Raw genomic sequence first — 230,686 nt, forward strand, 5'->3', positions numbered from 1 at the left:
TAAATAGGCGGGAATGTTTTTCTCTATAGCAAGTCGGTTTCTTTCTTGCCTCAAATCGGAAAAAAGTTTCTGAGAATAATCTTCTGAGTATCTATGGTTGCTATTCACAGACTTCTGAACGACGAATGTGCGCCTAACTGGGGAGTATTTATTAGTTCTAAAGCTAAAGTTAAAGTTAGATGGGGCTTCCAAAAGATAGCCTTTGTAGTCCTCGCATAATACACGTTTTTGTTCTTTAAATGTGGGGTATCGGCCACTTTTCTTCTTTTTCCAGTCCAGCCAAGCGTGAAATAATTCATGCTGATGTCGGTCCATTACGCACAGATTTCTTAATGTGTTATCAGATCTTTTTCCATTTATGTGATGTACAACCTCATTGGGAAATAGATCCCGTTTCAAAACTCTTTTTGCAATGAGCCTGTGTTCATATTCGTTAGCTCCTCGTGCAAAGATATAGCCACCTCTATCGCTTCTCTTGCCTCTAAAAAGTTTTAACAACGGAACAGCAACACTCAAGGTTGCCAAACTCACCCAGAAAATTTTTGAAATTAGGCTCGTACCTGGAATAAGTACCATTGCAACGGCGCAGACGATCGTCAGTGTTCGAGCCATATTCACAAGGAATCTTTTCAGCTTTATTAGAAACCAGCGCATAATAGCTGATCGACATTTTTCAGGTATAAATAAACTTTATTTATAGCATTTTGACTTTAAGACAGATTTTTTCTGATATGAAACGAGGAATGTAATTACTTGGGACATCATACAGATATGTTTGGTTTTGATACGACAGATGTCTCTGCAATTTTAGTTTTTGATTTCGTACTTTCCCTCGTACACCTGTGCGATTCCCTCCAAATGAAATGGTTTCCTTTTGCCAATTTTGCTTAGACCGTGAGCAGTTTTCGATGGTATGGAATTGGCTTATATAAAATACATCTGATTTCTTGGAGTCATTGCGATACCAAGGCGATCTTTTATAGGAGCAACATGAAAAATCTAATTTCAACTTTTGTGATCATCATGGCGACATCTTCTTCGGCTTTTGCAGGAACGATGTCTTTCACTAAAGATTTCATCGCGTCTACTACCTTATCTTTGGACAACGAGCCTGGGAAAAGAATAACCATCCAGCCTTACGAAACATTTTCTAGCACTGGATATGGTCGTGACGGAATTAGTGCGTTTCCTACGTTCCGTTTGGTCTTCACTCATCCTGGTATCGACTATTCAAGCGGCTATAAAAATATTGAGCCAGAACAGTTGAATATTTACTGGGAGGGTCAATGTGAAAACGGTGCCAAAGTTTTTAAAGGTGAAATGGTTTCTTACGAAGTGCTTCGAGTTGTGATGCACAATAATTCTGGCAAAGTCAGTATTCACGGTGTTGGACAAGTAGTAGGGGACTGCAACTAAGTTCGAGGTCTGTTGTAAATCGAATCGCTAATATTAAGGGAACGTCGGCTTCCCTAAAACCCAACTAGCAGCGCCCATATCAAACAAGTTGTGACTGACACCCGCGGGAAGAGCCCAGGCGCTTAGATCCTGATTGAATGAATCCGCATTTAAGAACATTTGATCCATGTTCGTCATACTTCCGGTGAAAACCCAGTTGCCGATGTCTTGGTTAAAGGCATCGGCGTCTTCGAACATTCCTGCCATTGAAATGACTTTCGACGTGTCCCAAGAGCTGCCTGATTTTGCAAGCGGGCTGTTGAAGGAACTTGCTTCGAAAAACATAAATGCCATGTCGGTGACGTTGGATGTGTTCCATGAGCTGATATTCTGGTTGAACGCCACGGCGCTGCCGAACATCGCACTCATATCTGTGACGTTAGAAACATCCCAATTGCCAAGAGGTTTGTTAAAGGCCGTTGCTCCGGCAAACATATCACTCATGTTGGTAACGGCTGTCGTTGTCCAATGATTGATGTCACTATTGAAATTCGTAGCACCTTGGAAAAGTCCGCGGAGGCCACTTGCGAGCGACGTTAAGACGGGAGCATCTGTTGCGGAAATCTGCACATTCTTACAGTTTGCGAACATGAACTCCATCTTCCACCAGGCATTAGGCCCCCATTGCTTGACGTCGACGATTTTTAGTTTGTCATTGCCGCTACAGAATTGCAGCCACGGAAGATTGCTGCCTTTCATTTTCACTTCGTAAGTACCTGGGGCACTGTACGTGTGCGTGATCACGCGGCCTGTGCTGGCAGGGCTATTCACCGTTTGAGTTGAAGTATCACCCCAAGAAATTTCGAAATCGTAGCCGATCCAATCGACCAAAGGGAAAGTGGCAACCGTGTTTGCTGATGATCCACCCTCGGTATTATTGGTATTAAAGATAACGATGAAAGAGTTTTTAACGTTGGCGTTGGAAGAGGGGCCGTAAGCCGGCGCTTGGTTGCCGTCAGCATCTTGAGCGGTGTTTGCGGCTATTGAAATATTCGCGGTGCCGTCCCCCGTACAACCAGACACAGTGACGGTGGCGGTCGCCGTAGTCCCATTTGTCACAACAGCATTGCAGCCTGCGAAGTCAGTTCCGCCTAAAATAATATCTGCATTGGTAAGATTGATCGTCGTCGCATCGGTGTAGGTCACCGTGTACACGAAAGAGGTCGCGCTGCTGCCAGAAGAAATAGCGGGTCCGGTAATGACGATGGAAGGTGCAGGCAGGGGCGGTGGAGTGACAGAAGATAAATCTGTTTTCCAGCTATTGGCCGTTATGTTCCCGATACATCCTGTCAGCCCCAAAAAGCAAAACAAGACCATCACGAACCTTGTTAAGTTACGTCCCCGAACATTCATGAGATATACTTCGGATAGCTAAGACTTTCCCTTGAATTACCAAGCCAGCATGCGATGTACCCTTGCATTACCGCCTCATACTGAGACCCCCGGTCCTTCATCAGCTGTTGCGTTGATGCACTTTTTTCTGATGATCCTAAGAGCCTTTTCGACCATCATTAAGGAATTAGCGAGGTTGCCATGTCGACACATCCAAATTCAATGCGGACGCCCGAGGTTGAAACTGTTAAAGCCTTCTATGAGGCACTCAATAACAATGACATATCTGCAGCTATGAAGCTTTTTGATCCAAACATTGAGCGCGTTGAATTTGAAGACTTACCGACGGGTGGAACTTACCGTGGACTTGACGAAATGAAAGCGCATATTACCTCAGGCCGTGCGACGTGGGCCGAAGGGAGCTGTCATCCCGAGCGCTTTCTTGTCGCCGGCGATAAGGTCGTTGTATTTGTGCATGTTCACGTAAGGTTGAAAAATAAAACAGAATGGATCGACGGACATGTCGCTGATGTTTTTGCTTTCCGCGGTGAAAAGATCATCCAGATGCGTTCGTACTTAAAAAACGAACAGGCCTTAGAGTGGGCTGGGGTCAGGGACTCTTCGAAATAGCTCCATGGGCTATATATAGACGACAAGGATAAAGCCGCATGGGTTTCAGAGCCGTTCCTTACGGACGAAAATAGATTGAACAGCCCTAAACCTTAAATTCACAGCCACCGTGGCAGTGAATTTATATTACGTTTTCTTTTTCATCACTTCTTCTAAATTCAAGCACTCGACGATTTCAACGCTATCTCCGGGAAAGATCGTGAAATGCGGATGATTTAAGAACATCTTCGCGGCTTCTTCAGCGTTAGGCGCCTCTACGATCACATACCCCGTAAGATTATTGCGAGTGTCAGAAATGCCGTTGGCATCCACGCGTTTTGTTTTTCCCAGAGGAGTTCCGTTATCTTTAATCGCGAGCTGATGTTTCTTGCCCCAGTTCATCCAGGCTTCGACACCTTGTTTTTCGCGATCGTGTCTTTCTTTTTCATTTAACGACTTCCACTTTTGATGAGTGGATTCTTCAGTTCCTAAATAGACGGCTAAAAATGTTTTCATGGATTATCCCTTATAAGCACGCTTTAAAGTTTCGATATCGAACTTCACCATTTTGTACATTTCGGCCATCACGCGTTTGACTTGCTCTGGTGTTCCGTCCTTTTGCATGTCGTCCATGATCGTAGGAACAACCTGCCACGAAAGACCGAATTTATCTTTCAACCATCCACATTGTTGAGGTTTTCCACCACCAGCCATTAGTTTTTCCCAGTATTCATCAATCTGCGCCTGTGTGTCGCAATAAACCATCAAGGAAATAGATTCGTTGAATTTGAAAATAGGGCCGCCATTGACGGCGACAAATTTCTGCCCGTTGGCGGTGAAGTCTACGGTCATGACGGAACCTTCTGGTTTTCCATGATGCTCAAAGCCTTCCTTGCCGAAGCGGGCAATGGTGCCGATGCGGCCATCTTTAAAAATAGAAGTGTAAAACTTTGCAGCATCTTCTGCTTCGGAATCAAACCAAAGACAAATACCAAAGGGCTTCATAAATCCTCCAATCTTAAAGGCGATCTTTCACTACATACTATTTAGTATGTAAACTTTGTCAACAAGGAATTCTTTATCCAAACCTTAGGTGTCTTAAAAAGATAAAGTTTTAAACTCATCTTGCTTAAATGCAGAGACCTAGACGCTCTAAAGATCTTTGGATTCTTGTTGTAATTCGCGGCCAACATTGTTCCAGGCGTTTCCATTAGGGCTATTATTTAGACATTAGGTTCTTTTTTACTCGTGACATAATTTTCACTGTTGAAAATAAGGAACCGCCTTTAAAAGGATGTAAAGGCGGTTCCTTTGAAGACTTTGGCAAAACTCTTAGTACTGTTAACTATGGGGCTTTTCGTAGCCTGTGCACCTTCAGCGGATGATGGCAGCGTTGTCATTTCAGATGTGAATACAGGGATATTTGGAGGGGAGAAAGTCGATAGTGACGAGCGCATGGCTCAATCGACCGTGGGCATTTATAACACACAGAAAAAAGCCATTTGCACGGGGACTTTGATTGCAAAAAATGTCGTGCTGACTGCCGGTCATTGTTTGGTGGGTTCCAAGTCGGATATGGAAATCAGGTTCGGGACAAAAATTTCTAAAGGGGTTTCGCGTAAGGTGGTCGAAGCTCTTCGTGAGCCTCACTACACGAACACAATCATCTTCGGTCCAGAACGTGACATCGCCCTTATCAAATTCGCAGGCAGCCTGCCTTCAGGCTATAGACCGATCCGTATTTTAAGTGATTTTTCTGTTCTGACTGCGGGTAAGAAAATCATCGTTGCCGGATATGGTCGCAGTCTTCCAAAAATGAAAATGGGCGAAGGGACACTTCGCAAAACTCAGCTTAAAATCTTAAAGCCTTTCTACAGGCAAGATGAAATCCAGTTCGACCAGTCCGATGATACCGGTAGTTGCCACGGTGACTCAGGCGGTCCTGCCTATACAAATGAAAACGGCGAACTGAAAGTTTTTGGCGTTACTAGCAAAGTTCGTACGACGAAGGAAAGACGTCATGTTTGCGACGGCACGGTGATCTACACTCGTATCGATTTCCATCTTCCGTGGATTGAAAAAGTCCTTCGAGATTTCGGATCTATTAACTAAACGAAAACACGTCCTTCAAAAAGAATTCTTGCGGTACGATAAAAGCTTCCACTCAAAGCCACGTACTGCGAGTTTCGTTCTTCCACCTTTGCATTCAAAGTTAATACACCTGAAGGCATGCCGATGCGGACTTCATCGAGGTTTTTATTTTCTAGTGTTTCATGAATCAGGCTTCCTGGAAGTTTTGCCGTGACGGCCGCACACAACGACACCGTTAAGGGCAAGGCCTTGTGAGGTTGTCCGCTGGCAATCACGCGCAAAGAAAAATCCATGTCGGGTGAGTAGCGAGGAGCCACCAAACCTAAATAGGGAATGGCGATAGATTTTTTTGCTTCGTCAATACTTGCAGCAATGCCCATCGCCACGGAGGCCTCTAAGCGAATGCTTTCAAAGGATTTAAGAAGCTCTGGTTGATCAAGTTCCGCTGTGGACTCATCACCACGAAGCCCAAGGTCTGAGGCTTTTAAAAACACACAGGCATTCGCCGCATCAATCATTGAAACCTCCAATGATTTTCCATTGGATAATTTCAAAATGTCCCGTGTCTTGTGAGTCGGAAGAAGTTTTCCTGTTGTCGCTCCGCCTGGATCCTGAAACTCAAGACGAATCGGCGCGCCGGTTCCGCTGACTCCAGGAATCTCAAGATCTCCCGTGAAAACCACTTCGCCATTTTTAACAGGGAAGTAGGCATGAGTCACTTTTTGAGTGTTCGTATTATAAATCCTCACGTGAGCTTCAGAGCTCGATGGCAAAACCCATTTCTTAAAAACAGCATAGGGCCCAACGGCTGAACTGATATTGCCGCAATTGCCTTTGTAGTCGACTTTCTTTTCCGTCACTGAAACTTGCGCGAAAGTATAGTCGACATCGGCATCATCACGCGAGGAGGGTTTCAGGATAGCCACTTTTGAGAGTGATGAAATGCCCCCACCCATGCCGTTAAGCTGTCTGCCGTAAGTATCGGGACTTCCTAGAGCGCTTAAAAAAATCTCGTCCCACTGGGCGCGATCTTTCGGTAAGTCGTCTTCATTAAAGATCAAGGCGCGGCTGGTGCCGCCCCTCATATAAGTGCAGGGAAAAGAAAGAAGAGACATAGAAGCCTTTACTTTACTCGCAGGTTTTTGCCGTGAACATCGCGATAAGCCGGTAGGGCGCCTAAGGCAGTTGCTTCGTAAACTCCGCGAGCGACGGCGCGAGCTAAACAATCCGCAGCGACAAGGCCGATGCGATTCACGAGGTCTGCGCGTTCTTGAATGTCGGCGCCCCAGGTTCCCGTTGATGCCGCAAAAACAGTGTCACCATCAAATGGCGTGTGCACCGGACGGATCGAGCGGGCATATCCATCTTGAGCCATGATCGCTACACGTTGCGCTTCGGCTTTTGTCAGGCGAGCATTGGTGGCGACGACTCCGATAGTTGTATTTTCTCCGGCTTGATTTGTCAGACTGTCTAACGGCGAACCTGTCCACGCTTCTGCGGCTGAATTAAAATCGATGGCAGATGTTGGAATCGGTTGGCCGCCCATTTCATTCGCTTGTTCAAAAGGCCACGCCCAGAAAGAAGACTGGCCCGGCATCACCGCCGTACCCACGCAGTTGACGGCGACGATAGCGCCGATTTGTAAACCGTCACCAGAAACGGAAGAGGCACTTCCTAGTCCGCCTTTGAAAGGTCCTGCTTTGGCGCCGTAACCGGCTCCCGCGCAACCCAATTTAAAATCTAAAGACGCAGCATCAAGAGCGGCACGTCCCAGGTTCCAATAAGGGGATTTTTCTCCCCAGCCTTTATCGCCGCCATTGAGTAAGTCAAAAAGCACCGCACTTGGAACAATCGGAGCGCGAGCTGTTCCGATGGGAAATCCAATTCCGCGGGAAGCCAATGTATCTGTAACTGCAGAGGAAGCACCCAAACCGAAAACAGAGCCACCGCTTAAGACGATAGCATCCACACGATCCACGAGACAGCTTGGATTTAAGGCGTCGGTGTCACGCGTACCCGGAGCACCACCGCGCACGTCAACCGCGGCCACTGCGGGATTATCAAAGAGGATCACGGAAACACCACTCCAAGCTTTTTTATCTTCAGCTTGGCCGACGCGAATAGAGTCAACATCTGTAATGCGATTGCGAGCGCCGGGACGGAAGTTGTATTTCATCATCATACTCCTTGGTTGAGAGCTTGATGCTAATGTCTATCCAGCGCAGGGATCAATCTAAAATTAGTTTGGAACGCGTAACTACCACCATGCTTCATTTTTATAATCGTCATTCACGGCGACGATTTGTCCAAGACGAGGTGTGACTAAGTTGATCCCTCTAGATACTGAAGCTTCTTGCAACTTCAAAATGGGATCATTCCAGGCATGAAATGCCAGGACAAACATGCCCCAGTGAACGGGGAAAAAGCGTTTCGCTTTCAGATCTACGTAAGCCTGCATGGATTCGTCAGGAAGCATGTGCACTTCCTTCCACTTTTCATTGTATTGACCACATTCTAGGAAAGCGATGTCGAAGGGACCATATTTTTCACCGATTTCTTTAAAGTGGACGTCGTATCCAGAGTCCCCGCTAAAATAAACATTGTGCTTATCACTTCTTAACACCCACGAAGCCCAAAGAGTTTCATTATCCTTAAGGCCGGTGCGCCCTGAAAAGTGTTGAGCGGGTGTGGCGATAAATTCAATTCCATCCACGCTGTGTTTTTGCCACCAATCCAATTCCGTGATGCGCGAAGATTCAATACCCCAACCGACAAGGTGAGAGCTGACCCCCAGGGGAGTTAAGAAACGCGCCTTTTTATCTTTGAAGAACTGAATGGAAGTCATGTCGAGATGATCATAGTGGTCATGCGAGATCACGATGTAATCAATCTCTGGCAAATCACTCAGATCTAAAACAGTTTTTTGGAATCGTTTTACCATGAATGAAAAAGGCGCGGCACTTCCTGAAAAAACAGGATCCACTAAAATAATTTTGCCATCCATATTCAATAGAAATGTGGAGTGACCGAACCAGATTGTTTTTAAATGGTCCGAAGGTTTTAAGAATTCCGCCAAGTCTGGTTTCACTTCGGGAAGGGGCTGGGTCGGAGTGCGATTTTCCCCCTTGCTAAACCATTCTTTGAAAGTCGAAAAAGACATCGCGCGCTTGCGCATTTCTTTAATGGCTTCTTGCTGACGGTTGACGAAGACCTTTTCATTCTTATCGTAATTCGGCGATTGAGCGAATTTTTCTTGAAATTCTTTTCCAGGACGGGTTCCAAATGCAGCGCAGCCTACCATATAAAAGCCTCCTACAAAGGCAATAAACAAAGTGAGAAGAACAGACGCCGTTTTCATAAAACCTCACAAAGTAAACGGTTGTGTTTACTTTAGGGTGAATGCGGACAGTTTTCAATAGAAAAGTAAACGAAAGCGTTTACTTTCATAAAAACCCATGTAAAATCAGGGATATGTCAAAAGAAGAAATCTCAAAGAAAATCAAGGACGCCGCCGTTGCCGAATTTATGAAGTGGGGATTGGATGCCGCTTCTATGGAAGACATTGCCAAGGGCGCTCAGGTCTCAAAACGAACTCTTTATAAGTATTATCCGACCAAAGAGGCGGTTTTTGATGACATGGTCTTAGAGCTGGTGGAGGTCGCTTGCGGAGGCCCTGCCATAGTCTATTCAAAAAATGAAAGTCTTGAATCACAAATAAAAGACCTCGTGGAAAAAAAAGCCGAGCTTCTGACTTCAGAAGAGTATTTAACAACGGCTCGCATCGTTTTAAGTGAAGTTATGAAGGGTAAAAAGCTGAGCGCAAAACATCTGGCGAAGTTCAATGAGTCGGAAACGAAATTCTTAAAATGGATTGAATCGGCTAAAAAGGATGGAAAAATCAAAGCGAAGATTTCGAATGAGGTTATTGCAGAGCAGATGCATGCTTTCATCAAAGGTCAGCTTTTCTATCCAGTGCTTTTTGGAATGAAGAAAGTGTCGGCTAACGACGTTAAGAACATTAAAAAGATGACAGTTGAGTTCTTCTTTAAGATGTTTTGTTAATTATCTAGTTAGGTAAAATGCTATGAAATGGAAATCGGACCAAAAAATTCATATTGACCTAAAACCGCCTGAGGGAAAGATCACTTGCGATTTCACTGATGAATTGGAAACAATCTCAGTTAGATCTTATGAGGTGACGGTGACGTACGGTGGGCCGCATGAAGAGGTGAAAACCTGCCGCGGAAAGATCGCAGACTTTGTTACCGAAAATAAGATTGAATACATGGTGATGTCCGATGGCACCAAGATTCCACAAAACGCGATTCGACGGATTTCTTCGGAATAACTACTTCTTTTTCGCGGTCTTCTTTTTTGTGACTTTCTTGGAAGCGTTCTTAGCCAAGGCTTTCTTCTTTAGTTCCTTTTCTTTTTTCGCTAGACCTTGCACAAAGCTGCGTGCCTCGTCTTTTTCAGCCTGAGAGATCAGATTGAATTCTGTATTCGTGAGTGCTCCGATAAGCGCGTAGGCATAAATGCTGTGGCGATGTTTCGGATTCATTGCGATCAATTTTAGAAGGGTTTTCTTCCAACCTAGTTTAATGAACTGTTGCGGGGTTTTTATTCCCGCCTTCAGAAAATGTTTTTCGCTTTCCGCACCTAGGTTTTTTAGGTCGGAAATTTTCTTCGCGCGTTTCAGGACTTCCTCTGCAGGTTCGTCTGTAAACATACGTGGACGGGTGGTGTCCATCTTGTCGGGAATTCCGCGAAAAGGGTCTTTCTTGGTTTTTAATTTTGATTTGGGAATGCTTCCCCAAAAACTATGCGGACGTAATACTTGTTTAAGCACTTCGGTTGCAAGTTCATCAAAATGCTCGGTGTGCACCGGAAGATAAAGCCACTTTGGTAAAATTGGATGGGGAATTAAAAATGGACAGCGTTGCAGAGCCTGTTCTTGAAACTCTTTATCCACCGGGAACATGCAGCCATTCCATAGATCGAAGTCGTACTTTTTTCCTTTGTAAGTGCGACTGCCGCCTTCGCTTTCAAAAATAAGAAGAACGGCTTTGTCCTCGATATAGTAAATAAAACCGCCGAACATCGCTTTTCTGCGATAATCGCCTTCAGGAAGTAAGCTCTCTATCCATTTCAGTTCTTGCGGTTCCTTTGCCATAAAGCAATTTTCAAATAAAATCGCCAAAGGGTCAAAGGGGTTTTTAAAGTGGAGGTGCTTCCGGTAAGCTCGTTAAGATTTGTTCCTGCTCTTTTTTCATTGGGCCGATCCAGGACTCTAATATTTCTTGATAGCGCGGGGATTTTTTTAGTTTAGCAAGGCCCACTTCAAATTTTTTTAATAGAAGACGGCCTTCGTCATTCTTGGAAAAGTGGACGAAAATTTCTTCTTCGGTTAGAAGTAAAAGGATCGAAAAATTGCGAAACTCTGGATTTTCTTTCAGCAGATAGTAGTACACGAATTCGTCGATAGCGATAAAGGAAACACGGTTGGCTTTAAGCATGCGCAAGCTGTTATAGTCTGATGCCGTAAAAATTTTTTTTATCTTTTTATTTTCATCAAATTGCGGACCGAACGGAAAACCCGTAGGCAGGGCCACGCTTCGACCTTCCAGATCGGTGACTTTACCAATCTTCTCGCGAGCGAGGGGTGATAAATTTGTGACGATGAGACCGCGGCTTTTAAATAAAGACTCTTTAGGAAAAAGAAAATCTTTATTCATCTCGGAACTGTGAGCGGAATTAAAACAAGCGGGGAATTTCCCGGCCGCCGTTAAAGCCAGGCATCTTGGATAAGGAACTTGCACCAGTTGCGGTCTTTCATCCACCAAACGAAAGGCTTCTTGCACCAGATCTACTGAAAGGCCCGCAGGCTTTCCCTGTTTTTTGAACGCAAACGGAGGCCATGCGTCCTCCACCATAATTTTTGGAATAGCGGCCTTACAGGTGGAGGAAAGAATCGCTAAGAACAAAAGAAAAATCAAAGTACGCATGCCCTTGTTTTCTAACAAGAGTGCGACAGAGTCTTCTTAAGACTCTGTAATTTTAAAATTTCTGGCGAAATCACTTGGAACAGGCGCGATGAATTATTTTGTCCAAATCGCGCCGAATTTGCCTCCCGCTCCGTAAGACTGTACTTTCCACAAGCGATATCCCTGATTGCTCATCTCGTCGTACTTGCTTTGATAGACATCGCTTGTCATATCCACGACGGCGATCCATTCTCCAGGCATTTTCATCCAAACGCCTCCGAAGCGATCTCCCTTAGAAAAGGTGGCGGCTGTGAGTGATGTGCTTTTCCAACCTTGTAAAAGAAGTTCGCTGGATTTTGTTAAATACTGCTGATGATCCAGTCCATAGGTCATCTGAAATTCCAAACCATCTTGTACGAAAACCGCCGCGTGACGGCGAGTGCCTCCGACAGGATACGAGACGTAATCTTCCACTCGGAATCCTTGATTAGTCACCAGGTAATTGTACTTCGTTTGGAAGTCGGCATCGTTCATATTTGTAAACACATAGTAGGGAAGGCGGTCTGCATTCTTTTTCCACAAGGCAGTAAATCGCGGTTGTCCATTGTGCACTTGAACTTGCAGTTCGCGAGGTAGCAGACCTTTAAGATCATAAGCGTGAACAGCTTTATTAAACTCATTGGCACTCAACCAGCCTTCTGCGGCCCATGGAAAACCCACTTTATCATCAAAAGTGCCGGCTGCTTTTACGGACCCCCCCGAGTTGTAAACACTCAGGCTTTGTAAACCCAACCCCATGTTCGTGTAATAGCCTTTGTAAAAATCTACAAGGCTCCAGCTGACATTGTGAAAATCAGGAAAGTAGGGGGCGAAGAATCGAGGGAAGTTGATTGTTTTTAGCGGAGCATAACAACCTGTGTTCATCTGGGCATAGACCGAGAACGGATCCAGAAAAACCCATTCAGTGGTATTTTTTGGACTGGGCACCGCCAACATAAAGTGCAGGTGGTTGTTGGCGCGCACAGAATCCATCGGTGTGCCGTCGTCATTCAGCCCCGTACCGACGCCGCCGGCGCCGGTGTTGCCGGATTTGCCGATGTACTGTCCAGTGCTAACCCAATCACCGACATTCACCGCGATGGCGTGAGATTCCTCACCCCAATAAAGATTGCTGGTGTGAGTTTTTGTGTAACGCACATACTTTGCGAAACTGTCGGTGGCATTGGGATCTAAAGAGATGATGGCACTGGCGGCATTAATATCATGAGTGTATCCATTTCTTAAATGCATATACATGCTGCGATATTTCGATCCGTCTTTTGCCACGTGTTCGATGACGACAACGTTGCCAAACCAGTTGTCCCAAATTTTTGTAACAACGCGCCCTGGAGCGACAGCCACGACATCAAAAGAAACATCCGTCCCGGCTTGAACAGAATCTCTCCAAGAATCAATTCCCGAATGTGCTTCACCGCTGTCGTAATACCAGCCTTGGATCAAAGAAACTTCATTGCCGTCAAAAGGCAGAAAGAAGGGGAGCTGTGGGTGCAGTTTTGCGGCCCAATTTCTGGCAGTGGTTTCGTTTGAAAAAACAGATTTGGGGCCTTTGTACGTCACTTCTTTATTGGCGACCGTATCCAAGATTTTATAGTTGCAGCAATCACTGGCGACGCGTGGGGCGGTACAAAGTCCCTTGTCATCCGGGAGGCTTTTATCGGGAGGCGCAGGGAGGCCTGGATCTGTGGCGACATGTTCGTCATGATCTTCGTAAAGGCGATCAGGGCCTTTATAGATTTTGACGTCATAGATGCCACGAAGATTTACTTTTTTTTCTGCGAAAGTCGAAGGTGTCGAAAGAAGAAGAATGCAGGCGATCAGGGCGTTTAGGGCTTTCATAAAGCTCCTCCTCCAAAATCAAAGATAGGAGGAGCTTCGCAAAGGCGTAAGGTCTAGTGTTGAGATACTTCCATATTAACCAAGGCGTGATCAATGGCACGAGCCCATTCTAAATTTTTCTTGTTGGCCATCCAACCTGAATTTTTAGAACGCTCTTCCATCAACTTATCTTTTGCGGCAGGATCATCGACAAAACTGAGGGCGCGTGTTGCCACAGCTTTCATTGTTTCGTCATCTGATTTTAGGAGTTTCAAAATGTTTGGAATCGCTGGGGCTCCAGATTGACCTAAAGCTTGACTGCACCATTCGCGCACACCGTTTTCTTTGTCATGCACACAAGAACTGGCTGTTTCAAGAACGCTTTTACTGTCTTTCCATTCAACTTCAGCGAAGGCTCGCGCCGCTAACGATTTATCTGTTTGTTGCGGGGCAAAGATCTCCTTTTGCAACGCTGTCAATCCAACAGGTCCAAGACATTCCAATGCTTTTACGGCAGGATCATCGGCGTCACCCGTTTTGATCGAGGCAACAATGACATTGATTTGTTCTTCATTGAAGTGACGCGCTTTTTCTGGCAAAGAGCACACCATGCTAATCGCGAGATCTTTTTCTGAACTTTCTACGGACAAGTTTGTCGCGACGAAATTATTAACAACGTCTTCTTTTTTTAATTCAGAAACTAAAATCTTTGAAGCCAGTGCACTGGTCTTCGGCGTGTCTAAAAGATTTGTCAGTCTTTTGCTGACCCAAGCACGCTCTTCTTCACCGAGCTTCAACATCACCAAAGAAGAAGCCTCAATGACGGGAAGGGGTTCTTTATCAGTAATGCGTTTCACTAAAAGATAGCCGATCTGTTTCACATTCGCTGCACCAAACTTCATCATTTGGCTGATCGCCGCCGCACGCACGACAGAGTTGGGATGTTTTAGCATAATGTCGGCAAGTTTTGGCAGTCCGACAACAGACTTCATCTCGGTGCACCCCACGGCCTTGATGGCCCAGTAAACCGAGTCGGCATCACCTTGCGCAGTTAAAGTTCTTTGCACGAGTTTATTTTTGTCATTGCAGGATTCACCGGATTCGACGGCATTTTTAAGTTCGATAGCGATAGGGGAGGACGCTTGAATCGCGTGAGCTGATGTTGCCTCTTCCGAAGAGCTTGCCTGATCTGATTCTTCTGACGGAATCAGGGTTCTTTGAGAAAACGCAAAATCGGGCCGACTTTCGCGATAGGCTGTTGAAATCGTTCTTCCCAAGAACAAAGCCACAATTGGAACTAAAAGAAAAATGGGCCAGCTCAGGATAAACGCTGAGATACGGCTGAAAGCGACGCGTGAACACCACACAAGGACAGGACCCATCAGACTGCGGATGGCAAAGAAAAGACAGATCATAGAGACAACGGGAATCACCGCCGCCTGCCAAACGACTGGAGCCCAATCTGCTTTTCCCATTCCATAAATAATGTAAGCAAATGCAATGGCCACTGCCGCGCGAGCAAACCACCACCAAGGATTTGTTCTTAAGTAAGTGGGCAAAGAATACGCAATCCAGATTCCTGCTTTTGTCAGAGTCCGGAAATTAAAATAAAGACAGATCGCGGCCCCCGCACCAATAAGTGCCAAGTAATATTCATAAACGAAGGGAAGAAAGCGAATGACAGTACCATCTAAAACCAAAGCCGCGATAATCGAACAGAAAAGTACAAACCACGGCAAGATCAAATAGCGAAGGGCATTGAATTTCATTTTTGAATAGCCTCCAGGTCTTGCGACGAGTGATTAAAATCCTCTCGAGCTTAACACAGGACGGCTATGTGAAAGATTATATTTGGCCGGACCTAGACAGAAGACAGAGTTATTGCGAGACCTTTTGAAATCCCGTCAACCACTCGGTTCCGAAATAAATAAATGCGAGCAGTGGGAATAAGAAACCCACCCACGAAGTGAGCATCCATCCTCCATGCGCATAAGCCCACGCACCGACGTAGCTGCCCACGGCTCCACCCACAAAAATCGTCGCAACATAAAGACCGTTGAGGCGACCCCGAAGCTCAGCCGAGAGAGAAAAAATCGCACGCTGACCCAAAACCAAGTTCGCCGTGATGCCTGCATCCAATAAGATCGCTGCGAACACAAGAATAGCTAACGCCCATCCCGAACCTGGCGCAAAAATATGTGTTATCAGAAATGACACTGACGCAGAAATCATAGCAACGGTCGTAGCTTGTCGACTGAATCCTTTATCGGCCATACGTCCAGCAAGGGGGGCAGACACCGCACCTGCGACTCCGGCCAATGCAAAAAGAGCAATGGCTGTTTGAGAAAGATGAAACTCTTCAACAAGTAATAAAGGCGTCGTTGTCCAGAACAATGAAAAAGCGCCAAACATGAAGGCTTGGTAGATCGCGCGTCTTCTTAAAACGGGAGTTTCTGCAAACAGATTTCCCATGGATGCCATCAACTTCGAATAGCGAATACCCGTATTGGTAGGTTGTCTTTCGGGCAGAAGTTTATAAAGTGCTAACCCTAGTAAGAGCATCAAAGCGGCAGAAAAATAAAAAACCGCGTGCCAAGAAAATAAATCCGTCAGAAGGCTCGAAATAGGACGCGACAGCATAATACCAATCATCAATCCGCTCATCAGACTTCCTACGACACGACCGCGTGTTGCTTCGGGCGCTAAGTGAGCCGCATAAGGCACGATCACTTGCACCGTTGAAGCACCTAATCCCACGGCTAAAGCCGCAAGAAAATAGGGAATCAAACTTGTCGCGAAAGCCAAGCCCAGCAAGCTAACGGTCGTTAGCAAGATCATCGTCAAAATCAGTTTTCGATTTTCAAGAATATCGGCCAGGGGAACGATCATAAGGACACCCAGTCCGTAACCCACTTGAGTCAGAGTCACAACCAAGCCCGCCAAAGAAGGATCTAGATTGAGAGCCTTGCTGATAAGCCCCACCAGAGGCTGCGCATAATAAAGGTTGGCGGCGACAACACCGACCGCCAGGCCTAAAAGCAATATAAGAGATTTAGAAAGCGAATGAGAGGAGGAAGCAGAGGAAGACATAAGAACCTTCGTTTGTTAGATACCTATCGAACAATAAATAAACCTGTTCTTGCGTTGGCGCAAGAAGAATGTTAGATATTTATCTAACAATGGAAACTATCGATCATCCGAAACTTAAAGATATCAGTTTGGAACAAGTGCTAAAAGCACTCGGGGATCCTGTGCGTCTCTCCGTTGTAAAGCAGCTCTTGAAGGATCCTGAAGGTGAAATTGCTTGTGGATCTTTTGACTACTCCGTGACAAAGGCGACGTTTTCTCATCATATGCAAATTTTGCGTGAAGCGGGTGTGACTCGCAGTCGCCAAGACGGGACGAAAAAGCTTGTGTCTTTGCGCCTTGACGAACTGGAAAAAAGATTTCCCGGCTTAATTGAAGTGATTCTTACGACTAGATAGATTTATCGAGCGCACTCTTTGAGAAGTCCAGCGCATCTATCTAATATCGTCACACGAATATTTTCCCGATGCACCAAAAGCTCGGGGAGTTTTGTTTTTTGTACAATACGATAAAGTTGAATGGCTCTTTCTAAATCGGCCAGACGTTGTTTCTGCGGTCCACGCGAAAGAGGAAACTTCGGCAGTGTTACGTTGGCAACGACACTTTTTTGTACGTCGGTAACCCAGTCTATTTCTGTTTGAGTTAAATAAATCGTCGGGTGAAAGCGAGTTCCCACATCTTTGTTTTCATCGGCTTGTTTTAACTGCGTATTTAACCAATGAAGTTCTTTAAGGATGTGATTGAGGTCGTCATCATGCTTTTTTCCAAATAGCTGAAAGACGACTTTCTTCCAGGCCGCACAAAAATCTTCAAACGTGATGTCTTTCGCTTTCTCATAAAGCGGTGGGTTCGTGATGTAATTCATGGTGCGCTGTAAAACATCCGCCGAAATGACGCTGCTATTGCTTTTTAAACTGACACGCATCAGGTGATGCGCCCAGCTTACGATATTAGAAACAGCACGACTGTCGACAAGACCTGTGCGGAAATTCAAGTGGAAGTCTTCCCATACCAAAACGTCGACGGGACGCTCTAGAAGTGCATCTAATGAACTTTTTTTTCTTTCGGCTTTAGGCAAAGAAAAGAAGGTTTCCAGTTGTTTCGAGAACTTTTCAAAAGTGTCCGTCCAAAGATTTTCTCTTTGGCAAGTTTTGTAAAGCTGAAAGGCCTTCATCGGATTTGGTTCAGCTTCATCCAGCAGGGCATTGATTCTTTGTTCAAGCAAACGTGGAAACGAACTCCAAAGTTCTTTGATCATAAACAAATATTAACACGATCCTATCTGGAAAGTGCATTTGCGTATTCTGTCGAACTTCTAGACGATCAGGGCTTATGAAGAAGCCCTTACACCTGTAAGCTCATTTGGAAGCGGGCGTCGCCAGCTACTCCGAAGCTTGTCACATCCATAGTGCAGCCGCCGTTGCTTGCCGCCGCTTTGACCAAAAGATAGTTTCGTTGTCCATTACCCGCGATACGCCGGTTGTTCGGTATAATATCTGGTGAGCCGGGAATATTCCTGCTGTGAATAGAACTTGAAGTCAGTTCGAAAGTTTCATAGCCAAGAGCTTCTTTTTCAATTTTAGAAATCTCACTGTAGTGAACATCGCCGGAAGCAAAAATAACTTTGCGCGGAATCAGTTTCAACTCTTGCAAAAAGCCTTTGAAGTTGTCGGGATGATCCCCGGAAACAGATTCTTTCCATGGGACATTTGGAAAGAACTGACTGCCATTCATCAGCCATGTAGTTCCTGGGTTTTCCCGGATTTTTTCGAAAATCCAAGTTTCCTGTTCTTTTCCCCAATGCGCATAGCGGTCTTTACTTCCACGGCGTTGGCGGAAGCTGCGATCGTCTAAGAGCAGAATCGTCTGATTCGAAAACTTTAGCGCACTGGCGATGCCGGGACCCTTCTCAAGAATATGGCAATGGCTGGTATCTTGGGCAAAGAAATTGAGGAAATTTTCTTGGGACTCTTTGACGAATTTAAAATCGACACTGTTGGTGTCGTTCAGTCCGAAATCATGATCATCCCAAGTGGCAAAAATAGGGATCAGACGGCGGCTGTAGTATATTTCTAAAGTGTGGCGTGCTTCACAGAAGCGATTCCAAAGATGCGCGGGGTCAGCTCCTGTCAGAGGAGAGTCGCTATCTGCATAAACAGAATCCCCGATGAACAACAAAACATCGGGCTTTTTTTGAACCATATTCTGCCAAATTTCTGGCGCATGCTCGCGATCATTCATACAGGAACATAAAGCGAAACTTAAATCTGGTTTGCTTAAGTCCAGAGTTTGAAATTCTCTTTGATCTAAAAGCTCTCGCGTAACGGCATTGACCAGGTGAAGCTCGTAGGTCTCGTTGACATCCAAGAACGAAAAATAAACTTTGGTGATCTTTTTAGTGTGATCGCGAAAAGCGACAGTGCGGGTAAAGTCGGGAATGCGCCGACGTCCGCCAGAGTCTACGGCATAAATGTCTAAGATCTCGGTGTTGTTATGAACTATCGAAAACTGTGTCTTGGTATCGTCCGTAGCACCTTGCAAGATCGAGGGACCTGACCTGCGCAGAATTTTTGGAATTTGATAAGCATTTGCTTTTCGCGTAAGTCCCAGAGCGGCGGCCTGAAGAAGGCCCAGCTTAATAAAGTTTCTTCTTTCGATTTTCATGAACCAATCCCTTTTTGATCAGACAAGTTCAACAAGTCTTGGTTCAAAAATGAAGTTAGGTTCTCGTCATGTTGGCAAATGGCAAATAAAACTGTTTAGCTCTGTTGTGCGAACAGCTTTTCGATTTTGTCCCATTTTTCACAGGTGTCGGTACGAATGGTGATCTCTTCTTGGCTCCAGGGATTTTGCATTCGAATCGACGTGGCCTTCAGGCACAGTCCACGAATGTCCAGGTGATCGCGAAAGAAACGGTTGTGATGGGAATCTCCGTGCTCGATGTCACCCAAAAGAGGATGAGCGATTCTGTCAAAGTGTCGGCGAATCTGATGCCAGCGTCCGGTCACCGGGTTGACTTCCACCCATGAATAGCGCGCCGTAGGATATTTCTTGCCGACCGGAAAGGGCAGTTCCACCGTGCCCCGTCTTTTGTAAAGTGTCGTTGATTCCGCAAGCACGCGGCCTTCATCGATTTCTAAGGGCAGATCTATGCGCCCTTCTTCTTCGACAAAACCGCGGACGACCGCTTGATAGGTCTTGTGCATTTTGCGATCTGCAAAAAGCCGGTTTAATTCGCGCGCCGAATCCCGGCTCATGGCGAATAAAAGAACACCACTTGTCGGAGCATCCAGACGATGAACGGGAAAGACATCTTGGTTAAAATGTTTTCTAAGATGATAAAGACAGATTTTTTCGCGAGGAACGGGATAAGGTGATAATTCAGGGGGATGGACAAAGTATCCCGCTGGTTTATCAATCGCAAAGAAGTGTTCATCCTGAAAAAGAATTTTAAACGGATTCATAGACGGGGAACATATCAGAACTCGCTTGGAAAAGGAATTTTAAAACTTAAGGCATATTATAAACGCGAGCAGAAAGGCAGGCGGCGCTCCCGCTGGATTTATGAAAGCAATCCAAGGGAGTCACAATCACATTTTTTCCCATCATCTCTAATTGATCGATGATCTCCTTTACGTCGTCACCTAAAACAATGGTGTTACCGACTTCGACCATGTTTAAGCCAAAATTATAGGCAGCTTTCTCTGAGGCGGGGATGAGCCTTTTTAGCTCCGTTAGATTTGACAGGCGTTCCCAGGCCTCTTCAGAAAAAGCCTCGCGACAAGCAAATGCGGTTCCATCACTGAGAACTGCGCAAGCCAAATCCAAGTGAAAAAAACGCTTAGAAACAAGTTCTAAAGGTACCGTTTCGATACCTAAAAAATCCTCCACTTCGTTAATGGCACGATATTCCGTTCGCTGCCCGTAACCCACCAGTGCCTTTTTCCTAGAAGGGAGCAAAGTTAGGTCGCCGCCTTCGAAATAATTTTCAGCTTCTCCGGCGATGCGAAAACCAAGATCTCTAAGGCCATGTCCCCGATGGTATTGTTCATCTCTGCGTTCATGATGTCGAGGATGCGCCATAAAGGCCATGCGCTCACGGCCATTATCGATCAGCAATGCACTGTCTTTCACAAAGACAGAGTCTAAATCATCAGGCACGAGAGGAACTTCAAGCACCTGGGCTCCCGCTTTTCGTAAGACGTGACGAAATCGTTCGTGCTGTGCGCAGGTTTCCTGACTATCCCAGATGGATAATTCTTCAGCGTCACAGGTGCTTACGACCAGGGTCGGATGTGATTGTGCCTTCATTCAGTGACTCATTTCATAAGTACCAACAAGATCGGCTTCACCCAAAATATGACCTTTCATGGCCTTCAACAAATCCTCTTTGGTAAGAATGCCATTCTGAGGCAAGAACGTATTCAATGCATAAATTTTGTGGTGATAGTGGTGCTTGCCAACAGGAGGGCAGGGGCCGCGGTAGCCTTCGGCCTTCCAGTCGTTTTGCACTTCTTGAGTTTCTTCCGGAAAGTCGTGAAAGTTTTCAGGCAGTGCATGAATTTCTGCGGGAATATTATACACCACCCAATGCACCCAAGTTCTTTTTGGAGCTGAAGGATCTGGAGCGTCGGGATCATCCACGATGATCGCATAACTTTTCGTACCTTGAGGTGCGCCATACCATTCGAGTGGCGGCGACATATCATCGCCTTCGCAAGTGTATTGTTTAGGAATCTCGCCGTTGTTTTCAAAAACAGGCGAGCTTAAGGTGAAATCAGTTTGCATAAGTGACCTCCAAAAAAATAGGGAAGCCATCCCCCTATAGAACGACTCCCCTATCTATTGAATTAAACTTTGCCAGGATGCTGTGGGTTCTGATGGGTTTTTTCCATTTTGTCTCCAGCATCGTGGATTTTTTGACCCACTTTCGGAGCACCCATATCAGAAATTTTACGTCCTGCTTTTTCAAGGCTTTCACCTACTTTGTCAGCGAAAGAATCTCTTTTAGAGCCTGGTTTATTCATTTCAGCCATACAGCCTCCTTTTTATTTATTATCTCACTTTCAGTTCGCTCCTAAAATCACTGATGTGCGAAACTTGTGCTCACACACGAAGAAAGAAAACAAATTACTGGCTTAAGTCGCGATCCTTTTTGCGAGGTTTTTGATGAGTCGCTAGATACTCGTCCGTTTTGGCGGCGACTTCTTCAATGCCTCCGGGAGTGTATTTAAAAGATGCTCCCAATTCCGTTTGCGGGCTGTCTTCAGCCCCTTGATTTTGATAGCCGTGCAAAGAAGCGTCCAGCGCGTCAGCGGCGCGATCCATTTGTTCCTTCACGTCCACTTCACCACGCATGAAATCTCCCGGCTCATCTTCGAGGGGTTCATAGGAGCGTGTTTTAGCACCTAAGTTTTCATCATCGGGACGAAGATTGCTTTTATTGGTCAAATCCTGATCGTTCAGAATTTCGTTTTCGTCGCGTGTGTTTTCCGAAGGTTCGCCACGGGAAATTTGCGTGAATTCGGGGATGGGGGTGCGATCTCTGTCAACCATGGAAACCTCCTATTTCGCCAGCACTGGATTTCTTCTTCCATCCAGCATTGTTGATCCTCGGCGACGCAGTTCTTGTTCTGCGTAACCCAAGCTAATGCCCCAAACAATGTGGGAAGCAAACATCATAAAATTTCTTTTCTTAGTCATATTCGGTGCCGATGTTGAAAGACCCATGCTAGGAATTAAGCCGTAGTAACTAGCAAGCCACACGCCCACTCCAAAAAGACTTCCTTTGACGACAGGATTCCCCGGAAGTTTCGAAGCAAGTATCGCATACACGGCGCCTGCCGCAGCTCCGTAACCGAAATGGGACACCATTGTGAACATCTGTTGCTGCTGCGATGTCAGATTTTTTGCGAGGCCTGTTTTTTCACCGATCTCTCGGCTTAAAAGGGCTGGAGGAAGCGGAGCCTTTTGTAAAAAGGGCAGACTTTTAAAAGCCTGAAAAAGAGAAATCGTCATCGAACTTGTTGCCATAACTCCGGCCCAAAGACCACGAAGCAGTGTGTTCATAGATGCCTCCTTATTACCAACCTCATTATAGAGGATTTCAGAGGAGATGATCCTAAGAACGCTCCTTTTCTGTCGGAGATCACAGCCACAGAGCCCTTTATCTAGGATTCTATGATGACTTTTTAATAAAAGTTTGCCATTCTGTTTGATGCCCTTTGCTCGGGTTAAAAAAAGGAATTCCAAGTGTTTTTAACGCCACTGACATTACTGCAAATTTCTCAGCTTCGTGACTCTGGAGAGCGTGTGCCATTCAGCGAGCGCGAGGCTTATGTCGATGGTTTAGGGCTTTTGGAAGATCAAGGTCTTGAAGGTTACGAGCTTCTTTCTAAAGACGAAGAGCCGTTACAACTTCTGCTGTTCTTTCACGATGCCCAGCTCAACAAGGGTGTTAAAATTCGTATCGAAGAGATGAACTATCAGGGCGCCTTGAATTTTTCTTGTGAATTCTGCGCCCAACATTTTCCTAAACTTGAAAACTGCGCACACAAGTGGGCGGCCTACGTCACTTTATGGCAGGCTTTGACTTTAAATGAAAACAAAGAAGAAAATCCGGTTCTGTTAAAGCTTGCGCAAGATCTTAAGTCGCCTCTTTTTTTAAGCCAGGGAAAAACGGCAGAGGCCCGCAATGCGATTCCTAAAGATTGCCAATTGGATTCGTTAAGTTTGATTCTAGAAGATCATCCTCTTTTAAAAGGGTCTCCGCTAAATTCTTTTTTGGATAAAGACTTTAGCAAGTACCGCTTGCAGGACATCAACAAAGAAAAAGAGCTTTTATCTCCGATGCTTTGGAATATGCCCGAGGTTTTTAGAAAAAAGCTCACCGCTTATTCCGATTTCTATCTGAATGAAGTGAATGAACAGAATCGTTTGGCGGGCATGATTCGCTATAACTTCAGTAACGGAATGCAAGTGAGTGCAAAAGATATTTTGCGTCATCCTTTGCATCGCGTGGTGCCTCGCCATCTTCTTCCGCAAAAAGCGTCACAAACATCTGCTTTTAATCAGTGGCCTTTGACTCAGCAAAAAGAACATCTTTTTGTCAGCCAAAATTTGCGGGAACTGGAAGAGGTTGTGCAGCAGCTTCTAAGCACCGTGGCAACCCAGCTTCGTCAAAAAAAGATAGATCTTTATTTGCAAACTAAGAGCACGAATATGCGTGCCTTGCAGATCAAAGATATTGAATTTGATCCTAGCACCGAGCTGGATTGGCGTTGCGAATTTGTCGAGCGTGACTATTTAGAATGTGATTTCAAGCTTGTCAGCGGAACGAAGAAAAACTTCCAGTTTTTTGAAACTGTCGCCCTGGACCCGGAAAGCGGAACTTTGATGGTGCACCCATGGCTTCGGGAGTGGAATCAGCTAGAAGAAGTTCTTTACAGTGTTTCTCAGGAAAATGTCACTTGGGTGCATCACCCCGGTGAAATGCCCATTGTGTCCGTTATCGGCGAACTCGAAGCAAAATCAGTTTTAAAATATCTGCGTTCTCGCCAAATCCCCACGAAGGTGACGGGGACATCGGTGACACTTTCAGCGGGGCAAGGCCTTATAGCTTTGCAGTTGGACGACAAAGGTGAATTTTACGTTGAACATAAGGCGCGCATCAAGGGTCAGAAAGATTTATCTCGCAAGGGATTCACCCCACGAACGACCTTGTATCTTCAGGCGATGTCAGAGGGCTTGGCTTTTTTACTTAATGCCGATGCAAAAGATGTGGCGACACGAAGTCGTTTAAAACGCGACTGGGATTTAAAGCTCTTAAGGCACTTAGGAATTATCCAGTACTTAGTTTTCGAAATTTTGAATCACCACTTCGATGGTGGCACTTTGTCTGATGGACGAAAAGTCGCTAAAGAAGAACTCTTCACGGCTTTGCACGAAAAGGTGCAGACTTTGTTGGTAAGTGGTTCAGGGCTTGTACTTGCCCGAGACATGACACTGGAAGAGCTTTGCTCAAAACCAGTGCTTACAAATTTTGAAGATTTTGTTCGTAAAACTTTTGAAGTTCTAAATTCTTCTGAGTCTTTTTATTCAGACCAAGGAGAAGTGACTTTAGAGGGCCTGGTCGAGCGTGAATTCCGACTGATTTATGAAATGCTCAAAGAGTGGGCTATTTCTACGAATGGTGAAGCCTTTAAAAAATCTCGCACTTCCTTGTTGTCAAAAATTTGGAGTGGCGACCCTGATGCCGATCCTTATTTGGCCAAAGGCACCTTCCATTTGCCGTCTGCGAAAAAAGATGTGCCCCATTTGCACGAGACGCTAGAAACTTTCCAGGCTTTGATTCCTTTTGGATTTCAGATTTACTTCAACGGGCAACCTTTGCAAGAGTTGCAGGAAGACGAATTTAAAGTCGACTTCATTCTTCAATCGGATGATGAAAAACGCGACATCAATTGGTTTGAACTGAATCCGAAGTTCTTCTTGCGCGGTGAAGAGATCGATCCCATGAATATGCGCAACTTCGGCAGCGGCGGCGTGATTGAGTATCAGGGGAAATTGTTCCTGGTTCCTCGAAAGCAGATGCCATCTTTGCGTCGATTGGAAAACTTCTGGTTGAAGCTGCAAAAAGGCAAAAAGGATTCGGCGAAGAAAAGCATCGGCGATAAGGTGTATCAACTGCCAAGACATCAAGTCCTTGAGCTTTTGGCTTTGCGGGCTTCAGGTGTGGGTATTCGTGGTGATGAAGAATGGAAAAAACTTTGCCTATTCTATGACAGCCTCGGACAAGAGAACCGTGAAATTCACATTCCAAAAACTATTAAAGCGCATCTTAAGCCCTATCAATTAAAGGGCGTGCAGTGGCTGCAAGATCTTTATCGTCTGCGCCTGGGCGCTTTGCTGGCCGATGATATGGGTCTTGGAAAAACGCTGCAAACTTTGACCTTCCTTGAAGATTTGCGTACCAAAGAAGATTTGGGACAGGTTTTAATCGTGGTGCCTTCATCTTTGATCTTTAACTGGCAAAGCGAAGTGGAAAAGTTTGCTCCGGAATTGCCTTTCCGTGTTTTCACTTCTAAAGATCGAAACAACATCGGTAAAAAGCTAGAACTGAAAGAAGACGTCGTCGTTATTACGACCTATGGTCTTTTAATGGAAAACGAAGACTTCTTAAGTCAGTATCAATGGAAAGTTTTGATTTTCGATGAAGCGCAGAATTTAAAAAATATCACGACCAAACGTACAAGCTCTGCCAGAGCCCTTAATGCGAGATTTAAAATCTGTCTGACGGGAACGCCGATGGAAAACCACTACGGCGAATTTTATTCTTTGGTGGATTTGTTGGTGCCAGGCAGTTTAGGTCGCCTTGAAGACTTCCGTCGTCAATTCGTCAATACGGAAATGGTGACTCGAGAAGAAATTGAAGATCTCAAATTAAAAATGAAGCCTTTGCTTTTGCGCCGGACGAAAAAAGAAATTTTAGATCAGCTTCCGGAAAAACAAGAAACGAAGGTGAGTATCGCCTTCGAAGACAGACAGCGCGAAATTTATAGAGATATCGCTTTATCATACAATCAGCGGGTTCAAGAAAGCTTATTGACTCAGGCCGAAGCCAGCGTGCAACTGCAAATGTTGACGGCACTTTTGCGTTTAAGACAAGCTTGTTCGGATCCCGCGGCTCTTCCAAATGTCAGATACGATCGTGTGCCACCGAAATTGGAAGCCCTTCAAGATTCTTTGCAAGAAGTTGTCGAATCCGGCGAAAGTGCTTTGGTGTTCACGCAGTTTATTCAAACTTTGGAACACACTGTGGAGTTGCTCAAGAAATCCAATATTCCGGTTTTTGCATTACATGGTGGAGTGCCGACAAAACAAAGACAAAAAATTTTAGCGGATTTCAACGCCACTAAAGGCGGTGCCGTCTTAGTTATGACCTTAAAAACGGGTGGAGTGGGCCTCAATCTGACGAAGGCCAGCTATGTCTTTCACTTAGAGCCTTGGTGGAATCCGTCTGTGGAAAACCAAGCCACAGACCGCGCGCATCGTTTAGGTCAAAATAAAGCGGTGCAAGTTTTCCGTTACATCATGCATGAGTCTTTGGAAGAAAAAATTGAACTTCTCAAAGGCCGTAAAGACAAAAAGTTTCAGTCCTTGTTCTCAGCGGCGGAAACTGCTGGAGAATTAGGCCCAGGATCAGGTGCTTTAAGCAAAGAAGACTTCGATATTCTTCTGGGTTTAAAGTAGCGGTATTTTTTATTTGACTAAAGAACCTGTTCTGCGCGAAGTTGCCAGGCAACTAGGGGTGCTAGCGACCATGGGGGTTGCTGGCTGAGAATGACCCTTTGAACCTGATAGAGATAATGCTCGCGCAGGGAAGGTTATGAATAAGATATCGATGCTGGCGTTCGCCGGTTTTTTGACGCTCTTTTTTTCCACAAACTCATTTGCTAATGAAACGACGACCACTCTGTCAGAGTCGGCTCTTTCTTCCGTTACGATTTCAGACAGTCAAGTGGCGGATTCAGAAGTCAGTGGTTTTTTTGACGTATCGGTCAAAGAACTGCCAGCCTCGCTGCATATTCTATCTGCCAAGAAATTAGAAGAAAACAATGTGCAAAGACTTTCAGAGATCACCACTTTAGATGCCTCGGCGTCTGATTCCTACAATGCCGCTGGGTACTGGGACGCGCTTTCCATCCGCGGATTTACTTTGGATAATCGTACGAGCTATTTACGCGAAAATCTTCCCATCAACGCAGAGACTTTTATCGCTCTAGAGAATAAAGAACAAATCGATATCTTAAAGGGCTTAAGTGGGGCTCAAGTCGGAGTCTCAAGTCCGGGTGGTGTTGTGAACTACAAGGTGAAAAGGCCCACCATCAAAGATTTGCGCGCAGTGAAGATGCAAGTCGGTGAGCAGGGAAGTTTTTTAACGGCGGCTGACGTTGGCGGAAGATCCTCTTCGGCCCCCCAGTTTGGTTACCGCGTGAACCTGGCTCAAGAAAATCTGGCGCCGGAATTAGAAAATGCAAAAGGCAGCCGTTCTTTGGTTTCTTTTGCGGGTGATTGGAACCTGTCTTCGGCAAGCCTTTTACAGACGGAAGTGGAGTGGTCTCGCCGTTCTCAACCCAGTCAGGCGGGTTTTAGTCTTTTAGGAAATAGACTTCCGGATCCGGTGAATCCACGACTGAATTTGAACAATCAAGAATGGACTCAACCCGTGGTCTTTGAAGGAGTTGCCGGAAGCGTCGGATTAAAACACAGTTTCAGCTCTTCTTGGAATCTTCAAGCAGTTGCCGGTTTCCAGAATCTTGTCACGGATGATCGCTTGGCTTATCCGTACGGGTGTTCAGCCGAAAATAACTACGATCGCTATTGCTCTGATGGAACTTACGATCTTTATGATTTTCGCAGTGATGACGAAAAGCGTGCGACTTATTCTGGAAAAGTGTCTTTCGATGGAGTGCTGCAAACGGCTGCGCTCAATCACAAGGTCAGTGTGGGAGTCATGACCGCAAATCAACAAACCCGCGTGCAAAAACAAGCTTACAACTATGTGGGTGTGGGAAATGTCGAAGGCACGGCTCAGCTTCCTCAAGACCCTGCACTGACAGATGAAGGAACGAATCGCGATTCGAAAACAACAGATGTTTTTGTTTTTGATAATCTTAAATACGAAAATTGGAATCTATGGTTGGGCTTACGCCACAGCATGATTAATCGTGAAAGCATCCGCACGGATGGCAGCCGGGCGGTGTCGCACGACCAGGCCTTCACTTTACCTTGGTTTGCGCTCTCGTATGATTTTGAAAAACTCATAGCTTATGCCAGCGTCGCTCAAGGTGTGGAATCTTTCGTGACCCCGAACAAAGTCGACTACACACGTGCCGGCGAGTATGTTCCCGATGTGATCAGTCATCAATATGAAGTGGGTCTTCGTGGAAACGAAGAAAACACTTGGTTTGTTACGGCCTTTCACATTGACCGACCTTTGATTCTGGATCAAAAGCCCTTATACCAAGTCGATGGAACGGCTGAACATCAAGGGCTTGAGTTGGGTGGTGAATACCGCCTTTCCAAATGGCTTCTTGAGGGAAGCGCCATGGTTCTTAAAGCCCGTCGTAAAGATGCAAGTGTGGCAGAGAATCTTAATGATAAAAATCCGATCAATGTTCCTAGTCACACGTTGCGTGCGCAAGCGTCGTACCTAGTTTCCGACATCAAGGGTCTGACACTTAACACGCGCTTAGTGCAAGAAGGTTCCCGCGCTGTGACCGCCGACAATACGGTGACCTTACCGACGTGGACTCGCTGGGATGTGGGCGCTTCTTACAACGCGGCTATCGCGGATGTGAAAACTCAGTGGCGCGTTTCCGTGGATAATGTCCTGGATGCACGCTACTGGAAAGAATCACCTGAACAGTACGGGCACTTGTATCTATATCCAGGGCAGGCAAGAACTTTTTGGTTAAGTCTGCAAGCCGCACTTTAACATATCGCTCTTTTTTCAGCGCAGCCTTATAATCAATGACATGAAAATCTTCACTGTAGGTTATGAAGGCTGCGATATTGATGAGTTCACAGAGGGGCTCAAGGAAAAAGGTGTCACCCACGTCGTGGATGTACGAAAAAATCCATTAAGTCGTAAGCGTGGTTTTTCGAAGAAAAAGCTAGCAGAAGAACTTGCGAAAAAAGACATTGCCTACACACATATGCCCGGCCTCGGTGTGCCAACGCTGTGGCGTAAGCAAGCAAAGACCCATTTAATCACGAGGGAAAAAATGTTTCGTGATTACGTAAAAAAGGTCTTACCGAAGCAGCAAGAAGAAATTCTGCAGCTTTTAAATCTGGGAAAGAAGAAAGGCCTGACACTTTTATGCTATGAAGCCGACGCTTCAGACTGTCATCGGCGTTATGTGGCGGAAGAAATGGATCGCCATCAAAAAGGCAAACTCAAGATCGAAAACTTAGTACTTAAAGATCAAGAGGGAATCTTTCTTTTCAATATCGGGAAGAGGGGCCGAACCTCTTCCGCCTAGTCATCCAAATAGGATTTCAGTTCTTTGAGGTGATAGTTCCATCCCACTTTAAAATCTTTCATCGTCGAAGATCTTAAAGCTTCAGGAAGGGTGTCCCAACCTTCGTGTTTCACGGTCAGGGTGCGAACAGATCCCTTATCTTCGATAATAAAAGAACATTGTGTGTTGGCGTTCTTGGGCCAATTTTTTTCTTTCCACGTGAACGAGATCAGTTTTTCATTTTTAACGGCGGTGACTTTGCCGGAAGCCAATTGCTTTTCGCCTTCGTCATTTTCCCAAGGTTCTTTAAATGAGCCGCCGACTTTGGCTTGCAAGACCACGTCATCACTCCACCAGTTTTCTAATTCTGTGGAATCAGTAAGGGCTTTCCAAATCCAGGCAGCGGGAGCTTTTATGCTGACAGAAAGTTCAATGATGTCTTTCATGGTGAAACCTTTCGTTAGATACCAAACTTCTTACGCATTTTTTCGATGTCTTGCACGTGTCCACGAACTGTCAAAGTCAGACCGCGATTGTCGTAGTTTTCTGAAAGGACGCGCATCTTTGCGCGGATTTCTCCGATCGCACCTTGAACATCGTAGGGGATAAGAATCTCTTCATCGATCATCGCGGTTTCAAAATGCTTAATCAAACGAAGACGCAAATTGGCTACATCTTCTTTGTTGTGTGCGGATAAGAATATCGCATCGGGATATTCCTGCTGCAATTTTTCACGTTCTTCCGAAGACAAGCGGTCCACTTTATTTAGAACCAGGATGCTATCCAGGTCGCTCGCTCCCACTTCGTCTAAAACTGATTTCGTTACTTGCAATTGGGAGCGGAAAGTAGGATCCGAAGAATCCACAACATACAAAAGCAATGAAGCATTGGCTGCTTCATCCAATGTCGATTTAAAAGAGGCCACAAGGTCATGCGGAAGTTTTTTAATAAATCCGACAGTATCTGAAATCAAAATCTTGGGGCGGGATTCAGGATACAAAACACGCACCGTTGTATCTAAGGTCGCAAAAAGTTTATCGGCCACCAAGACTTCACTGCCAGTCAGGGCGCGCATCAAAGATGATTTACCGGCATTCGTATAGCCGACTAAAGCCACAGAGATTTCTTGATTGCGACGCGAACGACGCGTGATGTGCTCTTGAGAGATCGCAGAAAGCTCTTGTTTCAACTCTTTGATGCGATCGCGGATTTTACGACGATCGAGCTCGATGCTAGTCTCACCAGCACCTTTACCGCCGATACCTCCGCCACCGCGGTCTTCTCCTCCCGCAGTTTCGCGCAAGCGAGGTGCTACATAAGTAAGTCTTGCGATCTCTACCTGAAGTCGCGCGGCCTTGGTGCGTGCATGGCGGCTGAAGATCTCAATGATGACACCTGTGCGGTCTAAGACCTGAGCTCCTGTGGCACTTTCCAGATTACGAAGTTGAGAAGGGGACAGGTCACAGTCAAAAATAACCACTTGGGCTTTTTCGCGAGGCACTTCCGATGCAGAATCCAGGGACAGATCTTCGCTTTCTTCAGGAACATCTTCAAAATCCTCTTCGATCTCAAAGTCATCTTCCTCTTGATTTTTTTCAAAACGCAAAGCCGCCTTGTGTTTCTTTTTCACCACCATCGGACCGACAACGCCGGTCCCGCCCGTCCAAGAGGCTAATTCTTTCATTTTGCCGTCACCTAAGACGGTGGCGCTTTTGGTAGAGCTGCGTTTTTGTGAGGTTTGCCCCACAACTTGGTATCCCAAGGTGGTTACCAGGCGAGAAAGCTCTGCCAAAGAGCCTTGGGTCTCTTCATCGGAAACACGCGGAAGTTGCACACCCACGAGAACAGCTTTAAGAGGTTTTGAGTTATTAAGAATGTCCATGAGGCCACCGTGAAGAAAGGGATGAATTTACGGCATCATAGCAGAATTCCCATGGTTCCGAAATGGAATTTCGGTTATAGTCCGCCATAAATTAAAGGAACATAAGCTCGTGGTACAGATTGGTCATTTTAACAAACTCAAGGTCGTCAAACATGCGGATTTCGGTGTCTTTCTGGATGGCGGCGATGATGGAGAGATCCTGCTTCCCTTACGTTATATGCCGGATCAGTGTGAAGTTGGTGACGAGCTTGAAGTTTTTATTTGCTATGACTCTGAAGACCGCTTGATGGCTACGACCGAAGAGCCCTTTGCGCAAGTGGGAGAGTTTGCTCACCTTAAAGTCAAAGCCATCGAAAAAGTCGGTGCCTTCTTGGATTGGGGCTTAGCGAAGGACTTGTTTCTTCCTTACAGTGAACAATCCCGCGAACTGCGCGTAGGTCAGTATGTTGTGGTTCATATTTACTTGGATAAAACCGATCGTATTACGGCGAGCATGCGCTTAGATCGTTTCATTGATAAAGAGCCCGGCGATTACAAAGAAGGTGATGCTGTGAATCTTTTTATCGCGGCCAAAACTGATTTGGGATTCAAGGCCGTGATCAATGGCCGTCACTGGGGCATTCTTTACGAGAACGAAGTTTTCCAACCTCTGTATCATGGCGAAAAGTTAAAAGGGTATATCAAGAAAATCCGTCCCGACGGAAAAGTCGACCTCAGCTTACAACAAACAGGACATAAAGGTTCTGACGATATCGGTGAAAAAATCTTAGAGCTTTTAAATGAAAAACGCGGCTTTCTTCCTTTGACAGAGAAAACCGCCCCTGAAGAAATTTATAAGCTTTTTGGTGTTAGCAAAAAGAAATACAAAATGGCTTTAGGCGGCCTTTATAAAAAGCGCCTGATCACGATTGAAGACGATGGTATCAGGCTGGTGGAGGGCTGATACTGTCTTGCTCCTTCGGCTTGTCTTTATGACCGACGGGAGTCAGATCGTCGAAGGCCGGTCCTTCGATCACTTTACCGTGACAATCAAATCTTGAACCGTGGCAAGGGCAATCCCAGGATTTTTCTAAAGAGTTCCAGTGAACCACCCCCGCGAGGTGAGGACACACGGCAGACATAAACTCCAAGTGTCCCACTTCGTCTTTGTACACCGCCACTTTTTTAAGTCCTAAATTAACTACGGCGCCTTCGCCTTCCGGAATGTCATCCAACGACTTCACATGATCGGGGGTGACATACTCAGTGTATTGCGCGGCAACGTTCGCATTTTCAGAGATGAACTCTTTGGCCGCTTTGAGATTCACCCGGCTTGGATCATACAGCTCTTGCCAAGGGTTGGGACGATTCATAATTTGATCCCGAATCAATATTCCTCCGACCACACAATGGGTCATGCCATTTCCCGAGTCGCCGGTGATGATATAGACATTGTTCTTATCCATGGGGTTGTGCCCTAAGAATCCCATTCCATCGACGGGCTCCATCACTTGTCCCGACCAACGATAGCGCACGGACTCAATAGGGAAGCGTGTGCGTGCCCACTCTTCGAGGTTTTTCAAAGAATGTTCAGGGTAGGGGTTTTGTCCCGTCTTATGATCTTCACCGCCGACGATAATAAGATCGTGAGTGACTGAGTAAGGCGTCGTACGAATGTAGTGGTACGGATCTCCGGTATCCCAACAAAGCACATGAGGGAAGCGCCCCTTGGCGATAAGACCAGCCACCACGTATGTGCGGTAAGGTGCTTGTTTTGTGTGAATCGCAAACAGGTCATTGATCGGTGAGTTCGTCGCCACCACAATGTTCTGCGCGCGCACGGTGTGCCCATCACGAGTTGTGACTGAAGCTTGTTCTCCACCCTGTACGTCCACGACGACGGTGTTGGTAAAAATCGCCTGACCTTTTTTTAAAATGGTATCAGCCAGTCCCCGTAAGAGCTTTAAAGGATGAAGCTGAATCTGTCTTGGAAAGCAAAGACAAGTCCCGCAATCAAATCCTAACGGAGGCTGTTGAACGAGCTTTACTATAAGACCGGCGCGGGTGGCCGCGCGAAATTCATCTTCTAGCGTAGTCAGATGATCGCCTTCGGCCAGGAACAGATATCCATCAAGATGTTGCATCTCGCATTCGATGCCTTCTTCTTTGATGATGCGTTCGATTTCATCTAAGGCAGCCTGATGGCTTTCAGCGGCGAAAGAAGCTTTCTCTTCACCATGCAGTCTTTCAATTTCAAAATACCGGTCATCAAGGGCCGTTGTAAAGTGAGCCGTGGTTCTGCCGGTCTGCCCACTTCCTAATTCGTGGGCCTCTAAGACGCAGACAGAGCGACCTTCTTTCATCAGTAGATAGGCCGTGATCAATCCGCCCAGACCTCCGCCGACCACGCATGTGTCGACCATAAGGTCTTTGTCCAAAGCTTTGGTCGGTGGCATTTCCACCGAGTCCATCCAATAAGAGTGGGTTTCGTGTGTGTGATATGTGTTCATACGCCCATTTTATATCGCGGACATGTCGATGCCAGATGTATAGAAACAGTGTCTAGGGTGGCCGCATTCGTTTTTGAATCGCTTTCAGTTAAACTCTTTATATGACACGCAAAAATCTTTTTTACGCCATTATCGCTTTTGTCGTCGGAGTGTCCGTGTGGCTCTTCTATGTCAATCGTGAAATGCGTGAGACTCAAAGTCTGATCCTGCAACAGGCCGAGCGTCCGACACGCACTGTCGCTGCCGTGCCCGAGACAAACTTAGCCGTAGAACGCGCTCGTGTGCAATCCGAGATCACTGTGCTTCAGCAGCAAATCAGTGATGAAAGAACTAAACTTCAAAATCAGCAAAGGCTTTTAGAAGAAATTCGCGCCCGCACTCAAAATAGCATGCAGAATCAGAACCCCAATAATTCTTCCGCCATTCCACCGCAAGGATCCTATGGAACTCAATTGCGATCCACATCCAATCAGATTCAGGATTTTTTAGAGGATCTCCAAGGGTTTGATCGTATACAAGAAGACATCAACCAGCATGCTTCCGATTTGATGCGAGATCAGACCAGTCAGGCGCAGATGCTAAAAGAACAATTGGATCAGGATATTCGCAATATGGAAGCCGCTGTTCGTGAAACTCAGCAAGAATGGACCTTCTGGGTCTACAACGGGAACTACATCAACGAAAAAACCGCACGGCTTTCTGAACTTCAAACGCTTTTAGAAACTCAAAGACAGCAAATCGAGGTTTTAAAGCAGCAGCGCGCAGATGTGTCAGCCCAAGCACTCGCAAATACGCAAGCGATTCAATCCGAAAAACAACAGGCTTTACAGGATCTTCAACAAACACGTTTAGATATTCGTGATGAAATCGCAGCTCTACGACAGGAAATGGTTCAGTTGCAACAAGCCCAATCCCAAGCGCAAAGCAATCAATCCACTTTGAGTTCTCAGATTCGACAAGCTCAAGAAAATGTACGTCGACAACAAGAGCAGATCCGTGTTTTAGAGTCGAATTTGCAGCAGAAAAATGAAGAGCTCAGCCTGATTCGTTAGATTAGTACGAATTGCACCAAGGCTGTGGCGTGATCACTTTCTGAATTTCGTTTGCGCGCATATAAAGAAATTGAGAACCCACAGCTAATTTCAAACGTTGACTTCTTTGCGAAGGCACGGCGGCCGTGACGATCTGTCCGTAACCTTGACTGTCGGTCATGGTCACACCTTGGATGCCTTTTAGATTCCAACGCACATTGCGGCTTCCCAAGGGTTGTAGGTCTTCCTCTGAAAGAACCGTCGAAATAGTGCCCTCAGAATCGCGACAGAGCAGACGGAAGTGAATCACAACTAAATGCTCTTTGTGGCAGTTCTGTGAACGTGAATAGCCATAGCCCGTGTCACAGGTATTAAAAGATTTTTCCGAAAAGCCCAAGCTATCGCGGTCTCTTTCAAGTTGCAGGTGTCTTTGGATAGCGATGTAATCAATAGCTGTAGTTTCTTCAGCAACGGGTTCTGAAGCGGGCGGGGGAGTCGAAACTTCCTTCTTAGGAGTCGTCGTACACGCCGCAAGTATCAACGCAGGTAAAATCAGAATCAGAGATCTCATTGTCGTCCTTCTTTGGAATGTTGAAACATTATGACATAAATAAGGATCACCTTACAAAGTTCGATGAAGTGCCGAACTATTGGCTAATTATAAAGGTCGAGATTGGCAGAAGAAGGTCGCCTTGAAATGAGACTTTTCCACTCTGCCTCCATAGTGTCTGTCTATTCTCATCCTAGCAAACGAAGGAGAATCTTATGAAAAATAGAAGACAAGCCCTTGCAGACCTTCAACTCTATATCGCCACAAGTGTTATTCTTGCACTCTCGGCTCCTGCCTTGGCACAGCAAGCAGACAGCGCGCGCAGTAAGTCGCATGAAGAGCATCGTGCCGCTTTCGACGCCTGTCGTGAAGAATTGGGATTGCCAGCACCCGTTCAAGGCGAAAGACCTCAAGCCTTGGATGAGGAAACACGGGCGCAGATGGATGCTTGCTTAAAGGAAAAAGGCTTTGAGCCACCGAAATTTGGTCGTGGCCACGGAGGACGTCCGCCTAAACAGGACAGCTCGTCGTCTTCAGGTGTTCAATAATAAAAAGGGGCTCTCAACGAGCCCTTTTTTTAAACCGTGTTCTAGAATACAGGTCACTAGAACTTTTCAAAATTAATTGCCGCAGACTTCGTCTAAGGACACGCGGTATTTTTCGGGTTTAAAGATACGACCCAATTTCCCTTTGATGCCGCCAGAACCTTGGCGTTCGATCGTACACTTTTCAATGTTTGCAAATTGATCTGAAATCATGATGCGGTGAAGACTGATACGAAGTGTGTGAAGATTCGTCGTCGCTTTCACTTTATTCAAAAGAGCTGTCGTCAAAGAATTACCCGCTTGAAGGACATGCAAGATGTCCGTGATACCCAATTGGTAACGCTTGTATTCTGCATCGTACACTTCACGCAAATTCGCTTCCGCCAAAGAAGCCGCTTGATACTGACGGTGAGCCTCTTGCAAAGCTCCTAAAGTCGACTCAATCAAAGCCGCTTGGTCATAGCGCAACTCTTTTTTACGAAGACGAAGTTGCTCAACATTCAAGTTTGAAAGTTCAAGACTTGGGAAGTAACCAAAGCCCATGTTCACAGAGCCCGTTGAAGTCACAGAGCTGAACGCCCCCCCTGAAGCCGGACGGTTCATCCCTAAAGAGCTTCCCGTCAAGAAGCTGAATGCCTTGCTCCACTTGTTGTATTGAGCCGCAGTGATCATCGCATTCATTTGCACAGTCTCTGGCGAGCTTTCGTGGATTTTCTCTAGTAGAGCGGTCGGAGTCATGCTTTCAGCTGCTGAGGAAGGAACAGTCGCTCCCTCAAAAACGATTTCTTGAGTCAGCTCAAGACCTAGCATTTGACGTACGGACGCTTTTTCTCTTTTGATCAACTCATCCACTTGCGACACTTGCACCAAAGCATTCTTCGCTTGAGCTTGCGCTTGCAAGTATTCTTCTTTACGGATGATGCCCACTTCGGCAGGCAAGCGCAGAGCTTCCGCAATCTCTTCGTAGTTTTCGTATTGAGCTTGAAGAGCATTGCGAAGTTCGATGTCACCCAGAACCGTCAAGTAGATCGAGTAAGCCGAAGCATAACCGTTCAACTGCGCAAGATAGTAAGAAGTCCCTTGAGCGCGAAGAAGGTAAGTATTTTCTTTTAAGTCCAACCAGCTGCTTGGCATAAGGAAAGGTAAAAGCATGCTTACGGACGTCAGCATGAAGCTAGGTCCGCTGGAAATGACGGCACCTAAATTCACAGAAGGCAGAAGGTTGCCACGAGCAATCGAAACTTGTGTCTTGGCCTGTTGCACTTCGTTCAGCGCAATCGCGATGTCGATATTACGAGACAAGAAAAGTTGGCGTAAAGTTGTAGGATTGATCTTCACCGGCCCTTGTTGTTTTTTAGGAGCCGCAAAAGCAGATGTCGTCACTAAGAAGAATGTCAGAAGCAGAGTAAGAAATTTCATTAAAGGATCCCTCCCTCATTTATGTGACCCACAGAGTTATTAGCCACCGAGCTGGTTGTCAAACACGTCTTTATTCGGGTCCCAAATTACCATGGGGTCCCAAATCGGCCTCGTGTATTCGTTCCATCGTGAGATACAGGAATGAGAAAACTTTAATGCATGGGGAGCTATGTTAAAATTGTAAAAAACTTAGATAAAAAGCATCGATTTCGCGGGAGTTGTACGTTGGAAGACCAGAAGTCGTTTCAGTATGCCTTTAACCAAAGAAACAACATGCTTGTTGTCTCTTTAACAGGAGAAATAACAAGCCAAGTCGTCCCGGCTTTGGAAGCCTGTCGCCAAGAACTTTTGGGTAAGAAGGATTTCAGTCGTGTGGTGATTTATTTTCAGGATGTCGACGCGATCAGCCTCGATGCGGTTCCGGTATTAGCGCAAATGCAAAGAGAAATTCGCGCCAAACCGGCCGATCTCCGACTGGCTTCTTTGCGCGAAAGTCTCAAAGAAAAATTGATTCGTATGGGGGTCGTCCGCGGACTCGAAGTCGCAGACGATTTGAAGACGGCGTTGCTTTCGTTTTAATTATTTGCAGAACGCCAAGTTTTTAACTGCTTTTTGTACTTTCTTGTATTTTTGAGAGCGCGCCTGAGGGCGCAATACATCCCAATAAGATTTGCGAGAGAAAAGCGCGTCTTGCGAAGCCATTTGTTTATCTAACATGGAAAGACCACAGCGGAATGTTGTTGCTGGAGAATCGGCGTCGCCACGGCGGCAACCTTCTGCGTAAACCTGTTCACGACCCTTGTGAAGTTGTAAAAGACCTTTCAAAGTTCCATTCGGACCGCGCGCCGTAACGGATTTCGTGCATGAGCTTTCAAGATGCACCATCGTATTGATGATCATCACCCACACCATCTCTTTTCCATTGTCATTCAACGAGTTGAACGCCGGGCAAGCCGCGAGTAAGTCGGGAGTGGCGTGATAAAGATTTTCGTAGCGTTCTTTACGCATCTCTTCGGCGATGGTTCGACCCCAGGATCCTAAACCATCTGAATCGATGAAATTGTCACATTGATCCGCAAAGGTCATGAGCTCTGTCACGTCGATCATGTCTTCGACTTTTTCTTGAGCGGTGATGGTATTACGAATGTCGCGCAGTTGCGCTTGGGCGCTTTTCTGACTTGTAGAGCAGGAAGTGCAGGTTCCGGCTTGGAATTGCGATGTGCTTGAGTGTTTCGTCGCTTCAGCTTTTGCCGCAAGCATCATGAAAACAAAAGAAAAAATAAATGTCGCAGTTTTCATAGGCATCTCCATATCTACAGCTAAAGCAAACATGGTGCCTAAATCTCAAAATAAAATGGGAAGGCATACACGCCTTCCCATTGTCGAACTCACTAACAGTTGGTTGCCGAAAAAAGCGACCGTCTCAGAGTGAGACTAGTCTTGATACTTCTTTTTTCCGGGGCGGAAACGCTTGATGCCCGGGTGATCACGGCGTTCGCCACGGTCACCACCACGATCACTGCGCTCGCTGCGTTCAGCGCGCTCAGAACGCTCTGTACGCTTCGTCGCATGACGTGGACCAGAAGCTTCTGCACGAGGACGGTAGCCAGTCACGGGATTGATTTCCGCACGTTCTTGGCGTTCCGCGCGAGGAGCAAAGCTACGCTCTGTGCGTTCGCCACGTTCTGCACGGTCACCACCGCGATCACTGCGTTCGTTACGATCACCACGATCGCTGCGCTCAAAGCGACGGCCACCGCCACCGCTGCTGTAGCCACCACGACGGTAACCACCACCACCACTGCGGCCACCGCTATCGCTGCGACCACGAGTGAAGCGATTGTCGTTAGGATCACGAGGCAATAATTCGCGAGGAATGCGATCGCCCATGTAATCGAGCATCTGGTCTTTCTTCACGAATACTTTCGGGAAGTAAGCCACGATGAAGCGAGCCAAAAGCTCTTCTTTTGAGAAGTTTTGCAAGTTGATGTCTTCGCTTTGGATCAAGTCTTGGATCAAGTCATTAGCAAGTTGAAGCTCAGCGCCTTCCGCAGGCATTGTGCTGACGCGATCTAAAACGTCTTTGATTTTTAAGCCCGCAACTTCATCGGCAGAAGGAACAACGCCCTTAGTAAGAACCGCTTTCGTCGTGTTCATCACGCGGCGAAGAAGATTCAATTGCTCAGGGTTCACTAAAGTGATCGCCGTTCCTTTTTGTCCGTTACGACCGGTACGACCGATACGGTGAACATAAGATTCCGCATCCCAAGGTAAAGAGTGATTGATTACGTGAGTTAGATCTTTGATATCCAAACCACGAGCCGCCACGTCAGTAGCCACGATCACTTTTACTTGGCGTTGCTTGAACTTTTTCAAAGTCGCTTCACGCTCTTGTTGGGATTTATCACCGTGCAAAGAATCTGCAGGGAATCCACGTTGAGTCAAAATGTCAGCTAGCTCTGCCACTTCCATTTTCGTTTGGCAGAAGATGATGCCGTAGAATTCAGGCAATGTTTGTAGCAAGCGGCCAATGACTTCCGTTTTTGCAGAGTCTTTCACCGTGTAATAAACTTGCTCGATAGTGTCAGCAGTGCCAGTGGATTTATTGATTTGAACCGTTTCTGGGCTTTCCAAATACGTTTCAGCAATACGACGAACATCGCCGCTCATAGTGGCAGAGAACAACCAAGTACGGCAGGCCGCACGGTGAGAGCTTTCGCCCTCAGAGTGTGTGGCTTTCAAGATGAACTCAAGGTCATCTTTGAAACCCATGTTTAACATTTCATCGGCCTCATCAAGCACGACCGTTTTTACGTTTTGAAGTTTGATAATTTTTTGCTCTAGGAAATCCACAAGACGGCCGGGTGTTGCCACCACGATGTGCGCGCCTCTTTTAATTCCTTCGATTTGAGTGCGGTAGCTAGAACCACCGTAAATCGTAACAACACGAAGGCCTTTTTTCTTACCTAGCAAAGTCAATTGCTCGGCTACTTGAAGAGCCAACTCACGTGTGGGGCTCATCACTAAAGCTTGAGTGTCTTTTGTGGAAGCATCGATAGACTCTACAAGAGGGATACCGAATGCGGCTGTTTTTCCTGTGCCTGTTGATGCAAGACCGATGAAGTCTTGAGCTCCTGCTAGGAGGATAGGCAAAGCTTGGCGTTGGATTGGGGTCGGTGTCGTAAAGCCCATGTCCAGCATAGCGGCCATCACCGGCGCGCTCAGACCAAAGCTTTCGAAACTATCGACAGTTGTCAATGGAGTCATTAAAGGGAACCTTTCAGAATAAGTGGCCCCGAAGATAAACGATCTTGAGGTCAAAAGCTCCCTATTTCTTGGCTTTTTACATGAAATGTACTATTTGCACAAAGCGAGTGATTTTACGATAGACTGAATTGCGCTGATCTTCTGATAACTTCCGCCTCTCTTGATCACCGCCCAATACACTCCTGAGCTTAGGACGATGGCCCCCTTATTTTTTACCTGCTTGGCCATAATTCCGACACCACAATCCAGATTCAGATAGGGGTCCAAGATGGTTTTCTTAGGGTCCGTGGCCGAGAGGTACTTATCCTTCGACCAATCAAATTCACACCAGGGGGCCCACTGGATGTCCTGGTAAGAGAGCTGCAGAAGCCCCTCGGAATACACCGGTTTTCCCGTGACGGGATCAGTTCCCATCGTGGTTTCCTGCATGCGCGAAGTAGGACTGTAAGCGCTCTCATATTTCGTGATAGCGACAAAGATCTGCGCCCACACGTTGGCGCGCTCATCGTTGTCGAGCTTGTAGTAAGTCGGGCAGAAGTCCTCGATATCATCGGCTCCCGCAAGCAGGGTGTTCCAGTCCGTGCCGATGATTTTTTGTAAGTGCTGGGACCACAGTGTGCGTTGCGGGTAGCTCGTGCTTTCCCAGGCGAGGGCCTGCATTTTGTAAGAGGGGACTTCAGGTTCAGCGGGTGTCGTTGGGGTTGTTGGTTCTTCTGTGTCTGGCGTTTCGGGAGCTGGCTCTGCGCCCCCTGAACTTTGGTTTGAATCTCCTAAGTGAGTTACGGGAAATTGCCCTGATTGTGAACATCCGATCGACAGGACCAGAGTTGAAAACAGTGTCGTCGCGAGTATATGGTGTCTGAAGCTTTTGTAGATCGTGGTTGCCATCTTAGAAGCCCTCCGCAGGCCTTAAAAAGCAACTCGAAGACCATGTGAGGGCGCTCTACATTTCGCGAAGTGCTTGAAATTCTTGAAGCTTCCTTGCGCGATTTTTCCCCGAAGTTTATTTTTTTGTGTACACTCTTGAAAGTGCACACAAACTAAGCAAAATATTTAAAAATTTTTAGCGCACTTTCGCCATTTTCGAGATATAAATCCGCGCGGACGTGCAGGATGTGCAGCGAGCTCTGCTCGCAAGCTGGACTCGCTCCAACGCGAACTAGATAGGAAAAAAGAATGATTCACTTATCAAACATTTCTAAGCAACACGGTAACAAGATCCTTTATCGCAACGGCTCTTTCCAAATCAACGCCGGCGAAAAAATTGGATTGGTGGGACCGAATGGGGCTGGTAAGACAACCATCTTCCGTATCATCACGGGTGAAGAGGGTGTGGATGGTGGAACGATTTCTAAATCCGATCGCACTGTTATTGGCTATTTCTCACAAAACATCGAAGAGATGAAAGGTCGATCCGCTTTAGAAGAAGTGAAATCCGCCGTTGGCAATATCGGCGATATGCAAGCGCGCATGCAAGAGTGCGAGACGAAACTAGCGGACCCGGAACTTGATGCAGACGAGATGACAAAAATTCTTGAGGAGTACGGTGAGCTTCAAGCGGAGTTTGAACGCTTGGGTGGTTACGATCTTGAGTCTCGTGCAGCAGAAATTTTAACTGGTTTGGGCATTGGCCCTGATGACTACCACCGTCCGACGGACAGCTTTTCAGGCGGTTGGAAGATGCGTATCGCTTTGGCGAAAATCCTGGCTTTGAATCCTGAAGTTCTTTTGATGGATGAGCCGACGAATCACTTGGATGTTGAATCTATTATCTGGCTTGAAGAGTGGTTGAGCAATTTCCCGGGCGCGATTTTGATGACAAGCCATGATCGCGATTTCATGAATCGCCTGGTTACTAAAATTGTTGAGATCGCGAATAAAACAATCACCGTCTATGGCGGTAACTACGATTTCTACGAAAAAGAACGCGAGATCCGTTTGCAACAATTGATCGCTGCGGCGAAACGCCAAGAAGACATGTTGGCAAAAGAAGAAGAGTTCATTGCTCGCTTCGCCGCTCGTGCATCTCACGCCGCTCAAGTACAGTCGCGTGTGAAGAAGTTAGAAAAAATTGATCGCATTGAAATTCCACCTGAAGAAGCAGAAATCAAATTTGAATGGCCGGTGCCTCCTCGCGGTGGTGATGAGGTCGTGAAGTTTGAAGGGCTTTCTAAAATCTGGAAGCGGGATGATGGTAAAGAGAAATTAGTCTTCTCTGGCGCGAATGCTTTAGTGAAGCGCATGGACCGCATTGCGGTTGTCGGCGTGAACGGGGCGGGTAAGTCGACGCTTCTAAAAATTATCGCGGGCCATGCAGAGCCTACAAATGGCGCCGTCAATATCGGAGCTTCCATCAATGTCGGTTATTTCAGTCAGAACTCTTTGGATGTTTTAGATCCGAAGTCGACGATCTTAGATGAAGTTCATGCGCGTATGCCGAACGCAGGATTAGGTTTTGTTAGAAGTCTATTGGGCGCGTTCAAATTTTCGGGTGAAGAGGCTGAAAAGAAAATATCCATCCTTTCAGGTGGTGAAAAGTCACGCGTTGTTCTGGCGACAATCTTAGCTCAGCCCGTGAATCTTTTGATTCTTGATGAGCCGACGAATCACTTGGACATCAAGTCTCGTGAGGTTTTATTGGAAGCAATCAAGAACTTTCCGGGTACTGTGATGATCGTAAGCCATGATCGCCACTTCTTAAGAGAAATCACGACACGCGTTTTTGAAGTGGATAAAAACCAAATCCGTATCTACGAAGGTAATTACGAATATTACACTCGCAAAAAACAACAAGAGGCCCTGGCATAATGAAGGGCCGCATCCTGGATCTTCGCACATTTAAAATTCCACTGGGAAAGTTAGCTCCCTTGGAAACTTTTAAAACGCGACAGGGTGCCTCACTTTCTTATCGCCTGTATCCAGCGTGGTGCGAGGACTTGATTGTTCTGTATCACGGTGTTGGAAGCGACAGTCGCTATATGTGCGTACTGGCTTCTGCGTTGGCGCAATCCGGTGTTGCGAATGTCGTGACTCCGGATTTTCGTGGGCATGGTGCGAGTCTGGGCATTTCCGATATTATTCCTGAAAATCAACTTGAGATCGATCTTGAAGAGTTGATCATTCACATGAAAATGCAACGGGCGATTTCGCGAATCACCTTGGCGGGTCATTCCCTCGGTGGCGGTTTTACGTTGCGAGTAGCGACTTCGGAGTTGCGTAAGCAGTTTGCTAAATTTGTAGCGTTGGCGCCACGTCTACCAGCTCATTTACAGGCTTTCTATCCCAGTTACGGTGGTTGGATCACTCCGAATGAGGATGGAAGTTTTGTCGTCAATATGCCCGAAGCCATGCGCAGCGGTCAGGAAAAGATCACGTATTCAAAAGAATTTCTTAAAGCGGCATCGCCAGCTGATGACTTAATGGAAAAGCTAGCGAAGCTTTCTCCGCCGTTGAAGGTTTTTACCGGCGCAGATGATGAAGTCGATATTCCCGAAAGACATCTGGAGCTCTTTACTAAAGCAAATATTCCAGTTGAGATCCTCCCAGGCCTGAATCATCTTACTATCGTCTCAAAGCCAGACAGTTATCTATCGCGGTTTTAATTTTTCTTATTGTAGAGTTCCAAGATGAGGCGGGAAAATTAAAACTGTTTTTCTCTGCTTCCATAATCAGGAACTCCCATCAAGCTTCACGAAAGACCTGCCGAAGAGTTCTACAGAATAACCAAATTATTGAACGTAGGTGGTGGTTATGAATTCAGAGGTAGGGGCCTTTGCCCTGCGCCAGGTCTTAGCGTCGACCGCTGTGGTCGGCCCGATCTTGATTCTGATCGGGCTGTGTTATTATCTCTTTAAACAGGATAAAAGAAGCGTATTACTGTATCTGTGCGCCGGAGTGGTTTGCACGGTGGTGGGCGCGATCTGCTTGTATTCGGAGTTCAGAGCCGAATCTGGTGTCGCTCCTGAGGTGCAGCGAGCGGCAAAATAGCAACCTACTGGGTTTTAATTTCCGTCCAGGCATCTTCAAAGAGTTTATTCTTCTCTCCAAGATCTTGGATGCGTTCCAGATTTTTCAAAGTAGCCGCTTTCGGGAAGAGGGCTTCGTTGTTTTGCAACTCTTTCGGAAGATCCGATTGAGTTTTGCTCAGAACGGGTCCTCCCAAAATCGTTTTTACCTTATTGATTTCTGCTTCATGACTTAAAAGAAAATCGATCAGCTTATGGGCTGCTTCAATGTGTTTTGCACCCTTGGCGATCACTAAATTGTCGATAGCCACGGTCGCACCTTCTGCCGGAATGATGTATTCAATTTTTCCTGGCGCGCGGGCAGCGGCTTGCAATGCATCTGAAGAGTACGCTTGGGCTGCCGCCACTTCTTTATTCCCTAAAATGTCTATCGTGTCGGACGAGAACATCTTTACGTTCTTCTTTGCCTCAAGCAAAGTGGCCTTGGCTTTGGCAATTTGTGCAGGATCAGTGGTGTTCACGCTGAAGCCATGAAGCTTAAGAGCGGCCCCCATGGTTTCGCGAACATCGTCCAACAACGCCATTTTACCTTTCAGCTGATTGTTCGTAAGAAGATCCTTCCAGCTATTCATCGGTCCTTTGTAAAGCTCACGGTTGACCGCAATGCCCACCGTCGTCCAAATGTAGGGTACGGAGAATTCGTTCTTAGGATCGAAATCCTGTTTTAAGAATTGTTCGGCGATAAGCGCTTTGTTGGGAAGAAGTTCCGCTTTTAAGGGCTCAAGCAGGTTCATCTTACGCATGATATCGACCATGTAGTCGGAGGGAACGGCCACATCAATCCCTGATGAACCCATTTGCATCTTTGCTAAAAGCTCCTCATTTGAGGAATAGTTGGAAATGTTGATCTTGATACCGGTTTGTTGTTCAAACTGCGCCTGCATTTCCGGAGAAAGATAGTTGCCCCAAATTGAGAGGTTCACCACTTTGCTTGAAGTGTCTTGAGCCTCTTTTTTCGTACAACCCGCCAGCAAAGCGAAAAGAACAGAGATCGCGATCAATATTCTCGACATTTTTTTAAATCCTTCTTATTGTTAAAACAATGTTAGAGCTTCTGAATATCGGTAAAAGTTTTTCCAGTCAAACGGCGTTAAAGGGAATCAACCTTTCCATCGCAGAAGGAGAGTTTTTCTCTTTGTTGGGGCCGAGTGGTTGTGGAAAAACGACTCTCTTACGAATCATCGCCGGACTTGAGAAAGCCACGTCCGGGCACATTCTTTTGGATGGCCAGCGCGTTGATACACTTCCGGCTCAGAAACGCCCCTTCAACATGGTTTTTCAACGACATGCTTTATTTCCGCATCTTTCCGTGAGTGAAAATATCGCTTTCGGACTGAAGCTGAAGGGGCTGAGTAAAGACCTTATCGAAAGCAAAGTCGCCGAAGTTCTAGCTCTGGTTGATATGACGTCGTTTCGGGATCGTAAGCCCGAAACTCTTTCCGGCGGGCAAAGTCAGCGCGTGGCGGTGGCGCGGGCTCTGGTGAACGAACCGCGAGTCTTGTTGCTGGATGAACCTCTGTCAGCGTTAGATCTAAAAATGCGCGAGCACATGCAAAAAGAACTTCGAGCCTTGCAAAGAAAGCTGGGATTGACCTTTATTTGCGTCACCCACGATCAGGAAGAGGCGCTGGCCCTTTCGGATCGCATCGGCATTATGAACCACGGGGTTTTAGAGCAAGTCAGTTCGCCACGTGAAATCTATGAAAATCCAGAAAGCATTTTTGCTTCTCACTTTATTGAGTCTACTAGCTGCCTCAAAGGGGAGCTCATCGAAGTCAGCCAGGACTTGGCGACGATTCGTTTGGGTGATGGCAGTCTTATTAAAAGCAAAATCGGTGTGCCACCGGATCAACTGCGCGTCGGCATGAACCTAGACGCCTACGTGCGAAAGGCCATGGTGTTTGGAGAACGAAGCAAATGAGGCTTCGCGATTTTTTTCTTCTTCCGGCACTTCTGTGGTTCCTTACTTTTATTCTAGCTCCTCTGATGATTGTCGCTGTTGTCAGTTTTGCCACTCGCGGGACTTACGGGGGCCTTGAGTGGACTTGGACGCTTCAGAACTATGCGCGCATTTTCAACGGTCCTTACTTGGGAATCTTTTTTGAAAGTGTGGTGCTGGCGTCGCTGACGACCTTACTGTGTCTGGTCTTAGGAATTCTAGTCGCTTGGGCCATGGCGACGTCACCGGCTCCTCTTCGTTCGCTTTATGTGATGGCGATGGCTCTGCCTTTCTTAACCAATCTGGTGATTCGTATTTATGCGATTCGCTTGTTTGTAGGGGTGGAAGGACCTTTGCAAAGTGCGCTGATTTTTTTCGACGTTCCGTTTGATCCTTATGCTTTGACCCAGAATAAATTTTTAGTCCTTTACGGCATGGTGACCACTTATCTGCCGTTTATGGTTCTGCCTCTTTATGGCGCTTTTGAAAAATTGGATTTCACTTTGGTGGAGGCTTCCGAAGACTTAGGAGCGGGGCCGTGGCGCACGCTTTTTAAGGTGATTCTTCCGAACTTAAAGAAAGCTTTGTGGAGCGGGTCCCTTCTGGTGTTTATTCCTTCGCTCGGAGAGTATGTCATTCCTGATCTTCTAGGCGGGGCAAAGAACATGCTCTTTGGAAATCTTATCACCGAGCAGTTTTTAAAATCCCGGGATTGGCCTTTTGGTTCAGCTCTTTCTGTGCTGCTGATGATTCTTTTGCTTGGAGTCGTTTTCGTTGTTCAAAGAAAAGGAAGGGCGCGTGAGTAAAGAAAGAGCTCGCCCTGCGGCGCCGATCTTGGCAAAAGTAGTTTTGGGACTCGTGCTGGCGGCGCTTTACATTCCGATTGTGGTGATGCTGTTCAGTGCTTTTTTAGATAAAACCGCAGACGAAGTTCATTTCACTGTCCGCTGGTTTAGAGAGGTGCTTCAGGATGCCGCTTTGATGCAGGCTTTGATGAACAGTCTTCTGATAGGTGTCGCTTCAAGTTGTGTGGCGACCGTTCTGGGAACTTTAGGCGCTTTGGGATTACGTCGTAATCAAAAATCCTGGCGTCACAGTGTGGAAGCTCTTTCGGTGGTTTCCCTGATCTTTCCCGAGATCGTATTTGCACTGTCATTGCTTTCTTGGTTTTTCGTTTTGCAGTTGGAGCTTGGCAGAACCACGGTGATTTTAGCTCACGTGAGTTTTTCAATTTCCTATGTGATGATGACCGTGAATGCGCGTTTAGCTAATTTGGAGGCGTCTTTAGAAGATGCCGCCCGCGACTTAGGGGCGAGTTCCTGGCAAATCCAACGGCGTGTATTATTGCCGCTATTAAAGCCTGCGATCTTGGGTGGTTTTATTTTAAGCTTCTTGCTGTCGTTTGATGATTTTCTTATCACTTATTTTGTGAACGGTGTCGGGCAAGACACTTTGCCGGTGAAGCTTTATACGGCCATGAAAATGGGCGTCTCGCCCAAGCTCAATGCTTTATCCAGCATTATGTTTTTAATGACTTTGTCAGTGCTGATTTTCTTCTTCCGTTCTGCTTCTTTCCGTGTTCTCTTTGAAGAAAGCCGGGGGAAGAATGGATCAAACTCAGAAGAAAAAAATCTTTAGCTGGGCGCTTTATGACTGGGCCAACAGTGCTTATTCCACGACGGTCATGGCCGGTTTTTTTCCGATCTTTTTTAAGTCTTACTGGAGTCATGGCACCGACGCCGTCGTCACAACCGCACGTTTAGGCACGGCCATCTCAGTTTCAAGTTTGGCGATTGCTTTATTGAGCCCCACATTGGGCGTGATCGCCGATCTGAAAGGCTTTAAGAAACTCTTCTGTATGATCTTTACGGTTGTCGGGGTGCTTTCCTGTGCTGCGATGGGCTTTATTCCCATGGGCGATTGGTTGGCTGCGATAATCGCTTATGGCGTCGCGATGGCAGCGTTCAACGCAGCCAGCGTCTTCTATGATTCGCTTCTTCCCTATGTCGCCCAAGGGCGCACGATGGATTATGCTTCTTCGTTAGGTTATGCGATGGGATATCTAGGGGGAGGAGTTCTCTTCCTTGTCAACGTGCTCATGTATCTTTTTCCGGCCATCTTCGGAATCCCTGACGGTGTGACAGCCGTGAAAATCTCTTTTGTGATGGTGGCGGTGTGGTGGCTTGTTTTCTCGTTGCCATTAGCTAAGAATGTCCCTGAGCCGCATGTGCCGATTTCTCCGCACAATATATGGCGTCTGACTCAGGAAAGTATAAAAACTCTACGTCGAACCTTTAAAGCACTCTTGCACGAAAAAAATCTTCTTATTTTCATGATTGCTTACTGGCTTTATATCGACGGTGTTTACACGGTGATGACCATGGCCGTGGATTATGGAATTTCAATCGGATTTGAAGCTAAAGACCTGATTGCCGCTTTGTTGATCACACAGTTTATTGGATTTCCATGTGCGTATTTCTTCGGGACATTCACGAAGCGCTGGGGAACGAAAGCTCCGATTCTGGCGTGTATTGTGATTTACGCCTTTACGGTAATCGCTGCGACCTGGATGTCCCAAGCATGGCATTTCTATTTGCTTGCGACGGTGATTGGAATGGTTCAAGGGGGTGTACAATCCCTCAGCCGTTCGATGTTTGGTCGAATGATCAAACCTGAAGAAAGTGGAGAATACTTTGGCCTCTTCAATCTCGTGGGCCGTTTTGCCTCCATCCTGGGGCCCTTAGTGGTGGCTGTCGGCGTGACCGTGACGGGGAATTCTCGTATGGGCATGATGGGGCTTTTGGTGCTATTCGTTCTTGGTGGAGGCCTTCTCGCATTAGTGCGGGAACCAGCTCGCGAAAGTGCCTAAAAGAGTGAATCTTTTTTAAGCCGAAGAGCCAAAGTTAGCATGCTTCCAAGAAGTGATAGACTTTGGCCTTTGAAAGCCCGATAACCCTCCGATATGACTTACAATCCTCGCGATCACTATTTCAAAAAAGCCAAGCAAGAAAACTTCGCGGCACGTTCCGTATTTAAACTGGAAGAGATCGACAAGAAATACAAAATCTTTAAGCCCGGCCAAACCGTTTTGGATTTAGGTGCGTCGCCGGGCTCTTGGTCTCAATACGCTTCCAAGATGGTCGGCGAAAAAGGCAAAGTCTTGGGCGTGGATTTAAGCCCGGTTACGGTGAAACTTAAAAACGCCGTTTTTATTCAAGCTGACCTTCGCGATTTGAACCTGGAGGATATTTTTAAAGAGCATGGCTTCGAACCTCCGTTCGATTTAGTGATGTCGGATATGGCTCCCAAAACAACCGGTATTCGCATGACAGATCAGGCCCGCTCGATGGAGCTTTGCGAACTTGCGTTGGATGTGGCTCGTCGTTTTCTTAAAAAAGACGGCCATTTTATTTGCAAACTCTTTCACAGTGATGACTTCACCAAACTTCGTGACGAAATTAAAAAATCGTTTGTGAAGTGTGAAGCGGTGAAACCGGACTCCACCCGAAAAATTTCTAAAGAGATCTTTCTTGTCGGTATCAGTAAAAAATGATTCACATTATTTTTGAGAACGAAAATTTCGTTGTCTGTGACAAAGAAAGCGGAGTGCTCACGACCCCCAGCCGCTTTGAAGAAGACGATGAACGCCTTTGTCTTGGAACGGCCCTGCAAAAAAAGTTAGACAAACAGATTTTTCCTATACACCGATTGGATTTTGAAGTTTCAGGTCTTGTTATGTATGCGAAAAATCTAGAGGCTCATCGCAAAGCCAACGCATGGTTTGAGCAAAAACAAGTGCAGAAAACATATCGTGCGCTTACAAGTAAGCAAGGGTTTGAACATATTCCTGCAAATGTTCCGAACAGCCGTGAGTGCTTTCAAATCCGGCCGGGGCAGAGGTTTGAATGGAAATCACGTATACTTCGTGGCAAGCGTCGAGCTTTCGAGAGCCCTCAAGGGAAGCCAAGTTTGACAATCGCCATTTTTCTAGACGAGACCGCAAATGCCCACCTGGCTTGGGATTTAAGCCCGGTCACGGGGCGCTCACACCAGCTTCGCTTTGATTTAAGTCGTCACGGATTCCCCATATTAGGCGATTCACTCTACGGTTCTACATTTTTTTTCGGCGAAAACAAAATTGCGCTTCGTTCATACAAAATTGATTTTTCGACTGCAAAAGGCGCATCAATGCTCGGACTTCCTAGGGTCATCGAAGTGTCATCGTTGTGATTTTTCGCGGACTTTGCAAAACGTCATATATGTGTACGCATATAAAATAAGTTTGATTATTAAATATGAGTCTCGTTAAATGAACTCATGAACAATGCACCGCTGTCGTCGTATCACTCTGAAGTTGCTGAAGTCATGGATTGTATACGCTTTATTTTTAAAGCGTTGCGGGTTGCCTCTAGTCAGTCAGAAAAAGATTTGGGACTGAGTGCTGCCCAAATTTTTGTTCTAAAAAAGCTCCAAGCTGAACCTGGTCTTTCCATCAATGATCTTGCGTCTCGCACCACCACTCACCAAAGTTCTGTTTCTGTTGTAGTAAAAAAATTGGAAGAACAAGGCTTCGTGTCTCGTGCAACTTCCAAAGAGGACTCTCGTCGTGTGGTGGTTTCATTAACTCCCGCAGGAGAACAGAAACTGCGTGAAGTTCCGCGCACAGTTCAAGAAGAAATGATTGAATGTCTTCAGAACATGGGTCCTGAGAAGACAAAGCAACTTGCCGCTTTGATGAAGGAATTTGTCAAAGCCGCTGGTTTTGTCGAGGGCAGCTACACGCCCATGATCGGTGAAAAGTAAGAAACACTCTGATTTTATATTTCTCGTTTAATTTGTTCTAAGTAAGTTTTGATGAAGGCGATGCGATGTTCGCCTTCTTTTTTTGCGGTCGGCGTGTTTAAGTGATCCACTAATTTGAAGAGCTTTTGGAAGAAGTGATCAATGCCGTAGCTTTTGTCGTCTAAACTGCGCGATTCAGCCCAGGGATCTTCTTCTGCATAAAAGGGTCTGCTCATCATCGTCGAGGTGGCAAAGCATCTAGCAATGCCAATGGCCCCTAAGCTGTCCAGTCTGTCTGCATCCTGAACAATCTGCGCTTCTAATGTTGTCGCCTTGATATTTGCGCTATAGCTGTGGGCTTCAATCGCATGGCGAATGGCTTCATAATACTTCTCTGGATAGCCGACGGACTTCAAGTACTCGATGGCTGCTTCAGCTGAAAGCTGTGAAGCATAGGGGCGGCGAGGATCGCCCTTAGGGACATTGATATAGTCATGAAAGAAAGCCGCTGGTAAAACCACGTTCCAGTCCGCTTTTTCATGAAGGCATAAGTTCTTCGCGGTGTTCACCACGCGCATGATATGAAGGTAATCGTGAGCAGGATCCGTGGGAGGATACAAGACTCGCGCCTTATTGCTAAAGAGCTGAAACCATTTTTTTTCGTCGTGAACGCTGGGGGTGTGGTTTTCCATGACTCCCATCTTAAACCGCTCACTCTGCTTCTGGCAAATTGATCAAAGTCTCTTTGTGATGAGCGGGTTCCCAGAGTTCAATCCTATTCCCTTCAGGGTCATAGACCCAGGCAAAAAGCCCATGCTCGGTTTCTTCTATGCGATCATCAATGCGCACGCCGTTTTCTGCCATGGAGGTCAGAAGAGCCGCCAGATTGTCGACCTGGAAATTAAAGAGGTTGCGGGTGTTGGAAGGAGAGAAATAGCTGGTGTCGTAAGGAAAAAAGCTGACCGGCTCGGAGTTCGCTAAAAGACGCTCACTCGGAATGACGAAGGCTCCGTCAGAGTCCTGCATCAGGCCTAGGTTTTGTTGATACCAAGAATAAAGGTTTTGGGGGACGCCATTGATTCTCATGGGCCCATTTTGCTTTGGTCTCCTAGGAAATCAAGAAATCCCCGGAGCTGTGCAAGGAATCAGTGATTGGCCGGCTGACGCAGAACCTTGCACCAATCGGGATGTTTTTTCGTTCCACCGTCATAAGTGTAGGCCAGGTTGTTCTTTAGCAGAATCTCTTTCAGGGAACGACCATCTACCATGACATCCGCCAGAATGCGAAAGTACTTATCGCGTTGGACATTGTGCAGTTCAACGGTCTTGGCATTTCTTAAAGTACTAGCCACCAAATTGCGGGCAATCTTACCTGCCTCTTTTTCGCAGCCATTTTTTGTTTTTACTTCGGGCGTATCGATTCCCGAAACGCGAACCGAAATGTTTTTACCGATCAATGCCGGCACGTTTGGAATATTCACCGTCAAGGTATCGCCATCGTAGTTCTTTAAAACCTTCACACAGCGAAAGGTGGTGTCATCATGTTGGCACACTTGAGCCTGGAGGGTGAAGGGAAGGGAGGTGATGGCAAAACAGAAGATAAGTCGAAGGTGAAATCTCATGATTTAAGCCTATCTTCTGTTTTGTTGCTCGTCAAACTAAGGAGTGGTGTGCAACGAGGCCAAGCTTGAAATACGGGCTTGAGTTCGAATTTTCTTAGTCAGCATGCGGTCCTTCGTCGCACTTTGCTCTAGATACCTTTTTATATCTTCGGGGCGCAGAGATTTCTCTGAGCGTGCCAGTAAAGAAGCCACCAGGCCACTCACCCACGCTGTTGCCTGTGAAGTCCCCGTCATAAATCCATAGCGGCCGCCAGGGAGGGATGAAAAAACGTTCTTACCTGGCGCCGCTATGTCGACAGACTTGGAACCATAGTTACTGCTCGCTAAAAGACGCTTACGAGAATCGACGGCGGCAACAGAAATAATGTTGCTTAATCGGTAGCCCGCTGGATAGTAGCCGACGCGGTCGGTGTCGCGCCCTTCATTGCCGGCCGCCGCTACAAAAACGATTCCCTGTTTTTGAGCGTCACGAATAGCAGCTTCTTCCAGCGGGCTTCTTGAGTCGCCACCACCTGAATAGTTAATAATGTCCGCTTTCATTTTCGTTGCATACCGAATGGCTTTCACCGTCGCTAGCAAGTTGTCATCCCCTGACTGAAGCGGGTCGTAGTATTTCAGAATCATGAATTTCACTTTTTGAGTTTTCGCTTTTTGCAGGATAATTCCCGCGACGTGGGTGCCGTGCCCGTGATTGTCTGAGATATCACTATTGTTTGAAACAAAGTTCCATCCATGGAGGTCATCGGCATATCCATTGCCATCATCATCTAAAGTATTTTTCTGATCGTTCGGATTCACCCACAGGTGATCCCGAATAAGGGGATGATTTATGTCGACCCCAGTATCAATGATCGCTACGACAATGTCGCGATCCTTATGCGCAGTCGTGTCTGCTTGCGCTTGAACAGCGAGGTTTGCAAAAAGAAGAAGCACTAAAAGTTTCTTTGGAAGTGTTGTCGTCATCATGACTGACGTACAAAGCAAAGTGAAAGCCAACTCTGCGTGCGTTGATTTCGATTTCGTTTTGAAATTCGCTGCGAGTGTTTAGATTTTTCAGAACACCCCGAAAATTACGGCGTGTGATCAGAAAATTCCAGTCACCAGAAATCTCTGGGCAACTGTCTAAAGTTTGGACAGGGATTCTTGAGTCATTTTAAGGAGCTAGGCGGGGAGGAAAAAAGAAAAGGATCCTTGCGGATCCTTTTTAGTCTCAGTCAGATTCCTTATTATGCGACCCGTTTCATTCCGGGGGCTTTTGCTAATGAGTATTTGTTGCGGCCTGTTTGCTTGGATTCGTACAGGGCTTCATCGGCACGCTTGTACCAGCTATCTGCCGATTCTCCCGCGGTGATTTCTGCAATCCCCATAGAGATGGTGAAACGAATCTCAAGTTTATCTTGCACAAAGACTTCTTTGCGGATGCGGTTCATGGCCTCTTCTGCCATCTTGATCGCGGCTTCCGTATTACAACCCGGAAGAATCACGGCGAACTCTTCACCGCCTAGACGGGCGATAAAATCTTCTTCGCGAGAAAAGCTTTCTTGCAGCAGGCGAACGCATTCTTTTAGCACGAAATCGCCAATATCGTGTCCGTAGGCATCGTTGATCTTTTTAAAGAAGTCGATGTCTAATAGAATCAGTGTCATCGGGTCTTTGTCGATGTCATGCAATTGCAGATAGCGGCGTACTTGCTCATCGTAACTGCGACGGTTGTGAGCTCCCGTCATGTGATCCCGGCGCATGGTCTGATTGGCTTCCATCAACTGCTTTTTGACCGTGGTTAGATTCTTTTTAATGGATTCCATGCGTTTAGAGCGGCGTTCGTTCGTTGAATTCTGATGCTTCAAATAGAAGTTAATGAATTCTCTGGAGCGCGCGCGCAGCTCTTCAATAGAGTTTGATTCAACGGCTTCACGCAAGCCCTCAAGGCTTTGATTGATATCTGCTTGCGAAGCATCTTCGACTTGGGCTTCTTCGCTTAAGTGATCCGCGAAATCCCAGATGATGCGTTTAAAATCGTCAAACGTGTTTTGCACGTAAGTGTATTCATCAATGCGGTAGCTAGAGATAAACTGACGAAGGCGGAACAGAGTTTTTTCTGTTGCTTCTGTATCGGCTTGTACTAGCTCTTTAGCGAACGTATCCAATTTCGCGCGCACCTTGCGCACCGAATGATTTTGAATTTCAAAGAGGTGCTTGTTGTAAACATCAAGGATGTAGAGCAACGTTGCGCGATCCTCGGTCAAAGAGGGACCTGCAGAGGCCGCTCCTTTTTCGTGGGATGAAGTGCCCCAGTCCATATCAAACTGCTCAACAAGTTTTTTCATCCATTGTTTCAAACGTAGCCTCCTGGCGACTAAACAACCACCTTTCTCATCGGAATTATAGGGTCTTGATTGAAGGTCCCCCGCCGATTTTTAATCGAGAGTCCTGTTTCAGACTGAGACAATCAACACAATTGCCACTCCTCAAGAGTGATTTTCAGAACGCATTGTTGTTTTTATGCACAACTTCCTGACACTGCCTGCGACGCCTTCTGAATGGGACTATCATCGAAGTCATCAAGGAGATTTGTCATGGCTGTAAGTGCAAAAGTCAGCGGACCAGATTTCTCTAAGGGAGTTTCTGAAGAAATACTTAAAGACAATGAAAGCCTGCTTGGTCATATCGGTGATGAACCGGTTCTTTTAGTTCGTCACGAAGGCGATTATTTCGCGGTGGGTGCAAAGTGCTCTCACTATGGAGGCCCCTTAGAGGCCGGCATCGTGACAGGTGATAAAGTCATGTGTCCGTGGCATCACTCTTGTTTTGATTTAAGAACGGGGGAAGCTTTAAAAGCGCCGGCTTTAAGTCCCATTCCAGCTTGGCATGTTGAAGTCCGCGATAATAAAGTTTACGTCACCGATAAGAAAAGCCCTGTGATAACTCCACGTAAAGGCACAGAAACTCAACAGTATGTCATTGTCGGTGCCGGGGCTGCGGGGACTGCGGCTGCGGTGATGTTAAGAAGAAAAGGTTTCTTGGGAAGCATCACGCTGATCGGTGAAGACAAAGAACTTCCGTATGACCGTCCTAATCTTTCAAAAGATTTTTTGGCGGGGAATGCCCCTGAAGAATGGATTCCTCTTTTTACCGAAGATTTTTACAAACAAAATCGCATTCGTCTTGAATTGGGTGTCAAAGTTGAAAAAATTGATACGCATAGAAACTCTGTATTTATCTCGAACGGAAAATCTTTGAGATTTGATCGCTGTTTACTCGCGACCGGAGGGACTCCTCGAAAGCCGCGCATTCCTGGAATTGATAAAGGGCATGTGTATTTGCTGCGAACATTGAAAGACAGTCGGCGCATTATTGCGCGCACGTCGTGGGCCTCTAGGGTCGTTATCATCGGGGCCGGTTTTATTGGGCTCGAGGTCGCGGCCTCTTTGCGCTTACGAGGGATGGAAGTTCATGTTGTGGCTCCAGAGGAAATGCCATTGATGAATGTTGTGGGCGTTCACGTCGGAAGTTATCTTAAAAAATTGCATGAACAGCATGGAGTGAAATTTCATCTGGGACACGGAATTAAAGAAATTCGCGATCGCAGCGTGGTGTTAGATAACAAGCAAAGCATTGATGCTGACTTCGTTGTAGTAGGAGCCGGAATACAACCCAACACAGAACTAGCCGAACAAGCGGGCTGCTTTACTGACAACGGAATTTTAGTAAATGAATATCTAGAAACCAGTATGCCCGGCATATTTGCCGCCGGAGATATCGCACGTTGGCCCGATCCTCGCAGTCAAAGACCGATTCGAGTCGAACACTGGGAGGTCGCTGAGCGCCAAGGGCAAGTGGCAGCGCTAAATATGATGGGTGATAAAGTGCGCTTCCAAGATGTGCCGTTCTTCTGGACAACACATTATGGACTGACCTTGTGTTACATTGGACATTCGGATCGCTTTGATCGCATGGATGTTTTGGGCGACATGGAGCAAGTGGATTTTGCCGTCGCCTATTACGAAGATCAAAGAATTGCGGCCTTGCTTACAGTGGGTCGTGATCAGGAAAATCTGAAAGTGGAAGAAGCGCTTTCGCATTTAGATGATGAAAAGGTGCACGAAATCTTGGCTGAGTACGAACATCGTTTTGAACGGATTCAATCTTCGCCCGGGTTTATGGAGCCCTCACCCTGATGCGAGACTTCACGGGTGACTTTATTAATCCACGTATTCGGGAAAAAACTTGAATAGGTCAGTTCTTTATTACAGACATCTGTCGCGGCGACCAGGGGTTGCCAATCTTCAGTATTTTCGTAACGAACGGGCACGTAAAGATCGACTTGAACAATAGAGACATCCTTCTTCGTCCAGCTGCAAATATTTTGCGCCAAACGCCAATATACCATCGCATCACACTTCGTGCGGGTGATAAGCCAAGGCGGTTGAAGTGGCATTTCTTCTTTTTCTTTATTCTTTTTCCATAATGTCAGATAAGGCTGACACTGAGTCCGACCGTCATACATGATCATAGCGTACATGCGTCCTTCGCCGGTGAGGGCCGCATCACCGGGAATTAAGTACTGCGGAATCTGCAAAAGAATAAAGAATGTGGTTAAAAGTTTAGCTTCTGCTGAAGAGAAAACTCTTTGGAATGTTTCTTTAAAACCCAGGGCCGGGGCCGTGGATCGAACAACTAACAAAATCCCCAACAATGTCAGCATCACCGTCGGATAAAAGAAGCGAGTGAGATGCCAAGAATAAAGATGAAATAAAACCAACTGAGCAAAAATAAAATAGAACCAGCGATTCTTTTTACTGAATAAGAAGAAGATGAAAGCAAGTTCAAGGACTAAGACATACCATACGCCGATTTTATTGATGATCGGGGGCAGCAGTCGCTCGTTGATGGCTTCCGCGTTGAGCCATGTTGGATTCAGTTTTAAAAGTCCCGCTGTAAAATAAATAACGAAAAAACTAAATGTCAGGGCGTACGGTCGACCGGGAATAAGTAAAAAACAGACCGTTATAAGAGTCGGAAGATAATGGTAGTTTCCGGTCAGGCGATAGTCTTGAAGAATGATCAGGCACTTAATCGCAACCAGCACCCAAAGAGCGATAATGCCCCAACGAAAATTCTTGCGCAGCCAGAAGTACATCGCCACTAAAGCTGTAAGACCGTAGATGGCTAAAATAATTCCTAAGACGACGGAAGACGGTTTAAAGTCAGCACACGCCGAAAAAAGCGGCCAGCACACCGAGGGGTTCGAGGGAGAAAGAACCCATTGCACGGGCCTTTCTGTGAGCCAGAAAAATAAAGTGAGCAGATGTTCGAAGCTTAAAATCACTCCGACAAAAAGCAGCTGAGGATAGGTTTTTAATTCTTGAAGTAACGACCTCATAGCTGCTCTTTCATACCCAATGCCAAGGCCGTTTCATGAGAGAAGGGAAGCCGCGTATTTTTATCGAACAAAGCGCCGTCCAGTTGAGCCCCATAAAGCAAGGCTTGAGAAAGATCTGTGCCGAGAAGTTTACTTCCGCGCAAATCTGCAAAACTTAAGTGAGCTTTAGAAAGATTTCGATTCGAAAGATTGGCTTCACGCAAGCTGACAAAAGGAGCATACAGACGCTCTTGCAAAATAACTTCCGAAGCAGGGAAGAGGGGTTGCACCCCGGGATTTAAAATAGGAAAAGCAGGAGTGAATACCTGCTCTTCTGATGGAAAATAAAGTCTATTTACTTTGGGAGGAGGGAACATGCGCTGACCTAAATAGGTCAGCTGCAAAAGTCCCACGAAGGTGATTAATCCTGAGTAGTAAAAAGCCAGGCGTTTCATTAGAAACCGTCGCCATCTCCGTCGCAACTTCCGCCAGTCGAGAAGGTCCCGACTGTGATTGTGCTTCCGTTCACGCACTGAGCGATTGTGGCGCTGCTACAACCACTTGACGAAATCCAAGCTCTTCCGTGCAGATTTCCACCGCAAGAAGCATAACCTGCATTTACGGCGATGTTATTTACCGCTGTAATACGACCTTGGGCATCGACATAGAATTGTGGAACGTAAGAACCGTTACCATACCAACCTGCACCGACACCTGTATTAGTAAGACCAAGTGAAACACCACCAGAGGAACCACCGCCCCAAAGACCTGTGCTTGCAGAGACACTCGTGATAGTACCACCAGAGTTATTATCTGTTTGAGGAACCCACTGGCCACCATCCCACTTTAATACTTGGCCTACACCTGGATTCACATTTGCCACCCAGCGACCTTGCATACGTTGAACTGTGGTGCCGCTTTGTCCACCGACGACGTCACCGGCCAAAGCTCCATAGAAGCCTGCGGCGTTACCAGGAATATTTCCAGTAACTTTTGAGCCCGAGACAGAGGCGATTTTTGCGTCAGTGACATTTCCGTCAGCGATTTTCGCTGTCGTCACGTTGGCATCGGCGATTTTTGCCGTCGTCACATTGCCATCAGCGATCTTCGCCGTAGTTACAGCGGAGTTTGCAATTTTAGCTGTCGTTACATTGCTATCAGCAATTTTTGCCGTCGTTACATTTTGATCAGCAATTTTATCTGTGGTGACATTTCCATCTGCAATTTTAGCGGTGGTCACGTTCTGATCAGCGATTTTCGCCGTCGTAATATTACTATCCGCAATCTTCGCTGTTGTCACCGCACTGTTTGCTAAATCAGCTGTCGCAATACTTCCATCCAAGATTTTTGCAGAGTTCACAGCGCCATCAACGATTTTGATTGTACTGATAGCACCATTTGCAATTTTATTAAATGTAATCGCACCGTCGGCGATTTTACCGTTCGTTACAGAGTTATTCATTAGTTTATCACTGGTAACGGCTTCGTCCGCCAACTTATCAGTTGTCACGGCGTTATTTAAAATTTTCCCACCAGAGATCGCATTATCAGCAATGTCTGCGGCTCCCACAGAACCGTCTTCGATATTGCTTGAGCCGACTCCCGTGTTTCCAGTGACCACATTTTGCCAAGTTCCTCCGATAGAAACTTGAACTGTCTGTGTGGCTTCATCGTAGCGCATAAGACCGTCACGCACTGGCGCAGTCGCCGTGCCATCGGAAGATGGAATACCGATAGAGCCTGTTGTCGGAGAGCTCGCACTCGGATTTAAAAGCGCAAGAAGTCCGTCGAAGTTAGCAGGTAATAAAAGCGTCTCAACACGATTTTGTGTGACATTGGCCGAAGCTTGAATAAAGTCCGCCGCTTTTTTTCCTTCCAAAGCCACGGCATTTTCAGATTCCATGGCATAAGGAACCGAACGTAAATCAAAGTCCGGAGACAACGCCACAGTTTCAGAACCCACGGTGAAAGTCACACGGACTTTTCTGGAGTCCCCGGCATTCGGCGCATAGCTTGTTTGGCCTCCAGCACAGCTTGCAAGGCCTGCAATCGTTCCTGAGTTTTTAAGAATTTTATGAAGGGGCAGAGTGTGCCCTGCAGGCACCACGGTGGCTCCCGCTTCGCCAGCCCCGATAGCAAAGTTGATAACACCTTTACTATTGGTCATATTAACGACCCGGTTTTCTTCAAATAACACACAGGCTTCCGCACCTGGCGAAAGAACCTTGATATTGAAGTGGACGTTGGAATCTTCTAAAGGAAGGCCATCAGGCTGAATAATTCGCCCTTGAATCGTTAGGCCTTGAGGAACCTCTGACACAGACATCTGTGCCCAAGCGGGGACTGCTAGTAGAAGTGCCGTAGTTATTTCCAGAGTGCTTCTAATCGAGAGCATACCAAATTCCTTGTTAAAGTTACGTACAGAACAAAGAACAACAAATTATCTCGTTACCAAAACATATCGGATAAACTGGCCAAAAATATTAGTAGACACACAAAAAATTACAAAATTTTATCGTAAACGTATGAATCTGAGACGATTACTTGCGAGAATACTCTTTAATATTCGCCTGACAGACTTTAGAGAGTTCATTGAATTTCGCTTTGAGGCATGAAAAGTAACGACGTTGCTCAGGACAGAATTTTTGAATGTCCGAAGAGCAGTCTGTCTTAAACTTATCTTGAACGGCACTGACCTGGTTGGCGCAGGCGCGCGAGATCTTCTCTTTTTGAGAGCGCAAACATGCCAAAGGATGTTCAGCCAGAAACCGATTGCCTGTGCAGAGCTCTTTATAATCGTCTTCACAATCAGGCGTATTCTTTAAAAGAGTTTTTACGACTTCTTCCGGTCGAAGAGGTTTCCGAGCGTCATAATTAGGATCAAATTCTTTCGGAGGAAGCAGGGATTCGATACTTGGGCCCGCTGGATCCGCAGCCAACTTAGGCACAGGTGCGGGAGTCGGCACAGCAGGTGGAGGTGGTGGCGGAACTTGAGCCGTCGGCGACAGCTTTATCATCGTCGATGGGGGAGTCGTTGTTTGCGTAAGATTTGGATCGACTTGTTTGAGGGTTGAGGAGGCGAGATCCGATTGGATCATACGCACAGTTACTAATGCCGTTGTCACAGAAACAACCACAGTTCCCAATATAATAAGGAGGACGTTCCGGATATTCATATCATTATAATACTTCGGCTGATCTTCAGAAGAACTAAAGTCGCATATAGAAGAGTTGAAAATCTGTCATTTAAGAAATCCCGGACCGGGGCCGATAATAATATATAGATATTTTGGAGGCAGGTATGGTTTGGTACGTCTTGACGCCTTTACTTACGCTTCTGCTCACAGGTTGCGGAATCGAAGCCAGTCTGGAAAATCTTGCGGGACTCAGTGGTCCAAAACTTCCACCAGGCATCGTATTGCCGGAACGTCCTATTGCGGGCGTTATCACGGATCCATCAAAAGCCGATTTTGAAAATACCGAGGTCTTAGTGGGCTCACATGGTATTTCTGACGGAAGCTCTCAGTTGCTAGTTGTTGTGCGTTTAATGAACTCAGACAACACCGTGGTGCAAGGGTATCGCCCTGATTATTCCGTGACCAAAGGTACTGGCGTTGTGAAAGCAGACTGTAGTTTGAGTGATAGTTATGGAGTTTCTATCTGCGCGATCAAAGCCACAGACTCTGGCGTAAAATCCATTCGCTACGAAAACCTGGCCGATTTCCATCCCGAAAAGGATGTTGTGTTTAATGCTCCCGCAAAAGAAACAACAACCGTCGGCGTTGGTGGCGGTGGGGGCGGCGGAACTCATGAAGCCTCTAACCCCAAAGGCTGGCGTATGACAGCCACAGTGGGAGCACAATACGACAAAGTGATAGCTCAGAAAAACGGCTATAAACTTTTAATGGGACCTGTGGGCGCAACGGTTGAGTAAGCCGCGCCTTAGTTTTTAAGGACCAAGAGTCCGTCTTTTCCTGATGTTGAAATGAAAAGATGGTTTTTGAAATAGACGGGAGAGCCAGAAAACGGGCTCTCCATTTTTATTTCTTGTAAAACCTTCCCCGAATGAAGGTCATGCACGCATAACGCTTTTTCTTCACAAAGAAAGACGGCCACTTCCTGTTGAGTATAACTGATAACAAGAGGACTTGATTGTGCGCGCGATTTGAGTCCCTTGATTTCAGAGGACCAAACGATCTTCCCTGAAGGACCATGTACGACGAAGTTTTTATTAAAACCCGTGACTGCAATCAGAGTTCCGTCTTTATTTATAGAAGGGCAGCTCATCGCCGAGCCGTCTAAAGGCAAACGATATTGCAGAAGACCTGTTGTAGTATTAAGCGAATACAAAAAACCATCCCAGGACGTAAAGTAAGCACTTCCTCCATGAATGGCTGCGGCACATTTAATATCGTCATTGGTTGCAAAAGACCATTTTGGTTTTCCATTTTTTAGGTCATAGGCAACCATCGCGCCGGTGTTAGATCCCATCAAAATCTGAGCGTTAGGAACATCCAGGGTCGGAGATGAATGCGGATGATTTCCAATTAACGGTGAAGTCCAAGCCCATTTTCCAGTTTTTGCCTCGAGAGCGAGTAAAAATCCTTCGGGTTCTGGAAGTTCGATCCCCACATAAAGAATTCCATTATGCATAAACGGTGAAGATCCGACGGTTGTGCCTGCCTTAGTGATCCAGCGCAGTTTTCCATTTTCTTTGTTCAGGGCATAGACGTAACCAGCATAATCTCCGATATAGACACTGTCTTTATCCGTCAATGGAGTGGAGTGCATGCCGCGAGGACTGACTCCACTATAAAACTGCCAGCGCAGTCGTCCCTGCCAATCATAAGTTCTTAAAAAACCTGTATCATCAGCAACATAAAATCCCTGTTCATCTGCCGCCGGAGAACTTTTGCTGGCGCGATGAATGCCGTTATTAACTTCGGCGACTTGCCACAGAATTTGAAACGGAGTGAAGCCCGAAGCATCCACCTCGTGATGGCCTGAACGGCGGTTGTCGCGGCGATAGGTTGATAAACTTTCTTTTTTGTCTTCTGTACTTAAATCATACTGAAGGACCTCTGCTTGCTTCGGCTCTTTCGACTTCTGAAGGCGAAGACCGCTATCAAGCATCGACCAGGTTTTAAGTTCAGCTCGTGCTAAAAGAACCAGAACGACCATACTGTAAATAGCGAAAACATATTTCATCATAAGATTTCCGCCCAAAGAATTTCAGCTCTGGATTTAGAGCAAACGTCAGGAATGAAAAGGCGTGTTTTAAAAACATCTCCCGTAGTTCTTCTTGAGGAAAGCCAGAAGTCCATTTTTTCCGAGCGGTCTTTACAGACGAGTTGAATCTGCGACAGGAAAACCAAAGGATCACACTGCGTTCGTGTTGATGGCGCTTTTACAAAAGGATCGTAAGTTTCCTCTGAAAAGGGGGCGTGGCGAATCAAGAGCGTGTCGCATTCCATTCGGGCATCAAGCATATTTAGCGAAAGAATTCGAGGGGCTCCGCTGGCGGCGGGGTCTCCCGCTAAAAGGCTCGGGACGATTTGCAGAAGCGCCAAAATTAAAATAGGAATCAGCGTGCTCTTTTTTTGCCAAAGACGGGAATCAATAACGGCTTGCCATCTCTCTTTATAAAGAGGGATTAATATGAAAATCCCTAAAAGCAAGAACATGGTCAAGGGATAGAAGTACCCGACGATATGCCATGAAAAGGCATGAAAAAGAATAAATTGGAAAAGGACAAGCCCTCGAATCCATCTTTTTTTGCTAAAAAATCCAAATACAAAAATGCACTCTAAGATAACGGCATAAATAAGACTGATATGTTCAATTGATGACGGAAGAAAGCTAGGCGTGATGAGGGCGGTTCCGCTGAGCCATTCCGGATCAAACTTCAAAATGCCGGCACCCCAATAGAAGATCCCAATGAAAAAGGGGATGGTGATGTTTTTTGTCGGAAGAAACAAAAAGGCAAGATGGGTGAAGAATACCATATAGTGATAGTTGCCCATCAAGCCGTAAGATAAGCTTGTGAAGTAGACCTTTAAAGCCAGTAACCCCATCAATCCAAAATACGCATATTTCAATCGGCGGAATAAGAAAAGTCCGGCGACTCCCAGCGAAGCCACTGCATACACTTCTAAAAATAAAGAAGCCTGCGCGGTCGAAGAAAAACGTATCACATCGCAAGCAGGGAAAAACGGCCAGCATAATGAAGCTGAAATCGGGGAGGCCTTCGTGACCAGATCCAAAGATCGGTCCATCCAAAAGTACGCGCTCAATAGATGAGTCAGCGCTAATAAAGCACCATAGACTTGCAAGGCGCGGGAGCTTTTTATTTCTTCAAGTTGAGACTGAAAATACCTCATGGGGTCTCCTTCACTTGAAGCTTCCATTTTTGCAGTTTTTCTAAAGAAAGGTGTTTTGCTGTTTCAGAATCCACGGTGCAATTTTGAAATGAACTTGCGACGAAATCGACGCGTCGAAGATCACTTTTAACAAAATGAGTATTAATAAAGACGGCACCTAAAAAGTGTGCTCCATCCATTTTTGCATTTTCGAATGTGACATTCTTAAGGCTGCAGTGGTTGCATTTAAACCCCGAAAGATCCGAGTGCCTAAAGTCCACGTTTTCGAACTCAACCTTCGTAGATCGAGTGCCGGCTAAATTTGTATCTTTCCAAGTCACGTTTTTAAAAGAAACTTGATACCAATTATTGAGAAGAAAAGAGCTGTTGGTAAATTGGGCGTTGATCACTTGAGCCAGACTTAAAGGCTTTTCGCTATAGTCGAAGCTGGGATGAGTTTTTCCACTGAGGGGCGACGCACTCAATGTTAGTCCAGAACTAGATTGCACAGCTGTTAGACTGAAAATGAAGACGGTCCAGAAATTGCGCCAATGTCTCATCATGGAACAATGATACCGATTTTTTAACCAGAAACAATGGAGAATTTTCAGTAGTATCCGATACGTATATATATGCATCATCTGGAACGTCTTGTTTTGCTACTAACAGTACCGCTGTTTCTGGCGAGTTGTATGAACGCCAGTCTAGAGGCTTTTAGTTCTCAGTTGAGAGCGACGGGCACTTTGCAACCTGCGTATAAACCTTCAGACATCGTTCCGATTCGCTGGGCCACGGCTCATGGCACCATGGAACCTGATTACCTAACATTAGAAATGTCCTCCGACGGTGGTTCTACTTGGACCATGATTGAATCGCGACTTGAAAACGACGGGGAATATGACTGGAACATTTCGACACTGACTCCCACAGTTTATAGCGTTCGTTTAACGGCCGTGATTCGCGCGTCGCAAGACATCGTTGAAGTCGGAAGTTTTCTTCTCGACAACCAAGTTCCTGTTGTTGGTGCCGATCAAACAATTGTGGTGACGGAAGATACACCTCAAAGCTTCACTTTGAATGCCCCGACTGAAAACGATCAGTACCGTATTGTCTTTGTCTCTAGTCCCACGCGCGGAACCTTGACGGGCTGTGTGGCAAATTCGAATGTACTCAACTGCCTCTATTCTCCTAATCTCAATAATGAGATTGATGATAGCTTTACATATAAAATAGTCGATCGTGCCGGTAACGAATCGGCCGTAGCGACAGTCACCCTCGATGTAACGCCGGTTAATGATATTCCGGTCATTCAAACTTTGGCTTGTCCAACGACGATTGGCGAAAACTACAACTATTCGTGCACGATCGCGGCGACGGATGTGGATCTTCCAAGTCCTTTGACGCTTACTTATCATCTGGATGGAACCACGACCTGCGGAGGTTGGTTGTCCATTGATGCCAACACGGGCGAAGTCAGTGGAACTCCAGGGGCTGCCGAAGTGGGAACGAACTGTCAGGTTGATGTTTACGCCGAGGACAACGTTGCCGGACAGAGCACTCGTTTCTCATGGAATATTTCGGTCACGAATTCGGCACCTATCATCAATGTTACGGGAGGACCTTACAGTCTTTTAGAAGACGCCGCTTTTGCCGTGATTATTCCAGGGGCAAATGTCTCTTCGATTGAAGAAAGTGGAAGCACTTACAGTTTAGTGACGCCGACGGCTTCTGGCGATCATTGCGTTGATCATGTGGCTTCTCCCGCGGCGTCTAATCTGAGGATTGACGCCTCTACGGGCGAAGTGTCTTTCAGACCAGCTCCCGACTATCAAGGTGTCTGTTATATTCGTATCGCCTTAACGGACAGCTTTCCTTCCACGGGTTACACGGAAGTCGCGTTGACAGTAACAAATGTTCAGGATGCGCCGGTCGTTGCTACAAATCTAACTCCATGTTCGGCGTCTGCGACTGAAGACGTGGCTTATTCTTGTACGGTTGCGATCACGGATCCTGATCCAGAAAATCTCACAGTGATTCGTGATGGCTCCGACGATTGCGTTTGGTTGACTGAAACTCCGTCCTCGGATGGTCGAACAGTCACTATCTCGGGAACGCCCGATAATAGCAACGTCGGAGGATGTCAGTTAGAAATACGCGCTACCGATCCGAATGCGGCTTCACATATGCAGTCCTTGGCAATCACTGTTGCGAACGCAGCGCCCACATTGACGATTGCGACACCCGATGTTCTGACCGAAGATGATGCAAGTTTTGCTAGCAGTGTTGTTGAAGTGCTTTCCGATGCTGACGTAAGTTCTTTGGATGAAGGACAAGGCGTATACTCTTTAGTTTATACAGGCCTTTCGGGTACAGCATGTAATGACACCAGTGTCGTTGCAACTCCGGCATCAGATATTCTGATCAACACCACCACGGGCGCGGTGAGTATCAAACCTCGCGCACATTACTTCGGATCTTGTTTTGCAAAAATTCGCTTTAACGATGGCAACGGTGCTGGAAATTCCATCGTAGATCAAGAAATCGAGATCATTGTGAATCCGGTGAATGATGCTCCGACAATCACAAGTGTTCCGACAACATGGGAAATTTTACTAGATCCTTCCGGCAATAAAGTCGAAAACGTCCCATTGACTCTCTCAGTGGGGCCGGCAAATGAGAGCGCCCAAACGGCCTCGCTTATTTGTACAAATTCAAATCCGACAAGACTTAACGTGAATTGTTCTGCAACGCGCGTGGGTGACGGCAGTGTCAATATCGTATTAACAGCGACTCCTGGTGTGGATTCATCTGCCGTTGTGACGGTGAAAGTAAAAGATGATGCGGGTGGCACGGATGAATCTACGGTCGCAACAATCAACGTTTCCTTGACCGATGCTGTCGTTCTTGCGCCGATTGCGGTAGATACCCTGAACTATGATATTTGGTCCAAAGCCTCCACAGAATATAGTACGGCAGTTGCCAACTCCAGTCGTACTTTCGTTGTGCGTGTGAATCCTGGCGTTAAAGTTTATAGTAATGATCCTCAATATGCTGCAATGGTAACCGGAACTTCTTCAGGTGCATTATCGACGACAGCGCGTGTTCGACTCATCAATCAAGGAAGTATTATTGGCGCTAGTGGTGCAGGCGGTGCATCGGCGGTTTCCGGTGATCCGGGGCCCCTTCGTCAAGGACAAGACGGCGGCACAGCTTTTCAAGTTTACGCTCTTCACGCCAATGTTACGATCATCAACGAAGGCTTCATCTTCGGTGGCGGCGGCGGCGGTGGTCGCGGAGGAACTGATAACAATGACGGCGCGCAAGGACAAGGCGGCGCCGGTGAAGGACCCCTTGCTGCGGCTGTCGCAGGAAGTGCCGGAGCTTCAAGTGGAGGCGTCGGTGGTGGAGCTGCAACTGCCCTCGCCGTCGGGGCGACGGTTCATGACTACATTCCTTCAAATGGTGCTGCGCAAATTAATGCTTCCGCTGGCCAAGGTGGAAGCAGCTGTTTGATCGGATCGGCCTTGGGAAATAATCCTGGTGAAGCTAAATTCGGTCGTGGCGGTTTCGGTGCCGGCTTCGGTGGTGGCGCGGGAACATGTTCTCTCTCATACGGCGGCGGCGGTGGTGGTGGTTACTTCGGTGGCGGCGGTGGATCCGGTGGTCTTTCCGATGTCAGCGACGGGGCAAACGTGAATACCGACGTGAACGGTTATAACGGTGGTAATGGTGGGGCGGCGATTCAAGTACCGAACTCGGTCGTGAATCCTGGCGACGTGAATATCGTGATTCTTCCTGAAGCAGGATCGCAGATCGCAGGTTGCGTGTGGAATGATATTTCTCAAAGATATCTGACGGGCGTAACAGGGGATAGTGATGTCAACACACGAACACTGACGTTTTCTTCAACCGCTGCACAAAGCGTGAATGCTCCAAGCAGTGTCCGTGTTTGGAATAACGGCCGCGGTAAAGCCTACCGCTAATAAAGCGAATTATAAGTTCAGTTTTCCTAAAGCCTGATCTAAGTTTTTAAAGGTCAGGCTCAATGCTTCTTCGTAAGCCTTCGTGACATCGGCACTTAACTTAAATCCAAAAGGATGTTTCATCTCAAAGCAGCTTGCTGCTTCGGCATTGAGTTTTGCCTTTTGGGGAATCGTCAAATGACTGACGATTTTCACACAGCCTTCTTTAAATTGACCGGTAGAGTAATCTTGGATTGTCAGCACTAAAGAATTAGCACCCGAAGTTTGAACTTTAATATTTTCTCGAGCTAAAGCATCCGTCACGGCACGAGCGACTTCAGCACGTAACTCTGTAGATTGAGTTTTCATTTCTTCAGCGCGGGCATCAATCACGCTGAGCGAAACGGTTCTTTTTGCAAGTCCGCTCATAGGGGACACTTGAATGTTCTCGGCCTTGATTGCCGGAACGTCCTTGATAGTTTTACCCGTCATGGCACAAGAGCTAAGAAATAAACAACCTAAAACAGCTAGGGAAAGTCTCATGATGAATTCCTTCTTTTAGGAATTATTATCGATTAAGACTTTCCCCGAAAGCAACGGAAGATTCTGCGCTTTAACAAAAAAATTACGTCGTAGCGCTGGCACCTCTTTGCGACGAGCGGAACTCGACATCCAAAGTGATGTTCGCTTTTAAAAGTTTCGAAACAGGACAACCGGCTTTGGCTTCTTCCGCAATCGTTTGAAACGTTTTAGAATCAATGTCTGGAACTTCGGCGATAAGTTTTAATTTTGAAGAGGTGATAGTGAAACCTTCACCTTCTTTTTGAACAGTCACGACGGCAGAGGTCTCAAGGCGGTCTGCTGTGAAACCTTTTTTCATCAAGGCGCCACTTAAAGCCATTGTGAAACAACCCGCATGGGCCGCACCAATCAATTCTTCAGGATTTGTTCCCAGCTCTGAACCGAAACGGGTGTTGAAAGTATAGGGTGTGTTCCTTAAAGCCCCACTTTCTGTCGTCAGTTCACCTTTGCCATTTTGAATATTGCCTTTCCATACGGCCGTGGCTCTTCTATCCATAAATTCCTCCTGGTTTTGTCGTATTCTATGTGCCGGATTCCTAGGCGGGAAGGCGGTCGTTAAAATACAAAACAGAGTTAATGCTTGGAGAAATCCCAAAGTTTTGGTCCAATGAAAGCATGAGTCTTGATAAGTTCTTCCAAGGTTTGATTCAAAAAGTCGAAGAGTCTGAAGACGTAGTGACCAATGCGGGCAAGGACGCGGAAGGTTTTTATAAACCGACGCGCACAATCTTGCTGCGGCATTTGAACTTACTGAAGGACTTGCATGCAAAGCCTTTGGCAAAACCCATGGTGCTGTCGTCCTGGAAGTATGCCGTTGAACATCTTCCCCCAGAGTGGCTGGTGCCAGATCCCGAAGACCGCGAAGCTTTAAAAAATCTTTTAGGTAATGGCTAGAGCACGTCTTTGGGAATATGTATTGAAGCACAAGTCTTTTGGTGACATTCTTTTTTCGTGAAGATTCTAAACATCCAAAAAATTTCTGTGGTCGGAAATGCGGGCGGGGGTAAAACCGCGCTCAGTCGTAGGCTGGCAGAAATCCATAAGTTGCCCTTAACCCATGTGGATAGCATTCAATTTGTAGCGGGTATGAACATACGCCCGCACAAAGAATCTATTTCCATTCTGACAGATGTTCAAAATACGGATGCCTGGGTTATTGATGGCTATGGACCCCTCGATATAATTGAAAAAAGATTTCGGGCTGCCGATCGTGTGATCTTTATCGACTTTCCTTTGTGGCGTCACTATTGGTGGTGCACGAAACGCCAAATTCAAAATCTTTGGTCGCGCCGAGAGGAATTGCCAGAAGGATGTAACGAAGCGACTTGGGCGCATACAAAAAAACTTTATAAAACCTTGTGGCAAGTGCACACCAAGATGCGGCCCGAGCTTTTAAGAATTTTTGCGCGAGAGAATTTAAAAGAAAAAGTTATCTACGTCAGGACCCTCCGTGAGTGGAATGAGATCTTCACCCACGGAGTTTCTTAAGAATTAATCTTCGGAATTGTAAGTCACAGGTACTACCTGAGACTGTGAATCTTCAAGAACAGTGTCACGAACCGCTCTGTTTTGAGGAGCGTAAAGAACCAGGCTTTCCGCACCATAGCCCTTAACTAAAGAAAGGCTTTGGCTTGTACCGCCAGCAAGTTCGATTTCCTCTGGCAGTTCTGCATAAGCTTGCGCCAAAGAGTTGACAGAAACTTTCTGCCATTTTGTATCTTGGTTTTCCAAATAGTCATCGTACTCGATCACGCCATTATCTTGGTGAGTGGTAGAGACTTTAATATTCAACTCTCCGGTTTCAGCTAAAGCGAGTGCGGAAACATCAGCTTCAATAATCGCTAACGTCGAGTTATCAAACACATACATCGCTTGCTGATCTAAAACCGCTGATGAGTAGTCTTCTTTCGCTTTCTCTGGATTTGCTGCAAAGTCGGCTTCAAACTTTTTACGAAGTTCGCGGGCTTGTGCGCCATCAAGAAGCAAAGTCGCAAATTGCTCGCCAGTCAGACCTGGAACGTCTTCGGCAGGAAGACCTGCAAGCTCCTGATCTGTGACGCCGTCTCCGTCAGCGTCGATTTGCACGTTCACTTCGCAGGTGTTCCAAGTCGTCATGCCTTCAAAAAGCTTGATCGCCACTTGCAATTTTTTGACACCGTCTTTTTCGATAATGCGGTATCCAGCTGATTGCATGTCACAGTTGCGGTTGTGAGCTAAATCGGGCTTTGGATCTTTCTTGCGTGAGTCAGAACCCAACAAGTTAAATAGGTAAGCATAACCTGTGTTGACGCCCTTATTCAGAATTTCAAGCGTCGCCACGCTGCCGGCAGCATCTGCCGCTGAAGTTGCGTGAACCGTCAAAGATTTTACGCTCACTTGCGAAATTTGACGAACCACTGCCAACGCTGGAAGTTTTAACGCCACAGTTTCTGAAGTTTTGAATTTCAAGAAGCCGTCCAATTCATCTGTTTGATTTTGCATCAAAGAGCCGATGATTTTTGCCGTCACAGTGATAGTTTTAGATTCACCCGCAGCCAACGTCACAGAAGGCGCACTCACTTTTAAAGCAGCAGATCCTGACCACTCTGGAGTCAAAGTCAAAGCCGCGTCGCTGATGTTTTTCAAAGTGATCTGACGGCTTAAAGTTTTTTGCTTTTCAACGTCCGTAATTCCTAAAGAAACCGTCGCGGGAATTGAAACCACTTGGGCTTTCAAAGACTCAGCTACTTGCACACGGCCGGCACCTTGGCGGCTGATTGTGTAGGTCTTTTTATTAGCATCAGAAATCACTTTCCCATGACCCAAAAGAACAGATTTCAGTTCCGCCGGAGTCAAAGTATTAAACTTCTGCTTTAGAAGAGCCATCACACCCGCCACATGAGGAGCCGCCATGGATGTTCCCGAGTTTGCAACACCTTTAGCACCCAGGCCCATATCCGCAGAAATAATATTTGAACCTGGCGATGAGATTTCAGGTTTAATTAGGCCATCTTCAGAACGGGGACCGCGAGAAGAAAATGGAGAGGCTGTATCGGCAAGCCATGGTTTTTCAACGATGGCGCCTGATTTTAAATCCACGATCACAGAACCTTTGGCCATTTCGGCTTTCACCGCGGTGGCACTTTTCTTAGTGATCATGATTCCCGGTATGTCATAAGAACCTTCACCACCCATAACGATCATCTCGCCATCGGCGTTGTTTGCTACGATCACGGCAATGGCGCCAGCACCGTGAGCTCGTTTGATTTTATCAGCAAATGCGACAACACCACGGTCGATGAGCGCGACTTTGCCTTTGATTTGTGCTTTCGTCGCTTCGTCGAAGTCTTTATCGGCCACGCCTAGAAAGATCAACTCTCCTTTAAGCGCTGTTACATCTGCCAAAGGCTTTGTGATCGCGCCTTCTAAGAATTCTTCTTTCAAAACTCCGCTGGAAGTCGTGAAGGCCGCTGCTGGAAATTGAACGTTTTGATTTGAATCATCAATCACGGAAGCCACGGAGATCGCATCATCAGAAACGCCAGGGGCGCCTACGATGTAGCTCTTATCTCCGTTGTTACCTGCTGCTGCGACTACAACTGTGCCACCAAGAACCGTATTTTTGATCGCATGATTGTACATGATGTGGGGGTTGCCATAACCGCTTCCCAAAGAAAGGTTCACAACGTCCAATTGATCATCGAAATTCAAATCTCCGTTAGGGTCAACAGAGTATTCCAAAGCCGCAATGACGACTTCATCGCTGGTTGAACCTTTCGCTCCGAAAACTTTGATCGCATAAAGGTCCGCTTCAGGAGCAACGCCACTGTAAGTGTTTACATTATCACCGATCCCCGCAACAGTTCCCGCAACGTGGGTTCCGTGGCCACCTTCATCCAACGGATTGACGTCGGGACGAGGAATGCGCTTTTCATAATTAGGAGAGCCTGAGTTGTATTCCGTTCCGACAAGGTCGATGCCGCCGACAACTTTTTTATTTGGGAATCCGGCATTGGCCACGGAAGGATTGTTTGCTTTATAGGCTTCTTCTGTTCCTTCACCCAAGAACATAGCGTGAGTATAGTCGATGCCGGTGTCAATGATGCCGACCTTCATGCCTTGACCGCGAATGTTCAGCGCGTGAGCGGCTTCACTGCCAATGAATTTAACAGAAGTGTTCGTTCCCAAGCGGCCCGCGACCTCAGTGGCTTGAATAATAGGGCGAGAAAAATGACCTGATTTTTCAGTCATGACGACGTTAGGCAAAGACTTGATCGCATCAAAGGCTTTCGCAGGTGCCCAGATCGCAACACCGTTTAAAACAAGTCGGTAGCGAATAAGAACTCGAATGTCTGGAGAAATTGCGGCAAGTTCTTCGATAGTCGCTTTCTGTTCGGCTTCAATGGCCGCCAAAAGTCTTTTGTCAATTTGCAGTTTTCCATCCTTACGCTGAGCGGATTCAAGAAGCGCAGGATTTTGGAGTTTTAGGATGGCAATAAAAGGCTCTTCTACTTGAGGGCGAGTTGAGTAAAGTCCATCCAAAAATCCGTTATTAGAAATTTCTCCCGGAGCCGTTTTGGAGGCCGTACAACCCGCAATCCCCAATGAAAGAAGAAGCGTGATTAAAGACGATCTAGCTGCAAATGACTGAAGTTTCATGATTTCCCCCTGGCGACCGAAGGGCCATTTCGACCCCAAAAGGGCGGCATTCGGTCAGCCAAGCGGATATATCCAATAACCGTGCCGAAAGATACAAAAAAGCGAACCCGATTTTGAGGTCAGAACGGCTCTGGTTTCTAGAAATGATTGTTCCATAATTGGAACAATCTGTCCTTATTGTGTCCCGAACCCACAGTCAGTGAGGAGTGCTATATTGTACGTTAACGAAAGGATGTCCTTATGAAAAAACTTCTCTTCTCTCAGACCACAGAACAGCGTCATTGGGTGGGTGATGGATTTCCGGTTCGTTCAATCTTCTCCTACAATGACCGCGCAAAAGAAATGTCACCATTTCTTTTGATGGACTATGCAGGCCCTGCAAATTTTCCTGCATCTTCCAGTAAAGAACGTCGCGGTGTCGGCGAACACCCTCATCGCGGTTTTGAAACGGTCACGATAGTTTACGATGGTCAGGTGGAACATCGTGATTCAGCAGGTGGCGGCGGAATTATAGGCCCCGGCGATGTGCAATGGATGACAGCGGCTTCCGGATTGGTGCATGAAGAATTTCATGGTCCCGACTTCGCGAAACAAGGTGGGCGCTTTGAAATGGTTCAGCTTTGGGTGAACCTGCCTCGTGCTTACAAAATGTCTTCTCCTCGTTACCAAGGAATTGTCTCAAAAAACATTCCTTCGGTGGAGTTGGCGGATGGGGCCGGGGTTGCGCGAATCATCGCTGGGAATTTTGACGGGCATAAAGGCCCTGCTATGACGTTTACATCGATCAATCTTTGGGATCTTAGGTTGAAAGCAGGTCATACGACAGAATTCAAAGTGCATGCAGGACACACGGCTTCGGTCTTTGTCCTTAGCGGGAAAGTGCGTTTAGGAACGGGTGAGGTTTTACAAGAAGCCTCGCTAGCCGCTCTTGATCCGGTTGGAGATGTTTTCTCTTTAGCCGTGGAAAGTGATGCGAAGGTTCTTTTCATGGGTGGTGAAGCCATTCATGAACCCGTTGTCGGTTACGGACCTTTTGTGATGAACTCGAAAGCCGAGATCATGCAAGCTATCACCGATTATCAACTAGGCCGCATGGGTCAGTTGGCTCAAGAAGTTGTACGATAAATTTATATAGAGCGTTTCAGGGAACGTTTTGGACGGCCCGAGGATTCTTTGAGTCCTCGGGTTTTTTCTTTTAAACGCATTGGTTGAGTTTGAAGCTCCGGACAGTGTCGAAAGATTTTACGCCGGGTCACCTTTTTCTAAGATAAAAACCCTTGCTAGAGCTCTCGCGGGTTTGCGGGTAAAGTCCCTCTACCTATTGGGGGCTCTATGCGTAACTTCGCGGTATTTGTTTTTCTTCTTATAGCATCATCATCGGCCTTTGCAGATTTGGCGGAAAGCTTTGAAAAGATCAAGTCTCATGCGCGCCATTATCGTGATCCCGGTGCTGTGTGTGAAGAAGTGGCGCAAATCGAATTCTCAGAGCTTTATCCTGCGCCTCAATACGAAGTGATTGTCGGTGTTGCTTACAACGTCAAAGGCCGCACGGTGGGCGAGCTTGATATGGTTTTGATGGATAAGAACACACAGAAAGTGGCGATGGTCGGTGAAGTGAAATGCTACACGGATCTCAAAAACGGTCTTAAGAAAGCCAAGCAACAAAGAAAACGCTTCTTGACGGTGTTAGGCTCGGGGCAAAAAATCGACTTCGTGAACACCTCAAGTGGGGAAAAATACGATTACGAACAATTCCAATACGTGACTCAATTTATTTCTGTCTCTCAAAAAGGTGGTAAAGCTGTCGGTTTTGATTACGAGCTTGAGCACACTTTGGACGAAATGTCTCAGTTGCGCGATCAAGTGATTCACTGTCAAAAAGACGGTCTTTGCCCTCGTCCTCAATAAAATTATTTAAGCTTTTGAAGCTCACTTGTCAGTACGTCTCTAAACCATTGCTTCAGAGGATCCTTGTGCGTGATACCATGCCAGATCATTTGAAGCGTGATTTTAGGCATCTCCACAGGTGGTTTTTGAATGTGGATCGGAAAGTATTCTTTGTATTTTTCTAATAGCACCGTGGGCGCCGTGAGTACGATGTCTGTGTTTGCTAGCGTCCATGCGAGTCCGGTAAAACTGTACGAACCCAGGACTATGTTTCGTTCTTGAGTTTTAGTGCCGACTTTTCTTTTCAATCCGTCTTTAAAATCCCCCTGAAGAGTGATCAAAGCATGATCGCATTGATAAAACTGAGATGGCGAAAGCTCTCCGCGAATAAATCCGTGGCCTTTTCTGAAGGCTGTTGAAAATCCGCCTTCCCAAAGTTTTTTTTGATAAAAGCCTTCGGGCAGATCTTTATAAAATCCAGCAATGGCAAAGTCGTAAGTCCCTCTTTCCAAATCTTTGACGGGGAGTTCTCCGCCGGTGGGCCTGATGGAGATTTGCAGCAGGGGAGCTTCTTTTTTCAAGCGTTTCAACAAAGCAGGCATGATCATCACCTCTACGAGGTCCGTTGTGGCGATGGTGATGCGTCCTTTCGCTTTGACAGGATCAAAGCGTTCTAATTTTTGCGAAAGATCCCGAGCTTGTTTTACGAATTCCTCGACGGACGGCCGTAATTTTTTTGCTGTCTCGGTTGCTGCCATGCCTTTAGAGACTCTAACGAACAAAGCGTCATCAAAATGGGCGCGAAGTCTTGCAAGCGCGTGACTGACGGCAGACTGACTCATATGAAGTTCTTTAGCTGTTTGTGAAACATTCAGCGTTCGGTAAAGGCTTTCGGCAATAAAGAACAAATTGGTGTCTAGGTTTGGTTTCATAAAACTCCCTAGTATGAATATATCAGATAGCTAATATGAAAGCTATGAATTGGATTTATATAGAGTCTGAAGGCATTATATGTGTATCGGAGGCTTTATGCGCTATATCGCTTTACTTGCATTCATTTTTAATTTTCAGACAGCAGAGGCTGCCACAAAAGGAGACGCCGTTATGAAAAAGGCTCTTATCGTTATTACGAATCATGATCAAAAAGGTGACACGAAACAACAAACCGGATGGTTTCTATCAGAGGTAACACATATTTATTATCCCCTGGTGGCAGCGGGATATAAAGTCGATTTCGCAAGTCCTCGAGGTGGTGTTGCACCTATGGATGAATCAAGCCGCGACCTCAAAGATGCAGATAACAAACGCTTCGTTGAAAACAAAGAGCTGATGGCTCAAACACAGAATACACTGGCATTAGCCAACGTAAATCCTAAGGACTATCAAATCGTTCACTTTGCCGGGGGCCATGGTGCTATGTGGGATTTCCCTGGAAACGAGGCGGTCAATAAGGTGGCAGCGGGAGTTTATGACAACGGCGGGATTGTCGCAGCAGTCTGCCATGGGCCTGCAGCTTTAGTGGATGTCAAGTTGGCGAATGGGAAGTACCTCGTGGAGGGAAAAGATGTCAGTGCCTTTACGGATGCGGAAGAAGCCGAAGTGGGGCTAGCGAAAACGGTTCCGTTTTTACTTGAGTCGAAGCTGCGCAGTCGTGGGGCGAAGATGCATCCCGCGAAGAACTGGTCGGATCAAAGCAGTGTTTCTGAAAGATTGGTAACCGGTCAGAATCCTCAGTCTGGTCACAGTGTTGCTAAGAAGATTGTCGAATTAGCAAAAACTCTGAAGTAAGAAAAAAAAGCCCGCCTAAAAAGCGGGCTTTTTTAATTACTATTTTTGTAAAAGTTCTTCTAATTTATCAAAAGATCCTGTCCAGCCCATGGTCATACTTGGTTTGTGCTGAACAAAGATGGCTATCTCTTCCGGAGTGGCGTTCTGCGGTTCCCACGTTACTGTCACACGAGTTTCCTCAGGTCCCTCTTCCGCCAACTGAATTGTCGTAAGCATGATTTGTGGCCATACCGGCAAAGCGGGGTGGTGAGATCTATTTTCTTTTTCATCCACAAAAGCTGTCGTGTAAACGATGCGATGAGGTTTCTCGATCTCAAGATACTTGATGTGGTTGTACATCTTGATATCTCCATTGGTCATCATGCTAAAAGTCGTAGAGCCCGGCTTGATTTCTGATCGAATGTACTCCATCGAAAATCCTGTCGGCGCCAACCATTTTGAAAAGTGTTGAGGATTCGTCCACATCTCAAACATGGTGTTGATGTCGGTTTCGAACGTGCGATTGATAACGAATTTTTCTTTGTGATCGATCTCGTCAGAAAGATATTCTGCCAAGCGGTCCCAAGTGGAATTTCCGCTCGCCTGTTTAATAAACTTGCGAGTTTGCTCTGCCGCTTCTGGTGTAGGCAGTGTCATCGTCATATCCATTTTCGTCTTGCCATTATTCAGTTCTGAAAAAAGAACGGTCACGCGAAAGAGGGGAGGGCGATCATCATTGCCTCCATGGTCATAAACGAGCTTCGCGTGTTTTTCCACCTCGTGATAGATGGTTTTATTTTCCCAGTTCGTGCCATCAGGTCCATGCATAGTGTAAGCCCAGTGCCCGCCCGGTTTTAAATCTTTACTGTGTGTCGTGATCGTGAAGCCTCGAGGGCCCCACCATTTCGCGACTTTTTTGGGATCTGTCCATGCATCCCACACCAATTTTACGGGAGCGTCATAGATGCGGATGATTTTAAGTTCGTTGGATTTATTTTTTGCGCCCATTTTTCTTTCCTTTCGATTTCTTTTTAGCCGTTACCGATTTTAAGTATTCATCTAAGCGATCAAAACTTTCTTCCCAGAAGACACGGTACTGTTCCATCCAGTCGGAGGCGGTCTTCAAGGCTTCGCCATTCAATTTGCAAGGGCGGTACTGAGCCTCTTTGGATTTTGTGATCAGACCTGCTTTTTCTAAAACCTTTAAGTGCTTCGTGATCGCAGGCAGACTCATCTCTTTTAAAAAAGGTTCTGCGAGATCCGACACGTTCGCTTCGCCTTTTGATAGACGAGCAAGCATCGCTCGCCGTGTGGGATCCGCAAGGGCCGAGAATGTTTGACTGAGTTGATCTTGCATAATTTACCTTTCGGTTAATTAACTAATAAGTTAAATATAATCGCAACATAATACTTTGTCAATGGGGGCCTAAGCATTCGAAATAAAACGGAATTTCATGGATTAACAGCATTGTAACGAAGTCCCGAACTGGCGCGTGCTCTTTCAAGATTCGGTCAAAGAAATCGCGAGTCGCTCTTCAGTTCGATAAAAACTGTGTCGAGAAGTAGGGGGTTCTAAACAACTAACAAGGTGAACATATGATGAAATGCGGTACGTTTAGTGTCATAGCGGTTTCTCTATTAACAGCTTTTTTAGTCGGCTGTAATGCGCCTGAAAGTGACGACAGTGGTTCAACGGCTCCAGACCTCAGTGTCTCTTGGCTGTCTGGAAAAGCCTTTGAAACAGCCTGCTTAGCCGGGAACGACCCCGTGACGGGCGCAGATCATTATCAAGCGCAGATTGAATTTGATGGGACAGATTTTAATTATACCGAGCTTTGGTATACGGGTACGTGTACAGGTGCTAACTACACCGTCGTGTACTTAACAGGAGGAACCGTTGCTATTTCGGGATCGGGAACTACACGCAATATTGACTTCCAACTTGATGATCTCTTTATCATGCCTATGGTGACGGCAGCGCAGACAGCTTACAATAGTGACTGTGGAGGATCCAGTCCCTGGGCTGGCAATGCTGCTAACGGCAACAACGGTGTCGCGGAATCCGCCTTCATGATGACGTGTATGAACAAAGACTTTCCAAGTCTCGCGAACAAAACAGTGTCTAACATTATCAGTTTATCAGGCACGAGTCTGACTGTGGGCTTGGGCGATTCAGGAATGCCGGGAGTTCTTTCCGGTGGAACTGTTCCCGCATCAGCGACGGTGCAGTTGGTTCTTCAGTAAATAGTTTCAATCCATTTTAAATTCCGAATACCCACTGAATAGGTTTGAAAAAGTGGTGTTGTTCGTGGATGCAGTAAACCAAAAGCCGCTAGAGATAGCGGTTTTTTTGTATCAGTTCACTGCCACGGTGGCAGTGAAGCAATCAATAGTTCAGGCTTATTCTGCTTTTTCGGCGCCTGCAGGCTCTTAGTAAGTAAAGCGGCCCACTGTCATTGAAAAAGATGGGCAGTTTCGTCTTCATTCGAAGGCCAAGGCATAGCAAAAATGATTTAAGTATTACGGAACGCAAAAATCTTCTCTGAAGGCGACCTTACGTACGGAACTTAAGGGAATATCCACGACTCCTTCGAGTACGGGTTCTCCCGCACTTGTAGAGTTTAGGACTGATTTCGGACGCAGGCTGTAATAGATACGAAGGCTGGTCTCTGGATTGACTGCGGAGTTTCCACAGGCAGACCCAATACATGAAAATGAAGTGACCGCTTCATACTCACAATTTTTTTTACAGTAACGTCCTGTAGTATCGTAGACTCTTTTGCCACTGATGAGGACATCCCGTTCATCATACAGTGAAAAGGGCTTTATAACATTCGGAGCGCAGTTCTTTTTACCGCAAACACAGTGAGCAATCGCCTTATTTAAACGCACAGATCTAAAAAGAGACCTAGCATTAGCTGCGTTGGACACGACGATTTTTTCGAGGCCTCGTATATGTTCAATTTTGGAACGTCCCTGAGCGAAACCTGGGATCACAAACATCGTCGTCAATAAAAGTTTTTGAAAGAGGCTGATTCGGATCATTTCAACTTATCGGAGAATATGTCCAAATCTTAATGTCATTTCAAAAATAGGTGTTCTGAAGAATGTAGAACGACGAGCTAATCGGAAAGACTGACAGTCTCGACCTTTTTAGTCATGGGAGTGAATCCGATGTTAAGAACGTACACCTCGTCTTTCGGAACGTTGAGGCGGCTTAAATACTCGTGACATTCCTGTACGAATTCGACGGCCTTGGTTTGTATGTAATCCATGTCTTCGCTAGAGCAGGCAATGACCATATTGCTCCAAAAGCGCTCATGTGGAGGCCGCTTTGTGAAAGAGTCTTGGGCTTTCTGTAAATACTCTGTAGCCGTCTTTATCATGATAGTGCGGCTTGTTTCGTCGGCGACTTTAATACAGTTTTTATTTGTAGAGATGATTTTGTTGAACTGATTTCTCTTAAGCTCATTAATGTTAAGAAGGTCGTTCAGGGCTTTTTGCGCTTCCTCCGGCGATATTCCTATGCGTGCGGAGATCCACTCGGCATTATCATTAAAATCTTCTGTCGAGGTTAATTCGAGAATGACATAGTGATACCACGAAGAAGCTATGGACGTCAGCTCGTTCGTGGCCACGCAAAAATTAGAGAAGGGTGGCAGCGGACTTTCTAATATCTCCAAAAAATCAGCATCGCCTTCAAGGGCGATCTTCAGTTTCGCGATCGTCTTTTTGGAAAGTTTTCTTTTGCCACGCAACGTCTCGTTGAGTGTCGACGCCGACAATCCTATTTTAGTGGCAAAGGCCCGTTGTGAAAATCGGGGATTTTTTTTCTTTTTGTTTTCGATGACCTGAACCAGATACTCTTTGATGTCGTACTGCAAGAGTTGTTTCCACTTACTCATTCTGTGTCTCCCAAGATGCCCACACCAAAATTCTTATAGCTTTTCCGGGTGATTTTCTAGAGACCACGAGCAGTAATTGTTCTGCCTTTTTTTAAAAATAGAGAACGCTAAAAATCTATAATTGCGCAGAACCTTCTTCTTCAATTGAAAACCGACAGCGTTTTTAATGCCGCTGCTTTTTTCTCGGGATCAATCTTTCGTACGTCTTTTGGAGGTGCTTCTAGGGGAGCGGATTCGCTCACCGAAGCAGATGCTTCCTGGGACGTAAAGGTGGAGGCTGAAGTTGAAGACTGTGTTCTGGCTTCAGGTCCTTTATTGGGCTCTGGCACGTGAGACTGAGGCTGAGACGACTTCAATTCCTCAACATCGGGCAGAACCGCAGTTTCTGCCGTGACACTTGTTGATTTTTCTTTCAGGTGTTTTGCGATCACCAAGAAAACCGCCAGACTCAAGGTGAGAATAACGAATTTGTTTTTCATACGGATGCCTTCATTTATTTTTTCTTTGCCGGATTATCGCGAAAATATGAAAACCACACGTCAAACATCAAGTGATAGTTGCCGTCCGTTGTTTTGACAACGGACTTCAATGTGGTTTCATTGCCATATTTGTCCACCTCTTTAAAGTTTGGATCTGCATTAAGGTCGATAACTTCCACCTTCATCTGCTTGAGTGTGAACAGTTCGTGCTTCTGGGCGACGCCGTCAAAGTTCTCATCGTGCCACAGACGAAGTTTGTGATAAATGGGATCTTCAATAGTGATATAAGTATCTGCGGGACCAACGAGCGTTTTTGCATCGACGCTTGTTCCATCATACTTCGCTAAGGCCTTATATCCGTCTTTGGCAAATTTGCCGTCGGGTCCTAACGTATTGTCTCCGAAGAGTTCGTCAATACCGCGCACTTCACCCGCGTTATTGGGTTTCACTAGGAAATAATATTGAGGCGATCGGTACCAGGAAATTCGTTTCGGAGAGTAAGGTGGTGATGAGTTCATTCCAAGTATGTCGAAGGTGATTCCATCTTCGTGCGATGTAAATACAAGTGGCTCTGCCTTCTGTACATTCGAACCAAATTGCACCATGAGCGGTGATCCTGCTTCGTAGCAATAGCGGTAAGAAAATCCGGCGCCTGGTCCCGTTAATTGTCCGTTGGTGCAAGTTGCAGGCGCTGAAGAGGCGACGCCACAACGAGGGGCTCCGTAAAGTTCGACAGTTTCTCCGTCTTCCAGCGCATAACCACCGACGACGCAAGGTTGCGGCGGCGCCGTTCGACATTGTGTGGCCCCATAGGAACCTGTCAGAACTCCGTTAATACATGTTCTAGTTTCACTTTGGCAGTTTTGTCCAAAAGGCACGGTTTCAGATGCATAAAGCGTGATGCTTTGGCCGTCACTCAGCGTTTGGCCATTCAAAGAACAAAGCGCTCCCGGCGAAGCAATAGGATGCGGAGATGGTTTTCCAGATATGATGATGCCACCTTCTCCGCCAGAACCGGGACCATTTCCGCCTCCGTTGCCACCAGTGTTTAAGAAAATGGTAGACCCATTGCTGCCCGCAGGACCGCGCGGACCTTGGGCTCCGGTGGCACCTCGAGCCCCCATGGCTCCTTGAGGGCCCGTAGGCCCGGTGAATGCGATCAGAGGAAGACATCCAGTTGAATCCGCTGTGAATGTCTTTCCGTCGCCATCAGTGACGGAGTTTTTAAAACCTACAAAGACCTTTCCCGCTTTTGCGCAAGTGGCTGTTGGTGAAAGGTTATCACCGAGGTTTGTTCTTGCTCTTGGCAGGACGTTAAAGGCATTTAAATTAATTTGTTCGGGACCGCCGTATTTGAAATTGATTTCAATTTTTTCTTCTGGATATTGGCATGTTGTCGCCGAAGTACAATGTACGGACCAGATAATTTCCGCCTGATAAAGACAGGATGTGTTGGGCGTTCCGAAGTTGTCACAAACAGAGCCGTCCGGATTAAAACCTTGTTGTTGTTTCCCTGGGTCGGTCAGTCTAAGGCCGTCACCGTTAACTAAAATGATTTTAGCTTTCGTGTCATTGGCGCAGCTCGCCGGATAAGTTTGAATACATGCCATTGCGGGATTTTGCGCAATTGTTTTATCCCAAGAATACTGCTGACTAATCGTCGACATTAAGTTTGCTGAAATGGTACTGAAAGCTGATTTTCTAGCATTCAAAATCGACATCTTTTGAAAATGTGTCGCCGCTACCATAGAAGCACTGACGATGGCCCCTAATGCACCCAGGGCCACTAAAGTTTCGACCACAGTAAAGCCTTTTGTATTCGAACCTGGTGTCGTCATATAAGACCTCGAATCTTGGTAGTGTAACTTACGGACAATACGCATCCGCCCCATTGTAACCTTGAGGGCCCATCATGCCGGTGGCTCCCATCGGCCCCGTGGGACCTGTCGGACCTTGAGGCCCGCGAGGTCCCAGGAACGCAGCATAGGATATGCAACCTTCGCCATCGGAGGTTTGTCCGTTAAATACATTTTTTTCGCCAATGAAAATCATGCCTTTGCGGGCACAGATAAGAACAGGGGAGTCGTTTCCGCCAAATTGTCCACGGCTTTGTTCCACGACGTTGTAGTTAGCAGGATTGAAGGGGAACTTATTCTCTTTTGAGTGCGGGGTGTATACAAAGTGTATACTGATGTAGTCTTCAAAAGAAGAGCAGGTGCTGTTTGCGCACTGAGCTCGCCACTTTAAAGAGACGTGCAGAGGACATGAGTCATCGCCCGCCGAAGAGTAAGTGTCACATCGTGTTCCATCCATGCGATATCCTGCAGAAGGAATAGCGCTATCATATATAATCGTTCCTTCCGCATCATATAAAGCGATATTCAAGCGCTCTGTTTCGCCTGGCGTGCAGAATTTCTGAGAAGACGAAACGCATTTCATTTGCGCATTCTTTGCCCGGGTCATCATCCAGGATGAGTCAGAGGTGATCGCTGACAATAGGGAATTGCGAATGTGAAGGACGTTGTCCTTGAAGCGCACTTCCTTCTGAACAGCTTGTTGATTCAACAGTGTTGTCACTGTCGCCATTCCCGAAATACTCAAGATGGTGCCCACCAAAAGCACACTGATGATGCTAAAACCTTTTTGATTCGAGAGAGCTGAAATGAAGTTCATACCAATATATCGGTGGTAAAAAATGCAGTCTTTAGAAATCCTCACAACGAAGTGTTCTATCTTTTTAGAACAAGCAGGTCTGCGCTTGTCGAAGAGTTCACTCGTTCTAAAAATACCAGAACACATAGTCGAGTTTTCCAGTTTATTCGCAAGAATCAAGAGCCGATAAGTCCACACATTCCAAAGGGGGAATAATGAAACCATTGAATATGGGTAGGTATCTCGTCGGAGTTACGGTGGGCAGTTTATGTGTGCTCGCCTTTCAAAACTGCGTGCCACAATCTGGATTTCAAACGGATCAAGGTACTTTCAGTTCCCAGTCAAGCATGGGAAGTAGTAACGGAAGTAACAATCTCGGTAGAACTGGAATCGTGCAAACATCTGGGACGGATACTTCCAATAGTGGTGGTTTGTATGCCCCTCCCAAGCAACTTTTTTTTACAGACCTTTCAGTCGGTGACGGCTCGACGATTCAAAGAGTGAAGCAAACATTGATCGGCGTCGGGGGACCCAACCTGCGTGGTTGCACCGCTTTACTTTCGGAATCACATATTTATTGTGTGAAGGACACTGACTATCGCCTTGTAGGTGGAGCGGGTGACAAGCAGTGGAGTTATAATGCAGGAACGGATACTTACTCTGCTGATTTCACCGTCTCCGGATGGCCTCATGCTGACTATATCACGCGCTACATTTTACCTGATGGCACACGCTCTGAGGTCCGCTTTAGACCGATTCTTTTTAGAGATTCGTCTTCAGGTAACGGCTCTTACTTAACTCGCGTGGTGCAAGTCTTGAGTGGTGTGGGGGGGGCAGGATTGCGTGGATGTACGGCGCTTATGTCAAATTATAATGTTTATTGTTTAAAAGACTCCGAGTTCCGTGTTGTTGGCGGCAGTGATGATAAACAGTGGTCTTACAATCCTTCCACAGACACTTACTCGGCAAACTTTGATGTCACTAATTGGGGCTGGCCACATCAAGAATACTTTACTCGTTACATTCTCCCTAACGGAAATCGGTTGGAAATTCGTTTCTATCCTGGGCGCACTTACACGGCCGGCCCGGCGCCTTATTCGGGACCTAAATGGGTGATGACCGTAGAAAAAGCATGTCTTGGTCCTACGCCGGCACCGGCTCCGATTGGTCAAGCTTGTTCTGTACGAGGTCAAACTCTAAGTAATGCTTGTGGTACGGCGACTTGCCAATAGAAACTTCGAGGGGGATGTTATGAACTTATGTAAAATTAAAATAGCGTCAGTCGGCACAATCTGTACTTCCTTTTTAGTTTTGGGTTTTCAAAACTGTTCGGGCACGCAATTTACGGCTGCAGAGACCGAAGCTTTAAATCTGAAAAGAGTGAGTTCGACGGAAATGAATTCTTCCGAGCCGACTTCATCGTCAGCCAAGATTGATTTGGTGACTCCGCGAATCGTGTTATCAGATCAATATGACGGAGAAGCAAAGCCCTCTTTTTCTCCTAAAAAAATCGTCTATGGAACTGTTTACGGTTTAAGTGATAAAAACGTGCATGTGTGCATGGGAAGCAATTATGGTTGTGAGTATTGGCCTGGATATCGACAGGCGATGTCCACGGTCGCGCATTACAGTAAACCTGTAGAACAACTTCCCAACTGGCGGTATCAGGTTTCGGATAGGACGTGGAGATTCACATTAGATTACAGTGAGGTCGGCGACGTCCTTGACAAGGTCGTTGTGCATGAAATGGTTCCGGATTCAGAAACGGACTTTGTTTTCTTCAATGGTCCTGGTGCCGGAGTTCGCCTAAGACTTGAAGCCATGGTTTCAGTTCGTTCCGAACTGCACGATGCGGGAATTTACTTCAATGCTTGGGGGCGCGATACGGTTTCTTCGGTCACGCAAGATTCTTACGGCAGTAAGATCTTCACGCGAAATTCGGGATTGAGTTCATTAAATCAGACCTTCTCGCACATTGCGGGGCTTGGTCCTAACGTGGGCGTCTGTCATGAAAAAGTGGGGAGTGGTCGTTGCAGCTCTGTGAACAACTACATGCCTGCTCAGAATCTGGGCCGCTATAGCACGGTTCGAGGTCTTTGGCAGATCAACAACTCAGGTTTGAAACTGGATTCGTTGGGCGCAGTGGGTGGAAAATATGCTATGTATGCCAGGGACGCCTCAACCGGAACCACAGTGAGCAGTGAATTCTATCTGAATCCACCCTCAATTCGTTGTTACTATGCTTCAACGACGCCAGTTCTGGGGCCTTGTTCGGATCCAGAAACAAGTCAGAATCAATGCACGCAGTCCAACGTAGGTCAAACACTGCAGGGAACGGGAAGTTGCAAAGCGAAGTACACTTGCACTTGCACAAGCTCGTAAAAGAAAAACAAATAGAAAAAAAAGCCTCGGTAAGAACCGGGGCTTTTTTTATTGTCTGTGGTACCTAAAAGTCTTGTTCTAGAATAACCAGAACGGAAACTCTGTAAAATATAAAAGTCCATATTGAGAGCACAACGTGCAACGCCGAATAGTTCATCAAACATTAGGAGTTGTAAATGCTTTCACGTCTGTTGTTAAATCATCTCCTTTATCTTTTTGTATCCGGAGTGGTATTGCCTGCCTACGCTGTTGGTCCCGTAGCTTCAACCGGTTCCTTGACTTATCAAGGTCGTATTCTTCGTTCTGACGGAATGCCGTTTGAAAATAAAAATGTCTCTTTCGTGTTTCAGATTCTCGATCCCGGTGGGCAATGTGTGATTTATCAAGAGCAAGTGAACGGCATTAACATGGAAAACTCAAAAGGCGTTTTTGATGTTCCTATTGGTACCGGATCCGTTCAATACATAACGGGTCTTGGTGCCTCCACCGTGGTTGATATTTTCAATAATGATTCCGGAATGGGATATTTCTGTGGAGCCTGTTCTAGTTCGGGAAGTTCCTATAATTGTTCTGCAACGACAACACCTTATCATCCAATAGCTACGGCCGGCCGTTTATTGCGAGTGGCTTTTTATGACGGCACGGGATGGAAGACGGTGACACCCGATAATGAAATCCGCACGGTGCCTTATGCGGGTTATGCGACATCGGCTCAAAAGCTCGGAAAAAATTCCGTGAATGATTTCGTTCTAAAAAATGAAATCAATAACTCCGGAGCGGGAAGTGTGAACTGCGATAGTGGCAGCTTTTTGACTTGGGATGCAAATACCATGAAGTTCGGCTGTGGCAGTGTCTCGGGTGCTTCCGGCGGTACGGTGACGAGTGTCCTGACTGGAACTGGATTAACCGGAGGGCCAATCACTGATAGTGGAACAATCTCACTAAGCACCTCTGGAGTGACCGCCGGCACTTATGGTTCGGCAATACAAATGCCCGTCATTGAAGTGGATTCTTATGGTCGTGTGATCAACGCCAGTCAAACTTCTATCACCGGTTTTGTTCCGTACTCGAGTTTGCCAGCGTGCAATTCAGCGGCGCATACACTTTCATTTATTTCTCCCATTGGTGGTTTTAGTTGTACACCTATTTCCATCACTCTTTCGGGCGATGTCAGTGGGTCTCAAGGCACGGCCGTAGTGGAAGCGTTGCAAGGAACGCCGGTGGCTTCCTCGGCTCCCACCAACAATCAAGTTTTACAATTTGATGGAGCTCAGTGGAAGCCCACCACTCTTTCATTGGCGGCTTCAGATTTAACTTCTTTGTCGGGAACCGGAATTGTGAAGCGAACTGGGGCTTCTGCTTTTACGACACTCGGGGTGAGTGCTCCGCTTGCTGATTTAGGAACTAGCATCGGTCTTTCTCTCAGCACAGGTTTAAAGTTGAATTCCAACAGTCTTGCGGTGGATGTGGGTACGGGGGCTAATCAGATTCCACAACTTGATGGTTCAGGAAAAATCAGCACGTCGGTGATTCCCTCCGGTGTAAGCTCACAGTGGATGACTTCGGGTTCGAACATCTCTTATAGCGGAGGCAATGTGGGAATTGGTACCATTTATCCTGCAAGCTCATTGCACGTCAAATCGTCGGGGCAAGTAGTAACCACCTTCGAATCGACTGATGCCAATTATATGGGGATTCACCTGAAGTCAGGTTCAACAACAAATCCACCTTCGATCTATGCGAGTGGCAATGGCATGTCCTTGTATACCATGGGTACAGAGCGAGTGGGTCTGCATTCTAACGGCAACGTCATTCTTGCAACGGCGGCAGGAAGCGTCGGTATAGGCACACCAAACCCTCAAGGGACGCTGCATGTTGCCTCAGGCAATGTTTATTTTGGCGATGCTCTTACGCCGACACCCAGTGTGCAAACGAAGATGACGGTTGTTGATTCAAATCCTATCATCACTGTGGCGGCCAGCAATGCGGGGGGCTCTGCCGGCATCGAGTTTCAACCCAAGGGAATGGGGTTATTGGGGGGCCAGTACAAGATTTTTGGTTCACCTTCAGCAGGACCTTACGGGAACGGATTGATTTTCGAACTTGGCAATTTAGGTACGATGGGTGGTGGCCAATTCGTCATGCGGCTTGACTCCAATGGCTACTTGTCTTTAGGACAAGGTTTAGCAATGGAGTCGGCGGCGGCAAGGCTCCATGTTAAAGGAATTGGCGCCTTAGTTGATCCTTCGCCTTTTGGTTCTAATCCGTCAGGAACTGTTCAGCGAATCGAAGGCACTAATACTGTCCTTGATGCAGGTTTCTCGACAACTGAAAATCCATGGCTTCAGGCTCGCACTAAAACTGATTATTCTCTTAGCAAGGCTCTTTTATTAAATCCTGCAGGTGGAAACGTGGGAATTGGAACGGTAGCCCCTGCTTATGCGCTTCATGTTGCCGGCGCTTCCGGGGCCACCGTAGGATTTTTCACCGACGGCACTGCAAGTTGTTCGATCCGTCCTGCCACGGCCGGAAGTGTGAGCTGTTCTTCTGATGAAAGACTTAAGAAGAACGTCACAGGCTTTTCAGATGCCACATCATTAGAGAATATTTTAAAACTGAACACAGTTACATACGAATGGAGAAGTGTGGATAATGGTCGTCACACGGGGTATATCGCACAGGAAGTGGAAAAAATTGCTCCTGAATTCGTGACAACAGGAAATGACGGTTACAAGCAAGTCAGTTACTCAGGCTTTATTCCTTGGATTACCGGAGCTATTAAAGAGCTTAATAAAAAACTTATGCTTGGAATGGCTTCTAAGGCCGACAAAGAGATGGTAGAAAATAAAATCCAAACACTGGAGCTAGAGGTTCTGGCAAAAGATCTTAAGATAAAAATGCTTGAAGAAGAAAATCTTCAGATCAAAGCGCGCCTTGAGAAAATTGAAAAGGCTCTTGGCGCGAGATAACCTATTTCTCTAAAAGGATTTTTTTAATCTGAGCGTACTTCTGACGGGTCAATGCCGACGTCGAAAGAATATAAGAAGAGTAATAACGAACATTTTCCGAAGACGAGATATTCGGGGTGATTTGCAAAGCTCGCTTGTAAACGACTTCATGAATTAGTAGCGCGACCCTGTCGGCTATACTGAGTTGAGTCCATAGCGGCTTGGAAATGAAGTAACTCGAATCATTCTTAAACTGCGAAACATGCTGCACGGCCAGTTGTTTCAGCTCACAACCTTGCGGGATAAATCCAATGCCGGCGTCCGTTGTCGGGAAAAGTTCTCCATCAATAAACTGCGCCTCCGTTACAAAACGGTGCAGAAGTCTTTCAAGTTCGGTCACAAAGACAGGATCAAAAGGTTTGACCCTTTGGAGGCTTTCAAGTGCCAGGTCGATGCTTTTTGATAAACAAGGAACAAGGATTTCCCACCCTTCCACTTCTGGAATATGGCAGACAGAGAGATTCATGTCCTTTAAGTACGGAATAAGCACATAACGCTGAACAGATTCATAAGTGTCATAGAACTGAACAGTCTTTGCGGCTGGGCACACGATTCCTTTTCCGCCATTTCCGAATTCTGTAGAGCGAGCCGCACTTAATGAAAGGAAGAAGAATGTTGTTAAAAATAGAAATGATTTCATCAATGATTCCTTGAATGAGTCAAAGGATAGATCTGCATACAGATACTGTAGACTTCAGTTTTTTCACCTTGCTCTAGAATTTCATTAGCTTGACGGCGGAATTCACGAGCTAGCATTTTAACCTTATAAATATTTTTCGGATTCGACGGAATAACGATCGACGTGATATCGCGTACGTCAATAGGATCGCGGATAAGTGACTCACGTGCCTTATCGATCAATTGGTGGTGCATGTTCTTTAGAGCCTCAGAAGGTATATCACTCGTCGAAGTTAAATTCGTGTACGTGGGACGGAGTCCTTGTGGTGTTTCGTGAATCAGTCCGGCTTGAAGAAGCTTTGCGTAAGAGTCTTTGACTAATTCAGGAGAGAGATTCAGGCGTTCTGCCACCACTTCAGGATCGCTGTCGAAGTGAAGGGTGTCCATAGCATTTAGAATGGCAAAATGATACCACTCGCGAATGAAAAAAATCTCGCTTTCTTGAAGCTGGTGCGCGCGTCGAGTGTCCTTCTTTCGGTGTTTCGATTTTTGTACTAAGTAGGCTAAATACGCGGCTTCGTTTTTATTGAGCTTCAACGCGACTTCAATTCTCTGAATAACTCTTTTACCAGGTAGAACTTTGCCGCGCATAATGTTAGAGACGCGACTCGGAGAAACACCTAAATCACGAGCTAAAGCACGCATTGAGTATTGAGGATTTCTAAAGCGTCTTTCCTCTAATACTTTTGTTATAAGATCAGCGACTTCCCGGTATTTCATTCGCGGAAAACTACGGAGAATTGACGAATTTATCAAGAGCTCCAAGAATCATTTTGAAAAGTTCTCCGCAGTTCTATTCACAAACTGTTCTGAAAAAAACAGAATATCGCGAGTGCTGTTCGGAAGCGTACGGAGAAATGTCGTACGCATTTTGCAGGCGAAACAACGCTGGTGTCATTCTGTCGAACTTGTTCTAAAAAAAGCAGAACGAATAATGGTTGAGATGGTGTGATGTTGATACAGAACGCAACAAGGATGCCGTTAAAATTAGGATTGGCAATTCAAAGTGCTGGAAGAATTTGGGGGAATATTGGAAAGCCTTTTCGATTTACACGAAGTGGATGTTAGAGAGTGCCTTAAAAAACTTATCGATATTAAGAAAAACCGAAACAGACGTTTCTCGCAGAGGGCATTCGCTATTCAATTAGGGTTTACTTCTTCAACGTTCAATGAAATTTTGACGGGCAAGCGCAACCTCTCTAAAAAAAGCATTAATAAAATCAAACTGGGCCTAGGAAAAGATCCGGACATAAAAAAATATCTGTATGAAAGCGCGAAAGTTTCTTTGTCACAGCGCTGGTACTATGATGCTTTTCTTGAACTGGTTGCGACGGAAGGTTTTGAAGAAATCCCATCATGGATTGCCGGCAGATTAGGAATCAGTGAAGAACAGGCCCGATTCGGACTTGAAGAACTTGAGCAAAATGGAACGCTCACCAGAAATACGTCCGGCTGTCTAGTACACGCAGAAGGCTTGCGCCGCCGGGCGCACTTGCGACTTGTTAAAAATCCGCAAACCGAAGATCTTGCGAAATTATCTCAAGCTGTTATGGCCCCACAGTCGAATGAGCAGTTCTATGGAACTCTTGTGATGGCTATTGATCCGAATGATTTTGAATACATTCGTGCTCGGGTCATGGATGTCATGAAGGAGCACAGCGATTTCTTGTGTCGCGATGGAGTTAAAAAACAAGAAGTCTATCTTCTTAGTTTTGGATGTATGCCGTTAACCAAAAAAGTTTCTTCTTCGAAGTAATAAAAGGCCAGCTAGACGAGTATAGGAGGCCGCAAATTTCAGAAATTTTTCGGAGCAATCAAATCGTTAATTCGGGAACGGTCCCACTGAAACCGGCGCTAGACGGAATGGTTTCTTGTTCGTACCTAATTGACCTTGAGTATCTGCACCAGAGCAGTACCAATTTGTACCTACTTTACCGCAAGATCCATAGCCATTTCTGATATCAAAATCTGTGACCGTACCATAAGCGTTCAGCGTTGTCAGAAGGGTCGGCGATAAGTGATATTCATTGGTCAAGTAATCATTATTTCCGTGCTGGTCAAAGCGATTGTAACCCCAGCAGGAAACGGCGCCATTAGCGATGACACAATGATTTGTATATCCGCTTGCCAACTTATTGATATTTGTAAATGTATGTTCCACCGGAGCAGCTACGGCATTTCCGGTGCTGCCATTTCCTGACTGCTGACCGAAGCATCTCACTGTCGACGTTCCAAAGCGTGCACATGTTCCGTAACTCGACATCGCTAATTCATCTGCATTTAAGAATGCAGGAACTTGCACCAAGCCTGGTCTTAACGTCGTATCACCCAATCCAAGCTGGCCTTGAGCATTGTAGCCTGAGCACCAAACGGATTTGTCGGTTTTGATTACGCATGCGTGAAAGCGACCGAAAACAATTTTACTGTTATCACTTCCTGCTGATGTGATCTCAACTGGGTTTGTATAAAGTCCCATAGCCATGTCAAAAATCTCGGAAGTTGCTAAATTACCCCAACAGAAAAGTTTTCCACCTTTAATCGCACAGGCAAAATCATTGCCCATCGAAATGGCGAAGTCAGTCACACCTGATGTCAGACCTGCCGGTGTATTCGGATTTCCCGAAGTCGAAGTACTGGCTCGAATATACGAACGTCCCCAGCATTTCAGAACACCTAGTTGAATCGCACAACCACCGCTAGGCGCTGTCATCATTTTACCGATATTACTTTCCAGCGTTTTGATAGAAGTTGGAACTAGATACATACGATCAGACAAAATATTTCCGGCTTTGTTATGGATGTTGTCGCCCATGCATTTGACTCCGCCACCATAAACGCCGCAAGCATGTTCGTCGAAAATAGAAATAGCGCTGGCGCCTACAAAATCAGGGCTCAGATAAAAACCATTTGATTGAAGAACTTGCTGATCTCCCAACTGACCGAAACCTGAAAAACCAGTGCAATAGATTTGACCAGATCGTATGAAACAAGTGTGGGCCCCCGGGCCGCCGGCGATAGCCGTCACATTCGCGGATCCACCGACGACCGGCGAAAGTGGAATGATAGAAGTTCCCGTGGGTTGATTAATACCGCCTTCACCGAAGTAGTTGCGACCGCGGCAGTGAGCCTGTCCGCCCATCACAACGCAAGTTTGCACACCAATCGTCATATCTGTGAGATTCACGTACTCGCTCATCAGAGTAGGGGTCGGCACATCAGCACTTAAGCCAGTGACAATCTGGTAGTCGCCGTTGTTACCCCAACAATAAACTTGATTGGATGAGTTCTTAGCGCAGGTGCCATAATAGCCCGTCCAGAAGTCTGTCACAGTGCCAAGGCCAGGAACCGCAGAAATACTCCAGCTAGGATTGAAGTGGCCTAAGCCCAATTCTCCATTCGTATTTACGCCCCAGCAATAAAGTGCTCCGGTTTTCAATGCGCAGGCATGTGTCCAGCCCATCATGACTTTACCAACTCCGGAAGTAAGACCCGCAATACTCACCGGAACTGCCGATGACGAAGTCGTCGACGGATCACCCAATATTCCAAAATCTTTAGCACCCCAGCAATAAACTCCTCCGTCTTTGACGGCACAAGAGTTCATATAACCTATACTCACCGAAGTGACTCCAGAAGACATTCCTGTTACTAAAGTTGCGGTTGAGCGAGTTGTAAGACTTCCGTTACCCAAAAGGCCGGCCCCCGGGTAGTTGTTATGAGCTCCCACGCCTGCACAGTAAAGGGCTCCTGCATTCGTGATGGCGCAGGTGATGGATGAGCGAGTCGATATTTTAACTGCCGGCGCAGGGAGAGTGAATTCCACAGGTGTCGATGAAGCGATATAATTGCCTCGGCCCAGTTGGCCTGAATTATTAATACCCCAGCAATAGACTTTTCCACTGCTAGTCCGTGCACAAGTGTGATTGTCGGCAGCGTGAACTTCGACAGCGTCTTTTCCGGCAGGTGAGTCGTTGTCATTGATGATAATGTCTGCATTTGAAATATACGAAGTACCACCAGTGATACCGGTAATTTTGATAGGAACACGCTTAAAGAGTTCATCAACGGCATTGTCTAAACTTGTCAGACTTCCAAATGATATCGTCGTCGCGCCTGATGGAATAGAAGCCGTGCCTGACGTGGTGGCCATTGTATAATCGGTGCCCGCTGCCGCGCAGTCGACTCCTGTACACGTGTCGCGAGTCCAATTAATCGCAACCGCCCCCTTGTCCGTTGGATGTGACAGTGTCGCGATCAAACTTGTTGTTGCGCCCTCAGTAACATAAACGTCTTGGATCGTGACTAAAGGTGGTTCTTCGTCATCCGTGATTGTCACGGTGTGAACTGTGTTAGTTCCCAAAGAGCCACCGACAGGCGAACTTAAGGTCATTTTGAAAGTTTCGTCATTTTCTTCCGTACTGTTATCTAAAATCGGAATAGAAATATTTACGGAAGTGCTTCCAGCAGCAATCGTCGCTGTCCCGTTGGTCGCGGTGTAATCGCTCCCCATCGTCGCCGTGGGCGCTGAACCGTTAGAGTAAGTGTAGCTGACACTGACCGCGATATCGACCGCTGCAGGAATGCTGACGGCGACAGTGTGCGTGGGATCGTTGTATTCAGAAATACTGGAGGTCGTACTTGTAAATTGAATCGCTGGCGAATTTTTTGTCCACGTCGCTGTCGTTGCCGCCGCATAGGTCTGCCAATTTCCAGCGGCATCTTTGCCGACAACGCAAAGTTTTACACTGCCGTTTGCATAAGCTGAAATATTATCTGTGATATTTGTCGTGTGTACGACTTCCGAAGCCGAATAACCGGTAGCCACCGTGCAATCTGTCGAAGCGGCAGGACCTATTTTATATTTGTATCCAACGACGCCGCTTCCATTGACGTCGATATTAAGTGCATATTTCGCGCTGGAGCCGGTAGGTTGCCCCGAAAGAGTTGCCGTCGGAGGAGTGTTATCAAAAACGATAGAGGCGGAACTCGCCATGGCGCTGACGTTTCCAGCCGCATCTTTCACCCAGGCATAAAGTGTTTTTGACTCATTCACGGTGCTGACCGTAAACGTCGCAGGTAAAGTCGTTCCTGCCGTCCATGTGCAGGAAGCCACCGCCGTATTATTTTCCATAATACAATAAGATGCCGGCGAGCCACTGACAGAAGATGTAATAGCAAAGCTTGTGCTGTTCGTCGGAGACGCATTTGTCACCGTGAAAGCAGTGATACCAGGAGCCGTCGTATCGATGACGATGTTTTTATTTGTTCCTAAAGATCCCGCCGCCGCAGTTCCTGGCAATGTTAATGTTGCATTGTTAGAAGCAGCGTCTCGAATAGTTGCAGAACTAATGGTCAAAGAGTTCGTTGCTGTATAGTTCAGATCAGCGACCGTATCAGTGGCTTGAACTGTGTAGTTAAAGATCAATGTATTCGTTCCCGTACCTGACGCATAAGAGGCAGAGCGAGCGGGCGTTGTGTTCAGAGCGAGCAGTGGAGTTCCGGTGACATTCACGTTTTCAGAGAAAGTAACACGAACATCAATAACATCACCAACGGTGTAAGCGCCGTTTGCTTTATTAGATGTGACATTGGTGATCGTAGGAACCGCCGTGTCTATCACTAAGGCACTGGAACAAGCCGACGTGACGGAATTCCCCGCAGAGTCTAGTGAGATGACTTGATAAGAGTAAGTCGTGCCATTTGCGCCTGTGAAACTGGAAGTTGTGGCCGTACTTATTTCGGTATTTTCTGTTCCCGTATAAGTATTGCAAGTAGCTCCTGTATAAAGACGCACCTTCTGTGAAGCCAGGTCCGTACTTGTCGACTTCGTCCATTGCGCTACGATAGCCGTGGTATTAGTTGGAGTCGTCTGCTGCCATGTAAGTGAAGAGGCGCTCACTGGAGCCGTGATATCGTAAGTAACAGTCGCATCCGTGAAAGTGGAGGCGTTATTGGTATTTCCAGCCGGATCACTGACTTTTCCTGCTGCAATAGATGGAATCAAAGTTCCAGCTGTGGTGACCGCTGTTGCTTGCAAAGTCCAAGTGATGTTATCTGACGTAGCTAAACTCCAAGTAATGCCTGACGCTGTTCCGCCTTGAGTGATATCTGCTATTGCGAAAGTGCTTGGATTGATAGCTTCTGTAAATACAATCGTGAATTCGACAGGCAAAGTATTCGTAGGATCGTCTTGTCCTGCTTTTTGATTGATAGTCAAAGAAGGCTTCGTTGTCTCATAGGTGATTTGATTATCCGTGCTCGTGCTTGCCGTATTGTTGTTGCCAGCAACATCGGTCAGCTTATTCGCCGTGATAGAAGGAATTAAAGTTCCCGCGCCGGTGATTGCGGTCGCTTTTAAAGACCACGTGATGTTGTCTGAAGTTGTTAGACTCCAGGTAATTCCCGTTGCTGTGCCGGACTGAGTGATATCCGCAACGACAAAATTAGTGATGGCTTCGCTTGCAACAATAGTGAATTCAACAGGCAAAGTATTCGTTGGATCTGCTTGCCCTAATTTTTGATTGATGGTCAGAGTAGGGGATGTCAAATCCTGAGTCCAAGTGACACTCGTAGCAGAGGTCAGAGCTTGTTCAACACTCGCGGAGTTTTTACCAAGGACACAGACCTTGATATCCGTATTGCCTAGCCCACTGACCGAGTCTGTGATGTTTGTCGCGACAGGAATGTCAGCCGAATACCCCGTTGCGACGGCACAGTTCGTGGAAGCGGCGGCACCCACTTTGTAGCGATAAGTCTGAACGTCTGCGCCGGCGACATCAATGTTCAAGGTCGTCTGATTTGTTTTTCCAGTAGGCTGGCCCGTGATCGTGGCGATAACGGCCGATGTATTGACGTTGAAAATAAAATCGTTGTTCGTCGCGGTTGTGGTATTTCCGACCGCATCGCGCGAAGAAACTCGAACTGTGTACTGAGTGCCGTTGTTTAAAGTGCAACCTGTAAATGTCGAAGAGGTTCCCGTCACAGTTTGTGCCGCACAAACTGTTGCTGAGGCATCACTGTTTCTAATTTCAACGACATAGTCAGCACTTCCTGCAGACGCTTCCCAATGAGCTGTTGCCGTTGAACCATTTGTCAGCCATTCATCTTCAGTCGTGTCGGTGCCGCCAGTAACACCGCTGATAGCGAAAGCCCCTGGTGCCTGCGTATCAATCACAAGTGCCTTATTGGCGCCTAATGAACCTGTTGAACCAGGTGCAGGCAAGCTCAAGACCATGTCGTTTCCGAAGCTGTCCTTGATGGCGGCTCCCGCTAAAGACAAAGCATTGATAGATTCATAATCAAGATCGCTGGAGTTGTCTCCGGCTTGAACGGTGTATTGGAAAATCAGGGTGTTGGTTCCTGAACCGCTTAGATAGGTCGCTGCTTGATCCGTCGAGCCCGTCTCTACTAAAAGTTCAGGTGTTCCGCCAGTCACAGTGACATTTTCAGAAAACTGCACTGAAATTGGAATCACTTGACCTGCTTTATAAGATCCATTTGCCAGGGACGAAGTGACGGATAGAACCGAACCGGGAAGATCCAAAGTATATTGAACGGTGGCGGCCGTCGGTAAAGGATTAGCAGCTAAATCCGCTAAAGAAGTTTTTGCGGTCAGCGTACAAACTTCGCCGTTGGCCGGAGGAGTTGTCACCGTCAAATTCACAACGGCCGAAGTCGCACTCGAAAGTGAGGCACCAGCGATAGAAACGTTGGCACCGGCCGAACATGTGATACTCCAGTTTGAAGCAGTCTCAATTGAAGTTTGTAACATCGCTTCACTGAAATGAACCGTGACGGAGGCGGGAAGACTTGAGCGAACACTGGTTGCGGGATTGAACGAAGCCACAGTCGGAGCCGTGCGGTCCATGGTCAATGCCGTGGAGCAAGCAGAGACCGACACATTTCCGGATGTATCGATGACAGTGATATTATACGAGTAAGTGTCTCCGTCAGTTCCCGTGAAGGAGCGATTGACAGCGGACGTGGCCAAAGAAATTGCCGAGCCTTCCAAGGTTAGACATGAAGAGTCCTTATAAAACTGGATCTTTTGTTCGGCGATATCTGTTGCATCAGAAAGCGCCCATGTCGCCGATACGGGAGAGGCTTTAGTTGGTGAGGTTTGCAACCAAGACAAACTTGTCGGTAAAGAAGGAGCGTTGGTATCGTAAGTCACCTGGCTATCGGAACTGGTTGATACGGTATTTAAGTTTCCGGCTAGGTCTGAAAATTTATCTGCGTTGATAACCGGGTGAATCACACCATTATTATCAACACCTGAAACCGTCAGTTCATAATGAGTGGAATCAATCTTCGTCAGTGTGTACGTGTTCACCAAAGCGGAACCCGAAAAACTGACATCCGAATCAGTCAAAGAACTTTCGGCAAGGGCTTCACTAAATACCAAAGTAAATCGCACTGGCAAGGTGTTCGTAGGATCTGCTTGGCCTGCCTTCTGGCTGATGACGACAGAAGGTTTTAATGTGTCATAGTTCCAAGCGTAGTTTGTCGAAGCCGAGTAGGGTTGCCAGAAGTTGTTAGTGTCTTTTCCAATCACGCAGATCTTTAAATTTTGATTCGCCAGCGAAAGAAGAGAATCCGTGATCTTCGTTCCCACGGCAATTTCACTAGAGTATCCCGAAGAAACAGCACAGTCTGTGCTGCCTTGGACACCGAGTTTATAGCGATAGTGAGTGATGTTTGTCCTTGAAACAGTGATATCTAGATCGTCAACATTGCTCGGATTGGCGGGACGTCCACCCAATACGGCTGCGACTTCAACCCCGATGCCTGACATATTCAAGGAACCGCTATCGGCGATATCGGGATTGGTGTAATTCCAAGAAAGTGTTTGTGCATGAGTGTTCACTTCAGTCGGAGAATACGTAAGGACGAGTGTACAGGAAGAGTGACCGTTAAGAGTTCCTGTACAAGTCCCCCCAGTCCCCGGAAAGGAACCCCCTTTAAAAGCAAATGGCGCGGACAAAGAGCTTAAGTTTAAATTTTCTGCCGGCGCATCTTCGCTATTTTGCAAAGTCACCGATCTTTCAATCACGGAGTCTTTAAGCTGAGCCCCGAAATCCAAAGTCGCAGCCGTCGCCGTCACTTTCGCGCGTGTTGTTTTGTCCTTTACGACGAAAGAAATGAAATTTGTGTCAAGGTCTGAAAAGCGCTCTCCGGTGAAACGAAGTTGAAACGTCTCATCACTTTCAATTTTCGTGTCACGAGTTGGCTTGATGATAAAACTAATGGAACTGACTCCAGGATGAACAATCAAAGTTCCATTGGAAGCCTCAAAGTCCCCATCGGCATCGTTCAACGTCCAGCCCAGATCTTCGGCCTTCAAAGTCATGCCCGAGACATTGGGAGTTTCGATGCTTAATGTGATTTGATGGCCAATGCCTTCTTCAAGGACGACAGCCGTACCGGACTCAACTGTGATCTTTCTTAAGATTTCATTTTCGCTAAATAAAGGAGTCAGCGAGGCGTTCATACTACAACTTGTCAGTAGTAGGGCCACCCAAAGCGCTAAAATGTATTTTAAATACGTACCGGCGTTGAACATCACTGTTCTTTTCGGCCTTTTTAAAGATGAAATAAAGGTCTTTCGAAGAAGAAAAAGTCCAGTCTTTGTAGAGATTTACATGCATTGTGAATGTGAAATATTGTTCGGAGTTGAACGGGGATTCTCACTTTCAGACGAGGTAAACAATAGCCCTGGCCCCTGGCATTCGAAGGCTTTACATCTGGACGAGGATGCGATTTTAACTTACTTTCGACTCTTATGAGTGACGATAAAAATCAATTTGGCTGGAATTTTGATAACACCTATGCGCGACTGTCTGACGTCTTTTTTGAAAGAGTGAATCCGACGCCCGCCCGTACTCCTGTGATGGTGATGTTTAACAAAGCTCTAGCTCAAGATCTTGGCTTAAATGTTTCAGAACTAGAAAAGCAGGGACAGAATTTTTTTGCGGGTAACAATCTTTTTAAAGGCTCAGAACCCATCGCCCAAGCCTATGCTGGTCATCAATTCGGACACATCAATATGTTGGGTGACGGGCGTGCGAATCTTTTAGGTGAACACGTGACTCCCAAAGGCGAGCGTTTTGATATTCAGCTTAAAGGGGCGGGCCGAACGCGTTTTTCTCGACGTGGTGATGGTCTTGCCGCTTTAGGCCCGATGCTTCGCGAGTATATTATCAGCGAAGCGATGTTCGCCTTAGGCATTCCCACGACGCGAAGTCTTGCGGTGGTAACAACCGGAGAACAAGTCATCAGAGAAACACCCTTACCGGGGGCGGTGCTAACCCGGGTTGCTAGCAGCCACCTGCGCGTGGGAACATTCGAATATGCTGCGGGTTTTGATCAAGGTAAAAACTTACGCGAACTCGCAGATTACACTCTTCGTCGTCACTATCCTAATTTGGTGTCGCACCCTGAACCTTACGTCGCTCTTTTGAAGGCGGTCATCGAACGTCAGGCGTCGTTGATTGTTAAATGGATGCAAGTGGGTTTTGTTCACGGCGTGATGAACACGGACAACATGACTATTTCTGGTGAGACGATCGACTACGGTCCTTGTGCTTTCATGGATCGCTTTTCACTTTCTACGGTTTTTAGTTCCATCGATGTTCAAGGAAGATATTCCTATGGACAACAGCCCTCGATCGGGCAATGGAATTTAGCGCGCTTCGCAGAAACCTTGCTTCCACTCTTTAGCGCTTCTCAAGAGGAGGCGATTGCGAAAGCCGAAGAAGCTCTTGATACTTACGCCGAGCATTTGCAGCGTCACTGGGTGACGGGCATGCGCGGTAAACTAGGAATCGTGCAAGCAGGAGAGGACGATATGCCTCTCTTTAATTCGCTTTTAGAACTTATGGAGAAGAATCAGGTCGACTACACGAATACTTTCCGGGGTCTCGCGAACGGGAAGATGTTGGATGAACCGCTCTTTAAAAGTTCCGAATTCTTAGAGTGGCACAAAGCTTGGCAAGCGCGAAATCCTGACTTGGACTTAATGCTTAAGCATAATCCAGCCGTCATCCCTCGTAATCATATGGTCGAGAAAGCTCTGGCGGCCGCCGTCGAAAAAAATGACTACTCCGTTGTGAACCTTTTGCTCGAGGTTGTTCGAAATCCTTTCGTCGAGCCTAAGGATGGTGCAGAGTTTTTGAGTCCCGCTGATGATGAAGATTATCAAACTTTTTGCGGGACTTAATTGTGTCTTTCAATGATGTTTTAGGCTGGGTGGCCTCGCTTGTTCTGATCGCTACGATTGTGAATCAGATACGCAAACAGATCCGTGATCGGACTTCGGAAGGAGTTTCGATTTATCTTTTTGCAGGGCAGATTTTCTCAAGCCTGGGTCTGACTGTTTATTCTTATAATTTGGGGAATTGGGTTTTTACGGTTTTGAATTTCGTTTTGCTCTTAACAAATATCACCGGATTTTATTTTACTAAGAAGTTTAAGGATGAGGAGAAGGGGTAGTTTTTTTTCATTTCGATATTTTTTCTGAAGACTGATGAGTTTGGCTTGTTTCTCGCTTCGCTTGAAACTCGCTTTTTGATTTTGGCTTCTTGTTCGCTTTGCTCACAAGTCGCATCTTGGTGCTTCGATCGTGGAGTGGCCCTCGGTCCTTTGGACCGCCTTCGGCGCCTTCGAGGACGCATCCTGCGTCGTCGATGAACCCCTGTTGTCGGCGCGCGCTGCTTGCCGCGAGCTTTGGTGATCTTTTTTTTTGCGCCAACCTTTTGAGTTCAAAGCCCCTTGGGAGAACCAAGACTGTGAGTAAAAATAAAAAACCCGAATCTTTCGATTCGGGTTTTTTATTTTTAGTTACAAAATTTGGCGTTCCCAAGGGGATTTGAACCCCTGTATCCTCCGTGAAAGGGAGGTGTCCTAGGCCCCTAGACGATGGGAACGTGTAGAGAAAAAACAGAAAATGGTGGCTCGCGATGGATTCGAACCATCGACCCCTTCATTAAAAGTGAAGTGCTCTACCAGCTGAGCTAGCGAACCACTGTCCGTTTAGGAAGTGCTAATTTGTAGTAAGGCGGGGGCAAAGTCAATACGATTTCTTGCTGTTTTTTAAAAATTTTTGCGATTTTTTTATAAAAAAAAGGGCTTTGCTTAAGGCATAAGCAAAGCCCTTCGTGAATTCGCTAACTGTGCTTAATTATTGAACAAAGGTTTGACCCACAATGTCTGCTCGCGGCCCGGGCCGACGGAAATTACGTCGATCGGAGTTCCCAATTGTGAGCCTAAGTAGTCAATGTAGTTTGTTGTTGGACGCGGAAGATCTGAAAGTGTTTTTACTTTCGTTAAATCTTCTTTCCAGCCGGGGATCCACTCGATCACAGGTTCTACTTTTTCCAACTCGTACGGAGATGTTGGAAGCTCGGTGATTGTTTCGCCATTCAATTTGTAAGCTGTGCACACACCGATGCGATCGTGACCTGTTAGGACGTCTAACTTCATCATCGCTAGGTTCGTAATACCATTCACGCGGATCGCGTATTTCAAGGCGACTAGATCCAACCAACCACAACGGCGTGCACGGCCTGTTGTCGAGCCGAATTCGTGGCCGTCGGCTTGGATTTTTTTGCCGATTTCGTCGTGAAGTTCTGTGGGGAATGGGCCGCTTCCTACGCGAGTCGCATAAGCTTTGAAAACACCGATCACTTTTTGAATGCTCATCGGGCTGATGCCTGCGCTGGCGCAAGCATTCGAGGCCAATGTCGAAGAGCTTGTTACGAACGGATACGTTCCGTGCATCACATCCAACATCGTACCTTGAGCGCCTTCGAACAAAACGCGCTTTCCGGCTTTCAAGTTTTTGTTGATGAAGAGTGAAGAATCTTTGCAACGATACGGAGCTAAATCTTCTGCTACTTTTTGAAGGTCCGCCATGATGTCTTCCAACTTGAAAGTCGGCGCCTTGTAGTAGTTTTCCAGCATGAAGTTTTTCTCGCGCAATGCCAGTTCCACTTTTGCTTTTAAAGTTTCGCGATCGAAAATATCACCGAACAAAACAGCGCGGCGAGAAGCGCGGTCTTCGTAAGCGGGGCCAATGCCTTTTCCCGTTGTGCCGATTTTGCTATCGCTCAATGCTGCTTCACGAGCCGCATCTAAAGCTTTGTGATACGGAAGAATGATTGTTGCTGTGTCTGAGATCAACAATTGCTTTGGATTTTGCAAATAACCTGTGGCTTTTAATTTGTTGATTTCATCGCGGATAGAGAAAACATCGATCACAACACCCGGAGCAATCACGCATGTTGTTTCTGGACGAAGAATTCCGCTGGGTACCAAGTGAAGAACTGTTTTCTGACCGTTGACCACGAGCGTGTGGCCCGCGTTGGCGCCGCCTTGGTAGCGAACGACCATGTCTGCTTTTTCAGCGAAGACATCAATAAGTTTACCTTTACCTTCATCGCCCCATTGGGCTCCGACAACAACAACACCTGACATTGCAATTCCCTTCGAAGGTACCAGTCCCCTGGTACCTTCGAACTTTCTCGCAAGAGATTCAGTCAGGCAAGTTTTTATTCTCCTTTAAATGGAGCGGCTCCGTACCAAGGGGCTCTTGGCGGGAGGGTGTCAGAAGTCGACCCGTCGATAAAAAACGCCATAAGCTTATTAGCTGCCACCTGGGAGGCTTTAAAGAACGCATCCTCGGTATTGGCTCCAATATGCGGCGTGAGAATCACGTTCGGATACGTGAGAAGTTTTGAGTTTCGGGACAACGGTTCTTTTTCAAAGACATCCAGTCCGACGGAGCGCAGCCAACCTTTTTCAATGGCTTCGCACAGGTCGTTTTCATTGATCACGGAACCGCGCGACGTGTTGATTAAAGTCAAACCGCGATGAATATATTCAAAGTGCGAACGGTTGAGCATATGCTCTGTTTCCAGGGTCTTTGGCACGTGAAAGCTTAAGATATCAGCAGTTTTTAAAACCTCTTCATAACTTAAACGGGGAATTTTCAAGCGTTCAAAAACTTCGTCCTCCTGATAAGGATCAAAAGCGACAACGTTCATGCCAAAAGCTTGGGCTAGTTCGGCGACGCGGGAACCGATTCGTCCCAAACCTACGATGCCGTAGGTGCGACCAGAAAGCTCAATGCCTGTCACCAGATCGCGCTTCCATTCGCCAGCTTTCACCATCTTGTGCGATTGCGGAATATTATTCACACAGTTTAGAACCAAACCCCATGTCAATTGCGCCGCCGACTCAATATTTGCTGAAGGCGTATGCATCACTGTCACGCCCCATTTTTGAGTGGCATCCAAATCAATGTGATCAAAGCCACTGGTGCAGGTGATGATAAGCTGCAACTGACGGGCTTTTTTTAAAAGCTCTTCATTCACTGTTGTGCGACTGCGAATGATCAATGCATTGGCGCTCACCAGGTGTTCCAGCGGCAGATGCTGAGGGTTATCACTGCGCACCACTTCAAACTGGCTATGTTGTTGCAAGTACAAAAAACTATCTTGCGCGAAGCGGTCGGTGATCAGAATTTTTTTCTTCATGGATTGTCCCTTAACCACGCGCGCGCTTCATCGGTGATATTTGAAATGTGCTCTAAAGATATAAAATCAGGATCAAAGAAACGCAGAGTGTGTCCCAAGCACTCAATCAAGCGCACTTGTTCTTCATCTTGAATGTAACCCATGTGGCCGACGCGAATGATTTTACCCTTTGCTTGATCTTGGCCACCCATGATTGTAATGGCGTGAGTTTCCTCTAGGTGCAGGCGGATTTTTTGTCCGTCCATTCCTGCAGGCACCGTCAAAGCGGTGACTGAATCACTCGGAGATTTCGCATAAAGTCCGAAACCTAATTTCAAACCGAATTTGCGAGTGAACTCAGCTCGGCGATGAATGATACGAAAAAGTTCTTGTAAGCCTTGTTTTTCAATCAAGCCCAGGACCGTGTCTAAGGCGCGAATGATCGCCACGTTTGAAGAATAAAAAGTTTCTCCACTGCCATTCGCTTTCTTTTCTTTGCGCAAATCAAAATAGTAGCGAGGGCATTTTGCTTGATCGACAAACTTCCAAGCTTTTTGTGACAAAGCTAAGAAGGTCATTCCTGTGGGTAACATAAAAGCTTTTTGCGAACCGGCGACTAAGCCATCAATACCCCAAGCGTCCATAGGCAGGGGATAAGCACCCAAAGCGGTGATGGCGTCGACCAAAAGTAAAGTCTCGGAATATTTTTTTACAACAGATGCGAGCTCCTGAATGGGATGCGCTACCGCCGTGGAAGTTTCACAGGCCTGGCAAAGAACTGCACGCGTATCAGGATTTTTCTTCAGCAACTCGTCAACTTCAGCAACTTTGATGGTTTCGCCCCAAGGAACATTGACGATAGTGACTTCCGCGCCAAAAGTTTTTGCCATATCGGCCCAGCGCTCACCAAATTTTCCTGATACAATCGCGATCACTTTATCGCCCGGGGAAAGCAGGTTCACTAAAAGTGCTTCCATGCCGCCAGAGCCTGTGGAGGTCAAAAGATAAACATCTTGCTCGGTTTGAAAAACGTTTTTAATTCCTTTTAAAACACGCTTCAAAATGGCGTCAAATTCAGGGGTGCGGTGATGAATCATCGGAAGTGCCAATACTTTGCGCACCTCAGGATGAAGATTCACGGGGCCTGGCGCCAGCAAACTGTAATTGTCATTGAGAGATGTCATTTTTCTTCCTTGATATCTTCAGTATTTTATACTCAACTGGTCCCGTGGACGCAATCTTTAAAGGCCTTCTCATTCTGACTGTCAGCTTCTCGGTTTTACTCTCGGGATGCGCTTACCGCATGGGAGCTGCGAGTCGCAGTATTCCAGGTGGGTACAAGCAGATTTCAGTGCCTATTTTCAAAAATAGGACTCAAGAAACCGGCATTGAAGTCGGCTTCACAAATGCGTTGATTTTAGAGTTTCAACGTTCGCGCATTGCTCGCATTGTGGACAACTCTTTGTCAGAAGTGGCAGTGATCGGGCAGATCGATAATATTCAATACATTCCCGGAGCAAAACGTGTCGCCGGTGAGCAGTCTTCGGCCTATCTTCCTAACGGAACTGTCATCGCGACGGAGTACCGGATTCTTCTTACAGTAACTGTCAAAGTGGTGCGACAAGCTGATGGAACAGAGCTTTGGAGCGGAAGTTTCAGCGGAGAGCGTACTTATGCGGCACCTCAGGTGACGCTCGCAGGCGTGAACTCGGTAAATCCTCTTTACAATCTTTCTGCACGCAGGCAGAACATTGACGTCATGGCGAACGACATCATGGCCGAAGCCCATGATCGTATTACAGAAAATTTTTAAGCACCGGGGAAAAGGTCTTTACGACTTTTTTTGAGAAAAACGATGGCACTGATTGATGCGCAGAAATTCTATAAAGACCTCGAAAAAGGTCAACTTGCGCCAATGTACTTTCTTTTCGGTGAAGAGCCTTATCTCCTGAATCAAAGTGTTGAAAGATTTAAATACGCGGTCCTGACGGAAGGGGCGGTGGATTTTAACTACAGCCTTTTTTACGCCAGTGATGCTGATGTGGTTGCGATTCGCGATGCAGTAGAAACCCTGCCGATGATGGCGGCTCGTCGTTTGGTCATCTTGAAAGAAGCGCAAGAGCTCACGGACAAAGAGTGGGCTGAATTTGACAGCCTTATCGAGTCTCCGGTGGAAAGCACGGTGTTTGTAATTCTGGCTTCCAGAGTCGACAAACGTAAGAAACAAATCCGTCAGTTGCTTGAAAAAGCGGACTGCGTGGAATTTAAAAAGCCTTACGAAAATCAGATTCCATCTTGGATCAATTACATCGCGCAAACTTTGGGCCTTACGATCAGCAACGACGCCATTCACTTATTGCACAAGCTCGTAGGTCATCATCTGACCGAGATTGAAGCGGAACTGAAAAAGTTAGGCGATTTCGTCGGCGGCCAACGTCGCATCGAAATGCAAGATGTGGCGCAAGCCGTGTCTCGCTCCAAAGAAGAAAACGTCTTTGATTTTACGAAAGCCATCGGTCAAAACGATCGCGTAAAGGCTCTAGAACACTTGGTTCATCTTTTGGATCAAGGGCAGAATGAGATCGGCATTGTCTCTTTGGTGGCCCGTCATGTGCGGGTGCTTTTGACTTTAAAGCGCGGCATGGATGAAGGCCTTCATGGGGCGAAGCTTGCTCACTATGCGCAGATTCCGCCTTACTTCCTTGAGAGCTACTTGGATCAAGCCCGACTTTGGACTGCGAAAAAGTTAGAACAAACACTGGTGGTTCTGTCTGAGACGGATAAGGCCCTTAAGTCCTCACCATTGTCTAGCCACATCTGGCTTGAAAACATGGTCCTAAAAACTTGTGGATCATCTCAAAACTTCGCTCTGAACTAGAGTTTTCGGTCCCAGATGCCGATAAGGTCTCTGATGGACAAATCATTTGAAGATAAAGGCTATTTCCGCCGTCAGTATCCAAGACGGGCTATGAAGCGCAAAATCGGTGTGCTTTGTGACGGATCCTATTTTGTCTGTGAATCAGGCGAGATCGGTGAAGGGGGAATGTCTATTGTCTCGGATTATGTTCTGACGGAAGGGCACTCACTCGTTGTGAGTTTTCAAGTTCCGGCCGGAGAATTTGTGTTCTTGAGAGCGGTGGTGCGATCGACACAAAAAAAACAGGGTGACGAAAGAGTCACCCATGGTCTTAGCTTCAATGAAATCGAATTTTCTATCAAAAGACAGATTCGTTCTTTCGTGTCGGCACGAACTGATATCGCGCCAGGCACTACTTAAAACTTCAATTCAGATTACTTCGTTGCAGAAACGCGTGTAGAAAGACGGCTGATTTTACGAGAAGCCGTTTCTTTTTTGATCACGCCAGATTTAGCAGCTTTCATTACTTGAGCAGTGAACTTCTTCAACAACTCAGGAAGAGCTTTGATGTCTTTAGCTTGGATTGCTTTTACCAAGTTTTTTTCAACAGTTTTTACAGTGCTCTTACGAGCGTTGTTAACAGCAGTTTTACGAACAGTTTGACGAGCTCTTTTTGCTGCAGACTTATGATTTGCCAAGGGATATCCTCCAAAGTAATCTTTTTAAAACGAGAACCAAAGGGATTAACATAGGGTGTCTGATAACGCAAGCGGATTAAAAGAAGATCGCAAAAAGGTCCTCAAAAGGGCTTTTTCTATGGCGACAGGGACCTTAACTAGCCGCATCTTGGGGCTTTTAAGGGATATGGCGCTGGGGGCTCTCTTTGATCGCATGGTCACTGATGCGTGGACCGCGGCTTTCCGTTTGCCCAATCTTTTCCGTCGTCTTTTCGGGGAAGGCTCACTTTCCGTCAGCTTTATTCCTGTCTTTATGCAGGCGCAAGGGGAGGATGTTTCGGGCGTTCGTGCCCGAAATTTAATCAATGGTCTTTATACGTTTTTTCTTATCGCTTTTGGGGTTCTTGCCCTGTGGGGAATTCTTCGCACCGAAGATGTCTTTCAACTTTTAGTGACCGATGTTTACACGCAAAATTTAGAAAAGTGGGAGCTGACCTTGCGCATGGGCCGCATCATGTTCGGCTTCGTTTTCTTCGTCTGCCTTTACGCGTACTTCATGGGGATTTTAAATGCATTGGGGAGTTTTGGGGTGCCGGCGCTGGCAGCCGCACTTTTAAATATTTCGATGCTGGTGTTTACGTTTATGCCCGCAGCTTGGTTTCCGCAAAAAGGGGACGGATTGGCTTGGGGAGTCCTCGTGGGCGGTCTTTTGCAAGCGGCACTTCTTTGGTGGGCTTTAAAATCGCGAGGCTATCTGCCGCGTTGGCAAATCTCTTTTTGGGGTTCTGATTTGGCGAAAGTTCTGCGCAATATGATTCCGGGATTGGCCGGGATGGGACTTGCGCAGTTTTCTACTCTGGTGAATCTGCATTTTGCAAGTTCGTTAAGTGAGGGATCTATTTCTTATATCTATTGGGCGGACCGTCTTTTAGAGCTACCTCTATCTTTGATTTCTGTCAGTCTGGGGGCCGCGGTTTTGCCGACGTTAAGTGAATTTGCCGCGCGCAAAGACACGAAGCTTTTTAAAGAAGCTTCTCAAGAAAGTTTCTTGATGAATTTGTTTTTGGCGTGGCCGGCATCATTAGGTCTTTTCTTTTTAGCTCAACCCATCGTGGAAGTCCTTTTTTATCGCGGGCAGTTTTCCATGAGCGATGTTTTGGCAACGACGACGGTGTTAAAAGTTTATGCGATCAGTTTGTTGGTGGTCTCCTGCAGCCGAGTTCTGATGCCGCTTTACTATGCCACTCAGAATACCTGGTATCCCGCTGCGGTTTCCGTTTTGAGTTTAGCAGTGCACATCGCCTTAGCGCCTTGGCTGATGCAAGCTCATGGACTGCAGGGCCTTGTGGTCGCAAGTCTTTTGGGAGCATCAATAAACATGCTCTTACTTTTAACGGGTCTTCCTTTTTGGAAGCTTTCGTTTCATTGGGATGTGGTCCTTCAATCCATCGTGAAGATGACAGCGGCGGGAGTAGGACTTGTATTCGTACTGAAGATTTATTCTTTAGTAGCGCTAGAAATGGAAAAAGGCCCGCAGATGCTGGCCCTTTTCGTTGCGATTCTTGCAGCAGCGGCGATTTATTTTGCGATCGCCGCGCTTTTAAAAAGTCCTGAATTTACTAAAATCCGTCCGTTGTTCCGACGCGGGCTCTAGTCTCTTCATCAAAGGGAATAGTTTCCTTTGATGAGGCCGTTTTGGCTTTGGCCTTCGGTTTAAACGAAACTACATTGTGCTTCGTAGTTGAAGGTTTGCCAGCAGGAGGCGCGTTGAAAGTCGTTTCTTGCGCGCCGCCATTGACGACATGGCTTAATTCCACTGTTAGATTTTGTGAAGTCACGGCAAGGTTGTTGATTTCTCCACTTGTTGCCGCGATTTCTTCTGCGGAAGCCGCGTTGGCTTGAGCAGCCTGATCCAACTGGTTCATAGCTTTATTAATTTGCTGAATACCCGCTGTTTGTTCAGAACTTGCTGTCGCAATTTCATTGTTCAAATCCGACACTTTTTTGACGGAATTAACAATTGTAGTTAGCACTTCGCCACTTTGGTTGGCGATACGGCTGCCATCTTCAACTTGCACAACAGATTGTTTAATCAAAACTTCAACATCTTTAGCGGCGACGGCACTTCTTTGTGCCAAAGCACGAACCGCCTCAGCAACAACCGCAAAACCTTTTCCTTGTTCACCTGCACGGGCGGCTTCAACCGACGCATTCAGTGCCAGTAAGTTAGTCTGGAATGCGATGTCATCGATAACAGAAATGATTTCTTCGATCTTTTTTGAAGAAGATGAAATCGTTTCCATGGCTTGGATCAAGTTGCCAATTTCGGTCTGACCTTTTTCAGCGGCTTCTCTTGAAGTCAGTGAAAGGGCCGCCGCTTGTTTTGCATTATCGGAATTCATTTGCACCATAGAAGAAAGTTCTTCAAGCGATGCGACTGTTTCTTCCAATGAAGCCGCAGCTTCCGTTGAAGATTGAGACAACGTATTTCCAGCTTCGTTCAGCTGCTCTACCGCAGAGGTGACTTGACCACCGGCGACGGAAAGGCGGGAAGCGACAGAAGAGACAGAATTTGAAACGCGAGCGGCGATAACCAAAAGGATGCCGAAGATAGCAAACGTCGCCATCAATGTGACAACCATCGTCCACTGAGTGACAGAGGCTTTAGTCTGGTCTGCCGTGATGCTTTCTTGTTTTGCACGTTCATTGTAAAGGGCGACAGTTTCACGGTTGAAAGCGCCAATAGGTAAACCCAATTTGTAGAACTCACCCAAAAGCATTTTGTGAGCCTTGTCGAGATTGTTAGGATCTTTCGTTTCAATCAACTCAACGATTTTTTCCATCGTCGATACCATCTGGGGATAATAGTCTTTAACGGCCGTGAATTTCTTCTCTTCTTCGGGCATGAACGAAGAGTCTTGGTATTTTTTAAAGCCGTCATTGAACTGTACAATGGCATCCCGTGTTTGTTTAAGTTCGTCAGCAAAAATTTCGGGCTGTTGCAAAGTCGTTACGGCGGCAAATGCATGATAGCCATAGTTCGCGCGTGCCAGACGCATTTGTGCAAGGATTTGGAGGTTGGGTATGACGTTATGGTGAGTGCTCTCTAAAAGGGTGTTTAAGCGATTGGCTCCATTGAAGGAAATAGCTCCCAGGATGGCGAAACCAATAACGGGAAGTACCGCTGCGAATAATAATTTACCTTTGATGCCACGAAACCAAGCTGAAAAAATCATTTGATAAGCTCCTTAATTTATCGGAGCCAATATTTTCGGCGGTTCCTAGAAAAGCTCAAGACCGGGGCAAAAAAATATCTCGGGTTGCCCCGAGATATTTACGAGTATTCCATCGGATGGAGAGTGGAGGCCGAACTAAAATCCGTCAACAGAAGAGACTTTACCTCTTTCGTCGTCTTCAAATGGGATGACGGAAGCGGCAGTCGAGGTGACGTTTTTGTTTATCTTAGGAGCTTGTTTAGTTTCTTTTAAAGGGACTGACTTTGATGAGGATTTACTTGGTGCTTCGGACGTTGGTGCCGCCGAATAAGCTTTACCTAAGATGACTTCATTTAATTCCACCGTTAATTTTTGCGATGTGGTTGCAAGATTGTTGATCTCGCCACTGGTTGCCGCGATCTCTTCTGCGGACGCCGCATTGGATTGTGACGCTTGATCCAGTTGATTCATCGCTTTGCTGATCTGCTGAATTCCTGTTGTCTGCTCCGCGCTGGCCGTCGCTATTTCGGTATTTAGATCAGATACTTTTTTGATGGAAGATACGATATTCGTAAGAACCGCACCGCTCTTATCAGCGATTTCACTTCCGGTTTCGATTTGCGATACAGAGTCTTTGATCAAACTCGAGATGTCTTTGGCAGAAGCAGCACTTCTTTGCGCCAACGTGCGCACGGCTTCGGCAACAACCGCAAAGCCTTTACCTTGTTCACCAGCGCGCGCGGCTTCCACGGCGGCATTTAGTGCAAGAAGATTGGTTTGGAATGCGATATCGTCAATCACGTGAATGATCTCTTCGATTTTTTTCGAAGACTGAGAAATCTGAGTCATTGACTGGATCAGGTTTTGAATCTCTTTTTCACCGTTTTCAGCAGATTCTCTTGAACTTGCTGAAAGGGCGGCGGCTTGTTTTGCGTTGTCCGAGTTCATTTGAACCATGGAAGTCATTTCTTCCAGGGAGGCAACAGTCTCTTCCAGCGAAGCTGCAGCTTCCGTTGATGATTGGGATAAACTATTTCCGGCTTCATTCAATTGTTCAACCGAGGTTGCAACTTGAGTGGCTGCGGAAGTCAAGCGATCGGCGATGGATGAAACAGTATTCGTGATGCGTGAAGAAATCCAGATCATCAGACCAAAGATACCCAATCCGGTAAGAACCGAGATAGTCAGCAAGAAATTAAAAACCTCATTGCGAGTGTCTTTTGCAAGTTTATTGTCTTTTTCTGCAAGATCGCGATAGATAGTTTCGGCCTTGTCATTGAAGTCACGAACAATTGTATTTAGATCTCCAAATTTACCGTTAAGAAGCTTTTTGGCTTCCAGTACTTTTTCAGGATCACCGGTTCTTAGTAATGCAATGATTTCTTCCATAACGGCTACAAGTTTAGGAACGTGATCTTTAGCGGCATCATGAACAACTTCTTCGCCCGGGGCGAAACGTGCTTCTGCATATCTTTTATAACCGGATTTAAATTCGTCGACCCCTTCTTGGGCTGAATCAAGTTGCTTATTTCGGACTGTTACATCGTTCATAGCATCAATAGCCGCCCAGGTGCGATAGCCGAACTTATTACGGGCTTGGCGCATTTCCCCAATGTATTCATAATTGGGAATAATCAATGTGTGAGCATCTTCAAGAAGAAGGTTGGTTTTATCTAGGCCATTCAGTGCAACTGTGAAGATCACCGCCGATCCAATCATCGGTACGAAAGCGGCCAGAAGAAGGCGACCTCGTATCCCACTAAACCAAGCGGCAAGTTTGTTTTGACCCATTGTTTGTCTCCCATCAATTGTTAGCGTTCCTTAATAATTTGACAGAATTTTGATCGGATTCTCAAGGGGGAGGGCGAGTCCAGTTTTACTGTTTCTTGATAACTTGGGATCAGAAAATAAAAAACCCCTCGACGAAGCGAGGGGTTTGTAAATTTACTTTTATTGAGAAGTATTAAAAACCTTCAGTGTTTCCGACCTTAGCCCGTTCATCTTCGTCGAAGGGAATCGTAGCTTGAGACTCTGTTTTTTTTGCGGTGGCGATGGGTTTTGTGGATTTAAAAGGAATGACTTTACCGGACGTCTTCATTCTCATTGCGCCTTTGACCTTTGCCTCCGCAGGGGCGGCTGCCGGATTTGCATCCCCCCCTAAGATAACTGTGTTCAACTCGATAGTTAGATTCTGATTTGTTGCTGCCAGGTTGTTGATCTCACCACTTGTCGCCGCGATTTCTTCGGCGGAAGCCGCATTTGATTGAGCCGCTTGGTCTAACTGATTCATCGCTTTGCTGATCTGTTGAATTCCAGTCGTCTGTTCAGAACTTGCTGCCGCGATCTCGTTATTCAAGTCTGAAACTTTTTTCACTGAACTCACGATGTTGGTAAGAACCGCACCGCTCTTATCAGCAATGTCGCTTCCGTGTTCGATTTGTGAAACGGAGTCTTTGATTAAAACCGTGATATCCTTGGCGGCCGCCGCACTTCTTTGTGCTAATGTGCGAACCGCTTCTGCGACGACGGCGAAACCTTTACCTTGTTCACCTGCACGGGCAGCCTCGACCGCCGCATTCAAAGCCAACAGGTTTGTCTGAAAGGCGATGTCATCGATAACTGAAATAATCTCTTCGATTTTTTTAGAAGATTTAGAGATTTCAGTCATTGACTCAATCAATGTTTGAATTTCTCGTTCACCAGACTCCGCAGCTTCTTTTGATGACGCAGAAAGAGCCGCAGCTTGTTTCGCGTTGTCGGAATTCATCTGTACCATAGAAGTCATCTCTTCCAGGGCCGCCACAGTTTCTTCTAAAGAAGCAGCAGCTTCCGTAGAGGACTGGGACAAACTGTTTCCGGCTTCGTTAAGCTGTTCGACGGCGGAAGCCACTTGACCTCCAGCGCCGCTTAAGCGACCTGCAATAGAAGCCACGGAGTTCGCAATTCTTGCGGCCAACCAAAGCAGAAGACAGAAAATAGCGATAGAAGAAATCAAAGTGATCGCTATAAGCATTTTGTCTGCTCGAGCTAAAGTCTCTGTCGCCAAAGCTGTTTCTTTCTTTACGCGCTCGCGATAGTAAGCCAATGATTCGGAAGTCACTTTATTGATCGTCGTACCGTAGTCCCAAACCGGACCTTGCATAAGGGCTAAGGCTTTGTCGTTGGCGCCTTCATCCAGATGCTGCATGACTTTTTCAAGCGTCGCAAAATATTCAGAGCGAATAGGGCGGGAAGGTGCCCAAATCTTTTCTGCCTCCGGAGTAAACGGGAAGGACTCATAGAAATCAATGGCCTTTTTCAGGTTGGCAATAGCTTCTTTCGCAATAGTTATGTGAACTTCACGCTTCTTCGGATCGTGCTGAGCCATAGCCGCATAAGCTTGATAACCAAATGCATTGCGTGCCTGGCGCATGTCGCCGAGACCCTGGATGCTAGGAATGATATCGTCATTTGCAGACTGAATACCTCTTCCTAAATCGTTCATGCCGGAGTGAGAGATAAAATAAATAGTTGTAAAACCGATCAGAGGAAGGACTGCTGCGAAAAGCAATTTTCCGCGGATACCTTGGAACCATGACTTCAAAGACATACAAAATTTCCTTTAAAAATGGATGATGTCCCATTGTTTCGGAATCTTTCGGTTGTTAATAAAGGGTTAAAAAGAAATGTAAGTTCAAAAGCGAGAGGCCCAAAAAAACAAAGGCCGCTTCCCAGTGGAAACGGCCTTTTAAATATATGAATGTGAAAAGACTCTTATTTAACTTCAGCTAAAGAATTGTAGCTGTCGCTGATTTTTTGCTGTCTTTCGACCTCTTTACTCCAGCGTTTCACTTCACCTTGATAGCCTTTTTGTTTGGCTTGCCATTCTTTTTCTTCGCTTGCTAAAGAGCGAAGGCGTTGATTCACCTGATCGTTTTGTTCTTTCAGGTTGCCAGCGCGCGAATGCCAGATTTTCTTTTCTTCCTGAAGCTGATTCATTTGCATTTGATAATCAGACACGTTCATTTCGCGTTTCTTCTGATTCTCTTTGATCTTTGCAATCATCGCTTCCAGCTCTGCAATCTTTTGATTTTCTTGAGCCGTCTTGTTTTTTTCTTCATTCATCAAAGCCTGAAGTTCTTTTTCTTGGCCGCTGATTTTGGTCATCGCCTGGTTGTTTTCTTCGACTTGTTGAAGAACTTGTTTTTGTTGTCCTTCAACTTGGGATTTCGCTTTACCCACTTCCTGAATATTGCCTTCAACGGTTTTCAGATTCTTTTCGTATTCCGTTAAATTGGCCTTCGAGTTATTCAAGTTGGCTTTGATGCGATCCAAACCTTCTTTAGCGGTTGTCTGCGCAAAAGCCGCAGTACTTAGACTCATCAAAACGCCAACTGTTAAAATTGATTTAGAGAATTTCATCTTGAAAATCCTTTCCTTATTGTTCAGACAAACCAGCTACGCCGCCGTTAGAGCCATTCTCTTGCGGGCAGACATTTTTCAAAGAAGAGCGATAGTGACCCACTTCGTCTTCCCAGATTTCACCTTTGAATTTCCAGTTCAAACTTTTTTCTTTTTGAACTTTCAATTCAGGACGTTCTTTTTCGTTCACATCTCCACCAGCCATTTGGTAACGAAGATGTTCACCGGCACCGGAATACAATTCGTATTGCAGTACTTCGTTTTGATCCAAAACCTTGTTCAAACCTGCAAGCATTTCATTGAAACGACCGGCAAGAGCTTGAGAAGCTTGGGCACGAAGAACGGATTTTTCTTTTTCAATGCGCGCAATACCTTGTGATCTCAAATTCTTGATCGACACACGCGCTTTTTTAGCGATGTGGTATTGGATGCGGTAGCTCAAAAGTTTTTTCTCGGCTTCTTGAACGCTGGCGATAGCGCTTTCAGAAGGAGAGTCGCCTTTGATACCTTTTTTCGCGGAAGCCAAGTCTTTATTCGCTTCATTTTGTTTTGCGATCAACTCGCGCTCCATTTTAATCAGCGTCAAAGCAATCTTATTGAAGCGAACGATTTCATCTTCATAAGCATTGATCTGTTTTTGTACGCTCATGTAAGCCGGGTGACGAGCCAATTCAACGATGAAAGAGCGGGGAAGACCATCCACCTCTTTAAGATCTGAGTTTTTGATCCAGTTTTTCACCGTATCATAATACGTCAAAGAGTCTTTGTGAGCTTTTTGGTAGTCTTCGAGTTTCTTTTTCCAAGGAGCATACTTCTTGTTCATTTCATTCAGCACTTGCACGCCGTCACCATATTGGCACAGGTTCAAGTAACCGACAGTACGAACAACGTAAGACTCTGGAGAAAACGCATTCTTAAAGAAGTCAGTGTGCAAAGAGAACATATTCCCTGCGGCACCTTCATAGTCTTCACCCAAGATTTGAGTCCAAGCGCTTTCAACCATCGCTTGCAACCACAGTGGGTTGGACTTATCGACTTTCAAGTAAGATTGGAACGCGTCCTTATAGTCACCTTTTTGGAACTGGATGCGCGCCAAAGTCAATGCCGCTACCGAACGAAGCTGCAAAGTTTTGTTGCCATCCGTAGCGGCCATCAGTTTTTCCAACTGAATAGTCGCATCGTCCACTTTACCTTGACGGTAGTTAAATAACGCCGTCAAAAGAAGTGAATCAGGATAAAGAGGAGACTTTTCCGAAATATACATCAGAGCATCTTCAACTAAGCCCAACTGGCCTTTGTCAGAGTAATGCTTCGCACGGGTCAATTGGTACTCTTCATTCTTCGTTACATCGATTTCGTATTTGATCACCAAAGGGTCAATCAAAGCGATGTCGGAAGTTTCAAGCACGTTGATATGCTTAACCAAAGCTTCCGTGGCTTTTTGTTGCCACATCTTGTCTTTAGTCTCTTGCGCCAATTGAATCATGTACTGACGGAATTCAGAATTTAAACCCATGCCTTTGGCGGTCATTGCATAGTTATAAAGAGCCTGAATACGATGTTCAGGATCTTCCATCAACTCGGCAAAAAGGCCCATGGCAAGCTCGTACTTCTTTTGAATTTCCAAGAAGATCAAAGCTTGCAACAGTTTGTAGTCGTTAGGCTGCATGTCATCCATTTTTGCCAATTGAACCAAAGGATCTTTGGTCACGGGCTCCATGACAGGATTCAAGATTTTTACGTCTGGAATCTTGTTGAAGGCTTCCGTGGAAGTGACCGCTTTTGGAGCGTTTACCACTTCGTTGTATGGAGCCAATTGGATTTGCAGGACATTTAAAGACTCACGACGACGAGTTTCCTTCAGTTCCAAATCGCGGGAGGCGGGGAGGCGCAGCGGGCTTAACACCGATGCTTGAACCTCGCGCTCTTCACCCAGGTCTAAAAGAGGAATGTTTTTAACTTTAAAAACTTCCACTTTTCCTTTAACGACTTTCTTTTGATAAACATCAAAAGTGGGAACAAGGCTTGATTTTACTTTTAGTGTGCTTGCTGGAGCACGGCCTGATTTTTTCACAGTCAGTGCGGGGTCTGCAAAAGCAGTCCCACACACCAGGCTTACAGCAATCGAAATTTTTAAAGGCTTAAACATAAATCCCCCACCCATGGAGAAAATTAATGCCAATACGTGATACCCACCATTAAAGACGTATCGTTCACCACTTTAGACCCCATATCGCGGTCCGGTGCGATCGTGCTGTATTTCATGCGCTCTTCGTTTGTGAACTTATTGATGAAGTCCGCACGAATCGCGAAGTGCTCCGAGAAGAAAATCTGCTGATTGATACCGATTTGGTAAGTCATGCCGTTTTTCTTTTCATCGCCCTCTTCTTTTTTGATGAGGTAATCCGTTGTACCTACACCCAAAGAAATACCCATATCGAAATAGATGATGGCTTTATCAACGAAGCTCATTTTTGCGTAGAGTGGAACATAGGTCACAGACAACATCGTTGATGAATCAATGAAGTTGTAGTTCGGAGAAGTTAAGTTGTCTTCTTTGAACTGCTTTGTACTGTCGTTGTCTTCCATGTTCACTTTTTGGTAGCTTACATCAACGCCCCAACGTTCGTTGAAGAAGTAACCCAATTGTGCTCCCGTGATGGAACCTTTACCGAACGGGTCGTTGATAGGCACACCGCCAGCCAAAGTTAGATAGAATCTGTCGGCTTTCGTGTAGCGACGGTTTTGTACGACACTGAAGTCGTCGTCTTTTGCCGCCCAGTATTTTTGTTCTAGTTTTTTAATGTCCAGTTTGTCGCTGCCTCTTTGGTCTGCGTTCGTAGCTGGTTTCGTGTCAGCGCCTTGCTGTGCGAATGCTTGCGATGCAGCCAAGATGATCATTAAAAGTGTTTTCTTCAACATGTATTACCCCCGCCTTAGTTTGTACTCTTGAATAAGAATGGATATGTCACTAGCACGCGAGTTCCCCCCTGTGGATTCGGAAACTTCCATGCGGCAACCCTATTCAATATACATCCCTCAACGGTTGCGTTCTTAAGTGTTGTGTCTCCAATAAGTTGTTGTTCGACGGCGCCAGATGGGCCGATTGTAAACTTCACTGCGACCTTACCGAATAAATCCGGATTGGCACTTAATTGTCTTTCATAGCAATAAAGGATCTGACCGAGTTTTGATTTGATGTATTGAGCGATCACTTCACGGTCCAGACCGCCAGTGATTTCGCCTTCTTCTTCAATCAAACCTACACCGGCACTGCCTGTGCTTCCAGCGGCCAAGCCACCCATACCTGTCGCGTTTTTACCGCCACCTTTACCTGCGGTAGAAATCACAACTCCCGTACCAGTACCTTCCTGACCCCAGTCACGACCGGATCTTTCCATGCCACCAACAGCCGCCAGTGCACGACCGGAAGCGCCGTTACCAGCTTTTACACCGTTAGCAAACACGACGTTGCCGCTCTTCGCAGCTTGAGCGGAAACTTTTCCGATCAACTGAGAAATACGACCGCCAGTCAAAGATTTCATCATTTTTGAAACTTTGCTTTGGCTGCCATTTGTAGGCATTTCAACTTTAGGTGTTGCTGCTGCTGGAGCAGACTCTTTAACAACGACTTGTTGTTTTGGAGCCTCTGCTCTTTTACGTTTAGGTTTTAATTCCGTTTTAACGATAATTTTTTGTGCCACTTTAGGAGGAGCTGCTGCCGTTTCAACAGTTTGTTGCTTCGGAGCAAAGATTCCTACGCTCACAAGGAAAAACGCCGCACCTAGCACGATATAAAGGCCGCGCTTAGATTCTTCGTCTACCAATTGACTTGCCGTGATGTGGCCCATCTTCGCAGCATCTTCTAAAGACACTGTTCTTTGACTGATCTCGAGTTCTCCCACAGTTTGTTTGTGCCATTCTTGTGAAGGCACGCAAGCAATCACTGGCGCGTTGATACCAACGGCGGGCTTGAACTTCTTTTTCATTGAAAGAACTTTAGTCTCAACAACTTTACCGGCCTGGCGGACGATATAAAGTTGGAACTGCTTAGCCGCTTCACGTTGTTCTTGGCCTGCTTTTTCTAGACGCAGATATAGATCTGTTTCTTTTCTTACAGGTGTGAACTTCAATTCGCAGTCTTCAAGTTGCAGACTTTGTTCTTTATCTAAAGACAGAGCAGGGGAGTTCGCACTCGCCGCGCTCGTCATAAGATCCATATTGACATACCACCACTGGTTGTCACGGTACTCAAAGACACCTTGAATGCCTTTGGTGCCGGGAGCGATAGAAATCACATCCGCCAAGCGGGATGAACCGAAGGTGTGAGTTGAATTATTTGAGCGCAGCTTCCAAGTTTTTGCCGTCCCATCTTTCAGGGACTGACGTACAATCAACGTGAGCATGTGACACCTCTGAATTAGTTATTCAAATAGAGAGCGGATTCACGGATGCGGCCATCCATATCTTTTTGCACATCGTAAAGAGGCATGAATTTGATACCTCTTTTTTGCACAAGATAGGCCCCATCAGGGTTACGAATCGTTCCCTTAAGGTTCATCTCACCGAAATTGACTTCCTGGACTTTACGGACTGTTCTTTGTTTGGCAAAGGCAGTCGCTGTTCCCAAGAGAATGAAAGCGATCATCGCTGTGATGATAGTTTTCACTTGTACCCTCCATACTACAAGTCTCCCGAGATAACGTGCTGACCGACTTTGTTTTGTGTTTTCAAATATTGTATTTTCTTACCTAACCAGTCTCTCATATCCATTTTCTGACTGGCTTTAAAAGCTCTTTCATAAGAATCCAGCGCAAGTGTTGGACTCTGTTTGTAGGTCTCGAAGATATGTGCTTGTTGCAACAAGAAGTCTGCGTTGTCCTTTTTAAAGCTCAACAAATCTTTCAAAGTGCTGAGAGCTTTATCGACTTCGCCCTTCTGAGCGTAAGACTCACTCATCAAGGTTCCCACATTTAAAGTATACAACTGTTCTTTATTCAGAGAAGAGAATTTTTCAATTGCTCTAGTAAAATCTCCCTCTGAGAAAGCCTTCACTCCGGCGAAAGTTTGCATTTCTGTTGAAGGCATTTGCATGTCTAAAACTTTTTCGAAAAACGGCATTGCTTCATTCAAGCCATCGGCCTTGTAGATCAAGCGTGCTTTTTGGTACACGAACGGAGAAACTTCCGGTTGTACTTTCATGGCCGCTTCAATCATCCACAGAGCTTTGCTTTCAAAACCCTTACCTTCGGCACCCAAGCTTGCATAGAACAAACCAAGAGCGCGTGTGTCCTTGTTCTTCGCAAGTTCCAAACCGAGTCTTTCGACCATTTCGTACTGTCTAGAAGAATAACAATTTCCTGCAACTTCGAGCGGATTCAAATTCTGCAATTGAGCCGTCATGATTGCGGAGCGATTGCAATTTTTCGCTTTGGAAGTCTCATAACGAGACACTTTTCCGATCGTCATATCCATCGAAGCCGGAAGGAAAGCAGTCATCTTGTTCGCCTCTGGATACTGCGCCATCGGACTTACTGTTTGATCGACGCGCAAACTTGCGTAAGAGCGTTCGCTTTCGGCAGTTTGGCCTTTCGATGCAGCTAAAACTTTCAACTTCGCTTCGTTCTCGTTTTTCTTTTCCTGGATCGGAGCTGTCAACTTCGCAATTTCCGCACGAAGAGCTTCCTGATCGGCAGGGGAAAGAGACGCCGGAAGTGGCATCGTTGTTAAGCTATCAATGAAGTTTGCGTAACAACGGTCAATACCGCGCATGGCTTCTAGCTGTTGATAAGGATCTTTCGACATTTTCAAAGTTGTGAAGTAAGCCGTATGAGCTTTATCCAACTTTTCTGTCTTCATTGAAAGAACCAGCGCGAATTTTTCTTCGCGGGCTTTCACGCTTTGAGCCACCAACTCTTTTTCAAGGACACGAGCTTGGATCAATCGAGCTTCCGCACGCACTTCCGCCGGCACATCACGACCATTAGCTTTCATTGAAAGATCAAATGCCGCTGTTGTTTTACCGGAATCCAATAGCGCCTTTGCGCGATCAATCATGATTTCTGTTGTATAAGGCTCAATGCCTTTGGCCATGATTTGGTTTTGCAACTTATCGTATTCAGATCCGCGGTTGTCACCTTTATAAGAATCTAAAAGCTTACCGTAGATACGGCTTAATGTTTTATTATCCGCCGCTGCCAAGATGCCGTTGTAAGCGGCACGGGCCTCTTTCATCTTCTTTTCTAAAAGATAGATGTCAGCGGCAAGTTCTAGGTGAGTGTTGCGACCTTTTTTATCAAGGTCGGCGATTTTCACCAAAGTTTCAGCTGATTTTGAAATCTGTCCTACGTCGGCGTAAGCTTTTGCCGCTTCTTTCAAAGCATCCAAGTTACGTTTGTCGTTCGGATATTTTTCCACGAATTTCAAAGAAAGGTCTGCGGCTTCAAAGATTTTACCTTCAGAGTAAAGAAGGCTCAGTGCCTGCCACAAAGCATCTTGAGACAGTTTCGAGGATTCATGTTCTTTCGCGAACGCAATCAACTTTTGAGAAGCTTGATCTTTGTTGCCGGTTTTAGCGAACTCTTGAATCTCAGTGAAGTGAGCCTCTTCCATGATTTTGTTCATGTTCTTCTTGCGATCTTCATCCGCAGTCGAAGTCATGACTTGCTTCGAGAAATTTTTGATTCCCGCGTAGTCTTTGCGGATATTCAGCATATCCAAGATCAGGTCTTCGGATTTCTTTTTAATATCCGCATTGTCTTTAAGCTGAGCCAAAGGCTTCAACCATTTTTCGGCTTCTGGGTAATTGCTTTCTTCGTAAGCGATGTGACCCATTTTGAATTTTACTAAAGTCGCGAACTTACCCGTAGGGTGCTTCGCCAAATAGTTGGCAGCCAATTCTTTACGTTCCGCCTCTTTCAAAGGATCTTTGCCCTTTTCGATAGACTTTTCTTTCGCGTAAAGAGTCGCGTAGTTTGCGTCATGGCGCATAGTTTCGTCAGTGGCTTTATCGCCCACCATTTTGTACTGAGTACTTGCTTCGTCAAATCTGTTTAATTGGAACAGAAGTTCGGCGTAAGCAAAGCGAGTTTTTAAGTCAGGTTTTGTCGGATCTTCGTTATCCAACATCAATTTGAACAAACGCAGAGTTAAATCCGAGAACTCCGCGTTTTGTTTGTTCTTAAGCCAGATCTCCCACCATTTTTTCGCCATTTCCAAACTTGTCGTACGGAAAGACGTGTCGCAGGATTCTTTAGCGACGTCCGCTTTTTGCAGATTTCTCCAAGTTGAATCACGACGGCACAGGTCGCTCGCCATTTGCATATGGTCGATCACAAGATCGCGTTTCTTAAGATCTTCGTTGGCATCCACCAAGTAAAGGTGAGCGCGCACCACTTCAGGTCCTGAAGGACGCTTGTCGATGTATTCGCCCAAGAACGTGTTCATCTCTTTTTGACGGCTGTGTGATTCATATAGTTTCGCTAGATCAATCATCGATTGACCCATTTCGTCTTCCGTCGTGATGTCTTCAAAGAAAGAATAAAGTTTATTTGCAGGGTAAGAATCACCAATGAAAACAGTTAAATCGCGAAGAGCTTCGCGGCGAAGATTGTGTCTGTTTGTTGGCATCTCACCATCTTGAAGAGGAGGATTTGTTCTGACAACCTCGACAAGTTTTTTAATACCGTTTTCACTGTCACGAAGATTGTAGTAAGTCCAAGCGGCCTTATACATACCGTAAGAGTAAACGCGGCTGTTCGGGAATTTCTCCACTTTAAGGAAGTGTTCAAGAGCTTCTCTGAATTTCCCTTGGTCATAAAGAAGCTCGCCGACAGCCAACGTACCGTCAGCAATCAGTGGAGATTTTGGGAAGCGAGTCAAAAGTTTCTCGTAAAGAAGTTGTGACTGCTTGTATTGCGCCACTTGCTGATTTGCAAAGGCGTTATTGAAAAGGACGGCATCCATTTGCTTAAAGCCTGGGAAGTCCAATTCAATTTTCGTATAGATTTTAATAGCTCTTTTAACCGCCTCAGAACCTTTTTCATTGGCTACGGGGAACGGTGAAAGTTTTGCTAGGGGAGTGTCTTGGTGGAGGTCAAAAAAGCGGCCGGATTTTGAACGGCGCATGTAAAGCTCCGCCAGGCGATACCAAAGGTCCGCCTCATCTCTAGAGCCTTTTTTCTTTTTGATAATACTTTGCAGTGACTCAATAGCCTTGTTTTCAGAGCGAGTGATCATGATCTCGCTGCTGAAAGCTTTTTTCTCGTTTTCTGTTTCGTTCGAACTATTCAAACGCACTTCCGGCAAAAGACCTTTGGCGTTTTTATCCGCAGCGAAGCAGTACATTGAAAACAGATGAAATGCTAGAAGTAGAACCACTGTGCGCATCATAAACTTACTCTCCAACTAAGGTGACAAGTTTCAACTGAGGAAAGCCGGCCATGGAAGCCGTGTACATAACCTTGCGCAAAGTCGCATAAGGAAGTTCCTTATCGGCTTGCAGAAGGATACGACCTTCTTTAATGAAAGCTTTGTCTTTTTCAGACTCTGATTTCGCCAAACGGTCCAACTCTTGGAAAAGAGGTTTGATAAAGTTAGTGTCTTTATCTTCAAGGTCCTGAGGCAAGAAATCCGCGTCTTTCACGTCTGCGATTTTCGTTTGATCAATCTTCAAAGATTCTTTGGATAAAGAAAGTTTGATGGATTCTGTGGGATTCACCATAGAAGCCGATTGCGGTAAACGCAGACCGTTTTCAGGAACGATTTGCACGTCCGACGTTGAATACGTCTGCAACAAGAACACAAGCATGATTGTAAACATGTCGGTCATTGAAGTGATATTCAAAGTGAACGTTGAATTTTTCTTTGTCGGTAATTCGAATCTACGACGGCGTGACATGTTTTAGCCCTCCATCATGTTGGCGAAAACGATTTCTGGAAACATGTAGTTTGTTTCCACGTTCTTACCTTGCTTGGTGTCGAACACAGGGAATTTCACGTTGATATCGCGTGCCTGACGAGCGGCATCCATGACTTTTACCACTTCGTCGTAAGGAACTTTTCCATCAGGATGAAGCTCAAGCTTGAAGATGTCTGGATGGGCTTTTTTAACAGCAACCAGTTTTGCGTGAAGCATTTCGTAGTCGTAAGCGCCATTCTTCATGGGAATAGTTTCCACTTTATCCTGGCCTTTTTCTGTTACCACGATGTTGATGCCTGTTGTTTCAACTTCGATAGAAATATTTGTAGGTGTCGGTTGTTGTTCCTGACGTTGAATGGCTTCATTCACTACTTGCGGAAGTTCCGATTCAATCACCATCATTTGCACGAAGGCTGACGAAACCAGAAGTACCGGTACAAGCTTTACCATCACGGCAAGAAGCGGAGCTAAGTCGAGCTCAAACTCACCATTGTGATCAATTTTAATCTTACGAATGCGTCTGCTCATAAATTATCCCATCCTTGAAAAAGGTCCACCGCGCCGGGAAAGGTTTCCGTTAGGAAACCTTTGTGCCTGGGCTAGGAGGAGTAGCCATCGGTGCTGCAACGTGATCAGGGAACACGTTTTGGCGAGTCAGGTTCGGGATGTGAGCGCTTGTAAGTAGCTCAGTCAGCTTAGAGCACTTCTCTGACATTTGCTCGATCAATTGGTTTTGACGGGCTGTCAAGAAAGAGAAGAACACCATCGCTGGGATCGCCACCGCAAGACCCAAAGCCGTTGTATACATCGATACCGAGATACCGTGTGCTAACAAAGCTTGTTTTTGTGCCGGGTCAGCTGTTGCTACCGCTTGGAACGAAAGGATCAGACCATGGATTGTACCCAAGAGACCAAGAAGTGTCGCTACGTTGGCTAACATCGAAAGATAGTGCAGACGTTTTGTGTAGAGCGGAATATTTTCGCTCAACGCAATATCGTGTGCTTGGAAAATAGTGTCGTCATCACGATCGGCTTTCTCGATGATAGTTTTGAATGCTTTTGCCAGAGGTTTACCTTCAAGTTGAGCACAAAGAAGTAAAGCTTCATCAAGTTTTTTAGCCAGGATCATGTTCTGGATTTTACCCATGAATTCTTCGACGTTCATGCCGTACTCTTTATAAAGAGCGCGTGCGCGTTCCGCCACAAGAACTAATGAACCGATACCAACTACTAGAATACACCAGCCGACAAAGCCGGAATCATTCATGAACTTTAAGAATGCCATCATTTGTTTCCTCCTTGGAAACGCCACCGCGTGTCCATTTTGTTAACTGCGCCATGCCCTGATCTTGCACTTGGAGGAAACGAACTGCATAATGCAAACCAGATTTTACGTTAAGTCTTTGCTTTGAAAAGTTCTTACGAACAATCTCACAAAGAGCATTGAATGTCTGAGGGTTGTTCTCAGAGACTCTAAAATTAATCATGATTTTCTGACCGAGTTGAAGCAAAGGATCATTCAAAAGAACCAAGGCTCCGTTTTCGCTCACACTTAATGTGTTGCCGTCAAAAAATGTATGGTCATTGTGAGCGTAAACTGGAGTCACCAAGTCTACGCGTGGGAACTTACGCTCTTTGAATGCGCCGGAAAGGTGATCTTTCGTCTCGATCAGGCGGCAAAGGCGGTCTTTGGAAAACTCTTGAAGGTCACCCACCAGAGTCCAATTTTCCATGTGCGGAGCCCAGACGTAGTTGTAGTCAAAGAGCTCGCCATTTTGGATCATCGTGATCAGGGATTTATATTCGTAGGGACCATATTTCATTTCCCCACGAAGAATGTACCACTGAACTGTATTCGTTGCTGTTTGTACCCCACCCATACAAATAACCCCTTACAGTTTGATCGACTTAGGATAATAGTCGATCTGAATGTTGGCGTTGGCGCCCGGAACTGAAGTTCCGTGGAAAGTGATTGTTAGATCACTGGCGTTGTACGTCCAACCATTGTTAACATCATTGCTCACTGCCACACCATCGACAGTCACTTTGATTGTATCTACTTGTGGTTCACGGCTTAACTTGAACACTGCTGACAACTGGATGATAGAGTCCGAGATCAACTCAAGCGTATCACCGAAGTTTGAGCACAATGAACCTTTCACTCCGCCAGTAAGATCGGCAAGTTGTGGCAAGCGAGTTGAGATCTTACGTTGGAAGCCGTCTGTTGAAAGCTGATTTTTACAAGCTGTATCTGGAACGGAGATCACGTTTACAGAATAGTTCTTACCGTTTGTCGCGGCGTTCGTGAAGCTATCCAAGAAGTCAACATAGCTTTGAACTGTGTAGTTCTTAGAAGCGTCTTCGAAAGCGGACTGTGAAGAACCCGAGAAGTCCTCTTCGTCACTCACGATAATAACGGCTAAGAAAGCCTCTTCACGGCGGAAGTTCGAGTTGAAAGGCTCCAGCAAGGCTTGCTTAAAGCTTTCCAAGGCTCTTTCGTCACCGTTACCAAGCGTTCCTTGCTTGATATTCGTAGAGAACACGTTGCTGAGGTTTGCGGTTTGTTTGTCCATAACAAACACGCCCGAAGATGTCGTCACATAGTTACCTGGAGACGTTTCAAGTCTCGCGCCATCCCTGATGCGAGCTTTAATGCTTGAAGAGTCAAATTGTTTTTCCCAAGCATCTGTCGTTGTCACTGCCATGTGGAAGTCATAGTTGTATTGGTTAAAACGATTGATGAACGATTGGAAATTCGAAGCAAGGTTGTTTTGAGATGTTTCCATAGAGCCGGAGTTATCGATAACCCAAAGGATGTCGATCTTTTTCGGAATGAACACAGCTTGCTGCTTGTAATCTGCACCGTCTTTCAACAATGAGAAAGAGTCAGTGCCTTTACTACAGCTAGCCAACATTGCCACAGCTGAAGCCATCATAATTGCTTTGCGTGCGACTTGATTATACATACGGTTATGCCCTCCTGAGCCCCACCATTGCTTCGTTGAATCCAGTTTCGTTCAAAAAGACTGGAAACTGAAATTTGACATAACTCGGTGATTTTGTTTTTTATTTTTTTGGCCGTCTAGTCCTGAGACGCTGTAAGTTGTTGGAATAACTGGCTTCACAAATTTCATGTAATGAAAAAAAAATTTTCTGGCGTAAAACCTTTGGACAGTTTGCGAGGGATTCCCAATTTAGCTGCGCGGTAAGTAGGCGATTTTTTGGGAATTGTAGGTGAAGTGGAGAACTTGTTGACGGGCGCGAGAGCCGCGCGGGGAGCGGGGTTGGGGGGATGTGTGTTTCGGGTGGTGGTTGAGTGAGTGAGTGAGTGAGTGAGTGAGTGAGTGAGTTCTTGCGGAGTGTGTGCGTTGGGGGTGAGTAGATAAAGAGTGTTTTCGTTTTACAGAAATATGCTGAGATTAGTGATGAGCGAAAGAAGAAAGAAGAAAGAAGAAAGAAGAAAGAAGAAAGAAGAAAGAAGAAAGAAGAAAGAAGAAAGAAGAAGAAGAAGAAGAAGAAGAAGAAGAAGAAGAAAGAAGAAGAAGAAAGAAGAAAGAAGAAAGAAGAAAGAAGAAAGAAGAAAGAAGAAAGAAGATAGATAGATAGATAGATAGATAGATAGATAGATAGATAGATAGATAGATAGATAGATAGATCGGGCAGTAGAGCCGCACGTCATTCAGAGTAAAACATTTCTAACAGAATGTTACTCGGTCGAAATTCTTAGCGACCTGTTTGACGCAATTGCGTACTGCCACGATGGCAGTATAACCATTTATTACAAACCAAGATTTAGTCGAAATGCTCTTGACGAGTTTCCCTTGTCCGTAAAACGACCATGGTTACATGAATCCACTAATTTATTTTAAAAATGAATCTTGAATCAATATTGCACAGCCTGCGCAATGTGGAAGTGTTTGAAGGGTGTTTCATTTGTTCTCGAGGAATACGTCTAGAAAAGCAATTTAAAACCCATGATATGTTCTGCGCATTGGTGAGGTGTTGAATGTCGATTTCAAAAATGACAAACAATGAATTGGATTCAAGAATAAAAACTCTTGCGAGCAATGAACGCAAGCTTTTGAAATCTATTCTTTTCACTATATCCGAGATCGACGGTCGACGTTCCTATTTAGAGCTGGGATACCCCAGTCTTTTTGATTATCTCACCAAAGAAGTCGGTTATAGTGGAGGAAGCGCGCAAAGGCGAATTGATGCTGCTCGAATTCTTCGTGAAATTCCTGAGACAGCAGAAAAAATTGAATCTGGTGAGATAAAGTTGAACCAGATTTCGATGCTACAAAGAGCGGCAAGAGAAGTTGCTAAAGAACGTAATGTGGAAGTGAGTGCACACGATAAAAAAGAACTTTTGAGTCAAATTGCCAACCGGGGACACGAAGAGACGCAAAAAGAGATCGCCAGTTATTTTGATTTGCCCGTAATTGAAGCTCCCGTATCTAAAGTACAAGCTGACGAAAGTGTTCGCTTAGAATTCACATTGACCAAAGAACAATATGAAAAGCTGAAACAGGCACAAGCCCTTCTTGCACACTCATCATCTTCGTCTGATATTCCAAATTTTATTGAACATATTTGTGATAAAATTATCACTCAGAAAACTAAAGTTAGGCCTTTGAAAAATGAAAACGCGGATGAGTCGAGTAATGATGCCAGTGTCGAAAATTTTGTTACTGCCACCGTGGCAGTAAGCAATCGCGTCAAGAAGTTAATGCTCGCAAAACAACCCTGCTGTCAGTTCAAAATCCCATCAACAGGAAAAATCTGCGGAAGTACTTGGCTGTTGCAAGTAGATCATATTCAACCGCGCTGGAGTGGTGGTGATAATTCGTTAGAAAATCTCCAGGTACTCTGTGCCCAACATAATAGGTTGAAGTACCGTATGGAGTCTGGCCTGCGATTTAGATAAATCCAAGAGTTGATAGCGGATAGGTATATCTTGAGTACCTGTAGGCGTAAAAAATAAGAGAAAAGCCAGGACTGCTGCAATCGGAGTCTTGGCAATAGCACCTAAACCTCTTAAACAAACGCCTACTTCCCCCTCAAAATCTCCTTCGCCTTCACCCAATACTTATCCTTATCATCCATGCTCAAAGAGCCCCAATCAACCCCATCCGCAGCGGCCAATTCGACCATCTTATTAAACCGCGTCTCAAATTTCACATTCCCGCGACGTAGAATCTGTTCCGGTTCTAAATCCAAATGGCGACTCAGCTGCGCTAAAGAAAATAAAACATCCCCGAGTTCCGCCTGCACCTGTTCATCGGTGCCCTCATCGATCGCTTCACGAAGTTCGGCGAATTCCTCTTCCACCTTATTCATAGCACCTTCAGCATCTTCCCAATCAAATGCCAACTTCTCAGTGCGTTTGCCGATTTTGTAAGCGCGTTGCAAAGCGGGAAGGGGAGGCACATTCAAAGCGTAGGGCGAAACAGAAGCTTCACCTCCATCAGCCGCCTTCTCCGCCTTCTTAATCGACTCCCAATTGCGAACAACTTCAGCAGAATCCTGGACCTTGGTGTCACCAAACACATGCGGATGACGGCGTAAAAGCTTCTCTGCAATGGATGAAATCACATCTTCTAAAGTGAAAGCTCCACGTTCTGAAGCCAATTGCGCGTGCAAAACCACCTGGAAAAGCACATCTCCCAGCTCTTCCTTCATCTTTTGATCTTTTAAAGCGCCACTCGGATATTCAAGGACCTCCACCAGTTCATGGGTCTCTTCGATTGCGTACTGAGTCAAAGACTCGTGAGTCTGCTCTTTATCCCAAGGGCAGCCGTCGGGACCGCGTAGACGCGCCACGATCTCGACTAAGGACTCAATTTGACGTAAGTTAGTTGGAATTGCAGCCATAAGGAGCCTCGACTTTCTGATGGAATCTCTTCATAGCTAGCACAATTACAGAGTGATTTCGACAATTTTCGCAAAACAGGATACGGTAGAAAACTGGATATGCAGCGAGGTAAGCAAACTAAAAAAGGCGAGAGTCCTACGACTCGTGTTAACTATGAGGATCACAGTCTTAAGTTCTTAGACTGGGTGGATTCCATTGGCCTAGAGAAAACCTTCTTTGGTCGCATCGTTCAGGTCATGGAAGAAAAATTCTTCATCCGCCGTGCTGCCTTGATCTTCCTTTACTGCGTCCTTCTTTCTTACACGATTTTCTACCAATTTGATGTTCCTTATAATTTCAATGTCGGCGATGTCGCAAAATTCGATGTGGTTTCGCCAATCGGTTTTGAAATGACCGACGAGGTCACCACCGAGGAAAAGCGCTTTAAAGCCGAATACTCCGTGCCGATCGTTTACGATTACGACACAAGTGTCTTTGAAAGAGTTTCCGTCAATTTGATTCACTCTTTTAGAACCATGCGCGCTTACTATCGCGAAACGAAATGGTCATCGACACCGGCCGAGCACCGCCGTCAGGTGAAGGAGTTCTTCCAGCATAAAAAACAGTTCGAAAAAGAATTGGGAGTGGTGGTTTCTGACTTCATGTTCGAATGGCTTATTGACCTTAAATTCACTCCCAGAATTGAAGCTGTCATCATTCGTAACTTGGAAAGCTGGTACGATAAAAAGATCGCTGAAGCCCCAGATCGTTTTATCCCGGCCAATCAGGCTAGCGTTCTAGCCCGCGTCGTGCATAAAAACAACTTGGGTAAAGAGTTCCCCATCCCGCGCGAAGAAATCCAAGACCTGCAAGCGCCAGAAAATTTCGAGTTCGATTCAAAAAAAGACCTGAATAGATTTTCTGAAAGTGACCAGGCCAATCTTCTTTATTTCGCAAGATCATTGCTAGTTCCGAATCTTACCTTAAATAAACAGGAAACGGCGTCTCGTAGACAAGCCGCTCGCGATGCGGTGATTCCGGTAACCATCACGATTAAAAAGAACCAAGCCATTATTTCTCAAGGCTCCGTCATTCAACCGGGTCAGATGGCCGTCATTAAACAAATCGAGAACATTCGCGCAGACAAACGCAAAGACATCATGGCGCTTTCAATGGCCTTGATGCTTTCCGTAGCGATTCTAGTTTTCTTCTCGTACCTAAAACGTTTCACGATGAACAAAGTGAAAATCGAGTTTAAAGACGTGACCGTGATGATGCTCATCGCGTTCGGAGCGATTCTTTTCACGAAGATCTACATGTTCATCACGGATGCGGCCTTCGCTTCAAAAATGGGGCATATCATTCCTCCGGCGATCTTCTTGTATGCAGCTCCGGTCGCAGCGGGACCTATGTTGGTGGGTCTCCTTATTTCCTACGGTGAAATCGTTTGGCTCTTCACGGCCTTCCTTTCGGTGTGTCTAGGTATCATGGTCGACTACAACTACAGCTTCATGTTTGTCAGCTTGGTCGGTGGTATCGCGGCAGCTCGCGGGGTTTTCAATTGCAAAACTCGTAACGATATCTACTTCGCTGGCGTCAGAACGGGCGTAGTCAATGCTCTGATGATCGCGTTCATTTTAACGATGACGAAGTTTGATCAAGAGGGCGGACTTAAGGAAATCCTTCTTTCAATCCCGGCGGGGTTCTTGGGTGGTATCTTCAGTGCGCTCGTCACGATGATGTTCATTCCGTTATTAGAATCTATCTTCAATTACACGACGGACGTAAAACTTCTTGAACTCAGCAATTTAAATCATCCGCTACTGAAAGAGATGATCGTCAAGGCTCCGGGAACATATCATCACTCCATGATGGTGGGTTCGATGGTGGAGGCCGCAGCTGAAGAGATCGGCGCCAATCCGCTCTTAGGTAAAGTCATGTGCTACTACCACGATATTGGGAAGATGGAACACGCGAACTACTTCATCGAAAATCAAAAACCAGGACACAATCCTCACGATCATATTTCTCCGTTCATGAGTAAGACTTTGCTAGTGGCGCACGTGAAAGACGGTATAGAGATGGGGATGGCTTATAAATTAGGTAAGCCGATCTTAGACGGTATCGTTCAGCATCACGGAACGACGTTGATTTCGTATTTCTACAACAAAGCTTTGGATCTAAAAAAAGAAGACGATCCAGAAATCAGCGATCAAGACTTCCGTTATCCAGGTCCTAAACCTCAATTCCGTGAATCCGCGCTCTGCATGCTTGCTGACAGTATCGAAGCGGCGGCGCGTTCCCTCGACGAACCTACGCCCGCACGTTTGCAAAACATCGTCCGAAATATCATCCAAAGAAAATTCTCGGATGCACAGCTGGACGAGTGTAATCTGACCCTGAAAGATATTTCCAAAGTCGAAGCCGCCTTCGTTCGCATTCTTCTAGGTATTTACCATCAACGTATCGACTATCCGCGCAGCGCGGGTGGTGGATTGGGCGACACCAATGCAACTTCTGATCGTTAATGAATCTAAGCACGCCGTGCCTCGAAAATTCATCACCGAGTGGATGGAAGAAGTGGTCGGTGAGCTTAAAAAACGTCGCATTCTTAAAGCCGCTCACGCGAAAAAAGAACTCACCTTGGTGTTCTTAGATAAAAAGCCCGCGCAGAAAATCAATTTCGAGTTTCGCGGAAAAGACTACGCCACAGATGTTCTTAGTTTTGACTCGATGGACCCGATTTCTTTCGGGGAACTTGTCATGTGTCCCGAAGTTCTAAAGCGCCAGGCAAAGGAACATAAACTCAGCTTTCAACATGAATTGGGATACATGCTTTTGCATGGAGTTCTTCATTTATTGGGTTATGACCATGAGACCAATGAAAAGGACGCCAAAGAAATGTTCGACCTCCAGGACGCTGTTTTCGAAAAGCTTTTGAAAAAACTTTCTGCCTAAATCAGGCTCAATTCTTCTATATTGCTGCTTAAGATCAAAAAATAAAAGATCCCCTCGGAAAGGACACTTTGCGCTCCTTGATTTGATCAAGTTTTAAGCGAAACCGGGGTGGGTCCATCAGTTTCCACTCTGAAACTCGTATATTTCGCAATTCGTCGAACGAGCACACCCTGGCATCGAGATTGTAATAGGGAAGTAGTGTTCTCCCTTGTCGCCTCCGAGAGCTTTCCCCTCCCTGCTCGCGGAGGCGTTTTTCTTGACAGACTAGGTCCCCCAGATACACTGGGGCCTATGTCTATCGTTACTGAATCATCGGAAATCAAAAGCAGAATCGGCGCTCTCGAAAGTTTCTCGACGGAACTTCGGGGGTATCTTTGACCTAGATAAAAAGAAAAAGCGTCTTGACGAGCTTGCGATCCAAGCCGAAAACCCCGCGCTGTGGGAAAAGCCTGCAGAAATGCAAAAACTCAATAAAGAAAAGACCCTGCTTGAAAGAGCCGTGGGAGAGTTTGATTCTTTCGCCAATCGCCTGAGCGATGCCAAAGTTCTTTTGGAAATGGCAATGGAGGCTCAAGATGAGGGCAGCTTCAGTGAAGTGAAAGCCGAAGTCGATTCGTTAGAAAAATACGGCCAAGATTTAGAATTAAAACGAGTTCTCAACGGCGAACTTGATACCAACAGTGCTTACTTATCGATCAACTCTGGCGCCGGCGGGACCGAGTCCTGTGATTGGGCCGAGATGCTGCTTCGTATGTACACACGCTATGCCGACAAGCACGGCTATAAAGTCAGCGTTGTCGAGATGACCGAAGGTGAAGGCGCGGGCATCAAATCCTGCACTCTTTTAGTCGAAGGACCTTACGCCTATGGTTACTTGAAAGCCGAATCGGGCGTTCATCGTCTGGTGCGTATTTCTCCGTTTGACTCCAATGCTCGTCGACACACTTCTTTTGCGTCCGTGTTTGCATGGGCTGAGGTCGACGACGACATCAATATTGAAGTTCGTCCGGAAGACACGCGCGTTGAAACTTTCCGTTCTAGTGGAGCCGGTGGACAGCACGTGAATAAGACCGACTCTGCCGTTCGTATGTACCATATTCCGACAGGCATCGTAGTGTCCTGCCAAATGGAGCGTTCGCAAATCCAAAATAGAGAAAAGGCGATGAAGATGTTGAAAGCGCGCCTTTACGAATTGGAAATTGAAAAGCGCAACGCGGAAAAAGACGCGATGAACTCGCAGAAAAAAGCCAACGAGTGGGGATCGCAAATCCGTTCGTACGTGATGCATCCTTACCAAATGGTGAAAGACCACCGCACGGACTTTGAAACCAACCAAGTGGACGATGTGATGGATGGAGATTTAGATGGCTTTATCATGGCTTATCTAAAATCCCAAATCACCACAGAGGCGAAACCTCAGTGAATAAGTCCTTAATGTGGATTGCATGGCGACTTTTGATTTCTCGGAAAACTCTTTTCGGAGGATCAGCGCCGTTATCTCTTTTGGGACTTGTTTTAGGAGTGGCGGCTCTAGTGGCATCTATGGCCGTGATGAGTGGTTTTGAATCCACGCTGAAGCATGCGATGGCCGATGTTTCCGGACACGCTCAAGTTGTTAAGCGCTCCCGTTTTCCTGATGACTATAAAGAACTTGAAGAGCGGATTAAAAAAGCAGAGCCCACATTGGTGGGATCCTCACGCTTCGTCTTTATTGAAGCGGTTCTAGCTCATCAAGGAAAGATCTCTGGAATCCTGATTCAAGGTGTAGACACTCAAGAAGTCGGCAAAGTTTTAAATTTCAAAAGCCGGGTGATGAGTGGTACGGCCGACTTAAGTTCTTCTTCAGAGTCGGAAGTTCCCCTGGCCTTAATGGGTAAAGGCCTTGCTGCAAAAATGGATTTGAAAGTCGGCGATCGTTTCCGTGTGGTCGTTCCTGTTGCTGACGCCGTTGATCCGTCAAAATTCCAGCGCCGCGTGGGGGAGTTCCAGCTGCAAGGCATTTTGGACTTAGGAAAATACGATTGGAACGAAAGATTCATTCTCAGCGATCTTGCAGCGACACAAAAACTAGCTGACATTGGTGATCGCTATTCCGGTTTACTTCTGCGATTTGAAGATGTGGACTATGCACGCCAAGCCGCTTTCAATTTAAGTCATGTCTTGGGTTCTCCATACTGGGTGCGCGATTGGAGAGACTCTAATGAAAATCTTTTCGAAGCCGTCAGCGTAGAACGTCCCGGAATTTTCTTTGTTGTTTTGATTATCACTTTGGTGGCGGCATTCAACGTCTCGTCCACGTTGCTGGTGAACGTCGTTCGTCGCTATAAAGACATTGCGATTTTAAAAACCGTCGGTCTTTCGCGAAAAGACATTATTAAGATCTTCGCCTTCCAAGGGCTTTTCATGGGCGGGATTGGTTTGTTCTTTGGGTTTATTCTAGGATTTATTCTTTGCCTGCTCTTTAACTTTGCGCAAAGCCGTTTAGGTCTCGTTGCCGGTGAAGTTTATCGTCTGGATTCGATCGACGTGAACATCCGTTTTGTTGATTCCATCGCGATTGTTATCGCTACACTTTTGATTTGTTTCATCGCCACTTTGGCGCCGGCTCGTCGCGGCGGCCGATTGAACCCAGTAGAAGGGCTTCGCAATGAATGACACTAATGTATTTTTAAAAGCCGTTGATATTCACAAATCTTACAGCCAAGGTACGGGAGAGTTAGAAATTCTTCGTGGCATCAGCCTAGAAATCAAAGAGGGCGAAGCTTTAGCGATCTTAGGTTCTTCGGGCGCGGGTAAAAGTACACTGCTTCAAATTATGGGAACTTTGGATCGTCCGAATAAGGGCGAACTTTTTTGTGAAGGCCGCGATCTTTTGGCGATGAGTGATGACGAGCTGTCTCGTTTTCGTAACGCGGAAATGGGATTTGTATTCCAGTTCCATCATCTATTAGGCGAGTTCACAGCCTTAGAAAACATCATGATTCCTTGTCGCGTGGCGGGTGAAGCCCCGAAAGCGGCACGCGAAAAAGCTTTGCATCTTTTAGAGTTCATGGGTCTTGCTGAGCGTCGAGAACATTATCCCAATCAACTTTCCGGCGGGGAGTTGCAGCGGGTCGCCATCGCGCGTGCCTTGGTGCGACATCCAAAGATTCTTTTCGCCGACGAACCCACAGGAAATTTGGATTCGCAGACGAGCGGAAAGATTCAAGAGTTGTTCTTCCGCCTGAAGGAAGAAATGAAGCTCGCGTTGGTGGTGGTGACGCATGATCTTACTTTTGCCACCAAATTCCCCAAAGTATACCGAATGAAAGACGGCATCTGGGTTTAGGACGCTTGAACATTAGTTTCTAGTTGCGTTGCTGCCTCCTCGGCGTATTACAATACGCCTTCGTCATTGCGCCTTGTAGAAACTAATGTTGAAGCGTCCTAAAAGTTATGGGTTCTATTGCGCTAACTGCGCGCTTTTCCTTGGAAGCGCGGCGCGTCTTCTTTGACAGGACCTTGGTCTTAAGTTACGATTCCCCAATAAATTTGTAAGTACGCAGAAATCTTATAGATTTTCGAAAAACGCCTGGCGGGGAATAGACTTTGAGTAAGCTTCTTTGTGCATTGTTAATCACTTCGTTATCTTCGACGGTTTGGGCAGCCCCAGCTAAGAAGAAAACCGCTAAAAATTCTAAAGCTCCCGTGCAAGCGGCAGCTCCAGTTTCTTCAGGTCTGACGATCAAAAATATTGAAGTCACTGGAAATCGTAAAATCGAAAAGGATGCGATTCTAACCAAGATCACTTCCAAAGTGGGCGGAGAGTATTCTGCACTCAGCCTGCGCGAAGACGTCGAAGCTCTTTTTAAACTTGGATTTTTTAACGACATCGAAGTGGACCGCCAAGTTTCTGGTAAAGACGTCACTCTGACATATAAAGTTTTAGAAAAGCCCTCCATCGTAGAAATCACTTACGAAGGTAATAGCGAAGTAAAGTCTGAAGACATCGCCGACGCGACAGGCATCAAGCCGTACCAGCTTTTGAATATGGCGAAAGTAAAAGAAGCCGTTGAAAAAATCCAAAAGCTTTACGAAGACAAAGGTTATTTCTTAGCAAAAATCGAAGCGGAAGTTCAAAACATCAACAAAGACGAAACTGTTCGTTTGGTGTTTAAGATTCGCGAAAACGACAAAGTAAAAGTAAAAAAGATCACGTTCCTGGGAAATCAAGCCTTGGGCGATGGCCAGCTGAAATCCAAGATGCTCACTCAAGAGGGCGGATTCTTCTCGGGACTTTCTGGTTCTGGTCAATACAAACAAGAGATGTTCGAGCGTGACGTGCAAATCCTTCGCTTCCTTTACTGGAATCAAGGTTACGTGCAAGCCAAAGTCGACCGTCCACAAGTGACCGTGACTCCAGATAAAAAGAACATCTACATCACGATCCGTATCGAAGAGGGCGAGCAGTACGATGTTGGTGAAGTCGATTTTGCTGGCGACATCTTGTTCCCAAAACAAGAGCTTTATGAGGCGATCAAGATTGATGACAACGGCGTTTTTGCTTACGACGTTCTTCAAAAAGACATCAGTGAGTTGACGGCGAAGTACGGTGATCTAGGTTATGCCTATGCCAACGTGATTCCTCGTACGGCGTTTAATGCTAAAGAACGTAAAGTGAATTTGATCTTTGAATTCGACAAGGGATCTAAAGTTTACTTCGGCAAAATCAACATGATCGGAAACTCCAAGACGCGCGATAAAGTCATCCGTCGTGAATTAAAAATCCACGAAGGGGAGCTTTACAACGAAACACGCCGTCGTCAGTCTTTGGAAAACATCCAACGCTTAGGATACTTCGAAGAAGTGAACTTCAAAACTTCGATCGATCCAGAGCGCACAGAAGTGATGAACGTCGACATCGCCGTGAAAGAAAGAAACACCGGACAAATCCAATTGGGTGCTGGTTACGGAACATCACAAGGTTTCACTTTGCAAGGTTCGATCAATCAGGCGAACTTCTTGGGTAAAGGACAAAACTTAGGTGCGTCTTTGAACCTAAGTAATACAGGAAGCTATTACAGCCTTTCTTTCACTGAGCCTTACTTCAACGACACTCTTTGGTCTGTCGGTGGAGACCTTTATCAAAGTGCCAACTCCGCACGTGCCGACTACGATGAAAAACACACGGGTGGAGCCATCCGTTTCGGTCACCCGTTGGCCGAGTTCACGCGTGGATACTTGCGCTACAAATACGATGATACTCAGCTGGAAGAAAAATTCGATAGTGAAGAGCAGTCTTTAACGGACCGCGATTTATTCCCTCTAGAAACAGCATCGGGTGTCACTAGCTCTATCACGGCGACGATTGATTATGACACTCGTAACGACCGTCAAATGCCGACGAAAGGGATGTATGCGAGTGCGTCTTATGAGTACGCAGGTCTAGGTGGAGACTTGAAATTCACTCGCATGAACACGAACTTCCGCTACTACAAAAACTTATTCTGGGATGTGGTGTGGCGAAATAACATCAGTTACGCGCGCATTGATTCTTTAGAAGGCCAAGACGTGCCGTTCAGTGAATTGTATCTTCTTGGTGGTCCTTATTCTCTGCGTGGTTACCGTTCGTACCGTGTGGGTAAAATGAAACTATCCAACAAGATCAAAGCTAAGATCATCGCGGACAACCCGGGCATTAGTGACGAAGAAGCCACAAAGCGTGCGATGCGTTTCTACGGTGGTACTCAACAGGCGATGTACCAGACGGAATTACAGTTCCCTTTAGTTAAAGATGCTGGCATCATGGGTGCTGGATTCTTCGACGTCGGTGCTGCGGATGATATCCTATCAGAGGATAATTTCTACGCAGACGTTGGCTTCGGTATCCGCTGGTACTCTCCGATCGGGGTCTTGCGTTTCGAATGGGGCTTCCCACTGAACCGCGATCCACTCTACCACGACGCGACCGTGTTTGAGTTTTCGATCGGGCCTAGTTTCTAGCGTGCGAACGCGCAGGAAGTCGCAGCGCCTCTGGCGCGGAGACTGGACTAGCTCGGCCTCACAGAGAGTAACAAAGAATTTAGTTTTAAACCTTTAAGGAGGATTGATGAAAAAAATGTTGATCGTGCTAAGCATGCTTATGACGGCATCCTTCGCACACGCGGAAGCAAAAGTAGGTTACGTGGATATGCAAAAAGCTATTCAATCTACTTCTGCAGGTAAGAAAGCAAAAACGGAACTTGAAGGCGAGTTCAATAAAAAGAAAAAAGAACTCGAGAAGAAAGAAGCTGATTTGAAAAAAATGGGCGAAGACTTGGAAAAGAAAAAGTCTGTTCTTTCTGAAGATGCTCTAGGTAAAAAACAAGCGGAATTCCAAGAAGAAATGTTGAAGTACCGTGATGTTGTTGGCAAAAGCCAAGTTGAAATCCAAAAGAAAGAGCGTGAACTCACAGCTCCTATCTTGGAAAAAATGAAAAAAGTAATCGCTAAAATCGCGAAAGACAAAGGCTACACGATGGTGATTGAGAACTCTCAGATGGTGCTTTATGCAACACCTGAGGCGGATTTAACACAAGAAGTGATCGCGGCCTTCGAAAAAGAAAAGTAGATCTCGGATAAAAACGAAAGGGCCTGCAAGGGCCCTTTCTAGTTTAAGGTAAAGTACTCATGGCAAATTATAAAGTTCATCCAAGCAGTGTCATCTCTCCCGAAGCTGAAATAGCAGACGATGTTGAAATCGGTCCTTACTGCTTGATTCAAGGTAAAGTTAAAATTGGTAAAGGCACGTTAGTAGAAGGTCATGTGACCTTGGGTTCTCGCCACGGTATTCTGGAAATCGGCGAAAACAATCACTTCTCTCCAGGTGCCGTTATCGGTGGTCCGCCACAAGACGTTTCTTACAAAGGCGAACCGACAAAATTGGTTATCGGAAAAAACAACACCTTCCGTGAATTTACAACAGTGAATATCGGAACTCCTAAAGGTGGCGGCGTTACTTCCATTGGCGACAACTGTCTTTTGATGGCTTACACGCACATCGGGCATGACTGTCATATCGCGAACAATGTGGTGATCGTGAATGGTTGCCACTTGGGTGGTCACTGTGAAATCGAAGAAAACGTAACTATCGGCGGGGTTTCGGCTCTGAACCAGTTCACAAAAGTGGGTCGTGGTGCCTTCATCGCGGGTTCTTCGATTGTGAACAAAGACATTCTTCCGTTCTCACGCGCGCAGGGTAACTACGCGACGATCCGTGCAACAAATAAAATCGGTCTTTCTCGTAAAGGATTCCCACGTGAAGAAGTCGCGAATGTCCACAAAGCCATTCGTATCATCATTATGGGATCTCACACGGTGGACGAAGGTATCGAGCGTATCAAACAAGAATGCGTTATGAGTCCTAACATTGAATATTTCATCAACTTCATTAAGTCTTCGAAACGCGGTATTGCTGTAGATAGAAGCCCTAAAGGATGGCAGGACGATGACTAGTCAGAAATTGCGTGCCGCTGTGATCGGCGTGGGTTACTTAGGTAATTTTCACGCTCAGAAATATAAAAACAATCCCCACGTCGAACTTGTGGGAGTCTGTGATCACTTCCCCGCACAAGCAGATAAGATTGCGGCAGAGTTGGGAGTTAAAAGCTTTCATCGTCCGCAAGATTTGCTTGGACAAGTAGATCTGGTGACTGTAGCTGCTAGCACCTTAAGTCACTACGAAGTGGCAAAAACGTTTTTGCAAAACGGCGTGCACGTGAATGTTGAAAAACCAATCACGGCGACTGTGCCTCAAGCCGAAGAGCTTGTGGCTTTAGCAGAAAAAAATAATTTGAAATTAGCTGTGGGTCACATCGAGCGATTCAATCCTTCTGTGGTGGAAGTTAAGAAAAATCTAAAACAACCTCGTTTGATCGAACTGACTCGTATGGCGACTTACAAAGCGCGCGGCGCCGATGTCAGTGTGTTGCATGACCTGATGATTCACGATATCGACATGTTGTTCTTCTTAAGCGGTACAAGCGAAATTGAATCTATGATTGGAACAGGTTCTAAACTTGTTTCCAAAGAACTCGACACGGCCTCGGTAGCTATCAAGATGAAAAACGGTGTGGTGGGCGTGATCAACGTCAGCCGTGTTTCTTCGACAATGACAAGATCCGTGCGTGTGATCGAAGACGATTTCACTCTATTTGCCAATACGGGCATTCATGAGCTTGAAAAAGGCGAAAAGGGACCTGGCGGAGACGAACTTGTAAAGTACACGAAGTGGACTTTAGAAAAAGCCGATGCTCTTCAAAAAGAAACCGACGCCTTTGTCGATGCCGTTATCAATAATAAAAAACCTGTGGTTACAGGAGTCGATGGTCTTGTTGCTTTAAAAGCAATTGAAGACGTGCAAAGAATGATCGAGGGCTAATGGATCAGGTTCTGTTTGTCGCGGCGGAAGCCTCTAGCGTCACCTATGCTCAAAGAATTCTCGAAGCTTGGAAAAAGCAGGGACGTAATATTCATGCTTTCGGTGTCGGCAGTCAGGACATGGAAAACATTGGCTTTGAACGTTTAGGAAAATCGGAAGAGATGGCAGTCGTAGGGGCGGCAGAAATCATCGCTCAATACAGCCACCTCAAAGGTGTTTTTGATAGCCTTGTCGCCGAAGCTGAAAAACGTCGTCCTAAAGTCGCCATCGTGATGGATTACCCAGAGTTCAACTTGATGCTTTCTAAAAAGCTTCATGCGATGGGCATTCCGGTTGTGTACTATATCTCTCCGCAAGTGTGGGCGTGGCGCAAAGGTCGTGTAAAGACGATCAAGAAGTACTGCAAAGAAGTCTTCGTTCTTTTTCCATTTGAAGTGCCCTTTTATGAAGAACACGGTGTTCCTGTTGAGTTCGTAGGGCATCCTCTATTGGATGAGCTTGATGACAAACTTCTTAACGACAAAGAGTATCTCAAAATTCATCGCAATCAGTGTGGTATCCGTGATGATGAAATCGTTTTGGGTCTGATGCCGGGAAGCCGTCGTTTAGAACTCAAGCAACACTTTCAGATTCAACTGGATACGGCACGTGTCTTATCCAAAAAATATCCGAACCTGAAAGTCGTGATTTTGACGGCTCCGACGTTCACGAAAGAAAAAATGCAAGAGTACCTGGAAGACTTCCGTCTGCCTTATGTGCTTTTGAAGGACGAACCTTTCCGTATGATTCATCTTGTGGACATGATGCTCGTGGCTTCGGGAACAGCGACACTGCAAGTGGGTATTTTGAAAAAACCGATGGTCATCATGTATCGCATGAAATGGCTGACGGGAGTTTTCGCCAAACTCGTGGTGCGCGGAACGAAGTATTTCGGTCTCGTGAATTTGATTTTGAACAAAGAAGCCGTGCCGGAAAGATTCCAATCGGAAGTGAATCCAGAACATCTGGCTTCCTTGTTAGAAAAATATATCGTGGATCCCGCTTACAAAGCGCAGGTCATTCATGACTTGGAAGAGCTTAGAAAATATCTTGGCGACCGCGGAGCCACTCAGCGTGTTGTGAAAGCATTGGATAAATATTTAACAAAATGAAGTATTATTTAAAGCCTTTTTCTTTTCTGTATAACCAAGTTGTCGGAGTCAAAAACTCTCTGTACACCCGTGGAGTGATCAGTGTCTACAAAGCACCGGTCCCTGTGGTGAGTATCGGAAATCTGACAGTCGGGGGCACAGGAAAAACGCCTATCACCGACTATTGCTTAAAAGCTCTGGTCGCTGACGGGAAAAAGGTGGCTGTCATCAGTCGGTCTTATCGTGCGGATGCCGAAAGCCCGTCGCAAGTGGATGTCGGTCATCCGTTTGCAGCACGTTATTACGGTGATGAGCCGGTTCTCCTTGCTCAAGCCAATCCTCAAGTGGCTGTCTTTGTGGGCCCCAGTAAATGGCAGACGGCGAAGTACGCTGTCAGCAAAGACCAGTTCGATTTACTTATTGTCGATGACGGTTTTCAACATCGCAAACTGCATCGCGATCTCAATATCGTGATTTTGGATGCGACAGAAAATATCGAAAATTACGCGGTTCTTCCAGAAGGCCGTGCCCGTGAATCTTGGGCGGGAGTGGACCGAGCAGATGTCTTGGTTCTTTCCAAATGCAATTTGGCTCCCGATGCCGATTTGAAAGTTCTGGAAAGCCGCCTGCCTAAAGATAAAGAAGTTCTTTATCTCGGTTATCAAATCAATCATTTGAAAAATGTCGCTACCAAAGCGGTGATCGCTCGTGAAGAGCTTCAAGGAAAATCCTTATTCCTGGTTTCTGCGATCGCTCGTCCGGATGTTTTTGAAAAAATGATGAGAAATATCGGAGAGGTTTCTAAAAAAAGTCTGCACTACCGAGATCATCATCAGTATACGGCAGCCGATGTGGCACGCATTGAAGATGAGTTCCGCAAATCCAAGGCTGATTATCTTATCACGACTGAAAAGGACGCGGTGAAACTGCGCCAGCTTTTCTCAGACTCCTCGCTGCTATGGAGCGCCTCTTTAGAGGTGGCCGAGCAGGGAAAGAAGGGACGTCTTCATGAACTTATTAGTCAAATTCTTCGTTAGTGTAATGAGCTTTTTTAGCTCGATGTTTCCTCGCACCTGGCTTCGTAAATCGGGCTCATGGGTAGGGTTTCTTTGGTTTGATGTTTTTGGTTTCCGCAAGCAAATCGTAATGAATAATCTGCAAATCGCCTTCCCCGAATGGAGTGAAGAACAAAAACTCAAGGTCGGGCGCGAGTCCGTTTATAATTTGGGCTATAATTTCGGGGAATTTTTCTTCATCCCATCTTTGTCGCAAAAATGGCTCGATAAGAATGCCGTTTTTGAAGGCTGGGAGAATATCGAAAAAGCCCGCGCCGGCGGCAAAGGAATGTTCTTTTTGACTTTGCACTTAGGAAATGGGGACCTCGCAGCAAACACGCTGGTTATGAAAGGTCAGCCGACCTACATCATCACGAAAAAATTCAAAACTCAGTGGTTCAACGATTTGTGGTTTGCCACTCGCGGAGCTAAAGGTGTTCAGTATATCGATGCTCACGGCCCCAATAATGCCTTTGAGATTTTAAAAGCTCTTAAGAAAAATGCCGCAGTGGTGTTCGTGTTAGATCAATACATGGGAAAACCTTACGGGGTTGCGACGACGTTCTTCGGTAAGCGCACGGGCACCGCCTATGGTCTAGCTCTGTTTGCGCAAAAGACGAAGGCGCCTGTTCTGCCGATTTACACCTTCGAGGGCCCTGATAAAAAACTGCATGTAGTTATTGAACCAGCTATAGACACATCTCAAAGTGTGTCCGAAGATAAAGATCAGACTATCTTGAACCTGACACAGTCCTTCAACAACAAGTTGGAAGAGATTGTGCGTAAGCACCCTGAACAATGGATGTGGGTGCATCGTCGATGGAAGGATTTTTAGTGAAAGTGCCAAATCTTCTGGGATCAATCGTTGCGGTGATGTTTTTGGCTTCTTGCTCATCTTCAGTTTTGAAGTATGAAAAGTCCGAGAATCTGAAAAAGAACGACGAGTTCGAAAACGCAGTCTCGATTGTAAAACCAGAAGCACCGGCTCCAGCACCGGCAGACCCGACTCAGCCGGCGGAAACGGCGGCGGCTCCAGTGACCACGGCTCCAGCTCCAAAGACTCCAGAGAAATCTTCAAGTAAGTCTGGGGCGTCTTCTAGTAAAGGTGCTACGACAAAATCAAATTCATCGAAGGCTTCTTCCTCTGGAGCAGCTTCGGCGTCTGCGGTCTCTACCAAAAAAGACTCAAAGAAGAGTTCAGCAAAATCTGCGAAGTCTGCTAAGGCTGAACCTGCAAAAGCAGAGGCTCCTGCGACTCGTCAGCCAGACATTGAAGACTCTGTGGGATTTGAAGGCGCTAGCCGCCGTCCATTGAAAGATCCCTTCCGCGTGGGTGAAGAAGTCGTGCACGATGTTCACTACTTCAAAGTGTCCGCAGGTGAGCTTCGTTTAAAAGTTGAGCCCTTTGCGATGGTGAATAATCGCAAGTCCTATACATTCGCTATCGAAATCAAAACAAGTAAGTTGTTCAATAGTTTCTATAGCGTTGATGACCGCGTAGAAACTTTTGTGGATTTTGAAGACCTAGTTCCGCGTGTTTTCCAATTGCATGTCAAAGAATCCAAGCAACTTCGTGAAGCCAAAATGCTTTTTGATACCGAAAAGAACACCGCGACTTTCTGGGAAAAGAAAGTGACTAAAGAAGACGGAGAAGAAGAAAAGCGCCAACAATGGGACATTCTTCCATTCACTCAGAATGTGTACAGCGCCGTCTACTACATGAGAAACTTCCAATGGGAGACCGGAAAAGAATATTCCTTCCGCGTCGCCAACGATAATGAAAACCTCGTTTTTTCCGGTAAAGCCATTCGCCGTGAAGTTCTCGACACTGAGCTGGGCCCCATGAAGGCCATCGTGATTCAGCCCAATATCGTCTTAAAAGGGAAATTCAAACCTATCGGCGATAACTTCATCTGGTTGTCTGATGACGATAGAAAATACGTGTTACGTATCGAATCCAAAATCAAGATCGGAACCTTGGTTTCCGAGGTGGTCTCGATCAATCCAGGTAAGCCGTAGCTGACTCGGAGCTGTTCGACCCATTCGGGTAGCCACAATCGATCTCGGATCGTCTCGATTCTTCGGACAAACCGTAGTGGTCTCTTGATTGCCGCTCGATCAGTAAAGATAGCTCTTGATTGGATTGGAACCCTCTAAGGTTTTACATTTCTCAGTGCATTTTGAAGAGGAGCCGTGTGGAATTTCCATAACGCTGATGCTTACTGCCATCGGGGCAGTAGATTAAAATACCAACGCAGCTGGTGAAATGCTCACCCCGCTAGGTCTCTTTCACTTCCGCTAGCGCTTGACGTTCCAACTCAATCAACGACGGATGTTTCAACATCATCTGACGATATTCTTCAGCGGCACCCGAAAGCGTCACGCCGTAACTTTGAAAACGGAATACCACCGGAGCATAAAAGCAATCCGCAATCGACCATTCGCCAAAAAGATAGGGTCCGCTTGCGGCATGAGCGCTTCGGCATTCACTCCAGATTTGTTCGATGCGCTGAATGTCGGCAGAAATATCCGCGGGATCTTTCATGATTCTTTTTGCGATATTGCCTGGCATCGCTTTACGAAGTTCGGCAAAACCGGAGTGCATTTCCGCGACCACCGATCGTGCCCAAGCACGAGACTTCAGCTCTTGCGGCCACATTCTCTTTTCAGGATATTTTTCATTCAGATATTCCAAAATTGCCAGCGAATCCCAGATCGTTAAATCTCCATCGATCAAACAAGGAATGCGTCCTGACGGGGAGTACTTCAAAATTTCCTTCTGTGTCGAAGGCTTATCTAAAAGCACCACAGTCTCGACAAACGGAATGTTGAAAGAGTGAAGCGCCAGCCAAGCGCGCCAAGACCAAGTGGATAGATTTTTATCACCAATAATTAATTTCATAACAGTCCTCGAGTTGAAATACCGGGAACACAGACTCATCCCATATTAAATGAATAAGTTAGGCAGATGTATCAAAATTTTCGGAATAGATCTGCTGGATCTATGAATCGCCCTACACAAAATCTTTACTTCCTCAGCGCATCACTCTGCAAACGCTGATGTGCCAAAGTTTCGACTTCCTTCGCTAAGAACAGATTTTGCGCAAGCACACGATAAAAATTCTGCTGGCCGATTTCCAAAAAAACAGAATCCTGCTGCGTCGTCACTGTGGCCGTTCGTTGGCCGCCACTCATCAACAAAGAAATCTCGCCAAAGCAGGAACCTTGCCCAAGAACGTTGATGTTTTTTCCGCGTTGACTGATAACGACATTTCCTTGGACCAAAATATAACAGGCATTTCCCGGTTGTCCCTCTTGGAAAAGGGTCTGATGCGCTGGGGCCTGTTTCAATGTCCCGGAAAAAATCAAACTGTCCAAACTTTCATTCGGCAGATCCTTAAAGAAAGGGGATGAGGCCAAGGCCTGCAGTACCCAGAAGCGATGCTGTAGACTTTGTGCTTTATCGGTCTTAATTAGTTGATCAAACTCTGGTAAATGACGAACACGCAGGACTTCGCAATCCATCGTGGTGATCACATCAGCCGTGCGAGGCTGATTTAAAAGGAAACTTCTTTCACCGAAGATGGAACCACTGCTTAAAGTCGCCACCAGTTGCCGACGTTTCTCGTCTAGCACGCGATAAATCGAAGCATGGCCTTTTAAAAGAATGTACAGATCCCGATCGTGCTGTCCCGCTTGTGTGATGCGAGTGTTTGCAGGAACTCGCAGACGTTCGGATTTTTGCAAAAGAAACTGCGCCAGCTGCGGTTCTAAAGATCGAAAGAAGGGGAGATCCTCGGCTCGTACGGACGTCGCTGTGCCGGGAGCAAAAGACGCCGATTGAAAACGGACCTCTTTTGGAGCAAGGCCTGAAAAGTAATTTTTAAAGGAGGCATTCGTCAGAATTCCTTCCTCCACTAAAAATTGCAGCAATGAATAAAGCTCTCGAAAACTGACAAGCCATCCTTGTCCCAGGAAGAATTGAATCATCCCCTCGATGGAGCCTGAGTTTCTTAAAACATCCAAATATGAATAGTGCAGCGAATGCAGCCGGTAACTTTGACGGGTTTCAAGCACTGTCAGAGTTCCGCCGTCACCGGAAGGGGAAAGCTGCAAAGGTTTTAACTGGACCATTTCTTTTTCAAGCTTCATGCAACAGTCGTATCGGATAAAAACAGCTTTTAACTTACCGAACTTAAGTCTTGAAAGCGGATCCAGACTCGAGTCGATATGAAAACTCATCATACAATAAATTATGGCCATTACTGACTGTCGACATTTCTCGGGATACAAGCCCTGTGCAAAAAACTCAGACTGTACTCACAGTTGTCCTAAGAAAGACATTCCGCAAATATCTTTGCTGATCGTTCACTTGGGGGCTCTTGGCGCCGTCGTTCGCAGCACTTCGCTTTTAAAGGCCCTGAAACGTAAGTACCCAAGTTCGATGATCACCTGGGTGACAGATGCACCGGCTCATCACTTGCTTAAAAATCATCCGGCTATTGATCGCGTACTGACGACCGGCGAAGCCGATCTTTTGCAGTTGGGCGCTCTGGAATTTGAAGTCGCCTACGTGATTGATAAATCTTTAAAAGCCGCGGGCGTACTGAAGCGCACCTCCGTAGATCAGGTTTTCGGATTCAAAGTCGATACTAGAAATGGGGCTATTCTTCCCGCAACAGAAGCAGCGACGGAATTGTGGGAGCTAGGACTTAACAATCACAAAAAATTCTTTGAAAATAAAAAACCCGAGACTCAGCTGATGATTGAGGCCCTGGAACTGGGACCTTATCAAAGAGATGACTACTGGCTGCCTTTGACGACGGACGAAGAAAATCTTCGCCAGCAGCGAAGGTCTGCGTTCCTCGCGAAAAATAATAAAAGCTACGTCATCGGGTTAAACACGGGTTGCAGCAATGTGATCTCGTATAAGAAACTCACCGTTGAATATCACCGCGATCTGATCCGCCGTCTTCATCAGGAATTTCCCGAAGCGGAAGTGGTTCTTTTAGGTGGACCTGAAGATACGACACGAAACCAAGAAATTGCTCAGGATTTAAACGTCATTTCCACGGCCACCGAGTCGGGCCTTAGAGATGGCTTGGTCAGTGTTGCCGCTTGCGATATCGTGGTTACCGGAGACAGCCTTGGAATGCACATGGCCATCTCCCAAAAAGCGCAAGTGATCGCATGGTTCGGGCCGACTTGTGCTCATGAAATAGACCTTTACGATCGGGGAGTTCACATTCTGACGAAAAGCCCTTGCAGCCCGTGCTGGAAGAGGACTTGTGAAAAAAGCATTATGTGCTACGATCAAGTGTCTTTAGAGGAAATAGTGAATGCCCTTAAATCTAGTCGTGCAAACAGCCTTTCTTGGAGATCTTCTGCTCTCCATTCCGCTGCTGAAGAAGTGCCGGGAGCAGTGGCCCCAGCATAAGCTTGCACTCGTCTGTCGTAAGGGATTTGGCGATTTTTTTCTTAAAACTCATCTCGTAGACCAAGTTTTTGAAATCGAAAAAGGAAATGCGGACTCCTACGCCAAGATCGTAGAGCATCTTCGTTACGTGGAGGTCGACAATTTGATTTCTCCACACGAATCCTTAAGAACGGCGTTCTTTAACGCCAAGATTAAAGCCAAGCACAAAATCAGCTTTCAAAAATCCTGGAACTTTCTAATTTATTCAAAACGCACGCAGAAAAATGCACAGCTTCCCGATGCGATGAGACAGCTCAGTCTTCTCGCACCGGAAGACGCCAATTTGGCGAAGGATCTTTCCGATTACACGAAAGAGGCGAAGCCTTTCACGGCGCAAGAATTTGGTAAGCTGTCTGCACCGCCAAAGTGGGCGTCGATGAGTTTGCGTCATCAGGTTTTAGAACTCACGGACGTCTATTCTTCGCTGAAACAGCGTTTTGACCTTCAAGGATTTGATGAAGGTAAAGCCGTTTTGATATTCCCTGGCAGTGTGTGGGCGACCAAACGCTGGACGGAAGAGGGCTTTATCAACACGGGAAAAGCCCTTCAACAAAAAGGTTTTAAAGTCTATGTGATGGGCGGGCCGGGTGAAGAAGAGCTGGCTGAAAAAGTAGCCGCAGCGATTCCGGGTTCTCAATCTCTTGCCGGAAAAACCAAGATCATTGAATCGGCTCAGTTGATTGCTCGCGCGGCTTTATTGATCGGCAATGACAGCGCATCGACACATCTCGCAGCCGTTTGTGATACACCGTTGATAGCGGTATTTGGTCCCACGATTTTAGAATTTGGCTTTCGCCCCTGGTCTGCAGAAAGTTATGTCGTACAAACGGAAGGTTTGCCGTGCCGGCCTTGCGGCAAACACGGGCATAAAGTCTGTCCTATCGGCACCCATGTCTGTATGAAAAACATTTCTGCCGAAGACGTTCTGCGCACGGCAGGTTTTATTCTTCGGTCGTAAAATCCTTGACGTTGATACCGTACTTACGAATCTTACGCAGCAGCGTATTCTTAGGAATATTTGCCTGCGCCACTGTTTGATTGATGCGGCCGTTGTTGGCTTTCAAGGCACTCATGATAAATTCCTTTTCCATCTCTTCCTTGAAAGCATCAAAATCCAAAGGACCCGAATAACCAACGCTCGCTGTTTTATCAGGGCTTTCTTTCGGAGCTAGTTTCAAAGATTCTGGCAAAGAATCCACCGTAATCTGGTGAGAGTTCTCTACAATGAAAGCGCGTTCAATCACGTTTTCAAGCTCACGAATATTTCCAGGCCAACGATAAGCCTTCAACAAAGTTAAAACTTCGTCCGTTACGGCGTTGATAGTGCGACCGTGTTGTTTTGAAAACTTCTTAATAAAGTTTTGTGTTAATGCTTCGATATCATCGATACGCTCACGCAAGGGCGGCAGGAAAATAGGCATTACATTCAAGCGATAGAACAAGTCTTCGCGGAATGTGCCTTCTTCCATCATTTTTTCTAAATTTCGGTTTGTCGCCGCGATAATACGAGTCGTGGTCTTCACCTCACGAGTCCCGCCGACCGGAGTGAATTTGCGCTCTTGCAGAACACGCAAAAGTTTTACCTGCATGTCCGGGCGAAGCTCTCCGATTTCATCAAGGAACAAAGTTCCGTTGTTCGCCATTTGGAACTTACCAATTTTTCTTTCTACCGCACCGGTGAAGGCGCCTTTTTCGTGACCAAAAAGTTCACTCTCCATCAAGCTTTCAGGAATCGCACCACAGTTGATGGCCACGAAACTTCCGGACTTGCGAGGGGAGTTGAAGTGAATGGCTTTTGCGACAAGCTCTTTTCCTGTCCCGTTTTCTCCGCGCACTAGAACTGTCGTGTCGACTTTGCACAGGCGATAGATCAGATTAAAGACCTCTTTCATCTTCGAGGAGCCGCCTACGAATTCACTTTCAATATCATCGTCAAAAACCGGGTTAGAAAGAGCCAGGCTAGAAACCAAGTCACGGGCTTCCTGAGACTTACGTACAATCTCCGTCAACTGTTGCGGGTTGACCGGTTTTTCAACGTAATCGTAAGCGCCTTCTTTAATCGCCACAACAGCGTCATGAAGATTGGAGTGCGCCGTCATTAAAACGACAAACGTACGAGGATCGTGTTCTTTGATCGCCGTTAATGCTTCAATTCCATTCATCTCTGGCATCTTCACGTCCATTAGGACCAGATCCCATTGCTGTTGTTTTACTTTTTCTAGCGCTTCCTTGCCGGTGGAAGCTTCATCGATTGTAAAATCGATTTCCGGCATTGTAGATTTTAAAATCGAAATGACAGAGCGGCGTAACTCAGCTTCGTCGTCAACAATCAGAGTGTGGAGTTTGTTCATCATGCGATCACCTCGGTTTCATTTTCCATTGCGATTTCAGAGTCGAGCGGCAAAGTGAAGGACACCGTGGTTCCGTGTCCAACAGTGCTTTCCATTTTTACTTTTCCGCCATGCAGTTCAATAAAGTATTTAACTAAGTAAAGGCCTAGGCCGGTCCCTTTAGTTCGTAAATCCTGATCACTTCCGCGAGTGAATTTGCCCCAGACTTTTTCCATGTCTTCGGGTTTAATGCCTTCGCCGGTGTCTTTCACAATCACGTGAACCATGTCATCGGCCTCTAGCGACACCACTTCGATTTGACCATCGCGAGGGGTATACTTAATCGCGTTTTCAACAAGATTAATGACCACCTCTTTAATCAGGGTGGTATCAAATTCTAAAGAAAACATAGGCTCAAGTGCCGTGTGAATTTGGATATTCTTTTCACGCGCCAAAGGACGAAGTGTTTGCAAAGCCTCTTCAATCACTTCGTTAATATCGCCTACTTCAGTGTGAATTTTAAAGTCACGGGATTCCACGCGCAGAACTTTTAAGATGGACTGAATATAGCGGTTTAGTTCGTCGCCATAAATACGCAGTGATCGTAAATCCTGACCCAATTCATTATCAGCATTCTGGGTTAACAGACGATCGACAATGGCTTGGATTTTCGCAATCGGAGTTTTCAGATCGTGAGAAATCAAGCTGACGAAATTATTCTTAAGCTGCTCTAGCTCTTGCAAGTACTGCTGTTCTTGTTGCAGGCGGAAGTTTTTCTTTTCGATCTTCGTGGCTTGATAGCCGATGAAAATGATCCAACATGCACCTAAAAGCACAAATGGAGAAAACGCCGGGGACCAGAAATAGAAACTATCAAAGACCCATGCTGAAAGAGCGGCTAATAAAGTTCCAATCCACAAAATACAGAACAGAGCTACGGATTGCGGATAAGTCGTAATTAAGAAGACCGCCATCAGCATCAAAACGAAAAAGCCCGCCGCATACCACCAGAATGAAAGGCGTTTGATCCACTTATTGCCTAAGAGCGTGTCTGTGACGTGCGCTAAGATCTCTGTGCGCGACAATGTTCCAACGGGGGTCATGTACACGGGGGCGGCGGACGTCTCGGCACCAATCAAAACGATCTTGTCGGAAAAAGCATTCGAGGGAATTTCGTCATACATGATTTCACTCAAAGTGTATTGAGTGAAGACCCGGCTTGTTCCCGCATAGTTGATCGGAAGTCCGGCCAGAGTGGTCGGAAATTTCTTACCCGTTAAACGCTCCACCAAATGAGGCATTTCCGCTCGTTGCGGGAAGACTCGGCGAACAACGCCGTCTTCATCGCGACGAACTTCATTGTTCCCCAAGTTGTCATGTTCACGGTTTGCAAATGCCGGCGTCAAAACACGCTCTAAGCTGTTCGTAGTTGAAGCCCATACAACGCGTTTATCTAAAAACAGACGCTGCTCTTCAGGATTTAAGCGCACGGTTCCGATGTTATCGCCAAAGTACAAGGTCACACCGACAGAGCGGGGATTTTGGCGCAGAATTTTTAGAAGCAGCTCATTCCAAACAGGTTTGTTCCAGAAAAAGCTGTCGGTGATATCTGTGACCTCAGACATGTTGTCCAGGAAGTTAGTCCTGCTGTCATAGATCGTTGCGAAGTCAGACTGACGGATGGTGATAAGGACGATCTGCTTTGAGGCTTTTTGGTCTCCGCGCAGTTGAAAGCGTTGGTCGTAGGATGTGATCTCGTCGTTAGAAAGGGCCAGGCCTCCGATGCTCCAACAAAGAAGGCAACGAAGCCAAAATCCGCGGCGTCGGGAAAAGAAGCGAAGCAGGACTTCGAGACGGATTCTGAGGTTTTGAAATGAGGCCTTTTGCACGCGTCGCAACATAGCAAATTTATTAAAAAATTCAACTATTAAAAGCACTTACCGCCGAGCCCAGAAAGAGGTATATTGAAAAATATGCATATCCTTCAAGGCGTTAAACAGTTGAGCTCCCCACTAGAGGCCTCTGTGGTCACTATAGGGAACTTTGACGGTGTTCATTTGGGCCATCAGCAGCTCGTGGAAAATGTGGTCCGCGAGGCTCAGTATTTTGGTGTTCCTTCCGTGGTGTACACCTTCCATCCTCACCCTGTAAAAGTTCTGCATCCAGAGCGTGCGACGTACCGTCTTTTTGATTTGAAAGACCAGCAAGAACAGTTTGCTCAACGGGGGATTGAGTACGTCATTATCGAGGATTTCACGAAGGATTTTTCTAAAGTTTCTCCGCAAGATTTCCTAGAAAAATACATTGTCGAAAAGTTGCATCCAAAAACTTTGGTCGTCGGCCATGACTTTTCTTTCGGCGCCGATCGCGCGGGGAATATTCCGTTTTTAGAAAAGTTCTGCGCCGAAAAAGGCATTCGCTTAATCATCATTCCTCCATTCCAATTTCAAGGGGCCGTGGTTTCTTCCACCCGCATCCGTGAAAAACTTAAGGACGGGGAGGTCGAAAAAGCCAATGAGCTTTTAGGCCGGACTTACTATGTGCGAGGTCATGTTGAAAAAGGATTTCAGCGTGGTCGCACCATTGGCGTGCCTACGGCGAATATTCACCCGGATGTTGAGTTCACTCCGCGCAAAGGTGTGTACTGCACTTTGACTAAAATCGGCAGTCACATGCATCCTTCGGTCACGAATATCGGAGTAAATCCGACGTTCCAAGAAAATGGCAAAGGACCGATCAAAATCGAAACGCATCTTTTTGATTTCGATGCTCATCTTTACGGCATGGAAGTGGAAGTTTATCTTTTGCACTTCATCCGCGACGAAATGAAGTTTTCTGGTATCGAAGAGTTAAAAGCACAGATTCAAAAAGACATGATTGAAACCCGCAGGTATTTCGATGAACACCCTGAAGTTCGTTGATATTCGCCCGGAAGGGCCTAGCGTTTTTGCGAAGTATCTGGATTTTTTGTCTCGGCAAAAATCTTGGGGTTGGGTTGTTGAGCATCACGCGACATTTTCAGCCGAAGTCATGGAAGGTGCAACGGCCGTGAAAATAGCGCCGTCGTTATCTGATGATATTCTTCCGCAATTAAGAGTATTACCAACTCAAGTTCGCACTTCTCAAGTTTTAGATTCTTTTTTCCAGGACGAGGGAGGATGGTATCCGCGTCTTATTTTGCACGAAGCGATTCGCAGTGTTTTAGTGCAAGAAGCTCGGGACTTAGACATTCGTGCCCCGGGCTTTGTCGTTGGTGAAAGCAAAGAAGCTCGTGTGGCTGCTGGTGTGCTTGCTGAGATGGGAGTCTCTGAAATTTTTCTTGTCGGGGATCCCGCAGTTTTAGAACCTCAAAAACATGTTCTATCTCGTCAGCAATTGGGCATTCGCTTTAATATCCTCAACCCCGACGATCTGACTCTGCAGGCGGTGAGCGCCGGAGTGATGATTAACACCATGGATTTGCGTCAGAACAAAAGTTTGCTAACGGATCTGTCGTATTTCAATTTCATGAAGCGTGCGGGCTATGCACTGGATTTGAATTTGTTCCCTCTGGAAAATCTTTTATTGGAGGAAGCGGAGCGTGCGGATTTGAAAGTCTTGCCGCCTGTTTTAGTGGCAGAAACTTTCACGCGACTTTGGTTTCAGCGTTTGAAGTTGAGTGATGATATTTCAAACGATGAAATTCGCGCGACTTGGAATACATTTTTGAAAGAAAACTCTTCTTCGGTCTAGTTACAAAAAATGGCACCCTGTATTAAAGTAAGTCTAGTGACAGGAGCCATATGTCTTCACTCAAAATTGGTGAAATCTTAGTTAAGCAAGGTCTGCTGCGCGCAGATCAGTTGTCGCTTGCAATTGAAGAACAGAAAAAAGCCGGAAATAAGCTGACCTCTGCCATCATTCAATTGGGTTTCCTTAAAGAAAATCAAATCCTTCGCGCACTGGAAAAGCATTTCGCGGTTCCCGGCGTGGAAGTGAACACATTTGAAATTGATCAGTCGGTTATCAGTCTTATTCCTAAAGATGTCTGTGAAAAGAACACGTTGATTCCCTTGCAGAAGGCGGGAACCACACTGGTAGTCGCTTTTGCCGATCCTTCCAATATCATCGTTAAAGAAGACTTACGATTTATCACTCGCTGCCGTATTCAGGCCGTTGTAGGAACGGAAAGTGCGATTGCTTCCGGTATTGAAAAATACTATGGCGGTAGCATCAGTACGAAGTCTTTAAATGTGATCGGATCTGATGGGTTTGACGAAGAATTCAGTGTCAACAATCCTACGGCCGAAGTTATTGACCAAGACGGCGTGACAGACGATGCGCCTATCGTGAAGTTCGTGAACTCGATCTTAACGGATGCCATTCGTAAAAGAGTTTCAGATATTCACTTTGAACCCTACGAAAAGAAATACCGCGTGCGTTTCCGTATCGACGGTAACTTGCAAGAAGCCACGGCCCCTCCTGCGGGAACGGGTGCGGCTATTGCCTCCCGTATTAAGATCATGTCTAAGCTCGACATCGCAGAAAAACGCCGCCCCCAGGATGGTCGTTTGAAAGTCCGTACTTCCAAAGGGAAAGAGATGGATTTCCGTGTGAGTGTCTTGCCGACACTGTGGGGTGAAAAAGTTGTTCTGCGTCTTTTAGATAAATCGAATTTGCAGCTTGATATGACGAAGCTGGGATTTGAAGAAGACGATTTAAAACTTTTCAAATCGCAGATCAATCTTCCTCAAGGCATGGTTTTGATCACAGGTCCTACGGGTTCCGGTAAAACAAATACGATCTATTCAGCGCTTTCAGAACTGAATCAGCCGGATGTAAATATCTCGACAGCAGAAGACCCGGTGGAATTCAACTTAGAAGGTATTAATCAGGTTCAAATGAACCCGGATATTGAGCTGACTTTCGCAAGTGCCTTAAAATCTTTCCTGCGTCAGGACCCGGATATCGTTCTGGTGGGGGAGATTCGTGACTTAGAAACAGCCGAAATTGCTTTTAAAGCGGCGTCAACAGGTCACTTGGTTGTAAGTACCTTGCATACCAACGATGCTCCTTCGACGGTGATTCGTCTTACAGAAATGGGCGTGGCTCCTTATATTATTACTTCCACAGTGAATCTTATCGTCGCTCAACGTCTGGTGGGTAAAATCTGTGAATCGTGCAAAGCTCCGGTCGACGTGCCCGCCCAAATTCTTTTAAACTTGGGCGTACCTCAAGCCGAAGTGGGTGATTACAAAGTTTTCCGCGGCAAAGGTTGCGCGAACTGCAGTAACACAGGAATCAAAGGTCGTACTGCCATTTTTGAACTTATGCACATGACCGAAAAGATGAAAGAGGCGATTCTTAAAGGAGCCTCGACAGGACAGCTTCGTTATCTAGCACGTGAACAAGGTATGAGAACTCTACGTCGTAGTGCCTTGTTAAAATTGAAGCGTGGTTTGACGACGATTGAAGAAGTACTCAATGCATCAGTGAAGGACACATAATGAGTTTGACGGAACTTCTTTTGCAGGCAAAAGCGAAAAAAGCTGAAGAGTTTTTATTTGTAGTGGGCAGTGAACCGCGTGTTCGTTTGTCTTCAGGGTGGGCGAGTCTTCGCACTTCTCCCGCATTAGTAACGGAATGGAATCTTCTGCAGCAAAGTCTTTTATCTAATCAGCAAAAGGCCGTTCTGGATACGACGGGTGTTGTTCAAGGCGAAGCCTCTTTTGAAAATGTTCGTATTGGTTTTTCTTTCTTCCAACAAGACACAACAATGAAAGCCGTCTTGGACATGGACTTAGACGGTGGACGACAGGAAATTTCCTTACCGCCTTCACTGATGGAAAGCTGCGCGCGCATGAAAGGCCTGGTTCTTCTGTCTGGTCCCGGTGAAGCGGGGCAGGTGTGGGCATTGCATAAAATCCTGCAAAAGCTCAGTGAAGAAAAAGCTTTTGTCGGCGTTGTTTTTTCTCGCAAAGCTTTTCCTCAAGTGAAGGAAGCGAAGGCTTGTTATCTTTACCACAACGGTGACTTTTCAAAACCTGAAGAGCGCGAAAGCTTGATGGCGGGCGTAGATATGGTGGTCTTTGAAGGGTTCGCTGATGATGAATCATTGCTTGAGGCTATGACATTGGCGGAGCGCGGTCTTTTTGTTATTTATTCGATGAGGGCTCCATCGCTTACGAATGCTCTTCGTCGCTCTTTATCAGTTCTTGGAGAAAAATATGGAGAGCATGGCGCGCCACGCTTTTCTGAGATTTTAAGTTTGGCGGCGGGACAATACGCTGTCAGCGGACTTGCCGGAGACAAAGTTTTTGCACACGAAGTTTTACTTATGAAGCCTCAGGTGCGCAGCCTCATTGAGACGGAGGACTTAAAGGGCTTAGACTCTTTGATGAATCACGCCCAAGAAAATTCCGGCATTTTAACTTTGAATCAGTCTTTACTTCAGCATCTTATTCGTCGTCGTGTAGACCTAAAAACAGCATTTGAAGTTTCTCGTGATCCCGACAATCTTGATCAGCTCTTGAAAAAGGTAGGTATCTAAGATGGCAAAGTTTCAATACCAAGCAAAAAACGCCTCGGGCCAAGTGGTTCAAGGTGAAATCGAAGCCGCCAACCAACAAGAGGCGATCATTCGTTTAAGAGCGCAGCAGCTGTTGCCTGTTCGTGTCGTGCAATTTGGTGGCGCGCGTGCGGCCGCAGGAAAAAGCAGCACGGGGCTTTTTGCTCCGCGTGTGAATGGAAAAGATCTTCAAGTTTTCACTCGACAGTTTGCTACTTTGATCAATGCCGGTATTCCCGTCGTGGACTCCTTAAAAATTCTTTCTGAAGGTCTGCGCCCAGGGCTTTTAAAAGAGGCCTCTGCTCAAGTAAAAACTTCGATCGAAGGCGGTCGTCGTTTGGCTGACTCTATGGCGCAAGTGCCGAATGTTTTCGATAAACTTTACGTGAACATGATCCAAGCGGGTGAAGAAGCCGGTATCTTGGATAGCATTCTGCAACGTCTTGCCAGCTACATGGAAAAATCTGAAAAGCTGAAAGCGCAAGTCAAAGGAGCCTTGGTGTATCCGATGGTCATCATCGTCGTTGCGATGATCGTTATCGCGGGTATCCTGGTTTTCATTATTCCAAAGTTCATGGAATTCTTTGCGTCTTCAGGAAAAGAACCACCTGCTTTAACTCAAATGGTGGTGAATCTAAGTAACTCGATGATCAATAACTGGTACGTATACCTGGTCGTTCTGATTGTCGGTCCTTTCGTATTTGCGCAGTGGATCCGGACGGATGCGGGTAAAGACGCGTTTGATCGTTTCATCATGAAAGCACCGGTTTTTGGTGAAGTGGTGCAAAAGTCTGCGATCGCCCGTTTGACTAGAACACTTTCCACCTTGTTGTCTTCGGGTGTAGGGTTGATCGAGGCCATTGATATTTCCTCAAAAACTGCGGGCAATATCGTTATCGAACAATCTTTGCTTCGCTGTAAAGAGTCCGTAACTCAAGGTCGTACTTTTGCGGCACCTCTAGGAAAAGAAAAAGCCTTCCCCGAGATGGTCGTACAAATGATCTCGATTGGTGAACAGTCGGGTACTTTGGATATCATGTTGGGTAAGATCGCCGACTTCTATGAAGATGAAGTCGAAACCGCAGTAAAAGCTATGACCTCACTTCTAGAGCCTCTTTTGATGGTTGTTTTGGGTGGTATTATCGCCGTTCTTGTCGTGGCGATGTATCTTCCGATCTTCAACATGGCGGATGTGGTTCAATAGATGCGCCTAAGTTTTGCTTTGCAGAACAATAAAGAACAAGGACTGATGGTGGAGTTTGGCCGCCTCAGTCTTTTTGTTCTTATACTTGTTATCAGTGTTATTTCCAGCATCGTTCAAGAAGGATTCGTGAACTGGTCCATCTTAGGGCCGTTTTATTCCATTCTGACAGTGGCACTGGGACTTCATTTGATTTGGTTTTCCTTCTGGGACCAGTTGCTGCAACGTCCGCTTCTTTTGTTTTTGGGTTTTGTCGTCGACTCGCTGCTGATTTCACTTTTGATTTATCATTCGGGAATCAGTCAGTCCTTGTTTCTATTTTTGCACTTAGTAAATATCTTATTAGCGGGTATCGCGTGTCGCGGCGTGGGCGCGGTGACGTTGGCTCTTTTTACGAGCATCTTTTTTTCTGGGGCAGCTCTGTTTTCGCCAGAAATGAAAGCCCTGAATTTCTTTTTTCTTTTAGCTTTAAATAATATCGCGTTCTTCTCGGTCGCGGGATTGTCGGGATATTTAAGTGAACAGCTTCAATTTGTTGGTAGCGAACTTAAAAAAACCGGTCTAAGCCTTCGTTCTGCGCAAGAACTTAACGAAGTTTTGGTTGAGAATATTCCGACAGGAATGGTCTCATTCACTGAAAACGGAGAAATTGTAAAAGCAAACTCTTCGGCGCTCGAGATTTTAGGCATGCCCGATGTTTCGTCGGCGAACTTTTATCAGCTTTTTCCAGACGTTGATAAGGCAGAGTCTTTAGTCAAAAAAGACGTGAAGTACGCACCGTCGCCAGAAGCTCAGGCAAAAATCCTAGGTCTGACGGTATCCAAAATCTATAGTCCTGAGCTTCAATCACATCTTTCTATCGCGCTTTTTGATGACTTAACTAAAATTCGTCAATTGGAATACAACGCCCGTCAAAATGAAAAGTTGGCAGCGGTGGGCGGCTTGGCGGCGGGGATTGCCCATGAAATTCGCAATCCGTTAGCCGGTATCAGCGGCAGTATAGAGATGCTGACTCAAACAGTGACGAACGAAGATGATCGTAAACTGATGAAAATTGTTCTTCGGGAAATTGATCGCTTGAACAACCTAATCACTGAATTTCTGGATTACGCGCGCCCCGAAACGCCGCCGACAGATCCGGTGGATTTGTCTTCGCTTATGACGGAAGTTTTGGACTCTATGCGTACCAACAATCAAGTGCGCGCCGATGTAGAGCAAGTCAGACAGTACGATGCCGGGTTAAAGATCTTAGGTCGTCGTGATAAATTGAAACAGGCTTTTTTAAATATCATTATCAACTCATACCAAGCGATGAATGAAAGTCCGCAGCCGAAAATTTCCGTTCAAGCCGTGACGAAAGGCAATGAAGTGGAAGTGCGCATTCGTGATGCCGGATGTGGAATGAGCGAAGCGACGAAGAAGAAAATGTTTGAACCCTTCCACACGACGAAACCTAAAGGCACGGGCCTAGGTCTAGCTGTGACTCATAAGATTTTGGAAGGGCATGGAGCACAAGTCTTTGTCGAAAGCGAAGTCGGCGTAGGTACTGAGTTTATTTTGACTTTTCCCAAAGCAAACTGAGAGAATGAATAGAACACAGGACGTGGGAGCGTATACATGAAGTCGAGAATTCTTGTTGTCGATGACGAAGAATCCATTCGCGAGTTTTTAGAGATCATGCTTAAAAAAGAAGGCTATGAAGTGACTTTGGCTGAGGATGGCCAAAAAGCGAAAGACCTTCTAACGAAAAAAACTTTCGATATGATCATTTCGGATCTACAGATGCCGCATGTGACGGGTATCGAGCTTCTGAAACACGTCAAAGAGTCTTACCCTGATACGGTCTTCATGTTGATCACGGCTTTCGGTACAACCGAAACTGCGGTTGAAGCCATGAAGATGGGTGCCTACGATTATTTGACGAAGCCGTTTAAGATTGATGAAGTTCGTTTGAACATTCAAAATGCTTTACGTTCTCGCAACTTGGAAGTTGAAAATAGATCTCTTAAAAAAGAACTCGTTAAAGAATATTCTTTCCAAAACATGGTCGGAAACTCTCCGGCGATGCACGCGATTTACGATATGGTTAAGCGTGTCTCTCAAACTCCAACAAACGTTTTGATCACGGGGGAGTCGGGAACAGGTAAAGAGGTCGTTGCGAAAGCGATTCACTACAACGGTCCTTTGAAAGACCGCCCGTTTGTGACTGTCAACTGTGGTGCTATTCCTGAAAACTTGATGGAATCTGAAATGTTCGGTCATAAGAAGGGCTCTTTCACAGGCGCTGTTTCAGATAAAGCGGGTCTTTTCGAAGTGGCTGATTCCGGAACTCTGTTCCTGGATGAGGTCGGTGAGTTGCCTTTGACGATTCAGGTAAAGCTTCTTCGTGCGATTCAAGAGCGTGTAATCCGCCGTGTGGGTGCGACGGAAGACATGAAAGTCGAAGTGCGTATCATCGCGGCGACAAACAGAAATCTTGAAGAGATGGTTCAAAAAGGAACTTTCCGTCAAGATTTGTTCTATCGCTTGAATGTTATTAATATCAAAACTCCGGGTCTTCGCGAACGTCGTGAAGACGTTCCTTTGCTCGCAAATCACTTCCTTAAAAAGTACAACGAGCGTTTGGGTAAAAACATCGGCGCAATCAGCGCAGAAGCAATGGAGATTTTAAAGAAGTATGACTATCCAGGTAACGTGCGTGAGCTTGAAAACTTGATCGAGCGCACAGTGGCTTTAGAAGGTGGCGCAACCATCCTTCCTGAGTCTTTGCCACCGATGGTGAATACGGCATCGGGCCGCAAGATGGCCTCGTCCAATGAAATCGAAATCGGCGATGACGGTGTTGATCTTGATAAGGTGATGGGACAGATTGAAAAAGAACTTTTGGTGAAAGCGATTCACGCCGCCGGCGGAGTGAAAAAGAGAGCTGCCAAGCTTCTTCATATTTCATTCCGATCTATGCGATATCGCATAGAAAAATACAACCTCGGTGTTGTCGGTGATGATGAACTAGATGATGAATAAAATCTCAACAGATTTTTAAAAAAAAGGGGAGTAAGAAGACTCCCCTTTTTTTATGGGAGCCGCGGAGTTTCGATTGAAAAAAGTTTTGATGCCTTTACCAAAAAAAGATTTTGATCCAACTGAAGCCGCGGTTCCCTGGAGAACTCTCTCCCGCGCGGGCGTGCAGATTTACTTTGCGACTTCGGATGGAGGCAAGGCGACTTGTGATGATCGCATGATCAGCGGTGACGGTTTGGGAGTCCTGGCTCCACTTCTTGTCGCCGACAAAAATGCCCAGGCGGCCTACGAGGATATGATTCAGTGCTCGGAATTTCGATCTCCGTTAAAGTGGGAAAATGCACGCGAAGTCGATTTTGATGGCCTTATTTTGGCTGGCGGGCATGCGCCGGGTATGAAAGAGTATTTGGAATCTCCGGTTTTGCAAAGCCAAACGGCGGCTTTTTTCGAAAGAGGAAAACCGGTGGGTGCAATTTGTCATGGTGTCGTTTTGGTGGCGCGAAGCAAATATGGCAACGGTCAGAGCGTGCTTTATGGTAGAAAGACAACCTCACTCTTACAATCGCAAGAATTGTTAGCTTGGAATCTGACGCGCTGGTGGTTAGGAGATTATTATCGAACCTATCCGCAGACAGTAGAGGCCGAAGTGCGCCAATCTTTGCAAGCTCCCCAGGATTTTTTAAGAGGCCCTTTGCCTCTATCCCGCGATAGTGACAGCAGTCTGAGTGCAGGCTTTGCCGTGTGTGATGAGAACTATGTTTCAGCGCGATGGCCCGGGGACGCCCATCTCTTCGCACGTAAGTTTTTAGAAAGACTTCTGACCTAAGGCTGGGTATGGGGTTTTCACTTGAGACTCTGTCCTGCCAATGTTCTTCTTAGAACTGTTTGGAGGCCTGCATGTCTAATGAAAATCAAAAAGTTGTCGCTTTACTGAATGAAATTATCGAGATGGAAATTTCCGGCGTAGTTCGCTATCTGCACTATGCATTGATGATCAAAGGGCCTAACCGTATTCCAATCGTTAAATGGTTCCATGACCAAGCGAATGAAGGTTATCAGCATGCTTCCATGGTCGGCGAAAAGATCACAGCTTTAGGCGGTCACCCTTCTTTGAAGGTGTCACCGGTTCCAGAAACTAAAACTCACAAGGTTTTGGATATTTTGAAAGAAAGCTTAGACTTCGAACAAAGCGCTTTGGCAAAGTATAAAGAAGTGCTTAAACACTGCGCAGACGACGTCGCTTTGGAAGAGATGATCCGCGGAATGATTCGTCTAGAGACCGAGCATATTGAAGAAGTGGTGAAGATGCTCGATGTGAACACTTAATCTTCCTATTTAAGTGAAAAGAAAAAAAGGCGGATAGTTCATCCGCCTTTTTTTTATTTACACTTTAACGCCACGATAAATTCGTCCGCGTAAGAATATAAAATATCTTCCTCGCCAATGTATTCGGGGCGACCCATCATCATTCCCACCAAAAGTTCACGTGGTAAATAACGAAGTTTTACGAACTCCGTCAGATCTTTGTCTTCAATAAGAATCGTGGTTCGTTGTTTGCCAAAAATTTTAAGCTTTCCCTCTTTGGGGTTGCTAAGGTCTGAGTAGCGTTGCAGCTTTTTATCTTCTAATGTCGCTTGGATGTCCTGGCCCACTTGATCGAACTTGAAGATATGGGTGTTGGTAATAGCTTCGCAGCTTTTCACTGGAAGAGTGTTCGCTACGGCCGATAGGGATGTGATTACAATCGCACAGATGGCGAAGATGTGTTTCATAGAAACCTCCGATGCGAAAGTTCTAGCAGAAAAAGTGAAGCGTCTTTAAATTAACAAGCTGTCATGATGAGCTAGTAACAGACGAAATCGGACGAGGCATGACCTCAAATAAAAAAGGCGCTGGGGGACAGCGCCTTTGAGTATCATTTTTTACTGCGATTAAAGAGTCGTAAATACCGCGCCAAAATCAGTGAAAACGGCGATAGTGCCATCTTCATAAGTCACCGTGGCGCTGCTGCTGTAAGGACGGTTTTTCTGACCACGAACCACGACACTGATGCGACCTTCTTCGTTTTCCAAAGTCAGTTGTTCGGCTGTATAAAGCGGATTGATGCCACCATTGATTTTTGCGCGATGAACGATTTCATAAACTTCAGTTCCGTGTGCGGAAGAAAGAGAAGCGTAAGCCGTTGTGAAACCCACGCGGCGACCGAAGCAGAAAGTTTGAATTTCGTTGTAACCGCAAACAGAAGGAACGAATGTTCCCACAGGTTTTAATTCTGCCATTGCAGTGGACCCGAACAAAGCGACAAAAAGAACCAATGCTTTCATGATAACATCTCCTAAGAATGATTTATTATTTTAATGTTGATGTGTCTGTGCCAAAACCATGCCTGCTCATAAATAGCTTATGAGTCTTGAGCCTCATCCACAGGAAAAATCTATCTTAGGCAGTTCCAAAACGGATTCAATGTCTTCCTATTGTATTGCAAGAGTTTAACGACTACGTGCAACCACGAATGAGGAATAACACAATCAAAACTGGAACCGGAATGCCGATCGCCCAAAGAAGAATCCAACCAATTTTACCAGACTGATTCTTTAGATCCATAATTGCCCCTCTTGTTAAGACAGTAAGTGGCAAGAGTCCTCAAAAGCATGAAGACTTTGCCCGTTCTTTTATAAGGAGCAAAATCAAAGCCACGAAGTATGGCTTTGCAGCAAACTGATGAATTACAAATTTCTTTGCAGGGGAGACTGTAGAACGGGCCAGGTGCTTTTTAAAACGGCAGGACGCCCTTTAAATACCAAGATACCAAAAGTCCCGTAGTGCGTGAGGCGCGACGCCCATTCGACAGGATTATTGTCCTTGCTCCAGCGCACCCACACTACTGTTTGCTGCGGATTGGATTTCAATCTTGTCACGAACACAGTGCTGGTGTCCGCAAGTTGGAATGTCTGTGAGTCGATGCGAACTGTCGTGTCAGTCAGTTCAAAGTTTTGATCTTCCAGTTGCGATTTCATGAACTGCGCAAAGAGATCCTTTTCGCCAACAAAAACCAGGGCGCCTTGTGTAGGTAGATTCAAGGTGTCTGCCATGGAGTGAAAGCTGTCTTTTCCTTCTGTGGAGGCCGCCCAAGACTGCGCGAACTTTTCTGCCGTCGTTTGAGAGGGATCAAAAAAGAAATGGACCTCAGGGCTTCCAAATGCCGAAGACAACGTCGCGGGGCGTTCTTCAACGAAGAGCTTTCTAAAAACATGATAATCAGGATCCACCGCGACCTTGACGGGACGTGAGTGGCTGACAAGTGAAAAGACCTGAGATTTATCAAAAAGACGAGCCATCTGACGAACCACCTGGCCATTTTCTAAGGTCCATACCACCGGGATGTGCAGCTCATAAGGGGGAGCGTTTTGTGTCTGAGCCAACACGTAAGTGGTGCTGTAAGAACCATCCAGCCAACGCATGACTTTCACATCAGGAAGTTCGATCTGCGGAGCTCCTTCGCGGTCTAACCACTGCGTGAAAAAGCTGTTTAAGTTCTGATTCGTGATTTTTTCAAAACTCTTTTGGATCTCGAAAAAAGAAACGCGTTGATACAGATTTTCTGTGTAAAAATCTTGCAACGCTTTTTTGAAAAGGTCTTTGCCGAAGCGGAACTCGAGCATATGGAAAATCATCATGGTCTTGCCATAACCCACGGCTTGCGAGCTGGAGTTGTGACGTCCCCGGAACTGGCGCACTGGGAAATCGTTTTTTGGATTGGCCGCGACGAAATCAGAGTAGGTGATGAGAGTATTTAGGCGATACCCACGGTCATTTCCCGCAAGTTCTTGTTGCCAGTGATCGGCCATGTAGGTTGTTAAGCCTTCACTCCAGTTGCCTTTGTCATAGTCCACATAAACGCTGTTTCCCCACCAGTTGTGCAAAACTTCATGCGGCAGGGAAGAGTTTAAGATGAACGGCAGGCGAATCACGGTAGGACCTAAAAGCGTAAAGCTCGGCATGCCATAGCCGGTTTCCCAAAAATTTTCGACAACGGTGAAGGAAGAATACGGATAAGGAGCGATGCTCGAAGCATAGTGCTCAATAAAGCCCGGAACTAAAGAAATAAAACTTTGCGCTAAGGAGGGATCGTCTTTGCGCAAAAGGACCTGCACCTTTTTTCCGTCTTTCATTTCTTTTTCGTAGAATGAGAAGGGACCGGCGACCAGATAGATTTCTTCTTGGGGATAGATTTCAACAAATCGTGTCGTGCGAGAGGTGGAGTCCACCTCGGTGCTGGTGATTTGACCTTGGATTAAGGATCTCCAAGCCAACGGGGTTTTGACGGTGATATCGAAACTTTTTTGCGTGTCGAGGAAAGACGGATACCAATAAGTGCTCCCGAAGAGAGTCGCTCCTTCCGGGGCAATCAAGCCGTTGGAGTTGTCATTCACGACAGCATCAAAGATCACACCTTGATAATACAAGGACACTTTGTTGTCCTGACTTCCTAGTTGCAATCCGTATTCAGCGTAGGGTTCTTCCTTGGTCGCCGCATGCAATAAAATAAGGCTGTCGTCCGCACTGGTGACAGACACTTGAAGGTCTTTGTGAAGAACGAAGCTGAGCTTGCGAGGAGAATCCTTCGCAAAAGTCAGAGTGTCTTGGGCTTTAAGCATCTTAAGACCAGGAAGAAGTTCCACCTGCATCTTGTGATGCACAGGGGCTGCGTGAGACTGCATAGTCACAAGTAGAATTAAAAGAAGAGCCACCACAATCATGAGTTTGTGAAGAGCTTGCGCCTTAGACATTTTTTACCTCTGAAACGGCGGTCTTTTTACGCCTGTCTCAGAGGGAGGTCAAAGGGATTTCAGAAGGGCTTATTCCCCTTTGTCAGGAGCAAACAAGTTTTGAATTTTATTCCATTTTTCGCAAGGAGGAGCCTCGATTGTGACTCTTTCGCCACTCCACGGGTGGATGAACTCCAGGCGCAATGCTTTAAGACAAAGGCCCTCAATTCCCACATCATTGCGGAAAAAGCGGTTGTGGTGCGAATCGCCATGAACGGCGTCCCCTAAAAGAGGGTGTGAAATGCGATTAAAGTGACGGCGGATCTGGTGGTAGCGACCGGTATGGGGAGTGACTTCCACCCATGAATAGCGTGCTGTTGGAAATTTTTTCCCGACAGCGACGGGGAATTCTTTTGTACCTAAGCGTTTAAACGAAGTTTTAGCGTCGACCAGTTCGCCCGTGGAATCGAGCTCTAAGGGGAGCTCAATCACGCCTTCTTCTTTGACGTAACCACGGACCACAGCTTGATATGTTTTCTGAGTGGCGCGGTCGGTGAAGAGTTTGCAGATCTCGCGCGCCGATTCGGATGAAAGAGCGAAAAGAAGCACACCGCTCGTTGCGGCATCCAGACGATGAACAGGATATACATGTTGTTTCATCATGCGACGGGCATGATAAAGACAGATTTTATCTCTTGAAACACGATGCTGGACATTTTCATGTGGATGAACGTGAAATCCCGACGGTTTATTGACGGCGATAAAGTAGTCATCCTTGTACAGCAGTTCCACTAAAAAATCCTAAGGTTGTCCCGCCCAAATATAATAAACACTTCCGCCTTTAAGCTGACTGACGACGGTATTGATGTACTTTTGTTCCACCGCCGGACAGCCTTCACTGCGACCCAAGGGCTTATATTGAGGGTCGACATACCAGGCGCCATGCACAACAATCGCGCGACTCATCGCTTGATCGTTGGTTTTTTCTAACCCCACTAGGCGCATAGAGCGGCCATGTTTACCACTGTATTCTGCCCCGGTCACGTACATACCGATGGATGACATCTTAGAGCCTTCGATATTGGAAAATTTCTTTGCCATTCCAGTGTGGCTGGGGTCAGAGCCGCGGCCATGCGAAACCAAGTAGCGAGTGACCAGCCCCGTTTTCATATCTATCAAGTACATACGTTTTTGATGTGACGCCTGGGTGAAGTCGATCACGGTCACATAGTTTTTATTGGCGATTTTATTATAATAAACATCGTAATAGGTGAGTGCTTTAGCCAGAGCCACCGTGGGCACTTCTTTTTTCGGATCAACATAATCATACTTGGATAAATCCACCTCGGGCGTCTGTGCAAAGGCAGAAGATATAAAGAAAAAACTGAGAAGAGATAAAATACGTAACGTCATAGTTGCTCCCGATAATTCCAGAAATGATGTGTTGATGATCAATCGGAGTTCGACGTCGGGACTTGACGCTTGGACCTGGCAATTTGGACTAAAGCCGAGTCGCAGTTTTTTCACACATGGCTGGTCAAGAAATTGAGTTCTGCTGAGCGATCCCTCATTCTGAATTAACACCTGCAAGGAGGACTTTTTATGACGAGTAAGAAGGTACTTTTTGTTTTAACCAGCACGGATCGTTTGGGGAATTCGGGGCATCACACCGGGGCATACCTGTCAGAAATCACCCATCCTTATGACGAACTTGTTCGTGCCGGCTATAGCGTGGATATGGTGAGTCCTAAAGGCGGTAAGGTGCCCCTAGATGGCGTAAAGATGGACGACCCCATCAATGCGACCTGGATGAACGACGAAGAGTTTCTAGAAAAAATCGAAAGTTCATTAAAACCATCGCAGATCAATGCCGCCGACTATGCCGCCATTCTGTATGTGGGTGGGCACGGGGCGATGTTTGATTTGCCCGACAATAAAGAGCTGCAAAATATCGCGATCGGTATTTTCGAAAACGACGGGGTTGTGGCCTCTGTCTGTCATGGGGCTGCGGGGTTGGTGAATGTCCGCCTTTCTAGCGGACCTTATCTAGTGCAAGGTCATGAACTTGCAGGTTTCACAAATGATGAAGAAGAAACTGTGGGCATGGAAAAAGTCGTTCCGTTTCTTTTGGAAAGTAAATTGAAAGAACGAGGGGCTTTATTTTCATCAGCTCCTAAGTTTACTTCGCATGTTATAAAAAGTGGCCGGCTTGTCAGCGGGCAAAACCCGGCTTCGGCGGCCGAGGTGGGACAGGCCTTGGTTGAAGTCTTAGATTTTATTTCTGAAGGAAGATCGGTACCTGAAAAGAATTGGTGTGAATGGGGGCATCCGTAATGTCGACGACAATGGAATCACAAGTAATCGCACACAGTCCGCGCTTTTTAAAAATCATTGAAATTGCAAAAAAAGTTTCTGCCAGCTCTGCCAATGTGCTTATCACTGGCGAAAGTGGGACGGGGAAGGAAATCATCGCACGCATGATTCATGATCTCAGTCCCCGCCGCAAAGAAGCTTTTGTGCCGATCAACTGTTCGGCCATTCCAGAACAACTCTTAGAGAGTGAACTTTTCGGTTATGCCAAAGGCGCTTTCACCGGGGCCTCCAATCAAAAAGCCGGACTTTTTGAAGAGGCTAACGGGGGGACTCTTTTCTTGGATGAAATCGGCGATCTGGATTTGCACTTGCAAGCCAAGCTCTTACGAGTGCTCCAGGAAAAAAAAGTCAAAAGAGTCGGCGAGAATCATTATCGCTCACTGAATATTCGCATTCTTGCGGCCACTCACAATGACTTGAGTGAGGATGTGCAGCAGAAAAAATTTCGTGAAGATTTGTATTTTCGCTTAAATGTCGTACCGATTGAAGTGCCACCGTTGCGGGAACGCATGGAAGACATTCTGCCTTTGGCTCAATACTTTCTGAAGAAATTTTCGCTACGTCATCATTCCGTGGAAAAACATTTCGCATCGGATGTGGGAAGTTATTTGCTGTCACATTCCTGGTGGGGAAATGTGCGTGAACTTGAAAACACAATCGAGCGCGCTGTTGTTTTAAGTTCTGGAAATGAAATCACCGTGAATGATTTGGATGGAAACCAAAAACGGTCCATCAGCATGGAGTCGGTTTTTGAGCGCCTTTGTCACAAAGAGGGGCGTTTGCTTTCGTTGGAAGAAATGGCTCGGCAGTATATCGAGTACGCCCTTCAAGTGAATAAGGGCGCACGAGAGAAAACTGCAAAAGACTTAGGGATTGACCGAAAAACGTTGTACCGCAAAACTCACCATCCGCATCAGCAACGTGCTTAGTGCACGTGCGAGCGGGGAGGTTCGCGGTTCGGTGCTGTGGTGCCACCAGCCACATTTTCACCGGCGTATGCCGATGTTTCGGGGCCTCGAGCTGCCCGACGGATTTCGCGCTCTTTTACATAATCCATCACCAAAGCGGATAGAGCATGTTCTAAAGAAGTTGGACGTTTGCGATCCATTTCTTCTTCTTCCTGCTCGTGTTTATGCTTTCGTTTGATTTGTTGTTTGGCTTTTGTGGCTCCCGGCCATGCGCGCAGGAATACGACGGCAAAGGCTGCCGAGGCGAGCAAAATCAAACCGACGCCCGTGCTGAGGGTTGCGGACCAAACAATAGAACCTGTGCGATCCCACTGCATCGACAGATCCAAAAGAGAAATAAAAAGCCCACCGGTAAAAAAGATGACGGAGGCAACACCAACAAGAATAAGTGTCACCATGCGGCGACTGCGGAATGAAACCTCATCAAAAATTTCAATGGCGGCATCCTTAAAGCCGCGGGGTCTCATGTTTAAGCGACCGAAAACGAACGACAAGACTAAAGCTAACCACTTCATTGGGACTCCCTGCGATGTTGAGGAGGTCTCGAAACCGGGACCTCCTAATTAATTATTATTTTGAATTATCTACGACGGATTAGCAGACCGGCCACCAGACCCACTGCAGCTGCGCCAAGGACTGTGTAAAAGGGATGAGCCTTAACAAATTCCTCCGAAGCGTCCATAGCTTCACGGGCTCTGTCTTGGGCCATGTTGTAAGTGTCAGTCCAGCCACTTTTATCAAGTTCTTGCTTCACACCTTGTTTCACATTTTCTTTGATGTTGCCAAGGTTGCTTCTGAAATCGTTTGGGGTCGTTTCCATGAATCCACTCCTTTTTGTGTTGTTGGTAACCACTAATCAATGCAAAGCAGGAAGGATGCCAACTCGAAATCCGGTAGAGGCGATTTTGAGTTGCAGACGGAGGTGATAATCCCTTTTTCCTCTGGGATTCTTGCCCCATTTGACTTTTGTCGTTCGCCGGTTGACGATGTCGTGATGAAAAAAGCCCTAGTCCTTTTCGCGCATCCCTTTTCGAAACAGTCCCGAGTTAATCGCGCCATCATGGATCAGCTTCGCGAACTAAAACATGTTCGTGTCCATGATCTTTATGAAGAGTATCCGTACTTCCATATTCAGGTTCAAAAAGAGCAGGAACTTTTGTTAGAGCATGATCTTGTAGTTTGGCAGCATCCTTTCTATTGGTTTTCGATGCCGCCTTTGATGAAGCTCTGGTGTGATGAGGTTTTACGCCGCGGCTTTGCCTATGGACCGGAGGGAAATAAACTTCACGGGAAAGATTTCTTTTTGTCGATTACGACGGGCGGTTGGGGGGACCCCTCTTCTCCTGGCTCTGTGGAAGATTTCTTCCCGCCTTATCGTCAAACGATTGAGCAGTGCGGAATGAAATGGCACAAACCTGTTGTGATGACCGGAACAGGAAGGGCTACAGAAGAACAAATCCTTCTTCATGCCGAAGCCGTTCGCCGAAGAATGATTGATTATTGTGCCACCGGTGTGTGTAAAGATATTTAGGAACAAAGACGATGGAATCTGGTTTGTTTTATATTTTAGTGTTCTTGGTTTCTGCTTTGATCTGCGTGCCGATTTGCAAACGCTTAGGGTTGGGATCGGTTCTGGGGTATCTCCTGGCGGGAATGATTATCGGCCCTTATGGTCTTAAGGTTATCGCCGGTGTCGAAGACATCATGCACATTTCCGAATTTGGTGTGGTGCTTTTGATGTTCCTGATTGGCCTTGAGCTTGAACCCAAAAAACTGTGGGACATGCGGGTGTCTATTTTTGGGTTGGGCGGCTTGCAAGTTCTTTCAGTAAGCGTTGTGATTGGCTTGATCGTGAAGTTCTTTTTCGCGCAAACCACGGCTGTCTCTATTCTCATCGGAATGGCCTTTGCGCTTTCATCGACAGCGATCGGTCTGCAGATTCTGTCTGAAAAGAAGCTTTTAGCTACAACTTCAGGCTCTTCTGCTTTTTCTATTTTATTGTTTCAAGATATCGCCGTCATCCCGATGATTGCGATACTTCCTCTTTTGACTGTGAATGCGGCAGCTTCTGAATCCACCGGAAATCCGTGGGCAAGTGTTTTAGAGGTGGTGATGGTTCTAGCGACCATTATTGTTTTAGGTCGCTTGTTGCTCCGTCATCTCTTGCGTTGGATCGGAGCTTTGCACTTACGAGAGATCTTCACGGCTTTTGCCCTGTTTCTGGTGATCGGGATGTCTTTTCTGATGCAAAGATTGGGAATCTCGATGGCCTTAGGTGCCTTTATGGCCGGGGTCCTTTTAGCGGATAGCGAGTATCGACATGCTTTAGAAACTGATATCGAACCATTCAAAGGTTTATTGATGGGTCTTTTCTTTATCTCTGTGGGTATGAGTGTCAATCTGCTGCAGATACTTGAAAGCCCTTTGCAGTTTATTCTGTTGGTTCTTCTAGTCTTCCTAGTTAAAACAGTCGTGCACGCGGGATTGGCATTTTTATTTAAAACGCCGCGAGCGCAGATCCCTTTCTTCGCCATTATTCTTTCTCAAATTGGGGAGTTTGCATTTGTGTTACTAGGTGCGGCTCAAGGTTTGAAGGTCTTAGATACGAATACCGTAGGAACTTTGACGGCCGTAGTCGCTCTTTCAATGTTGTTCACTCCCTTAACGGTTCTTCTTTACGACAAAGTCTATCTTCGCTATGTCGCCGGTGCTTCGACAATGGAAGAAGATAAGATCGAGGACGAACACAGTCCGGTTATCATTGCGGGCTTTGGTCGGTTTGGCCAGATCATTGGTCGTCTTCTTTATGCCAATCGCGTGAAGGCCACAGTCTTAGATCACGAGCCCAGTCAGATTGAAATGCTTCGTCGTTTTGGATTTAAAGTTTATTATGGAGATGCCACACGCATGGATCTTCTGGAAGCTGCGGGAGCCCAGCATGCAAAAATTCTGGTTGTCGCCATTGATGACATGGATGATGGGCTGAAGCTGATCGATTCAGCGCGCGAGGCCTTTCCGCATTTAAAAATCTTTGCTCGGGCCCGCAATGTCGATCACGTGTACCGCTTGATGGATCGCGACGTCTTTAACTTTGAACGCGAGCTTTACGAATCTTCGTTGCGTATGGGATCTTCCGTGTTAAGAGCTCTGGGATGGCCGGCGTACCAAAGTGTGATCGCCGCGAATATTTTCCGGGACCACAACAATCAAATGTTGGAAGAGCTTCACCGTCGTCGTGACAACCCGGATGAAATGGTCTCTCGTTCTAAGCAGGCTCGCGATGATTTAGAAAAAATGTTCCAGCAGGAAAACCACTATTTAGAGCGCACAGAAGCATGGAGCAACGAGCAATGAAACAGTCAGTCCTCATTTTAAGCCTTCTCTTCAGTGCCAGTTTCGCTTTTGCAAACAATTGTGAGGAAAGAAGAGGAGCTCTTGATTTTGGATCGGGAACGACAAAGGCCTTCGCGGCGGTTGTTGATATTTGTGCGAAGAAAATCGTCTCTGTGCTGTATGAAGATCGTTTGCCTTTAGCTTTAAATGAGGCTCTGGAGAAATCTTCTACAAAAGAAATTCCCGCAGCGACAGTTCAAGCCGCCTATCCAAAAATTAAAAACTTCGTAGCAAAAATGAAAGATCTTCAAGTCACGCGCATTGAAGGCGTGGCCACTTCCGTGTTCCGAGTCGCTAAAAACGGGAAGGCGACAGCAGAAAAGATTTCGGAAGAAATCGGTATTCCGGTGCAAGTTATTTCTCAAGAGCGCGAGGCAGAACTCGGGTATTGGTCGGCCCTGGCGCAAAAGAAGATAGAACCGACAGAGCTTATGGTTGTGTGGGACATCGGTGGTGGATCTATGCAGATGTATTCTCGCGATCACGGCAAGGTTCACATCTATCAAGGTGACCTGGCTTCGGTGACCTTTAAGAATAAAATTTTGCAAGTTCTGCAGTTTAAAAATCCTGCAGAGGTGTCTTCGCCGAATCCCCTGGGAATGCAAAAAGAAGCTGCCTTGCAACTAGCCAAGAATCACGCATACTTGAACGTACCGAAGTACTTTAAAGAGATCGCATCGAAGGCTCGTTGGATTGGCGTAGGCGGCGTGTTGTCAGCGTCCGTACAAAGACAGGCTCATTCCGGCGCCCACGATTTTACGTCCGGCCAGCTAGGAGAGGCTTTAAATAAACGCGCTCAACTGAACGACAGCCAGCTTGAGGGCGATTATAAAATTTCGGATGTGTCTAACTTAGCTTTGGTTTTGGGTTACATGCAGGCCTTAAGGATCTCAAAAGTCGAGACGGTGCAAGCATCTTTAGGACAAGGACTTATTTACCAGAGCCTTCATGCGAAATAATCACTGAAGATTGAGAATCGCCGCAGCCGGTGAAGATGTCGGCATGTCCTTATCATTAAGGACAATGACTTCTCCTCCGTGGCGGATGACTTCACAGGCGATGTCATCAAGAATATCATCGTCTTTGGCATCCTGCTGTTTTTCATGGAAAGTGATTTCCGCGCTGCCTCGATGCAACTGCCCCCAGATCTCACTGTTATCGCGAATGAAAAGAGTTCGTACTTTTCCACCTAAAGCGGCGCGTGAGATTTTCACCAAATCATCGATAACCCGTTTTTGACGGGCCATCTCATCAATGTCCATCGTCGAAACATTGCGCTGTTGGGACTGATTCTTTTGGATATGTAAATTCGCTTGGTGAGTGATGGCCTCGATACGAGGAATTCCCTTCGTCGGGTCCACTTTACACAAAACAGGCTCCGCGTGAGCCGACACTTCTTTGTAAGCGTGAAAAATAATATCACTAGTAAATACGAACAGAGGCAAAGTTTTATAACCGGTCTCTTTAGAGATTTTCGATTCAATCCATTTCAAGAATAATTTCCCGCTGGATTTTTTCTTGAGGTGATTGTCCTGAGTCCCGCGACCGCGCGAATGAGATTTTAAATGCGGTATTTGGAAGGTTTCGGTTTCATCCTGATATTTCCAGTGCATGCTATTGCTGTGCTGGCCATGATGATAAAGAAAGGTGTGGATCTCGCTGCCCCGGCTGCCATCGCAACTGAAAAGCACCGCTTCAGACGGAGTTAATACCAAGGCGTGGTAGGTGTTGTGTCCTTGCAAATCTTCGATCAGGGGTTTTAAATGGAAGGATTCCGCCACGACGACTTTCGAAGGCAACTCGTGACCTGCGACGTAGTACCCGGTCCAATGCTTATTAACAAAGATCGCCAGACCTTCTTTTTCAGATTCCAAAAATTCAGCCGGATTAAAGTTATAAAGGGCGTCGAGCAATTCTTGATGTCTTTCTTTTCTTTGGTCGTAAGAAAGCAGATGCACGGCACGACGGACCAGTGCCTCGTATTCCATTTGCAAAGTTTTTGACGGCATCGCCGGAATGTAAATGGAGATACAGGGACCATCCTGGACGGATGTAAGACGCAAAAGATCATCGTGTGTCATCTTTTCAATCATGTGTCCATTATCCTCTCAACCGACAAGGAACACAAAAAGTCATTTGACAGTCCAGTGTGAGGAGTCATGTGGGGAAAAATTCCCAAGTTCACTACAATGAAAGAAGGCCCTCAAACTTACAGCAGAGAGGATGAACATGAAAACTTGGATTTGTGTCGTCAACCGTTCTGAAGCTAAGATTTTTGAACATGGAAACAACCGCTCCGCAGATGTGCAATTCGTCACAAAGCTATCGAATCCTCGAGGCCGATTAAAAGCGCAGGATATCAACGCCGATAAACCTGGAAGCTTTGTTTCTGGCTTTACCACTCACGGAATGGGGCGTGAGAAGATTGATTCTCCGACGGAACACGTCGCCCAAGAGTTTGCCAAACAGGTTTCGCAATTCTTGTACGATTCTTGTCAGCAGCACTTGTTTGAAGAGCTCGTTCTTATCGCCGAGCCTCAGTGCCTCGGTCGCTTGCGCGGACTATTGAGTAAAGAAGTACGTCAATGCATTGTTCAAGAGATTCCCAAAGATCTTGTGACCGCTGCGACCACGACGGACTTGAAAGAACGTCTGTGGCCGATGTCTGATTTACGCTCTGCAACTATCTAATTAGCTGACTAAGCGGCCGATGATCTCGTCGTCGACCGCTTATCCGCTCCGCGTGCCGCAGTGAGGCCATAAAAAATCTTTGTTTTGAAAAATTCCAGCTCTAAGTAAGAATGGGGCCATGTCAAAACATGCACTTCTATCGTTGATAATTCCTTTTTTAACAATAAGCCCTGCATTTTCAGCCACACTTCAAGAAGCTTATCAGTCAGCTTTACAGAAGAACGAAACTGTTGGCTTGCAAAACGCAAAAGTCACGCAAGCGAAAGAACGTGTTTCGCAATTGCGCGGCGGTTTGTACCCACAAATCTCGGCCAAAGCGACTTACTTCATGCAACCGGAAGCCAAAGATCCTTTAGCCCAAGAGATCTTTCCGGATCGACAAACAACGGTGGCGCTTTCTGCGAATCAAGTTTTGTTTCGCGGCCTGCGCGAGTTTGCTGGGATTCGCCAGCAAAAAGATCTTTTAGAGTCCCAGGAAGAGGCCCGTAATCAGGCCCTTTTGCAGCTTTATCAAGATGTCGCAAATTCTTATCTGAACATTCTAACGCTTGAGCAGGATTTAAAAAACCTGGAAGTGCAAATCAAGCTCTATGACGAACGTGTGTCTGAGTTGAGCGGACGTGTACGTCGTGGTGAATCCAACTCTTCAGAGGTTTTGACGGCACAATCCAGCCAGGCTGGCTTGAAAGCGGAATCGCAAATCGTCAGCGGAAACCTAAAAATGGCCCGCGAACTGTTTGCGTTTATCACCGGCCTTCCAGCGAACGAGACTTTAACGGACCCGGCGCTGACGAAGAATAAGAGCATCAATTCTTTGGATTATTATTTGAAGCGGATTGAAGAACGCTATGACGTGAAGTCGGCGCGCGAATTGTATACTGCCGCCGAGGAAGAAGTGAAAATCGCTAAAGGTGGACACTGGCCTTCTTTGGATGTTGCCGGGAATTATTACCTGAAGCGTCCTGAAGGATTCAGTGAAGACTTAAAGTGGGACGTGCAGTTTACGTTGACCTTGCCGATTTTTGAAGGGGGCACGACTCAAGCCAAAGTGCGCGAGGCCGCCTCCCGAAGAATTGAAGCGGATTTAACTTTAACCCGTTTGCGTCGCCAAGCGGATCAGGAGATTCGCGCCTACTATGAAAATTATCAATCGCGTTTAAATCAGGTGGCGGCTTTAGAAAAAGCCACCAGCCTGTCCGAGAAGAACTACCAAGTTCTTCAGCGTGATTATCGTCGCGGCCTGTCTCGCAACGTCGATGTGCAAATCGCGTTGACGGATTTCCGCGTGGCTTCGCGCGCTTTAGACCAAGCGCGCTTTGCGGCTCAATCTGAACTTGTACGTTTGCAAATTGCCGCGGCTGAAATGATAGCGCCGGCAGTGAAGGAAGACTAGACAATGACTTTATCCGATTTATCAATCCGTAAGCCCGTATTTGCTTGGATGTTGATGTTTGGCTTGATCGTATTCGGGGCGATCAGCTTTATGCGCATGGGGGTCAGTGAACTTCCCGACGTGGACTTCCCAGTGATCTCTCTTTCGGTCAGATACGAAGGGGCCGCACCGGAGGTGATGGAAGCCGATGTGATCGATCCGATTGAAGATGCCTTGATCAGTATTCAAGGAGTGAAAAATATCACGTCGATTGCTCGAAACAGTACGGCCGACGTCACTATTGAGTTTGATCTTGAGGTCAATATTGATGTGGCCTTCCAGGACGTACAGGCGAAGATGGCGCAAATCCAAGGCGCCCTTCCTCAGGATATGGATCCTCCGACCGTGATGAAAATCAATCCGGAAGATTTCCCAATCATGTGGCTGTCGGTGTCAAGTAATCAAATGCCTTTGCAGGATATGATGGTTTACGTGAACGACCAGATTCGCGATCGCTTAACCACAGTTCCTGGAGTCGGAAATCTGTGGATGCCTGGTTATTTAGAGCCGAACTTGCGCGTGTGGGTGCGTAATGAAGATTTGCATAAATATGCCCTTTCTGTTTCCGATGTCGTCACGACCTTACGTAACGAACATGCAGAACCACCGGCGGGTCGAGCAGAGTATAATAAGACGGAATACAGTCTGCGCACCTTGGGGGAAGCGAAAAAGCTAGATCAATTCCATAATATTCTAGTGAATTCTCGCGGCGGGGGACCCAACTACAGTCCGATTCCTTTAGAGCGCGTCGCTGACTTTAAAGAAGGCACCGTCGACGTTGTCCAGTTTGCACGTGCCAATGGAAAGTTTGCCGTCGGTCTTGGCGTAGTTAAACAACGTGGATCAAATGCCGTGTCGGTCGCTCACGCGGTGAAAGATCGTATCGTCGAGATTCAAAAGACTTTGCCTGAGGGCATGCAAATTGTCGTGAACTATGATGGAACGAAGTTCGTTGAAGAGTCCGTTCATGAATTGGTTCTGACTTTGATTTTGGCCGCAATTTTAACTTCTTTAGTGTGTTGGCTATTCTTAGGATCTTGGTCTTCGACGTTCAACGTCTTGTTGGCGATTCCGACTTCCGTTTTAGGAAGTTTTATTATCCTTTATTTTGCGGGCTTTACGCTGAATATCTTTACGTTGATGGGACTTAGTTTGGCGATCGGTATCGTTGTCGATGACGCGATTATGGTCTTAGAAAACATCATCCGTCACTTAGAGATGGGAAAAAAGAAGAAGGATGCGGCGCTTGTCGGAGCTAGGGAAATCACATTTGCGGCGATGGCGGCCTCCGTGTCTTTAGTGGCGATCTTTTTACCAATTGCCTTCATGGAAGGTCTGATCGGTCGCTTCTTATTCCAGTTCGGTGTCACGATGAGTGCGGCGGTGATGATTTCACTTCTGGAAGCTCTGACGTTGACTCCGATGCGTGCGTCGCAGTTTGTTGAGTCGGGTGAAAGAACAACTAAAATTGGCAGAACTTTCGAAGCGGGTTATCAACGCCTGCATGATCTTTACACCCGCTCATTGAAGGTCTCTTTGAATCACCGTTGGAAGGTGATCTTCGCCTCTTTGATCTTCTTTGTTCTAAGTTTTGGCTCTGTGGCTTTCCTCAAAGGGGAGTTCCAGCCCGCCCAAGATCAAAGCTCTTTGATGATTCAAATCAGCAATCCGCCGAAGTCGGCGATCTCTTTTACAGATGAAAAAGTAAAGATCATCGAGGACTTCCTTCATAAAAGAAATGAAGTGAAATCGACATTCGTTGCGGCGGGTGGTTTTACGGGTGGTGAAGCGAATAACGCGATCATTTTCGTGGACCTAAAGCCGAAAGGCGAGCGCGGGAAGGATCCAGAAAAAGGAAAAGAGCTTTCACAGCAGCAGTTCATCGAAGTGGTGCGTGAATACCTTAATAAAACCATTCCAGATGCAAAACCTCAGGTGCAAGATCCATCGACGCAAGGATTCGGTGGGGGCGGTGGTAAGGGCTTCCCCGTTGAATTCAGTATTCAAGGGCCGAACTGGAATGAGTTGGGTAAGTACTCAGAAACCATCGTTGAGGAGCTTAAGAATAAGAAAATCATGACCGACGTAAGTTCGGACTATCAAGCCGGTGCTCCAGAAATCCAAGTCATCCCGAATCGCAAAAAGGCTTCCGACCGTGGCGTGAGTGTTATCGCTATCGGTGAAGTCCTCAATGCGATGATGGGTGGGGTTGTTGTGGGCAGTTACGAAAAAGGGGGCCACCGCTATGATATTCGCGTGAAGATGGCAGAAAACGGACAAGCACCTCACGAACGCATTCGTCAGTTGAAGGTCCGCAACAACCGTGGCGAGCTTGTGCCCATTGCGGATGTTGTTGATATCAAAGAAGCGTCGGTGGCTTCAACGATTTCTCGTAAGAATCGTCAACGTTCGATCATCATTTACGGAAATATGGGACCGGGGCTCAGTCAGCAGCAGGCTTCCGATCAAGCGATGGCTGCGGCTCGAAAAATTCTGCCGCAAGAATATAAAGTCATAATCAGCGGATCGGCCGAGGAGTTCCAGCAAAGCTTTATCAGCTTGATCTTTGCTTTGATCATGGGATTTGTTGTCGCCTACATGGTACTTGCGTCGCAGTTCAATAGCTTTATTGATCCGATCACGGTCTTTATGGCGTTGCCGTTTAGCTTCTCGGGAGCTTTCTTGGCACTCTTGATAGGTGGTCAGTCACTGAATATCTTCAGTATGATTGGTTTGATTTTGCTCATGGGTATCGTGAAAAAGAACTCGATCTTGCTTGTGGACTTTACGAATCAACGTCGCGACACCGAACATGTTTCGGTTCATCAGGCTTTGATCGAAGCCTGTCCGACACGTCTGCGTCCTATCTTGATGACTTCATTTGCGACCATTGCCGGTGCGGTGCCAGCAGCACTCAGTCTTGGACCGGGGGCGGAAGCTCGTCAACCGATGGCCATCGCGGTGATCGGGGGCGTTTTTGTTTCGACGTTCCTGACTCTTTATGTGGTGCCTTGTGTGTACAGTCTTTTTGCCCGCTGGGACCGTCGTGAAAGACATCGCGATGAAGTCGAAGCATAAGCCTTAGTAAATGCAAAAAGTCAGAAGGGCTCTTGAGAAATCAAGAGCCTTTTTTATTTTGCCCCAGGTCGAGTGGACATTTCGCCCCGTCAAATCACCGACGCCTCAGTGATATTCGTCAGGATTTTTGGGAGTCTTGCTCCATGCCGGAGGATCACTGGCCGGAAATGACTCCATCGAACTTTCGTTGACCTCGTCATATTCGTCCTCATCGCGAAATGCTTCTCTTCGTTTGCTCAAAGTCGCTTTTTTAGCCATCGTCATCGAGGCTGCGGCCCCCAAACAAACACCCAATGATAGTATGAATAGTCCTTTTAGTGTGCTCATGCTTTGGATCGATGCAAGATTCGGCCCACCGTTAATTAACACGTTACTTTTTTGTCAATTGAGCTTCTTTAACGAAACCTTGAGCATGGGACCACTAACAAAAACCAACAAGGAGAACTCATGAATACAAAACAATGTGTATCGGCTTTATTGCTAGCGACTTCATTCACTTTCGCAACAGCGCATGCGGCGACTTATACCGACGGTGAGATCATGGAAATCATGAAAGTGGCAAATGAAGCGGAAATCGATGCGGGCGATGTGGCTGAAGATAAGGCGAAGAATTCCGAAGTGAAAGACTTTGCTAAGCACATGATGGATGAGCATAAGAAAAATAAAAAAGAAGGAAAGTCCGTTTCTAAAGATTCTAAGATTAAAATGAAATCCAGCGCAAAAAGTAAAGAGATGGAAAAAGACGCAAAGAATAAGCTGAGCGGTCTTAAAAAAATGAAGGATGAAAACTTCGATAAGACTTACATCACTCAACAAATCGAAATGCATCAAACTCTTTTGACAGAGTTGGATTCAAGTTTGATTCCTTCAGCGCAAGATCCAAAGTTAAAAACTTTCTTGGAAGAGACAAAAACGCACGTGCAAGAGCACCTGACGAAAGCTCAAGAGATTCAGCAAAAAATGGCTCCGACAAATCAGACTATGTAATGGGAATAAAAGAAGGTCCGTCCTTGAAAAGGGACGGATTCTTTGTTCTAGCTTTTGAAGAAGCTATAGTATGCGGCGACCGCCAGAATAATTCCGATAATAAATAGCCAAACAGAGTGAGCCAGAAAAAACTTAAAGGGTGTAGGAACATCTTTTCGGTTTTTATCTTTTTCTTCAGGCATGCGTCCTCCGATGCCGTCAGTATCTCGCGAGGAAGAGGCCTTGTAAATTTGTAGGTTCGCAAATGAAAAAGGCTCTTTGCAGAGCCTTTGTTACAATCCAGATTTTAATAAGGAATCGGGGTGAAGGATTCCGTTTTTTCGTTGAACTCTAAGAGCTCACCTTTTTCGATATCGAAGTAAATCCCTAACAGTGTCAAACCACGTGTTTCAATAGCCTCCGCCACGAAGGGGAAGGATTTGAGATTCTCTAGCGATGTGCGAATACTTTCGTGCTCGCACAGTCTCCACAAAGGAACGGAGTCATCGGAAGAGGCCAAGGCAATAGCACGCTTTTTCGCCGGCTCCGCAATCTTCACCCATTGGTGAAGGAAGCCACCCGCTATGATGTTTTCCGGATTTAAAAGGGCGCGAATGCCGCCGCACTGACTATGCCCAAGAATGATCACCGTTTCTACGCGCAAATTGACGACTGCAAACTCAATCGCCGCACTCACACCGTGACGACCTCCATCGGGATCACAAGGAGGAACAAGATTCGCGACGTTACGAACCACAAAAAGCTCGCCTGGTCCCGCTGATGAAAGAATCGCAGGATCCACGCGTGAGTCCGAACATCCGATGATCAACGTCTTAGGATTTTGGACATTTTGCAGTTTGCTGTAAACAGAGTCTTCCCCTGCATAGAATTTTTCTTTGAATTGTCGAAAACCAGTAAGAAGGCGGGCAATTTCTTTTTTCAACATGTTGGTTTTATACGATAGATAGAATCTTGCCTCAAGCTCCACCCTCGGTCCATTGCGTCACAGCTAAGTGGTTGTTTCTGCTGGAAAACAGCTACTTCTGAGGACAATGAGTAGCGAAAATATCCTGTGGAAAGAATCAGAGCCATTGATTTAGCACGAGGAATTGCGGTCGTTCTTATGATCCTAAGTCATGGGATTAAAGGGCTTGTTCCATTCGAAGAGTTCCCTTCATGGGGGCTCGTTCCAATTCATCTTTTAACGAAAGGAGCTTCGACGTGTTTTTTTCTGGTTTTCGGAATCACTTTGGCAGTGGCATTTGTTCCGGCCGTGGATCGCGAAGACTGGCCCCAAAAAAGAAAGAGGTTGTTCTTTCGCGGGCTGAAAATTCTTTTTTGGTATAAGGTTCTATGTATCGTCGAAATGTTTTCTTTGTATGAACGTCAGGAAATCCTCGACGTTCTTTTGTATCGCGCCTTCGCCGTTTATTCAGAAATTCTGGGGTTCTATGGGATCGCTTTATTATGGATTCCGTTCTTCCTTCCGTTGTGGAAAAAGCTGCGGTGGTGGGGGCAATTGATCTGTATAGTCTTTACAACGTACACCGCGATTTATCTTTTCAACAATTTTGATTTCGGCAGTGTGGGACTTAAAGCCATTCTGGTTGAGCACGAGGATTTTTACACCTGGGGACAGCTGACACGTTTACCGATTGTGATGGTCGGACTGATGTTAGGTGAGATGACTCGAAAATGTTATGAAAGCATCAAAAGAAGAATGATACTCGCGGCTTCAATTTTTGCGGGAGGCCTTCTTCTGGCGGTCGCTTTCGTCTTGCATGCGCCAGAAAATCTGCAAGAAACTTTGATTTCGTTAGCTATGAACGAAGGCAAACATCCTCCCGACGCTTCATTTATGTTATTCAGCATGTCGCTGGCATTTTTCATAGTGTCTCTCAGTTTAGCGGGAGGAAATCTTCTGGCTTTGGTCTTGAAACCCGTGACCATCATCGGGTCTGATGCGTTGGGCGCCTTCGTCTTTCACATCTTTGTGATCTTCGTTTTCTATAGGTATTTATTCGATTATTGGCATAAAATAACCTATCAGCACGCTTTGAATCTCACCTTGTTATTGATTTTACTAACGGCCATTTGGATAAGGGTAAAAAATTGGATTTCAAAAGAATCTTAAGAGCCATGACCTTTGCTTTGACTGCGACACTGGTGAAAGCGCCGGCATGGGCGAGTTCGAAGACCTTTGAAGAAAGTTTGAAAGAGCTTGAGGCAAAACAACCAATTCAATTGGGCGTCTTCGTCAAAAATCTAAGCACCGGAGAAATTCTTTCCTATCGTGGTGATGACTTGTGGTACGTGGCTTCAGGAGTGAAGCTTCCAATTGTATTGGAAAATCTTCGTCAGGTGGATCAGAAGAAGTACACTTTGGATTCGCAGATTGAACTTCGTAAAGAGGACTTCGTGGATGGCGCGGGTTACACGAACTCAAAAAAAGCCGGAAGCAAACTCTCCGTAAAATTTCTAATGGAGCAGGCCCTTATATATAGCGATAACACCGCGAGTGATCTTTTGATTCGCCAGGCCGGATTAGAGTCTGTGAACAGCTGCGTTCAGGATTTAGTTCCTGGCGGATTCACCGCGATCACCACATTAGCCGATGTTCGCCGCCGTCTTTATTCCGAAGTGCATCCGTCGTCAGAAAAACTTCAAGGGCCGGATTTTATTTTGCTAAAGCGTTCACAAGGGGATGAAGTGAAATTTCGTCGTCTGTCACAAATGCTAGGTGTGGATACGAAAGAGTTTAAATGTAAAACCTTGGACGAGGCTTACGACAATTACTATTCTAAGAAACTCAATTCCGCGACCTTGAAAGCCTATGCTGAACTTCTAGAGAAAGTGGCTGAAGGAAAAATATTGGGGGATTCCACACAGAAGTTTCTGATCGATACGATGACGAAAGTGCAAACCGGTCAACGTCGCATCAAAGCAGGACTTCCCAAGAAATATTCCTTTGCTCATAAAACGGGGACACAGCATTCGCGTATTTGTGATTTCGGCATCGCCTGGGATAAAAAATCCGAACTGAAAACAGGGATTGTGATCGCCGCTTGTGTCAAAGACTTTGAATCCTTGGACATGGCGGAGTCCGCTTTAAAAAGTGTCGGCACGGTTTTACATAAGGCGGGCATTCTATGAAATTCGCCGTCGTTTTTCTGACATGGCTATTGGCCTTTCCTGCGGTGGCTCAGAAAAATTGGACGGCTTCTTGTTTGACGAATATGTCGCAGCTTGATGACTCCTTTCCGGGAGATCTCGGGATTTTCGTAAAATCTTTGAAGGACGGATCTATCTGCGAATTTCAAGCTGATAAAAGATGGTATCTGGCTTCGACCATCAAGATCCCAGTGGCGATTGCTCTGCTTAAAGAAGTGGAAAAGGGACACATAGATCTGCAAAAAAAACTGACGTTAAAGCAAAGTGATTACGTCGACGGCGCTGGAGACTTACTTTGGCAGGATCCCGGAAAAAGTTTTACCGTGCAACATCTGCTAAGAAATATGCTGGAACAATCCGACAGTACGGCGACTGACATGTTGATCAAATTGATGGGAATAGAGACTCTCAATAAGACCACCCATGAATTAGCGCCGGACTTTGCTCCTTTAACCACCATTCTGCAAGTGCGTTATGATGCCTATTCAGAAATTCATCCCAAAGCGCGCACACTGTCCAACATGGATTTTATTGAGCTGAAGAAATTTCCCGTTTCAAAACGCTATGAAGCTTTCGTTAAACGGATTCAAGTTCCTACTAGTGAATTAAAAGCGACCAGTATCGAAGAGGCGTTTGAAAAATATTATGGGCGTGGATTGAATTCGACAAGCTTACGAAGTTTCGGGTCGTTGTTAGAAAAGCTTTCCCAAGGACAAATTCTTAATAAAAAGCACACAGAGCTTGTTTTAACTTACATGCAAAAAATGAAAACGGGCGAAAATCGACTGAAAGCCGGCCTTCCGAACGACATCCTTTTTGCACAAAAGACGGGGACTCAGGTCGCTCGCATGTGCAATGTGGGAATTGTCACTTCCAAAAAGAATGCGCAACAAAAGACAGTGATCGTGGCTTGTGCGGAAAAGTATCTTGATCAGGCGGGGGCAGAAAAAGCCTTAAAGAAAATGGCAGACGCCCTCACTGAGGAGGGCGCCTTTAAGAACTTCTAACTAGATTGGTGAAGGAATAAGCTCTCTGTCACCATGCTGATGCCAGTACGGATAAATAGGTTTTACGGCACTGACTTTATCAAGTTTTTCTACGTGCTCTGCTGACAACTTCCAACCCAAAGCTCCGAAATTGTGCTTGAGTTGTTCTTCGTTGCGCGCACCAATCACAATGCTTGTCACAGAAGGTCGATTCATCACCCAGTTTAACGCCACTTGGGGAATCGTCTTACCGGTTTCTTTGGAAATTTCATCCAAAGCATCGACGATATTGTGTAAAGCATCTGATTTCGCAGACACCACAAAATCAATTTGCGAGGAGCGGCTTCCTGCGGGAGGAGGCTGATTGCGACGGAATTTTCCTGAGAGAGCGCCTCCAGCTAGTGGACTCCAAACAAATGTCGACACTTTTTGATCCAAGGCAAGTGGCATCAATTCCCATTCAAATTCACGGCCGGCTAAAGAGTAGTAGGCTTGGTGAGCTACATATTTGCTCCATCCATAGCGTTCTGAAACCGTCAGTGATTTCATTAAATGCCAGCCTGAAAAATTGGAGGCCCCAATATAGCGAATTTTACCCGCAGTGATCAGATCATCCAGCGCGCGCAGAGTTTCCTCCACGGGAGTATTCGCATCAAATCCATGCATAGTATAAAGATCGATATAATCCGTTTTCAAACGGCGAAGGCTGTCTTCGCATTCCTTCATGATGTTCCAACGAGTCGATCCTGATTTGTTAGGACCTTCTCCCATCCTGAAAGTTGACTTTGTAGAAAGCAAAACTTGATGGCGCTTACCTTCAATGGCGGCACCCAAAATTTCTTCGGACATGCCTTGAGAATAAACATTGGCGGTATCAAAAAGGTTCAAGCCATTGTCTAAGCAAACTCCGATCAGCCGTTGGGCTTCTTTGAGGTCTGTACTTCCCCACGCTTTAAAAAACTCATTGCCGCCGCCGAAAGTCGCTGTTCCAAAGCTCATCACAGGTACGTCAAGACCACTGCCTAATAATTTTCTGTATTCCATAGCATCTCCTAACGGTATTTAGCCTAGGTTAGTTTTGAACCAGAAACAATCCGGTAAAAACCGAATTGAGTTTTTCCTTTCCGGAAACAATTCGAATGAATATGAGACGGTCATGGAAGTTCACGGACTTGATTCGCATCAATAGGCGGTAACTTCGTATTTTTACCTATAAAAGGGCTCACTTTTGACCGATGAGCCCCTGGATGGAACATTGTGGAGGCCTTTTGAGATGAAGAGGAGCGTTTTAAAACGAACACTCGCAGCGGGACTTTTGTGTCTGCTAACGGGGTGTGGACAAATGCGCGCTGATTTTTTTGGTCGGATGACGAAAGAGATTCTTCCGTCGACGCCTGCGTTGCCTCCCGTTCCTAAAGTGACCAAAGTAGATGCCGACACCGCGGGAGCTTCGTCAGTCTCGGCTTTTTCAGTTCCTCGATTTACGACGGCGCAGATCGTCCCCATCCAGGTGCATTTTTCTGGGCCTGTGAATGTTACGGGCGTTCCTAGTATCGAGCTTGAAACGGGCAGTGTGAAAAGAACGGCCTATTACGTTTCCGGTACGGGCACTGACATTTTAACTTTTGAGTATTCTGTCGTGGCGGGTGATTCAGCGCCGACTTTGGATTACACCAGTTCCACCGCGTTGTCTTTGAATGGCGGAACTATCGAGCCGACCCAAGAAGTCCAAGGTACGACCGAAGATTTCAATAATTTGACAAAGCTGCCAGATCCGGGCGCGGATGAGTCGCTGTCGAAAACAACGCCGATTCTGATTCGTACAATTCCCGAAGTAAAAAAACTCAGCGCCCCGCAAACAGACGTCTATCTGGATGGAACAAGTTTAGAGATCATTGTTAAATATGACCAACCGATCACGGTGACGGGATCGCCGCGCATTCCGGTGAAGGTCGCGGGCAACACACGCTTAGTGAATTTGATTTCACAAATCTCAGATTCAGAACTTTTATTCCGTTATGAAGTTGTTGTCGGAGACAATGACACGGATGGAATTGAGCTTCCCACGACAATTGATCTGAATGGCGGTTCCATCGTAAACCCAGCCAATGAAACTGCGGTGATTGATCTTCCCGTTAAAGATACAACGGGTGTTTTGACTTACACGACACCTTTAACGGCGTCCTTTCTTTCCAGTACTCAAATCGTCAGTGAAAACGTGGGGAGCATCAACGTACCTATCAGTTTAAGTGCACCTGCTCCGATTCCTTTTAAAGTCAGTATCAGTGTTTTGGGTGAGGCCGATAGCGGCGACTATGTTTTATCGTCTCGCGAAGTGCAATTTGCCGTCGGCGATCAACTGAAGTATCTGACCGTGCAAATCACCGAAGATACTGTGCCAGAAAGTGAAGAGCGCCTGCGTTTAGTGCTCTCAAGAAACTCTTTAGGCAATGGCGGAGATGTCTCTTTCCATGAAATTCATATTAAAGACAATGATAGTGGTGTCGCTCCCGCCGTCGTGTCGATGAGCAAAGGATATGATTTTAGTTGTGCCCTTTTTTCAAATAAAGATTTGAAGTGCTGGGGAGATAACTCTTCTGGGCAGTTGGGAAATGGGACTTACACTTCCACCTCTTCTGTGAGTTCGGTTGTCATCAGTGACGTCGAACATTTTGAATTAAGTCACAGTGTGGCTTGCGCCTTAAACTCCAGTGAAGAGCTGTGGTGCTGGGGAAAAGACAATATGGGTCTTTTGTTCCCGGGATCTTCGGGCGGCAAGCTTCATCCTAATCCTGTCAAAGTCATCGCATCGGGAGTTTTGACCTTTACCTTACATCCCAATGTCATTTGCTATGTTAAAAATAACGCCACAAAAGATTTGATGTGTTGGGGATATGAATCGACCGGAATCATGGCGCAAGGGAACACCGCTCAGAACCGCCCTTTCGCCAGTGCTATAAAGGTGACCGACCAAGTGGCGAAAGTGAAAATCATGTCTGGAGCAGTTGAAAGTATCTGCGTGATAAAAACGAACAAAGATCTTTACTGTTGGGGGCATAACGGCACACAGACGGCGTCGGCGACCCAAATCAAAACTTTTCCTGCGGCCCCTATCGATACAAACGTCACGTCGTTCTTCATGAATAATACCAATATCTGCACCCAGAAGGAAGAGGGCGCTCCGTTGACCCGCACGAACTATTGTTGGGGTTCCAATTACAACGCACAACTCACTCCCGGTACGGCGACGCCGACACATATTTCCACACCGGTGCAGATGCCGACGGATTACGTGCAAACCATGCCCGTGGGGTCGGCTATTTGTGGGATTAAAACAGATGGATCAATGTGGTGTTGGGGGTGGGGCGTGGATGTGCCCAGCTATAACAGCTTGGCAAATTTGGCGCCCACTAAAATTATTCCTGAAGGAGTTTCGTCCTTCTTAGATGTGACCTATCGTTTAAGCCCTCCTAAATGTGTGTTGATGAGTGACTCCAGTGTGCGTTGTTGGGGAGCCAGCAGCGAGAGCTTGACTCGCAAGACGCCGGTGACCGTGATTCCCTCGGGTGTTGCGAAGATTGTCGTACATGGAAACGGTCTTTATCGTCATATCTGCGCTTTGCTGGCTACCGGCGAAGTTCAATGTTGGGGACGCAACAATGGGGGGCAAATTGGAGATCGCACGATCATCAACCGTCTGGTTCCGACGCAGGCTCTGGCACGCAACCAAAGTCAAATCATCACAGATCGCGAGCGCAGCTGTGCGATTTCCACTTTCGGTGAACTTCGTTGTTGGGGACAGAACTCGGCTTTAGGAAGTATGGGCATGGGAGCGATGGCAAGTTATAAATCGCCAAAACTTCTTATTGATAAAAACGTAGAAAAAGTAAGCCTGAATGAAGACGGTGGTTGCGCAGTCCTCAAAAGCGGTGAGCTTCGCTGCTGGGGTGCCAATAGTGACGGGCAAGCTAAGCCGGGCTCTACGACTTTTCAGCCGACACCAGTTGTAGTTAAAGCCAGTGGAGTTCGCGATGTGGAAATGGAGTACAGCAGTGCCTGTTACGTTTCCACGGATGACAAACTTTATTGCTGGGGAAAAAATCAGAACAACCAACTGGGTAACGGAACGACGACAGCGCAAAACACACTGCCGACAACACCGACTTTAGAAGACGTCAGCAGTGTGATTCTTGGTGGAGGATTTTCTCAACCCATCGGCTGTGCTCTTCAGAAGAATGGCGACCTCAGCTGTTGGGGGGCAGGACAGCCGGCATGTCTTGGAACAAACTCATCGACGCCTAAGTTTATGATGGCAGATGTTCGTAAGTATTCAGTGGGCCCTTATGCTGTGTGTGTGATCACGGGAGATGAAGGTAAATTGCAATGCTGGGGCACGAACTCAAGTGGTGAACTCGGTGTGGGCCATACATCCAATGTCTGCTGGTCGGGAGGTCCTGCCACCGTAGTTTCAGCAGGAGTGGCTGACGTAAGTACCGGAGCAAATGCCACTTGCTTTGTGTTAAGTACGGGAGAACTTAAGTGTATGGGCGATAATTCGACCGGAGTTCTGGGAACTGGCGATACGTTGGTGCACCCTCGCACTGTTTTTGGTCTCACTAATTAGAACCGCTAGAACGTGAAGCGAGAAAAAACATATTCCCATTCGGGCGCTGACAGCGAATGCTGTTAAAGAAGACCACGAAAAGGGAGAGCCTTGCCTCTGCACAAAGTGAATAATTCCTTTTACGAAAGCTACGGCGATCGCTGGTACACGGCATTTGATGACCCAGTCGCACTCTTGCGAGCTGAGTCTGACGTCAAAATTCCGTGGGCTCTAGCAAGAATTCGCCAGCATTTTTCTCAAGCCCATATTCTGGATGTGGGGTGCGGGGGAGGTTTTGTCAGCAATGCTCTGGCTAAAGAGGGTTTCACAGTCACGGGCATCGATATTTCAGAAGCCTCTTTACAGATCGCTAAAAAGTATGACGTCACTCAGAAAGTCCGCTACTTGAAGGCCGATGCGTTTCATTTGCCTTTTCCCGATGAACATTTTGAAGTCGTAACGGCCATGGATTTTTTGGAGCATATTGAAAATCCCGAAGTTTTCATCAAAGAGGCCTCGCGGGTTCTTAAGCCCGGAGGCTTGTTTTTCTTTAACACCTTCAATCGTCATTGGCTTTCTTGGTTTCTCGTCATCAAAATGATCGAGTGGGTGGTGAAGAACACACCTCAAGACATGCACGTGATAGAATATTTTATTAAGCCTGATGAATTGCGAGAGTATTGCAAAAAGGCTGACATGAGAGTTGAAGAAATGACGGGTTTAAAAATGGATTTCTCAACGATTCCTATAAAAAACTATTTTTCTGGCGTCGTTCCGGAAGGGCTGAAATTTAAACTGTCGTCTTCATTGCTCTTATCTTATCTGGGCTACGCTAAAAAATAAGTTTAGTTCATTTCGAAACCTGAAAAGGGATTGCGAAGGGTGTTTGCCTCATGGAAACCTCAGAAAGAAGCCTGGTTTTTAGGCAATATTGGCTTAAATGAGGGCTTTTTTGGGTTTTCGCAGCAGATTTTAAAAAAAGATCTTGAGTATTTGGGGTAATTTCTTTAAAAAATATCCCTCTACGCGGGTGTGGTGTAATGGTAGCCACGAGAGACTCAAAATCTCTTGGATTCACGTCCGTGGGGGTTCAAGTCCCTCCACCCGCACCAAATCTTCCCCATCAAAATTCTTCGGACAGTCCTCGCTCTTTTTTGTTTCTGGTTGTTTAGGGTTTCTTTGCTTCGTCGTGGTTTTTCGGCTTCGTGGTGGTTTTTGTTGGCTGCGGAACTTGAATTTTGATGGGGAAGATTTGGTCGCTCTTTTTCTGGCTTCGCTGGGGAGAGATTGGGTAGTTTTTTGTGCTTCTTCTTTTTTCTTGGTTATTGTTCTTAATTGTTTGTAAGGGTCCTTTCTTATTTTCGTGGTGTGGGCTTCTGCTGTTGTGGTGTTTGGTTGAGTTGTTTATATCCTTTCTCATTGGAGGATTTTATGCGACTTTTGGGTTTTGTCTTTTTTTTGGTTTTGAATTCTGGTTTTGCTTTGGCGGATCAGGTGGCTACTTTGACTTGCACTGGAGAGCGCGTCGTTCTTACGGAGAAATCTCCTTATTTGGGAGAGGATTCTCGGTATTCTCAATCGCTTTTTGTGCTTTCTTCTAAAGATGGTGATGAATCTTCTTATACAGCTTATTTTTTGGACGTTGAAGAAGACATTGGTGGAGTTCGTCATGGGGGCGCGGGGACTTTGGTTTTTACTGGTGCTAACTCTAAAGGTGGTTCTTTTCAGCTTATTATCTCACCTTGGCAAGATGTGGGTGACGGGACTGTGATACATGAAACTTCTCGTGGGGTGATTACTTATAAACATGGGCCGCTTCGTGGAAAGAGCGAATCTGTTGAGTGTGTTCGTCAGTAGAGTAGGCCCTTCAAAGTAGGTCCCTCAAAAATAAAAAACCCGAGTGCTCATGCCTCGGGTTTTTTTATTATTATTCGGAGCGATGACTCTATTTCATCGCTTCCATTTTTTCGCGGATCCACGTTAGGTTTTCACGAACGTCGGCGAAGATGCCAACTCCATGACATACGCGGGAATCCTGTTCTTTTTTTGCGCGGTTGTCGATGCCCATAGAGGTGATGCCTACTAGAGTCAGGCCGTCTTTGGTTTTCGCATAAAGCGGACCGCCAGAGTCTCCTTTGCAGACGCCGTTTTGAACTTGGTCTAAAACTAGAGTGTTCGGGATAGATACTGTGTTGTTGATAAGCGCTAGGTGAAAACGGGTTGAAACTCTTGTTGCCGATGCTGTTGTATATCTTAGTACACCTGAGTCTTTGGCTTTTTCAGAGGTCACTCCGTAACCAGCCATCACCATCTCATCTGTTTGATTGATCGTGAAACCTGCGCTTGGAAGAGCCCGCACTTTATATCCTGGAGCTAAGCCACCTTTAAATTTGAGGATGGCTAAATCATATGTTGAGTTGTCCCAGTTGGTATTTTTAGAGTAGCGGTATTCGTTGGGAATCGCTCTATCTGTTACCAAACGCAGAGTTCTTTTTGGGGCATTCACAACGCAATCGACATTGTTTGAGAAAGCTACAACCGTCGTCCCACCAAATCTTTCAGTACAGTGGGCAGCTGTCAGGACTTTATCATTATCTATAAGAGTGCCGGTGCAAATGCCTTCATTTTTTTCGTCATCTATATGGACAACTAAGACAGTGCTAGAGCTGAGCTCGTTGCCGGATCCCAAAGTATTTCCGCCGACGATGCCATAAGAGTGTCCTGAAACTTCGCACGCAGAAGGTTCAACGGTGTTCGTGAGATTTTCTCCCCCTCCGCCACCACCAGAGCATGCTGCTAGAGTCGAAAGAGATAAAGCCAAAGAGCAAATACGGAACAACGGCTTAAACATGAAGGGGTCTCCTTAATATATAGTGGGTAGTTTTATCAGAATCCTTCCACACTCAGTGACCAAATGGCTCCGTTTGCAAGAATTTCAGAAACCGTCTTGTAAGTTGTCACATTTGTGGTCAGGGGACGGGGCGCGGGTTTTCGGGGGAGTTAGGCACTTACTTTAGATATCAATAACTTAGACGCCGGGGACGATTTTCGGCCAGGTTGGCATCCGGCTTGCTCTACGCCTGAATGACTTAAAAAGGTTTTTTAAACCAGTACCACGAGGAGACCCTATGAAAAAGTATTTCTATATCCTTGCGGCCTTGAGCATCGCGCCTACTTATTCGCTTGCTCAGAGCCTAGAAAGTGATGTTGATGCGGAGCTTGATCAAATGTATTCAAGCCAGCAGGCCGCACCAGCAGCAGCTTCTGCTCCACAGGCAGGAATTGCGAACACAGCACCTGTAAGCGGACAGCCTATCTATATCTTGAATCAGGCGACTCCGACTTCCAATGCTCAGTTGCAACAATCACAAATTCAAAAACAGCCTACAACTGTGATTGAAGCTTCTCCATTGACAGAGTCTCGCGCGGAACAAATCCGTCGTGCTCGTCAAGATGCTGAGCTGCAAACAGAACAAAGAATCGTCGAAAAACTTGAGCACTCTCGTATGGAAGACGAGAAGAAACGTGCCGGCGTTCTTTTTGGTGATAAATTTAATCAGTTGGATCAATCCCAACAACAACCTCAACAGCAGTATCAACAGCCTGTCGCTGTTCAACCTGTTCAGGTTCAACAAGTTCAAGAGCCTAAAGAAAACACTCGCGACATCGTTCGTGAAGAAATCGCAGCGGCGATGAAAGTGGAAGAAGAAGCTCCTTTAGCTCCTCTTGAAACTAAATACGTAGCAGGTATCCTTGGTATCGGTGACTATCCAGACACTCGCCAAGTAAAAGGAAACTATGCTCTGGGTGTGGCTTTCGGTACTAAGTACGATAACTTCATCGTAGAGGGTTCATTCCTTTACTCTAACTACACAGTAGAAGGCCAAGGTTACTACACTGGCAACTACGGTTATGGTTACGGATATCCTTACTCTGGTGGAACTTACATCCCAGACACTATCGACGTACAACAGTACACAGGTTCTTTGGCTGCCAAAGTTCAATTGTTCTCTGGTATCATCAAGCCTGTATTCGGTGGTGTGGTGGCTTACTCTTACCGCGGATACTCTTGGGATAACAAGAATCCATATGGATACGTGAACGATACAAAAGCCAACTCTCACGCTATCGATATCGGTACTGTGGTGGGTGCGGACTTGGAATTCTCTCCGAAGTATTCTTTGGGTGTGGATTTCAGATACATGTGGAATCTTTCAAGCCGTGTGAATGCGGATGATAACACATGGATTTCTAGACCTGAGTACAGCAACTCTCTCGAAAAGTTGCAGTACTATGTGATGTCTCTTGTCGGACGCGTAAATTTCTAATCTAATAGAAAAAGTTAATTATTAATTCCTCAGTGGTTTACAAGCCCCGCCCTTAAAAGCGGGGTTTGTTTTTTTGGTCTGCTGGACTTTAAGTTCTTCTTAGCTCATAGTGACTCTATGAGATTTCTTCTTTCTCTTTTATTTTGTATTCAGGCTTCGGCGGCGACCACAGTGGTGACTGAAACGGTCGGGCAGGCGGCAGATCATGTCGTGACGTCGCGGGAAGTTCAGATCTCAATGGTCATTGAAAATATTCTTTATCCTCCCAAGACTCCTTTAAAAGGACTTTATGAAGTGCGCCCGGGCCAGCCGGAGTTTCGTACGGCAGTGACGGCGGTTTTGCTGGAGTCGGTTTTGGCTTTAGAGGCTGAAAACTTCAATGTCGCCGCGATTTCGGAAAGCGAAATTTCAACGGCATTAACGAAAGTTGAAAAAGCCACGGCCGGGAAGTCGTATTGGGTGCAGCTCGAGGTCTCGCCCGTGCAACTTAAGAAACTTGTGACCCGCAAAATGACGGCGAAAAGTTTTTTGGCGTTTAAGACCAGTTCAATGACGGGAATTATCACGGACCAAGAAGCGCAGGCTTATTACGATAAAAACCGTGTGAAGTTTGGCAGCCATCCCTTTTCCTCTTTTAAAGACAATATTAAATCCTTCCTTGCGCAACAGCAGCTGGAAGAACGTATTCGCTCTTGGTTTGAAGTGATTAAGCGCAAATACAAAGTGCGCACTTTTATTTCGGAATAATATGAATATTCGAATTCTTCAGGGCTCAGATAAACCGGCAATGCGAGCTTTGGTGGAGGCCGTTCACTCCGATCAAGGGTTGCTTCCGCAGTTCTACTGGCCGGCGGATCTTTTAGGTGCGGAGCTTGCGACAGCTGAGGCCTTTGGAGTTTTTGAAGGCGAGGATTTAGCGGGTTTTGTTCTTTATCGTGATTTGCCGGATGCTTGGGAGATCTCTCTGGTGGCGAGTCATCCTCGATTTCGGCGCCGAGGGTATATGGAGAGACTGTTTGCCTATATCGTTGCTGCGAAGGGTCAGGATAAACAGCTCTGGCTTGAGGTGCATGAAGAAAACGTCTCGGCACAAAAACTCTATGAAAAACTGGGGTTTAAAGAGGTTCGTCGGCGTCCCCGCTATTATGGTGACGGGGCGACGGCTATTTTGTACTCATTGGCGTAGGAACCTTGCCTCGCTCGAGGGAAGGTCAGATAAACCCTTGCATTGTCTGGATTTTCTTGCTAGTTTCAGAGTCGTTCTCATGGGCCCAGCAGGCCCATTTTTTTTTGCCGCGGCGGCGGCGGGTTGAAACATCGACGGGTGGTCAGCCAAAGCAATTCCCTCTTACAGTTGGATTTTGTTGCTCGCGTGCGCTGCCGTGAACTGGACTCGTGCGTGCTGAGAAGTATGCTATATAAGGATTGCTGTAAATGTCGAAAACCCCATCTTGGATGGATAAAGTAGAAAAGATTGCCAACGAAGTGGCGGACCGCGAAGGTTGCCTTCTTTATGACATCGAATTCGTTGGTGTGGGTAAGGGCAGAACATTGCGCGTTTTCATCGACAAAGAAGATGGAAACGTTTCGCTGGATGATTGCTCCAATGTCTCCAAAGGTCTGAACGCCATTTTAGATACTGATGAAGATATTATTCCTGGTGAAGCCTATAACTTGGAAGTTTCCACTCCAGGTTTGGATCGCCATTTGAACAAGCCTTGGCATTTCCAAAAAGTCGTGGGCAAGAAAGTGTACATCAAAACTTCCAAAGCTTTGGAAAGTGTTGGGGTCACGGATAAGAAATGGAAAGCGACTAAAACTGTCGAACAGGTTTTAGAGTCAGCAGATAATGAGGGTGTTCGATTTGTCGTAGATAACGTCGAGATCAAAATCCCGTACGCGCTCATCGACAAAGCTAAATTGGTGTTTGAATTTACTAAAGGTCAAAAAAAGTAACGAGAGAGGAAAGTCATGGCTGAAAATATGTTTTCAGATCTTTCTAAAGTGATTGATCAGGTCGGAAAAGACAAAGGTATCGACAAACAAGTTGTTATCGATGCAATCACTCAAGGTATGTTGGTAGCTGCTCGTAAAAAATACGGTACTTACCGTGAAATTGAAGCCGCTTATAATGAAGAAACTGGCGAAGTTGAACTTTTTGAGTTCAAAGAAGTCGTCCCTCGTGAAAAATACATCGATGAGGAAGTTGAAATTCCTTACGATGAAGCGCAAAAATTGGATCCAAATGTGCAACTTGATGATTCTATCGGTATCAAGCTAGAGGCTTCGGATTTGGGTCGTATTGCAGCTCAAACTGCAAAACAAATCATCATGCAGAAAGTGCGTGATGCAGAACGCTCTATCATCTTCAATGAATTTGAAGAGCGTAAAGGTGAGATCGCATCTGGTATCGCTCGTCGCGTGGAAAAAGGCGCTATCGTTGTCGACTTGGGTCGCACGGAAGCTTACATCCCGCCTCGTGAACAAATCCCAGGTGAACAATACAAGCCAGGCGATCGTATCCAAGGTTATTTGTCTGAAGTTCGTCAAACAACGCGTGGTCCGCAAATCATCATGTCTCGCGCGGACGAGCGTTATTTGATGAAACTTTTTGAAATGGAAGTTCCAGAGATCTACGACGGTGTTGTTGAGATCATGGCAGCGGCTCGTGAGCCCGGCCAACGCGCGAAAATCGCGGTTCGTTCTAAAGACAACTCTGTAGATCCAGTGGGCGCTTGCGTAGGTATGAAGGGTTCTCGTGTACAAAACATCGTACAAGAACTTCGTGGCGAGAAGATTGATATCGTTCCTTGGGACGAAGATATCACTCGTTTCGCGTGCAACGCTTTGGCTCCGGCTGAAATCTCTCGCGTATTCTTGGATGATGCGAACAGAGAGATGGAAATCGTAGTTCCAGATTCTCAATTGTCATTGGCGATCGGTAAACGTGGTCAAAACGTGCGTTTGGCCGCTAAATTGACAGGTTGGAAATTGGATATCATTTCTGAATCTTCAGCAGCTTCTCGTACTGCGGAATCCATCTTCAACTTGATGTTGATCCCAGGCATGAACGAGACAATGGCACAAAACATCTTCCAATCCGGCTTCGGTTCATTCCAGGCTGTGGCAGCGGCGGGTGTAGACGAATTGATGACAATTCCTGGTTACGACGATCCAGATAAGGCTGAAAAATTGTCGAAAGAAGCGAAAGCTTTGGTTGCGAAATATGAAGCTGAAGGTGTTCCAGTTCCAACAGCTCCAACAGCAGCTAAAGACAACAAATCGAATGTTTCTGCAAAAGCTCAAGCAGATGCACTTCTTAAACAAGAATTGCAAAAACTTGATGCGCAAGAAGCGGACGAGGAATAATCCGGCGCAAGTCGGTATAGCAGTGGCGGCCTGAGCCGCCGAAGCTGAAGCAGTAAGCAACATTGAATTGGATTAAAAGAAAACAGGGAGACTGAGTGAGTAATCCAAAGGTTTTTGAATTTGCAAAAGAGATCGGGATGACCCCGCTAGCCCTCATGGATAAAATCCGCGAGTGGAATTTGCCTGTGAAAAGTCACATGGCAGAGCTGGATCCGACAGTTCTAGAGCAAATTAAAATTAAACTCTCAGGCGGCGATAAACCGGCTGAAGAGGCTAAACCGAAAAAAGCAGCAACTCGTAAAGCGGCACCAAAAAAAGCCGTAGCTGCTTCAGAAGGGGAAGCGCCGGCGGCAGCAGCGCCAGCAAAAACCCCTGTTATTCGTCGTAAAAAAGAAGACGAAGCTCCAAAAGCGAAAGTCGTCGCAAAAGCAGAAGAGGCTGAAACAGAAGAATCAGCAGCTCCCGCTAAGACAACTCGTGTGGTGGTAAAGAAGACAGCCGCGAAAGCAGAAGCTGAAGAAGCTCCTGTTGCAGAAGAAGCAGCTCCTGCGCCAGCACCGGTTGTTGAAAAACCGGCTCCAGCGGCAAAAGTCGTGGTAAAAGAGGAAGCTCCAACTCCTGAGGTGAAGGCGAAACCTGAACCTGTGGTGGCAAAAGAAACTCCGGCAGCTCCTCCAGCGCCAGAACCGGCGGCTCCAGCTCCAGCAGCCCGTAAAAAAGAGGTTGTTGTGGGCACTAGTGGCGTATCCAGTTCTTCGACTCCAGCGACGACAGTGAAAAGAAATATTATCGGTCGTATGGACCTTTCTCGTGTGCAACCGCAAGCTCCGCAGCGCCAACAAGGTGATAGACCGCAAGGTGGTTACCAACCTCGTGGTGCTGGTGGTGGCGATCGCCCTCAAGGGGGTGGCGGATACCAACCTCGTCCAGGCGGTTTCAACCGTCCTTCAGGTGGTGCTCCAACACGCAATATCCGTACGGGTTTCGTGGCTGCGAATCAAACGCCCGAGCCAATGCCGGATGTAAATGACTTTAAGAAAAATGATTTCGACCGTCGTAAAAAAGTCGGTCCGGGAACGGGAGCAGGCTCTGCAACCACTCGTGAAAAAGAAAAAGAGAAGGAAGAAGAAGTAGCGGTATTCAACGCGGTTGAATTCCGTAAGCGTGAGATGGTCTTCCAGCCTAAAAAGAAAAAAGGCATGTTGGATCGTGAAGCGCAAAAAACTCAGATCACGACTCCTTCTGCTCACAAACGTGTAGTTAAAGTTAACAACACGATGAAGCTAAGCGACCTTGCCATGGAGATGGGCTTGAAAGCTCCTCAATTGGTGAAGGTTCTTATGCAAAACGGTGTGATGGCGAACATGAACACCGACCTTGATTTCGATACGATCGCTTTGATCGTGCCGGAGTTTGGTTGGGAAGCGCAAAACGTATTTAAAACAGCCGACGCTGTGGCAGAAGAAACAGCGTTTGGTGATTTGAGTGCGGAAGCCGTGATTCGACCTCCAGTTGTGACAGTGATGGGTCACGTCGACCACGGTAAAACATCTTTGTTGGATGCCATTCGCAATGCGGATGTAGCCGCAGGTGAGGCCGGCGGTATCACTCAGCACATTGGTGCTTACAGTGTTAAAATCGACGACGGTTCATTGATCACATTCCTAGATACTCCGGGCCACGAAGCCTTCACGGCCATGCGTGCGCGCGGTGCGAATGCGACAGACATCGCGATCATCGTGGTGGCGGCAGACGACGGTATGATGCCTCAAACTCAAGAGGCGATTAACCACGCCAAAGCGGCGGGCGTACCGATGATCGTAGCGGTGAACAAAATGGATAAGCCAGGTGCAAATCCAGACCGTATTAAACAGCAATTGACTGAGCTTGAAATCGTTCCGGAAGAATGGGGTGGAAACACGATCTTCTGTGAAGTTTCAGCTTTGAAGAAAACAGGTATCAAAGAACTTCTTGAGCAAGTGAAACTTCTTGCTGAGGTTGCAGAACTTAAAGCCAATCCAAAACGTTCAGGCACAGGTATCGTGATTGAAGCGAAAATGGAAAAAGGCAAAGGGCCGGTTGCTACTCTTCTTGTTAAAGATGGAACTGTGTCTGTAGGTCAATACATCGTAGCGGGTACAATGAAAGGCCGTGTTCGTTCTTTGGTGAACGATCGTGGTGAAAGAATTGAATCCGTAGGACCTGGTTTGCCAGCAGAGGTTTTGGGTCTTGAAGCGGTTCCAGCTGCCGGCGACAAATTTGACATCGTCAAAGATGAAGCGACAGCGAACGAAGTTTCTACTCTAAGAAAAGAGCAGGCTGAAAAAGCCGCGACGACCCCAGCGTCGAAAATGTCTTTGGAAGATATCTTCGCGAAAGTGAAGTCCGGAGATGTGAAAGAACTTGCGATCGTTCTGAAAGCAGACGTTCACGGTTCTTTGGAAGCTATCAACGGCATGTTGTCGAAATTGTCGACTCCAGAGGTGAAGGCGAAAGTCATCCACTCTGCAGTGGGTGGTATCAATGAAGGTGACGTTGTTCTAGCTCACACCGCTAAAGGTATCGTTCTTGGTTTCAACGTACGTCCTGACTTGGGCGCACAAGCCAAAGCGAAACAAATGGGTGTGGATATCAGAACTTACTCGATCGTGTACGAATTGATCGACCAAATGAAAGCAGCTATGGCGGGTCTATTGACTCCGGATGTAGTTGAAGAAGTTATGGGTCGCGTGGAAGTTCGTAATACCTTCAACGTACCTAAAGTGGGCACAATTGCAGGTTGCTTCGTGATCGACGGTAAGATCCAACGTAATAATATGATCCGTCTTCTTCGTGAAAATAAAATCGTTTACGAAGGTAAGATCGCTTCCCTTAAACGTTTCAAAGACGACGCCAAAGAAGTGGCTCAAGGCTACGAGTGCGGTATCGGCATTGAAAACTACAACGACGTTAAAGTCGGCGATATGATGGAAGCTTACGTGAAAAAAGAAGTTGCTCGTGAATTGGACGGGAGCTTGCAGTAATGAAGAACATGGGTGATGGGCGCCGAGTCGCTCGCGTAGAACGAGAAATTCAAGCTACTATCGCTCAGTTTTTGCTTCGCGGTTTTAAATCACCGTTACCAGGTTTGGTGACGGTGGCTTCCGTAAAGATGCCGGCCGACCTTCGCGCAGCTAAAGTTTATATCAGTGTATTAGGTTCCGACGCTCAGAAGACTGAGGCGTTGGAACTTCTTCAAGAAAGAGCTTTTGAGATTCAAAACTTTATCGGTAAAGAACTCAAAATGCGCTATTGCCCGAAGCTGACTTTCTATGCGGATCACGCGACAGATCAGGTTTTGAAGGTGGAGAAAATCCTTCATGAACTTGAGTTAGAGAGAAAAGCTAAAGGCGAAACTTCCGACGACGAATCTGATGACGAATAATCCAACAATTTTTAATGGTCTCTTGTTGGTTGATAAACCTTCAGGGATTTCTAGCCATGATGTCGTGGCAAGGCTTCGACGTATTCTAAAAACCAAGGCCGTAGGTCATTCAGGAACTTTGGATCCGATGGCGTCAGGCTTGATGGTGTGCCTTGTGAATGAAGGTACAAAGCTCAGCCAATATATTCTTGAAGGCGATAAGGGTTACCGCGTGCGTGCTCAACTGGGTGTGCGCACAGACACTTTGGATACGACGGGTGAGGTTTTAGAAAAAGTCTCTGTCGAATTTCCTAAAGAACGTATTTTAGCCGAAGCCTTTAAGCTTCAGGGAGAGATGGAACTTGAAGTTCCGATTTACTCTGCGATTAAAGTTCAGGGTAAAAAACTTTATGAATACGCTCGCCAAGGTCAGGAAGAACAAGTCGTCATTCCTAAAAAGATGATGAATTTCTGGGATGTGGAAGCGGTTGAAATCGGTCCCGATTGGGCCGAGTTTGACATCAAATGCAGCAAAGGCAGTTACATCCGCACCTGGGTCGACCTTTTAGGGAAGGCTTTGGGGTGTGGAGCGGCGATGAGCTCATTGCGCAGAACCTGGTCGGCACCTTATCATTTGCCTCAGGCACAAACCCTGGAACAGATCGAGCAGGCTTATACGGGAGCCCCTCCTTGGGGGACGGCTTTTGTGGGGATGGATCATGCCTTGCCTCAGATCAAACGTATTCGTATTAAAGGGCAAGATAAGGTTCTTTTGGGGAACGGGCAGATCAGCCATGACTTGCGCTCTCAACTGATCACGGCCTTTCGGCCTTCCGAGGACCAATATGTCCAAGTTTTAGCTCAGGACACCGGGCATTTATTGGCTCTGGTGGGGCTTGAAGAGGGACGCGGTTTTGTCCTAAAAAGGGTCTTTAAATATTAGGCCTGTGTCCTCTTTGCCTTGACCGGGGTGGGGATGCGGGGTAGAACCTTAAAACTTATAAACAACACTCTACAGATCGACAGCCATGACGACTGCGGGGTTTGTTTGAAAACTAAGCAATTTTTAAAAGAACAGGAGACTTTAATGGCAGTCACTAAAGATACAAAAAACCAAATCGTTAAGAAATTCCAAACGAAAGATCTAGATACTGGATCTCCAGAAGTGCAAGTGGCGCTTTTGACAGCGAAAATCAACGATTTGACTGTGCACTTCAGCACTCACAAAAAAGATCACCACGGCCGTCGCGGTCTTGTGACTTTGGTTAACAAAAGAAGAAAACTTTTGGACTACCTACATCGTAAAGATGTGAAACGCTACCAAGACCTTATCAAGGCTCTTGATATCCGTAAGTAATCTGACATTCCTGAAGGGGCGAAGAGCCCCTTCAATCTTTTCCTCGACAGGAAATTCTCGTACACTCAGAGCATAAGGCTCTGGCATCAATTCAAGGAGATTTAATGAAAACGACTGTAACTACATCGGTGGGCGGAAAACAAATCACCATCGAAACAGGCCGTTTGGCAAAACAAGCAGATGGATCTGTTCTAGTCTCTTGCGGTAACAACATGGTTCTTGTTACGGCAGTATCTAGCAAAAAAGCCTCTGAACTAGATTTCTTTCCACTGACTGTGGAGTATATCGAAAAATTCTACGCTACCGGTAAAATCCCAGGTGGCTACTTCAAACGCGAAGGTAAACCAACGACAGACGCTGTTCTGATCGCGCGTTTGATTGACCGTCCGATCCGCCCTGTATTCCCTGAAGGATACAGAAACGAAACTCAAGTGGTGGCGACGGTTCTTTCTGCTGACGGTGCATTCCCTCTTGAGATCCTTTCAAGCTTGGGTGCTTCTGCAGCTCTTCATCTTTCAGACATTCCATTTAACGGTCCCACAGCGGCGATTCAAGTAGGTCGCGTTGATGGTCAGTTCGTTGCGAATCCAACGCCTCAACAAATGGAAAAATCCGACATGGATATCATCGTTGCGGGAACTCGCAATGGTTTGTTGATGGTTGAAGGTGAAACAAAATTCATCTCTGAAGCAGACGTTTTGGCGGCTTTGAAATTCGGTCACCAATCCATGATGCCTCTATTGAATGCGCAAGATGAATTGCGTGAAAAGTTTGGTTCTGCGACAAAACGTTCTTTCACTCCAGCGACTATCGACGCTGATTTCAAAGGACAAGTAGAGTCTTTCTTGAAACCAAAAATCGCTGCGGCTCTTGGTATCAAAATTAAGCAAGACCGTTATGCAGCGGCAGCGGCTGCTCAAGCTGAAGCAGAGACGATGTTCCTTGCTTCTATCACTGACAAAGATCTTGCTAAACAACGCAAGAAAGAAATCGGCGCAATCGTTGAAGAGCTTAAGTACAATGAAGCTCGTTCTATGATTCTAGACCGCAAAGTTCGTATCGATGGTCGTGACGTGAAAACGGTTCGTTCTATCGCGAATGAAGTGGGTCTTCTTCCTCGTGCGCATGGTTCTGGTTTGTTCACTCGTGGTGAAACTCAATGTTTGGGCACAGTGACTTTGGGAACAGGTGATGATGAGCAAATGGTTGATGCGCTTTTGGGAACTCAAAAACGCAAATTCATGCTTCACTACAACTTCCCTCCATACTCAGTCGGTGAAGTAGGTCGTTTCGGTGGTCAGGGTCGTCGTGAAATCGGTCACGGTAACTTGGCAGAGCGCGCTTTGAAAGCCGTTCTTCCTGATCACGAAAAATTCCCATACACAATCCGTATCGTTTCTGAAGTTTTAGAGTCTAACGGTTCCTCTTCAATGGGTTCTGTTTGTGCGGGAACTTTGGCGATGCTTGATGCCGGTGTACCTATCAAAGGGAACGTTGCCGGTGTAGCAATGGGTCTTATTAAAGAAGGCGACCGCGTAGCCGTTCTTACAGACATCTTGGGTGATGAAGATCACTTGGGTGACATGGACTTCAAAGTAGCGGGTACTCCAACAGGTATCACAGCTCTTCAAATGGATATCAAAATCGACTCTGTTTCTTTCGACGTGATGGAACAGGCTTTGGCTCAAGCTAAAGAAGGTCGCTCTCACATCTTGAATGAGATGGAAAAAGTGATCAAAGTAGCTCGTGGTCAAATCTCTGAATTTGCTCCTCGTATCGAAACAATCAAAATCAAACCAGATAAGATCCGTGAAGTGATCGGTTCTGGTGGTAAAGTGATCCGTGGTATCACGGAAGCGACCGGCGTTAAGATCGAAATCGAAGACGACGGTACAATCCACATTGCCTCTGCAGATCCTGAAGCAACTAAGAAGGCGATCGCTATGATCAACGACATCGTTGCTGAAGCTGAAGTAGGTAAGACTTATAAAGGTCGCGTTGTGAAGATTGCTGAATTCGGTGCTTTCGTTGAAATCTTACCGAACACTCAAGGTCTATTGCACATCTCTGAAATCGCCAACGAACGTGTACGCGCAGTGACTGACGTACTTAAAGAAGGCGAAATGATCGATGTTAAAGTTCTTGAAGTGGACCGCGCAGGTCGTATCAAGCTTTCTCGTAAGGCGCTTCTTCAGTAAGGGCCAAAAGGCCGCTTTATCCGGCGCCTTTAAGGGGCGCTGAGCTTGAAGTGGGCCTCTTACCTTTTTTAAGAGACTCAATGACAAATACTAAGTTCAAAAAATCTGAACTTTCTAACGGGATCCGAGTGGTGAGCGAACTTCATCCAGGGTCCCGTGCCGTTTCTATCAGTATCTGGGTTTTGACCGGCACTCGAGATGAGTCGCCAGAGAATGCGGGCATCTCGCATCTTCTTGAACACTTGGTGTTTAAGGGGACTAAAACTCGGTCTGCCTATCAAATCGCAAAATCTTTAGAAGCCTTGGGTGGGGATTTAAATGCCTACACCACGCGTGAATATACGTGTTACCACGCTTTGGTTTTAAAAGATCACTGGGAAAAGGCCTTGGATGTTTTGGCGGATCTAGTATCCAACATGCATTTGAACAAGAAAGAATTCGACCTGGAAAAAGGTGTGATCTTGCAAGAGATCGCAATGTCCGAAGATAGCCATGAAGAGATCATTTATGATGTCTTCTATGAGCAGGTGTACGGAAAAAATCCGCTCGCTCGTCCTATCTTGGGAACTCCAAAGTCTATCGCCACGATGAAACAGAATCAGGTGATGGATTATTACAAGAAAAACTACACTGGAAAAAACATCATCGTCAGTGCGGCAGGTTGCTTGGACCATGACGAGTTGATGGCTGGTATTGAAAAGCGTTTGGGAAAGAAAAAGCAGTCGGTGCTTAAAAACTCTCGTAAGTTCCCTCGCTGGTTGAAACGTCGTCACGTCGTTGAAAAGCAAGCAGAGCAAGTGCACATGCTGATGGGCTTTCCGACAGCAAGCTTCAAGGATAAACGTCGTTTCGAAGCCGTGATTGCGAACACCCTTTTGGGTGGAGGCATGACCTCCAAACTTTATCAAAGTGTTCGTGAAAAAAGAGGCCTGGTTTACACAATTCATTCGAGCCTCAACACCCACATTGATTCCGGGATGCTAACTATTTATGCGGGAACGGAAACTAAGAATGTCAAAAAAGTGGGCGATCTTATTTCTAAAGAACTGCAGAAGATTCGTAAGCAAGGTGTCTCTAAGGCCGATGTGGAGATGTTTAAGACTCAGGTTATTGGCAGCATTTTATTAAGTTCTGATGATATCGAAAATCGTATGACGTCTTTAGCGGTCAACGAGATCGTTTTTGGCAGCTTCCGTTCTGTGGAATCCGTGATAGAGGAAATCAAAGCGGTGACGGTCGACTCGGTGAATGAATATATTCGCGAAGAGCTTGATTTAAACGCCGCATCCGGGGTTTTATTAGGACCGGGCGTGACCGAGCTGAAAACTTGGTTTGAAGAACTGACTCTGTAATCGGAAAAGGATTTGTAAATGCAAAAGCTCACAGTCAAAGTAAAGAAACTTGAAAACTTCCACGGTGAACTTCCGCAATATCAATCTTTGGGTGCTAGCGGCTTCGACGTTCGCGCGCAGCTTGCGGGTCCGGTGATTTTAAATCCGGGCGAAAGAGCTTTAATTCCAACAGGTTTGTCTTTTGAAATTCCACTAGGTTATGAAATCCAAGCTCGTCCACGCAGTGGATGGGCCGCAAAAAGTGGTTTGACGGTTTTGAATACGCCGGGAACTATCGATGCTGATTATCGGGGTGAGGTGAAAATCATCGTGATTAATTTGGGTAATGAAGCTGTGACAATCAGTGATCAAGAGCGCTGTGCTCAATTGGTGATTGCTCCGGTTCTTCAGGCACAATTCCAAGTTGTCGATGAATTGGGAACTACCGAGCGTGGTGCAGGTGGTTTTGGTTCTACGGGACGCGCTTAGTTTTTTTATTTTTAAGTGGGGACGTAGCTCAGCTGGGAGAGCGCAACGCTGGCAGTGTTGAGGTCGTCAGTTCGATCCTGATCGTCTCCACCATCTTCTTTTTTTCTTTTGATTTTGTCGTTTCCGAATACTTTCTAGAGACATTGACGATCAGGATGCGAGCCTGACGACGTCGCAAAACAATCCGCCTTCGCGGATTGTTTTGCTCCATGCTCCGCACTAAAACGCGCCCACTCGGCGCGTTTTACTGCGGGCACAAAGTTCGACCCTTATCGCAACCTGTTTTTTCTAATTTAATTCGGTCAGGTTTGATGGCAGTTCGAACTCTTGGACGTCCAAGAGTGGAAGTTGATTCTGGTAAACGATGATTGAAAAAACAAATTGGCTTTCTGAGGGTTTAAAAGGTTGGTTGGCATTGAGATAGTTTTGGATCGCATCGGCCATAGCGGCTGCGTCCGCTTTATCATATTTTTTTGCAGGAGCTAGAAAAATAGGAAGTACAACCCATGGGATTTTCGGTCCAACGGAGTATTCATAAGAAGCGCGGAAGGAGTAAGTCAGGTTAGGACTGATGGCGACGGTTTTTGTTAGCAGCAAGTCGATCCAGGATTTTAAATCCTTTTTGTTTTTCGAATTCAAAATCGTGGGAACGGATATTTTTTCCTGATGCATGATTAATATTTGCAAAGGATTCCGGAATTGCACCCAAGGAGATGCGTTTTCTCCGTTAATGCAGCGATAGCTGATTTTCGGACTTCCGTTTTTAATCGAATGCCACTGCGGGATTTGGATTTGCACTTTGTCGGTTAGATTTTTTACGGTTGGAAGCGCTAGATCCTTTGGATAGCTTTTGTCGGCGACCACGTTGAAGCTGTTTTTATAGTTTGAAGTGATCTTGACTGTCGAATCATTGATCTTCATTTCAACAGTAGTCCCATCCCAATCAATATCGCTCAGGGTATTCTGAACAGTGATGATAAAGAGATCGTCAGCATTGGAAACTGTATTGTCATAGAAATAAGTCTGCGCGACTAGGACCGGAGAGGCTACTTCTTTGGCTTGAGTTGAAATGCTGGCCACTGAGGCCAATAAAAAAGAAAATGCAAAAGTTTTTAAATCTAATTTCGTCATACTTTTTCGTATCACGAAACTTTCACTAAACTCAATCAGCCTTGCATTACTTCTTCAAAGTAAGGCGCACAGGGCAATGATCGGATCCCATAACATCCGGCAGGTGACTGACGGATTTTAAGCGGTCGGAGGCTTCTTTGTTCACCAAGAAATAGTCCAAGCGCCAACCCACGTTTCTTTCGCGGACTCCGGGGCGATAGCTCCACCAGGTGTAGTGACCTGCGCCTTGTTCGAATTTACGGAAGCTGTCGACCCATTCTAGCTTTTCTAAGAAGTGAGTCATCCAGGCGCGCTCTTCAGGCAAAAAGCCGGCATTTTTAACGTTGGTCTTTGGGTTTTTCAAATCGATCTCTTTATGGGCGATATTGAAGTCACCGCAGATAACAACCTCGCGACCTTTTTTGCGTAAAGCTTGTAAGCGCTTTTCCGCCGCCGCACAGAATTCTAATTTGAAGGGCAGGCGAGCGTGATCGCGTTGGCTGTTGGGCCAATAGCTGTTCACGACAGTGATGGAACCAAAATCAGCTTCCAGCCAGCGGCCTTCGCGATCGAATTTTTCAATGCCTAAACCCCGGCGAACGGCATCAGGCTCTTTTTTAGAATAAAGTGCCAACCCCGAATATCCAGGTTTTTCAGCAAAGTTCCACGTCGAGTGATAGCGAGCCGGGTGATAGAATGTTTCGTCTTCTTGAATAGCTTCTTCAGAAATTTTGATTTCTTGAAGGCAGACGATATCGGCCTTCTCATTTTCAAACCATTCGCGAAAGTTTTTACGTTGAACCGAGCGAAGACCGTTAACATTCCATGTGATCAATTTCATGTTTTTACAATAGGCAAGGACGTCTTAGAAATCAAGTCAGGTTCCGGTGATGCGAGGACGTATCAGGTCCTTCTAGACGATATAATCCCGCATGATTTCGCTCACCCAATCCATGAATACCTGAACACGTTTGGCAACGTGACGACGATGAGGATAAACGAGAGAGACCGGCATAGGCTCACTTTTTAAGGTCGGTAAAATCTCAATCAGGGATTTATTCTTCAGATACTCTTTCAATCCCGCTTTAGGGGCTTGAATAATTCCCAGTCCTGCTAGACATGCCGACAGGTAGTTTTCAGCGTTATTCACGGTGATCTGCCCTCGCATTTTTTTAATCTGAAACTTTTCTCCGTCGAAGTATTCAAAACCGTCAGGCTTCGCTCCGAGGGTTTGTACATAGTGGACCAGAAAGTGCTCTGATAAATCTTCCAGATTTTTAGGACGACCGTATTTTTTTATATAAAGAGGACTCACACAGTTGACGACCGTGAACTTCCCCAGAGGTCTTGCGATAAGTCCCGAATCTGTCAAATTTCCTACACGAATAACACAATCAAAACCTTCACGGACAAGGTCCACTCGACGATCCGTGCTGCTTAATTCGATCTCGATACCCGGGTGGGCTTTTAAAAATTCCGGAAGCCGTGGAGCGATCAAATTTTTTGCTATACCTGTCGACATATCGACGCGAATTCTTCCTGACAGGCGACCCGCGTCTTTCTTAAACAGCGAATCAAGTTCCTCAATATCCGCCAGAAGATCCTTGCATCGCTCATAGTAAGTCATTCCGTCCTGGGTCATCTGAACGCGACGGGTGGTGCGGTGAAGAAGTCGGGTGCCCGTATCCGCCTCAAGTTGTTGGATGATATTAGAAATATGGGCCTTGGACATACCAAGGCTTTCTGCCGCTTTTACGAAGCTCGATAATTCGCTGACGCGCATGTAGACTTTCATAGCTTCTATACGGTCCATCCCATCCTCGATTGTTCAGTAATAGTGAACAGTGTATCAAAAATATCGGTGTTTATCAATTATGGCAAACTTCCTAAAATAAAAATGTAACCAGCACTATTTAAAAGGAGTTTGTTATGAAAATCGCAATTATCACCGGTGGCAGCCGAGGGTTGGGTAAGAATACCGCTTTGAAGCTAGCTCAAAAAGGGAACGACGTTATCTTGACTTATCATTCTAAGAAAGCCGAGGCAGACCAAGTCGTGGCCGAGATTGAAAGACAAGGACGTAAGGCCGTGGCCATGCCTCTTGACGCTGGGGCGGTGGAGAGTTTTGAAGCCTTTGCCGTGGCAGTTCGTCAGGTTTTAAAAGAAAAATGGAATCGTACGGACTTTGACTTTCTTATTAATAATGCAGGCACTGCTCTAGAGGCTTCGATCATGGAGACCACAGCAGAGGACTTTGATAAGTTGGTCAATGTCCATCTGAAAGGTCCTTTCTTTTTAACCCAAAAGCTTCTTCCCCTTATGAAAGACGGCGGACGCATTGTGAATATCTCTTCGGGGCTAGCTCGTTTCGCCTTACCAGGTAAAGCGGCTTACGCTTCGATGAAAGGCGCGATCGAAGTACTGACTCGCTATATGGCGAAAGAATTCGGCGCCCGTGGCATCGCTGCCAATGTCGTAGCACCTGGAGCCATTGAGACTGATTTTGGTGGCGGCGTGGTCCGGGATAATCCTGAAGTAAATAAATTCATCGCATCTCAAACGGCTTTAGGACGAGTCGGCGTTCCTGAAGATATTGGAGGTGTGATTGCATCTCTTCTTTCTGAAGATAATGCCTGGATCAATGCTCAACGAATTGAAGCTTCCGGTGGGATGTTTCTTTAATTAATCTGCACACGGAGCAGGTGTCATGGTGAGGTTGCGATAAGCGACCTCACCGGTTGAACAACCTTCGTCAGCGGAATTGACTTCTCCGGCCAAATAGTCGGAAGTTAAAATCAAAGAGCTTGATTCTTTAATAAGCGAGGTCTTTCCTCCATCACACTCCACCAAGAAATCGCCGCCATTTTCGAATTGATAGGCGACAGTCGAAAACTTCAAAGTCTTGGATTGGGCGCGAAGTTTTATATGAGGAGGCGTTTCTACGCCTTCGCTATCAACGGTTTTTTCATCTTGATAAACCAACTGTGCGGCGCTGGCCTTTTCCGATTTTCCGTTTTCAGTTTTTATCGTGATGCTTTGCGGATTGGAAGCTTTGTAGCACGCGACTTTGCCGTAAGAGATGCTGGCAAACAGAAGCACGAAAGCGAAAAGTGATTTCATAAGGCCTCCTTGGGGGACCCATTTAGGCTAGTAGCGAAGCTGTAGGAAGTACTGCAGATTCTTTCGCGGCTATCAAATGACAAAGTTTTTGAAAGAATGAAGACGGGAGGTCCCGTCCTCACTTATTCGTCTAAGATTTTAATTGTACCTGCCTTGGCATCAATGCGAACGCGCATGCCGGATTTAATTCGTTTTGTTAATCCTGGGATGCTGACGATCGCAGGGATTCCCATCTCTCTGGCAACAATGGCCGAGTGAGAAAGCAAGCTTCCGCGCTCTACCAAAAGCCCTGAGATCGCTGGATAAAGAGGGACCCACCCTGGATCGGTACGAGCTGTCACCAGAATCTCGCCATTCAGTTCCAAGTTATCACTTGGATTTAAGATAACCTTGACGACACCTTCAAGAACTCCTGGGCAGCACGGCAGACCTTTTAAGTCATAGTCGCCAGATTCAGCCACCTGAGGAATCTCTTCTTTAATAAACGTGTTGTCCCAATAGACCGCTCCTCGAGTCATCACGCGCGGGTCCGTTTCTTCAGCGAATTGACCATAATCTTTTTTGCGTAGCTCGATAATGCCTTTCAGGTTGTAGGAGGGCAGAGTGCCGTTGTAAATCCCAAAGACTTCTTCGATGGTCAGCCAGAAGATATCTCGGGGTTGCTCAAGCGCGCTCATTGTCGCCAAATCTTCACCAATAGTTTGGAAGATCGTGCGGGCAATACCGTAAATACGTGTGCGCGCAAAACGCGTGTTTTCGCGGTTCTTCACGGCTTTACGGGCGTGTTTAAGGACCCAGAAATAAAATTTCTTTTTAAAGCCAGTCAGATGCGAAGCAACTTTAGCTTCGGCTTGAGTTCGCAAAGACTTTTCGTGAGAGTCATCGTGAACCTCCGTCTGACCTGACTTCAAATAGTTTTTCAAACAGACAAAGAGGTAACTTGGATCTGTGAGAAGATCGATCTCCTCAAGTTTCATCTCACTCATACAGCGGAATCCGTACTTGTCGAGATAGTCTAAGACGGACTTATAGAATTCTTGGTAAGGTGATTGATTTAAAGCCTCCAGACCCTCGGCGGGATCGATGGTCTCGATCAGTTTGCGTAAGTCTGGATTTTGCGCGGCTTTATTCGCTAAGCGCAGTAAAGCCTTTGTCGGCTCGGCACTTTCCAGTCCCCCTTCACCCGCAAGAAGGTCATTTTGGATGGTCGAATCCAAATCTTTCAACCATGTGGTTGTCAGCTTACGTAAAAGGCCGAAGTGAACCATGCACAAGAAGTCATTGATGATTGGGGCTTTCCAGCGGCCCAGCATGTTTCGCTCAAGCTCCATGTAAATGCGAATGAGCTGGTCGCCGCGCATGCGCTTGAGAGGCAGACTTCGGTACTTGTCATAGTCGCGATGGAAAGTCGCTAAAAAGTCATCCACCGTGCTTTGAATGGTGAAGTGGTACTTAATAAAATTAAATCCCGTGATGGCTTTGCGGATGCGACCACTGAAAGTGTCCCACGAAGGGTGAGGTTTGATACGATCGGCGATTTCTTCGCTGAGTGCTTCAGAAACTCCCATCATGGTTTCCATGAACTCGCGATTCTGTTTAAAGCCCGGAAGAACGCCGACAAGTTTGTACCAATTGAAAAGATTGTAATACACACGGCCATTCAAAGATCCCAGCATGTATCCTAAGTAAGAGTCCATGTCTTTAATGATCTCATTCGGAACACCTAAAACTTCACAGAACTGCACGTACACGGCTTTATAGTTTCTAAGGGCGAAACTAAAACTCAAAGGTGAGGTCAAACCTCCATAGGATTCAATGATGTTTGAATTGTCCCAAAGATTCGGATAACCAATCAAGTCGGCCTGCAACGTCGTTACGGGACGAGTTTGTAAAATATAGATCTTACCGCCTTCAATCGCCCATTCGATATCTTGCGGACGATGATATTGCTCTTGAATTTTATGCCCGAGGCGATAGAGCTTTGAAAGCTCTTCCTGGGTCAAAGAGGCCGTGTTTACAAGATTGCTTGGAACAGGCAGGGTCGAGCAATGACCTGATGAGGACTTCTTCATCATCTCTTTTTTCTCGACGACTTCTTCTTTTAGAAGTTTTCCGCTATGTGCTTCAAGCCAGAAAGAATCTGCATCCAAAGTTCCTGACACCAGTCCTTCACCAACGCCATAGACGGAAGAAACGACATAGCGATCGATTTTCTTTTCGACTGGATCACAAGTGAAAAGAACACCGGATTTATCTGGATCAATCATGCGCTGTAAAACCACCGACACAGAAATCTTCTGAAGGTCGATGCCGTTTTCCAAACGATAGACCAAGCTTCGTTCAGAAAACGCGGATATCCAACACTGACGAATGTATTTTAGAATATCTTCTTTCCCTGAGACGTAAAGGAAACTGGATAGTTGTCCCGCAAATGAGTGTGAAAGACTGTCTTCATCCGCCGCCGAGGAACGCACTGAAAAAACATTGTTTGCGCCCAAATCCTTCAATGCTTTGTCCAAGGATTCTGAAAGATTTTTGGAGAGATCGGTTTTTTCAAAGAGAGCTCGAACTTCCGCCTCCGCTTGAAGAGGCGTGAGTTCCTTAGCCGAAAGACGTTGCATAATCAGCGATAAATTTGTTTTCACCGAAGGCGATGCTAGGAACTCTTGGAAGAATCTTTTACCGAAGACCACCCATTCAGGCACGGGAAGACCTGCTTGCGACATGAGGTAAAGATTAAAGCCTTTTCCTCCGGCTTCGTTTTTAGCAAAGAACAGTGTTGATTTTGGAGTTACAAGCATAGTTAGGATCTCCACATATAGATCACTAGAGCATAGTGAAGCAGCAAATAGACCCCGGAAATCGCACGGAAGAACTGCGCGGCAGGGGCGGTTTTTTTTATAATATAAATCAAACTTAGAACGACATAAGCTGACAAAGAAACCAGCCAAATCCAGTGGGGCTGAAGGTAGTAAGCGACTCCCACTCCCAGGATTGCTTGGCTCAAAGAAAGGGCTAAGGCTCCTTTGTCCGTAAAAATATTGGAATAGGAAGGCACATGCGGTCTTTCTTCGGAGCTCGCGAACGTTTTTCGAGCGAACTCAAAAAGATTGAAGAAGGCCCAGTTCATAAAAATAAATATCAAAAGCGGCAATGTGATTTCTTGAGGATTGACACCTGTCATGGCGACACCGCTAGAAAGACCTAAGAGAACGCTCACAAAGGTGTGAGTAACCGCGTAGGTCGTTAAATGCGGCCGCAAGGAGTCGCCGATAAAAAACTCCTCATACATCAAAAGACTGTAGCCGATGGCCGCTGCGTGAATCAGAAGAGAATAAACGCCTAGATTGCTGGCAAGACCAATCTCGAAAATAATGAGGAAAAGAAGGGCCACCTTGACTTGTCGAACCGTCAAAATTCCGCGCGCTAAAGGACGGGTGGGATTGACTTTCAAATCCACTTCATAGTCTTTGATTTCATCAAAAAGACGCATGCGAAAAAAGAACGACAGCATCAAAAGGAAGACGCAAGCAAAGCGTCCCCAATTCCATTCCAACCCTAAAGTGGAAGAAAAGAAAAGCCCGTTGGCCCATGAAAAAAGAAATATCATGGGCACATAAGAAGCGGGGCTGAATCTTTCTTTAATTAATATCCACCAATTACCCAATAATCACCTCGGGATCATTCAATTGATCGCGCAGAACTTTGTATTCCACCTTCGAGTGATGGCGAGGATCCATAGGGATCTTTTTAACAAACTTAATCTGATCCACGGGAATTTTATTTTTTTCAAAAACCCGGCGGATTTCTTTTTTGGCCGCCTCAAAGTCAAAACTTTGGCTGTTGATTTCTTGTTTTAATTCAACGACGGCGTAAGTCGCTTGTCCCAGAGAGGAGTCGGGAACCCCTAAGAAGGCGCAGCGGTAAGTAAAATCAAAACGCTTCAAAAGAACTTCGGAACGCACCGGGAAGTAGTACTTTCCCGCTCTTTCGATGGCGTTATTCACACGGCCCACGATCCAAAGATTTTTGTCGGAATCAATATAGGCCAAATCCCCGGTGCGATGCCATACGCGGTTCTTTTCATCCAAGATCTTTGTGGTTTTAAAGGCGTCGGGGTTGTTATAGTAGTCGCGGCAGACATGGTCGCCCGTACAGATAAATTCTCCGATTTCTCCATTCGGCACTTCGATTTTCTGCCATGAGGAGTCTTTCAAATCCACGGGGCCGTCTTTGATACGGATGAATTTAAAGTCGATGTCTTCACTGATGTGGCCGACGTTCACACCTTCCTCGATAATTTCAGGATCAGTGATCTTGCTTTCTTTTAGCATGTCGCGGCCCTCGATGTGAGCCATCGGTTCTGCTTCTGTAGAACCATACAAAATCCAAAGCTCAGTTTGGGGGGCAATGTCATAGAAAGCTTTGACGTCATCTTTAGAAATAGGCGCACCACCGGTCACGACACGACGAAGTCCCTTTAATATGATATTCTTTTCTTTGCAGTAACGAGCCAGTCCCACAAGCATGCTTGGAGATAACGTCGTGCAATTAATATTCTCATTTAAAATCTGACACGCCAAAATGGCCGAATCTCTTTCTGATGGGGCCGCTAAGTCCAATGCCGGTAACACCGTGGTCACCCCAGAAGCCAGGTTGTTCAAACTGAAGATCGGGAAGGCCGGCATGTCTTTGTCGACTTCTGTATAAGGTATCACATGCGAGAGCGCGTGATGTTGTGCTGACAGAAATCGATGCGTGCGATTGGCTCCTTTGGGTTTTCCCGTTGAGCCCGTCGTAAATGTGATCAATGCAGTGAACTCGCTTTCTACGGCCGCGATCGGTGACGGATCTTTTTTCAAAAGTTCCTCGAAACGGTGAGTGCACTTGTCGCCCGGTCCATACATAATTCGAATTGGCATGGATTGAAATTCAGGAACCTGATTCACAAGTTCAAAAGCCATATTGAAACTAATCATAGCTTTAGGGCCCACGCACTCTGCCGAAGCTCCTAAGTGATGACTGCGCGCCCAAGAATCCAAGAACACGGAAATAGCACCAATACGTTGTACAGCAAACATCGCCGTGTACATGTCAAGGCTCATCGGCAGGAAGATGATAACACGATCTCCTTTTTGAATACCGATATCTAAGAGTCCGCGCGCGAAAGAGTTGATTCTTGCGGCGAAATGTTTGTAGGTGATTTGATCATGCTTTAGAGGCGTGTGCGGATTGCCATCCCACTTTGCCAAGGTTTCGCGTGAAACCCACGAAAGTGCGACGCGGTCAGGGAATTCGCGTAAGTGCTTTTCCATGTAGCTGATCACGTTATTACGTTCATCAGCACCCGGGTAGTAACCAATTTTTTCAGAAGGGTGGGACATTCCTGGTTTCTCCTGCAAAACTTTTAAGATGTCTTGAATATGCGACCACAGAAGACTATGGCCCGCCTTAGATGCTTTCACGATTTTGTGGGATGGATATTGAGTGACGATTTGATTTTGAATCGACTCGTCCGTAATTTTGTCGTCACTTCCATAGACCACGGTGATAGGTGTTTTAACGACATCTTTGGCAGTCCACGGATTGTCCTGCATTTTAATTTTATTGAAGGCCGTTTTCTGCCAAAGATTCCAATCAAAACGATCTGTGATCTTTTGTAAATAGGGGTGGTCAGCCAATGACCATGGATGGAAAAGATCTTTTAGAAATGTGTCTTTGGATTTAGCAAAGTTCGATTTAATAAGAGCGTCGCCCAAGACAGGAAGCTTTAGCAAAGCGCCCGCTATCGGTGAAATCTCGCGTTCGGGTTTTAAATAAGGTGTGACTAAAATCACTTGCTCGACATACTTTTCGTAAGCAGGCAAAGTTTTTAAAATGCGGTAGCCACCCCAAGAGTGGCCTAGAAGAATTTTCTTTGACGAGTCTTGAGTCAGAAGATTCAACCACTCCTCACTGTCGGCTTTCACCGCGTGAAGGGTGTAGCCCAAAGGTTGAACGGCTTCTTTAAGCAAAGTCCAATCGTCGGGATGACCTGGGTTTCCATGCAAAGCAATGATGGTTTTCATATCTTTATTCCTCGCAGGCGTAGCTTGTAAAAATCGATGAGACCGGGGTTAGATCGGTACACGGTCTGGTCTGTTTTTGCGTTCTCAAGGCCTTGAATTTTCCGGGTGCGTGCAATTTCCTGCAGCACCTCCGTCGCAGCTGACGTCTCTAGTTGAGCGGCATTTTTTAATGACTCCAGATAGTTCTTTTTGTCGGAAGGCACTTCGACCACTTTAAGCAGTGAGCCGTCATCCAGTTTCGAAGTCATTTCGTGAATAGAAAAACCAAATGAGGTGCCGAAAAGATGCGCCCAAAAATCGCACATGAGTCCCCGTTGATGCGGAAGCAACCCATGATGGATGTTGATGCAGCCGATTTTTGGGATCGCTAGAAGGCGCTTTTTGAAGAAAGAGCGAGTTCGCGCATTTAAAATCACATCGGGTTCCAACGAAGAAAGAAACTGAATAGTTTCGTCAGAGTTGACGTCCTTAACGACCCACACTTTTTTACCCAAAGCTTCGTAGCGCTTTTGTTTTCGATCTAAGGAGTTGTCTAAGCTGTTTTTAAGAAGATGCCATCCCATCAGGGGGCCCGCTCCAGAGAGCATCAAAAGAAACGCTTTAAGGTATATATCAGCACTGCGGTTATCAATAACGACGAGCCCTTGTACGTAAGGGTTGTCGGCCAGGCCGAGCGTTAAGTCATCATAGTTATCCGGCACGAATGTCACGGCCGAAGTGATAACTAGGGTTTTCATGAACCTACCTCGATGCGTTCCAGAAGTTAAACAAACTGTGTTCCTGGACTTATATCGACAGATTTCGACCAGACCAAAAGAGAGTCAGTGTATTTACCGACAAAGGTCCAGTTGGCTCACATCTAAGATTGAGACATCAAGGCTGTATTCGAAATTAGGAAGGTTAAGGGGTTTAACCGAGTCTTTCCAAGCGCGAAATATCAATACGATTCCAAAGCCAAAGAATGAAAACAATGGCAAAAAGAATGGTAACCAGACGAAGTGCGCGACGCTTGTCCATCTGGAAATTTTCCGTCAGGCCCACGGCCATCAGTAAGGCGGTGAAAGCAAAACCCACTAAAGTAATCGGGGGAATGATCTCTGAACCCACTTGAAAAACAAAGAAAGGAATATTGGCAAAAAGGATCAGTGTGAAGATCTTGCGCAAAGAGCAGGTGCGTTTTTCATAAACCTGGAAGTAATAATAAATAAAAAGTGCGCCGATAAAAGTCGTCGTGACACCCACAAGTGGAGAGATGATGAATCCGCCCATCAAACGAAAAAAGTTCGGTGGTACTAATCCCGTCAACACGCCGGAAGCCATTGATAGAACCACTAAGGTCACGATCAACGTAGTCCAACTCCAGTCCGGCAGGTTTTTGATTTTTTCAATCGGGTGACGAAGGTAGTTCACGATGTAACGAAGAACTTCTTTGGCATTGTCGGAGTGAGCACCGGGAGTAACGTCTCTATAGTCTGTCATATCGTTATTGCATCATTTGCGCAGGACTTACGCAAGGGGATTTACAGAGACTCTCTTAAGTCCATCTCTGCTAATGTTTGCGCGCGGGTTAACAGGCGATGACTGTTTTCCAAGGCGGTTTTCGTATTGGCACCTAGCACGTTCAAGGAAGCGAGCTTTTTATTTTTAGCCGACTGACGATGAAGTGAATACGAAAGCTCCAGCAAAAGAGAGGCCGAGTTTGTCGGAATTTCGATAATTTCTTTGGGTATTGGGTAAGCCTTCAATGACTGGCTTCGAAGGTCCTCCGCTCCGGCATCCGCGAGCTCGGTAATGCTGATGACGCTGACTGATCGGCGCGAAGCTAGAAGGTCTGAAAATTCGTCCATGGTGGGAGCATCTAATACGAGATGAAAGCGGCGCTGACTTTTTTCTTGTTGTTCCAAGAACTGGCGAAAACGTTCTTTGCGCTGCTCAGATTTTTTCCAGGGAAGATGCAAAGTGAAAACTTCATAACCATGTTCCGCTAGAAAGACAGTATAGATATTCCAGTACTTGCTAAAGTAAAAGAGCGAACGCGGCCCGGTTACAAAAAGAAGAGGCCAACGGGTTAGCAGACAGTTGGGTTTGAGCTCAAAAGGAATTTCTTGGCGAGCACGGGCGCGATTTGAAAAAATCGCCAAGCCCAAAATGAAAACTAAAAGACTTAAAGAAAATACTACGACATCCACGTCCCCATTATAGGGACGTAGTCAGGCGAAAGGCAAAGTCAAAGGAGTTTTTGTCTGCCGTACGGTTTACCATAGCCGAACGAGCGCTGAGTTCCGCCCCTAAAGATAGATTCTTGTGCACTTGCGCCGCGAAGCCGGAAGAAACCACCAATGAAGGAGTGGTGTCATTCACGTCGATATTGCGAGTAGGGTCGGTGAAGCGCATAAAACGATTGGAAAGACCCGCGCTCAAAGAATAGTTCCAAATACTTTCAAGCTTGTTCGTGTAGCCCATCTTCAGATCGAACTCTTTCAAAGAGAGCTCTTCAGCTCCCGAAGAGGTGACACCATAATTTCTAAACACACCTTCGGAATACCAGTTCGGAGAAAACAGGTCCATCCCCATCGACAGTTGAATGCCGCTAGCATGGCGATTGAAATTTTTGTTCTGAGTCGCGATGTTCGTGAAGGTGTTCACGTAGCCAATCCCGGCATGTAAGCGCACGTCATCAAAAGAGCTCGTTTGCTTAGCGGCCATGACATTTTTCTTAGAGCTGAGCTCATCCAGAAGCTGGTCATAGGAAACTTCTTCATAGTCAGAAGAGGAAGCCGCCTGGACTAAAGTGGAAGAAGAGAACACCGAAAAAACGATCAAAACGAATTGGAGTGCTTTAGATATTTGCATTCCTTGATTCTAGCAAGGCTTTGTCATTTTTCATAAAATCATCTTTCGTTCTAGACCTCTTTATTGGCACACTAGAAGTATGTTTCCGAACTTTCGCCAACATCACAATTGTTACTGCGCTTTTTGTAAATCGCCTCGTCGCATTTATCGTAAGAAAAGTATTTCTTTGATGAACGTGTTGGGAAGTGCGCTAGCGTCGGTCGTGGTAATGTTCGCCATCTGGCAGCAGTTTGATCCTCGTGTGATGATTGTGTTTGTGGTGTGTCTGGCTTTTTCAGAAGTTTTCGTGAAAATCCGCTGGCGTCTTTCTGTGGTGTGCAGAGCGTGTGGTTTTGATCCCGTTCTTTACACCAAAGATCCACAGGCTGCGGCGGACAAGGTTCGTTTTCAATTGGATGTTCGCAAGCAAGATCCTAAATACCTTCTTGCCAAGCCGTTAAATTTGCCCGCAATCCCTGCAGAGAAAGCGAAAGCTCTTCAAGAAAAGGGAAAAGGGCGTTTAGTCTCTCGTTCCATTTGATCTAAAGATTGCCAGGTCGGCCGGTTTATGCCAGTTTAAGGGGGCATGAAAACACTGATCGTTATTCCTACGTACAATGAAAAAGAAAACATCCAGGCGATTGTTCCCGCCGTCCTTGCACAAAATTTAGGCGTTGAAATCTTGGTAGTTGATGACAACTCTCCAGATGGAACGGGTGCCATTGTTCGTGAGATGCAAAAGAACATTCCTCAGCTTCACTTGTTATCACGTCCTGGTAAGCAAGGTTTGGGAAAAGCCTATATTGCGGGATTTCGTTGGGGTATGGATCATGGCTTCGATGCGATCACAGAAATGGATGCCGACTTTTCTCACCGCCCTGAAGATCTGGGCCCGCTTCTTAAAAAATTAGAAACTCACGATTTCGCTGTGGGTTCTCGCTATGTCGAGGGAGGTCGCACTGTGAACTGGGGCCTCTTGCGCAAAATTATTTCCCGCGGTGGTGGTATTTACGCGCGCTTGATCCTGGGATTTCCGTTGAACGATTGGACCGGTGGCTTTAACGCTTGGAAAAAAGAAGTTCTGCACGCCATAGACCTTTCCACGGTTGAATCCAATGGATATAGCTTTCAAATCGAATTGAAATACAAAGCTATGAAAAAAGGTTTTAAAGGAGCCGAGTCACCGATTGTGTTTGAAGACCGTCGTGTTGGACAAAGCAAAATGTCTTTAAAAATCGTCATTGAGGCCTTCTATCGTGTATGGCTTATGCGCTTTAAGTAAGAGTCTTGCGGCTCTTACTCTTCTGCTTTTTCTTCCTCTTTTTTCCTGGGCTCAGGCGCAACAGGCCACAGTCATTCTTGATGGGGCGCTGGTGTATCAAGATGCGGATTTTGATGCTCCCGTTATCGCGACTTTAAAACGTGGCGCTGTTCATAGTATTTCCAAAGGTAAAAAAGGTCCGTTCTATAAAATCCGTATTAAGCCGGGTTCTGTCGGGTGGATTTCTGATACCGACATCAAACCTGGAGTTTATAAGTTAGAAACTCCCAAAGAAGAATCGCGAGCCGAGAAAAAAGACGAAAAAAGAAAACCTTTCTTTGCGACTCGCTATCGTGGACCGGCCTTGGATTTTATTAATTATACCGAGGACACTTTAGGTCAGGAGCGCTCGGAGTTTCTTCCTTTTTACGGTGTGAAGTTTGCCGGATTTAATACGATCTTCACGGGAGAAATCTACACTGAAGGAAATATCCTTTTTCACGTGGGAGCCCCGAAATATTATTCAGATTACACGGGAAAAGGCTCTGACGGTTTTATTTTCCTCGCGGATTTTTTGTTTCAAACCGTTCTTCCTCAAGGGAAAAACGGGATTTTCTTTTACGGGTTTGGCCCGATGTTTAAGTACTCTCACTTTACTTTGGAAGTTCCAAATGGAACAAAGACACTCAGTTATTCCGCAGATGATATGTCCTTGGGGGCGGTTTTTGACTTGGGCCTTTCATGGCGTTTGGGGCGCTACTCTATACGAACAGATGCTAAATACTATTGGGAACGAACGAAGTACTATGGCTTCGGTCTCAATTTTGGCTGGGAATTCTAATCTCACAATAACGCATTGCAAATATACTGGCAGGTGACACGAGGGGTGTTACATCGTGACGGCGTTGAGGGGGATTTTCGTGCGTTTTCTTTTATTTTTCGCGTCCGTTTTGTTTTCCATCTCTGCATTTGCTGCTGACACCGAGGCTTACTTCGAAGCGTTGAAACAATCAGGGATTAACTATGAACCTGATGGCGCGATCTGCGAACAAGTGGCGAAGCTCCACTACAGCGAAGAATATCCCGCCGGTCCGTTTCTAATTACTACTGGTGTTGAATACAGCACCGGGGTGCTCACCCTCGGAGAACTTGATATCGTTGTTATTGATCGCGCCACTCAGAAGGTGGTCTTAGTCAGTGAAGTAAAGTGCTGGAGAAACTTCCAGCAAGCGTTGGATAAAGCAAAGTCTCAGCGTCTGCGCTTTCAATGGAACTTAGAAAAACATTCTCAGCAAATGCAGTTTGACTCTTATGAGGGTCTTCCATTTAACGTAGCTCAGTTTGACAGTTCCACGCAGTACCGCTCCCTTTCTCAAGCCGGCGGCGTCAAAAAAGGCTTTGATGCAGAGCTTGAATTGACGCTTTCAGAGCTGAAGCAACTACGTATGAGGCTACTAAAGTGCCAGGCTTGGGGAGAATGCCGCCGCCCTGAATAAGGACGGACGATTTTTACCCAATGCGCACCGCGCCAGAGTGGACTTGCTGGCGCTCCTCATGCACATTCTCTCTCTATGTCCATTCAAGTTTTATCTCCTGAAGTCGTCGACCAAATTGCCGCTGGTGAGGTGGTGGAGCGTCCTGCTCACTTAGTTAAAGAGCTTGTTGAAAACAGTATCGATGCGGGGGCCACGCGCGTGCACGTTGAGTTCTTTGATGGCGGTCGCATTGTTAAGGTGATCGACAACGGGAAGGGGATGGCACCTGAAGATTTGCCGAAAGCGCTTGAGCGTTTTGCCACCAGTAAAATTTCAAAAACAGATGACCTGTGGCGCTTAAGAACTTTTGGATTTCGCGGCGAAGCGCTTGCAAGTATCGCCGCCGTCAGTAAGCTGACGCTGACGTCTCGTCGTGCGGATGATGAACAGGCTCATCAACTCATTTCAGAATACGGCCGCAAAAAAGACATCGATAAAGTGGGCGGTTCTCAAGGGACGACGATCTTAATTGAAAATCTTTTTGATAATACTCCGGCGCGTTTGAAGTTTTTAAAATCCGACGCCGCAGAAAACACGGCGATCAAAACGACGCTTAAAGCTATGGCCCTGTCTCACTACGACGTGGAATTCCGCATTCAGGAAAACGGCAAGCTTGTCAGTTTTTGGCCTGCTTGCAGAAATCGCAAGGATCGTGTTGAGCAAATTTTAGAAATCAAACCTCTTTTCGTCGGCGAAGCTTCGCGTGAAAACGTGAAAGCCTATGCCGTGTTCGCGGATCCTCACAATGTGGCGAAGACGGCTAAAAATATTTGGCTCTTTGCGCAGAATCGCTGGATTCAAGATCGCAGTTTGCAGGCGGCTGTCAATGAAGCTTACCGCAGTCTTCTTATGCACGGGGAATATCCTATTGCCGTGGTGTGGGTCGAAACAGATCCCGACTGTGTCGACGTGAATATTCATCCCACAAAATCGCAAGTGAAATTTCAAGAACCTTCATTAGCTTTCCGTGCCGTTGCGGGAGCTTTGCGCAGCACTTTAGAGCAAGCGCCTTGGTTGCCGGCTCAGCAGAGACCGCAGCCCGTGGCACCCCTTTCGGACGTGTCTTCTGCGGATTATCCCTCGACTCAAGGGCTTCCGAATTTTCTGAATTCACCCTCTGCAATGCCGGCGATGCCGAAAGAAAATCTGGCCTTCGATGATTCGTCACTGAAAGCCACGAGCTTTCAAAAGAAGGACTTTTCTTTCCCAAGTTCTTCCGTGAATCAACCGAAGGTCAGCTATCAGACTTTGGCAGAAGCGGCGTCCTCGCGCGAAAGCTTAGGACCGTCCGCAGTGATCGAGCCGGAAGCGCCTCGTGGTTACTGGTCGTCGCTCGAAGTTTTAGGTCAGGCGAATCTCACTTATATCGTGACTCAAGCCCGCGACAAAATTGTTTTCGTGGACCAGCACGCCGCTCATGAAAGGGTGGTTTACGAAAAACTCATGAATGCGTGGAAGGGGGGCAAAGTCGATGTGCAAGACTTCCTTTTCCCACTGGCTATTGATATGTCTCCCGAAAAAGTGGAAGCGCTTCTGACATTAGGTAAAGACATAGAGCGCCTGGGTGTTTTCATCGAGTCGCTAGGACCGGGAACGATCGGCGTGAAAGCTGCACCTTTAATGATCAAAGAGTCCATCTTAAGCACCGTCCTTGATAAAATGGCTAACGAAATAGTCGAGCAGGGCGGCAGTTATTCTTTAGAAAGAGTCGTCGGAGACATCTGTGCCACGATGGCCTGCCATTCCGTGGTGCGTGCCGGACAAGCTCTAGGCGTGGATCAAATGAAATCACTTTTAAGAGACATGGATCAATTCCCTCTTTCTAGTTTCTGTCCTCACGGTCGCCCGGTGAGTGTGGAGTATCCGTTCTATAAGCTTGAAAAAGATTTTGGTCGCATCGTTTGATGAATAAAGCAAAGCCCGTGATTTTTGTTGTTGGTTCGACGGCCACCGGAAAGTCCGAGTGGGCTCTTCGACTTGCGCAGGAATTTAAGGGCGTTATCGTCAACTGTGACTCTATTCAAGTTTACAAAAAGGTCGATATTGGTGCTGCAAAGCCGACGAAAGAAGAACAGGCCTTAGTGCCCCATTATCTTCTGGATTACGTGAGTCCCTCGCAAGAAATGACCGCTGGTCAGTATTGCCGCGACTTCTATGAAGTCATGGAAAAAATCCCCGACGGCACCCCGGTTTTTGTCGTCGGAGGAACGGGCTTTTATTTCATGGCCATTGAAAAAGGCATGTATCCCGTTTTGCCTGTGTCTGAGGCCGTGCAAAAGCAAGTGGCCGAAGAGCTTAAAACCGAATTGGGTGCCCAAAAACTTTATCAGGAGCTGTTGGAAAAAGATCCCGAATATGGCGCCAAAATTCACCTGTCTGATCATTACCGTATAGGTCGCGCAATCGAATTGATTCGCACGCAAGGGAAAAGCGTGACGGCCATCCAAAAAGAATTCGAAGAATCGCGGGCGCCTTTTCCGTTTCCTCTTTTGAAGATTGGGCCTTCTTGGGATCGCCAACTCTTAAAAGAGCGCATTGATCTTCGCACTCGCAAAATGCTCGAGGCGGGTTTGGTTGAAGAAGTGAAAGAGCTTCTCGATGAAGGTCTAGAGTCATGGGCTCCGATGAGCAGCGTGGGTTATAAAGAAACCATCGCCTACTTGAAGAATGAAATCTCCAAAGAGCAGCTTCTTGAGGACATTTCCACCAATACAAGGCAGCTCGCTAAACGGCAAAGAACTTGGTTTCAGCGAGACAAAGACATTCAGTGGTTCGACGGAAAAACAGGCTTTTCCCAAGCAAGATCCGTGGTCGAGGAATTCCTAAATCCTTTTGACCCCACGAAAGGGAAAGCTGGAGAATGAGGTTACTATGAAAAGCATGACAGGGTACGGCACCGCGAGAGTTCAAACCAAAGACGTCACCGTAGAGGTGAGCATTCGTGCCGTGAACGGCCGTTTCTTAGAGCCAAGATTCCATCTTCCTCGCGAATTCGTATCGCTGGAATCAGAACTAAAAAAAATCTTAAGCCAAACTTTATTGCGTGGAACGATTGATATCTTCGTTTCTCGTCGTGTTCGTAATACCGCCGCCAAGGCGCAAATGACGGTGAATGATACTTTGGCGAAAAAGTATATGACCGCATATAAGCATCTTTCCAAAGAGTTAGGTGTTCCATTTCAAGTGCATCTTGAAGCTTTGGCTCGTCTTCCAGAGATCATCAAGGTTGAAGAGTCGTACGAGATGTTTACGGGCGAAGATAAGATTCTTAAAAAAGCTTTCACGGCGGCTTGCAAGGCTTGCAACGCAGAACGCACGCGTGAGGGGAAAGCTCTTCGTCGTGATTTAGAGAAGCTTCTTTTGTCGTTAGAAAGACAAGTTAAAGTAATCAGTGAACTGCGTGGCGAAGCGAACGCTCAGCTGCAAGAGAAGTTCGAACAGAAGATTCGTGCTCGTCTTAAAGGCAATGATATTGATCCGACTCGTTTATCCCAGGAGATCGTTATTCAGCTTGAAAAAGCGGATATTAATGAGGAACTCACGCGTTTGAGCGAGCATATTAAAAACTACCGCCAACTCGTGACATCTCAGCAGGCCGAAGGAAAGAAATTGGATTTCTACACCCAAGAGCTGCTCCGCGAGGTGAATACGATTGGTTCCAAGTCTCAGGTAGCCAAGATCACTCAAGCCGTGGTAGAAGCAAAAACCCTTATTGAAAGACTTAGAGAACAGGTACAAAACGTTCAATGAAGACGCGTCTTATTATTGTCGCCGCTCCAAGCGGTGCTGGAAAAAGTAGTTTTGTCGAAAAGATCAGCCAGGAAGATCCTCGCTTGGTCGACATTATTACTTTTACGACGCGCTCTATGCGTAAGGGCGAAAGTGAAGGGCATCCTTATCACTTTATCAGTTCCGAGGACTTCCAGAAAAAGATCGAAGAAGGTTTTTTCGTCGAGTGGGCTCGCGTTCACACGAACTATTACGGCACTTCTTATGACAGCATTCAGACGTCCTGGAAGCACGGCAAGTGCGCGATTATGGACATCGATATCCAAGGCGTTGCGACCTTTAAGGCTAAATTTCCGGATGCAAAGACCGTTTTCATACTTCCTCCCTCAATTGATGAGCTGCGTCGCCGTATTGCAAAACGAGACGGGGGCATGCCGGCCGATATCGAAGTGAGAATGGCGAACGCGGAAAAAGAGCTGCGAGAGGCCTCTAAATTCGATTATCAGATCGTGAACGACGTCTTTGAACATTCCTACGCTCAATTTAAAAAAATCGTTGAAGAATTACTAGCTTAGCGGTAACTTGGCCGGATCAGTATTTTCCTTTATTAGTCCCTGGAGGCAGAATGGCTCGCGTAACCGTTGAAGATTGCTTGGAAAAAGTTCCTAATAGATTTGCTCTAGTGCTTATGGTTGCTAAAAGAGCGAAGCAGCTTCTTAAAGGTGCCGAGGCGACTGTGTCCACTCGTAGCAATAAATACATTGTGAGCGCGCTTCGCGAAGTGGCTATCGGAAACGTAGGTTACACTGAGGCTATGGAAAATGCGGAAGCTATCCGCCAAATCGAGAAAGATTTGAATAAATAGGACCCTACAATCTAAAGGGGATCTAAAAAGGAGGCTCAACAGCCTCCTTTTTTCGTTTTAGGCCCTTCCGTCAAAACCTAAATAAATCCAAGACCTTATTGAAAAGGTAGTTGGAACTCGTTCTGCAACTCAGGTAAGCTTATTACAAGTATGTTTGAGACTCTGAAAGAGACCGGTGTCAGCCATAAACCCGTTAAGACCTTAGATGATCTTCTAAGTCGTATTCGTAGTTTTTACCCGAATGCTGATTTAAAGGTGATCGAGAAGGCCTATTCTTTTTCAGAAAAAGCTCACGAAGGGCAGATTCGTCGCAGTGGTGAGCCCTATATTTCTCACCCCCTTTCTGTAGCCGCCATTCTGGCGGATCTTCATCTGGATTTAGATACGATAGCGACGGGACTTCTTCACGACACCGTGGAAGACACACATGCTACTTTGGATGATATTCGCCGTGAGTTTGGTGATGTGATCGCTCATCTTGTCGACGGTGTTACTAAAATCGGTCAGATGAAATTTAAAAACAGCCACGAAAAACAAGGCGAAAATATTCGTAAGATGATCGTCGCCATGGGTAAAGATGTGCGCGTGGTTTTAGTGAAGCTTGCCGATCGTTTGCACAACATGCGAACACTGAACTTCATGCCTTTTGAAAAACAAGAGCGCATTGCTTTAGAGACTTTGGAAATTTATTGTCCTCTTGCGGGCCGTATGGGTATTAGTTCTCTCAAGATCGAACTTGAGGATCTGTGCTTCCGTTACTATCGCCCGGACATGTACTACCAACTTGTTCAGCAAATTAAAAAAAGCGAAGCCGAGCAAACACGTTACATTGAGGACGTGAAGAATCTGATTTCAAAAGAGTTGAACAAAGCCGGCTTCAAGTACGAAGTCTTCGGTCGTTCAAAACACTTGTGGTCTATCTATCGTAAGATGCAATCACGTAACATCGATTACGATCAAGTCTATGACATTCTGGCGTTTCGAGTGATCGTTGATAGTGTGGCTGAGTGTTACGCCGCTTTGGGCTTAGTGCACTCTTTGTGGAAGCCAATTCCAGGTCGTTTTAAAGACTTCATCGCGATGCCGAAGGCCAATAACTATCGATCCCTGCATACGACAGTTGTTGGCCCGGGCGGGGAGCGCATCGAGATCCAAATCCGCACTTCAGAAATGCACTTGGTCGCTGAGCGCGGTATCGCCGCCCACTGGAAATATAAAGAGCGCGGTAAAATGATTGATGATTCGGACGTGCAGCAAGCAGATTGGCTGCGCGACCTCGTAACATGGCACCAAAATGTGCGCAGTTCGGATGAGTTCCTCGATACGGTTAAGACCGATTTATTTGAAACAGAAATATACGTCTTTACTCCGAACGGAGATGTGCGTGAGTTCCCTGAAGGGGCGACTCCGGTTGACTTTGCCTATGCCGTGCATACCGAGCTTGGAAATCAGTGTGTCGGTGCGCGCGTGAATGGCAAGATGGTTCCTTTGAAGTATCAGCTTCAAAATGGGGACTCTGTTGAAATCATTACTTCTAAAACCCAGATGCCTTCCAAGGACTGGTTGAAGTTTGTCGTCACGAACAAAGCCAAATCCAAAATCCGCGCCTTCGTAAAAGAAGAACAGCGTCGTCGCGCGATCATGTTGGGTAAAGAACTTTTAGAAAAAGAATTCCGCAAGTTCGGTATGGCTGCGGCGAAATACCTCAAAGGACCGGCCTACGAACAATATCTGAAAGACCACGGCATTGCGGACCTCGATGAGCTTTACGTCACTGTCGGCTACGGGAAGCTTGAAACACGTATTTTAGTTGAAAGACTGTCCCCAGAAAACATCGCAAAAGAAGCGGCGAAAACTGAAAATACGACTTTCATGGAAAGAGTCATGCGCGCGGCGACTCAGAAAACGCGTAAGACGAATTCTTTGATCAGTGTGGATGGCATGGATGATGTTCTGGTTCACTATGCAAAATGTTGCCATCCTATCCCTGGAGATCCAATTGTTGGCTTTATCAGTCGTGGTCGCGGTATCACCATTC

Annotated in this window: 208 protein-coding genes, 4 tRNA genes and 1 riboswitch (2 of these 213 cut by a window edge); of the genes, 108 read left to right on the forward strand and 104 right to left on the reverse strand. The window is 46.3% G+C overall.

The window, feature by feature from the left end:
- A protein-coding gene (locus ACLWBD_RS05790; protein ID WP_413569969.1) for an HRDC domain-containing protein crosses the window boundary here: on the reverse strand, positions 1–612 show its 5' portion. It extends 177 nt beyond the left edge of the window; the window shows 612 of its 789 coding nt (coding positions 1–612); it begins with the start codon at positions 610–612; the stop codon falls past the left edge of the window.
- 378 nt (positions 613–990) lie between these two features.
- Here ACLWBD_RS05790 and ACLWBD_RS05795 point away from each other — a divergent pair, with 378 nt between their 5' ends.
- A complete protein-coding gene (locus ACLWBD_RS05795) occupies positions 991–1,416 on the forward strand; it encodes a hypothetical protein (RefSeq protein ID WP_063209329.1) in 426 nt (141 codons plus the stop codon).
- 33 nt (positions 1,417–1,449) lie between these two features.
- Here the strand turns inward: ACLWBD_RS05795 and ACLWBD_RS05800 are convergent, their stop codons facing one another.
- Positions 1,450–2,772, reverse strand: coding sequence for a BspA family leucine-rich repeat surface protein (locus ACLWBD_RS05800; RefSeq protein ID WP_413570718.1), 1,323 nt, complete (start codon positions 2,770–2,772; stop codon positions 1,450–1,452).
- 216 nt (positions 2,773–2,988) lie between these two features.
- Between ACLWBD_RS05800 and ACLWBD_RS05805 the strand changes: the two genes are divergently transcribed.
- Positions 2,989–3,417 carry a nuclear transport factor 2 family protein gene (locus tag ACLWBD_RS05805; RefSeq protein ID WP_081112259.1) on the forward strand — a complete coding sequence of 143 codons (429 nt, stop codon included), beginning with the start codon at positions 2,989–2,991 and terminating at the stop codon, positions 3,415–3,417.
- A 126-nt stretch (positions 3,418–3,543) separates the two neighbouring features.
- On the opposite strand, the gene ACLWBD_RS05810 is transcribed toward ACLWBD_RS05805, so the two are convergent.
- The gene (locus ACLWBD_RS05810) at positions 3,544–3,912 is read right to left on the reverse strand and encodes a hypothetical protein (RefSeq protein ID WP_063209335.1); all 369 of its coding nucleotides are present in this window, start codon (positions 3,910–3,912) and stop codon (positions 3,544–3,546) included.
- Between the two features lie 3 nt (positions 3,913–3,915).
- Positions 3,916–4,401, reverse strand: coding sequence for a VOC family protein (locus tag ACLWBD_RS05815; protein ID WP_063209337.1), 486 nt, complete (start codon positions 4,399–4,401; stop codon positions 3,916–3,918).
- A gap of 306 nt (positions 4,402–4,707) precedes the next feature.
- On the opposite strand from ACLWBD_RS05815, the gene ACLWBD_RS05820 reads away from it, so the two are divergent.
- Positions 4,708–5,508 (forward strand): S1 family peptidase, encoded by an 801-nt coding sequence (locus ACLWBD_RS05820; RefSeq protein WP_413569972.1) that lies wholly within the window; start codon positions 4,708–4,710, stop codon positions 5,506–5,508.
- Here ACLWBD_RS05820 and ACLWBD_RS05825 read toward each other — a convergent pair.
- The 3 genes from ACLWBD_RS05825 to ACLWBD_RS05835 all read right to left on the reverse strand — a co-directional run bounded on the left by ACLWBD_RS05825 (position 5,505) and on the right by ACLWBD_RS05835 (position 8,845).
- The gene (locus ACLWBD_RS05825; protein WP_413569974.1) at positions 5,505–6,602 is read right to left on the reverse strand and encodes a 2-methylaconitate cis-trans isomerase PrpF family protein; all 1,098 of its coding nucleotides are present in this window, start codon (positions 6,600–6,602) and stop codon (positions 5,505–5,507) included. The genes ACLWBD_RS05820 and ACLWBD_RS05825 overlap by 4 nt on opposite strands.
- 8 nt (positions 6,603–6,610) lie before the next feature.
- The gene (locus ACLWBD_RS05830) at positions 6,611–7,663 is read right to left on the reverse strand and encodes a P1 family peptidase (RefSeq protein ID WP_413570720.1); all 1,053 of its coding nucleotides are present in this window, start codon (positions 7,661–7,663) and stop codon (positions 6,611–6,613) included.
- Positions 7,664–7,744: 81 nt separating this feature from the next.
- On the reverse strand, positions 7,745–8,845 hold the full coding sequence (locus ACLWBD_RS05835) for an MBL fold metallo-hydrolase (protein ID WP_413569977.1): 1,101 nt from the start codon (positions 8,843–8,845) through the stop codon (positions 7,745–7,747).
- 113 nt (positions 8,846–8,958) lie between these two features.
- On the opposite strand from ACLWBD_RS05835, the gene ACLWBD_RS05840 reads away from it, so the two are divergent.
- Together ACLWBD_RS05840 and ACLWBD_RS05845 are read left to right on the forward strand one after the other, a co-directional pair.
- Complete coding sequence (locus ACLWBD_RS05840; protein WP_413569979.1) at positions 8,959–9,549, forward strand: TetR/AcrR family transcriptional regulator; 591 nt, start codon at positions 8,959–8,961, stop codon at positions 9,547–9,549.
- A 22-nt stretch (positions 9,550–9,571) separates the two neighbouring features.
- Positions 9,572–9,835 carry a hypothetical protein gene (locus tag ACLWBD_RS05845; RefSeq protein WP_413569981.1) on the forward strand — a complete coding sequence of 88 codons (264 nt, stop codon included), beginning with the start codon at positions 9,572–9,574 and terminating at the stop codon, positions 9,833–9,835.
- Here the strand turns inward: ACLWBD_RS05845 and ACLWBD_RS05850 are convergent, their stop codons facing one another.
- From ACLWBD_RS05850 to ACLWBD_RS05870, 5 genes are all read right to left on the reverse strand, one after another.
- Positions 9,836–10,660, reverse strand: a complete 825-nt coding sequence (locus ACLWBD_RS05850) for a TfoX/Sxy family DNA transformation protein (protein ID WP_413569982.1) — start codon at positions 10,658–10,660, stop codon at positions 9,836–9,838.
- A gap of 43 nt (positions 10,661–10,703) precedes the next feature.
- On the reverse strand, positions 10,704–11,492 hold the full coding sequence (locus ACLWBD_RS05855; RefSeq protein ID WP_413569983.1) for a substrate-binding periplasmic protein: 789 nt from the start codon (positions 11,490–11,492) through the stop codon (positions 10,704–10,706).
- 93 nt (positions 11,493–11,585) lie between these two features.
- A complete protein-coding gene (locus ACLWBD_RS05860) occupies positions 11,586–13,367 on the reverse strand; it encodes a hypothetical protein (protein WP_413569986.1) in 1,782 nt (593 codons plus the stop codon).
- 53 nt (positions 13,368–13,420) lie between these two features.
- Positions 13,421–15,115 (reverse strand): HEAT repeat domain-containing protein, encoded by a 1,695-nt coding sequence (locus tag ACLWBD_RS05865; RefSeq protein WP_413569988.1) that lies wholly within the window; start codon positions 15,113–15,115, stop codon positions 13,421–13,423.
- A gap of 109 nt (positions 15,116–15,224) precedes the next feature.
- Entirely contained in the window at positions 15,225–16,436 is a 1,212-nt protein-coding gene (locus ACLWBD_RS05870) for an MFS transporter (protein ID WP_063209361.1), read from the reverse strand.
- A gap of 68 nt (positions 16,437–16,504) precedes the next feature.
- Here ACLWBD_RS05870 and ACLWBD_RS05875 point away from each other — a divergent pair, with 68 nt between their 5' ends.
- The gene (locus tag ACLWBD_RS05875) at positions 16,505–16,831 is read left to right on the forward strand and encodes an ArsR/SmtB family transcription factor (protein WP_216635272.1); all 327 of its coding nucleotides are present in this window, start codon (positions 16,505–16,507) and stop codon (positions 16,829–16,831) included.
- A 2-nt stretch (positions 16,832–16,833) separates the two neighbouring features.
- Here the strand turns inward: ACLWBD_RS05875 and ACLWBD_RS05880 are convergent, their stop codons facing one another.
- From ACLWBD_RS05880 to ACLWBD_RS05915, 8 genes are all read right to left on the reverse strand, one after another.
- Positions 16,834–17,691, reverse strand: a complete 858-nt coding sequence (locus ACLWBD_RS05880; RefSeq protein WP_413569992.1) for a hypothetical protein — start codon at positions 17,689–17,691, stop codon at positions 16,834–16,836.
- A gap of 86 nt (positions 17,692–17,777) precedes the next feature.
- A complete protein-coding gene (locus ACLWBD_RS05885; RefSeq protein WP_413569994.1) occupies positions 17,778–19,097 on the reverse strand; it encodes a hypothetical protein in 1,320 nt (439 codons plus the stop codon).
- Between the two features lie 95 nt (positions 19,098–19,192).
- Positions 19,193–19,897 carry a pseudouridine synthase gene (locus tag ACLWBD_RS05890; protein ID WP_063209367.1) on the reverse strand — a complete coding sequence of 235 codons (705 nt, stop codon included), beginning with the start codon at positions 19,895–19,897 and terminating at the stop codon, positions 19,193–19,195.
- 46 nt (positions 19,898–19,943) lie between these two features.
- On the reverse strand, positions 19,944–20,744 hold the full coding sequence (locus tag ACLWBD_RS05895) for a dimethylarginine dimethylaminohydrolase family protein (RefSeq protein WP_413569996.1): 801 nt from the start codon (positions 20,742–20,744) through the stop codon (positions 19,944–19,946).
- Positions 20,745–21,221 carry a YbhB/YbcL family Raf kinase inhibitor-like protein gene (locus tag ACLWBD_RS05900; RefSeq protein WP_063209370.1) on the reverse strand — a complete coding sequence of 159 codons (477 nt, stop codon included), beginning with the start codon at positions 21,219–21,221 and terminating at the stop codon, positions 20,745–20,747.
- 62 nt (positions 21,222–21,283) lie between these two features.
- Positions 21,284–21,469: a hypothetical protein gene (locus ACLWBD_RS05905; RefSeq protein ID WP_063209372.1), complete on the reverse strand. Its 186-nt coding sequence runs from the start codon at positions 21,467–21,469 to the stop codon at positions 21,284–21,286.
- Between the two features lie 94 nt (positions 21,470–21,563).
- Positions 21,564–21,989, reverse strand: coding sequence for a hypothetical protein (locus ACLWBD_RS05910; protein WP_063209374.1), 426 nt, complete (start codon positions 21,987–21,989; stop codon positions 21,564–21,566).
- A 9-nt stretch (positions 21,990–21,998) separates the two neighbouring features.
- A complete protein-coding gene (locus tag ACLWBD_RS05915) occupies positions 21,999–22,502 on the reverse strand; it encodes a DUF6789 family protein (RefSeq protein WP_413569999.1) in 504 nt (167 codons plus the stop codon).
- A 183-nt stretch (positions 22,503–22,685) separates the two neighbouring features.
- Here ACLWBD_RS05915 and ACLWBD_RS05920 point away from each other — a divergent pair, with 183 nt between their 5' ends.
- From ACLWBD_RS05920 to ACLWBD_RS05930, 3 genes are all read left to right on the forward strand, one after another.
- Positions 22,686–26,684: a DEAD/DEAH box helicase gene (locus ACLWBD_RS05920; RefSeq protein ID WP_413570001.1), complete on the forward strand. Its 3,999-nt coding sequence runs from the start codon at positions 22,686–22,688 to the stop codon at positions 26,682–26,684.
- 44 nt (positions 26,685–26,728) lie between these two features.
- Positions 26,729–26,833, forward strand: a riboswitch (TPP riboswitch).
- Entirely contained in the window at positions 26,821–28,932 is a 2,112-nt protein-coding gene (locus ACLWBD_RS05925; RefSeq protein WP_413570002.1) for a TonB-dependent siderophore receptor, read from the forward strand. Its footprint overlaps the riboswitch before it by 13 nt.
- A 40-nt stretch (positions 28,933–28,972) precedes the next feature.
- Complete coding sequence (locus ACLWBD_RS05930; protein ID WP_413570004.1) at positions 28,973–29,479, forward strand: DUF488 family protein; 507 nt, start codon at positions 28,973–28,975, stop codon at positions 29,477–29,479.
- Here the strand turns inward: ACLWBD_RS05930 and ACLWBD_RS05935 are convergent.
- Both ACLWBD_RS05935 and hflX read right to left on the reverse strand, forming a co-directional pair.
- Positions 29,476–29,904, reverse strand: coding sequence for an SRPBCC family protein (locus ACLWBD_RS05935; protein ID WP_063209384.1), 429 nt, complete (start codon positions 29,902–29,904; stop codon positions 29,476–29,478). The two genes, ACLWBD_RS05930 and ACLWBD_RS05935, sit on opposite strands and share 4 nt — an antisense overlap.
- A gap of 14 nt (positions 29,905–29,918) precedes the next feature.
- A complete protein-coding gene (gene hflX, locus ACLWBD_RS05940; RefSeq protein ID WP_413570006.1) occupies positions 29,919–31,340 on the reverse strand; it encodes a GTPase HflX in 1,422 nt (473 codons plus the stop codon).
- A 109-nt stretch (positions 31,341–31,449) separates the two neighbouring features.
- Between hflX and ACLWBD_RS05945 the strand changes: the two genes are divergently transcribed.
- Positions 31,450–32,283: a S1 RNA-binding domain-containing protein gene (locus ACLWBD_RS05945; protein ID WP_063209388.1), complete on the forward strand. Its 834-nt coding sequence runs from the start codon at positions 31,450–31,452 to the stop codon at positions 32,281–32,283.
- Here ACLWBD_RS05945 and ACLWBD_RS05950 read toward each other — a convergent pair.
- The gene (locus tag ACLWBD_RS05950) at positions 32,264–33,829 is read right to left on the reverse strand and encodes an FAD-dependent oxidoreductase (protein WP_081112262.1); all 1,566 of its coding nucleotides are present in this window, start codon (positions 33,827–33,829) and stop codon (positions 32,264–32,266) included. The two genes, ACLWBD_RS05945 and ACLWBD_RS05950, sit on opposite strands and share 20 nt — an antisense overlap.
- A gap of 101 nt (positions 33,830–33,930) precedes the next feature.
- On the opposite strand from ACLWBD_RS05950, the gene ACLWBD_RS05955 reads away from it, so the two are divergent.
- Positions 33,931–34,881, forward strand: coding sequence for a hypothetical protein (locus tag ACLWBD_RS05955; RefSeq protein ID WP_413570007.1), 951 nt, complete (start codon positions 33,931–33,933; stop codon positions 34,879–34,881).
- A gap of 1 nt (position 34,882) precedes the next feature.
- Here ACLWBD_RS05955 and ACLWBD_RS05960 read toward each other — a convergent pair whose 3' ends face one another.
- Positions 34,883–35,431 (reverse strand): hypothetical protein, encoded by a 549-nt coding sequence (locus tag ACLWBD_RS05960; RefSeq protein WP_413570009.1) that lies wholly within the window; start codon positions 35,429–35,431, stop codon positions 34,883–34,885.
- Positions 35,432–35,625: 194 nt separating this feature from the next.
- On the opposite strand from ACLWBD_RS05960, the gene ACLWBD_RS05965 reads away from it, so the two are divergent.
- On the forward strand, positions 35,626–35,958 hold the full coding sequence (locus ACLWBD_RS05965) for a hypothetical protein (protein WP_413570010.1): 333 nt from the start codon (positions 35,626–35,628) through the stop codon (positions 35,956–35,958).
- Between the two features lie 72 nt (positions 35,959–36,030).
- Here ACLWBD_RS05965 and ACLWBD_RS05970 read toward each other — a convergent pair whose 3' ends face one another.
- The gene (locus tag ACLWBD_RS05970) at positions 36,031–37,374 is read right to left on the reverse strand and encodes a TolC family protein (protein ID WP_413570012.1); all 1,344 of its coding nucleotides are present in this window, start codon (positions 37,372–37,374) and stop codon (positions 36,031–36,033) included.
- A gap of 159 nt (positions 37,375–37,533) precedes the next feature.
- Between ACLWBD_RS05970 and ACLWBD_RS05975 the strand changes: the two genes are divergently transcribed.
- Positions 37,534–37,953 carry an STAS domain-containing protein gene (locus ACLWBD_RS05975; RefSeq protein WP_413570013.1) on the forward strand — a complete coding sequence of 140 codons (420 nt, stop codon included), beginning with the start codon at positions 37,534–37,536 and terminating at the stop codon, positions 37,951–37,953.
- Here ACLWBD_RS05975 and ACLWBD_RS05980 read toward each other — a convergent pair whose 3' ends face one another.
- The 3 genes from ACLWBD_RS05980 to ACLWBD_RS05990 all read right to left on the reverse strand — a co-directional run bounded on the left by ACLWBD_RS05980 (position 37,954) and on the right by ACLWBD_RS05990 (position 41,529).
- Positions 37,954–38,673, reverse strand: coding sequence for a hypothetical protein (locus ACLWBD_RS05980; RefSeq protein WP_155722604.1), 720 nt, complete (start codon positions 38,671–38,673; stop codon positions 37,954–37,956). It abuts the gene before it with no gap.
- 135 nt (positions 38,674–38,808) lie between these two features.
- A complete protein-coding gene (locus ACLWBD_RS05985; RefSeq protein ID WP_253696956.1) occupies positions 38,809–40,641 on the reverse strand; it encodes a DEAD/DEAH box helicase in 1,833 nt (610 codons plus the stop codon).
- A 90-nt stretch (positions 40,642–40,731) separates the two neighbouring features.
- Complete coding sequence (locus ACLWBD_RS05990) at positions 40,732–41,529, reverse strand: hypothetical protein (protein ID WP_413570014.1); 798 nt, start codon at positions 41,527–41,529, stop codon at positions 40,732–40,734.
- A gap of 288 nt (positions 41,530–41,817) precedes the next feature.
- On the opposite strand from ACLWBD_RS05990, the gene ACLWBD_RS05995 reads away from it, so the two are divergent.
- From ACLWBD_RS05995 to ACLWBD_RS06005, 3 genes are all read left to right on the forward strand, one after another.
- A complete protein-coding gene (locus tag ACLWBD_RS05995; RefSeq protein WP_063209404.1) occupies positions 41,818–43,449 on the forward strand; it encodes an ABC-F family ATP-binding cassette domain-containing protein in 1,632 nt (543 codons plus the stop codon).
- On the forward strand, positions 43,449–44,243 hold the full coding sequence (locus tag ACLWBD_RS06000) for an alpha/beta hydrolase (RefSeq protein WP_413570016.1): 795 nt from the start codon (positions 43,449–43,451) through the stop codon (positions 44,241–44,243). Before ACLWBD_RS05995 ends, ACLWBD_RS06000 begins: the two co-directional genes overlap by 1 nt.
- Positions 44,244–44,391: 148 nt before the next feature.
- Positions 44,392–44,628, forward strand: a complete 237-nt coding sequence (locus ACLWBD_RS06005) for a hypothetical protein (protein WP_413570017.1) — start codon at positions 44,392–44,394, stop codon at positions 44,626–44,628.
- A 4-nt stretch (positions 44,629–44,632) separates the two neighbouring features.
- On the opposite strand, the gene ACLWBD_RS06010 is transcribed toward ACLWBD_RS06005, so the two are convergent.
- Positions 44,633–45,679, reverse strand: a complete 1,047-nt coding sequence (locus ACLWBD_RS06010) for an ABC transporter substrate-binding protein (RefSeq protein ID WP_413570019.1) — start codon at positions 45,677–45,679, stop codon at positions 44,633–44,635.
- A gap of 29 nt (positions 45,680–45,708) precedes the next feature.
- On the opposite strand from ACLWBD_RS06010, the gene ACLWBD_RS06015 reads away from it, so the two are divergent.
- The 7 genes from ACLWBD_RS06015 (at position 45,709) to ACLWBD_RS06045 (ending at position 51,408) form a co-directional block, all read left to right on the forward strand.
- Complete coding sequence (locus ACLWBD_RS06015; protein ID WP_063209410.1) at positions 45,709–46,587, forward strand: ABC transporter ATP-binding protein; 879 nt, start codon at positions 45,709–45,711, stop codon at positions 46,585–46,587.
- Complete coding sequence (locus ACLWBD_RS06020) at positions 46,584–47,411, forward strand: ABC transporter permease (protein ID WP_413570021.1); 828 nt, start codon at positions 46,584–46,586, stop codon at positions 47,409–47,411. Before ACLWBD_RS06015 ends, ACLWBD_RS06020 begins: the two co-directional genes overlap by 4 nt.
- Entirely contained in the window at positions 47,404–48,243 is an 840-nt protein-coding gene (locus ACLWBD_RS06025; RefSeq protein WP_413570023.1) for an ABC transporter permease, read from the forward strand. Before ACLWBD_RS06020 ends, ACLWBD_RS06025 begins: the two co-directional genes overlap by 8 nt.
- Positions 48,212–49,474, forward strand: a complete 1,263-nt coding sequence (locus ACLWBD_RS06030) for an MFS transporter (RefSeq protein ID WP_413570026.1) — start codon at positions 48,212–48,214, stop codon at positions 49,472–49,474. The genes ACLWBD_RS06025 and ACLWBD_RS06030 overlap by 32 nt, the downstream gene beginning before the upstream one ends.
- Positions 49,475–49,567: 93 nt before the next feature.
- On the forward strand, positions 49,568–50,158 hold the full coding sequence (locus ACLWBD_RS06035) for an RlmE family RNA methyltransferase (RefSeq protein WP_063209416.1): 591 nt from the start codon (positions 49,568–49,570) through the stop codon (positions 50,156–50,158).
- The gene (locus ACLWBD_RS06040; RefSeq protein WP_413570028.1) at positions 50,155–50,835 is read left to right on the forward strand and encodes an RluA family pseudouridine synthase; all 681 of its coding nucleotides are present in this window, start codon (positions 50,155–50,157) and stop codon (positions 50,833–50,835) included. The genes ACLWBD_RS06035 and ACLWBD_RS06040 overlap by 4 nt, the downstream gene beginning before the upstream one ends.
- A gap of 87 nt (positions 50,836–50,922) precedes the next feature.
- Complete coding sequence (locus ACLWBD_RS06045) at positions 50,923–51,408, forward strand: MarR family winged helix-turn-helix transcriptional regulator (RefSeq protein ID WP_413570030.1); 486 nt, start codon at positions 50,923–50,925, stop codon at positions 51,406–51,408.
- A 14-nt stretch (positions 51,409–51,422) separates the two neighbouring features.
- On the opposite strand, the gene ACLWBD_RS06050 is transcribed toward ACLWBD_RS06045, so the two are convergent.
- From ACLWBD_RS06050 to ACLWBD_RS06070, 5 genes are all read right to left on the reverse strand, one after another.
- Entirely contained in the window at positions 51,423–52,079 is a 657-nt protein-coding gene (locus ACLWBD_RS06050) for an HD domain-containing protein (protein ID WP_413570031.1), read from the reverse strand.
- A 19-nt stretch (positions 52,080–52,098) separates the two neighbouring features.
- Positions 52,099–52,473: a VOC family protein gene (locus ACLWBD_RS06055; protein WP_063209421.1), complete on the reverse strand. Its 375-nt coding sequence runs from the start codon at positions 52,471–52,473 to the stop codon at positions 52,099–52,101.
- 59 nt (positions 52,474–52,532) lie between these two features.
- A complete protein-coding gene (locus tag ACLWBD_RS06060; RefSeq protein WP_413570034.1) occupies positions 52,533–53,009 on the reverse strand; it encodes a thermonuclease family protein in 477 nt (158 codons plus the stop codon).
- Positions 53,010–53,045: 36 nt separating this feature from the next.
- On the reverse strand, positions 53,046–53,975 hold the full coding sequence (locus tag ACLWBD_RS06065; RefSeq protein WP_413570035.1) for a S8 family peptidase: 930 nt from the start codon (positions 53,973–53,975) through the stop codon (positions 53,046–53,048).
- A 260-nt stretch (positions 53,976–54,235) separates the two neighbouring features.
- The gene (locus ACLWBD_RS06070; protein ID WP_063209425.1) at positions 54,236–55,348 is read right to left on the reverse strand and encodes a sensor domain-containing diguanylate cyclase; all 1,113 of its coding nucleotides are present in this window, start codon (positions 55,346–55,348) and stop codon (positions 54,236–54,238) included.
- A gap of 237 nt (positions 55,349–55,585) precedes the next feature.
- On the opposite strand from ACLWBD_RS06070, the gene ACLWBD_RS06075 reads away from it, so the two are divergent.
- Positions 55,586–57,187 carry an FAD-dependent oxidoreductase gene (locus tag ACLWBD_RS06075; RefSeq protein ID WP_413570037.1) on the forward strand — a complete coding sequence of 534 codons (1,602 nt, stop codon included), beginning with the start codon at positions 55,586–55,588 and terminating at the stop codon, positions 57,185–57,187.
- On the opposite strand, the gene ACLWBD_RS06080 is transcribed toward ACLWBD_RS06075, so the two are convergent.
- From ACLWBD_RS06080 to ACLWBD_RS06095, 4 genes are all read right to left on the reverse strand, one after another.
- Positions 57,151–58,392 carry a hypothetical protein gene (locus ACLWBD_RS06080; protein ID WP_063209429.1) on the reverse strand — a complete coding sequence of 414 codons (1,242 nt, stop codon included), beginning with the start codon at positions 58,390–58,392 and terminating at the stop codon, positions 57,151–57,153. The two genes, ACLWBD_RS06075 and ACLWBD_RS06080, sit on opposite strands and share 37 nt — an antisense overlap.
- Positions 58,389–58,826, reverse strand: coding sequence for a pentapeptide repeat-containing protein (locus ACLWBD_RS06085; RefSeq protein WP_063209431.1), 438 nt, complete (start codon positions 58,824–58,826; stop codon positions 58,389–58,391). Before ACLWBD_RS06085 ends, ACLWBD_RS06080 begins: the two co-directional genes overlap by 4 nt.
- Positions 58,826–60,766 carry a hypothetical protein gene (locus tag ACLWBD_RS06090; RefSeq protein WP_413570040.1) on the reverse strand — a complete coding sequence of 647 codons (1,941 nt, stop codon included), beginning with the start codon at positions 60,764–60,766 and terminating at the stop codon, positions 58,826–58,828. Before ACLWBD_RS06090 ends, ACLWBD_RS06085 begins: the two co-directional genes overlap by 1 nt.
- Positions 60,767–60,911: 145 nt before the next feature.
- Positions 60,912–61,547 carry a hypothetical protein gene (locus ACLWBD_RS06095; protein WP_413570043.1) on the reverse strand — a complete coding sequence of 212 codons (636 nt, stop codon included), beginning with the start codon at positions 61,545–61,547 and terminating at the stop codon, positions 60,912–60,914.
- 125 nt (positions 61,548–61,672) lie between these two features.
- On the opposite strand from ACLWBD_RS06095, the gene ACLWBD_RS06100 reads away from it, so the two are divergent.
- The gene (locus ACLWBD_RS06100; RefSeq protein ID WP_063209437.1) at positions 61,673–62,305 is read left to right on the forward strand and encodes a hypothetical protein; all 633 of its coding nucleotides are present in this window, start codon (positions 61,673–61,675) and stop codon (positions 62,303–62,305) included.
- 8 nt (positions 62,306–62,313) lie between these two features.
- Here the strand turns inward: ACLWBD_RS06100 and ACLWBD_RS06105 are convergent, their stop codons facing one another.
- Genes ACLWBD_RS06105 through ACLWBD_RS06115 form a run of 3 tightly spaced genes read right to left on the reverse strand, consistent with a single transcriptional unit; the run spans position 62,314 to position 65,293 of the window.
- Positions 62,314–63,582, reverse strand: coding sequence for a PQQ-binding-like beta-propeller repeat protein (locus tag ACLWBD_RS06105; protein ID WP_413570044.1), 1,269 nt, complete (start codon positions 63,580–63,582; stop codon positions 62,314–62,316).
- A complete protein-coding gene (locus ACLWBD_RS06110; protein ID WP_413570046.1) occupies positions 63,579–64,751 on the reverse strand; it encodes a hypothetical protein in 1,173 nt (390 codons plus the stop codon). The genes ACLWBD_RS06105 and ACLWBD_RS06110 overlap by 4 nt, the downstream gene beginning before the upstream one ends.
- Positions 64,748–65,293, reverse strand: coding sequence for a pentapeptide repeat-containing protein (locus ACLWBD_RS06115; RefSeq protein WP_413570048.1), 546 nt, complete (start codon positions 65,291–65,293; stop codon positions 64,748–64,750). Before ACLWBD_RS06115 ends, ACLWBD_RS06110 begins: the two co-directional genes overlap by 4 nt.
- A gap of 129 nt (positions 65,294–65,422) precedes the next feature.
- Here ACLWBD_RS06115 and ACLWBD_RS06120 point away from each other — a divergent pair, with 129 nt between their 5' ends.
- On the forward strand, positions 65,423–68,713 hold the full coding sequence (locus ACLWBD_RS06120; RefSeq protein ID WP_413570050.1) for an Ig-like domain-containing protein: 3,291 nt from the start codon (positions 65,423–65,425) through the stop codon (positions 68,711–68,713).
- A 9-nt stretch (positions 68,714–68,722) separates the two neighbouring features.
- Here the strand turns inward: ACLWBD_RS06120 and ACLWBD_RS06125 are convergent, their stop codons facing one another.
- Positions 68,723–69,235 (reverse strand): hypothetical protein, encoded by a 513-nt coding sequence (locus tag ACLWBD_RS06125; protein ID WP_063209447.1) that lies wholly within the window; start codon positions 69,233–69,235, stop codon positions 68,723–68,725.
- 82 nt (positions 69,236–69,317) lie between these two features.
- On the reverse strand, positions 69,318–69,770 hold the full coding sequence (locus ACLWBD_RS06130; protein WP_373999342.1) for an OsmC family protein: 453 nt from the start codon (positions 69,768–69,770) through the stop codon (positions 69,318–69,320).
- 80 nt (positions 69,771–69,850) lie between these two features.
- Between ACLWBD_RS06130 and ACLWBD_RS06135 the strand changes: the two genes are divergently transcribed.
- Both ACLWBD_RS06135 and ACLWBD_RS06140 read left to right on the forward strand, forming a co-directional pair.
- Positions 69,851–70,168 carry a hypothetical protein gene (locus ACLWBD_RS06135; protein WP_413570054.1) on the forward strand — a complete coding sequence of 106 codons (318 nt, stop codon included), beginning with the start codon at positions 69,851–69,853 and terminating at the stop codon, positions 70,166–70,168.
- A 57-nt stretch (positions 70,169–70,225) separates the two neighbouring features.
- Positions 70,226–70,762 (forward strand): hypothetical protein, encoded by a 537-nt coding sequence (locus tag ACLWBD_RS06140; RefSeq protein ID WP_413570055.1) that lies wholly within the window; start codon positions 70,226–70,228, stop codon positions 70,760–70,762.
- 3 nt (positions 70,763–70,765) lie between these two features.
- Here ACLWBD_RS06140 and ACLWBD_RS06145 read toward each other — a convergent pair whose 3' ends face one another.
- Positions 70,766–73,912 (reverse strand): S8 family serine peptidase, encoded by a 3,147-nt coding sequence (locus ACLWBD_RS06145; protein ID WP_413570057.1) that lies wholly within the window; start codon positions 73,910–73,912, stop codon positions 70,766–70,768.
- 240 nt (positions 73,913–74,152) lie between these two features.
- Here ACLWBD_RS06145 and ACLWBD_RS06150 point away from each other — a divergent pair, with 240 nt between their 5' ends.
- Together ACLWBD_RS06150 and ACLWBD_RS06155 are read left to right on the forward strand one after the other, a co-directional pair.
- Positions 74,153–75,037, forward strand: a complete 885-nt coding sequence (locus ACLWBD_RS06150; protein ID WP_413570059.1) for a pirin family protein — start codon at positions 74,153–74,155, stop codon at positions 75,035–75,037.
- 207 nt (positions 75,038–75,244) lie between these two features.
- Entirely contained in the window at positions 75,245–75,820 is a 576-nt protein-coding gene (locus ACLWBD_RS06155; RefSeq protein WP_063242878.1) for a hypothetical protein, read from the forward strand.
- Positions 75,821–75,822: 2 nt separating this feature from the next.
- Here ACLWBD_RS06155 and ACLWBD_RS06160 read toward each other — a convergent pair whose 3' ends face one another.
- Positions 75,823–76,731, reverse strand: coding sequence for a LysR family transcriptional regulator (locus ACLWBD_RS06160; RefSeq protein ID WP_413570061.1), 909 nt, complete (start codon positions 76,729–76,731; stop codon positions 75,823–75,825).
- 172 nt (positions 76,732–76,903) lie between these two features.
- Between ACLWBD_RS06160 and ACLWBD_RS06165 the strand changes: the two genes are divergently transcribed.
- The gene (locus tag ACLWBD_RS06165) at positions 76,904–77,587 is read left to right on the forward strand and encodes a type 1 glutamine amidotransferase domain-containing protein (RefSeq protein ID WP_063209655.1); all 684 of its coding nucleotides are present in this window, start codon (positions 76,904–76,906) and stop codon (positions 77,585–77,587) included.
- A 39-nt stretch (positions 77,588–77,626) separates the two neighbouring features.
- On the opposite strand, the gene ACLWBD_RS06170 is transcribed toward ACLWBD_RS06165, so the two are convergent.
- Positions 77,627–78,574, reverse strand: coding sequence for an SRPBCC domain-containing protein (locus ACLWBD_RS06170; protein ID WP_413570063.1), 948 nt, complete (start codon positions 78,572–78,574; stop codon positions 77,627–77,629).
- Positions 78,558–78,923, reverse strand: a complete 366-nt coding sequence (locus tag ACLWBD_RS06175; RefSeq protein WP_063209465.1) for an ArsR/SmtB family transcription factor — start codon at positions 78,921–78,923, stop codon at positions 78,558–78,560. Before ACLWBD_RS06175 ends, ACLWBD_RS06170 begins: the two co-directional genes overlap by 17 nt.
- A 239-nt stretch (positions 78,924–79,162) precedes the next feature.
- On the opposite strand from ACLWBD_RS06175, the gene ACLWBD_RS06180 reads away from it, so the two are divergent.
- Complete coding sequence (locus ACLWBD_RS06180) at positions 79,163–79,810, forward strand: hypothetical protein (protein WP_063209467.1); 648 nt, start codon at positions 79,163–79,165, stop codon at positions 79,808–79,810.
- Between the two features lie 276 nt (positions 79,811–80,086).
- Here the strand turns inward: ACLWBD_RS06180 and ACLWBD_RS06185 are convergent, their stop codons facing one another.
- From ACLWBD_RS06185 to ACLWBD_RS06205, 5 genes are all read right to left on the reverse strand, one after another.
- A complete protein-coding gene (locus ACLWBD_RS06185; protein ID WP_413570066.1) occupies positions 80,087–80,458 on the reverse strand; it encodes a hypothetical protein in 372 nt (123 codons plus the stop codon).
- 230 nt (positions 80,459–80,688) lie between these two features.
- Positions 80,689–81,471: a TIGR02147 family protein gene (locus tag ACLWBD_RS06190; RefSeq protein ID WP_063209471.1), complete on the reverse strand. Its 783-nt coding sequence runs from the start codon at positions 81,469–81,471 to the stop codon at positions 80,689–80,691.
- A gap of 140 nt (positions 81,472–81,611) precedes the next feature.
- Positions 81,612–81,950, reverse strand: a complete 339-nt coding sequence (locus tag ACLWBD_RS06195; RefSeq protein WP_413570068.1) for a hypothetical protein — start codon at positions 81,948–81,950, stop codon at positions 81,612–81,614.
- A 14-nt stretch (positions 81,951–81,964) separates the two neighbouring features.
- Complete coding sequence (locus ACLWBD_RS06200) at positions 81,965–83,788, reverse strand: hypothetical protein (protein ID WP_413570070.1); 1,824 nt, start codon at positions 83,786–83,788, stop codon at positions 81,965–81,967.
- 28 nt (positions 83,789–83,816) lie between these two features.
- A complete protein-coding gene (locus ACLWBD_RS06205; protein WP_063209476.1) occupies positions 83,817–84,623 on the reverse strand; it encodes a hypothetical protein in 807 nt (268 codons plus the stop codon).
- A gap of 194 nt (positions 84,624–84,817) precedes the next feature.
- Here ACLWBD_RS06205 and ACLWBD_RS06210 point away from each other — a divergent pair, with 194 nt between their 5' ends.
- From ACLWBD_RS06210 to ACLWBD_RS06220, 3 genes are all read left to right on the forward strand, one after another.
- Entirely contained in the window at positions 84,818–85,834 is a 1,017-nt protein-coding gene (locus ACLWBD_RS06210; RefSeq protein ID WP_063209478.1) for a hypothetical protein, read from the forward strand.
- 19 nt (positions 85,835–85,853) lie between these two features.
- A complete protein-coding gene (locus ACLWBD_RS06215; RefSeq protein WP_413570072.1) occupies positions 85,854–86,984 on the forward strand; it encodes a hypothetical protein in 1,131 nt (376 codons plus the stop codon).
- 176 nt (positions 86,985–87,160) lie between these two features.
- The gene (locus ACLWBD_RS06220) at positions 87,161–89,953 is read left to right on the forward strand and encodes a tail fiber domain-containing protein (RefSeq protein WP_413570073.1); all 2,793 of its coding nucleotides are present in this window, start codon (positions 87,161–87,163) and stop codon (positions 89,951–89,953) included.
- 1 nt (position 89,954) lies between these two features.
- On the opposite strand, the gene ACLWBD_RS06225 is transcribed toward ACLWBD_RS06220, so the two are convergent.
- A complete protein-coding gene (locus ACLWBD_RS06225) occupies positions 89,955–90,632 on the reverse strand; it encodes a hypothetical protein (protein WP_413570075.1) in 678 nt (225 codons plus the stop codon).
- Complete coding sequence (locus tag ACLWBD_RS06230) at positions 90,632–91,390, reverse strand: TIGR02147 family protein (RefSeq protein ID WP_413570077.1); 759 nt, start codon at positions 91,388–91,390, stop codon at positions 90,632–90,634. The genes ACLWBD_RS06225 and ACLWBD_RS06230 overlap by 1 nt, the downstream gene beginning before the upstream one ends.
- 310 nt (positions 91,391–91,700) lie before the next feature.
- On the opposite strand from ACLWBD_RS06230, the gene ACLWBD_RS06235 reads away from it, so the two are divergent.
- Complete coding sequence (locus ACLWBD_RS06235) at positions 91,701–92,426, forward strand: DUF4423 domain-containing protein (protein WP_413570079.1); 726 nt, start codon at positions 91,701–91,703, stop codon at positions 92,424–92,426.
- 66 nt (positions 92,427–92,492) lie between these two features.
- Here ACLWBD_RS06235 and ACLWBD_RS06240 read toward each other — a convergent pair whose 3' ends face one another.
- Complete coding sequence (locus ACLWBD_RS06240) at positions 92,493–100,160, reverse strand: Calx-beta domain-containing protein (RefSeq protein ID WP_413570080.1); 7,668 nt, start codon at positions 100,158–100,160, stop codon at positions 92,493–92,495.
- Positions 100,161–100,451: 291 nt separating this feature from the next.
- Here ACLWBD_RS06240 and ACLWBD_RS06245 point away from each other — a divergent pair, with 291 nt between their 5' ends.
- Positions 100,452–101,888: a protein adenylyltransferase SelO gene (locus ACLWBD_RS06245; RefSeq protein WP_413570081.1), complete on the forward strand. Its 1,437-nt coding sequence runs from the start codon at positions 100,452–100,454 to the stop codon at positions 101,886–101,888.
- Positions 101,889–101,890: 2 nt separating this feature from the next.
- Positions 101,891–102,160, forward strand: coding sequence for a hypothetical protein (locus tag ACLWBD_RS06250; protein ID WP_063209494.1), 270 nt, complete (start codon positions 101,891–101,893; stop codon positions 102,158–102,160).
- A 358-nt stretch (positions 102,161–102,518) separates the two neighbouring features.
- Here the strand turns inward: ACLWBD_RS06250 and ACLWBD_RS06255 are convergent.
- From ACLWBD_RS06255 to ACLWBD_RS06275, 5 genes are all read right to left on the reverse strand, one after another.
- A tRNA-Glu gene (locus tag ACLWBD_RS06255) sits at positions 102,519–102,594 on the reverse strand.
- 21 nt (positions 102,595–102,615) lie between these two features.
- Positions 102,616–102,691, reverse strand: a tRNA-Lys gene (locus ACLWBD_RS06260).
- Between the two features lie 153 nt (positions 102,692–102,844).
- Positions 102,845–104,143, reverse strand: a complete 1,299-nt coding sequence (locus ACLWBD_RS06265; protein WP_063209518.1) for an adenylosuccinate synthase — start codon at positions 104,141–104,143, stop codon at positions 102,845–102,847.
- A gap of 74 nt (positions 104,144–104,217) precedes the next feature.
- Complete coding sequence (locus ACLWBD_RS06270; protein WP_063209520.1) at positions 104,218–105,204, reverse strand: D-2-hydroxyacid dehydrogenase; 987 nt, start codon at positions 105,202–105,204, stop codon at positions 104,218–104,220.
- Positions 105,201–106,367: a pyridoxal-phosphate-dependent aminotransferase family protein gene (locus tag ACLWBD_RS06275; protein ID WP_413570082.1), complete on the reverse strand. Its 1,167-nt coding sequence runs from the start codon at positions 106,365–106,367 to the stop codon at positions 105,201–105,203. Before ACLWBD_RS06275 ends, ACLWBD_RS06270 begins: the two co-directional genes overlap by 4 nt.
- A 44-nt stretch (positions 106,368–106,411) precedes the next feature.
- On the opposite strand from ACLWBD_RS06275, the gene ACLWBD_RS06280 reads away from it, so the two are divergent.
- The 3 genes from ACLWBD_RS06280 to ACLWBD_RS06290 are packed head-to-tail and all read left to right on the forward strand — an operon-like array spanning position 106,412 to position 108,460.
- Complete coding sequence (locus ACLWBD_RS06280) at positions 106,412–106,996, forward strand: LptE family protein (protein WP_063209524.1); 585 nt, start codon at positions 106,412–106,414, stop codon at positions 106,994–106,996.
- 42 nt (positions 106,997–107,038) lie between these two features.
- Positions 107,039–108,061 carry a DNA polymerase III subunit delta gene (gene holA / locus ACLWBD_RS06285; RefSeq protein WP_413570083.1) on the forward strand — a complete coding sequence of 341 codons (1,023 nt, stop codon included), beginning with the start codon at positions 107,039–107,041 and terminating at the stop codon, positions 108,059–108,061.
- A gap of 33 nt (positions 108,062–108,094) precedes the next feature.
- Positions 108,095–108,460: a PilZ domain-containing protein gene (locus ACLWBD_RS06290; RefSeq protein ID WP_063209528.1), complete on the forward strand. Its 366-nt coding sequence runs from the start codon at positions 108,095–108,097 to the stop codon at positions 108,458–108,460.
- 14 nt (positions 108,461–108,474) lie between these two features.
- Here ACLWBD_RS06290 and rpsT read toward each other — a convergent pair whose 3' ends face one another.
- Positions 108,475–108,738, reverse strand: coding sequence for a 30S ribosomal protein S20 (rpsT, locus tag ACLWBD_RS06295; protein ID WP_063209530.1), 264 nt, complete (start codon positions 108,736–108,738; stop codon positions 108,475–108,477).
- 118 nt (positions 108,739–108,856) lie between these two features.
- Between rpsT and murJ the strand changes: the two genes are divergently transcribed.
- Positions 108,857–110,371, forward strand: coding sequence for a murein biosynthesis integral membrane protein MurJ (gene murJ, locus ACLWBD_RS06300; RefSeq protein WP_413570085.1), 1,515 nt, complete (start codon positions 108,857–108,859; stop codon positions 110,369–110,371).
- Here the strand turns inward: murJ and ACLWBD_RS06305 are convergent.
- The 14 genes from ACLWBD_RS06305 to ACLWBD_RS06370 form a co-directional block, all read right to left on the reverse strand.
- Entirely contained in the window at positions 110,337–111,953 is a 1,617-nt protein-coding gene (locus tag ACLWBD_RS06305) for a methyl-accepting chemotaxis protein (protein WP_413570087.1), read from the reverse strand. The genes murJ and ACLWBD_RS06305 overlap by 35 nt on opposite strands.
- A 135-nt stretch (positions 111,954–112,088) precedes the next feature.
- Positions 112,089–113,723: a methyl-accepting chemotaxis protein gene (locus ACLWBD_RS06310; RefSeq protein ID WP_413570090.1), complete on the reverse strand. Its 1,635-nt coding sequence runs from the start codon at positions 113,721–113,723 to the stop codon at positions 112,089–112,091.
- A gap of 172 nt (positions 113,724–113,895) precedes the next feature.
- Positions 113,896–115,521 carry a methyl-accepting chemotaxis protein gene (locus ACLWBD_RS06315; protein WP_413570091.1) on the reverse strand — a complete coding sequence of 542 codons (1,626 nt, stop codon included), beginning with the start codon at positions 115,519–115,521 and terminating at the stop codon, positions 113,896–113,898.
- Positions 115,522–115,685: 164 nt separating this feature from the next.
- Positions 115,686–116,333 carry a hypothetical protein gene (locus ACLWBD_RS06320; RefSeq protein WP_063209539.1) on the reverse strand — a complete coding sequence of 216 codons (648 nt, stop codon included), beginning with the start codon at positions 116,331–116,333 and terminating at the stop codon, positions 115,686–115,688.
- Between the two features lie 16 nt (positions 116,334–116,349).
- A complete protein-coding gene (locus ACLWBD_RS06325) occupies positions 116,350–118,482 on the reverse strand; it encodes a tetratricopeptide repeat protein (RefSeq protein ID WP_413570092.1) in 2,133 nt (710 codons plus the stop codon).
- A gap of 23 nt (positions 118,483–118,505) precedes the next feature.
- Complete coding sequence (locus ACLWBD_RS06330) at positions 118,506–119,255, reverse strand: outer membrane beta-barrel domain-containing protein (protein WP_063209542.1); 750 nt, start codon at positions 119,253–119,255, stop codon at positions 118,506–118,508.
- Between the two features lie 14 nt (positions 119,256–119,269).
- Entirely contained in the window at positions 119,270–120,739 is a 1,470-nt protein-coding gene (locus ACLWBD_RS06335; protein WP_063209543.1) for an AgmX/PglI C-terminal domain-containing protein, read from the reverse strand.
- 14 nt (positions 120,740–120,753) lie between these two features.
- Positions 120,754–121,002: a hypothetical protein gene (locus tag ACLWBD_RS06340; protein ID WP_063209545.1), complete on the reverse strand. Its 249-nt coding sequence runs from the start codon at positions 121,000–121,002 to the stop codon at positions 120,754–120,756.
- 14 nt (positions 121,003–121,016) lie between these two features.
- Positions 121,017–124,724 (reverse strand): tetratricopeptide repeat protein, encoded by a 3,708-nt coding sequence (locus ACLWBD_RS06345; RefSeq protein ID WP_413570095.1) that lies wholly within the window; start codon positions 124,722–124,724, stop codon positions 121,017–121,019.
- Between the two features lie 4 nt (positions 124,725–124,728).
- On the reverse strand, positions 124,729–125,232 hold the full coding sequence (locus tag ACLWBD_RS06350) for an ExbD/TolR family protein (protein ID WP_413570097.1): 504 nt from the start codon (positions 125,230–125,232) through the stop codon (positions 124,729–124,731).
- A 3-nt stretch (positions 125,233–125,235) separates the two neighbouring features.
- A complete protein-coding gene (locus ACLWBD_RS06355; RefSeq protein ID WP_413570098.1) occupies positions 125,236–125,781 on the reverse strand; it encodes an ExbD/TolR family protein in 546 nt (181 codons plus the stop codon).
- Between the two features lie 49 nt (positions 125,782–125,830).
- A complete protein-coding gene (locus ACLWBD_RS06360) occupies positions 125,831–126,541 on the reverse strand; it encodes a MotA/TolQ/ExbB proton channel family protein (RefSeq protein WP_063209553.1) in 711 nt (236 codons plus the stop codon).
- A complete protein-coding gene (locus ACLWBD_RS06365; RefSeq protein ID WP_063209555.1) occupies positions 126,513–127,133 on the reverse strand; it encodes a PilZ domain-containing protein in 621 nt (206 codons plus the stop codon). The genes ACLWBD_RS06360 and ACLWBD_RS06365 overlap by 29 nt, the downstream gene beginning before the upstream one ends.
- 12 nt (positions 127,134–127,145) lie before the next feature.
- Positions 127,146–128,219 carry a hypothetical protein gene (locus tag ACLWBD_RS06370; RefSeq protein ID WP_413570100.1) on the reverse strand — a complete coding sequence of 358 codons (1,074 nt, stop codon included), beginning with the start codon at positions 128,217–128,219 and terminating at the stop codon, positions 127,146–127,148.
- A gap of 459 nt (positions 128,220–128,678) precedes the next feature.
- Here ACLWBD_RS06370 and ACLWBD_RS06375 point away from each other — a divergent pair, with 459 nt between their 5' ends.
- Entirely contained in the window at positions 128,679–128,855 is a 177-nt protein-coding gene (locus ACLWBD_RS06375) for a hypothetical protein (RefSeq protein WP_413570102.1), read from the forward strand.
- 404 nt (positions 128,856–129,259) lie between these two features.
- Entirely contained in the window at positions 129,260–130,180 is a 921-nt protein-coding gene (locus ACLWBD_RS06380; RefSeq protein WP_413570103.1) for an HNH endonuclease, read from the forward strand.
- 122 nt (positions 130,181–130,302) lie between these two features.
- Here the strand turns inward: ACLWBD_RS06380 and mazG are convergent, their stop codons facing one another.
- A complete protein-coding gene (gene mazG / locus ACLWBD_RS06385; RefSeq protein ID WP_413570105.1) occupies positions 130,303–131,127 on the reverse strand; it encodes a nucleoside triphosphate pyrophosphohydrolase in 825 nt (274 codons plus the stop codon).
- Between the two features lie 99 nt (positions 131,128–131,226).
- Here mazG and ACLWBD_RS06390 point away from each other — a divergent pair, with 99 nt between their 5' ends.
- From ACLWBD_RS06390 to ACLWBD_RS06450, 13 genes are all read left to right on the forward strand, one after another.
- Positions 131,227–133,635 (forward strand): HD family phosphohydrolase, encoded by a 2,409-nt coding sequence (locus ACLWBD_RS06390; RefSeq protein WP_063208444.1) that lies wholly within the window; start codon positions 131,227–131,229, stop codon positions 133,633–133,635.
- Positions 133,616–134,065 carry an rRNA maturation RNase YbeY gene (gene ybeY, locus ACLWBD_RS06395; RefSeq protein ID WP_063208442.1) on the forward strand — a complete coding sequence of 150 codons (450 nt, stop codon included), beginning with the start codon at positions 133,616–133,618 and terminating at the stop codon, positions 134,063–134,065. The genes ACLWBD_RS06390 and ybeY overlap by 20 nt, the downstream gene beginning before the upstream one ends.
- Positions 134,066–134,369: 304 nt before the next feature.
- On the forward strand, positions 134,370–135,488 hold the full coding sequence (gene prfB, locus ACLWBD_RS06400; protein ID WP_081111057.1) for a peptide chain release factor 2: 1,119 nt from the start codon (positions 134,370–134,372) through the stop codon (positions 135,486–135,488).
- Entirely contained in the window at positions 135,485–136,720 is a 1,236-nt protein-coding gene (locus ACLWBD_RS06405; protein ID WP_413570108.1) for an FtsX-like permease family protein, read from the forward strand. The genes prfB and ACLWBD_RS06405 overlap by 4 nt, the downstream gene beginning before the upstream one ends.
- Positions 136,713–137,393 carry an ABC transporter ATP-binding protein gene (locus ACLWBD_RS06410; protein WP_413570110.1) on the forward strand — a complete coding sequence of 227 codons (681 nt, stop codon included), beginning with the start codon at positions 136,713–136,715 and terminating at the stop codon, positions 137,391–137,393. The genes ACLWBD_RS06405 and ACLWBD_RS06410 overlap by 8 nt, the downstream gene beginning before the upstream one ends.
- 260 nt (positions 137,394–137,653) lie before the next feature.
- Positions 137,654–140,047 carry an outer membrane protein assembly factor BamA gene (bamA, locus tag ACLWBD_RS06415; RefSeq protein WP_413570113.1) on the forward strand — a complete coding sequence of 798 codons (2,394 nt, stop codon included), beginning with the start codon at positions 137,654–137,656 and terminating at the stop codon, positions 140,045–140,047.
- A 106-nt stretch (positions 140,048–140,153) separates the two neighbouring features.
- Positions 140,154–140,654 (forward strand): OmpH family outer membrane protein, encoded by a 501-nt coding sequence (locus ACLWBD_RS06420; protein ID WP_063208432.1) that lies wholly within the window; start codon positions 140,154–140,156, stop codon positions 140,652–140,654.
- 59 nt (positions 140,655–140,713) lie between these two features.
- Entirely contained in the window at positions 140,714–141,538 is an 825-nt protein-coding gene (lpxA, locus tag ACLWBD_RS06425) for an acyl-ACP--UDP-N-acetylglucosamine O-acyltransferase (RefSeq protein ID WP_063208430.1), read from the forward strand.
- On the forward strand, positions 141,531–142,463 hold the full coding sequence (locus tag ACLWBD_RS06430; RefSeq protein ID WP_413570116.1) for a Gfo/Idh/MocA family protein: 933 nt from the start codon (positions 141,531–141,533) through the stop codon (positions 142,461–142,463). The genes lpxA and ACLWBD_RS06430 overlap by 8 nt, the downstream gene beginning before the upstream one ends.
- Entirely contained in the window at positions 142,463–143,614 is a 1,152-nt protein-coding gene (lpxB, locus tag ACLWBD_RS06435; protein ID WP_413570118.1) for a lipid-A-disaccharide synthase, read from the forward strand. Before ACLWBD_RS06430 ends, lpxB begins: the two co-directional genes overlap by 1 nt.
- Positions 143,611–144,630, forward strand: a complete 1,020-nt coding sequence (lpxK, locus tag ACLWBD_RS06440) for a tetraacyldisaccharide 4'-kinase (RefSeq protein ID WP_413570119.1) — start codon at positions 143,611–143,613, stop codon at positions 144,628–144,630. The genes lpxB and lpxK overlap by 4 nt, the downstream gene beginning before the upstream one ends.
- Positions 144,631–144,652: 22 nt before the next feature.
- Positions 144,653–145,483, forward strand: coding sequence for a lysophospholipid acyltransferase family protein (locus ACLWBD_RS06445; RefSeq protein WP_413570722.1), 831 nt, complete (start codon positions 144,653–144,655; stop codon positions 145,481–145,483).
- Positions 145,468–146,667, forward strand: a complete 1,200-nt coding sequence (locus ACLWBD_RS06450) for a DUF3108 domain-containing protein (protein ID WP_413570122.1) — start codon at positions 145,468–145,470, stop codon at positions 146,665–146,667. Before ACLWBD_RS06445 ends, ACLWBD_RS06450 begins: the two co-directional genes overlap by 16 nt.
- Before the next feature lie 259 nt (positions 146,668–146,926).
- Here ACLWBD_RS06450 and ACLWBD_RS06455 read toward each other — a convergent pair whose 3' ends face one another.
- Complete coding sequence (locus ACLWBD_RS06455; RefSeq protein ID WP_413570124.1) at positions 146,927–147,550, reverse strand: glutathione S-transferase family protein; 624 nt, start codon at positions 147,548–147,550, stop codon at positions 146,927–146,929.
- A gap of 125 nt (positions 147,551–147,675) precedes the next feature.
- Complete coding sequence (locus tag ACLWBD_RS06460; protein ID WP_413570126.1) at positions 147,676–148,893, reverse strand: cyclic nucleotide-binding domain-containing protein; 1,218 nt, start codon at positions 148,891–148,893, stop codon at positions 147,676–147,678.
- Positions 148,894–148,903: 10 nt separating this feature from the next.
- Between ACLWBD_RS06460 and ACLWBD_RS06465 the strand changes: the two genes are divergently transcribed.
- On the forward strand, positions 148,904–150,085 hold the full coding sequence (locus tag ACLWBD_RS06465) for a glycosyltransferase family 9 protein (protein WP_413570128.1): 1,182 nt from the start codon (positions 148,904–148,906) through the stop codon (positions 150,083–150,085).
- A complete protein-coding gene (locus tag ACLWBD_RS06470; RefSeq protein ID WP_413570130.1) occupies positions 149,988–151,082 on the forward strand; it encodes a glycosyltransferase family 9 protein in 1,095 nt (364 codons plus the stop codon). The genes ACLWBD_RS06465 and ACLWBD_RS06470 overlap by 98 nt, the downstream gene beginning before the upstream one ends.
- On the opposite strand, the gene ACLWBD_RS06475 is transcribed toward ACLWBD_RS06470, so the two are convergent.
- Both ACLWBD_RS06475 and ACLWBD_RS06480 read right to left on the reverse strand, forming a co-directional pair.
- Positions 151,066–152,478 carry a sigma-54-dependent transcriptional regulator gene (locus tag ACLWBD_RS06475; protein ID WP_413570132.1) on the reverse strand — a complete coding sequence of 471 codons (1,413 nt, stop codon included), beginning with the start codon at positions 152,476–152,478 and terminating at the stop codon, positions 151,066–151,068. The two genes, ACLWBD_RS06470 and ACLWBD_RS06475, sit on opposite strands and share 17 nt — an antisense overlap.
- A complete protein-coding gene (locus ACLWBD_RS06480; protein WP_063208409.1) occupies positions 152,475–154,355 on the reverse strand; it encodes an ATP-binding protein in 1,881 nt (626 codons plus the stop codon). Before ACLWBD_RS06480 ends, ACLWBD_RS06475 begins: the two co-directional genes overlap by 4 nt.
- Positions 154,356–154,427: 72 nt before the next feature.
- Between ACLWBD_RS06480 and ACLWBD_RS06485 the strand changes: the two genes are divergently transcribed.
- The 9 genes from ACLWBD_RS06485 to ACLWBD_RS06525 all read left to right on the forward strand — a co-directional run bounded on the left by ACLWBD_RS06485 (position 154,428) and on the right by ACLWBD_RS06525 (position 164,549).
- Positions 154,428–155,375: a bifunctional riboflavin kinase/FAD synthetase gene (locus tag ACLWBD_RS06485; RefSeq protein WP_063208407.1), complete on the forward strand. Its 948-nt coding sequence runs from the start codon at positions 154,428–154,430 to the stop codon at positions 155,373–155,375.
- Entirely contained in the window at positions 155,353–156,186 is an 834-nt protein-coding gene (locus tag ACLWBD_RS06490; protein ID WP_413570134.1) for a hypothetical protein, read from the forward strand. Before ACLWBD_RS06485 ends, ACLWBD_RS06490 begins: the two co-directional genes overlap by 23 nt.
- A gap of 50 nt (positions 156,187–156,236) precedes the next feature.
- On the forward strand, positions 156,237–157,940 hold the full coding sequence (gene pilB / locus ACLWBD_RS06495; RefSeq protein WP_063208403.1) for a type IV-A pilus assembly ATPase PilB: 1,704 nt from the start codon (positions 156,237–156,239) through the stop codon (positions 157,938–157,940).
- Positions 157,940–158,983 (forward strand): twitching motility protein PilT, encoded by a 1,044-nt coding sequence (locus tag ACLWBD_RS06500; protein ID WP_413570136.1) that lies wholly within the window; start codon positions 157,940–157,942, stop codon positions 158,981–158,983. The genes pilB and ACLWBD_RS06500 overlap by 1 nt, the downstream gene beginning before the upstream one ends.
- A gap of 1 nt (position 158,984) precedes the next feature.
- Complete coding sequence (locus tag ACLWBD_RS06505) at positions 158,985–160,205, forward strand: type II secretion system F family protein (RefSeq protein ID WP_063208399.1); 1,221 nt, start codon at positions 158,985–158,987, stop codon at positions 160,203–160,205.
- On the forward strand, positions 160,206–161,783 hold the full coding sequence (locus ACLWBD_RS06510) for a two-component system sensor histidine kinase NtrB (protein ID WP_413570137.1): 1,578 nt from the start codon (positions 160,206–160,208) through the stop codon (positions 161,781–161,783).
- 36 nt (positions 161,784–161,819) lie between these two features.
- Positions 161,820–163,226 (forward strand): sigma-54-dependent transcriptional regulator, encoded by a 1,407-nt coding sequence (locus ACLWBD_RS06515; RefSeq protein ID WP_063208395.1) that lies wholly within the window; start codon positions 161,820–161,822, stop codon positions 163,224–163,226.
- An 88-nt stretch (positions 163,227–163,314) separates the two neighbouring features.
- Positions 163,315–164,049, forward strand: a complete 735-nt coding sequence (locus ACLWBD_RS06520; protein WP_413570724.1) for a type 1 glutamine amidotransferase domain-containing protein — start codon at positions 163,315–163,317, stop codon at positions 164,047–164,049.
- Positions 164,050–164,120: 71 nt separating this feature from the next.
- On the forward strand, positions 164,121–164,549 hold the full coding sequence (locus tag ACLWBD_RS06525) for a ferritin-like domain-containing protein (protein ID WP_063208391.1): 429 nt from the start codon (positions 164,121–164,123) through the stop codon (positions 164,547–164,549).
- 53 nt (positions 164,550–164,602) lie between these two features.
- Here the strand turns inward: ACLWBD_RS06525 and ACLWBD_RS06530 are convergent, their stop codons facing one another.
- The 5 genes from ACLWBD_RS06530 to ACLWBD_RS06550 form a co-directional block, all read right to left on the reverse strand.
- Positions 164,603–164,995: a hypothetical protein gene (locus ACLWBD_RS06530; protein WP_063208389.1), complete on the reverse strand. Its 393-nt coding sequence runs from the start codon at positions 164,993–164,995 to the stop codon at positions 164,603–164,605.
- Positions 164,996–165,154: 159 nt separating this feature from the next.
- Entirely contained in the window at positions 165,155–165,547 is a 393-nt protein-coding gene (locus ACLWBD_RS06535; RefSeq protein ID WP_063208387.1) for a hypothetical protein, read from the reverse strand.
- A 402-nt stretch (positions 165,548–165,949) separates the two neighbouring features.
- Positions 165,950–168,013, reverse strand: a complete 2,064-nt coding sequence (locus ACLWBD_RS06540) for a M1 family metallopeptidase (protein WP_413570140.1) — start codon at positions 168,011–168,013, stop codon at positions 165,950–165,952.
- A 69-nt stretch (positions 168,014–168,082) separates the two neighbouring features.
- Positions 168,083–168,784 (reverse strand): pseudouridine synthase, encoded by a 702-nt coding sequence (locus ACLWBD_RS06545; protein ID WP_063208383.1) that lies wholly within the window; start codon positions 168,782–168,784, stop codon positions 168,083–168,085.
- 9 nt (positions 168,785–168,793) lie between these two features.
- Positions 168,794–169,405: a murein L,D-transpeptidase catalytic domain family protein gene (locus ACLWBD_RS06550; RefSeq protein WP_063208381.1), complete on the reverse strand. Its 612-nt coding sequence runs from the start codon at positions 169,403–169,405 to the stop codon at positions 168,794–168,796.
- Between the two features lie 189 nt (positions 169,406–169,594).
- Between ACLWBD_RS06550 and ACLWBD_RS06555 the strand changes: the two genes are divergently transcribed.
- Both ACLWBD_RS06555 and ACLWBD_RS06560 read left to right on the forward strand, forming a co-directional pair.
- Entirely contained in the window at positions 169,595–170,326 is a 732-nt protein-coding gene (locus tag ACLWBD_RS06555; protein ID WP_413570142.1) for a type 1 glutamine amidotransferase domain-containing protein, read from the forward strand.
- Positions 170,326–171,294, forward strand: coding sequence for a sigma-54 interaction domain-containing protein (locus tag ACLWBD_RS06560; protein ID WP_413570144.1), 969 nt, complete (start codon positions 170,326–170,328; stop codon positions 171,292–171,294). Before ACLWBD_RS06555 ends, ACLWBD_RS06560 begins: the two co-directional genes overlap by 1 nt.
- Here the strand turns inward: ACLWBD_RS06560 and ACLWBD_RS06565 are convergent.
- Together ACLWBD_RS06565 and ACLWBD_RS06570 are read right to left on the reverse strand one after the other, a co-directional pair.
- Positions 171,291–171,848: a hypothetical protein gene (locus tag ACLWBD_RS06565; RefSeq protein WP_413570145.1), complete on the reverse strand. Its 558-nt coding sequence runs from the start codon at positions 171,846–171,848 to the stop codon at positions 171,291–171,293. The two genes, ACLWBD_RS06560 and ACLWBD_RS06565, sit on opposite strands and share 4 nt — an antisense overlap.
- Before the next feature lie 65 nt (positions 171,849–171,913).
- Positions 171,914–172,153, reverse strand: coding sequence for a DUF883 family protein (locus tag ACLWBD_RS06570; protein ID WP_063208374.1), 240 nt, complete (start codon positions 172,151–172,153; stop codon positions 171,914–171,916).
- A 174-nt stretch (positions 172,154–172,327) separates the two neighbouring features.
- On the opposite strand from ACLWBD_RS06570, the gene ACLWBD_RS06575 reads away from it, so the two are divergent.
- From ACLWBD_RS06575 to ACLWBD_RS06585, 3 genes are read left to right on the forward strand one after another with little or no spacing between them, the layout of a single operon-like run.
- On the forward strand, positions 172,328–172,864 hold the full coding sequence (locus ACLWBD_RS06575; RefSeq protein WP_063208473.1) for an NAD(P)H-dependent oxidoreductase: 537 nt from the start codon (positions 172,328–172,330) through the stop codon (positions 172,862–172,864).
- 11 nt (positions 172,865–172,875) lie between these two features.
- The gene (kefC, locus tag ACLWBD_RS06580; protein WP_413570148.1) at positions 172,876–174,687 is read left to right on the forward strand and encodes a glutathione-regulated potassium-efflux system protein KefC; all 1,812 of its coding nucleotides are present in this window, start codon (positions 172,876–172,878) and stop codon (positions 174,685–174,687) included.
- Positions 174,684–175,685, forward strand: coding sequence for a Ppx/GppA phosphatase family protein (locus ACLWBD_RS06585; protein ID WP_413570150.1), 1,002 nt, complete (start codon positions 174,684–174,686; stop codon positions 175,683–175,685). The genes kefC and ACLWBD_RS06585 overlap by 4 nt, the downstream gene beginning before the upstream one ends.
- Here ACLWBD_RS06585 and ACLWBD_RS06590 read toward each other — a convergent pair whose 3' ends face one another.
- Entirely contained in the window at positions 175,686–176,819 is a 1,134-nt protein-coding gene (locus ACLWBD_RS06590; RefSeq protein ID WP_063208368.1) for a hypothetical protein, read from the reverse strand.
- 136 nt (positions 176,820–176,955) lie between these two features.
- Between ACLWBD_RS06590 and ACLWBD_RS06595 the strand changes: the two genes are divergently transcribed.
- From ACLWBD_RS06595 to ACLWBD_RS06605, 3 genes are all read left to right on the forward strand, one after another.
- Positions 176,956–177,417: a host attachment protein gene (locus tag ACLWBD_RS06595; protein ID WP_063208471.1), complete on the forward strand. Its 462-nt coding sequence runs from the start codon at positions 176,956–176,958 to the stop codon at positions 177,415–177,417.
- 118 nt (positions 177,418–177,535) lie between these two features.
- Complete coding sequence (locus tag ACLWBD_RS06600; RefSeq protein ID WP_063208366.1) at positions 177,536–178,810, forward strand: TolC family protein; 1,275 nt, start codon at positions 177,536–177,538, stop codon at positions 178,808–178,810.
- Positions 178,811–178,813: 3 nt separating this feature from the next.
- Positions 178,814–181,927, forward strand: coding sequence for an efflux RND transporter permease subunit (locus ACLWBD_RS06605; protein ID WP_413570152.1), 3,114 nt, complete (start codon positions 178,814–178,816; stop codon positions 181,925–181,927).
- Positions 181,928–182,032: 105 nt separating this feature from the next.
- Here ACLWBD_RS06605 and ACLWBD_RS06610 read toward each other — a convergent pair whose 3' ends face one another.
- The gene (locus ACLWBD_RS06610; protein WP_155722575.1) at positions 182,033–182,254 is read right to left on the reverse strand and encodes a hypothetical protein; all 222 of its coding nucleotides are present in this window, start codon (positions 182,252–182,254) and stop codon (positions 182,033–182,035) included.
- 120 nt (positions 182,255–182,374) lie between these two features.
- Between ACLWBD_RS06610 and ACLWBD_RS06615 the strand changes: the two genes are divergently transcribed.
- Positions 182,375–182,914 (forward strand): DUF4142 domain-containing protein, encoded by a 540-nt coding sequence (locus tag ACLWBD_RS06615; protein ID WP_063208362.1) that lies wholly within the window; start codon positions 182,375–182,377, stop codon positions 182,912–182,914.
- Positions 182,915–182,961: 47 nt separating this feature from the next.
- Here ACLWBD_RS06615 and ACLWBD_RS06620 read toward each other — a convergent pair whose 3' ends face one another.
- A complete protein-coding gene (locus ACLWBD_RS06620; RefSeq protein ID WP_413570154.1) occupies positions 182,962–183,096 on the reverse strand; it encodes a hypothetical protein in 135 nt (44 codons plus the stop codon).
- A gap of 104 nt (positions 183,097–183,200) precedes the next feature.
- Positions 183,201–183,839: a carbonic anhydrase gene (locus tag ACLWBD_RS06625; RefSeq protein WP_063208360.1), complete on the reverse strand. Its 639-nt coding sequence runs from the start codon at positions 183,837–183,839 to the stop codon at positions 183,201–183,203.
- A 126-nt stretch (positions 183,840–183,965) separates the two neighbouring features.
- Here ACLWBD_RS06625 and ACLWBD_RS06630 point away from each other — a divergent pair, with 126 nt between their 5' ends.
- From ACLWBD_RS06630 to ACLWBD_RS06640, 3 genes are read left to right on the forward strand one after another with little or no spacing between them, the layout of a single operon-like run.
- Positions 183,966–185,027, forward strand: a complete 1,062-nt coding sequence (locus ACLWBD_RS06630; protein ID WP_413570155.1) for an acyltransferase family protein — start codon at positions 183,966–183,968, stop codon at positions 185,025–185,027.
- On the forward strand, positions 185,006–186,046 hold the full coding sequence (locus tag ACLWBD_RS06635; protein ID WP_413570157.1) for a serine hydrolase: 1,041 nt from the start codon (positions 185,006–185,008) through the stop codon (positions 186,044–186,046). The genes ACLWBD_RS06630 and ACLWBD_RS06635 overlap by 22 nt, the downstream gene beginning before the upstream one ends.
- Entirely contained in the window at positions 186,043–187,071 is a 1,029-nt protein-coding gene (locus ACLWBD_RS06640) for a serine hydrolase (protein ID WP_413570159.1), read from the forward strand. Before ACLWBD_RS06635 ends, ACLWBD_RS06640 begins: the two co-directional genes overlap by 4 nt.
- On the opposite strand, the gene ACLWBD_RS06645 is transcribed toward ACLWBD_RS06640, so the two are convergent.
- Positions 187,072–188,094 (reverse strand): aldo/keto reductase, encoded by a 1,023-nt coding sequence (locus tag ACLWBD_RS06645; RefSeq protein ID WP_413570160.1) that lies wholly within the window; start codon positions 188,092–188,094, stop codon positions 187,072–187,074.
- A 229-nt stretch (positions 188,095–188,323) separates the two neighbouring features.
- Between ACLWBD_RS06645 and ACLWBD_RS06650 the strand changes: the two genes are divergently transcribed.
- The 4 genes from ACLWBD_RS06650 to ACLWBD_RS06665 all read left to right on the forward strand — a co-directional run bounded on the left by ACLWBD_RS06650 (position 188,324) and on the right by ACLWBD_RS06665 (position 193,510).
- Complete coding sequence (locus ACLWBD_RS06650; RefSeq protein ID WP_413570162.1) at positions 188,324–191,674, forward strand: Calx-beta domain-containing protein; 3,351 nt, start codon at positions 188,324–188,326, stop codon at positions 191,672–191,674.
- 90 nt (positions 191,675–191,764) lie between these two features.
- Complete coding sequence (gene ubiG, locus ACLWBD_RS06655) at positions 191,765–192,496, forward strand: bifunctional 2-polyprenyl-6-hydroxyphenol methylase/3-demethylubiquinol 3-O-methyltransferase UbiG (protein WP_413570164.1); 732 nt, start codon at positions 191,765–191,767, stop codon at positions 192,494–192,496.
- Between the two features lie 183 nt (positions 192,497–192,679).
- Positions 192,680–192,765: transfer RNA gene (locus ACLWBD_RS06660), tRNA-Leu, on the forward strand.
- A 319-nt stretch (positions 192,766–193,084) separates the two neighbouring features.
- Complete coding sequence (locus ACLWBD_RS06665; RefSeq protein ID WP_413570166.1) at positions 193,085–193,510, forward strand: hypothetical protein; 426 nt, start codon at positions 193,085–193,087, stop codon at positions 193,508–193,510.
- An 88-nt stretch (positions 193,511–193,598) separates the two neighbouring features.
- Here the strand turns inward: ACLWBD_RS06665 and ACLWBD_RS06670 are convergent, their stop codons facing one another.
- The gene (locus ACLWBD_RS06670; RefSeq protein WP_063208344.1) at positions 193,599–194,504 is read right to left on the reverse strand and encodes a S1 family peptidase; all 906 of its coding nucleotides are present in this window, start codon (positions 194,502–194,504) and stop codon (positions 193,599–193,601) included.
- 277 nt (positions 194,505–194,781) lie between these two features.
- Here ACLWBD_RS06670 and ACLWBD_RS06675 point away from each other — a divergent pair, with 277 nt between their 5' ends.
- The 13 genes from ACLWBD_RS06675 to ACLWBD_RS06735 all read left to right on the forward strand — a co-directional run bounded on the left by ACLWBD_RS06675 (position 194,782) and on the right by ACLWBD_RS06735 (position 208,221).
- Positions 194,782–195,981 (forward strand): hypothetical protein, encoded by a 1,200-nt coding sequence (locus ACLWBD_RS06675; protein ID WP_063208342.1) that lies wholly within the window; start codon positions 194,782–194,784, stop codon positions 195,979–195,981.
- 117 nt (positions 195,982–196,098) lie between these two features.
- Positions 196,099–196,728, forward strand: a complete 630-nt coding sequence (locus ACLWBD_RS06680) for a hypothetical protein (protein ID WP_413570168.1) — start codon at positions 196,099–196,101, stop codon at positions 196,726–196,728.
- Position 196,729: 1 nt separating this feature from the next.
- Positions 196,730–197,167, forward strand: coding sequence for a GNAT family N-acetyltransferase (locus tag ACLWBD_RS06685; RefSeq protein ID WP_413570170.1), 438 nt, complete (start codon positions 196,730–196,732; stop codon positions 197,165–197,167).
- A 248-nt stretch (positions 197,168–197,415) separates the two neighbouring features.
- The gene (gene rimP / locus ACLWBD_RS06690; protein WP_063208336.1) at positions 197,416–197,937 is read left to right on the forward strand and encodes a ribosome maturation factor RimP; all 522 of its coding nucleotides are present in this window, start codon (positions 197,416–197,418) and stop codon (positions 197,935–197,937) included.
- Between the two features lie 15 nt (positions 197,938–197,952).
- The gene (gene nusA / locus ACLWBD_RS06695) at positions 197,953–199,350 is read left to right on the forward strand and encodes a transcription termination factor NusA (RefSeq protein ID WP_063208334.1); all 1,398 of its coding nucleotides are present in this window, start codon (positions 197,953–197,955) and stop codon (positions 199,348–199,350) included.
- Between the two features lie 95 nt (positions 199,351–199,445).
- Complete coding sequence (infB, locus tag ACLWBD_RS06700) at positions 199,446–202,373, forward strand: translation initiation factor IF-2 (RefSeq protein WP_413570172.1); 2,928 nt, start codon at positions 199,446–199,448, stop codon at positions 202,371–202,373.
- On the forward strand, positions 202,373–202,774 hold the full coding sequence (gene rbfA / locus ACLWBD_RS06705; protein ID WP_063208330.1) for a 30S ribosome-binding factor RbfA: 402 nt from the start codon (positions 202,373–202,375) through the stop codon (positions 202,772–202,774). The genes infB and rbfA overlap by 1 nt, the downstream gene beginning before the upstream one ends.
- Entirely contained in the window at positions 202,764–203,696 is a 933-nt protein-coding gene (truB, locus tag ACLWBD_RS06710) for a tRNA pseudouridine(55) synthase TruB (RefSeq protein ID WP_063208328.1), read from the forward strand. The genes rbfA and truB overlap by 11 nt, the downstream gene beginning before the upstream one ends.
- Before the next feature lie 144 nt (positions 203,697–203,840).
- Entirely contained in the window at positions 203,841–204,110 is a 270-nt protein-coding gene (rpsO, locus tag ACLWBD_RS06715) for a 30S ribosomal protein S15 (RefSeq protein WP_063208326.1), read from the forward strand.
- Positions 204,111–204,214: 104 nt separating this feature from the next.
- Positions 204,215–206,308, forward strand: a complete 2,094-nt coding sequence (gene pnp, locus ACLWBD_RS06720; RefSeq protein ID WP_413570175.1) for a polyribonucleotide nucleotidyltransferase — start codon at positions 204,215–204,217, stop codon at positions 206,306–206,308.
- Between the two features lie 80 nt (positions 206,309–206,388).
- Positions 206,389–207,660: a M16 family metallopeptidase gene (locus tag ACLWBD_RS06725; protein ID WP_063208322.1), complete on the forward strand. Its 1,272-nt coding sequence runs from the start codon at positions 206,389–206,391 to the stop codon at positions 207,658–207,660.
- An 18-nt stretch (positions 207,661–207,678) separates the two neighbouring features.
- Complete coding sequence (gene dut, locus ACLWBD_RS06730) at positions 207,679–208,128, forward strand: dUTP diphosphatase (RefSeq protein WP_063208320.1); 450 nt, start codon at positions 207,679–207,681, stop codon at positions 208,126–208,128.
- Between the two features lie 17 nt (positions 208,129–208,145).
- Positions 208,146–208,221: transfer RNA gene (locus tag ACLWBD_RS06735), tRNA-Ala, on the forward strand.
- Between the two features lie 195 nt (positions 208,222–208,416).
- On the opposite strand, the gene ACLWBD_RS06740 is transcribed toward ACLWBD_RS06735, so the two are convergent.
- From ACLWBD_RS06740 to ACLWBD_RS06750, 3 genes are all read right to left on the reverse strand, one after another.
- Positions 208,417–209,259, reverse strand: coding sequence for a hypothetical protein (locus tag ACLWBD_RS06740; RefSeq protein ID WP_413570178.1), 843 nt, complete (start codon positions 209,257–209,259; stop codon positions 208,417–208,419).
- Positions 209,260–209,305: 46 nt separating this feature from the next.
- Positions 209,306–210,079 carry an exodeoxyribonuclease III gene (locus tag ACLWBD_RS06745; RefSeq protein ID WP_413570180.1) on the reverse strand — a complete coding sequence of 258 codons (774 nt, stop codon included), beginning with the start codon at positions 210,077–210,079 and terminating at the stop codon, positions 209,306–209,308.
- Positions 210,080–210,151: 72 nt separating this feature from the next.
- A complete protein-coding gene (locus ACLWBD_RS06750; RefSeq protein ID WP_413570183.1) occupies positions 210,152–211,051 on the reverse strand; it encodes a LysR family transcriptional regulator in 900 nt (299 codons plus the stop codon).
- Between the two features lie 116 nt (positions 211,052–211,167).
- Between ACLWBD_RS06750 and ACLWBD_RS06755 the strand changes: the two genes are divergently transcribed.
- Positions 211,168–211,920, forward strand: a complete 753-nt coding sequence (locus ACLWBD_RS06755) for an SDR family NAD(P)-dependent oxidoreductase (protein WP_063208311.1) — start codon at positions 211,168–211,170, stop codon at positions 211,918–211,920.
- Here the strand turns inward: ACLWBD_RS06755 and ACLWBD_RS06760 are convergent, their stop codons facing one another.
- The 8 genes from ACLWBD_RS06760 to ACLWBD_RS06795 form a co-directional block, all read right to left on the reverse strand.
- Positions 211,921–212,358, reverse strand: coding sequence for a hypothetical protein (locus ACLWBD_RS06760; RefSeq protein WP_413570185.1), 438 nt, complete (start codon positions 212,356–212,358; stop codon positions 211,921–211,923).
- 122 nt (positions 212,359–212,480) lie between these two features.
- Positions 212,481–215,159: a phosphoenolpyruvate synthase gene (locus tag ACLWBD_RS06765; protein WP_413570187.1), complete on the reverse strand. Its 2,679-nt coding sequence runs from the start codon at positions 215,157–215,159 to the stop codon at positions 212,481–212,483.
- 2 nt (positions 215,160–215,161) lie between these two features.
- Positions 215,162–215,968, reverse strand: coding sequence for a UbiA family prenyltransferase (locus ACLWBD_RS06770; protein ID WP_413570189.1), 807 nt, complete (start codon positions 215,966–215,968; stop codon positions 215,162–215,164).
- A 49-nt stretch (positions 215,969–216,017) separates the two neighbouring features.
- The gene (locus ACLWBD_RS06775; RefSeq protein ID WP_413570191.1) at positions 216,018–218,426 is read right to left on the reverse strand and encodes an alpha/beta fold hydrolase; all 2,409 of its coding nucleotides are present in this window, start codon (positions 218,424–218,426) and stop codon (positions 216,018–216,020) included.
- Positions 218,423–219,163 carry a formyltransferase family protein gene (locus ACLWBD_RS06780; protein ID WP_413570193.1) on the reverse strand — a complete coding sequence of 247 codons (741 nt, stop codon included), beginning with the start codon at positions 219,161–219,163 and terminating at the stop codon, positions 218,423–218,425. Before ACLWBD_RS06780 ends, ACLWBD_RS06775 begins: the two co-directional genes overlap by 4 nt.
- 172 nt (positions 219,164–219,335) lie before the next feature.
- Complete coding sequence (locus ACLWBD_RS06785) at positions 219,336–219,905, reverse strand: Yip1 family protein (RefSeq protein ID WP_063208302.1); 570 nt, start codon at positions 219,903–219,905, stop codon at positions 219,336–219,338.
- Between the two features lie 41 nt (positions 219,906–219,946).
- Positions 219,947–220,615: a hypothetical protein gene (locus ACLWBD_RS06790; RefSeq protein WP_413570196.1), complete on the reverse strand. Its 669-nt coding sequence runs from the start codon at positions 220,613–220,615 to the stop codon at positions 219,947–219,949.
- A 7-nt stretch (positions 220,616–220,622) separates the two neighbouring features.
- The gene (locus tag ACLWBD_RS06795; RefSeq protein WP_063208298.1) at positions 220,623–221,279 is read right to left on the reverse strand and encodes a hypothetical protein; all 657 of its coding nucleotides are present in this window, start codon (positions 221,277–221,279) and stop codon (positions 220,623–220,625) included.
- A 79-nt stretch (positions 221,280–221,358) separates the two neighbouring features.
- Between ACLWBD_RS06795 and ACLWBD_RS06800 the strand changes: the two genes are divergently transcribed.
- The 10 genes from ACLWBD_RS06800 to ACLWBD_RS06845 all read left to right on the forward strand — a co-directional run.
- On the forward strand, positions 221,359–221,799 hold the full coding sequence (locus ACLWBD_RS06800; protein ID WP_413570198.1) for a hypothetical protein: 441 nt from the start codon (positions 221,359–221,361) through the stop codon (positions 221,797–221,799).
- 45 nt (positions 221,800–221,844) lie between these two features.
- Positions 221,845–222,540 (forward strand): polyprenol monophosphomannose synthase, encoded by a 696-nt coding sequence (locus tag ACLWBD_RS06805; protein ID WP_063208293.1) that lies wholly within the window; start codon positions 221,845–221,847, stop codon positions 222,538–222,540.
- The gene (locus ACLWBD_RS06810; RefSeq protein ID WP_413570200.1) at positions 222,500–223,360 is read left to right on the forward strand and encodes an SH3 domain-containing protein; all 861 of its coding nucleotides are present in this window, start codon (positions 222,500–222,502) and stop codon (positions 223,358–223,360) included. The genes ACLWBD_RS06805 and ACLWBD_RS06810 overlap by 41 nt, the downstream gene beginning before the upstream one ends.
- Positions 223,361–223,439: 79 nt before the next feature.
- Entirely contained in the window at positions 223,440–224,015 is a 576-nt protein-coding gene (locus tag ACLWBD_RS06815) for a hypothetical protein (protein WP_413570202.1), read from the forward strand.
- A 75-nt stretch (positions 224,016–224,090) separates the two neighbouring features.
- On the forward strand, positions 224,091–225,959 hold the full coding sequence (gene mutL, locus ACLWBD_RS06820) for a DNA mismatch repair endonuclease MutL (RefSeq protein WP_413570204.1): 1,869 nt from the start codon (positions 224,091–224,093) through the stop codon (positions 225,957–225,959).
- Positions 225,959–226,918 carry a tRNA (adenosine(37)-N6)-dimethylallyltransferase MiaA gene (gene miaA, locus ACLWBD_RS06825; RefSeq protein WP_413570207.1) on the forward strand — a complete coding sequence of 320 codons (960 nt, stop codon included), beginning with the start codon at positions 225,959–225,961 and terminating at the stop codon, positions 226,916–226,918. Before mutL ends, miaA begins: the two co-directional genes overlap by 1 nt.
- A 7-nt stretch (positions 226,919–226,925) precedes the next feature.
- Complete coding sequence (locus tag ACLWBD_RS06830) at positions 226,926–227,804, forward strand: YicC/YloC family endoribonuclease (RefSeq protein ID WP_413570209.1); 879 nt, start codon at positions 226,926–226,928, stop codon at positions 227,802–227,804.
- Positions 227,801–228,358 (forward strand): guanylate kinase, encoded by a 558-nt coding sequence (gene gmk, locus ACLWBD_RS06835; protein ID WP_413570210.1) that lies wholly within the window; start codon positions 227,801–227,803, stop codon positions 228,356–228,358. Before ACLWBD_RS06830 ends, gmk begins: the two co-directional genes overlap by 4 nt.
- A 50-nt stretch (positions 228,359–228,408) precedes the next feature.
- Positions 228,409–228,648 (forward strand): DNA-directed RNA polymerase subunit omega, encoded by a 240-nt coding sequence (gene rpoZ, locus ACLWBD_RS06840; protein WP_063208282.1) that lies wholly within the window; start codon positions 228,409–228,411, stop codon positions 228,646–228,648.
- A 150-nt stretch (positions 228,649–228,798) separates the two neighbouring features.
- Positions 228,799–230,686, forward strand: the 5' portion of a protein-coding gene (locus ACLWBD_RS06845; protein WP_413570212.1) for a RelA/SpoT family protein. 329 nt of this gene lie beyond the right edge of the window; the window shows 1,888 of its 2,217 coding nt (coding positions 1–1,888); it begins with the start codon at positions 228,799–228,801; the stop codon falls past the right edge of the window.

The sequence above is a fragment of the Bdellovibrio sp. HCB117 genome (genome assembly GCF_047305915.1).
Classification (GTDB): domain Bacteria; phylum Bdellovibrionota; class Bdellovibrionia; order Bdellovibrionales; family Bdellovibrionaceae; genus Bdellovibrio; species Bdellovibrio bacteriovorus_B.

Bases quoted from the DNA above. Each gene is read 5' to 3' on its own strand.
- ACLWBD_RS06465 (WP_413570128.1), top strand. From the start codon at position 148,904: ATGGCCATTACTGACTGTCGACATTTCTCGGGATACAAGCCCTGTGCA.
- ACLWBD_RS06000 (WP_413570016.1), top strand. From the start codon at position 43,449: ATGAAGGGCCGCATCCTGGATCTTCGCACATTTAAAATTCCACTGGGA.
- ACLWBD_RS06585 (WP_413570150.1), top strand. From the start codon at position 174,684: ATGAAACAGTCAGTCCTCATTTTAAGCCTTCTCTTCAGTGCCAGTTTC.
- ACLWBD_RS06610 (WP_155722575.1), bottom strand. From the start codon at position 182,254: ATGAGCACACTAAAAGGACTATTCATACTATCATTGGGTGTTTGTTTG.
- ACLWBD_RS05995 (WP_063209404.1), top strand. From the start codon at position 41,818: ATGATTCACTTATCAAACATTTCTAAGCAACACGGTAACAAGATCCTT.
- ACLWBD_RS06445 (WP_413570722.1), top strand. From the start codon at position 144,653: ATGTTTCCTCGCACCTGGCTTCGTAAATCGGGCTCATGGGTAGGGTTT.
- ACLWBD_RS06800 (WP_413570198.1), top strand. From the start codon at position 221,359: ATGTTTCCGAACTTTCGCCAACATCACAATTGTTACTGCGCTTTTTGT.
- ACLWBD_RS05990 (WP_413570014.1), bottom strand. From the start codon at position 41,529: ATGGCAACCACGATCTACAAAAGCTTCAGACACCATATACTCGCGACG.
- ACLWBD_RS06035 (WP_063209416.1), top strand. From the start codon at position 49,568: ATGACTTACAATCCTCGCGATCACTATTTCAAAAAAGCCAAGCAAGAA.
- ACLWBD_RS06350 (WP_413570097.1), bottom strand. From the start codon at position 125,232: ATGTCACGCCGTCGTAGATTCGAATTACCGACAAAGAAAAATTCAACG.
- ACLWBD_RS05960 (WP_413570009.1), bottom strand. From the start codon at position 35,431: ATGAGATCTCTGATTCTGATTTTACCTGCGTTGATACTTGCGGCGTGT.
- ACLWBD_RS06160 (WP_413570061.1), bottom strand. From the start codon at position 76,731: ATGAAACCAAACCTAGACACCAATTTGTTCTTTATTGCCGAAAGCCTT.
- ACLWBD_RS06190 (WP_063209471.1), bottom strand. From the start codon at position 81,471: ATGAGTAAGTGGAAACAACTCTTGCAGTACGACATCAAAGAGTATCTG.
- ACLWBD_RS06500 (WP_413570136.1), top strand. From the start codon at position 157,940: ATGAGTTTGACGGAACTTCTTTTGCAGGCAAAAGCGAAAAAAGCTGAA.
- lpxB (WP_413570118.1), top strand. From the start codon at position 142,463: ATGGATCAGGTTCTGTTTGTCGCGGCGGAAGCCTCTAGCGTCACCTAT.
- ACLWBD_RS05980 (WP_155722604.1), bottom strand. From the start codon at position 38,673: ATGAAAACTGCGACATTTATTTTTTCTTTTGTTTTCATGATGCTTGCG.
- ACLWBD_RS05830 (WP_413570720.1), bottom strand. From the start codon at position 7,663: ATGAAATACAACTTCCGTCCCGGCGCTCGCAATCGCATTACAGATGTT.
- rbfA (WP_063208330.1), top strand. From the start codon at position 202,373: ATGAAGAACATGGGTGATGGGCGCCGAGTCGCTCGCGTAGAACGAGAA.
- ACLWBD_RS05975 (WP_413570013.1), top strand. From the start codon at position 37,534: ATGGGGAGCTATGTTAAAATTGTAAAAAACTTAGATAAAAAGCATCGA.
- ACLWBD_RS06100 (WP_063209437.1), top strand. From the start codon at position 61,673: ATGGTTTGGTACGTCTTGACGCCTTTACTTACGCTTCTGCTCACAGGT.
- pilB (WP_063208403.1), top strand. From the start codon at position 156,237: ATGTCTTCACTCAAAATTGGTGAAATCTTAGTTAAGCAAGGTCTGCTG.
- ACLWBD_RS05815 (WP_063209337.1), bottom strand. From the start codon at position 4,401: ATGAAGCCCTTTGGTATTTGTCTTTGGTTTGATTCCGAAGCAGAAGAT.
- ACLWBD_RS05880 (WP_413569992.1), bottom strand. From the start codon at position 17,691: ATGATCAAAGAACTTTGGAGTTCGTTTCCACGTTTGCTTGAACAAAGA.
- ACLWBD_RS06375 (WP_413570102.1), top strand. From the start codon at position 128,679: ATGAGCGAAAGAAGAAAGAAGAAAGAAGAAAGAAGAAAGAAGAAAGAA.
- ACLWBD_RS05800 (WP_413570718.1), bottom strand. From the start codon at position 2,772: ATGGTCTTGTTTTGCTTTTTGGGGCTGACAGGATGTATCGGGAACATA.
- ACLWBD_RS06785 (WP_063208302.1), bottom strand. From the start codon at position 219,905: ATGACAGACTATAGAGACGTTACTCCCGGTGCTCACTCCGACAATGCC.
- ACLWBD_RS05825 (WP_413569974.1), bottom strand. From the start codon at position 6,602: ATGTCTCTTCTTTCTTTTCCCTGCACTTATATGAGGGGCGGCACCAGC.
- ACLWBD_RS06270 (WP_063209520.1), bottom strand. From the start codon at position 105,204: ATGAAGAAAAAAATTCTGATCACCGACCGCTTCGCGCAAGATAGTTTT.
- ACLWBD_RS06540 (WP_413570140.1), bottom strand. From the start codon at position 168,013: ATGTCTAAGGCGCAAGCTCTTCACAAACTCATGATTGTGGTGGCTCTT.
- ACLWBD_RS06760 (WP_413570185.1), bottom strand. From the start codon at position 212,358: ATGAAATCACTTTTCGCTTTCGTGCTTCTGTTTGCCAGCATCTCTTAC.
- ACLWBD_RS06290 (WP_063209528.1), top strand. From the start codon at position 108,095: ATGGACAAATCATTTGAAGATAAAGGCTATTTCCGCCGTCAGTATCCA.
- ACLWBD_RS06670 (WP_063208344.1), bottom strand. From the start codon at position 194,504: ATGTTTAAGCCGTTGTTCCGTATTTGCTCTTTGGCTTTATCTCTTTCG.
- ACLWBD_RS06605 (WP_413570152.1), top strand. From the start codon at position 178,814: ATGACTTTATCCGATTTATCAATCCGTAAGCCCGTATTTGCTTGGATG.
- rpsO (WP_063208326.1), top strand. From the start codon at position 203,841: ATGGCAGTCACTAAAGATACAAAAAACCAAATCGTTAAGAAATTCCAA.
- kefC (WP_413570148.1), top strand. From the start codon at position 172,876: ATGGAATCTGGTTTGTTTTATATTTTAGTGTTCTTGGTTTCTGCTTTG.
- ACLWBD_RS06550 (WP_063208381.1), bottom strand. From the start codon at position 169,405: ATGACGTTACGTATTTTATCTCTTCTCAGTTTTTTCTTTATATCTTCT.
- ACLWBD_RS06570 (WP_063208374.1), bottom strand. From the start codon at position 172,153: ATGGAAACGACCCCAAACGATTTCAGAAGCAACCTTGGCAACATCAAA.
- ACLWBD_RS06020 (WP_413570021.1), top strand. From the start codon at position 46,584: ATGAGGCTTCGCGATTTTTTTCTTCTTCCGGCACTTCTGTGGTTCCTT.
- miaA (WP_413570207.1), top strand. From the start codon at position 225,959: ATGAATAAAGCAAAGCCCGTGATTTTTGTTGTTGGTTCGACGGCCACC.
- lpxA (WP_063208430.1), top strand. From the start codon at position 140,714: ATGGCAAATTATAAAGTTCATCCAAGCAGTGTCATCTCTCCCGAAGCT.
- ACLWBD_RS06455 (WP_413570124.1), bottom strand. From the start codon at position 147,550: ATGAAATTAATTATTGGTGATAAAAATCTATCCACTTGGTCTTGGCGC.
- nusA (WP_063208334.1), top strand. From the start codon at position 197,953: ATGGCTGAAAATATGTTTTCAGATCTTTCTAAAGTGATTGATCAGGTC.
- pnp (WP_413570175.1), top strand. From the start codon at position 204,215: ATGAAAACGACTGTAACTACATCGGTGGGCGGAAAACAAATCACCATC.
- ACLWBD_RS06830 (WP_413570209.1), top strand. From the start codon at position 226,926: ATGAAAAGCATGACAGGGTACGGCACCGCGAGAGTTCAAACCAAAGAC.
- ACLWBD_RS06685 (WP_413570170.1), top strand. From the start codon at position 196,730: ATGAATATTCGAATTCTTCAGGGCTCAGATAAACCGGCAATGCGAGCT.
- ACLWBD_RS06520 (WP_413570724.1), top strand. From the start codon at position 163,315: ATGCCTTTACCAAAAAAAGATTTTGATCCAACTGAAGCCGCGGTTCCC.
- ACLWBD_RS06555 (WP_413570142.1), top strand. From the start codon at position 169,595: ATGACGAGTAAGAAGGTACTTTTTGTTTTAACCAGCACGGATCGTTTG.
- ACLWBD_RS06680 (WP_413570168.1), top strand. From the start codon at position 196,099: ATGAGATTTCTTCTTTCTCTTTTATTTTGTATTCAGGCTTCGGCGGCG.
- truB (WP_063208328.1), top strand. From the start codon at position 202,764: ATGACGAATAATCCAACAATTTTTAATGGTCTCTTGTTGGTTGATAAA.
- ACLWBD_RS06460 (WP_413570126.1), bottom strand. From the start codon at position 148,893: ATGATGAGTTTTCATATCGACTCGAGTCTGGATCCGCTTTCAAGACTT.
- ACLWBD_RS06225 (WP_413570075.1), bottom strand. From the start codon at position 90,632: ATGAAATCATTTCTATTTTTAACAACATTCTTCTTCCTTTCATTAAGT.
- ACLWBD_RS06150 (WP_413570059.1), top strand. From the start codon at position 74,153: ATGAAAAAACTTCTCTTCTCTCAGACCACAGAACAGCGTCATTGGGTG.
- ACLWBD_RS06625 (WP_063208360.1), bottom strand. From the start codon at position 183,839: ATGTTGAAAAAAGAAATTGCCCGCCTTCTTACTGGTTTTCGACAATTC.
- ACLWBD_RS05935 (WP_063209384.1), bottom strand. From the start codon at position 29,904: ATGAAAGACATCATTGAACTTTCTGTCAGCATAAAAGCTCCCGCTGCC.
- ACLWBD_RS05875 (WP_216635272.1), top strand. From the start codon at position 16,505: ATGTTAGATATTTATCTAACAATGGAAACTATCGATCATCCGAAACTT.
- ACLWBD_RS06170 (WP_413570063.1), bottom strand. From the start codon at position 78,574: ATGGGCGCAAAAAATAAATCCAACGAACTTAAAATCATCCGCATCTAT.
- ACLWBD_RS06055 (WP_063209421.1), bottom strand. From the start codon at position 52,473: ATGAGAATCAATGGCGTCCCCCAAAACCTTTATTCTTGGTATCAACAA.
- ACLWBD_RS05860 (WP_413569986.1), bottom strand. From the start codon at position 13,367: ATGAAAGCCCTAAACGCCCTGATCGCCTGCATTCTTCTTCTTTCGACA.
- ACLWBD_RS06175 (WP_063209465.1), bottom strand. From the start codon at position 78,923: ATGCAAGATCAACTCAGTCAAACATTCTCGGCCCTTGCGGATCCCACA.
- ACLWBD_RS06220 (WP_413570073.1), top strand. From the start codon at position 87,161: ATGCTTTCACGTCTGTTGTTAAATCATCTCCTTTATCTTTTTGTATCC.
- ACLWBD_RS06645 (WP_413570160.1), bottom strand. From the start codon at position 188,094: ATGGAATACAGAAAATTATTAGGCAGTGGTCTTGACGTACCTGTGATG.
- ACLWBD_RS06105 (WP_413570044.1), bottom strand. From the start codon at position 63,582: ATGATGAAATATGTTTTCGCTATTTACAGTATGGTCGTTCTGGTTCTT.
- ACLWBD_RS06015 (WP_063209410.1), top strand. From the start codon at position 45,709: ATGTTAGAGCTTCTGAATATCGGTAAAAGTTTTTCCAGTCAAACGGCG.
- ACLWBD_RS05905 (WP_063209372.1), bottom strand. From the start codon at position 21,469: ATGGCTGAAATGAATAAACCAGGCTCTAAAAGAGATTCTTTCGCTGAC.
- ACLWBD_RS05965 (WP_413570010.1), top strand. From the start codon at position 35,626: ATGAAAAATAGAAGACAAGCCCTTGCAGACCTTCAACTCTATATCGCC.
- ACLWBD_RS05985 (WP_253696956.1), bottom strand. From the start codon at position 40,641: ATGACTCCATTGACAACTGTCGATAGTTTCGAAAGCTTTGGTCTGAGC.
- ACLWBD_RS06080 (WP_063209429.1), bottom strand. From the start codon at position 58,392: ATGAGGTCGTTACTTCAAGAATTAAAAACCTATCCTCAGCTGCTTTTT.
- ACLWBD_RS05900 (WP_063209370.1), bottom strand. From the start codon at position 21,221: ATGCAAACTGATTTCACCTTAAGCTCGCCTGTTTTTGAAAACAACGGC.
- ACLWBD_RS06360 (WP_063209553.1), bottom strand. From the start codon at position 126,541: ATGATGGCATTCTTAAAGTTCATGAATGATTCCGGCTTTGTCGGCTGG.
- ACLWBD_RS06090 (WP_413570040.1), bottom strand. From the start codon at position 60,766: ATGCTCTCGATTAGAAGCACTCTGGAAATAACTACGGCACTTCTACTA.
- ACLWBD_RS06675 (WP_063208342.1), top strand. From the start codon at position 194,782: ATGAAAAAGTATTTCTATATCCTTGCGGCCTTGAGCATCGCGCCTACT.
- ACLWBD_RS06665 (WP_413570166.1), top strand. From the start codon at position 193,085: ATGCGACTTTTGGGTTTTGTCTTTTTTTTGGTTTTGAATTCTGGTTTT.
- rpoZ (WP_063208282.1), top strand. From the start codon at position 228,409: ATGGCTCGCGTAACCGTTGAAGATTGCTTGGAAAAAGTTCCTAATAGA.
- ACLWBD_RS06095 (WP_413570043.1), bottom strand. From the start codon at position 61,547: ATGAATATCCGGAACGTCCTCCTTATTATATTGGGAACTGTGGTTGTT.
- ACLWBD_RS06205 (WP_063209476.1), bottom strand. From the start codon at position 84,623: ATGAACTTCATTTCAGCTCTCTCGAATCAAAAAGGTTTTAGCATCATC.
- ACLWBD_RS06365 (WP_063209555.1), bottom strand. From the start codon at position 127,133: ATGGGTGGGGTACAAACAGCAACGAATACAGTTCAGTGGTACATTCTT.
- holA (WP_413570083.1), top strand. From the start codon at position 107,039: ATGGCACTGATTGATGCGCAGAAATTCTATAAAGACCTCGAAAAAGGT.
- ACLWBD_RS06410 (WP_413570110.1), top strand. From the start codon at position 136,713: ATGAATGACACTAATGTATTTTTAAAAGCCGTTGATATTCACAAATCT.
- ACLWBD_RS05970 (WP_413570012.1), bottom strand. From the start codon at position 37,374: ATGAAATTTCTTACTCTGCTTCTGACATTCTTCTTAGTGACGACATCT.
- ACLWBD_RS06600 (WP_063208366.1), top strand. From the start codon at position 177,536: ATGTCAAAACATGCACTTCTATCGTTGATAATTCCTTTTTTAACAATA.
- ACLWBD_RS06390 (WP_063208444.1), top strand. From the start codon at position 131,227: ATGCAGCGAGGTAAGCAAACTAAAAAAGGCGAGAGTCCTACGACTCGT.
- ACLWBD_RS05840 (WP_413569979.1), top strand. From the start codon at position 8,959: ATGTCAAAAGAAGAAATCTCAAAGAAAATCAAGGACGCCGCCGTTGCC.
- ACLWBD_RS06430 (WP_413570116.1), top strand. From the start codon at position 141,531: ATGACTAGTCAGAAATTGCGTGCCGCTGTGATCGGCGTGGGTTACTTA.
- ACLWBD_RS05930 (WP_413570004.1), top strand. From the start codon at position 28,973: ATGAAAATCTTCACTGTAGGTTATGAAGGCTGCGATATTGATGAGTTC.
- ACLWBD_RS06265 (WP_063209518.1), bottom strand. From the start codon at position 104,143: ATGTCAGGTGTTGTTGTTGTCGGAGCCCAATGGGGCGATGAAGGTAAA.
- ACLWBD_RS06370 (WP_413570100.1), bottom strand. From the start codon at position 128,219: ATGTATAATCAAGTCGCACGCAAAGCAATTATGATGGCTTCAGCTGTG.
- ACLWBD_RS06155 (WP_063242878.1), top strand. From the start codon at position 75,245: ATGCGTAACTTCGCGGTATTTGTTTTTCTTCTTATAGCATCATCATCG.
- ACLWBD_RS06595 (WP_063208471.1), top strand. From the start codon at position 176,956: ATGAAAACTTGGATTTGTGTCGTCAACCGTTCTGAAGCTAAGATTTTT.
- ACLWBD_RS06315 (WP_413570091.1), bottom strand. From the start codon at position 115,521: ATGTCTTTGAAGTCATGGTTCCAAGGTATCCGCGGAAAATTGCTTTTC.
- ACLWBD_RS06040 (WP_413570028.1), top strand. From the start codon at position 50,155: ATGATTCACATTATTTTTGAGAACGAAAATTTCGTTGTCTGTGACAAA.
- ACLWBD_RS06750 (WP_413570183.1), bottom strand. From the start codon at position 211,051: ATGGACCGTATAGAAGCTATGAAAGTCTACATGCGCGTCAGCGAATTA.
- ACLWBD_RS06725 (WP_063208322.1), top strand. From the start codon at position 206,389: ATGACAAATACTAAGTTCAAAAAATCTGAACTTTCTAACGGGATCCGA.
- ACLWBD_RS06045 (WP_413570030.1), top strand. From the start codon at position 50,923: ATGAACAATGCACCGCTGTCGTCGTATCACTCTGAAGTTGCTGAAGTC.
- ACLWBD_RS06480 (WP_063208409.1), bottom strand. From the start codon at position 154,355: ATGTTGCGACGCGTGCAAAAGGCCTCATTTCAAAACCTCAGAATCCGT.
- ACLWBD_RS06125 (WP_063209447.1), bottom strand. From the start codon at position 69,235: ATGAGACTTTCCCTAGCTGTTTTAGGTTGTTTATTTCTTAGCTCTTGT.
- ACLWBD_RS06010 (WP_413570019.1), bottom strand. From the start codon at position 45,679: ATGTCGAGAATATTGATCGCGATCTCTGTTCTTTTCGCTTTGCTGGCG.
- ACLWBD_RS05925 (WP_413570002.1), top strand. From the start codon at position 26,821: ATGAATAAGATATCGATGCTGGCGTTCGCCGGTTTTTTGACGCTCTTT.
- ACLWBD_RS06130 (WP_373999342.1), bottom strand. From the start codon at position 69,770: ATGGATAGAAGAGCCACGGCCGTATGGAAAGGCAATATTCAAAATGGC.
- ACLWBD_RS05850 (WP_413569982.1), bottom strand. From the start codon at position 10,660: ATGGCAAAGGAACCGCAAGAACTGAAATGGATAGAGAGCTTACTTCCT.
- ACLWBD_RS06775 (WP_413570191.1), bottom strand. From the start codon at position 218,426: ATGAAAACCATCATTGCTTTGCATGGAAACCCAGGTCATCCCGACGAT.
- ACLWBD_RS06805 (WP_063208293.1), top strand. From the start codon at position 221,845: ATGAAAACACTGATCGTTATTCCTACGTACAATGAAAAAGAAAACATC.
- ACLWBD_RS06120 (WP_413570050.1), top strand. From the start codon at position 65,423: ATGAACGCCAGTCTAGAGGCTTTTAGTTCTCAGTTGAGAGCGACGGGC.
- ACLWBD_RS06450 (WP_413570122.1), top strand. From the start codon at position 145,468: ATGGAAGGATTTTTAGTGAAAGTGCCAAATCTTCTGGGATCAATCGTT.
- ACLWBD_RS06490 (WP_413570134.1), top strand. From the start codon at position 155,353: ATGAACACCCTGAAGTTCGTTGATATTCGCCCGGAAGGGCCTAGCGTT.
- ACLWBD_RS06110 (WP_413570046.1), bottom strand. From the start codon at position 64,751: ATGAGGTATTTTCAGTCTCAACTTGAAGAAATAAAAAGCTCCCGCGCC.
- ACLWBD_RS06240 (WP_413570080.1), bottom strand. From the start codon at position 100,160: ATGAACGCCTCGCTGACTCCTTTATTTAGCGAAAATGAAATCTTAAGA.
- ACLWBD_RS06515 (WP_063208395.1), top strand. From the start codon at position 161,820: ATGAAGTCGAGAATTCTTGTTGTCGATGACGAAGAATCCATTCGCGAG.
- ACLWBD_RS05870 (WP_063209361.1), bottom strand. From the start codon at position 16,436: ATGTCTTCCTCTGCTTCCTCCTCTCATTCGCTTTCTAAATCTCTTATA.
- ACLWBD_RS05885 (WP_413569994.1), bottom strand. From the start codon at position 19,097: ATGAAAATCGAAAGAAGAAACTTTATTAAGCTGGGCCTTCTTCAGGCC.
- ACLWBD_RS06050 (WP_413570031.1), bottom strand. From the start codon at position 52,079: ATGGAAAACCACACCCCCAGCGTTCACGACGAAAAAAAATGGTTTCAG.
- ACLWBD_RS06210 (WP_063209478.1), top strand. From the start codon at position 84,818: ATGAAACCATTGAATATGGGTAGGTATCTCGTCGGAGTTACGGTGGGC.
- ACLWBD_RS06575 (WP_063208473.1), top strand. From the start codon at position 172,328: ATGAAAAAAGCCCTAGTCCTTTTCGCGCATCCCTTTTCGAAACAGTCC.
- ACLWBD_RS05805 (WP_081112259.1), top strand. From the start codon at position 2,989: ATGTCGACACATCCAAATTCAATGCGGACGCCCGAGGTTGAAACTGTT.
- ACLWBD_RS06745 (WP_413570180.1), bottom strand. From the start codon at position 210,079: ATGAAATTGATCACATGGAATGTTAACGGTCTTCGCTCGGTTCAACGT.
- ACLWBD_RS05795 (WP_063209329.1), top strand. From the start codon at position 991: ATGAAAAATCTAATTTCAACTTTTGTGATCATCATGGCGACATCTTCT.
- ACLWBD_RS06135 (WP_413570054.1), top strand. From the start codon at position 69,851: ATGCTTGGAGAAATCCCAAAGTTTTGGTCCAATGAAAGCATGAGTCTT.
- ACLWBD_RS06305 (WP_413570087.1), bottom strand. From the start codon at position 111,953: ATGATTTTTTCAGCTTGGTTTCGTGGCATCAAAGGTAAATTATTATTC.
- ACLWBD_RS06005 (WP_413570017.1), top strand. From the start codon at position 44,392: ATGAATTCAGAGGTAGGGGCCTTTGCCCTGCGCCAGGTCTTAGCGTCG.
- ACLWBD_RS06065 (WP_413570035.1), bottom strand. From the start codon at position 53,975: ATGATGACGACAACACTTCCAAAGAAACTTTTAGTGCTTCTTCTTTTT.
- ACLWBD_RS06505 (WP_063208399.1), top strand. From the start codon at position 158,985: ATGGCAAAGTTTCAATACCAAGCAAAAAACGCCTCGGGCCAAGTGGTT.
- lpxK (WP_413570119.1), top strand. From the start codon at position 143,611: ATGAAGTATTATTTAAAGCCTTTTTCTTTTCTGTATAACCAAGTTGTC.
- ACLWBD_RS06475 (WP_413570132.1), bottom strand. From the start codon at position 152,478: ATGATGAACAAACTCCACACTCTGATTGTTGACGACGAAGCTGAGTTA.
- ACLWBD_RS06755 (WP_063208311.1), top strand. From the start codon at position 211,168: ATGAAAATCGCAATTATCACCGGTGGCAGCCGAGGGTTGGGTAAGAAT.
- ACLWBD_RS06780 (WP_413570193.1), bottom strand. From the start codon at position 219,163: ATGAAAACCCTAGTTATCACTTCGGCCGTGACATTCGTGCCGGATAAC.
- ACLWBD_RS06230 (WP_413570077.1), bottom strand. From the start codon at position 91,390: ATGAAATACCGGGAAGTCGCTGATCTTATAACAAAAGTATTAGAGGAA.
- ACLWBD_RS06075 (WP_413570037.1), top strand. From the start codon at position 55,586: ATGGCTGTAAGTGCAAAAGTCAGCGGACCAGATTTCTCTAAGGGAGTT.
- ACLWBD_RS06420 (WP_063208432.1), top strand. From the start codon at position 140,154: ATGAAAAAAATGTTGATCGTGCTAAGCATGCTTATGACGGCATCCTTC.
- ACLWBD_RS06115 (WP_413570048.1), bottom strand. From the start codon at position 65,293: ATGATGAGACATTGGCGCAATTTCTGGACCGTCTTCATTTTCAGTCTA.
- ACLWBD_RS06380 (WP_413570103.1), top strand. From the start codon at position 129,260: ATGTCGATTTCAAAAATGACAAACAATGAATTGGATTCAAGAATAAAA.
- ACLWBD_RS05890 (WP_063209367.1), bottom strand. From the start codon at position 19,897: ATGAATCCGTTTAAAATTCTTTTTCAGGATGAACACTTCTTTGCGATT.
- ACLWBD_RS06485 (WP_063208407.1), top strand. From the start codon at position 154,428: ATGCATATCCTTCAAGGCGTTAAACAGTTGAGCTCCCCACTAGAGGCC.
- rimP (WP_063208336.1), top strand. From the start codon at position 197,416: ATGTCGAAAACCCCATCTTGGATGGATAAAGTAGAAAAGATTGCCAAC.
- ACLWBD_RS05835 (WP_413569977.1), bottom strand. From the start codon at position 8,845: ATGAAAACGGCGTCTGTTCTTCTCACTTTGTTTATTGCCTTTGTAGGA.
- ACLWBD_RS06325 (WP_413570092.1), bottom strand. From the start codon at position 118,482: ATGTTTAAGCCTTTAAAAATTTCGATTGCTGTAAGCCTGGTGTGTGGG.
- ACLWBD_RS06535 (WP_063208387.1), bottom strand. From the start codon at position 165,547: ATGAAAGCATTGGTTCTTTTTGTCGCTTTGTTCGGGTCCACTGCAATG.
- ACLWBD_RS06085 (WP_063209431.1), bottom strand. From the start codon at position 58,826: ATGAAACGCCTGGCTTTTTACTACTCAGGATTAATCACCTTCGTGGGA.
- ybeY (WP_063208442.1), top strand. From the start codon at position 133,616: ATGCAACTTCTGATCGTTAATGAATCTAAGCACGCCGTGCCTCGAAAA.
- ACLWBD_RS06640 (WP_413570159.1), top strand. From the start codon at position 186,043: ATGAAATTCGCCGTCGTTTTTCTGACATGGCTATTGGCCTTTCCTGCG.
- ACLWBD_RS06275 (WP_413570082.1), bottom strand. From the start codon at position 106,367: ATGACATCTCTCAATGACAATTACAGTTTGCTGGCGCCAGGCCCCGTG.
- ACLWBD_RS06355 (WP_413570098.1), bottom strand. From the start codon at position 125,781: ATGAGCAGACGCATTCGTAAGATTAAAATTGATCACAATGGTGAGTTT.
- ACLWBD_RS06180 (WP_063209467.1), top strand. From the start codon at position 79,163: ATGATGAAATGCGGTACGTTTAGTGTCATAGCGGTTTCTCTATTAACA.
- ACLWBD_RS06060 (WP_413570034.1), bottom strand. From the start codon at position 53,009: ATGAGATTTCACCTTCGACTTATCTTCTGTTTTGCCATCACCTCCCTT.
- ACLWBD_RS05910 (WP_063209374.1), bottom strand. From the start codon at position 21,989: ATGGTTGACAGAGATCGCACCCCCATCCCCGAATTCACGCAAATTTCC.
- ACLWBD_RS06590 (WP_063208368.1), bottom strand. From the start codon at position 176,819: ATGATTGAAAAGATGACACACGATGATCTTTTGCGTCTTACATCCGTC.
- ACLWBD_RS06510 (WP_413570137.1), top strand. From the start codon at position 160,206: ATGCGCCTAAGTTTTGCTTTGCAGAACAATAAAGAACAAGGACTGATG.
- mutL (WP_413570204.1), top strand. From the start codon at position 224,091: ATGTCCATTCAAGTTTTATCTCCTGAAGTCGTCGACCAAATTGCCGCT.
- ACLWBD_RS05855 (WP_413569983.1), bottom strand. From the start codon at position 11,492: ATGCGTACTTTGATTTTTCTTTTGTTCTTAGCGATTCTTTCCTCCACC.
- ACLWBD_RS06740 (WP_413570178.1), bottom strand. From the start codon at position 209,259: ATGACGAAATTAGATTTAAAAACTTTTGCATTTTCTTTTTTATTGGCC.
- mazG (WP_413570105.1), bottom strand. From the start codon at position 131,127: ATGGCTGCAATTCCAACTAACTTACGTCAAATTGAGTCCTTAGTCGAG.
- dut (WP_063208320.1), top strand. From the start codon at position 207,679: ATGCAAAAGCTCACAGTCAAAGTAAAGAAACTTGAAAACTTCCACGGT.
- ACLWBD_RS06165 (WP_063209655.1), top strand. From the start codon at position 76,904: ATGAAAAAGGCTCTTATCGTTATTACGAATCATGATCAAAAAGGTGAC.
- ACLWBD_RS06245 (WP_413570081.1), top strand. From the start codon at position 100,452: ATGAGTGACGATAAAAATCAATTTGGCTGGAATTTTGATAACACCTAT.
- ACLWBD_RS05865 (WP_413569988.1), bottom strand. From the start codon at position 15,115: ATGAAATTCAATGCCCTTCGCTATTTGATCTTGCCGTGGTTTGTACTT.
- ACLWBD_RS06650 (WP_413570162.1), top strand. From the start codon at position 188,324: ATGAAGAGGAGCGTTTTAAAACGAACACTCGCAGCGGGACTTTTGTGT.
- ACLWBD_RS06320 (WP_063209539.1), bottom strand. From the start codon at position 116,333: ATGAAATTCTCTAAATCAATTTTAACAGTTGGCGTTTTGATGAGTCTA.
- ACLWBD_RS06765 (WP_413570187.1), bottom strand. From the start codon at position 215,159: ATGCTTGTAACTCCAAAATCAACACTGTTCTTTGCTAAAAACGAAGCC.
- ACLWBD_RS06615 (WP_063208362.1), top strand. From the start codon at position 182,375: ATGAATACAAAACAATGTGTATCGGCTTTATTGCTAGCGACTTCATTC.
- ACLWBD_RS05845 (WP_413569981.1), top strand. From the start codon at position 9,572: ATGAAATGGAAATCGGACCAAAAAATTCATATTGACCTAAAACCGCCT.
- ACLWBD_RS06215 (WP_413570072.1), top strand. From the start codon at position 85,854: ATGAACTTATGTAAAATTAAAATAGCGTCAGTCGGCACAATCTGTACT.
- ACLWBD_RS06310 (WP_413570090.1), bottom strand. From the start codon at position 113,723: ATGGGTCAAAACAAACTTGCCGCTTGGTTTAGTGGGATACGAGGTCGC.
- ACLWBD_RS06560 (WP_413570144.1), top strand. From the start codon at position 170,326: ATGTCGACGACAATGGAATCACAAGTAATCGCACACAGTCCGCGCTTT.
- ACLWBD_RS06345 (WP_413570095.1), bottom strand. From the start codon at position 124,724: ATGATGCGCACAGTGGTTCTACTTCTAGCATTTCATCTGTTTTCAATG.
- ACLWBD_RS06470 (WP_413570130.1), top strand. From the start codon at position 149,988: ATGCCCTTAAATCTAGTCGTGCAAACAGCCTTTCTTGGAGATCTTCTG.
- ACLWBD_RS06030 (WP_413570026.1), top strand. From the start codon at position 48,212: ATGGATCAAACTCAGAAGAAAAAAATCTTTAGCTGGGCGCTTTATGAC.
- murJ (WP_413570085.1), top strand. From the start codon at position 108,857: ATGGCGACAGGGACCTTAACTAGCCGCATCTTGGGGCTTTTAAGGGAT.
- ACLWBD_RS06330 (WP_063209542.1), bottom strand. From the start codon at position 119,255: ATGTTGAAGAAAACACTTTTAATGATCATCTTGGCTGCATCGCAAGCA.
- ACLWBD_RS06795 (WP_063208298.1), bottom strand. From the start codon at position 221,279: ATGCAAATATCTAAAGCACTCCAATTCGTTTTGATCGTTTTTTCGGTG.
- ACLWBD_RS05950 (WP_081112262.1), bottom strand. From the start codon at position 33,829: ATGAACACATATCACACACACGAAACCCACTCTTATTGGATGGACTCG.
- gmk (WP_413570210.1), top strand. From the start codon at position 227,801: ATGAAGACGCGTCTTATTATTGTCGCCGCTCCAAGCGGTGCTGGAAAA.
- ACLWBD_RS06620 (WP_413570154.1), bottom strand. From the start codon at position 183,096: ATGCCTGAAGAAAAAGATAAAAACCGAAAAGATGTTCCTACACCCTTT.
- ACLWBD_RS06770 (WP_413570189.1), bottom strand. From the start codon at position 215,968: ATGATATTTCTTTTTTCATGGGCCAACGGGCTTTTCTTTTCTTCCACT.
- ACLWBD_RS06530 (WP_063208389.1), bottom strand. From the start codon at position 164,995: ATGAAACACATCTTCGCCATCTGTGCGATTGTAATCACATCCCTATCG.
- ACLWBD_RS06195 (WP_413570068.1), bottom strand. From the start codon at position 81,950: ATGAAAAACAAATTCGTTATTCTCACCTTGAGTCTGGCGGTTTTCTTG.
- ACLWBD_RS05915 (WP_413569999.1), bottom strand. From the start codon at position 22,502: ATGAACACACTGCTTCGTGGTCTTTGGGCCGGAGTTATGGCAACAAGT.
- ACLWBD_RS06525 (WP_063208391.1), top strand. From the start codon at position 164,121: ATGTCTAATGAAAATCAAAAAGTTGTCGCTTTACTGAATGAAATTATC.
- ACLWBD_RS06200 (WP_413570070.1), bottom strand. From the start codon at position 83,788: ATGACGACACCAGGTTCGAATACAAAAGGCTTTACTGTGGTCGAAACT.
- ACLWBD_RS05895 (WP_413569996.1), bottom strand. From the start codon at position 20,744: ATGAAGGCACAATCACATCCGACCCTGGTCGTAAGCACCTGTGACGCT.
- ACLWBD_RS05955 (WP_413570007.1), top strand. From the start codon at position 33,931: ATGACACGCAAAAATCTTTTTTACGCCATTATCGCTTTTGTCGTCGGA.
- ACLWBD_RS05810 (WP_063209335.1), bottom strand. From the start codon at position 3,912: ATGAAAACATTTTTAGCCGTCTATTTAGGAACTGAAGAATCCACTCAT.
- ACLWBD_RS06565 (WP_413570145.1), bottom strand. From the start codon at position 171,848: ATGAAGTGGTTAGCTTTAGTCTTGTCGTTCGTTTTCGGTCGCTTAAAC.
- ACLWBD_RS06335 (WP_063209543.1), bottom strand. From the start codon at position 120,739: ATGCTCACGTTGATTGTACGTCAGTCCCTGAAAGATGGGACGGCAAAA.
- ACLWBD_RS06145 (WP_413570057.1), bottom strand. From the start codon at position 73,912: ATGAAACTTCAGTCATTTGCAGCTAGATCGTCTTTAATCACGCTTCTT.
- hflX (WP_413570006.1), bottom strand. From the start codon at position 31,340: ATGGACATTCTTAATAACTCAAAACCTCTTAAAGCTGTTCTCGTGGGT.